Consider the following 230686-nt stretch of genomic DNA (forward strand, 5'->3'; position numbering starts at 1 on the left):
TGTTGATTGCCACTGAGAAGTGACCCGGTAGCACAGGATATTTCCATCGAAAATTGACCCATGTTTGAACTTTGCCCTGCGTGTTTTCAGCGAGGGCTATGGAGTGATCAACATGGCGTTATTGAGCGTGATCCGACGCTGGCATTTTCGAGAGCATTTATCGATCCGGGAGATTGGTCGCAGGACCGGTCTGTCTCGGAATACCGTCCGCAAATACCTGCGTCTGGGGAGTGTGGAACCGAAGTTCAAAGTTCCAGAGCGACCGAGTAAGCTTGACCCTTTTGCTGATCGATTAACGGCTTGGCTGAGGACGGAAGCGAAGAAGAACCGCAAGCAGAAGCGGACGATGAAGCAGTTGCATGCCGACCTGATGAGCCTCGGCTACGATGGGTCGTATGGTCGTGTTGCTGCATTTGCTCGGAAATGGAAGGCCGATCTTCAGCGAGAACTGCAGACCTCGGGACGTGGGACATACGTTCCGCTGGCTTTCGATCCGGGTGAAGCCTTTCAGTTCGACTGGTCGGAAGACTGGGCAATCATCGGCAATGAACGTACCAAACTGCAGGTGGCCCATACGAAGCTGAGCTACAGCCGCGCGTTCATCGTTCGGGCATATCTTCTCCAAACACACGAGATGCTGTTTGATGCCCATAACCACGCATTCCGTGTCTTTGGCGGCGTTCCTCGACGTGGCATTTATGACAACATGCGCACGGCAATCGACAAAATAGGTCGCGGCAAAGAGCGCGACGTCAATGTCCGCTTCATGGCAATGGCCAGCCACTACCTCTATGAGCCAGAATTCTGCAATCCAGCGTCTGGCTGGGAGAAAGGCCAGGTCGAGAAGAATGTCCAGGATTCACGCCATCGGTTCTTCCAACCAACACCACGCTTTCCATCGCTGGAAGCCCTGAACGACTGGCTGGAGCTTCGATGCAAGGAGTTTTGGCAACAGACCCCGCATGGAAAGATGCGTGGGACCATCGCTGAGCTATGGGCCGAGGAAGCGCAGGCTCTCATGCCAACAGCACGTGTCTTCGATGGATTTGTCGAACATACCAAGCGGGTTTCCCCGACCTGCCTCGTGCACTTTGATCGTAATCGCTACAGCGTTCCGGCATCCTTTGCCAATCGGCCTGTCAGCGTCCGGGTTTACCCAGATCGTATCGCTGTTGCAGCAGAAGGTCTGATCATATGCGAGCACCGTCGCATCATCAGCCGTTCGCATGATGGTCCTGGGCAGACGATTTACGACTGGCGGCACTATCTCGCCGTCGTTCAACGCAAACCAGGTGCTCTTCGCAATGGTGCGCCGTTTATCGAGCTTCCGGAAGCTTTCAGAATACTGCAGCAGCACCTGCTCAAAAAGCCGGGCGGAGATCGCGAGATGGTCGACATTCTGGCGCTCGTCCTCCAGCATGACGAGCAGGCTGTGCTCTCGGCCGTCGATATGGCCTTGAAGTCCGGGGTTCCGACCAAGACCCATGTTCTGAACCTGCTACATCGCTTGGTCGATGGTAAATCTTCTACACCACCGACGATAGATACGCCCCAAGCTCTCACACTTGCCAACGAGCCAAAGGCCAATGTCGAACGCTACGATTCCCTGAGAAAGACAACGGAGGTGCGCCATGCGTCATAATCCTGCCAGCGGCGCAATCGTCATCATGCTGCGACAACTGAAGATGCACGGCATGGCTCAGGCAATCGGTGAACTCACCGAACAGGGATCGCCTGCCTTTGAAGCTTCCATTCCAATCCTGTCACAACTTCTCAAAGCCGAGACAGCAGAACGTGAAGTTCGTTCAACCGCTTATCAGCTCAAGACGGCTCGCTTTCCAGCTTATCGTGACCTGAACGGCTTCGATTTCTCCAGCAGCGAGATCAATGAAGCACTCGTGCGACAGCTCCATCGCTGCGACTTTCTCGATGAAGCCAACAACATCGTGCTGGTCGGCGGCCCAGGCACAGGCAAAACCCATATTGCCACCGCTCTCGGCATCCAGGCAATCGAGCATCACCACAAACGCGTCCGGTTCTTCTCGACCGTCGAGCTGGTTAACGCGCTTGAACAGGAGAAAACGCAAGGTCGCTCAGGGCAGATCGCCAATCGACTTGTCCATTCCGATCTGGTGATCCTCGATGAGCTTGGCTACCTGCCGTTCAGTGCATCAGGTGGCGCGTTGCTCTTCCATCTTCTCAGCAAACTCTACGAGCGCACCAGTGTCGTTATAACCACAAACCTCAGCTTCAGTGAATGGGCCAGCGTCTTCGGCGACGCCAAGATGACGACCGCGTTGCTCGACCGGCTCACTCATCATTGCCACATTCTCGAAACCGGAAACGACAGCTTCCGCTTCAAAAACAGCTCCGCCCACGAACCGAAAAATACAAAGGAGAAAAACAGCGACTTGACCAAATCACAAGACCCGAAACATATCTGAAAGGCGGGTCAAATCTCGGTGGAAATACCGGGTCACTTCTCAGTGAAAATCAACACNCAAGACCCGAAACATATCTGAAAGGCGGGTCAAATCTCGGTGGAAATACCGGGTCACTTCTCAGTGAAAATCAACACTGCAGCCTGCGGTGTAGCGTCTGCCCTTCTAGCCACGAATCCTTGCTGCATTCACGAATCCCAACGAGTCCTTGAACCACCACCATCGCGCGAAAAGTGGAGGACGGCAATATACACTTAGGTTAATATTACGAGTTCGTGCAAGTAAGCGATGTGTAAACAAGATGTGCGATTTGTCGAGCAAGGTAGGGCGGCACGGCATTCCCGACTTGAACGTATTGCTGTGTGCGATTTCCCATGAATAAGTAGTCGTCCGGAAAGGTCTGAAGGCGAGCTGCTTCCCGGACAGTCAGACTGCGGCACTGAGTTGGATCGGGATGGATGAAATAGTGGCCGTCTTTCGAAATGTGGCTTGTGACAGTCGTCGATGCTTCGTTGGAGAGCTGAACGCGGAAACGGTCGGCAAATATTCCGCTATCCCAATTGCGGTGATTTGGCCGAAGCACCTCGGGGAATTCAGAGGCTTTCGGGCTGTAATTATGAACCTTTCCGAATACCGCTGCAAAAAGATATCGACCAAGATCTGATGCCATGTGCCCGCGCGTGCCATGCTGGGCAACGGAAAGCAGTTCCGGACACTCAAGCCATCGCAGCAATTCGTCGTTGGACTTGCCGTAGCCGCTTGGAAGAGTGGCGGAAGAGCGAGGCAATGGTGACGCGTTCTGGAATTCGCTCATCAGGCTACGAAGGCGCTGTTCCAGGCCAACGCCAGAGCTTGAGGCCAAGATCTTGGCGGAGTCGAACAAGTAGTCGCTCCATCTCGCGAAGCTGTCGTTGGACTCGCTTATCCCGCTGCGAAGGCGTCCTAGGTTGCCAATGGCGTCCTCGACCGTCCTGCGCCTTTCGCTGACTGGAATGCTTGTGGCTGACGCGCGCGAAGCCAGGTCGGCTCGGATACCAATGATGATCACTCTATGCCGTCGCTGCGGTACGCCGAACTCCTCGGCCTTCACTACAAAGTCGGACGGCTTCCTCGCTTGACGAAGAGTTGCTTGACCGTTCTCCACCCTTACGGCGAAGAGCTCGTAGATATGGCCGTGCCTTGTACCCAACGAGGACAGGTCTTCCATAAGCATTTCGAAAACGTGTCGACTCTCTACGGTGGACGACAGCATGCCCTTCACGTTTTCCATCACGAATGCCGATGGTCTCAGACGTTCCAGGACCCTTATGTACTCCCGAAACAGATAATGACGCTCGTCTTGCTCCGGTACATAGTCGCGTTTGCCGTTCGCTCGCGCTCGTCCAACCAGCGAATATGCCTGACAAGGCGGCCCACCGATCAGAATGGTGTCATCAAACTTTTGAAGTCCTGCGATCGCCTCATCTATCGCTTCGGACGCGGCGGTCGTTCCAAGTTCGAGCTGTCTGGCTTCCCGTGATGCGTGATCCCAGGCGCCGTTGCCAACGAGGGCCCAATCCGGCTCTCCCACCGCGCCCGCATGAAAGTTGACGAACTCGGCCGGGAGTTTCCCATGCTCGGCGCGAAATGCTCTCAAGAAGGCGCGCAGCCGCAAGGTATTATGCGCGGACATTTCCTTTTCTACGGAGATGCCGATACTAAATGGATTATGCTGGTCAACCGACAGAGATGAGAACCCTTCACCTAATCCACCCGGCCCAGCAAAGAGATCAATGATACCGAAAGTGGTAGGCAAGAACGACTCCTGATCGATATGTTTTGTCGGTGTATACTATGTGTAGCTGCAATTGCCAGGATACAAATGACTGATATTGTCGACCCTACGACACGATCGCGAATGATGGCGGGAATCAGGGGAAAGAACACGAAACCCGAGCTTGTGCTTCGCCGTGCGCTCCATGCACAAGGGCTGCGTTTCCGCTTACATAGCACGAAAATCATCGGCGCGCCTGACATCGCCCTTCCAAAATACAAGGCGGTAGTATTCGTACATGGCTGTTTCTGGCACCGCCACTTTCGCTGCCGTTATGCGACAACGCCGTCTACCCGACCGGAGTTTTGGCAAGCCAAGTTTGCCGCCAACGTTGCCCGCGACGACGACGTCAAGCGCGCGTTGCTCGATATAGGCTGGCGGGTAGCGACGGTTTGGGAATGTGCGTTGCGAAAGCAGAACTTAATTGAAGCGGCAGCTAGGCAGTTGACGGAATGGCTTCCGACCGCTTCAAAAGAGATAGAAATCGGGGAGGGTGAGGTCTAGTCGATCCGGGATCGGTCATTTCGCTGAGCCTAGCAACCGGTGCCGGCTTGGAAGCAATCACCCGACACGAACTGTCCGAGACGACTACCACTTTTCCGCAACGAATTCATGCGAGATTTGATGCAAACTTCCTCTGTACGAGCATATGCAGGTGGTCGATCACGCGGCGCGTTCGGTCTCGCCATCCTTTCACTAGAATACCTACGCTGAGAAGAAATCACCGAAGCCCGGACATCAAAAAGGTGAAGGTGACTGCTGCGAGCCGTCGGGATGATGTCCCTCGACCGCAAGCCCTCGAAGTTCGTCGAACGTTCTAGCCTCAGGAAGCAGACGCCTCCCCTGGAAGAACGCAGGAAAAAGCTTTACCTCCTTCGATTTCATGATGATCATGAGCGTGAAGGCGGCGGGGATTTCCACGATCTCAAGTTCGTATATGTCCTGGCTGCTTGAGGCTTCGGTTTCCGCGGCTTCGAGTGCATCGTTGTAGGCAAGCGCGAAGCTGCCACGTCGAAACGAACTGTAGGATCCATTTTCACGACTGCTGATGTCCAGAACACCGAAACCATCGTCATCCCGGACAAGGTACTGCCATCCCATAGTATAGGGGGAGGCGAGGTCGGCTTCTGAGCGCGGTACTGCTCCAAGCACCCTCTTGGGGAATGGACCGATGTGGCGGTACTCGGTGTTCGCACGGCTTCGCCCAGGCATGGCGGCCAGGAAACCCATTGCCCGATTGAATTTCTCGCCGACGGAACTCGGTGCTCGAAGCATCGCGATTGTCATTCTATCTCTCCATGCCTCAAGTCCCGTATATCATTTTTCCGGCGCACGAACATGGTAGGTCTGAACCCAGCGACCCCCGTACTCGAGGTAATCGTTTCGAAGCTCGCTCCCAGGTACCGGGAACGAATGATCAAAACACGGGTCTCCTATCAGGTAGTGATCTTCTCCATTCTCGTCGAGCCAGCAGCCGTGGATCACAACTGCATGTCCTCCCTCCGATGGCCATTTGATCTGAACGCAAACGGGATTTCTCCTGTCCAATTGCTGCATGGCCTGTCGAAGTTCGGCAGATCCAGGATAAGTCGAATTGTCGCAACCCACGATCCGAAGCCCCGTCAGCATCGTATCCTCTCGGTTCCACGACTCTTCGGGCACCCATGGCGGCGGAAGGCCAAGTGCTCGTCCGACGATCTCGTCCTGAGAAACATAGTCCTCGCAGTCGTAGTATTGCGAAATGCTCGAAGCCGTTGCCGCCCAGCACCAGTTGCTCCATTTCTGCGTTTGCATTTGGAAGGTCAGGTGCAATTGGTTTGGATATCTGACGCGCTCTGGAAGTCGATAGAGGCTGCTGATCCAATCGAACACGGAGCTGACGAACCTGAATCCCTCACGCATTTTTCGCGAACCCACCGTGCAGGTGGCCAGCTACCTGCACGCCGCCCAGATCCAGAAAGCCGTCATCGATCACCGTGACCACGCCCCGTACGGGCGCGACTGCCTGAAGAATCCTCTCGCTGCCACGATGGTGAATGTGAAGGGCAGAGAGTATGCCTTTGTTGTGTGCACCCGTGTCGATCGCTATCCGACCGTGACAACGCGCCACCATCAACGACGATGTCGGCGTGTGTCCATGGACAACGGTCTTTCGGGACGATCCGGTGAAGCTCAGGAAGGGTTCCCGGATCCACATGAGCTTGTACGGATCCTGTCGAGCAAATGGCACACCCGGCTCGACGCCGGCGTGGACGAGAATGTGGTGGTCAAGTTCAACGTACCGCTCGGCTGCACGGAGGATCGCCACGTGGTCGACATCAACAACGTCGAGGATTCGGTCGAGTGCGGCATCATCGGAGGAATCGAAACCGTAGGAGGCGAGGGTGGCTGCGCCTCCCATCCTGGCGATCCAGTGCAGGAGAAGAGCCTGCTTCCGGGGGAGATCGGTCTCGTCGAGGATGCGGAGGATGAAGGAATCGTGGTTGCCTAGAATGAGCCGCGAAGCTGGAAGCTGCTTCAGTGTTTCCGCAACCAGATGCATCGCCTGCCGGCTGTGCGGGCCGCGGTCGACTATGTCGCCGAGGAACACGATCCGATAGACGATTCCAAGACACGCCGCCTGCCTAGATATGCCGTCCAGCAGTGCACGAAGTAGGTCTGTACGTCCGTGGACGTCTCCGATTGCGAAGGTGTGAACGCTGGTCATGTTGAAGATGTCCCTGTTTGAGCCAGAGACATCGCATGCCGATAGTTGGCGAAAACTTTACGGGGTGGTGCCGGGGAGTTGCAGGGTTAATGGGAGATGAATCTCCATGGAAGCATTTTCATCTGCGGCTTCTGGAAGTCTTAGCAATGTCCGGCTAGAACGAGGACGACCTACAGACTTCGATGGTCTGGATGACCCAGCATCTGGCCGAAATCGCCCGAGTTGAACCCGGTCGAAAACCTCTGGCACTTTATGCGCGACAACTGGCTCTTGAACCGAGTCTTTAAATCCTACGACGACATTGTCGATCATTGCTGCGATGCTTGGCGAAAGCTAGAAAGCCAGCCATGGCGCATCATGTCCATCGGACGCAGAGAATGGGCCAATGGGTTTTGATCAGCGAGGGGGCGTATTACTGGTGCATCCCGCGAGAGACGAATAAGTAGCCTCGGACGTCGCATCGGTACATTACTCTTTCGCTTGTAGTTGCGCGGTGGACCTCGCCGGCTTCCCCTAGTCGAATACTTGCCATCGCTCGCAGTAGAAGATCTCGGTTCGTCTTTCAATAAATCCCAAGTACTAGAATGTACCTGGGATTGTGTTTTATGCAGTTGGCTAGTTTTGGCTTCAAGAATGGCCAGTTTCAGCCGTATTTGGCCAGGATCAGCTTGGGTTTCTCAATCAGATATCCAGATTATCCGCAAACGCCGCCCGTTCCTGAATGAAACGGAAGCGGGCATCCGCCTTGGTGCCCATCAGATTGTCTACGGCCTCGCGGGTGCCTTCGAAATCCACGTCGTCGATCTCGACGCGCAGCAGGGTGCGCTTTTCGGGATCCATGGTGGTTTCCTTCAGCTGCTGCGCCATCATTTCGCCAAGGCCTTTGAAGCGGCTGATTTCGACCTTCTTTCCCTTGAACATGGTCTCCATCAGCTCGGCGCGGTGGGCATCGTCGCGGGCATAGGCGGATTTCGCCCCCTGCGCGATCTTGTAGAGGGGCGGCACAGCCAGATAGAGGTGGTTGCCGCGAATGAGTTCCGGCATTTCCTGATAGAAGAAGGTGATGAGCAGCGAGGCGATATGAGCGCCGTCGACATCGGCATCGGTCATGACAATGACGCGCTCATACCGCAAATCCTCTTCGCGATATTTGGTGCGGGTACCGCAGCCGAGCGCCTGAATGAGATCGGCGATCTGCTGGTTGGCGGAGAGTTTTTCGCGGCTGGCGCTGCCGACGTTCAAAATCTTGCCGCGCAGCGGCAGGATGGCCTGATTGGCGCGGTTGCGCGCCTGCTTGGCCGAGCCACCCGCCGAGTCACCCTCGACGATGAAAAGTTCCGCATTTTCGGCCGTGTTCTGGGAACAATCCGCCAGCTTGCCGGGCAGGCGCAGCTTGCGCACGGCGGTCTTGCGGTTGACTTCCTTTTCCTTGCGGCGGCGCAGGCGTTCCTCTGCGCGCTCGATCACCCAGTCGAGCAGCTTGTCCGCTTCGCCGGGATTGCCGGCGAGATAATGGTCGAAGGGATCGCGCAACGCATTTTCGACAATGCGCTGGGCTTCGACGGTTGCCAGCTTGTCCTTGGTCTGGCCGACGAATTCCGGTTCGCGGATGAAGACCGAGAGCATGCCGGCTGCCGAAATCATCACGTCATCGGTGGTGATTTCCTTGGCGCGCTTGTTTTGCGTCAGCTCGGCATAGTTCTTCAGGCCCTTGGTGAGGGCAATGCGGAAACCGGCCTCATGCGTGCCGCCTTCGGGTGTCGGAATGGTGTTGCAATAGGAATGGATCTGGGTGTCGCCGCCATACCAGGTCACCGCCCATTCCAGCGCACCATGGCCGCCGGTCTTTTCGGTGCGGCCGGAGAAAATCTCGCGGGTGACGGTGAATTCCTTGCCGAGGGTAGCAGCGAGGTAATCCTTGAGACCGCCCGGAAAATGGAACACGGCTTTTTCAGGGATTTCACCACCGGCCGGCACCATGCCGGGATCGCAGCTCCAGCGGATTTCAACGCCGCCGAAGAGATAGGCCTTGGAGCGGGCCATGCGGAAGATGCGGGCCGGTTCGAATTTTGCGTGATCACCGAAGATCTGCGGATCGGGATGGAAACGCACGCGCGTGCCGCGGCGGTTGTGCACATCGCCCAATTCCTCAAGCCCGCCAATCGGCGCGCCGCGCGAAAAGCGCTGGCGATAAAGCTTGCGGTTACGCGCCACTTCCACTTCGAGAAGATCGGAAAGCGCATTGACCACGGATACGCCGACGCCGTGCAGGCCGCCTGACGTCTCATAGGCCTTGCCGTCGAACTTGCCGCCGGCATGCAGCTTGGTCATGATGACTTCGAGCGTGGATTTTCCGGGAACCTGCGGGTGGTTCTCCACCGGAATGCCGCGGCCATTGTCGGTGACCGTCAGAAAACCTTCGGCATCGAGATGAACCTCGATGAAATTGGCATGGCCGGCGACAGCCTCGTCCATCGAATTGTCGATGACTTCGGCAAACAGGTGATGCAGCGCCTTTTCATCGGTGCCGCCAATATACATGCCGGGACGCATGCGCACCGGCTCCAGCCCTTCGAGCACGCGGATCGACGAGGCGCCGTAGTCGTCACCGGCAGGAGACACGGGTGCCGGCGGTGCGGAAGATGCGACGGCCGCAACGGCTGCGGGTTTCGGCTGCACGTTCACATTTGCGGCTGCGGTCGCCGGGGCCTTCACGGGTTTGCCCGCGTCCTCGTTCGTTGCCGTTTCGCTGTTTTGTGCCGCCGGAAGACCGGAGAAGAGATCGTTGCTGTCGTCCATCATGTCCAAGGTTCAAAAATAGTGTCGTCAGAATTTCGCCAGGCGAATCATTTTGTATATGGGGCGATTATAGCGCCAAACGTGTAAGCCATGTGGCCGAACGCGGCGCGCCATACGCCAAGACCCATGTCAGGGTTTCGCAACAGGAGGATTGCGCCGCCGCCTTTGTGATGGCAAGTCTCGCAGCCACGAATGAACGGTTAACCAAGTCATGTCCACAGCTCATTTCACGTTTTGTACTCTTTTCTGCCTGACTGTTGCGGCGATGCCGGGCGCTGCTTCCGCTGCCGATGGGCCGTTGCGACCCTTCAAGGACGAGCTGTTTTCCAGCCAGACGGTGCTTTCCACCGCCGATGGCGGTGCGTCCGAAGTCATCGATTATCAGGAGATGCGCGACATCAACGGCCGCGATGAGGTGCCGGAGCGGCGGGTTAAGCGGCAATATATGGATATGGCGCCAAAGAAGGCGCAGGCGCTGGAAAGTGTTTCTGTTGAGGGCAGGGCGCTTGAGGTCGGCCGCGTCGGGCCGGCAAGCGGGCAGGCCTTCACTGTCATCTTCATTCACGGACGCGGCGGCGACCGGCGGCTCGGCATGAACGACTATACGTTCGGCGGCAATTTCAACCGGCTGAAGAATCTCGCAGTTGCCAATGGCGGAACCTATTATGTGCCGAGCGTGCGCTCCTTCGATGAAAATGGCGTTGCCGATGTCGCGGCGCTGATTGCCGACGCGGCCAAAAAGTCGGGTGGGAAACCTGTCGTGCTCACCTGCGCCTCGATGGGCAGTTTCATCTGTTATGGCATCAGCCGCGACAAGGTTGCCGTCGCCAATCTCAAGGGCATGGCGATCCTCGGCGGCGCGGTCGATCCCGATTTTCCGAAAAGCGCCTTTGCCAGGGCGAAGAAACCGGTCTGGTTCACCCATGGCAGCGCTGACAAGGTCTATTCGGCGGATCAGCAGGCGACGATTTTCCGTGCATTGCTGAAGGCCGGGGAGCCGGCGCGGTTTACGCGGTTCGAGACCGGCAGCCACGGAACGCCGGTGCGCATGACCGACTGGCGGGCGGTTTTGAACTGGATTTTAAGCCGCTAAGGCCTCTGTTTTGGGTTAGCGGCGGCAAATTTCAGAAATTGGCTGCCGTTTTGAACCTTCGGGCCGCTTTTTTGTACCATTTATTGCCGGGGCCGTTTAAAGGAATATCCCGGGATTTCCGGCAGTGTTTCTGTCGCGATTATGGGCCGTGAGACGGCCGAGGGAAGGGGTGCTGCCAAGGGCGGCAGCCTCGAGACAAAGGGAATGGGATACGCATGACGCCGAATGTTCGACCGCTTGTTGCCGGAAACTGGAAGATGAACGGCACGCGTGCCTCGCTCGATCAGATCAAGGCCATGGCAGAGGGCGTCAAGGGCGCGCTGTCCGAGAAGGTGGATGCGCTGATCTGCCCGCCCTCAACACTGCTTTATGTCGCAACGGCGCTGTGCGATGACAGCCCGCTGATGATCGGCGGACAGGATTGCCACCAGAATGCATCCGGCGCACATACCGGCGATATTTCCGCCGAAATGATTGCTGACTGCTTTGGCACCCATGTCATCGTCGGCCATTCCGAGCGCCGCACCGATCACGCCGAGACGGATCATCTGGTGCGCGCCAAGGCCGTGGCCGCCCATCAGGCCGATCTTATCGCCATCGTCTGCATAGGCGAGACCGCGGATGAGCGCAAAGCCGGCCAGACGCTCGATATTCTCAAGCGCCAGCTGGCCGGCTCCCTGCCGGATGAAGCGACGGCTGAAAATACCGTCATCGCCTATGAGCCTGTCTGGGCGATTGGTACCGGTCTCACCCCCACCACGCAGGACGTGCGCGAGGCCCATGCCTTCATGCGCGACGAGCTGGTCAAACGCTTCGGTGAAGCCGGCAAGACCATGCGCATTCTCTATGGCGGTTCGGTGAAGCCCGCCAATGCGCTGGAACTGATGGGCGTCGAGAACGTCGATGGTGCGCTGATCGGCGGTGCCAGCTTGAAAGCCTCGGACTTCCTTTCCATCTATGCGGCATATGAGCAACTGACGGCCTGAGACAAGCTTTCCTGTCACAGGGGTTGGAAAGGGGCTTGGAATAAACCTTCGCCTCATGTAAAGAGCCGCGAAACCTTCTTTGTAGTGCTCCGCGCGGGGCATGGAATGGATTGTCATGCAGACCGTTTTGATTGTTATTCACCTCATGATCGTGCTGGCGCTTGTCGGCGTGGTCCTGATCCAGCGTTCCGAAGGCGGCGGCCTCGGTATCGGCGGCGGTTCGGGCTTCATGTCCGCGCGCGGAACGGCCAATGCGTTGACCCGCACAACGGGGATCCTCGCCGCGCTGTTCTTCCTGACGTCGCTCGGCCTTGGTCTTATGACCCGTTACGAATCGCGTCCAACCGATATTCTGAACCGTATTCCGGCCACGCAAGGCCAGGGTAACGGCATTCTCGACACGCTCGGCCCGGCAGCGACGCCCGCAACGCCGGCTCCGGCTGGAAATGGCGTTCCGACCAATAGTGGTGCAGCCGCACCCGCACAGACGGCTCCTGCCGCTTCCGGCACGGCCGCTCCGGCACCGGCGCAGCCCGCCGATCCGAACGCAGTTCCGACCGGTCAATAAGCCCGGTTCTGATTTAACGCTCCGGCAGGCCAAAAGCCTGCCGGTTTTCTTTTGTTCGTATTCCGGCCAGTTGAATTACACATTCGTCAACAGCGAATTTGTAACAGCATGAAATTTGGGCTGGCGGAATCAGAGGTAAAAAGGTATCCGGTGAATCCCATGGCGCGATATGTATTCATCACAGGCGGCGTGGTCTCCTCTCTAGGCAAGGGCATCGCCGCGGCAGCACTCGGAGCTTTGTTGCAATCCCGTGGTTATCGGGTGCGGCTTCGTAAACTCGACCCCTATCTGAACGTCGATCCCGGCACCATGAGCCCGACACAGCACGGAGAAGTGTTCGTGACTGACGACGGTGCCGAGACGGACCTCGACCTTGGCCATTACGAGCGCTTCACGGGGCGTTCGGCCACCAAGACCGATAACATCACCACCGGTCGCATCTACAAGAACATCATCGACAAGGAACGGCGCGGCGATTATCTCGGCGCAACCGTTCAGGTCATTCCGCATGTCACCAACGAGATCAAGGATTTCGTGATCGAAGGCAATGACGATTACGACTTCGTCATCTGCGAGATCGGCGGCACGGTGGGTGACATCGAGGCGATGCCATTCATGGAAGCGATCCGCCAGCTCGGCAACGACCTGCCGCGCGGCACGGCGATCTATCTTCACCTGACGCTGATGCCCTATATTCCGGCAGCTGGCGAGCTGAAGACCAAGCCGACCCAGCATTCCGTGAAGGAACTGCAGGCGCTCGGTATTCACCCCGACATCCTTCTGGTGCGCGCCGACCGGGAAATCCCGGAAGCGGAACGTCGCAAGCTTTCACTGTTCTGCAACGTGCGTCCTTCCGCCGTCATCCAGGCGCTGGATGTGGCGAATATCTATGACGTTCCGATTGCCTACCACAAGGAAGGCCTCGATTCGGAAGTGCTGGCCGCTTTCGGCATCGAACCGGCGCCGAAGCCGCGCCTGGAGCAGTGGGAAGAGGTTTGCAACCGCATCCGCACGCCGGAAGGCGAAGTGACGATTGCGATCGTCGGCAAATATACCGGTCTCAAGGATGCGTATAAGTCGCTGATCGAAGCGCTGCATCACGGCGGTTTCGCCAACCGCGTCAAGGTCAAGCTGGAATGGATCGAGTCCGAGGTCTTCGAAAAGGAAGATCCCACACCCTATCTCGAGAAGGTCAACGGCATTCTGGTGCCGGGCGGCTTCGGCGAGCGTGGTTCCGAAGGCAAGATCATGGCGGCGCAGTTTGCGCGTGAGCGCAACGTGCCCTATTTCGGCATCTGCTTCGGCATGCAGATGGCGGTCGTGGAAGCGGCCCGTCATCTCGCCGGCATCGAAAGTGCCTCCTCCACCGAATTCGGCCCAACCCCCGAGCCGGTCGTCGGCCTGATGACCGAATGGGTCAAGGGCAACGAGCTGGAGAAGCGCTCCTCCAAGGGCGATCTCGGCGGCACGATGCGTCTTGGCGCCTACAAGGCGGCGCTGAAGAAAGACACCAAGATCGCCGAAATCTACGGCACCACGGATATTTCCGAGCGCCACCGTCACCGCTACGAGGTGAATGTGGACTACAAGGACCGGCTGGAAGAATGCGGTCTCGTCTTCTCGGGCATGTCTCCGGACGGTGTCCTGCCGGAAACGGTGGAATATCCTGATCACCCGTGGTTCATCGGCGTTCAGTACCACCCGGAACTGAAGAGCCGCCCGCTCGACCCGCATCCGCTGTTTGCGAGCTTCGTGGAAGCCGCAGTGGAGCAGAGCCGGCTGGTTTGACGGTTTGAATGATTATGAAGAGGGCCGCGACAGCGGCCCTTTTTTATTGATGCGCTCTCCGTCGTCATGCTCGGGCCTGTCCCGAGCATCTGCTACGTTGCGATTGGCGATACGTAGGCAGATCTTCGGTACAAGACCGAGGATGACGCCGCGTTTGAGGTGAGGTTTGTTGTAGCGCCGATACCTGCGTCTCGCGGTTATTTAGGGTCAAACAAAAAACGGGCCCGAAGGCCCGTTCCGATCTCAGCAAAAAAACCGACAGGCTTATTTCGGCCCGATCATGTTTTCCGGGCGCACATACTGGTCGAATTCCTCGTTGGTGAGGTATCCGCCGCCGACGGCTTCTTCGCGCAGCGTCGTGCCGTTCTTGTGCGCAGTCTTGGCGATCTTGGCGCAGATGTCGTAGCCGAGCTTGCTGTTGAGCGCTGTCACCAGCATCAGCGAGTTTTCGACGCCCTTTTTGATGTTGTCTTCGCGGGCCTCGATGCCGACGACGCAATTGTCGGTGAAGGAGACGGCCGCGTCGCCCAGAAGCTGGACCGACTGCAGGAAGTTGTAGGCCATCATCGGGTTATAGACGTTGAGTTCGAAGTGGCCCTGCGAGCCGGCAAACGAGAGCGCTGCATTGTTGCCGAAGATGTGGGCGCAAACCTGTGTCAGCGCTTCCGACTGGGTGGGGTTGACCTTGCCCGGCATGATCGACGAGCCGGGTTCATTTTCCGGCAGCGACAATTCGCCGAGGCCGGCGCGCGGGCCGGAGCCGAGGAAGCGGATGTCGTTGGCGATCTTGAAGAGCGCAGCCGCCGCCGCATTAATCGCACCATGCGAGAAGACCATGGAATCGTGCGAGGCGAGCGCCTCGAACTTGTTCGGCGCGGTCACGAACGGCAGGCCGGTGATCTTGGAAATCTCGTCAGCAACCTTTTCGGCGAAACCGATGGGGGCGTTGAGGCCCGTGCCAACAGCCGTGCCGCCCTGGGCGAGCTTGGAGAGCGCGGGCAGGGTGAGTTCGATATTGGCGATGGCCGAGGCGACCTGCGCGGCGTAGCCGGAGAATTCCTGGCCGAGTGTCAGCGGCGTGGCATCCTGCGTATGGGTGCGGCCGATCTTGATGATCTTTTCGAACTGCTTGACCTTGGCTTCCAGCGCCTTGTGCAGGTGCTTGAGGGCCGGCAGCAGGTGATGAACGATCTCTTCCACGCAGGCGATGTGCATCGCCGTCGGGTAGGTGTCGTTCGAGGACTGGCTCATATTGACGTGGTCATTGGGGTGAACCGGCTTCTTGGTGCCCATTTCGCCGCCGAGCATCTCGATCGCGCGGTTGGAAATCACCTCATTGGCATTCATGTTGGACTGGGTGCCGGAGCCGGTCTGCCAGACGACGAGCGGGAAATGCTCGGTCAGCTTGCCGTCGATGACTTCCTGCGCGGCGGCGATGATGGCGTCGCCGACCTTGGGGTCAAGACCGGCCAACGCCATGTTGGCGCGGGCGGCAGCCTGCTTGACGATGCCCAGCGCACGAACGACAGAGGCGGGCTGTTTTTCCCAGCCGATCTTGAAGTTGCCGAGCGAGCGCTGCGCCTGCGCGCCCCAGTAGCGATCGGCCTGAACTTCAATGGGTCCAAATGTATCGGTTTCCGTCCGTGTGGCTGTCATCAATCTTGCCTTTTTACTCGTGTTCCTCCGCCAAAACGGCGCCTTCGCCCGTCTTGCGCGGCCGATATATAGAATCATCGCGTCGGCAATGAAAGCGTTGCAATGCGGCAGAGGCAGATATTTCCCGCCGCGTTAAAGCGATTTCAACGCCAGGGCAGGGCCGGGGTGAAAAACGGACCGGCGTGTCATTTTTACTACGTCTCGAAATGACCGGAAAACCGGGCTTTCGGTGGCATGCGGGCGGTGCTGGGAGCCACGGCAAAGTGAATGAAATAAATAGAAATTTAACCATTCTCGCCAATTCTGGAAATTACGTTTTTACGGCTTTGGCTGTATCATAAGGTTCATTTCGGCACGGTTGTGAACTTTGGGCGTTTCTTTTCAACGGGCCGTTGATCGGCTAGACAGGCATGAAACTGATGCCCGCCGTTTTCCTGGCGGTGCTGGGTGCTACGAGGATCAAATTGCAAGTCACATCTGGAAAAACATCGGCAGCGCTGATGCTGGTTCTCGGTCTTTCCGTCGCTCTTCCCGGCAGCGCCGGTGCGGTAACGCTGATGGACCTTCTGCGCGGCGGCCCGGGCAAGGTTGCGCGCGATCGCGGTGAATTGCCGCCGGCCGGTATCGTCACCTCGCCGTCGGTTTCAGGGCCGAGCGCCGATGCTTCCGATCCCGAGCCCCTGCCGCGGGTTTCCGGCCCACGTTATTATGACTACAAGGCGGATACCGCCCGCGCTGTGAACACGGCCAATTTCAGTGATGATCTCGCCAACCTGAAGTTCAGCGCCACGCCTGAAATCGCCAAGGCGCTGGAAGCCTATTATGGCGCCGGCGGCAAGACGCTGTGGGTTTCCGGCGGTGAATTGACCGAGCGTGCCAACGCCGTCATCGCCTTCTTCGAGACGGTTGGCGAAAGCGGTCTCGATCCGGCCGATTACAGTATTTCCGCACCGGCAAAGGATGTGACCGCCAGCATCAGCGGCAATGGTTCGGGCACGACTGCGACCGGCACGCCGGTGGAAACGGCATCGGCATCCACCTCTGACGCCTATCAGCGGGCGCAGATGCGGTTTGAACTCGCACTGTCTGCCAAGGTTCTGGCCTATGTGCAGGACACGACCCGTGGCCGCGTCGATCCGAACCGGCTCTCCGGTTACCATGATTTCAAGCGCAAGACGGTAAACCTTGCGCCAGTGCTGAAGCTTGCGGGCCTCAGCCCAGATGTTGCCGCCTATCTGCGCAGCCGCGAACCGTCGAGTGCCGAATATCAGGCGCTGAAGGCGGACCTTGCCCGCCTGCGCGGTGAGGGCGATGCGGCTCACACCGTCCGCGTTCCCGCCGATCTGGTGCTGAAGCCCGGCAATAGCAGCGCCGACATGGCCAATGTGGTCAAGGCAATCGAACATCGCGCTTCGCCCGCCTTCAAGGCCGAACATGCGGCGATCATTTCGGGCTACCAGCAGACGCAGGATTATACGCCTGACCTCGTCGATCTGGTGAAGGCTTTCCAGAGCGAAAACGGCCTCAAGCCGGATGGCGTCATCGGTCGCGCGACCGTGCGCGCCATGGTCGGCGAAAGCAACGAGGCGAAGATCGCAAAAGTGCAGGTGGCCATGGAGCAGATCCGCTGGCTGCCGGCCGATCTCGGCCAGCGTTACGTCCTCATCAACCAGCCCGCTTTCATGGCCTATTACCACAATGATGGCGCGGAACAGTTCGGCATGAAGGTGGTCGTCGGCTCCAAGGCAAACCAGACCTATTTCTTCCAGGACGAAATCCAGACCGTCGAGTTCAACCCCTATTGGGGCGTGCCGCAGTCTATCATCGTCAACGAGATGCTGCCGAAGCTGCGCCGCGACCCGTCCTATCTCGACAGGCTGGGTTACGAAGTGCAGGTGGGCGGCCGTGCGGTCTCCTCCACCAGCGTCAACTGGTACGGCTCGACCAACGCCGTCTCCGTGCGCCAGCCGCCGAGCAGCGACAATGCGCTGGGCGATCTGAAAATCCTGTTCCCCAATGCGCATGCCATCTACATGCATGACACGCCGGCCAAAAGCTTCTTCAACCGCGACATGCGGGCGCTGAGCCATGGCTGTATCCGTCTGGTCGATCCACGCCGCATGGCTGCCGCGGTTCTCGGCACCAGCGTCGACAAGGTGGGTGAGCAGATTGCTTCGGGCAAGAACCGCGCCGTGCAGGTGCCGGTGAAAATCCCGGTCTATGTCGCCTATTTCACCGCCTGGCCGGACAAGGACGGCAAGGTGCAGTTCTTCGACGACGTCTATGATCGTGACAGCTATGTGCAGAAGGCTTTTGCCGTGACGACGAAGGCGCGGGCCGCATCGATCTGATAAATCGCATTGAGAGAAAAAGCGCCGGAAACGGCGCTTTTTTTGTTTCGGCCGGTTATGATTCCGGGGTTTGTGGCTTGAAGAGCTCAAACGCCAGTTCGTCATCGCTATCAAACAGGCTGGCGAGCCTCAACGCTTCTTCCAGCGGCGATTTGCGGACGAGCAGCTCATAAAACAACAGATGAATGAAGAGCGGTGTCGCCGCGCCGTCAGGATAACCGGCTGACGCCACATAGGCTTTTGCGCCGCCCTCGATGAAGGCTTTGGCGAAAGCCCCGGAACCCGTGCAGCAGGCCGTGCTGAAAACCACGGTGTCGCGCAGATCGACGGTTCCGAGGAACGCTTCGGCGGGCATGCTGCCGTCCAGCAATTCCATCCGGGTTACATCAGGGTCAAATTCGCCGACCACAAGCCCGTTTTCATCGCCATGGCCGCTGATGATGAGATAGGGGGGCGGATTGTCGGGTTGTTTCAGGCACACCAGAATATCTTCGGGCGTGCCGGGAAGATGCAGCCGGACCGACGCGCCAAGGCTTTCCAGCACTGCTCTCAGAAGCAGGGCTTCGCCGGTATCGCCAATGGCGATGATGCTGACAGCGGTGCGTGGGAATAGGAAATTGTGATCGACCATGGCGGTTTACGCCGCCGCGTCGCGTCCGGTCAGCAACCGGCCCACCAGATCGGGCGTCAGTGCTGCAAAATCATCGATCACGACGTCAGGTTCAAGCTCGGCCATCGGCACATCCGAATAACCGAAAGTGACACCGATCGACGGTACGGCTGCGTTTTTGGCGGCGAGAATATCGTTGATGCTGTCGCCGACCATGATCGCGCGCTGCGGATCGCCGCCGGCCTTTTCGATGGTGCCGAGAATATGGCGGGCATCCGGTTTGCGGAAGGCGAAGGTGTCGCCGCAGGTGATGGCCGCGAAATATCGCGTCAGCCCCAGTTTTTCGAGCAGCGGCAAAGCGAGGATTTCTGTCTTGTTGGTGCAGACGGCAAGCGTGATGCCGGCTTCCGAGAGCGCATCCAGCGTGTTGATGATGCCGGGATAGGGGCGGCTTTCGCCGGGCATTTCGGCACGGTAGTGGGTGATGAAACGCTCATAAAGCGGGTCGATCTCGGCTTCCGGCAGTTCCGTCTCGCGCAATGCGAAGGCCCGCTTGATCATTACCCGCGCGCCCTGGCCGACGAGGTGGGTCAGATCGTCATAGGTGACGGGGGCAAGGCCGGCTGCGACGATGGTGTGGTTGAGGCTCGAGACAAGGTCGGCGGCGGTGTCGACGAGCGTGCCGTCGAGATCAAAGATGGCGAGCGGAGAGAGCGGGCGGGATGTCACGGGAACGGGCCTCTTGGAGAATGCGGATGTCGAGGTGTCGGTGCTTTCATTCATGCCAAGCCTAGGCAAACGGGCGTGTCTTTGCAACCGCGTCACAACGTTCTGTTCGTTGGCTTGAAAAAGGCTTTCGTTTGGCTTTCGACCCGTGTAAACAGCACGGCGACGACAAAGCTACCGGAGTTTCAGGCACATGGATGCCCGCCAGATGAAGATCAAGGCCGCCGAGGCCGCATTGTCCCATGTGCAAGACGGGATGAGGCTTGGTATCGGCACGGGTTCGACGGCCGAGGAATTCGTCCGGCTTCTGGCCGAGAAGGTCGCGGCCGGTCTCAAGGTCGAGGGCGTGCCGACATCCGAGCGCACCGCGCGTCTCTGCGTCGAGCTTGGCGTGCCGCTGAAATCCCTCGATGAATTGCCGGAACTGGACCTGACCATCGACGGCGCTGACGAGGTGGATCACGGGCTGCGTCTCGTCAAGGGCGGCGGTGGTGCTCTTCTGCGCGAAAAGATCGTCGCGGCGGCATCTGCCCGCGTGATCGTCATTGCCGACCAGAGCAAGGTCGTCGAGACGCTGGGTGCCTTTCCGCTTCCCATCGAAATCAACCCGTTCGGCCAGGTGGCGACACGCATCGCCATTGAAAAACTGGCAGCGCGGTCCGGTCTTTCGGGTGCACTGACAATGCGTTCGTCCGGCGACGGCGCCTTCATGACGGATGGCGGACACCTTATCCTCGACGCATCTTTTGGCCGTATTCCTGATGCAGAAGCGCTAGCACGCGAGCTGAACACGATTCCCGGTGTCGTCGAGCACGGACTTTTCATAAATTTGGCATCGCTTGCCATTATCGCGGGTCCTGAAGGCGCCCGCGTGATGCAGGCAGTATAACAGGAGCGAGATTTTCATGATCAAACTAGCGGGACTGGGCAAAGCTGCCGCTGCTTCGATCCTCATTTCCGGCGTTGTGTTCGGTACTGCCGCACGCGCTCAGGAAATTTCGGAAGCGCATGTTGCTGCCGCACGGCAGGCAATCGCCTCTCTTGGCGTTACCGACCGTTTTGACGACATTCTGCCTGGATTGGCCGAGCGTCTGAAGGCCGAACTTATTCAGGCCTCGCCGAATGTCGAGGATGCCATCACCGAGACCGTCGATGCCAAGGCGCTCGAGCTTGCGCCGCGCCGCGCCGATCTGGAACGCGAGGCTGCACTCACCTATGCGCGCGCCTTCAGCGTCGAAGAGCTGAACGCCATTTCCGCCTTCTACAGCAGCGAAGCGGGCAAGAAGCTTCTGAAGGACGGTCCGATCGCCACGCGCGAATTGATGAAGGCCGCCGATATCTGGGCCGCCGGCATCAACCGCGATCTCAACGCGTCCAGCATGTCGGAACTGCAGAAGGTTGCCGGCGCCGATCTGAAGCCGCTTCCGGCCGATCAGAACGCCACGGGCGGCGCTCCGGCTGCTCCCAAGCCCTGATTGAATGAACAGACAGTTCAGAAATATTCAAAGCCCGGTCGCAAGACCGGGCTTTTCATTTGTGCGTCGCAGCACCTATATGTGCCGTGAAGACGCCACCGTTCGCCTCGAGGCTGATGGCGTGGTTTTGATCAGGGGTTTTGACTATGACAGCTTATGACTACGATCTTTTCGTCATCGGTGGCGGCTCGGGCGGCGTGCGCAGCGGCCGCGTGGCGGCCTCGCTCGGCAAGCGCGTGGGGATTGCTGAAGAATATCGTTATGGCGGCACCTGTGTCATTCGCGGCTGCGTGCCGAAGAAGCTGTTCGTCTACGCCTCGCAATTCCCCGAACATTTCGAGGACGCCGAAGGTTTCGGCTGGAGCGTTGGTGAGCGCAGCTTCGACTGGAAGAAGCTGATCGCGGCGAAGGACAAGGAAATCACCCGTCTCGAGGGGCTGTATCGCAAGGGGCTGGAAAACGCCAAGGCCGATATTTTCGACAGCCGTGCCGAACTGGTCGATGCCCATACCGTGAAGCTCACAAAAACCGGTGAGACCTTCACGGCAGAGCGTATCGTGATTGCCGTCGGCGGCACGCCGAACGAGCACAAGGCGTTGCCCGGCCATGAGCTGACGATCTCGTCCAACGAGGCGTTTAATCTGGAAGAACTGCCGAAATCGATCCTGATTGCCGGCGGCGGTTACATCGCTGTTGAATTCGCCAATATCTTCCACGGGCTCGGTGTCGAAACGACGCTGATCTATCGCGGCAAGGAAATCCTTTCGCGGTTCGATCACGACATGCGCAAGGGCCTGCATGAGGCGATGGAGGCCAAGGGCATCCGCATCATTCTCGAAGATATCATCGAGGAAGTCAGCAAGGATGGTGCCGATGGTTTCGTGGCCCGTACCAAGCAGGGCAGCTCGCTGCATGTCGGCCTGGTCATGCTGGCGCTTGGCCGCGATCCGAATACCAAGGGTCTGGGTCTGGAAAATGCCGGTGTGAAGCTGGATGCGCGGGGCGCGATCATCGTTGATGATTATTCGCGCACGAATGTGCCGAACATCTTTGCGCTGGGGGACGTCACCGACCGGGTACAGTTGACGCCGGTGGCGATCCACGAGGCCATGTGCTTCATCGAGACCGAATACAAGAACAACCCGACCAAGCCGGATCACGAGCTGATCGCGACGGCGGTGTTCTCGCAGCCGGAAATCGGCACCGTCGGTCTTTCGGAAGAGGAGGCGGGCAAGAAATATCCGGAGCTGGAAGTCTATCGCGCCCAGTTCCGGCCGATGAAGGCAACGCTGTCCGGCCGTCAGGAAAAGACGATCATGAAGCTGATCGTCAATGCCGCCGACCGCAAGGTTGTCGGCGTGCATATTCTCGGCCACGAGGCGGGCGAGATGGCTCAGCTTCTCGGCATCACGCTGAAAGCCGGCTGCACCAAGGATGATTTCGACCGCACCATGGCGGTTCATCCGACCGCCGCCGAGGAGCTGGTGACGATGTATTCGCCGAGCTACCGCGTGGTGAACGGCGAGCGCGTGTAACGCTGGTACAAGCGTGATATGATCGCTGTCCAAATTCGCCCGCCGCCGTTCGAAAACTGATGTTTTCTGGATGGCGGCGGGCTGGTTAAATCGTTTGAATTGACTTTTGTACATCTGGAGTGCCCAAAAGGGGCAGAATGAGCCTGTTAGCCCTGACATCGGCTATGCAAAGCCGATGCTTGGAGCTATAAGCCGCTCAATTTTTCGAGGCGGTCGCGCGACAGTCGCGCGGGCGAAAAAAGGGTAAGAACATGGCACAGAATTGGACACCCGGCAGTTGGCGGCAGAAACCGATCCAGCAGGTTCCCGAATATCCTGATGCGGCAGCGCTTGCTGCAACGGAAGCCACGCTTGCGACTTATCCGCCGCTGGTTTTTGCCGGTGAAGCCCGTCGTCTGAAGAAACAGCTCGCCAATGTGGCTGAAGGTAACGCCTTCCTGCTGCAGGGCGGCGATTGCGCCGAAAGCTTCCTCGAGCATGGCGCGGACAATATCCGCGACTTCTTCCGCGCTTTCCTGCAGATGGCCGTTGTCCTGACCTATGGCGCGCAGCTGCCTGTCGTGAAGGTCGGGCGTATTGCCGGCCAGTTCGCCAAGCCGCGCTCTTCCAACGTGGAAGTGCTTGATGGCGTGACGCTGCCGTCTTACCGCGGTGACATCATCAATGGCATCGAATTCAACGAAGGTTCGCGCATACCGAGCCCGGAGCGCCAGCTCGACGCCTACCGCCAGTCGGCCGCGACGCTGAACCTGCTGCGCGCTTTCGCGATGGGTGGTTATGCCAATCTTGAAAACGTTCACCAGTGGATGCTCGGTTTCATCAAGGACAGCCCGCAGGCGGACCGTTACCGCAAGCTGGCCGACCGGATTTCCGAAACCATGGACTTCATGAAGGCGATCGGTATCAGCGCGGAGAACAATCCAAGCCTGCGCGAAACCGATTTCTTCACCAGCCATGAGGCTCTGCTGCTCGGTTACGAAGAGGCGCTGACCCGCATCGATTCCACCTCCGGCGACTGGTATGCGACATCCGGCCACATGATCTGGATCGGTGACCGCACGCGCCAGCTCGACCATGCGCATGTGGAATATTTCCGCGGTATCAAGAACCCGATCGGCCTGAAATGCGGTCCGTCGCTGACGCCTGACAATCTGATCGAGCTGATCGATGCGCTGAACCCGGCAAACGAGGCCGGTCGCCTGACGCTGATTTGCCGCTTTGGCCATGACAAGGTTGCCGACAGCCTGCCGAAGCTCATTCGCGCAGTCGAGAAGGAAGGCCGCAAGGTCGTCTGGTCGTGCGATCCGATGCATGGCAACACGATCACGCTCAACCACTACAAGACGCGTCCGTTCGAGCGCATCCTGTCGGAAGTCGAAAGCTTCTTCCAGATCCACCGCGCCGAAGGTACACATCCGGGCGGCATCCATATCGAGATGACCGGCAAGGACGTGACGGAATGCACGGGTGGTGCGCGTGCCGTGACGGCGGATTCGCTGTCCGACCGTTACCACACCCATTGCGACCCGCGCCTCAACGCCGATCAGGCGCTGGAACTGGCGTTCCTGTTGTCCGAGCGCATGAAGAGCGGTCGGGACGAGAAGCGTCTGGCGATTGCTACCGCTTGATAGAAAGCTGATCAAACAAAAGCCGCCGGGACATTCCCGGCGGCTTTTTTTATGATTGTCGGCAAGATTATTGCACCAGCGCCGGCTGCTGGCAGCGCACATCGGTGACGCGCACATCGGCTTCGCCGATCTTGACGCCGAGAACCAGAAGCACGTTGTAAAGCAACTGATCGACCGGAGCGGTAACCACCGCAAGCGTGTTGGCAAGCGCTGCCTGAATACCCGCCAGGCCTCCCAGATCAAGGTTGAGAAAGAGCAGCCTTATATCCAGATTGAGGTTCTTCAACAGCGAACTGACAAGGGTGGTGACGGTGTCCTTGGTGGAAATGCTCTTGATCTTTGCCTGGGTGATATCCGACTGCGTGAAGGTCAGCTTGGTCTTCGTCATGTTGGTGGCATTGATGAGGGCGCTGCCATTGATGGCGAGCAGGGCTGAATCGACGATCGCTGCCTTGGTGACACGCGGGTCCTTGCCGAAATTGGCAAAAGCTGAGGTATCGGCATTGCCGAGCGCGATTTCCGCAACGCCGGGAACAACCTCTACATCGACCGTTCCCTGTCCGCCGCCCGTGCAGCGAATATCGGCAAGCCGCGCTTCGGCATGGGCGACTTCCACATAAAGCGGGATATTGACCTTGAGGCCGGCAATGGCCTGAAGCCCGTCCACCACGACATTGACCGCCAGCCGGGTCTGTGCGGTGCGGACGATGGTGCCCTGACCACCAACGGCGAGCGACGGGGTTTCGATCGGCGGTTCACCAATGGCAAGCGTTGCCTTGACGGAGGCGAGACCGAGAACATTGGCGTTGAGATTGAGCGCCAGCTGATTGCCGCCATTGCCGGCAACGGCTGCGGCATTGAGGAGATCGAAGACGCCGGCGGTGACCTTGAGGTTTTCACCGCTACCGATCAGCTTGTCCGAGGATGGTCCGAGATTGAGGATTTCCTCAAGCTTGAGCTTGATGTTGCTCTTGTTGGCGGTTTTTTCCAGCGTCTTGAGAATGTTGGCGACAGCTGGCTGCAGGCCGGTGGTTTTGGTCAGCGCATTCAGGAACTGACCGTAGGTGATTTCCGTCTTCAACACATCCTTGTAGGTGCCGGCGGTGAGCTTGAGATCGATGGCGAGCGCCTCGACGACATGCAGTGCGTTGACATCGGCGGCAACCAGACCCTGGTAATCCATGAGTTTGAGCGAAACCGTGGTGCCGAGCAGGCCGCCGAGCAGGCTGTTCAAAATGCCTTCATCGAGACTTGCCAGTCGCGATCCCACCGAAAACGCCGCGATCTTCTGGGATGAGGCCGTTCCGACCGCAGAAACCTTGGGCGGCGTGGTGAAGGCGGCGGCGAAGAATATCTGGCCCTTTTCAACGATGTTCACTTTCACCGCGTTGGTGGGCAGGGCGTTGTCGACGAACCGCGCGCCGACAGGGATGGTTGCATCCGGCTCATAATGGCCCTTGATGACCTCGGCGTAACCCTTGCTGCCTGCAAACTCGTTTGCGGGATCGAAGGGTTGAAGACCGTTAGAAGTGAGCAGGCCCTGCGGCGTCTTGACGCCGAGATCCATGCCGTTGAGGGCGAAATATTGCTGGACCGCCTTTTCCGGGTCGGCGGCATTTGCCGCCGCCGATATGGCTGCGAGATCGGCGGTCTGCTGCAACTGCCGCTTCTGCAGGGTCAGATAACCGTAATCGACGCCAAGCGCCAGGACGCCGATGAAAAGCGGCGCTGTCAGCCCGGCCGAGATGGCGATGTTGCCGGCCCGATCCTTCAGGAAAGCGGGGAGCAGGGAAGGGATAGTCCGCATGTCATGCTCCTCCGATCCGGATGGTGGAAAAACGCCGGATGACCGGCTCTGGCATGGTGTAGCTGTAGAGGCTCCAGATCGGCAGATCGCTGGCGTCGTATTCTACCTTGACCGTGAACTGGTTGGCATTGGCGGGATCGGTGGCGACATCGACGGTGAAACGGTTCTTGTCCATGAAGGCGTAACTGAGATCGCTTTTGGTGACGAAATCCCGGGCAAGCTGCTGGCGCTCGGTTGTATTCAGGCCGGCAACCGCCGTTCTCGCCGCATCTGCGGCGATCTGTTGCACCGAATAGGCCGCCATCAAGTAGATGCCGTAGGCGATCATGGTCAGAAGGACGAGAAAGAAGATCGGCGCGACGATGGCGAACTCGACAGCGTTCGAGCCGGACCTATCGCGAAGGAAACGCACTGCATTACGCATAAAGCACCCCCGTTTCTTAAGGCACCAAGGTTCGATGCCTTGTTTTATTATTTTCGGAAATGCTAATTTATAGGTGTTAATTTTTTGTTGATGCCGCCCTTATGGGTTGCAGGCGCGTTAAAAACTTCGCGTCAGTACCAGTTGATTTTCAAATAAGCCGAAGCCCTTTGAAGCTGGCGTGGCCATCCTTGCCGATGATGATGTGGTCGTGGACAGCAATGCCGAGTGGCTTTGCAGTATCGATAATGGTTTTGGTCATCTCGATATCCGCCCGCGAGGGGGTGGGGTCTCCACTCGGGTGATTGTGGATTAAAATCAAGGCTGTAGATGATAGTTCAAGGGCGCGGCGCACCACTTCGCGCGGGTAGACCGGCGTGTGGTCCACGGTTCCCTGACCCTGCACCTCGTCGGCGATCAGGACATTGCGCTTGTCGAGGAACAGGATGCGGAATTGTTCGCGCGTTTCATGGGCCATGGCGGCATGACAATAATCAATGACCGATGACCAGGAGCCGAGAACCTGCTTGTTGCGGATTTCGCTTTTCAGCATGCGCTGGGAAACCGAAGCGACCAGCTTCAGATCGAGAGCCACGGCCTCGCCGACGCCTTTCACCTCCTGCAGCAGCGGCAAGGGTGCGCCAAGCACGCCGCCAAGGGTTCCGAAGCGGGCAATCAGCGCCTTGGCGATGGGTTTGGTATCGCGCCTCGGGATCAGCCGGAACAGCAGAAGTTCCAGCAATTCATAGTCGGCAAGTGCGGCGTCGCCGCCATCACGATAACGCGTCCGCAGCCGGTCCCGGTGACCGTGATAGTGTGCGGTCTCCGCTTCCTGTTCGGCAATGGCGACGGTGGGTTTTTTCGGAGCACTTCGCGGTTCGGCAAAAAAGCCGCGCTCATCCGCCGCGTCGAACAGGTCGCCTTCGCCCGCCTCAAAGCCTGACGTCGGGGAAAGATCGGCGGGAGGCGGGGCAGGGCGTTTTGCCATAGGCGGTCTGGCCTTATGCGAGTGGCGGCAGGCCCGGGCGATCAAAGCCGCCCGGTGACAGCGTGAAGATTTCGCAGCCTGTGGCCGTGACGCCGACGGCATGTTCATATTGCGCTGAGAGAGAACGGTCACGCGTCACCGCGGTCCAGCCATCCGACAGCACCTTTACATGCGGCTTGCCGAGATTGATCATCGGCTCGATGGTGAAGATCATGCCCTCGCGGATTTCCGGCCCTTCCTCCGGCTGGCCGTAATGCAGGATGTTCGGCGTGTCGTGGAACAGGCGTCCGACGCCATGGCCGCAGAAATCACGCACCACCGAGCAGCGCTCTGCTTCCGCATAGGCCTGGATTGCCGCGCCGATTGCACCGGTGCGCGCACCGGGCTTGACCGCAGCGATGCCGCGCATCAGGCATTCATAGGTCACTTCCATCAGTCGCTCGGCGGCGCGCTTGATCTGGCCTACCGGATACATGCGGCTCGAATCGCCATGCCAACCGTCAAGCACATAGGTCACGTCAATATTGACGATATCGCCGTCGCGCAGCGGCTTTTCATCCGGAATGCCGTGGCAGACCACATGGTTGATCGAGGTGCAGACGGATTTGGTATAACCGCGATAATTCAGCGTCGCTGGCAGCGCGCCATGGTCGGCGCCGAACTCGAAGACGAAACGGTCGATGGCGTCCGTCGTCACGCCGGGCTTGACGATCGCCGCCAGTTCGTCGAGGCAGCGCGCCGTCAGCTGGCACGCCTTGCGCATACCGTCGAAGTCCTCAGGGGTATAGAGGCGGATGACGCCGGTATTCTTGAGGGGAGCGGAGGCTGCGTCGATATAGGTGACCATCATAGTGCTTTCTGTCTCTTTACGTCCCTGTTCATAAAACAGCCGGACGCCATTCGTCCATCTTAACCGTTCCGCTGACCGAAATTTGTGCCGGGGAGACCGCGCATTTTACCGCATAGGCCTCGACACCACGTGCCATCGCCCGCTGAAACGCCAGCGCATAGACCGGATCAAGATCGTCGCAGATGCGCATCCGGTCACAATCGTCGCGCTGGATGAGATACAGCATCACCGAACGGTAACCGGCTTCCGCCGCGTCACCCAGCTCCTCCAGATGCTTGGCGCCGCGCTTGGTAGCGGTATCAGGGAATTCGGCCAGACCCTTTTTTCGCATGAAATGCACGTTCTTCACTTCAACATAGGCGTCCGGCCGGCCGGGTTCGGTGAGCAGGAAATCGATGCGGGAATTGCGGCCGTATTTCTGTTCGCGCCGGATCGTTGAATAGCCGCCAAGCTCAGGGATACGGCCGTTCACGATTGCCTCTTCCGCCAGCCGGTTCGGCATGCCGGTATTGATGCCGACCACGGTGCCATCTGCCTCGACCATTTCAAACATGTGCCGGTACTTGCGGGTCGGGCTGTCATGTTCGGAAAGCCAGATACGGGAGCCCGGTGTCGTCAGCCCGCGCATGGAGCCGGTATTGGGGCAGGAACCGGTAATCGCCGTGCCGTCCTCCAGAACGGCATCGAAGAGGAAGCGCTTGTAGCGGGAAATCAGCGTGGCGGGAACGAGCGGGGGTGTGAAGAGCATGTGGCCTGAAAGATGTTTCGGTGATGGAATTGGGTCAGGAAAGGACGTAGGTTCCCGGCGCGTCGCCGAGCACGGCACGCTTGCCGTCTTCCGGCTTTCGCGCCTTCACCTTCTCGCCATTCTGGCTTTCGATCCAGCTCTGCCAGTGCACCCACCAGGAACCCTTATGGGCGGTGGCGGCGACCTGCCAGGCATCGAAGTCTCCGGCCGGTGACGGCCCTGTCCAATATTGGTATTTTTCAAGCTGCGGCGGATTGACGACGCCGGCAATGTGACCGGAAGCGCCCAGCACGAATTCCACCGGTCCGCCGAACAGCGCAGCACCCGTGAAGACCGATTTCGCCGGCGCGATATGGTCGTCGCGGGTGGCGAGGTCATAGATCGGTATCTTGATGTCGCCGAGATTGATCCGCTTGTCGGCAACACGCATCAGCCCGCGGGCGAGATTGTTCTCCAAGTAACAATTACGCAGATAGAAGGAGTGGCTGGCAGCCGTCACCCGGGTCGAATCGGAATTCCAGTAGAGCAGATCGAAGGGCAGGGGCTCGGTGCCGCGCAGGTAATTATCGACCATATAGGGCCAGATGAGATCGGAAGCGCGCAGCATGTTGAAGACGGTGGCCATGATCGAGCCGTCGAGATAACCGACCGCCTGCATATGCCTGTCGAGCGCCGCCAGCTGGCCTTCATCGATGAAGACCTTGAGATCGCCGGCATGGATGAAATCGGTCTGGGCGGCGAGCAGCGTGGCGCTGCGGATACGCTCATCACCTTGCTGCGCATGCAGTGCCAGTGCCGAGGATAAAAGCGTGCCGCCGACGCAATAGCCGATGGCGTTGATTTGCCTCTCGCCGGTTCTTTCCTCGATGGTGTCGAGGGCGAAATCAATACCTTCGCGGATGTAATCGTCCCAGCTCTTGTCGGCGAGGCGGGCATCCGGGTTGATCCAGGAGACCATGAACACGCTGTGGCCTTGATCGAGGCACCATTTAACGAAGGATTTCTGCGGGTTGAGATCGAGAATGTAGAATTTGTTGATCCATGGCGGCACGATCAGCAGCGGCCGTTTGAAGGCCTTCTGTGTTGTCGGCGCATAATGGATGATCTCGCAGAGCGGGCTTTTGGCCACCACCTTGCCCGACGTTACCGCGATATTCTGGCCGATGACGAATTTGCTGTAATCGGTCTGGCGCAGTTTCAGGTGGCCATTGCCTGCTGCTACATCCTCCGCCAGCTGCGCCATGCCCTTGACGAGATTGGCGCCGCTGGAGGCAACCGTTTCACGGAAGACCTGCGGATTGGTGAAGACGAAATTGGCCGGCGAAAGCGCCTCGGTTACCTGCCGCATGTAGAACAGCGCCTTGGTGCGTGTATGTTCGTCCAGCCCCTCGGCTTCCGTCACCATCCGGTCGGCGAAGCCCACGGTGGTTTGATAGGCTTTCAGGAGAAAATCGAAAAACGGATTGGCCTGCCAGTCGGCATCCGCAAAACGCCGGTTGCGGCGCTGCGCGGGGCCGGTCTCAGTGGGTTTTTCCGAGGCCGAATCGGCAGCTTCGGAAAATTGCGCCACCGATTTTGTCCACAGGTCGTAATAGCTGGAGAGAAGATGGGTCTGCGCTTCCAGCGAACGTTGCGGCTCGGCCATCCAATATTCCGCGACATCGGACAGCGTCTTGACGAGGTCGGTCATGGGATCGGCGCTGTTTTCAGGGATTTCGCCGCGTTCACGCGGCGCCAGCCATTCGGACGCGGCCTTGCCGAGATTTTCAAGCGCGCGGGCGATGTTGATCGCGAAGGCTTCAGGGTCGCGGATCAGGTAGGCTTCGGCGGATCCGGCGTCGAAACCGGGCGTTTTGCCGCCCTTTTGCTTCTGCCCGCCGTCAACACCCGCCATGCGCTATCCTCCGCCAAATTTGTGTTTGCACATTCTGCATGAAAACGAATACAAGTTCCACCAGCAAGGGGAGGCAGCAAAGGGCCGAACCGCAGTCGAATTCGATATCGGCAGATATCCTTACAGGCGGAACACGACGATGGGCAAGCAGATGGGCACATGGGGAACATATGCGGAAAACACTGCGAGAATCGCTGTGCTTTCCCTGTCCGGCGTCCTGATCGTTACCGGGCTCGCGGCCTGCAAGGCTCCCGAACCGATCGTGGCGCCTGCCCATATGCGCCGTCCGACGGCAGAAATTGTCGGTCCGCGCCCCGTTAGCGACAATGCGGTGAGCCAGAAGCGGGACACGGGCACCTATCCGACCTTCTCGGCACCCATGACGGCGGCCGGTACCCAGATGGGTGACGATGAGGCCTCCACCATGGAAACCAGCCTCTCGCGCCTTGGCGCGGCACGCCGCAACGGCCAGATTTCGGAAGCCGAATACAAGCGCCGGGTTGCGGAACTGCGGGCGCTCGGCGAAAACCAGAAGCCGGTTGCGACGCCTGCTGCTTCGCAGTGAGATTATCACGCGCGTCATGCGCGATATAACGAACCCACGCCAACATCCTTGAGTGACGAAACACGCCCTGAAACCAAGCTGGCCCATATGCGCCATGAGGCTTGAGATGGAGCGAGCGCATGCCGCTTGTTTCTTCTCCCCGGCGGGGAGAAGAAACAAGCGGCGATGCCGAGCCTGGGATGGTGGCACTTACCGCTCATGGGTCAGGCCGGCCCGGCAATCATAACCCCTTCTTTACCCTGCCTTTGAACCATCCGCTTACCCAAGATGTTAAGCGGATGGATGCTGTTTGGCGCTTATGATGCAGCCATAACAAACAGGCCGCTGAAAAAGCGGCATACAGGGTGAAATATCATGAAATGCATCGCCGCTTTGCTGGTTCTTGCCGGTTTTGCGCTCGCCCCCGCTCAGGCGCGGGCGCCGCACGTCAATATTGGAACGCCCGCGCTTCAGGGTCGATGAAAAATGGCGAATGCCGATCAATCGTTGCCGGCAGCTTCGTTCAGAATGTCGAGATCGGGCACCGTGATATGGCGGTTATTCTCGATGCGGATGATGCCTTCCTTGCGCAGCTTGGTCATTTGCCGGCTCACCGTTTCGATGGTGAGGCCGAGAAAATCGGCGATGTCGGCGCGTGAGAGCGGCAGGTCGAAAGCCGATTTGTCGTCGTTTTCGGGGTCGATGTGGGTGGCGATCATATAAAGGAAGCTGGCAACCTTCTCCTGCGCCGATTTACGGCCAAGCGTCAGCATCCAGTCGCGCGCCTCATCCAGTTCCTTCAGCGACTGGTTATGCAGCTTGCGCTCCATATCAGGCACTTCCGAGACCATGCGGTCGACGATGCGGCGTGGGAAAAGGCAGATTTCGACATCCGTTGCCGCTTCCGCCGTCATCTTGCTTTCCGCCATGAACGGGCGGCCGAGAAAATCCGGTGCGAATTGCAGGCCGACGATCTGCTGGCGGCCATCCGACATCATTTTCGAAAGCTTCACCACGCCATTGAGGATGTTGCCATAGGATGTGACAAGCTCCCCCTGGCCGAGCAGCTCATTGCCGGCCTCCAGCTTTTTGCGGCTGGAATAACGGTTGAGATCGCAGAGCTGCTGCGGGGTCAGCGTGCTGCAAAGACCGCCGTGGCGCGCCTCGCAGGAGCGACAGACAACGGGCTCTTCCGAATTGTGGATGGTCTTCTGCAGCGTGTCCATAAGCCTTTTCCAATGCTGGCTTTTTCGGGACGATTGCGACCGTGGGTATCAAATACGGTCTCTTTAAAGGCTTGCGCCGCGTAGCCGTCGCCCCAGCGTCTACTTTAGGAAGAACTTAAGGCGCAATTTGATTGAAGTCAAAGTTGCAAACTGTCGCAGCCGTTACTGAAAGAGAGGAAATCGACATTTTCTTGATAAAAGGCAAAACCGGTGATGAATACCGAACTTCTTCGCAAATATTCTGGCGCCGTACCCCGTTACACGAGCTATCCGACCGCGCCGCATTTCCACGAGAGAATCGATAATGCGACCTACCGGCAATGGCTGGGCGAGCTCAACCACCGGAACCGGATATCGCTTTACCTGCATATTCCCTATTGCGACCGGTTGTGCTGGTTCTGTGCCTGTCACACCAAGCACACGCTGAAATACGAGCCGATTGCCGTTTATCTGGAAGCACTTAAGCAGGAAATTGCCGCGGTCGGCGCGCTCGTTTCACCTGACGCGGTGGTGAGTGCCGTGCATTTCGGCGGTGGTTCTCCCACCATGCTGAAGCCTGAGGACATGGTGAGTCTGATGGACTGTCTGCAGCGCCATTTCACTTTTGGGCTGGCGCCTGAAATCAGCGTGGAAATGGACCCGAACGATCTGGATGACAGCCGTTACGACGCGCTTGCCGCCGTCGGCATGTCGCGGGCGAGCCTCGGCGTACAGGATTTCGATGACAAAGTGCAAAAAACCATCAACCGTATTCAGTCTTTCGAACAGACAAAATCCGTCGTCGATGCGGTGCGGGCGAGGGGTGTTCACTCCGTCAATTGCGACATTCTCTATGGTCTGCCGTTCCAGACCTGCGAGACGCTGAAGAAGACAGTGGATCAGATCGTCTCGCTCGATCCGGATCGGGTGGCGCTTTTCGGTTATGCCCATGTTCCGTGGATGAAAAAACACCAGTCGCTGATCCCAGAACACGCACTTCCGGATATTGCCGAGCGGTATCGCCAGATGACGATGGCGGGCGAGATGCTGCAACAGGCGGGTTACAACGCGATCGGCATCGACCATTTCGCCAAGCCAGCCGATACCTTGTGCCAGGCGGCCGAAGCGGGTGCGTTGCGGCGGAACTTCCAGGGCTATACCACTGATACTGCCGATGCGCTGATCGGACTTGGCGCTTCTTCGATCGGCCGGCTGCCGCAGGGTTATGTGCAGAACATGGTGGCGACCGGGGAATATCAGCGGATGACGGGCGAGGGCGGCCTTGCCATCGTCAAGGGAATAGAACTGTCGGAAGAGGACCATCTGCGCTCGCATGTCATCGAGCGGCTGATGTGCGATTTCGCGCTCGATTTCGCCGATCTCGATCAGCGTTTCGGCAAGGCCAGCCATGCCGTGCGGATGCAGGCACAGCATTTTGCCGCCGGCAACAGCGATGGCGTGGTGCGTATGGATGCCGATATTTTTGCGCTTACCGAGGTGGGCAGGCCCTTCGTGCGTAATATCGCGGCAATCTTCGACACTTATCTCGGCAATGGACGCGGCCGCCATTCGGTTGCTGTTTAGGCAACAGTTTTGCGGCAAATTTCAAAGTTACGTCACGAAACCATTGGCTTTTTTGTGTGACTTGCCTATGTGGTGCGTCAGACAGGATAATTCATACGAACGACAATAAGGATTATGGGCGTGACAGCTACATTCGACAAGGTTGCCGACATTATCGCCGAAACCAGCGAAATCGACCGCGAAACCATTACGCCGGAAAGCCACACGATCGACGATCTGGGCATCGACAGCCTCGACTTTCTGGATATCGTTTTCGCCATCGACAAGGAATTCGGCATCAAGATTCCGCTCGAGCAGTGGACGCAGGAAGTCAACGAAGGCAAGGTTTCCACCGAAGAATACTTCGTGCTGAAGAACCTCTGCGCCAAGATCGACGAATTGCGCGCAGCCAAGGGCTGAGATGATGATGCCCGCGTCAAGCGGGCATTTCTCTTTCTGGACCCGGCCTTTCATTGGGCGGGTCGCAACCGACCAGAGACGGGCCGGACGGATGTTGCTTGAATATTTTCAGATGATCGACAAGGTCGAGGCCGTGGATATGACGACGCGCACATTGAAGGCGCAGTCCGTCGTTCCCGACAAAAGCCCGGTTTTCGAAGGCCACTTTCCCGGCATGCCGCTGGTTCCGGGTGTGCTTCTGATCGAGACCATGGCGCAGGCCTCCGGCATGCTGGTTCTGGCATTCAGCGATTTTGCATCCATGCCGTTCCTGATGTCGGTCGATGGCGCCAAGATGCGCACCTTCGTTGAGCCGGGCGCTGTTCTCGACATCGAGGCCGTGCTGGAGCATGACGGTTCTGGCTTTGCGGTTACCAAGGCGAAGATTACCAGCGATGGCAAGAAGGTCTGCGACGCGCAGCTGAAACTGCGCACCATGCCCTTCAGCGAAATCCCTCTCGGTCCCATCGTCAAGAAGCGGGCCGAAGAAGTCGGCCTGATGGCGGCCATTGCCGCGGATGCGCAGAAATAAGCGCTTCCGCCCGTTTCGAAAGAGGGCGTTTTTTCCGTCGGCCCGGTTTCGATGCATGAAAATCGTGGGCTGGCGATGGCCGAACGGGCCTTCACCATTGCCAATCCGCACCGCGCGCTTTATTCCGCAACGCATGGAGCGGTCGTTTGCGACCGCTGTTGGATAGCCGTGACCATTCCGATGGGGCCGGCTGCAAAGGATGACAGACGATGAAATCTGACAATGATGTGGTGATAACAGGGGTCGGCATCGTGACCTGTCACGGCGTCGGCAGCCAGGCGCATGTTGCGCTTCTTTCGGGAGCAGCCGCGCCGGCGACGATTGTCGAGACCGAAAAATTCAAACCCTATCCGGTTCATCCCATGCCGGAAATTGACTGGTCCGCGCAGATTGCCAAGCGCGGCGACCAACGCCAGATGGAAAACTGGCAGCGCCTCGGCGTGTTCGCCGCCGGTTTGGCGCTCGATGATGCCGGGCTGAAGGAGAATGCCGAAGCCTGCGCCACCATGGACATGATCGTGGCCGCCGGCGGCGGTGAGCGCGACATCAATGTCGATACGCTGATTGTCGATGAAGCGCTGAAGCGTAACGACCGCGAAAAGCTGCTCAATGAGAAGCTGACCACGGAGCTGCGTCCGACGCTGTTTCTCGCCCAGCTTTCCAATCTGATGGCCGGCAATATCTCCATCGTGCACAAGGTCACCGGGTCTTCCCGCACCTTCATGGGCGAAGAAGCGGCAGGTATCTCCGCCGTCGAAACCGCGTTTCACCGCATTCGTTCCGGCGAATCGAGCCATGCGCTGGTTGGCGGCGCCTTTTCGGCCGAACGTCCCGACATGATCCTGCTGTTCGAGGCGATCGGCGCGCATGCGCAGGGTGGCTGGCAGCCATTGTGGTCGCGTGGCGATCAGGACGGCGGCGGCATGATTTCCGGTTCGCTCGGCGCATTCCTCGTGCTGGAATCGCGCAAGCACGCCAGCGAGCGCGGCGCGCGCATCTATGCCCGCATCGACGCTATCGAGGGCGATCGTGGCAGCCGCGATGACGGCCGCATGGAAAAGCGTATGGAGCGGCTGCTTGCGCCTGCAAAGGACAGCGCCGCGACCGTCGTATTCTCCGGTGCGAGCGGTTATGACGAGGTGACCCGGCGCGAGAAGGATATTCTCGAAAAGGCGCTGCCGCAGGCCGTCATTCGCGGTTTTGGCGGTATCACCGGCCATGGACTTGAAGCGCAGTTTCCGCTCGGACTGGCTCTGGCGGCGCTGACGCTTGAAAGCGGTGCGAAGGTTCCTGCCTTCGACGCGGCTGCGGAAAAGCAGATGGGCGATGCGGCCAGTGAAGCCGTCGTCACCACTGTCGGCCATGTGCGCGGCGAAGGTGTCGCCGTTCTGTCCCGCGACGTTTGAGGAGAATAGACCATGACTTCCAATTTCAAGGATCATCTCGGTCGCCCGATCGTCGCCGTGACCGGCATGGGTATCATCACCTCGCTCGGGCAGGGGCTTGCCGATAATTGGGCGGCGCTGACATCTGGCAAGTCGGGCATTCACAAGATCACCCGTTTCCCGACCGAGGGGCTTTCCACCCGCATCAGCGGCACGGTGGATTTCATCGATATCCCGGTTCCGAACTCCGTCGAGCGCTCCTATGCCTTCGCGCGTGAAACCACCATCGAAGCTCTGGCGCAGGCCGGTATATCGGGTGATTTCGATGGGCCGCTGTTTCTCGCAGCACCGCCGATCGAGCCGGAATGGAGCGCACGTTTCGAGCTTGCCGACCGTTCGCCGCCGGCTGCCCAGCCTGGCGACGCCTATGAGCGGTTCATGACGGCGTTGCGCCAGCGCCCCGATCCGGCCTTCCAGGAAGCAGCCCTTTTCGGCGCGATTTCCGAGCGTCTTTCCGACCGCTTTGGCACACGCGGCCTGCCGGTCACGCTTTCCACCGCCTGTGCATCCGGCGCGACTGCGATCCAGCTCGGCGTCGAGGCGATCCGCCAGGGCCGCACCGAACGGGCGCTGACGGTTGCGACCGACGGTTCGGTCAGCGCCGAGGCACTGATCCGCTTTTCGCTGCTGTCTGCACTTTCAACCCAGAACGATCCGCCGGAAAAGGCCTCCAAGCCGTTCAGCAAGGATCGCGATGGTTTCGTGATTGCCGAAGGTGCGGCAACGCTGGTGCTGGAATCGCTTGAAGCCGCCGTCGCACGCGGCGCAAAGGTGCTCGGCATCATCAAGGGCGCCGGTGAAAAGGCCGACAGCTTCCACCGCACGCGCTCTTCGCCCGATGGCGGTCCGGCGATTGCGACGATCCGCGCGGCACTCGCCGATGCGGGTGTGGCAGAAAGCGATATCGGTTACATCAACGCCCACGGCACCTCGACGCCGGAAAACGACAAGATGGAATATGGCTCCATGCTCGCCGTCTTCGGCGAGGGCCTGAAGGGTATTCCGCTGTCGTCCAACAAGTCGATGATCGGCCATACCCTGACCGCAGCAGGCGCCGTGGAAGCGGTGTTCTCGCTGCAGACCATGCTGACCGGCACATTGCCGCCGACGATCAACTACAACAATCCCGATCCGACCATCACCCTCGACGTGGTGCCGAATGTGAAGCGGGATGCTCAGGTGAGCGCGGTTCTTTCCAACTCCTTCGGATTTGGCGGGCAGAATGCAAGCCTTGTCATGACGCGGGAACCGGCTTAACCGGTTTCGCCATCAACAGGAGCGTTTCCGGCCCGAACAATCCGGAAACGCTCTCGCTTCTTTGATTACGCATTCCGGCCGCAAAACCGTTACAGAGGTTTGCTGGAATAGCCCTTTAGATAAACGCCCCCAGATAAACGCCCTTGGGCGAAGGACTGAAATATGCGCGCTCTTCAACTCGTGGACGACCGGAAGCTCGAAAAAGTGGACCTGCCCGAACCGGATGCACCTGGTCCGGGCGAGGTGACGCTGCGCGTCAAGGCCGTGGCGCTCAACCATATCGATGTGTGGGGCTGGCGCGGCATGGCTTTCGCCAAGCGCAAGATGCCGCTTACCATTGGTGCCGAGGCTTCCGGCGTGGTGGAAGCCATTGGTCCGGGCGTTTCGAATGTGCTGCCGGGCCAGCTCGTCGCGGTTTATGGCGCGCGCACCTGCGGGCTGTGCAAGCCTTGCCGCGAAGGCCGTGACAATCTGTGCGAACATGTTCAGGGCGTGCACGGTTTCCATCTCGACGGGTTCGCGCAGGAAAAGATCAATATTCCCGCCCGCCAGCTCGTGCCGGCTCCGCATGGTATTGACGCCGTTGCCGCCGCACTTGCACCGGTGACTTTCGGCACTGTCGAGCACATGCTGTTCGACAATGCCAAGCTTGAGCCGGGCGAAACGATCCTCGTTCATGCCGGTGGTTCCGGCATCGGCACGGCGGCGATCCAGCTTGCCAAGAAGATGGGCTGCACCGTCATCACGACAGTCGGCTCCGACGACAAGATCGAGCGTGCCAAGGCGCTCGGCGCCGATCACGTCATCAACTACCGGACCGACCGTTTCGAAGGCGTCGTGCGCAAGCTGACGAAAAAGAAGGGTGTTGACGTGGTGTTTGAACATGTCGGCAAGGACACCTTCGTCGCCTCGATGTTCTCGCTGAAGCGCGGCGGCCGTCTCGTCACCTGCGGCTCCACCTCGGGTGTCTCCACCGATATCAACCTGATGATGCTGTTCCAGCAGCAATTGAAGCTGCTCGGCTCCTTCGGCTGCCGCATGGAAAACATGGCCAATGCCATGCAGAAGATGGCCCGCGGCATCGTTCACCCGGTCATCGACACCGAAGTAACTTTCGACGATATCGACCGGGCGCTGGAGCGTATGGAAACGCGTCAGGTGTTCGGCAAGATCGTTCTGCGGATGGATTGACCATCGTGAAATTATTCCTCACGCGGATCGTCCTGAAACTGGACCACTTCCGGCAATGGCTGATTGCGACATTCGCCTTCGGCCTTCTCAATCTGCTGAAGCTTTTTCCGGCCGATGCGGGCATTCGCGCCGCCGACCGGCTGGCGCGCTTCGTGGGGCCGAAAACCGGCCGCCACAAGCTGATGCTCTACAATCTGGCGCGTGCCTTTCCGGAAAAATCCGAGGAAGAACGGCTTGCGATCGCCATGGATAGCTGGGCCAATATGGGGCGGCTGGCGGCGGAATATGTGTTTCTCGATCGGCTGTTTGATTTCGATCCGGAAAAGAACGAGCCGGGGCGCATTCAGGTCGAGGGCATTTCGACATTCCTTGAGCTACGCGACAATCCGCGGCCCTTCATCGTCTTTACCGCCCATAGCGGTAATTTCGAGCTGCTGCCTGTCGCGAGTTCTGCCTTCGGTCTGGACGTGACGGTGCTGTTTCGTCCGCCAAACAATCCGTATGTCGCCGACAAGGTGTTCAATTTCCGCAAGGAGCGCATGGGCAATCTCGTGCCGTCGCATGCCGGCTCGTCCTTCGCGCTGGCGCGGCAGCTGGAAAGGGGCGGCGGTGTCGGCGTTCTCGTTGACCAGAAGTTCAGCAAGGGCCTGACGACGAAGTTCTTCGGGCTTGAGGTTCGCACCAATCCGCTGCTTGCCAAGCTGGTGCGGCAGTTCAACTGCGATGTTTATCCCGCCCGCTGCGTGCGTCTGCCGGATAATCGCTACCGGCTGGAAATCGAGCCGAAGGTCGAGATTCCGCGCGATGAAAAGGGCAATGTCGATATTCAGGCAACCGCGCAGCTGCTGAACGACAAGGTGGAAAGCTGGGTGCGCGAATATCCCGGACAGTGGCTGTGGTATCACGACCGCTGGGACGTGAAACACCAGATCTGAGGCGATTGCGGCGCAGCCGGATTTTCCGCGGTTTATATTAAATTCGGCCGGGAAATTGTGCGTTTCGACATTTTTCCATATTAGTGGAACCTCATTTTTCGTTCATGGATTATCGAAATTGAAAAAACAGCGGTGGCTGTGATATTTTGAACAACAATCCCGATGGCGTTTTTGCGCTTCGTTACGTCATTTTTAAGCGCAAAGAGGCTATGATCAGGGATAAAGGGTCTATCCTTTCGGATTGAGAGCGGGGTGTTTGCCCGTTCAGGGAGAGTTGGGTTGAAAGATTTGATAGAGCTGTTCTGGCTGCGTTATACGGAACTGCAATCTGCCGTTGGCAAAAACGAAGCCAACAAGATCGCAGTGCTGGAACGTGAACTGGAGCAGCTTCTCGAGCGTATTGTCGGCCGTCAGACTGAAAGCTCGGAAGATATTCGCGAGCAGTTCCGCTTCGCCATCGACCTCCTCAACCACGAGGCGGAAGACCTTGGCTGCGTGCAGCGCAATTCCGAGCTTCTGCGAACCCTGGTTGACCGGTATGTCGGCATGCCGCTCAAGGCAAAGGTCATCGGCGACGAGGACGAGGATAGCCTGGAATGGCATCACCGCCACCTGATCCTCGATGAGGATATGCTCAACGACCTCGACGAGCCGGTGGTTATCGTTTCTCCCGGTTATCGCGTGTCCTTCGCCAATGCGCTTGATGCATTCCAGCGCAATGCGCCGGAAGGGCTTTTGGGGTGCCATATCGCCGAGCTGGTCGGCGTTCACCGTTTCCAGAACCATCTGCGCGAAAAGCTCGACAATTGCTTCAAGGGCGATACGTCGAAATACACCTATGCGGAAGACCAGAACGGCCACACGGTCGTCAAGTCGCTGGAAATGTCGCCCTGTTATTCTTCCGCCTACAAGCTTATCGGCGCCATGGTGGTGATCAGGGAAATCGCCGATCGCAGACGTCGCGCCACCGGCTGACGCAAAGAGCCCCACTCCCGTTGATTGCCTGAATGAGCGAAGGCGCTTTGCCTCTCACTTATTTCGGGAAAATGGTTTCCCAGACCGTGGCGATGGACCAGGCGGACGAAGCATCGACAAGCAGCTTCGTCGCCATTGCCAGACACGAAAGAACCAGAAGCGGGCGGATGATCTTCGCGCCGTTTTTCATGGCGAAACGTGAGCCGATCTGCGCGCCGACGAATTGGCCGAGCCCCATGGCGAGCCCCAGTTTCCACAGAACCGCGCCGCCGATGGCGAAGACGATGAAACCGCCGAAATTCGAGCCGAGGTTCAGAAGTTTGGTATGGGCGGTTGCCTTCAGCATGCCGAAGCCGGCAAGCGCCACGAAGGCCAGCATGTAAAACGAACCCGCGCCGGGACCGAAAACTCCGTCATAAAAACCCACCAGCGGCGCGACCGTAAGGCCGAAGACGAAGGGGGTGATGCGGCGATGGCTGTCGATATCGCTGAGCTGTGGCTTGAAGGCGAAATAAAGCGCGATCGCAATCAGCAGGAACGGCATAATGGTGCGCAGCACGCCCGATGGCACGAAGGCGGCGGCGACAGCACCGAGTCCGCCGCCGAGCATGGCCATGATGGCCATCGGCAATTGTTCCCGCAGATTGACGTGGCCGCCTCTGGCGTAAGCGAGAGTGGCGGAGGCCGAGCCGAACTGCGCCTGCAGCTTGTTGGTGCCAAGCGTGTCGAGCGGCGCAATACCCATGATCAGCATGGCCGGAATCGTGATGAGCCCACCGCCACCGGCAATGGAATCGATAAATCCGGCAAAGATGGCGACGCAGAAAAGAACGACGAAAACGTTGAGGGCGATGTCTTGCACTTGGGATGTCCGGGCAGGCGGAAGGGAGAGGGCCTCTTCTTTCACCGAAAGCAACGCCGCGCAATATTTTTCTCGCTGATCCGCTGCCCCTGGGGGGATTGCGGTACTGCCGCTTATCGCTATGTTTCCGTGGCGTCGCCGGAAGAACGGGTGGCGCTTGAGACATATGGATGAGGGCATTATGCATAAAGTGATATTCGATACGGATCCCGGTGTAGATGACGCAATGGCGCTTCTGTTCCTGCATCGCCATCCCGATATCGATCTGATCGGCGTCACCACGGTTTTCGGCAATGCGCCCATCGATATCACCACCCGCAATGCGCTGTTCCTGAAGCGCGAATGGCAGATGACAGCGCCGGTTGCGAAAGGCGCTGGCGTAACCTTCGATCCCGCCCGCAAGGAAGGCCACTGGCCGACCTTCATCCATGGCGAAAATGGCCTCGGCGATATCGACATTCCTGAGACCGTCGATCTGCCGCTCGATCCGCGTCCGGCGCATCGTTTCATCATCGAGACGGTGAAGGCCAATCCGGGTGAGGTGACGCTGATCGCCGTCGGTCGCATGACCAATCTGGCGCTGGCGCTGCGCGAGGAGCCGGATTTTGCGGCGCTGGTGAAGGAAGTCATCGTCATGGGCGGCGCCTTCGACATGAACGGCAATGTGTCGCCAGCGGCCGAGGCCAATATTCATGGCGATCCGGAAGCGGCCGATCTTGTCTTTACCGCGCCCTGGCGCGTGGTCGTCGTCGGTCTTGACGTGACGACGAAAACGGTGATGACAAGCGCCTTCATGGCTGAGATGGCCAAGGCTGGCGGCAAGCCGGTGCAGCTGCTGTCCGACCTGTCGCAATTCTACATCGATTTCTACAAGACCCGCACCGGCGACGGCATGGTGGTGCATGACAGCTGCGCCTGCGTCTACCTCGTCGCACCTGATCTGTTTGAGACCCGTAGCGGCCCGGTGCGCGTCGTCTGCGGTGGGCTTGCCGATGGCCAGACCATCCAGAAGCCGGATGGCCGCGCCTTCCCGCCAGGTGACTGGGACGGGCATCCAAGCCAGCTTGTCTGCACGGATATCAAGCCGGAGCGCGTGCTTTCGGTCATCCGCGCGGCAATTGTAACGGGGGAGCGCGGCTGAACGACAGGAATGGCCGTTCTTGAGCATGGCTTGCCTTGCATTTTCCAAGAATCTGGCGTTATGCAAGTTCCTTGATCCTATTGCGCGATCCACCTTGCCAAAGGGGCCGAAAAGGCTGTGCCCGAAGCACAGGTGGATGATCGCGATGGCGTGTGGGCCGAGAAAAGCCTTGTAGGTTTTCCCGTGCTTTGCGCTACAATGAATAACGCCTGCCGGGTCGGTTCGTGTCGGCGGCGTTTAAAAACAAAAAACGAACCTTCGTTATGGGCCGGCAGAACCGGTCCATTCCCATGAGGAAAGTGATGGAAGAGTTTCACAAGGTCCGGCGTCTGCCGCAATACGTCTTCGAACAGGTCAACCGTTTGAAAGCGAGCGCGCGAGCGGCCGGGGCCGATATCATCGATCTCGGCATGGGCAATCCCGACCTTCCGACCCCCAAGGCGATCGTCGACAAGCTTTGCGAAGTCGTTCAGGACCCCCGCACCCATCGTTATTCCTCGTCAAAGGGCATTCCCGGCCTTCGCCGCGCGCAGGCCGCCTATTATGCCCGCCGTTTCGGCGTGAAGCTGAACCCCGATACCCAGGTCGTCGCGACCCTCGGCTCCAAGGAAGGCTTCGCCAATATGGCGCAGGCCATCACAGCCCCTGGTGACGTGATCCTGTGTCCGAACCCGACCTATCCGATCCATGCCTTCGGCTTCCTGATGGCGGGCGGTGTTATCCGCTCGATGAATGTCGAGCCGGATGAGAGCTTCTTCGGGCCACTGGAGCGCGCCGTGCGCCATTCCATCCCGAAGCCGCTGGCGCTGATCATCAACTACCCGTCGAACCCGACGGCGCATGTGGCTTCGCTGGATTTTTACAAGGACGTCATCGCGTTTGCGAAGAAGCACGAGATCATCGTGCTCTCCGACCTTGCTTATTCGGAAATCTATTTCGACGACAACAATCCGCCGCCTTCGGTTCTCGAGGTTCCCGGTGCAATCGACGTTGCGGTGGAATTCACCTCCATGTCGAAGACCTTCTCCATGCCCGGCTGGCGCATGGGCTTTGCCGTCGGCAATGAGCGGCTGATCGCGGCGCTGACCCGCGTGAAGTCCTACCTTGATTACGGCGCCTTCACGCCGATCCAGGTTGCTGCCACCCATGCTCTTAACGGCGACGGTTCCGACATCGCCGAAGTGCGCAGCGTCTATCGCCGCCGCCGTGACGTCATGGTCGATACGTTCGGCAAGGCGGGCTTCGAGGTTCCGCCGCCGGCGGCGACGATGTTCGCCTGGGCGAAAATCCCAGAAAAGTTCCGCCATCTCGGCAGCCTGGAATTCTCCAAGCTTCTGGTCGAGAAGGCTGATATCGCCGTTGCTCCCGGCATCGGCTTTGGCGAGATGGGCGATGATTACGTCCGCCTCGCGCTCGTGGAAAACGAGCATCGAATTCGTCAGGCAGCGCGCAATCTGAAGCGCTTCCTGTCGAGCGCAGACGAAACGATGCACAATGTCGTTTCGCTTAACGCCCACAGATAAGGGCAACCGAAGGCGGCCGGGCCTCGGCCGCCACCATCATCAGCAAATCAGGAACATACCCATGGCAGATTCATTGAGAATCGGCATAGCGGGGCTCGGCACTGTCGGCGCTTCGCTCGTGCGCATCCTCCAGCAGAGAAGCAACGAACTTGCGATTACCTGCGGACGCGCGATTGAGATTATTGCGGTGAGCGCACGCGACCGTTCGCGCGACCGCGGCATCGATCTCAAGGGTATTACCTGGTTCGATACGCCGGAGCAGCTGGCGAGCGAAGCCGAGATCGACGTCTTCGTCGAACTTGTCGGTGGCGCTTCCGGTCAGGCTGAAAATGCGGTGCGAGCCGCACTTGCACGCGGTCTCCATGTGGTGACAGCCAACAAGGCGCTGCTGGCCAAGCATGGCGTGGAACTCGCGACCATTGCCGAAGACAAGGGCGCGCTTCTCAATTTCGAAGCGGCCGTGGCTGGCGGTATTCCCGTCATCAAGGCGCTGCGTGAGTCTCTCACCGGCAACCATGTGTCGCGCATCTACGGCATCATGAACGGCACCTGCAATTACATCCTCACCAAGATGGAGAAGGAAGGGCTGTCCTTTGAGGCCTGTCTGAAGGAAGCACAGCGGCTCGGTTACGCCGAAGCCGATCCGGCTTTCGATATCGAGGGCAACGACACCGCCCACAAGCTGGCAATCCTGACGACGCTTGCCTTCGGCAACAAGATTTCGGCTGACGACATCTATCTCGAAGGCATCACCAATATCTCCAGCGAGGATATTCAGGCGGCTGCCGAACTCGGTTATCGCATCAAGCTTCTCGGCGTGGCGCAGGTGACTGAATCCGGTATCGAACAGCGCGTGCATCCGACCATGGTGCCGCTCGATTCCGTCATCGCGCAGGTCGATGGCGTCACCAATGCGGTGGCGATCGAATCCGATATTCTCGGTGAGCTGCTGATGGTCGGTCCGGGTGCCGGCGGCAACGCCACGGCGTCCGCCGTACTCGGCGACATCGCCGATATCGCCAAGAGCCGCCCCGGCGCCCAGCAGGTGCCGGTTCTCGGCCGTCCGGCAAAATCGCTGGCTGATTATCGCCGCGCCAAGATGAAGAGCCACGAAGGCGGTTATTTCATCCGCCTGACGGTGAAGGATCAGGCCGGCGTTTTTGCCTCAATCGCCACCCGCATGGCTGACAATAACATCTCGCTGGAATCCATCGTGCAGCGCCAGCGCGTGCATGTGGAAGGCGCGCCGCAGACCATCATCCTCGTCACCCATGCGACGATGGAAGATGCGATCCGCAAGGCGGTGAAGGCGATCAAGAACGAGAAATATCTCGTCAGCGAGCCGCAGGTCATCCGCATCGAGCGGACCTGAAGCGCTTCACGATTTTTCTGACGTTGAGGACCGCGCCTCCACATGGAAGCGCGGTCTTTTTTTGTCATGGGGGAGGCCTTGGTAAGGGTGTAAAAAACGCCCCCGAAACACCGGCTTTCAGCCGTCATAAAATTTTAGAAAACGGCTGCGGAACCGCTGGAATGCGACACGATTCGGCCCTATGGTTAATCCTGTTCACCAAGCGAGGGAGGCGTGGCCGTGACATCGATCATCCTGTTCAAGGACAATAAGCGTGCAGACGTTCCGGTTGCCCATCATCGGGCACGGCCTCACACTGCCAACGACAATATTCGCAGCATGGAATTCGATATGGCCGAACACGAGCGCAACTGGTGTTCGCTTGCCGTGTTCTCGCTGCTGCTGCTGGTCGGTGCGGTATCGATCGTCAGCCCGTTTTTCTCGATATTTGCAGTGTGAAAGCCGGAACAAGCGTTTTTGCTTGAAAAACGCGCCATCGCCATTTAGCCCGTTCTAAGCATTAAAGCGCCGATATATGCGCATGACAGGACGAATGGACAGGATGGCAATAATGGAGCCGGCCGACACCGTGGCACGCGCATTTTTGAGCGTGGAGCGGTCGGCGACAGAGCAGCGCTGGGTATCACGGCTGGATCAGGCCGGACAGAACCGCGCGCTGGCCATGTCCCAGATCCATGCCATTCCCGAGCTGATTGCCCGCGTGCTGGCCGGGCGCGGAGTAGGCGTGGATGATGCGCTTGCTTTTCTCGATCCGACCATCCGTTCGCTGATGCCCGATCCACATGTGCTGACCGATTGCGAGAAAGCGGCCGAGCGGCTGGTGCGCGCCATCGAGACCGGCGAGAAGGTGGCGATCTTCGGCGACTACGATGTCGACGGGGCTGCCTCTTCCGCCTTGATGTACCGGTTCTTCGCGCATTTCGGGCTGACGCCGGAGATCTATATTCCTGACCGTATTTTCGAAGGTTACGGGCCGAACCCGGCAGCGATGCAGCAGCTTGCCGCCAATGGTGCGACCTTGATCGTGACGGTCGATTGCGGCTCAACCAGCCATGAATCGCTGCAGGCCGCCAAGGATGCGGGAACCGATGTTGTCGTCATCGATCACCATCAGGTGGGTTCGGAACTGCCGCCGGCTGTCGCGCTGGTCAATCCCAACCGCGAGGACGATCTGTCGGGGCAGGGGCATCTCTGCGCCGCCGGCGTGGTGTTTCTCGTGCTGGTCGCCACGCTGCGGCTGCTGAAGGACCGACGCAACAGGCAGGCCTTCACGCTCGATCTGCTGTCGCTGCTCGATATCGTCGCACTTGCGACGGTATGCGATGTGGTGCCGCTGAAGGGGCTGAACCGCGCCTATGTGGTGAAGGGGTTGATTGCCGCGCGCCATATGAACAATGCCGGGCTTGCCGCCCTGTTCAAGAAGGCGGGGCTTGGCGGGCCGGTCACACCCTATCATTTCGGTTTCCTGATCGGGCCGCGCATCAATGCCGGCGGCCGTATCGGCGATGCCGCACTCGGCAGCCGTCTGCTGACCATTGAGGATACTTCGCAGGCGGAAGTGATTGCGGAGCGGCTGGATGAGCTGAACCGCGAGCGGCAGGCGATGGAAGCGGTGATGCTGGCGGAAGCCGAGGCGGAGGCGCTGTTCGAATATGGTGACGGTTCCGGCGCCGGCGTCATCGTCACCGCCCGGGAAAACTGGCATCCCGGTATTGTCGGCCTGCTTGCATCGCGGCTGAAGGATCGCTTCCGTCGTCCGGCCTTTGCGATTGCTTTCGATCCCTCCGGCAAGGGTACCGGTTCGGGCCGTTCGATCAATGGTTTCGATATGGGCCGCATGGTGCGCGCCGCCGTGGAGGCGGGATTGCTGGTCAAGGGCGGCGGCCATGCCATGGCGGCCGGGCTGACGGTGGAGCGCGCCAATCTCGGCAAACTCAGGACGTTCTTTGAAGAAGCGGCCGTCAAGACGGTGAGCGAACTGGTGGAAAGCAGCGTGCTGAAGATCGACGGCGCCATCGGTGCGTCCGGCGCGACGTTGCAGCTTGTCGACCAGCTGGAGCAGGCGGGTCCTTATGGATCGGGTCATTCACAGCCGATTTTTGCCGTTCCGGCCCATCGCCTGCGCGACGTGCGCCTCGTCGGCACCGCCCATGTCAAAATCACGCTCGAGGCCATGGACGGCTCGCGGCTGGAGGGCATCGCATTCCGCGCCGCAGAAGCCCCTCTGGGGCAGATGCTGCTCAATGCGCGTGGCAGGTCCATCCATGTTGCAGGCACCGTGGGTGCCGATCTCTGGCAGGGCCAGAGGCGTGTGCAGCTGCGCGTTCTGGACGCGGCTTTCGCACCCTGACGGCGCTGCCGATCTTTTTGAATTTTCGGGGACAGCTGATGAACGAGCCGCAAACGGCAATCATCATCGCATTCACGCGTTACGTGAAGTTTTTTATGCAGAGTGCTGATTTTCAAGGAGAAGCAAGTGGCACGCCCTAGGGGAGTCGAACCCCTCTTTTCAGAATGAAAATCTGACGTCCTAACCGATAGACGAAGGGCGCGTGCGCTTGTGGTGTGGCGCCCTTATAGTCAGGCTCCCGTTGGTCCGCAAGCGGAAAAATCGATTTTTTTCGCTTCGAGACGAGATTTTTTGAGGAAGTCCGCAGGCCTGTGGAAAACTGCGGGTGATCTGGCCAAAGCCTTGAAATATCGCCCCTATCACTTGGCGTGAGCAATGCCAATTTGCCTCGACGGAGGTCGGAGACGCCGTTTTTATCCCTTAGCTGGCATCCCTGCCGGCGGTATCGGAAAGGCTCTGTCAGCGGATAGAGGGGGAAAGGCAAGCCGGTCGATCTGCCCGCTGGCGTTTCCTCCGGCTTGCCTTCCATCGGGGGGGGACAGCATTCTAACGTGCCGATCGGGAATCGGTTCCGACGCAACTATCGCCTGCGACGAATTCGTAGGCGTGAAGAGTATCTGTGTATTTTTGATGGGGGATAACACGAAGGCAAGTGGCACGCCCTAGGGGAGTCGAACCCCTCTTTTCAGAATGAAAATCTGACGTCCTAACCGATAGACGAAGGGCGCGTGCGCTTGTGGTGTGGCGCCCTTATAGTCAGGCTCCCGAAGGTCTGCAAGCGGAAAAATGCATGATTTGACAAAAAAATGACAATGGCCGCCAGAAAGCTTGGAAAGCAAGGATTCTTGTTTCGTAACAAATGGTTAAAGCGTCTGAGTATTGCTGCTTTCGAGGCCTTTCGCTCGGGAGGCAGGCCGCGAGATGACGATTCAGCGCGGTTGTTGGCTGGACTGGAATCGAACCGTGACGAAGTCATAAGGTAGAACACCTTTACCGTCATCCTCGCCCTTGAGGCGAGAATCCACTCTTCGGCCGCCCATGAATCTTCGCCTCAAGGGTGAGGATGACGGGTGTGTGGCGCATTGTCCCTGCAACAAAAAACGGGGCCGAAACGGCCCCGTTGGATAATGCGTTGCTGATTGCAGTCTCAGTGCAGGATCTGGCTGAGGAACAGGCGTGTACGTTCGTGCTGCGGATTGTCGAAGAACTCGGCCGGCGAATTCTGTTCGACGATCTGGCCCTGATCCATGAAGATGACGCGGTTGGCGACCTGGCGGGCGAAACCCATTTCGTGAGTTACGCACAGCATGGTCATGCCGTCTTCGGCAAGGCCGACCATGGTGTCGAGCACTTCTTTCACCATTTCCGGGTCGAGCGCAGAGGTTGGCTCATCGAACAGCATGATCTTCGGCTTCATGCACAGCGAGCGGGCAATCGCCACACGCTGCTGCTGGCCGCCGGAAAGCTGGCCCGGGTATTTGTGGGCCTGCTCGGGGATCTTGACGCGCTTCAGATAGTGCATCGCCACTTCTTCCGCTTCCTTCTTGGGCATCTTGCGAACCCAGATCGGCGCCAGCGTGCAGTTTTCGAGGATGGTGAGGTGCGGGAAGAGGTTGAAGTGCTGGAACACCATGCCAACTTCGCGACGGACTTCATCGATCTTCTTCAGGTCGTTGGTCAGTTCGATGCCATCAACCTGGATCGAGCCCGACTGGTGTTCTTCCAGCCGGTTGATGCAGCGGATCATGGTCGATTTGCCCGATCCCGAAGGGCCGGCGATGACGATGCGCTCGCCCTTCATCACTTTCAGGTTGATGTCGCGCAATACGTGGAAATCGCCATACCACTTGTTCATGCCGGTGATTTCGATTGCCACGTCCGTTGTCGAGACGGCCAGTTTTTTTGCTTGGTTTTCTGCCATTTGAGCGTCCCTTATCGTTTATGCCCGGTGTCGAGGTGCCGTTCCATGAACAGCGAATAACGCGACATGCCGAAGCAGAATATCCAGAATACGAAGCCTGCGAAAATATATCCAGTCATGGCGGTGACGGGTGTCGCCCAGTTCGCATCCGATTGGTTGAGTGTGACAATGCCGAGCAGGTCGAACATGCCGATGATCGAGACCAGTGACGTGTCCTTGAAAAGCCCGATGAAGGTGTTGACGATGCCGGGAATGACCAGCTTCAGCGCCTGCGGCAGCACGATCAGTCTCGTTTTCTGCCAGTAGTTCAGGCCGAGCGAATCCGCCCCTTCATATTGCCCCTTCGGAATGGCCTGCAGGCCGCCGCGGATCACCTCCGCCATATAGGCCGAGGAGAACAGCGAGACACCGACCAGCGCGCGCAGGAACTTGTCGAAGGTCCAGCCATCGGGCAGGAACAGCGGCAGCATGATGCTGGCGAAGAACAGCACGGTGATCAGCGGAATGCCTCTGATGACTTCGATGAAGAGCACGCAGAGCATCTTGATGACCGGCAGGTTCGACCGGCGGCCGAGCGCCAGAAGAATGCCGAAGGGCAGGGATACCGTTATTCCGAAGAATGACAGGATGAGCGTTACCATCAGGCCGCCCCACAGCTGCGTTTCCACCTTCGGCAGGCCGAAGACGCCGCCGATGAGCAGGAAAAACGCAATGAAGGGCAGGATGATGAAAAGCACCAGCGCATTGAGGCGCTTGAACGGCGCTTTCGGGATGAGCATCGGCACCAGCAGGATGGCGAACGTCACCATCACGAGGATGGGACGCCAGCGCTCGTCAAGCGGATAACGGCCAAAGATGAACTGTCCGAGCTTGGCCGATACGAAAGCCCAGCATGCCCCGGACTGACCGTCCGGAAGCGCGCCGCCCTGAGAAGCGGTAAGGCAGGCGATACGATCGCTGCCGGTCCACACGGCATCGATGAACAGCCACTTCACCACCGGTGGCAGAAGGTAGGCCAGAAAGGCGAGGGCGAGAACCGTAAGGACGGTGTCCTTCGGTGTGGCGAAAAGTTTGGTGCGCAGCCAATGACCGAAGCCGACGGCGCTCGAAGGAGCGGGTCTGGCGTCCTCGATGGTCTGTCGCACAAAAGCGTGATTGCTTAATGTCATCGATTATCTCTCCACCAGCGCCATTTTCGCGTTGAACCAGTTCATGACCACGGCCGTGAGCAGGGACAGCGAGAGATAGATGACCAGCCAGATCGCGACGACTTCGACTGCCTGACCCGTCTGGTTGAGGATCGTGCCGCCGACGGAGACGATGTCGGCAAAGCCGACCGCGACCGCAAGCGAGGAGTTCTTCGTCAGGTTGAGATACTGGCTCGTCAGCGGCGGGATGATGATACGCATTGCCTGCGGCACGATGATCAGACGTGTCGTCGTGCTGGAACGCAGCCCCAGTGCTTCCGCAGCTTCCGTCTGGCCCTTCGCCACGGCCTTGATGCCGCCGCGAACGATTTCGGCGATGAAGGAGGCGGTGTAGAAGGAAAGCGCCAGGAACAGCGACATGAATTCAGGTGCAACGACCGCGCCGCCCGACAGGTTGAACCGCCCGGCAATCGGGAAGTCGAATGTCAGCGGTGAACCGAGCGCCAGAAATGTCGCGGCCGGAAGGCCGATGATGAGAAGTGTGGCGGTGATGCCGGTGCGGAATTGCTGGCCGGTTTGTTCCTGTCTCGCCTTTGCCCAGCGATAAACGAAAAAGCTGATGACGATTGCCACCAGAAAGGCGAGTGGTATCAGCCAGGTGCCTTCTCCCCAGAGCGGCTTGGGAAAGAAGAAGCCGCGATTGTTGAGATAGCTTCCAAGCGGCAGCTCCAGTGAATCGCGCGCCTGCGGCAGAACGGAGATGACGCCCTTGTACCAGAAGAAGATAACGAGCAGCGGCGGGATGTTGCGGAAGATTTCCACATAGGCCTGCGCGAGCTTCGAAATCAGCCAGTTGCTGGAAAGCCGGGCGATGCCGACGATGAAACCGATGATCGAGGCGGCGATGATGCCAAAAAATGCAACCTGGATCGTGTTGAGAATGCCAACGAGCAGCGCCCGGCCATAGGTCGCGTCGCTGGTATAAGCGATCAGCGACTGGCCGATATCGAAGCCGGCTCTTCCGTTGAGGAAGCCGAAGCCGGATGAAATGTTGGACCGTTGAAGATTGGTGATCGTATTCGTCACGATGATCCAGACGAAGGCGGTCAGGATGACGACTGTCACAACCTGATAGAAAATTCCGCGTATGCGTGGATCGTTGATAAGTGACGACGCGCTTTGCGCGCGCGATCGTTGCGAACTGACCGCGTTGCCTGCCATAGGCACCTTTCCCTTTTATATGCTCTTTGCGAGCTTATTTATATAATTTTAAAATGGAGGCCGGGCGTTGCCCAGCCTCCTGTCATGATCTAGCCGATGATGGGGTCGATCAACGGACCGGCGGTGCGTATTGCAGGCCGCCCTTGGTCCACAGCGCGTTCTGGCCACGCTCGATCTTCAGCGGCGAGCCGGCACCGACGTTGCGGTCGAAGACTTCGCCGTAGTTACCCACCAGCTTGACGATGTTGTAGGCCCAGTCGTTGGTTACGCCGAGGTCGGTACCGATCTTGGTGCCTTCTTCGGTGCCGAGCAGACGCTTGATATCCGGATTGGCGCTGGACTTCTGCTCATCGACGTTCTTGGATGTGATGCCCAGTTCTTCTGCATTGACCATGGCGTAGTGAACCCAGGTCACGATGTCGAACCACTGGTCGTCACCCTGACGAACGGCCGGTCCGAGCGGCTCCTTGGAGATGACTTCCGGAAGAACGATGTTGTCTTCCGGGTTCTTCAGCTTCAGGCGGATAGCATAGAGACCGGACTGGTCGGTGGTGTAGACGTCGCAACGGCCGGAATCATAGGCAGAGGTTGCGTCGGCTTCCTTTTCGAAAACGACCGGGTTGTATTGCAGATTGTTGGTCTTGAAATAGTCGGCGAGATTGAGCTCGGTGGTCGTGCCGGTCTGAACGCAGACGGCGGCGCCGGAAAGCTCAAGCGCGGACTTCACGTTGAGGCCCTTCTTGGCGATGAAGCCCTGGCCGTCATAATAGTTGACGGTACGGAAGTTGAAGCCGAGAGAGGTGTCGCGGCTGATCGTCCAGGTGGTGTTACGGGTCAGAACGTCGACTTCGCCGGACTGGAGAGCCGGAAAGCGGTCCTTGCTCGAAAGAGCGACAAACTTCGCCTTGGAAGGGTCACCGAAAACCGCTGTGGCAATACCACGGCAATAGTCCACGTCGATGCCGGACCATTCGCCCTTGTCATCGGGATTGGAAAATCCCGGAATGCCGGCGCTTACGCCGCAGGTGACGAAACCTTTTCCCTTCACGTCCTGAAGCGTCGCAGCTGAAGCGACCGAGGCTCCTCCCAAAACTGCTGCGCCGATAGCGGCTGACAGAATTGCCTTTTTCATTTTTCCCAACCTTTGTTTGTTATCGTCAATAGCAAGGGGACCGGCATGTTTGTTTTACCCCAGCTCCCCCCTCAGCGAGATCTTTTCGATCCGCTTTTTCTATCACAATCGCAATTGGCAGCGGGGTCAAGACATGCCGACGATAATTGTGCCTATAAAACGGAATTTTCGGAATTTTGGTCGTGAAGTGTGCAAAGGGTGAAAATATAAGCATATTTTTGCGGAAATTTGCACTTGCACGATTTTTGTATACTTCTTGTATTCTGTTTCACGATGGATCAATCGACCCATCCCGCGTGACCTTACGGGGCTTGACCTTGCCTCTGGCTCTCAGCATTGTCGCACGCGTCAATATTCTTCGAAAGCTGATCTGAAATGACCAAGACAAATGACCTGCTTTCCGCCGCAGGTGTGAATACGCGCCTGACCCATGGCGGCAATGATCCCGCGGACTGTTTCGGTTTCGTCAATCCGCCCATCGTACGCGGCTCGACCGTGCTTTTTCCCGACGCGGAAACGCTTTCGACTGAAAACCAGAAATACACCTACGGCACACACGGCACGCCGACGACGGACGCGCTGTGCAATCTCGTCAACGAGCTGGAAGGTTCGTTCGGAACTATCCTCGTGCCGTCGGGCCTTGCGGCGATCACCGTGCCGTTCCTTGCCTATCTCGGTGCGGGCGATCACGCGCTTGTCGTCGATTCGGTTTATTTCCCCACACGCCGCTTCTGCAACACGATGCTGAAGAAGCTCGGTGTGGAGATCGAATATTACGATCCCGCAATCGGGGCTGGCATCGAGGCGCTGATCCGGCCGAATACGAAACTCGTGCATCTGGAAGCTCCGGGTTCCAATACCTTCGAGATTCAGGATGTCCGGGTGATCACGGAGATCGCTCACAGGCATGACTGCGTGGTCACGATGGACAATACCTGGGCGACACCGCTTTATTTCAAGCCGCTTGATTTCGGTGTCGATATTTCCATTCACGCCGCCACCAAATATCCCTCGGGTCATTCCGATGTACTGATGGGCTTCGTCTCGGCCAATGAAAAGCACTGGAAGGCGCTTTACCAGGCAAACACCAATCTCGGCATCTGCGTCACCTCCGATGACGCCTACCAGATCCTGCGTGGCATGCGCACCATGGGCATCAGGCTGGAGCACCATCAGAAGAGCGCACTCGATATCGCCCAATGGCTGGAAAGCCGTGACGACGTCGTGCGTGTTCTGCATCCGGCCTTGCCGAGCTTTGCCGGGCATGAAATGTGGAAGCGCGATTTCAAGGGCGCGAGCGGCGTCTTCTCCTTCGTCTTGAAGGCGGAAGAGGGCAAATACAAGCAGGCGGCAGCCGCCTTCCTCGATGCCTTGACCTTCTTCGGGCTTGGCTATTCCTGGGGCGGGTACGAATCGCTTGCGGTTTCGGTGTCGCTCATCGACAGGACTATTGCGAAGGGGCCGTCGGAGGGGCCGGTCATCCGCCTGCAGATCGGGCTTGAAGACATAGCCGATCTGAAAAACGACCTAGAAGTCGGATTCGCAGCCGCGGCTGGGGTCTAATCAGTCCCCAACGCTTAGCCCTTTGCGTGATAGCCGTAGAGCCAGTCGAAATCGCTGAGGAACGCCTCTGAGGGCCGTGTGGAAAATACGAAGTCCCTGGCAATTCGGACCGGGCCTTTCGCATGATAGGCAAAACGATTGAGAGAGGCCCGCTTGCGGGCCTTATCTATGCGCGGCAGGCGCAGAGCCTCGAAGGCGGCGAGGGCTTGCGGCAGGGGCAGGGAGGCTCCACCGCCGCTGCCTGCCATTGTTCCCGCAAGTTCAAACGCATCCTCTATCGCCATGGCGGCGCCCTGTGCGGCGAAGGGCATCATGGCGTGGGCCGCATCGCCGATCAGTACCGTATCGCGGCCATTATGCCAGCGTCCGGGGCCGGCCTGATAGAGCGGCCAAAAGGTGGGGTTCTCAGCCTTTTCCAGCAGCCGCAGCAAATCCGGGCTCCAGCCGCGAAACTGTTCGAGCAGCATGGCTTTCTGCCGTCCGCTCGATTCTGCCCGCCATGTCGCGCCGGGATCGGTGCCAAGCGCGATGGCGACGATGTTGAAACCGCCGACTTCCTTCAGCGGATAGGCGACGACATGGCCGCCCGAACCGAGATAGGCCGTGACGGCGCTTTTATTGATGGCGGGTGGGACGTCGTTTTCGCTGACCGTGAAACGCCAGGCAATGTTGCCGGAAAAGGTGGCTGTCGGCGCGGAAGGCACGGCAAAACGGGCCGCCGACCAGACGCCGTCGGCACCAACGATCAGATCGTGATCGCGGAACGTGGTTGCGGCGATAACATCGACCGTTGCGCTTTCGATGCGCTTGCCGAGATGCAGGCGGCAGAGCGGATTATCCTTTACCGCATTCAGAAGCGCGCTTTGCAGCGTCGATCGGTGAAGCACGCCATAGGGTGCGCCCCAGCGTGTGCGGGCCACCGCGCCCATTGGCAGCGACAATAGCGTGGCCAGTGACTTGCCGGAGGCGAGATCGACGCTGACCGGCTCGGTCCAGCGCGCCTCGATCTCGGGCATTACGCCGAGTTCGGCGAGAATGCGGGCGGCGTTGGGGGAGAGTTGCAGGCCGGCGCCGACTTCCGTCAGCTCGCCTGCCTGCTCGATGATGTCACAATCGATACCGTGCCGGGCAAAAGAAAGGGCAGCGGTGAGACCGGCGATGCCGGCACCGACAATGGCTACGGATTTTATGGGCATGATGCGCCCCGATCAGCAAAAGTGGAGGTCAGGCGGCCTTCACATGGAAGACGCAGCCCGGAGGGTTGGTCTGCTCGGCCTTCAGCGACGGATTGTAGCGGAAAAGGGTGGAGCAGTAGGAACAGACCTTCTCGTTGTCGTCGCCCATATCGATGAAGATATGCGGGTGATCGTAAGGCACGGAAGCGCCGGTGCACATGAATTCCTTGACGCCGATCTCGATTACGCTGTGTCCGCCATCGTTCTGGAAGTGGGGAATGGAATGCCCGGCCATGTTCGTCTCCAAATGCAATATCGTTATCGAGCCGCAATCCGTCGTCGCGCAACGGCTCTTCGTTGCGGATATGTAGCCTCAAACGCATTGCATCTCCATAAAAATCGTCAGGAAAACATGTTCAATCTTGTGCTTTCCTGCCATATGGTCCGGCAAAAAGGATGTCCTTGATGAATCTCAACCTGCCGCAATTTTCAGATTTTTCCCATGACGGCCTGCGCCTTGCTTATTTCGATGAGGGCGATCCGGCGGGTGATCCGGTTTTGCTGATCCACGGCTTTGCCTCCAGCGCCAATGTCAACTGGGTGCATCCCGGCTGGTTGAAGACGCTGGGGGAAGGGGGCTACCGGGTGATCGCCATCGACAATCGCGGCCATGGCGCAAGCGACAAGCCGCATGATCCCGACGCCTATTATCCGCCCGTCATGGCGGGGGACGCGGTGGCGCTGCTCAATCATCTCGGCATCGCGGAAGCGCATGTGATGGGTTATTCCATGGGTGCGCGCATTTCTGCCTTCCTTGCCATGGCCCATCCTGAGCGTGTCCGCTCGCTGGTATTCGGTGGGCTCGGCATCGGCATGGTTGAAGGCGTGGGCGACTGGGATCCGATCGCCGAGGCGCTTCTCGCACCTTCGCTTGATGTCGTTACCCATGAGCGCGGCCGCATGTTCCGTGCTTTCGCCGACCAGACGAAAAGCGACCGGCTGGCGCTTGCCGCCTGTATCGAAACGTCGCGGGTTCTTGTTACGCCTGAACAGGCGGTAAAGATCGATGCACCCACATTGATTGCGGTCGGAACGAACGACGATATTGCCGGATCGGGCGCGGAACTCGCCGCGATCATGCCGCATGCGCGGGCAATCGACATTCCCGGCCGCGACCATATGCTGGCCGTTGGAGACCGGGTGTTCAAGGCGGCGGTGCTGGAATTTTACCGCTCGCTTTGATCTGGAGAATTTCCAGGAAATGCGGAGCCCGGTTTTTCGTGCGGAAATGCGGCGACGCTCAGGACGGCAAGAAACGGTTTTTCATGCTGCATGAAGAAAAACTGAAGCTTTGCCGTCTTTAAAGTCGTCATTCGAATCCCATTTCTAATGCACGTCTTTTTCTGTATAAAGAACGACCACTGCAAACGAGGAGACCATTCATGGTCGCACGTACCGAGGCCCGTCAGCCCGAACAGCTGGCGATCGTCGATCCGATCTGGGGCAGCCTGCTGCATGAAGCGCGTAGCGCCGCAGCTCAGGACCCGCTGCTTTCCGCTTTTCTTTATTCGACGATCCTCAATCACCGGTCTCTCGAAGAATGTGTGATCTATCGTATCTGCGAACTCCTCGATCATCCCGACATGCAGGCCGTGCTTCTGCGCCAGACCTTCCAGGACATGCTGGATGACTGGCCGGAATGGGGCAGCGTGCTGCGTGTCGATATCCAGGCCGTTTATGATCGCGACCCGGCCTGCACGCGCTTCATGGAGCCGCTGCTTTATTTCAAGGGCTTCCATGCCATCCAGACCCATCGCCTTGCGCATTGGCTGCTTGCGAAGGGCCGCCGGGATTTCGCGTTTTACCTGCAAAGCCGCTCATCGAGCATTTTCCAGACGGATATCAATCCGGCCGCGCGTATCGGCAAGGGCATCTTCCTCGATCATGCCACCGGACTGGTGGTTGGTGAGACCGCAGTTATCGGCGACAACGTTTCCATCCTGCATGGCGTGACGCTCGGCGGCACCGGCAAGGAGGGGGCGGACCGCCATCCGAAGATCGCCAATGGCGTGATGATCGGGGCGGGCGCGAAAATTCTTGGCAATATCGAGATCGGCAGCTGCTCGCGCATCGCCGCTGGTTCGGTGGTGCTGAAACCGGTTCCGCCGAAGACCACCGTGGCCGGTGTTCCGGCGCGCGTGGTGGGAGAAGCAGGGTGTTCGGAACCCTCGCGTCTGATGGACCAGGTTATCGGGGCCGATATCTGACAGGTCGTGAATATTGCGCTCGTCCGTGTGGAAGACACGGATGATGCGCCGCTTTCACTTTACTTTGGCCTTTGTCCCATGCCAAAAGCGGCCCAACCCGAACCGCACAGGAGAATAGTGGTGAAAGCCGACGAAATCAAAAAACTCGACGCCTATTTCAAGCGCACCTTCAACGAGAAGATGATTGTCAAGGCGCGTCCGCGCAAAGACGATTCCGCCGAAGTGTATCTTGGCGAAGAGTTTCTCGGCGTCGTCTACATCGACGACGAAGACGGCGACCGCTCGTACAACTTCTCCATGGCGATCCTCGACGTGGATCTGTGATCGTCACCCTCAGGTGACATATTCACCAATAATAGTCGCCCGCGGTGATCACACCGCGGGCGATTTGTTTTAGCGCTGCGTGATCTTCATCATCAGCCGGTCCTGCGGCCGCAATGTCACCCGCATCAGCGGTTCCGCCGCAGCAGTGGTTCTGTTTTCGAGATGGACGGTCTGCAGAAGAACGGCAAGGATTGCCACGGCCTCCATCATGGCAAAGGCATTGCCGATGCAGACGCGCGGGCCGGCGCCGAAGGGCATATAGGCATAACGGTGACGCGCCTTGACCTTTTCAGGCTCGAAACGCGACGGGTCGAAGCGTTCGGGTTCATCCCACAATGCGGCGTGCCGGTGTACGGCATAGATCGGCACATAAAGAACCGTTCCGGCTGCAATGTCGTGCTCCCCGAGCCTGAAATCCTGCAGCGCCGTGCGCGTGATGACCGGGGCAGGCGGGTAGAGCCGCATCGCCTCCGAAAACACCTGTCGGGTGTAGGTGAGGTTGGCGATATGTTCGGCCGCGACAGGCTCGCCGCCGGTGATGGCCTCGATCTCCTCGACAAGTTTTCTTTCAATTTCTCTGTTCTGCGACAGAAGGTGGAAAGTCCAGGCTAGGCCGAGCGCCGTCGTTTCATGGCCGGCAGTGATGAAGGTTAGAAGATTGTCGATGATTTCCTCATCGCTCATCATGCGTCCGGTCTCCGGGTCTTTGGCTTCCAGCAGCATGGAGACAAGATCGGTTCGGTCGGTGGGGTTTTGCCGCCGGCCGGCAATCACCGTTGCAAGGCTGGCGCGCAGATAATCGACGGCGGCGCGGGATTTGCGCCGGCCGGGATGGGGCAGCCATTCCGGCGCGCCCAGCATGGCGAGCGCGAAGGTCCAGCCTGTCGGCTTCAGATAATCGGTAATGCTCTGTTCGACACGCGCAATATCGATGCCATATCCGCCGGACATCATGGTTTCGACGATGATGTCGAAGGTGGTGCGCATCATCTCATGGCCGATATCGATGTCGCCAGTCGAAGGGGAGCGCCAGCGCACTTGCGTGCGACGCGCCGTTTCGATCATGGCCGGCAGCAATTCCAGCAGCTTTTCATGCCGGAAGGCGGCCGCGACGGATTGCCTTTGCCATTTCCAGTGGTCGCCATCGGCGGTCAGCAGACCCTGACCGAGTGCGGGACCGAGCACCCGGCGGACATCTTCACCCTTGCCAAGAACGTGGGCATTTTTGACCAGAGCCTCGTGGATCAGCACGGGATCGGCGAGATGCACGCGCATCGCGCCGCCGAGCCGAGTGAAGACCGCCGGTTCGCTGAAAATATCCGGCGGTAGAGCTTTTAACGGATTGCGGACAAGCGAGATTGCAAGACGCGCCATGGCAAATTTTGACAGGGGCTCTGCCCCGGTCTTGTCCATGGGTGGGGTGTGAAGGCCGGTTCCGATCATCGACAGCTCCTTATTCGCGTTTGAACAATGGGATTTTGCTGTTAAGGTGTGTACCTTATTTTTGGTATTTAGGGTGTATGCCTTAGGTTTCAATGGTGGGGCAAGATTTTGATGAAGAGCAAAGAGGCAGAGCGACCGGCGCGAGCGCGCACGCGCGACAGAATTCTGGACGCCGCCCTCGAACTGTTCAACGGGCGCGGGCCTGATCGCGTGACGACTGCCGAAATCGCCCTTGCGGTCGATATTAACGAGGGCAATCTTTATTATCATTTCCGCACCAAGGAATCGCTGGTTCTCGCGCTATTTGCGCGGTTCGAAGCCGATGCGATGATGCTGGTCGCAACCGTTGACGGGGCAGACGAGACGGCGGCGGCCACCTATGCCGGTTTTCTTCGGCAATGGTTCTCGCTGGTGTGGAATTACCGCTTTCTGTTTCGCGATCTGGTCGGCCTGATCGCACTGGCACCATCACTGGTGGAGCCGGTCAGAACCATAAGCGCTGCGATGCGACTGGCGGTTGGCGACATTGTCGGCCGCATGCAGAATGCGGGTCTGGTGACTATTCCCGAGAACGAGCGCGACGCGGTTTTGACCAATCTGTGGATCGTCTCCACCTATTGGGCGGCTTATCTCAATCTTCAGGAAGGCGTCAGCGAATTCGGACCGCAGCAGCTGGATTGGGGGCTGCAGCAGGTCTCCAGCCTCTTCAGGCCTTACCTTTCCGCTGAGGCGGCAGCCGAGCTTGAAGCGCTTGCCGAGAGCGAAGAATAATATCTCCGGCTGGAGACATGTTTGGTCATGCAAAAAAACGCCCGCGACGGGATGTGTCGCGGGCGTTTATCATTCTGGCCTGTTGATTGAGGCGTCAGGCCGCTTTCAACAGATCGCCGTGCGGGTCGAGGACGAACTTGGTTGCCGCGCCCTGGTCGAAGCTTTCATACCCCTGCACGGCATCGTCGAGCGCGATGATCTTGGCATTGACGATGTCGGCGATGGGCAGGCGGTCATGCAGGATCGCCTGCATGAGCTGGCGGTTATATTTCAACACCGGCGTCTGGCCGGTGTGGAAGGATTGCGCCTTTGCCCAACCGAGGCCAAAACGCAGGGACAGGGCGCCCTGCTTTGCTGCATTATCAACCGCGCCGGGATCTTCGGTGACGTAGAGGCCGGGGATGCCGATAGAGCCGGCGGCGCGGGTGATTTCCATCATCTGGTTGAGAACGATGGCCGGCTGTTCGCCGCCGGAATGGCCGCGTGCCTCGAAACCGACGGCGTCGATGGCGCTGTCGACTTCGTTGGTGCCGACGATTTCGGCAATCATGTCGCCCAGCCGGTCACCCTTGGAAAGATCGACTGGCTCGAAACCGACTCTCGCCGCGTGGGCGAGACGATCCTTGTTGAAATCACCGACCATGACGACGGCCGCACCGAGAATGCGGGCGGAGGCGGCAGCGGCAAGACCGACCGGGCCGGCACCCGCGACATAGACCGTGGAGCCGACACCGACGCCCGCCTTGACGGCGCCGTGGAAGCCGGTCGGCAGGATGTCAGACAGCATGGTGAGGTCGCGGATCTTCGACATCGCCTTGTCGCGATCGGGGAATTTCAGGAGGTTGAAGTCGGCATAGGGGATGGTGACATAACGCGCCTGTCCACCGATCCAGCCGCCCATGTCGACGTAACCGTAAGCGCCGCCGGCGCGTGACGGGTTCACCGTCAGGCAGACGCCGGTATCCTGCGACTTGCAGCAACGGCAACGGCCGCAGGCAACGTTGAACGGCACCGAGACGATGTCGCCGATTTCGAGCATCTCGACATCGACGCCCTTTTCGATGACTTCGCCGGTGATTTCGTGGCCAAGGACGAGGCCCGGCATGGCCGTGGTGCGGCCGCGCACCATGTGCTGGTCGGAGCCGCAGATATTGGTGGAAATCACCTTGAGAATAACGCCGTGTTCGATACGGCGGCCATCCGGCGCCTCAAGCTTGGGGTCGTCGATGTCGCGGACCTCGACCTGTCCGGGCTTCAGGTAAACGACGCCTCTGTTCCTGCTCATATCCATCTCCTCCTCGGGTTGAAAGCCAATGCCGGCCCGCTCCTCCGCGGACAGGATATCGTCGAAATACGCGCCTGAACCGGTGTCCGGTTCGAGCGGAATTTTTCGGCGAAGGGATGGAAAGGGGAATGGTTGCGTGTCGATAAAAGACGCAGCCTGCCTCCCGATCACCGCCCGCCGCAGCCACCGGCATTTCGCCGGTGTTCCGACTGTTCCACCTCGAAATTCGAAGCGGAACCGGATGGCAGCAGCAAACCATGCGGGGCGCGGCTTGTCGTTCGGAAATACGACACGCTTTGTGGCCGTAACGACACCGGCTTTCGCCAGCCGTCACTGTCGCGTTATCGGTCGATGGATTTCCTCAAGCGGCCGGCGGCGTCCTGAATATATTGCCACGCAACGCGGCCGGAGCGGCCGCCACGGGTGGTCGCCCATTCCAGCGCTTCGTGATGCAGGGTTTGCCGATCCAGTCCCAGATCGAAGTGTTCGGCATAGCTGTCGATCATCGTCAGATAGTCTTCCTGGCCGCATTTATGGAAGCCGAGCCACAGGCCGAAGCGATCGGACAGAGAGACTTTTTCCTCTACCGCTTCCGACGGGTTGATGGCGGTCGATTGTTCGTTTTCCATCATGTGTCGTGGCAGCAGATGGCGGCGGTTGGAGGTCGCATAGAACAGGACATTATCCGGCCGCCCTTCGATACCACCATCGAGCGCCGCCTTCAGCGATTTGTAGGCCGTGTCGTCGTGATCGAAGGAGAGATCGTCGCAGAACAGGATGACGCGCTGATCCGAGATTTTCAGTATGTCGAGCAAAGCGGGCAGGGTGTGGATATCCTCACGGTGCACTTCCACCAGTTTCAGGGGAACGCCGCTTGCAGTGCGCACATCTTCGTGAACCGCCTTGACCAGTGAGGACTTGCCCATGCCGCGTGCGCCCCACAGCAGCACGTTGTTGGCGGGAAAACCATCGGCGAAACGCAAGGTGTTTTCATGCAGGATGTCACGCACATGATCGACGCCGCGAATGAGTTTGAGCGCGATGCGGTTGGGGCGGGGGACCGGTTGCAGGAAGGAATTGACCGGCGACCAGACAAAACAATCGGCCGCATTCCAGTCGTTTACGGCGGGGGCCGGGCCGGCCAGCCGCTCCACGGCAACGTTCAGCCGGCGCAGTTCGGCAAGAAGCAGGGTGGCTGTTTCTTCTCGAATCATGGTGTTTCTTCCGCTTGTCTGGTGTTCAAAACTCTGTTTTGCGACCGGCCTAGCATGGCGTTTCCGGCCCATAAAGGTTAAGAGGTCCGGAATCGGTACGGCGTGGGCCTTGCATCTGTTGCAATCCCGGCGTTCCCCACTATATTCCGGCGGCTTGAAAGCTGGGGCGGCATACGAGGTCGTGCCGTAATCGTTGAGGAGTTTTATATGTTCATTAGTCAAGCTTTTGCCCAGGACGCAACGGGCGGCGCATCGGCCTTCGGTTCCGGCCTGGAAATGCTTTTCCTGTTTGCGCCCCTTATGGTCGTCTGGTACTTTTTCCTCATCCGCCCGCAGCGCGCGCAGATGAAGAAGCGCCAGGAAACGCTGACCAGCATTCGCCGTGGCGATCAGGTCGTTCTTGGCGGCGGCATCGTTGGCAAGGTGACCAAGGTCATCGACGACAGTGAACTCGAAGTCGAAATCGCCGAAGGCGTGAAAATCCGCGCTGCCCGCGCTTATATTGCCGAAGTGCGTGTGAAGGGTGAAGTGGTCAAGACGGAAGCCGCTTCCTGATCCTGCCGGATAACCGGACGCCCGATTGCGAATTTTGACGGGTTGCGCTGTCCGCGCAACCCCAACCCTGACCGAGATCGAAATGCTTCATTTTTCCCGTTGGAAAACAGTCTTCATCTGGCTGCTTGTGCTGGCAAGCGTCTTCATCGCCTCTCCTAACCTGTTTTCGGAAAAACAGCTGGAGAGCATGCCTGCCTGGTACAAGGACAACAAGGTAACGCTCGGTCTCGACCTTCAGGGCGGCTCGCACATCATGCTCAAGATCGAGCGTTCCGACATTGTCAAGGAACGGCTTGAGACGATTGTCGGCGATGTGCGCACGCAGCTTCGCGACGCCAATATCCGCTATTCGGGGCTTGCCGGCAACGGCCAGCAGATTCAGGTTCGCATCAGCGACCCCGCCCAGCTGGAAGCCGCCAAGACGGCGCTTCGCGATCTGACGCAGCCGGTATCCGCCGGAACGCTGGTCGGCGGTTCCATCACCGAAGTGACGATGAGCGATGGCGGCGACAATCTGCTGCGGCTCAATCTCACCGACGAAGGCGTTGATTACCGCCTGTCGTCGGCCGTGTCGCAGTCGATCGAAGTCGTGCGCCGCCGTGTCGACGAAGTCGGCACCACCGAGCCGCTCATCCAGCGTCAGGGTTCCGACCGCATCATCGTTCAGGTGCCGGGCCTTCAGGATCCGCAGCGCCTGAAATCGCTTCTCAACCAGACGGCAAAGCTGTCCTTCCGCATGGTCGACACTACCATGCCGGTGCAGGAAGCGATGAATGGCCGTCCGCCCGCAACCTCAGAAGTTCTCTATTCACAGGACGATCCACCGGTTCCCTATCTGGTGGAGCGTCGTGCTCTCGTTTCCGGCGACAATCTCGTGGATTCGCAGGCGAGCTTCAACCAGCAGACCAACGAGCCGGTCGTCACCTTCCGCTTTGACAGCCGCGGCGCGCAGCGCTTTGCGCAGGCGACGCAGCAGAATGTCGGCAAGCCTTTCGCCATCGTGCTTGATAATCAGGTGATTTCCGCACCTGTCATCCGCGAGCCGATCATCGGCGGTTCGGGACAGATTTCCGGTAACTTCTCGGTGCAGGGTGCAAACGACCTCGCGGTTCTCTTGCGTGCGGGCGCACTTCCCGCCACGCTGACCGTCGTTGAAGAACGCACCGTCGGCCCGAGTCTTGGTAACGACTCCATCACGGCGGGTCTCACGGCAAGCGCCATCGGCGCCGTCGGCGTCCTCATCTTCATGTTCGTCTTCTACGGCTTCTTCGGCCTGCTGGCGAACATCGCTCTCATCGTCAACGTCGTCATGCTGCTCGCGGTCCTCAGTGTGATCGGATCGACACTGACCTTGCCGGGTATTGCCGGTATCGTCTTGACCATCGGCATGGCCGTGGATTCCAACGTTCTGATCTATGAGCGAATACGCGAAGAAGTGAAGAGCGGCAAACCGCTGATCCAGTCGCTGGATAACGGCTTCACCCGCGCCTTTGCGACCATTATCGACGCCAACCTGACGACGCTCATCGTGGCGAGCGTGCTGTTCTACATGGGCACCGGTCCGGTCAAGGGCTTCGCGGTCACGCTGGCCGTCGGTATCATCACCACCGTCTTCACGGCCTATACGCTGACCGCTTGGATGTTTGGCTACTGGGTTCGTCGCAGCCGTCCGAAACATCTGCCGAAGGGTGTCCGCACCGCCATGTTCGATGGCCGCGACATTCCGTTCATGCGCTACCGCCGCGTGGTGTTCATGATCACCGGCGCCATCATGCTTGCCTGCGTCGGCGGTTTCATGGCCAAGGGTCTGAACCTCGGTATCGACTTCCAGGGCGGTTCGGTGATCGAAGTGCGCGCCAAGCAGGGCGAGGCGGATCTTGCTGATATTCGCGATCGTCTGAACCAGCTCAATCTGGGTGAAATCCAGGCGCAGAACTTCGGTACGCCGCAGGATGTTCTCATTCGTATCCAGGCGCAGGACGGCGGCGAAAATGCCGAGCAGTCCGCCATCACCCTGGTGCGCGGTGAGCTTGAGGACAAATATGATTTCCGCCGCGTGGAAGTCGTCGGTCCGGCCGTGTCGGGTGACCTTACCTATACGTCCACGATTGGCATCCTGCTCGCCATGACGGGGATCATGATCTATATCTGGGTGCGCTTCGAATGGCAGTTCGCACTCGGCGCGGTCATCTCGATGGTGCATGACGTGGTCTTTACCATCGGCCTTTTCGTCTTCCTGGGGATAGAGTTCAACCTCACCAGTATCGCGGCGATCCTGACGATTATCGGTTATTCGCTGAACGATACCGTGGTGATCTACGACCGTATCCGCGAAAACCTCAGGCGATATAAAAAGATGCCGCTGTCGATGGTCATCGACGTGTCGCTGAACCAGACGCTGTCACGCACCATCCTCACCGGTCTGACGGTGCTTCTGGCGCTGCTCGCGCTCTACCTCTTCGGCGGTGAGGTTATCAGGTCCTTCACCTTCGCCATGCTGTTCGGTGTCGGTATCGGCGTGTTCTCTTCACTCTATATCGCCGCTCCGGTGCTGATCGCCTTCAAGCTGCGTCCCGACAGCAAGGATGCGGAAGACGAAAAGGATGAAAAGCCCGGTAACGCCATCGGCGGCAAGCCTGCCGTCTGATGGCCGGCGGGATCGAAATACGCCCGGCCCATTTTCCCGGCCGGGCGCCCATCGATGCCTATGGCAATGGCGGTTTCCGTTTTGCCGACATGTCGCATCGCGGCTCGCTTCTGCTCGTGCCTTCCGGCATTCATGGCTGGGAGCCGGTTGATGCGAAAGAATTGACCGTCGGGCATTTCGAAAAGGTTCTGGCGGAAGCGCAGGACATCGAGGTGCTGTTGATCGGTACGGGTGACGGCATGCGTGTTCTGCCGAAGGAACTGCGCGCCGCCTTTAAGGAGGCGGGCATTTCGGTCGATCCAATGAGCACGGGTGCTGCCGTGCGCACCTATAATATCATGCTTTCGGAATCGCGCGCCGTAGCTGCGGCGCTGATTGCCGTCGAAGGCTGACAGGACGTTTCGCGCGGGGAACCATGGCACCCACAGAAAATCTTGACGTCTGCCTCGCGACGCTGCGCGACACCGATCGCGACCGCTATCTCGCCTGTCTTCTGTCTCCCGCCGATAGACGCAATTCTCTGGCGGCGCTTTACGCTTTTAATGCCGAAATTGCCCGTATCCGCGATTCCGTGCGCGAGGCGTTGCCCGGCGAAGTGCGCATGCAATGGTGGCGCGATCTGCTTGAGGGCAATGCGCATGGCGACAGTCTGTCCCATCCCGTTGCCGCGGCTCTTTTGACGGTTATCGAGCAATATCGCCTGCCGCGTCCGGTGCTGGCCAATATGATCGAGGCGCGCATCTTCGATCTCTATGACGATCTGTTCGAGGATCGTAACGCGCTTGAGGGTTATGCCGGGGAGACCGCTTCCGCCCTGATCCAGCTGGCGAGCCTCGTGCTCTCGGCGGAAGACGCTCCGGCAAGTGCGGAGGCGGCCGGACATGCGGGCGTCGCGCAGGCCATGGCCGGAATTCTGCTGCTGATGCCGCTGCATCGCCGTCGCGGGCAGGTCTATATTCCCGCCGACATGCTCTCGGCCGCCGGGCTTGATCGTGAGACCTTTCTCGAAGGTGACGACAGGCAACGCATCGGCATCGCCATTGAGCTATTTGCCGCCCATGCGCTCGATCATCTGGAAAAGGCAAGACGCGCGAAGATTTCCAGGGCCGTCTTTGCCGCCTATCTGCCTGTTGCCCTGTCTGGACCGGTTATCGTCGCCGCCAGAAAGGCCGGCGTGGGCGTGTTCGACGGTGAGTTGCAGCTGTCGCAGCTTCGCCGGCAATGGCTGCTGGCAAAGGCGTCGTTCCTGAAGCGATTCTGATTTTCGATCCGCGCCGCGTCGTTCGTAAGCCACACTTCACACAAGTCTCGATCTCTATGAACCTGAATCAGGTTCGCGTCGTTTGATTCGCGAGTCGTGATGTTTCGGTGCTGAGGGAGCGTCCCCGATGAATATGGCGATTTGGATTATCGTCTTCGTGCTGCTTTCGGTCTTTGCCGTTTATGCCTGGCGCATGACGCGGGCGACGGATGAAGACAACAGTCATGATGTGGGGCAGGCGATCATGGATTTCGCCCGCGCCTTTCCCAATGAGGCGATCCGAAGCCTGCATATGACGGTGGATGGCGGTGCGGCCTTCGTGCGGCTGCACGACAACAAGGCCGGCTTCATGCGCAATATGGGATCGCACTATGTCTGCGTGATGATCGACCCCGAGCGGATCAGGGTCGAGAGCCTGGAAAGCGGCGACGGTTTTGTCGTCACCTTCTTTGACATGCCGAAATATAGCGGCTCATACCGCTTCAAATCCGCCGGTGAAGCGGCCGAGGTTTCCTTGTGGCTGCTTGGCAGCCTTGTGGAGGCGCAGGACCATCATGATGAGGGACCGCTGCCCTCCGGCACCTGAGCCCTCGTCATTGCCCGTCGAGCGGCGGGGTGGCTTGGGCCTGCTTGCTTTCCCGCCAGATGATGAACAGGCCGGATGCGACGATGATGAGGATGCCGAGCCATTTTGACGGCGTCGGGAAATCCGAAAACAGCGCATAACCGAGAACCGTCGCCGAGATGATCTCGAAATACTGGAACGGCGCCAGAAGCGACAGCGGCGCAAGCCTGAAAGCCCTGACAATCAGCAGATGCATGTAGCCGGATATCGACCCAAGCAGGATGAGCAGGACAAGCGCAAAGCCGGATTGTGGAAGCGACATCGTGAAATCTTTGTCGCCCAGCGCATCGCCGGCCAGAAGCACCGCGCCCATGAATATCGTGCCGGCAATGCCGGACATGGTCTGCATGACCAGCGGACTGTCGGCATCGCCGATGGCGCGGTTCAGGAACAGGTAAAGCGTATAGAGAAAGGCGCAGGCGACCGGCAGCAATGAGGTCCAGCCAAAGATTTCAAAACTCGGCTGAATGACGATCAACGCACCGCCGAAACCGACGACGATCGCCGTCCAGCGCTTCCAGCCGACTTTGTCACCGAGGAAGAGGGCCGACATCATCGTCAACATGAAGGGCTCGACGAAATAGATCGCAAAGACATCGGCGAGCGGCATGTATTTGACGGCGGCAAAGAACATCAGGCTGGCCGAGGCATGCAATACACCGCGCAGGCAGTTCATCCACGGGCGTTTAGCGCTGAACAGGGCTTTCGGCGAGACCAAGAGCAGTAGCGGCAGGGTGCAAGCCACCTGAAAGAAGAAGCGGTAAAAGGTCACCTGCGCCGGCGACATGCCGCCGCTGACCGCCATATATTTGGCAATCGCATCCATGACCGGCAACACGAACATGCAGCCCGCCATGATGGTCATGCCCTTGGCGACGTCGCTGAAACCGGTCTGGCTGGTCATGGGTAAGGCTGCGCTTTCGACCAGAAGGTCCAACGAGGAAAGGGGCGCCGGTAGGCTGCCCCCTTCTTCAAAGGTCAGGCGGCTTTCTGGCGGGGCAGGCTCTTCATATCAATGACAAAACGATAACGCACATCGCTTTTTATCATGCGTTCATAAGCGTCATTGATCTGACTGATATCGATCATTTCAATTTCGGCGGCGATGCCTTTTTCGGCGCAGAAATCCAGCATTTCCTGGGTTTCGGGAATGCCGCCGATCATCGAACCGGCAAAGGTCTTGCGGCCGGGGATGAGGCTGAAGGCGTGGACGGAGAGCGGCTTTTCCGGCGCGCCGACCTGCACCAGGGCGCCATCGCGTTTCAACAGCGCGAGATACGAATCGATGTCGTGATCGGCGGCAACCGCGTCGATGATGAGGTCGAGGCTGGAAGCGGCCTTCTTCATCTGTTCGGCGTCGCGCGAAACGATAACCTCATGCGCGCCGAGTTTCTTTGCGTCTGCCGCCTTGCCGGGCGATGTGGTGATCATCACCACTGTCGCGCCCATGGCATTGGCGATCTTGACGGCCATATGACCAAGACCGCCGAGACCCACGACGCCGACACGCTTGCCGGGGCCGGCATTCCAATGGCGCAGTGGGGAATAGGTGGTTATGCCTGCGCAGAGCAGGGGCGCTGCGGCTGCCGGATCGAGTCCTTCTGGAATATTGAGCACATAGCGGTCATCCACCACCACATGGGCGGAATAACCGCCGAGCGTATGCGCGCCGCCGCCCATGGCCTTGTCGGGCGAATTATAGGTGCCGGTCATGCCGTTTTCGCAATATTGCTCCAACCCTTCGGCGCAGCTCGCGCATTCACGGCAGCTATCGACGATACAGCCGACACCGACACGGTCGCCAGCCTTGAACTTTGTGACGTCCGAACCCAGCCGGGCGACGCGGCCGATGATTTCATGGCCGGGAACGCAGGGATAAAGGGAACCCGGCCATTCGCTGCGGGCCGTGTGGATATCCGAGTGACAGACGCCACAGAATTCAATCTCGATTTCGACATCGCGGGGACCCGGATCGCGGCGCTTGATCGTCGCGAGCTTCATCGGCGAAGAACCGTCATCGCAGGCATAGGCGGACGTTGTGAACATGGTCGTTCCTCCTCTTGTGGTGATCGATGCAGGAAACTCCGGCCGGCGCCAAAGGTTGCGGTGAGATCAGCCGCCGGATCCGGCCTCGGGCACTGCCGGGCCGAAAACCTCCTCGAAGGCCTCGCGCAGCAGAACGTCGACATCGCCGATCATAACCGGCAATCCGAGATCGACAAGGCTGGTGACGCCATAGGCGCTGATGCCGCAGGGAACGATGCCGGAGAAATGCCCGAGGTCGGGGTCAACATTGATCGACAGCCCGTGAAAGCTCACCCATTTGCGCAGACGGATGCCGAGTGCGGCGATCTTGTCCTCGGCCATGCCGCCACCGGGCAGAAGAGGTTTTTCCGGCCGCCTGACCCAGACGCCGACCCGATCCTCGCGCCGCTCGCCGCGGACATTCATCTTGTCGAGCGTGCGGATGATCACATCCTCCAGTGCCGCCACATAGGCGCGGACATCCTGACGGCGTCGTTTCAGGTCGAGCATGACGTAAACGACCCGCTGCCCCGGGCCATGATAGGTATATTCACCGCCGCGGCCCGTGGCGAAGACGGGGAAGCGATCCGGCTCGATGAGATCGGCGGCGTCGGCGCTGGTGCCGGCGGTATAAAGCGGCGGATGCTCCAGAAGCCAGACAAGTTCGTCGGCCTCGCCGCTGGCGATGGCCGCAACTTCGCGCTCCATTTCCTCGACCGCCTGTCCGTAAGGGACGAGACCGTCGGAGATTCGCCAGCGAACGGGCGGCGAACCGGCGACGGGCAGCATATTTGTCTCGATATCCGTGCGTGTGAGCATGAAAAAGTCCTTTCCACAGCCTTCTCGCAAAATGGCGGGACGGCGGCAACCCCAGCATTTCCGGGCTTCCTGCATATAGGGTGGGCCAGGGTGATTTTTAATTTCAAAAAACTGTCACGACGCTCTTGTGCACCGAAAATCCTTTTGCTACATGCACCCCCGTCGGCGCAAGTCGACGCCTACCACGATGCGGTCGTGGCGGAATTGGTAGACGCGCAGCGTTGAGGTCGCTGTGGGGCAACCCGTGGAAGTTCGAGTCTTCTCGACCGCACCAAAGAAACCCGCTTCGGCGGGTTTTTTCTTTTTTAGCCAATTGGTTAGGTCTTCGCTTTGCGAAGCGGGAAGGTCTATCGGTGTAGATCGGGCGTGATCCGGCTGCGTCAATGTACCTTTATACTACAGCCGGAGCGCTATGCGTTGAGGGCGGCAAAATTATAGATCTGCCAGTCGGGATTCAGCGTCGAACAATATTCGAAGCAGTCCCGTTTTCCTGATGGTTTCCATCACCGACCCGATAGGGGTCACCATCCATGACCTGATCCATTCGCCAGCCGCTTCCGCGATATGGACTTTCCCACGTCTGACAACCTGTGAGAACGACAGTCATCGTCAGCAGTCCAAAAGTAAGAGCGGTTCGCAGCATATTAACCTCCTTCGAAATGTTATCGCAAAGCTATGTAGGTGCAGGCAGGGCGCTTTGCGATGTCTCTCCAGGATTTATCGGTCCTTTGAGAACAATATCGGGATTCGATCGTTATAAAATTTCGGTGGATATCGATGCACGCTGCAGTAGCTGGACGGTTCCCCCTACAAAAACGAGGGGTGGAATATTAGAGGTCTGGTGTTAGCTTTTGTCAGAAAAAAATGTCCGGGGGTTTTCGTGCTGGGAGACAAGACGGATTCGGACAATGCGCTCGGTTATTATATGTGGAGCATTTCCGATAACAGGCTGATCATGGATGCGGTGACTGCGGAATGCCACGGGTTCTCCGAACCGGCGGCGTCGCGCGGGGTGACGATCGAGGAAGTCCTTGAAAAAATTGATTTGGAAATGCGCGATCGCGTGGCTCAGGCCATTTTCGACAGCATAACCACCGGTGTGTTCTTCGATCAGCGCTACAAGGTCAATTTGCCGGATGGTTCAGTGCGCTGGATCGTGGCGAAGGGCAGGGCGATTTTTGATGCGGACAATACACCGTTTCTGGGTATTGGCAGCGTTCGGGATATTACGCTCAAGAAACCCTACCAGTTCGAGCCTCGCCAGTAGCTTACAGGTTTCTCACAAAAAGAGGCGGCTTTCGCCGCCTTTTTCCGTTCGCGCTTCACCGGGACATCAGAAGACCGCGAGATATTTCAGCAACGAAATAATGCCGATGATGATGACGATGATCTGCGCGATCTGTTTCGCGCCGCCGCCGACGGGCAGTCGTGCGATGAGCCACAAGACGAGCACGATCACCAGGAAGGTGATCAGAATGCTGACGAGCGTAGATGTAACCATATGTCCCAGCTCCCTTTTTAATCAATCTCAACGGCCGTTCACCGTTGCGTGAGTAAAAGCGCGAGGCTAGCTTTGGTTCCATCGACTGAAATTAGCTATGGGGCAGGACGTGAATCAGTTCAGGGTCAAGAAGCGGCCGACGGGGGCAGTGGTTACGCTTGCCCGTCTTGGGCATCCGGATGTCGTTACGGCGACCGGCGGTGCACTTAAGGTGGTTACGGCGGCTTCAGAACCCGGTTTCAACCCGCTTGATCTTCTCTATTCGTCGCTCGCCGCCTGCCTGGCGCTCAGCGCCCGCATAGCAGCCAGCAGCATGGGGCTGCTTGACCGTTTCGAAAGGGTCACGGTGCATGTTTCCGGGCAAAAGGCGGACGAGGAGCCTTCGCGTATAATCCGTTTCGATATCCGCATCGCGATAGAGGGGGATTTTGATGGGCAGACACGCGCCGCAATCGCCCATGCTGCCGAGGATATCTGCACCGTCAGTAACACACTGAAGGGTGACGCTGAATTCGTGCTGTCGATTGCCGACTAATCATCAGGGCTTGCGGGACTTTTCCCATTTTTTCACCAGCCGGTCGCGCTTCAGCTTCGAAAGGCGTTTAAGCCAGAAAACGCCATCCAGCTGGTCGATTTCGTGCTGGATGCAGATGGCGTGAAATCCCTCGGCGGTCTGCCGATGCTCCGCGCCTGATATATCCTGAAACCTCACCTCGACCTCATCCGGCCGCTCCACCTCATCCGTGAAACCGGGCATGGAAACGCTGCCCTCTCCATGGCGCATGGTCTGGGTGGACCGGGCGATGATTTCAGGATTGATGTAGGTCAGGACGGTACCCGGCGTCAGCTCCAGCACGAAAACGCGTTGTTTTGTGCCGATATGGGCGGCGGTGATGCCGACACCGGGCGCGGCGCGCATGGTGTCGATCAGATCTGTCACCAGATCCTGCAGATGATCATCAAAAGCGGTGACCGGCGTGCAGATTTCGGACAGGCCGGGATGGGGATAGGGCAGGATCGGCCTGATTGCCAAGGGATGCTCCGTTCGTTTCAAATCCGGGAGGAGGACCCGGCCAACGCCTGTCCTTCCGCCGTTGCCTCCAGAAAACTGCGTTGCGTGCGGGCATCGCGTTTCGTTACCCGCACGAAGCGGGGCGACAGGGCAGCGATTTCGCGCAGAACGAGGGCATGCGCAAGCCCCAGCCTGTTGGCGATGCTGCGGCTATCAGTGGCAATATCGAGATGGATTGCCAGAAGGATTGCGGCGCCCGTGGCCGTCAGTTGCTGCGATTGCCCCCGAATCTGTTCCACCGCCGCCATGAAGGCGGCAGCGGATTGCTCTTCATCCATCAGGAGGCGTCCGGTCGCAGGCGGACGGAGACCAGCACCGATTTCGATGTTGGTGTGAAACTGCCATCACCATAACTTGACAGCGGCACCAGCACGTTGAGTTCCGGATAATAACCGCCAATGCTGCCCTGCGGGATATTATAGGGCACCAGCCGGAAATTTTCAGCAACGCGCTCCACGCCGTCGCCATATTCGCCGATGACGTCCACACGCTGGCGGGAGTGGGCACTGAGCGTTTCCATGTCCTTCGGGTTCATGAAGATAACGTGGCGTTCGCCATAAACGCCGCGATAGCGATCATCCATGCCGTAGATGGTGGTGTTGTACTGATCGTGGCTACGGAATGTCTGCAGCACGAAGAGGTCATCGCGCGTCAGCGCCTGCTGATGTTCGGTCTGTTCGGGCAGCGGGCCGCTATAGAAGGTCGCCTTGTTCGTCGGCGTGTTCCATTCCCGTTCAGACGCCGTGTTGCGCAGATGAAAACCGCGCGGCACGCGGACGCGTTCGTTGAAATTGTCGAAACCGGGAATGACCCGCTCGATCATGTCGCGGATGAGGTCGTAATCATCGGCGAGCGCCTTCCAGTCCACATGGACATTGCCGAGGGTTGCCTGGGCAATGCCGGCGACGATGGCGACTTCGGAACGCAGTTCGTCCGAAGCGGGCGGATTGATGCCGCCGGAGCCGTGTACCATGCTCATGGAATCTTCGACGGTGACGATCTGCGGACGGCCCGACGAATTCAGATCGATTTCTGTTCGGCCGAGACAGGGCAGTACGAAGGAGGTTTCGCCCGGCACCAGATGCGAATGGTTGAGCTTGGTAGCGATATTGACCGTCAGCTTCTGCTTTTCGAAAGCCTTGACGATCAGCGGGCTGTCGGGTGTCGCCCGCATGAAATTGCCGCCGAGCGCGATAAAGGTCTGAGCCTCGCCATCCAGCATGGCAGCCACGGCCTCGACGGTGTTGTGGCCGGGCTGGCGCGGCATGGGAACGCCGAGTTCTTTCTCCAGCGCATCGAGAAGCGCAGGCGGCGCTTTTTCGTCAATGCCGACGGTACGGTCTCCCTGCACGTTGGAATGGCCGCGCACCGGGCAAAGGCCAGCGCCGGGACGGCCGATATTGCCGCGCAGCATCATGAAGTTGGTGATTTCCCGCACGATGATGACGGAGTGCCGATGCTGGGTGACACCCATGGCCCATGTGGCGATGACGGAACCGGCATTCATGTAGATGCGCGCCGCTTCCTCGATTTCGGCGCGGGTGAGGCCCGACTGATCGAGAATGGTTTCCCAGCTTGTCGCGTCCACGGCAGCACGGTAGGCCTCTAACTCCACCGTATGTTCGGCGATGAAATCGTAATCGATGATGGCGGGTTCACCCGCAGTCCTTGCGGCATCGTCGGCGGCGAAGACCGCCTTGCTCATGCCGCGGACCGCCGCCATGTCGCCGCCCTGACGCGGCTGATAATAGTTGGTGGCGATCCTGGTGTTGCTGCCGGTGATCATCTCGATCTTGTCCTGCGGATCGGCAAAACGCTCCAGACCTTTTTCGCGAATGGGATTGAGGACAGCAATCCTCGCACCGCGAAGGGCTGCCCGGCGCAGATCACCCAGCATGCGGGGGTGGTTGGTGCCGGGGTTCTGGCCGATGACGAAAATCGCATCCGCCTGCTCGAAATCCTCAAGCAGCACCGTGCCCTTGCCGACACCGATCGAGGCTTTCAGGCCAACGCCGCTTGCCTCGTGGCACATGTTGGAACAGTCGGGGAAATTGTTGGTGCCGAAAAGCCGCACCATCAATTGATAGATGAAAGCGGCCTCGTTGGATGCACGGCCGGATGTATAGAATTCCGCCCTGTTCGGATTGTCTAGGCTGTTGAGAATCCGGCCGATTTCGGCAAAGGCGTCGTCCCACGAGACAGGCAGATATTTGTCGGTTGCCCGGTCATAACGCATGGGATGGGTGAGGCGGCCCTGTTTTTCCAGCTCGTAGTCAGACCAGCCGCGCAGCTCGGAGACTGTGCGGGTAGCGAAAAAATCCGGCGGCACGCGCGCTTCCGTTGCTTCCCATGCAACCGCCTTGACGCCGTTTTCGCAGAATTCGAAGGAAGACCCGTGTTCGGGATCGCCCCATGCGCAACCCGGGCAATCGAAACCATCAGGCTGGTTCGCCTTCAACAGCGCACGGGCGCCGGAAAGCGGCGCACCGGACTCCATAAGCCGTTTGCCCACGCTTTTCAGCGCGCCCCAGCCGCCTGCGGCCGAAGATGCCTTGCCGATGAAATCCGTCTTGCTCATTGCTGTGTTTTTCCTGAAATCTGCGTGATCGGCCATGTGGTGAATGAGGCCGATCATATGTAAAAAAGCTTCTTCAGAATCGCCTTTAGGCGACATATGTCAATCTTTAACTTGCCGGTTTCTGCGGAACAGTCGGGCGTTGCGGGGCGTTGTGCGAAGTGCGGCGCCGGGCCTGTCGGATGCGTCACCATGGGTACGGCGCTTCTGGATTGTTGTCTCGCGAAAGGGTGGTTCATGACATTTTCGTCGCAGTTGCGAGGCTTGTTGTTTTCCGCCTATCCGGTTGTTGACAATGTGCTTTTTAACGCCATTCTGCCTGCGCATTCGTGCACTGCGGCATTTCGAGAATAGGGGGACGCCAGATGACAGACCGTGACGACGATCTTGCCGCTCCCGAAGAGTTGAGGCCGACAGAAGCACCCTCCGACATCTATGCCGAGGACGGGTCCGTCCGTTCGGATTTTCTGGCTATGGTGGGTGCAGCGATCGCCGATCGCGACCTCTTGTTCCTGCGCAAGAATGTGGCGCGGCTGCATGAGTCCGAACTCGGCGACGTGCTGGAATCCATTCTGCCCGAACAGCGCCACGCGCTCGTGCGGCTTCTCGGTTCCGATTTCGACATGACGGCGCTGACCGAGGTGGATGAAGGCATCCGCCTCGATATCGTTGACCAGATGTCGAACGAGCAGATCGCCGCCGGTATCGGCGAGCTGGATTCGGACGACGCCGTTTATATTCTAGAAGATCTCGACGACGAGGATCGCGAGGATATTCTCTCGCAGCTGCCGTTCACAGAACGCGTGCGGCTGATGCGGGCGCTGGACTATCCGGAAAGCTCGGCCGGTCGCCGCATGCAGACGGAATTCGTCGCCGTGCCGCCGTTCTGGACCGTGGGCCAGACCATCGATTATCTGCGCGAGGAGGAGGAACTGCCTGACTCCTTCACGCAGATATTCGTCATCGATCCCACTTTCAAATTGGTCGGTGCGCTCGATCTCGACAAGGTGCTGCGGGCCAAGCGTCAGGTGAAGATCGAAACGATCATGCACGAGACCAACCACTCCATTCCGGCGGAAATGGATCAGGAAGAGGCAGCGCAGGTATTCGAGCAATACGACCTTCTCTCCGCCGCCGTGGTTGACAATAACGGCCGACTGGTCGGCGTTCTCACCATCGATGACGTGGTCGACGTCATCCAGGAAGAAGCCGAAGAGGATTTGCTGCGCCTTGGCGGTGTGGGTGACGAAGAACTGTCGGACAGTATCGCCAGCACTTCGCGCTCACGCGTACCCTGGCTTGCCGTCAATCTTCTCACCGCTTTTTTGTCTGCCTCCGTTATCAGCCTATTCGATGCGACCATCCAGCAAATCATCGCGCTGGCGGTTCTGATGCCGGCGGTTGCCGGCATGGGCGGCAATGCCGGATCGCAGACCATGACCGTGTCCGTGCGCGCGCTGGCGACCAAAAGCCTCGATATTCACAATGCTGCCCGCATCATCCGGCGCGAGGCGGGCGTTGGCATTCTGAACGGCCTGCTGTTCGGCTGCGCCATTGGCATCGTTGCCGGAATCTGGTTTCAGGATATCCATATTGGTGGCATCATCGCCACGGCCATGTGTCTCAACATGCTGGCGGCGGCGCTGGCCGGCATTCTCATTCCGCTGGTTCTGGACAAGTTCGGGGCCGATCCTGCTGTCTCTTCGGCGGTGTTCGTGACTGCGGTGACCGATATTGTCGGCTTTTTCGCCTTTCTGGGCATTGCGACCTGGTGGTATGGTATTTCCGGGTAGGCAGCCGGCGAAAATTGACTTTTACGTGAAGGTCAAATAATATTATCCGGTGATGAATCGGATAGGCCCTTGGACAAGTATTATAGCATAACTGAACTGACACGCGAATTCGGTGTTTCAACCCGCACCTTGCGTTTTTACGAGGATGAGGGCCTCATTCACCCCGAGCGCCGCGGTCGCACACGGCTTTTCAGGGCCGCTGACCGTCGTCTCATTCAGGAAATCCTGCGCGGCCGCCGTATCGGTTTTACGATCGCCGAAATTCGCGAGATCATTCACGTCTACAAGGAGCCGCCGGGCGAATCGGGTCAGCTTGTGCTGCTGATGAAGAAGGTAGACGAAAAGCGCGCCGACCTGCGGCAAAAACGCAAGGACATCGAGGAGACACTGGCGGAACTCGACAATGTCGAAGAGGCCTGTCTGACGCGGCTTGCCGAAATCGGCGTCGGGACTTGAGCGAAATTTGGGGCGATATTCGCGCTGGGTTATCGTTTAAGAATTAATATGTCTCCTCCGTCATCCTCGGGCTTGACCCACTGCTGTCCGGTTTAAATTTCCGCGCAAGCTGCATTACCCTTGAAGTCGTTGGTGAAGGGCGAACATTCACTCAACGTCATCCTCGGCCCTGTGCCGAGGATCTAACCACGTTGAATAAAATCAATACGTTGGCAGATCCTCGGGACAGGCCCGAGGATGACGTCGGCGCAATTGGCATGACTTTCCTTCCTATCGGACGACGCCGAGTACAGATGGGAGCGCTCGAAAACGTGGGCTCGGTTTGGCCCACTCGTACCTACTGCGCCTCAACCGTACACTGCTGCGCCAATTCGCTGACCTTCGTCTGCTGATCGGCGCTGAGCTTGCCTTCCATCATGATGTCAAACAGGCTTTCCGCCTGCAGTTTCTCCAGCGTGCAGCCGCAGAAACGTTGGCACAGTTCCACCCCATTCGCCTGTTCGACGCAGCTTTTTTCGCAGCTGGATTTGTAAAGCTCCACCTGATCAACGGGAGGAGGCGGAGCCACAACCGACAGGACATAAACGAGGCCGATCAGCACCGGTTGGTGAATGAGGTAAAAGGCCAGGCTGTGCCGGCCGGCGCTGGCGACCAGATTGCGTGGTGAGCTGGGGTTGCGAAAACGATCCAGCCAGCCGCGAGGGGTGACGAATTGCGAAACGCCAAGTCCGGCAAGGAATGGCGCGAGCCAGGGCAGCAACGGCACATAGTCGTTGGAGCGGGGGGGCATGGTGGAAAAGCCGATCCAGGCCAGCCATTTCGCGTTGAAGAGGTCGGATTGCAGATATTGCGGCAACGCCAAGGCGATCACCGCAAAAAGCAGCGTCACGAGTGCCGGCGCGCGCAGGAACAGCAGCCCGACGAGACTAGCAACGGCGATATTGTGCAGGATGCCGAAGAAGATGAAGCTGTCGGGAAAGGCGAAATAGGTGGCGGCGGTAATCAGCAGCGCCGAGCCTGCCACCATGGCGAAACGCTTTCCGAAGGACGGCCAGTTCAGGCCTTTGCCATGGGCGAGAAACAGGCTGAAACCGGCCAGAAACAGGAACGAGGTGGCGATGGCGCGGGCATAAAGTTTCCACAGGCCCGTCGTTGCCGTGCCGGTTTCGAGATAGCCGAAATATTCCAGGTTCCACGTGAAGTGGTAGGATGCCATGGCGAGAAGCGCCAGCCCGCGCAGGGTATCAAGACCGCCTATGCGGCCCCTGCGACTGGTTTCGGTGACGGCTACGTTTGTGTCCATGTTTTCCGCTTTTCATGAGACCGGTATTCATTCGGGCTTGGCCCTTGAAGTGCGGCTATTTCAAGGCCGGTTGTCTTCCATGATGGCGCGACGCGCCTCGGAAAAGAACTGTCGGCGCAAGAGCGCCACGATGATGATGACGGTGCTGGCAATGAAGACATAGGGGCTGATGAACCAGCCGAGATAACCGATGGACAGAAAGATCGTCCGCAGGCCGTCATTGAAGTTCTTAGCAGCGATGATGTTCATCTTTATGACATTTTCGGCGGCACGCTCGGCCGCCTCGCGGTCCGCACCGGCATCGTGGACCATGGGAATGGCACCGAACAGGATCGTGCAATAGTTGAACAGGCGGTAGGACCAGCCGAATTTGAAGAAGGAATAACCGAACAGGCAGGTCAGCCCGATGACCTTCAGTTCGAAGGCCGTGCGCCCGGAATAATGCACGAAAGGCATGTCGCGAAACACCGATTCGACCTGTTCGGTGGCGCCCAGCAGAGCGAAACAGCCGCCGATGGCGAAGATGGAGGTGGAGGCGAAGAAGGCCGTGCCGTTCTGCAGACCGGCCATGATCTGCGTATCGATCATCTTCAGGTCGCGTTTGAGCGAATTCATGATCCAGTCCCTACGGCGCCCGGCCATGGCCTGATTGAGGCTGGTTCGCGAAAACAGCGTTCTTCCCGTTGTGACATGTGTATAGGTAGCCCACAACAGGATGAAAACGACGATCGATATGTAGTCCATGATGGTCATCACGGCAGGCCACCTTGCTGTTTGCGAATCTTCGAAAGCATATTGATTTGAAGGCTATGGCAAGGCAATGGCGACGGCCTCGGTGAGCAAATATTCTCACCGCGCGTTGCCGTGTCATCATCTCGTTTTCTGCTAACCTTCCGGTAACCATGTGGCTTTATCAATCGCTCTCGCGGACGACAGGTCTGCCGGTTCCGGGTCAGGTTTTGCGTACCGGTTCCGCCTTATATCCTGACACTATCTCCGGCAGATTGACAGGATGGCCGTTCGCACCTAGCCTTGCTTGAAGGACCGGTGTTTCCGGCATCCGGAGTTGCCACGGCTTTGATATGTCCCGCATCGTGCGGACAGGTTTTGACGTCTCCGGTCCGGTATCAGCGGCAGTCCGGCATGAACAACCGGGGGACGCCTTTTTCTACGAATCGTTCCCTTCATGGCCGCCTGTCTCTGGCTTGCACCATTGCAAAGACGCCGGTCCGTTGCATTTTCCTCATTCAGGTTTCCGATGACAGATAAAAACCGCTCCGTTTTCATTCTTGGCGGCGCGCGCTCCGGCAAGTCGCGTTTTGCGGAAGATCTTGCGGTAAATGCCGGCGGAAGCCTGCATTATCTGGCCACCGGCAGGCCATGGGATGAGGAGATGCGTGACCGCATCGGCCATCATCAGGCGCGGCGTGGCGGCGAGTGGACGACCCATGAAGCGCCGGTCGACATAGTCTCGGTGCTCGCGCGCCTCGACCGGCCGGAGAATGTCGTCCTCATCGACTGCCTGACATTATGGCTCACCAATCTTATGATGGAAAATGCCGATATCGAGGCCGCCTTTGACGTTTTGGCGGCGGCAATCGCATCGGCCAAAACGAAGCTGATTCTCGTGTCCAACGAGGTCGGTCTTGGCATCGTGCCGGAAAACCGCATGGCGCGTGAATTCCGCGATCATGCCGGCCGGCTGCACCAGCGTATCGCGGCCATTGCCGACGACGTCTTTTTCGTCGCTGCCGGGTTGCCCCTGAAGATGAAGGGCTGAAGCGACACCTGCAAAAGCAGGCTCGCCATCACCACGCATTTTTTGCCCTTACGCAAATTTCCCTCATAAAGCCGCGCCCTGTTTTGCCGGGGCTGCGACAGCTTTGCTTTCTTGATCTGGATCAAGGTGGCGTTGCCCTGCCGGTGGCAATGCTCCAACCGACGCAAAGGCATGTTTCCGCTCTCCCAGGCGCACAACCTGCCTTTCGTCGGTCGGCTTGCACGTTGGGGGAAACCAACAATGAACTACACGTTAGAAACCGCGATCGTGGCCCTCGGGGCCTTTCTCGCGTTGCTTGGGGCAGCCTTTGCCCATGACAGTCTTTTCGCCGCCCATATGTGGGTGCTGTTCTTTACACTGCTGGTCAGCACGGTGCTTCTGTTGCGCCGTGTCTCCTTCGCGCCTGTCGATCCGGCCGCGCTCGCCCGCCGCAAGTCGGAATATTTCGATGAGGTGGTGAAATACGGCGTCATCGCCACGGTATTCTGGGGTGTCGTCGGTTTTCTGGTCGGGGTTGTGGTGGCGCTTCAGCTTGCCTTTCCCGATCTCAACATCGCACCCTATTTCAATTTCGGCCGCATGCGGCCGCTGCACACATCGGCGGTGATCTTCGCTTTCGGCGGAAATGCGCTGATCGCCACGTCCTTCTATGTTGTGCAGAGAACCTGTCGGGCGCGCCTCTTTGGCGGCAATCTCGGCTGGTTCGTGTTCTGGGGTTATAACCTCTTCATCATCATGGCAGCCACCGGTTACCTGCTGGGCATCACCCAGGGTCGCGAATATGCCGAACCGGAATGGTATGTCGATATCTGGCTGACCATCGTCTGGGTCGCCTATCTCGTTACCTTCCTCGGCACGATCTTCATGCGCAAGGAGCCGCATATCTATGTGGCGAACTGGTTCTATCTCGGCTTCATCGTCACCATCGCCATGTTGCACATCGTCAATAATCTGGCGGTGCCCGTGTCGTTCCTGGGCGTCAAAAGCTATTCGGCGTTCTCGGGCGTGCAGGATGCGCTGACGCAATGGTGGTACGGCCATAACGCCGTCGGCTTCTTCCTGACCGCCGGCTTCCTCGGCATGATGTATTATTTCATTCCCAAGCAGGTGAACCGCCCGGTCTATTCCTACCGCCTGTCGATCATCCACTTCTGGGCGCTGATCTTCATGTATATCTGGGCCGGCCCGCACCATCTGCACTATACCGCGCTGCCCGACTGGGCACAGACGCTCGGCATGGTGTTCTCGGTGATGCTGTGGATGCCTTCGTGGGGCGGCATGATCAACGGCCTGATGACGCTTTCGGGCGCATGGGACAAGATCCGCACAGATCCCGTCGTGCGCATGATGGTGATGGCGGTTGCCTTCTACGGCATGGCGACCTTCGAAGGTCCGATGATGTCGATCAAGGCCGTCAACTCGCTCAGCCACTATACCGACTGGACCATCGGCCATGTTCATTCCGGCGCGCTTGGCTGGAACGGTATGATCACCTTCGGCGCGATCTATTACCTGACGCCGAAACTCTGGGGCAGGGACCGTCTCTACAGCCTGCAACTGGTCAACTGGCACTTCTGGCTCGCCACGCTCGGTATCGTCGTCTACGCCGCCGTCATGTGGGTGGCCGGCATCCAGCAGGCTCTGATGTGGCGCGAATATGATAGCCAGGGCTTCCTCGTTTATTCCTTCGCGGAATCGGTCGCGGCACTGTTCCCCTATTACGTGATGCGTGCACTGGGCGGTCTGATGTTCCTCAGCGGCGCGCTGATCATGGCCTACAACGTCACGATGACCATCCTCGGTCATCAACGCGAGGAGGGCGCCCGCAAGGACGCGGCTCCTTCGCTGCAGCCTGCTGAATAAGGAGAGGCCGATGTCCATACTTGACAAACACGGCGTCATCGAACGCAACGCCACGCTGCTGCTGGTCGGCTCCCTGCTGGTCGTCTCCATCGGCGGTATCGTGGAAATCGCCCCGCTCTTTTATCTCGAAAACACCATCGAGAAGGTCGAGGGCATGCGACCCTACACTCCGTTGGAACTGGCCGGGCGCAACATCTACATCCGCGAGGGATGTTACGTCTGCCACAGCCAGATGATCCGGCCGTTCCGCGACGAGGTAGAGCGTTACGGGCATTACAGCCTGGCGGCGGAATCCATGTATGACCACCCATTCCAGTGGGGTTCAAAGCGCACGGGGCCAGACCTCGCGCGTGTCGGCGATCGTTATTCGAACGAATGGCACGTGCAGCATCTGGCCGATCCGCGCTCGGTCGTGCCGGAATCGATCATGCCGTCCTATGCGTTCCTGAAGACGACGTCGCTGAAGATCACAGATGTTTCGATGGAGCTGAAGGCCAACCGTGCCGTCGGCGTGCCCTATAGCGACGAGATGATCGAGAAATCCGCAGCTGACCTGGCCGCCCAGGCGGACCCGAATGCGGATTCGTCGGAACTTCTGGCGCGTTACCCCAAGGCCAAGGTGGGTGATTTCGACGGCGATCCGGCCAAGCTTACCGAAATGGATGCTCTGGTCGCCTATCTGCAGATGCTCGGTACGCTGGTCGATTTCTCGACCTATGACGATGCCGCCGGATACCGGTGAGGAGGCAAAACGATGGAAACCTACACGGCCATGCGCCACTTCGCCGACAGCTGGGGCCTGCTTGCCATGACCCTGTTCTTCGCCGGCGTCGTCGTTTTTACCCTTCGCCCCGGCTCGAAAAAGGCCGCGGACGATGCCGCCAGCATTCCGCTTAGGGAGGACTAAGATATGTCCGAAAAACACATTGATGACATCAGCGGCGTCGAAACCACCGGCCATGAATGGGACGGTATCCGCGAGCTGAACAATCCCATGCCGCGCTGGTGGGTCTGGACCTTTTATTTCACGATCCTCTGGGCGATCGGCTATACCATCGCCTATCCGGCTTACCCGCTGATATCAGGCGCAACGAAAGGGTTGCTCGGCTGGAGCAGCCGCGGCGAAATCGCAGCCGAAATTGCCGATGCGAAACAGGCGCAGAGCGTCTATGTCGACAAGATTGCGAACTCGTCGCTCGCCGAAATTCAGGCCGATCCGACCCTGATGCAATTTGCGCTTTCCGGCGGTGCTGCCGCTTTCAAGGTCAATTGCATTCAGTGTCACGGTTCGGGTGCGGAAGGCGGGCAAGGTTATCCCAACCTCAACGATGATGACTGGATGTGGGGCGGCAGTGCCGACGATATCTACACGACGGTGAAGCACGGCATCCGTTTTGCCGATGATCCTGATACGCGCGCTTCGGAAATGCCGGCCTTCGGCGATATCCTCCAGTCGAACGAAATCCGCGAGGTCGCCGCCTATGTCGTCAGCCTTACCGGTACGCCATCCAACCCGGCGCTGGTGGAGCCAGGCAAGCAGCTCTTTGCCGACAATTGCGCCTCGTGCCACGGGGAAGACGCCAAGGGTAATCGCGAATTCGGTGCGCCCAATCTCGCCGACGCGATCTGGCTGAAGTCGCATGGGGAGGAGGGGATCGTCTCGCAGATCCGTTCGCCGAAGCATGGCGTCATGCCCGCCTGGGGTGAGCGTCTCGGTGATACGACCGTCAAGCAGCTGGCGATCTTCGTACATTCGCTTGGTGGGGGCGAATGAGGCAAGTTGAATGCAAAGAAGGGCGCCGGAAGGCGCCCTTTTTTATTGTTCAGATCAGGCGTTTTCCGCCCGTCCATCCGGATATTCGGCTGGTCCCTTCAACTCGATCTTGTTGCCGAAGGGATCGCGGAAATAGAACGAATGTCCCATTCCTCTCGCGCCGCCGTGAAAGGCTTCCTGTTCTATCGTGACGTTAAATTTCGCCAGATGTGCGCGAAGCGCATCATGGTTCAGAGGACCGGTCGCTATGCAGATGTGATCGACATTACGTCCTCCGGCGATGGGCGGAGCAGCCTTTGTGCCACCGGGGTGCGTGACATCCCACAGCACGATCAAGGCATTTCCGCACCAGACTTGTTCCATCCCGAGAGCAGGGTAAGAGTAACCATCCCTACACCCCAGCACGTTCCGGTAAAAATCGAGCGCCCGCGTCATGTCGTCGACGATGAAAACGATATGATCGATACCGACCAACGAAAAAGGCGGCGTTGTCAAAGTCATGGCGGGCTCCTGCCGATCAGTTTTTCGACCAGACGGCCAGTTCGTATCCATCCGGATCGGTGAAATGGAAACGCCGGCCGCCGGGAAAGGCGAAGATCGCGAGGCTGATCTGTCCGCCGGCGGCTTCGACGCGCCGCTGCACATCTTCGATATCGGCGGCGTAGAGAATAACGAGCGGTCCGCCCTTGGCTGAAACCGGCGCGGTGGTGGTAAAGCCGCCCGTCAGGCGGCCGTCGGAAAACTCGCAATATTGTGGGCCGTAATCCTTGAAGGACCAGCCGAATGCGCCGCCGTAAAATTCCTTGCTGCGCTCGATATCGGCGACGTTGAATTCGACATAATCGATGCGTCGGTCATTGGTATTCTCTGTCATCATTTACTCCATCAATCCGCTTCAAGCAGCGATTTCAGCGTTTCGAGATCGGCCGTGATCGCCTTGGCGTCCTCTTCGAAATCCTCGTCGGTCATGCCGTCAAGCCGAAGCAGCGTGAAGCTCACTTCCGCGCCGCTGCCATTCGGCGTTACCCGAAGCGCGTTATAGACCTTCAGCCCGTCAGGTAATGTGACGACATGGTCTATGACGCCGAATTCGTTGGTGGGGGCGAAATTGACGCGCACTTCACCGAGCGGGCCGCCATCGGCGATCCAGTCGTTGCCATCCGGCTTCAGCCCGCCGCCAAGACCTGCCGCCCATCGCGGCATGTTCCGCGGGTCTGAGGCGAAACCATAGACCTGGGCCCATGGCTTTTCGACTGACAGGTGAATGATTCTCGACTGCATGACAGGCATCTCGTCCTCCCTCTGCGGCGCATGCCTCCGGCTGCGCCACTTTGTCGTCACTTGATGTAAGTCAAGGATGTTTCCCCGGGGAGATGGGAGAAAGCAAGGAGATAAAAATGGACTCCTATCATGAACATCTATCGCGCCGGACAGGATCGCCCGCAACAGCCCGTCGAAAGGCTGGAGGCGGAAGCCGTCAATTCCGCAAAAACGCGCAAACCGCTTTACGAAGCGCGCAAGAAGATTTTTCCGAAGCGCGCAGAGGGCAGGTTCCGGCGGTTCAAATGGCTGGTGATGCTGGTCACGCTCGGCATATATTATCTGACGCCTTTCCTGCGCTGGGACCGCGGTCCCTATGCACCCGATCAGGCGGTATTGATCGATATCGCCAACCGCCGCTTTTATTTCTTCTTCATCGAAATCTGGCCGCAGGAGTTCTTTTTTGTTGCCGGCCTGCTGGTCATGGCGGGACTGGGGCTGTTTCTTGTCACATCAGCCGTTGGGCGCGCATGGTGCGGTTATACCTGTCCGCAGACCGTCTGGGTCGACCTGTTTCTGGTGGTCGAACGGGCGATAGAGGGTGACAGGAACGCCCGCATGAAACTGGATGCGGCGCCCTTCACATTTGGCAAATTGCGCAAGCGGGTGCTGAAACATGCGATCTGGCTGGTGATCGGCGTTCTGACCGGCGGCGCCTGGATTTTCTATTTTGCCGATGCGCCGACGCTGGCGATGCAGTTCATGACCGGGCAGGCGCCGATGATCGCCTACTCGACCGTCGCCACGCTGACCGCCACCACCTATGTCTTCGGCGGGCTGATGCGGGAACAGGTATGCACCTATATGTGTCCCTGGCCGCGCATCCAGGCGGCGATGCTGGATGAGAATTCGCTTGTCGTCACCTATAATGACTGGCGCGGCGAACCGCGCTCGCGGCACGCCAAGAAGGCTGCGGCAGCTGGGGAGAGCATCGGCGATTGTGTCGATTGCAACGCCTGCGTCGCGGTCTGTCCCATGGGCATCGACATCAGGGACGGGCAGCAGCTGGAATGCATCACCTGCGCGCTCTGCATCGATGCCTGCGATGGGGTGATGGACAAGATCGGCAAGCCGCGCGGGCTGATCGCCTATGCGACGCTGTCTGAATATCAGTCCAACATGGCGCTGGCGACCGGCAATGGCGAATACGCCATCCGTCCCACCAATGTGCGTGAGGAGGACGGCAGCTTCAGCAAGCGTATCCGCCACTTCAACTGGCGCATCATCTTCCGGCCGCGCACGCTGCTTTATACGGCCATCTGGGCAGCTGTCGGCATCGGCATGCTGTTTGCGCTGGTGACGCGCGAGCGGCTGGCGCTGAATGTCCTGCACGACCGCAATCCGCAATATGTGCTGGAATCGAACGGTTCGATCCGTAACGGCTATACCGTCCGCATTCTCAACATGGTGCCGCAGCCACGCATAATGAGCCTGACGATAGAAGGCCTTCCGAATGCGGCGATGAAGATAAATGGCATGCCGGATACGGCCGCGCGCGCCTTCGAGGTGACGGTGGAGCCGGATGAGGCGACGACGCTGAAGGTCTTCGTCACCCTGCCGGGCAAGGATGTCGCGCGAGAGGCGGAAAATTTCGAATTCATCGTCAGCGATACGGGCGGCCACGAAACGGCCCGTTACGATGCGGTCTTCAATGCTCCGGGAGTGAAAAAATGACAGTGAACAATCGGCAGACATCCGGCTTCGTTTTCACCGGCTGGCACATGCTCGGCGTCATGGTGCTGTTCTTCGGCACCATCATCACCGTCAACATGATCATGGCCTGGAATGCGGTCAACAGCTGGAGCGGGCTCGTCGTGCCCAATACCTATGTCGCCAGCCAGCAGTTCAATGCCAAGGCGGAAGCCGCCAAGGCACGGGCTGCAACCGGCATCAAGGGCAGGCTGGTGGTGGATGAAAAGACCGTGCGTTACGAGGTTTTCCATCCGGATAAAGGCCCCGTCGATACGGATACGGTGACGGCCCATTTTCGCCGGCCTGTCGGTGAAAGCCAGAATTTCGACATGGAACTGACCCCGGCCGCCACCGGCGTCTTTACCGGCGCGCATGACATGCTGCCGGGGCAATGGATCGTCGAGGTTACGGCTGTCAAGGACGGCCGGATCATCGTGCATGAGGGAACGCGGATCGCCGTTATCAGGGGACGTAAATGAGCTGCTGTGCACCAGGAACGGAAGGCTCGCTTCAACTCGGCGAGCCGGTCAATCCACCATCGTCAGAGGAATTGCTGCTGGCGAGCCGCGATCTGGGGCAGGGGCTGCGGCAAACCGATCTCAGCGTGCCGGGTGTCTATTGCGGCGCCTGCATCACCACCATCGAGACAGCGCTTGCCCGTCTGCGCCAAGTGGAGCGGGCGCGGGTGAACCTGTCGTCCAAACGTGTGGCGGTTGTCTGGAAAGAAGAGGTCGATGGCGTCAGGACCGATCCCGCCGACATCGCCCGTGCAATCCTGTCGACGGGATACCACACACATCTTTTCGCCAGCGGGCAGGATGCTTCGGACGCGTTGCGCTCGCAGCTGATAAGGGCAGTGGCGCTGTGCGGCTTTGCCTCCGCCAATATCATGCTTTTGTCGGTCTCGGTCTGGTCGGGGGCGGATGCGGCCACGCGCGACATGTTCCACTGGATTTCGGCGATGATCGCCGCGCCGGCGCTGATTTATGGCGGGCGCTTCTTCTATCAATCGGCCTGGAACGCGCTGAAACACGGCCGCACCAATATGGATGTTCCGATCGCGCTTGCCATCACGCTCTCCTATGCCGTTTCCCTGTGGGAGACGATCCATCACGGCGAACATGCCTGGTTCGACGCGACCGTATCGCTGCTGTTCTTCCTGCTGATCGGCCGCACGCTGGACCATATCATGCGCGACAAGGCGCGCTCAGCCATTGCCGGACTGGCCCGGCTGTCACCGCGCGACGCGACCGTCATCGGTGAGGATGGAACGCGGGAATACCGCCAGCTTGCCGATGTCCAACCCGGAATGTCGATAGCGATTGCGGTCGGGGACCGTGTGGCGGTGGACGCCGTGGTCGTCTCCGGCAGCAGCGATCTCGATATGTCCATCGTTAATGGTGAAAGCGCACCGCGCCGCGTTGCGGCAGGCGACAGCCTGCAGGCCGGCACGCTCAACCTCACCGGTTCGCTGACCGCCCGGGTAACCGCCTCGGCCAGGGATTCCTTCCTGTCGGAAGTGATCGGATTGATGGAGGCGGCGGAAGGCGGGCGGGCGCGTTACCGCCGTATCGCCGACCGGGCCGCAAGCTATTATTCACCCGTGGTGCATCTTCTTGCGCTGGTGACGTTTCTCGGCTGGGGCATCTTCGGCGGCGACTGGAAACAGGCGATGCTGATCGCAATCGCGGTTCTCATCATCACCTGCCCCTGTGCGCTTGGCCTTGCCGTTCCCGTTGTGCAGGTGGTGGCCGCTGGAAGGCTTTTCCGGCACGGCATCATGGTCAAGGAAGGCTCGGCCATGGAGCGACTGGCCGAAATCGACACCGTGCTGTTCGACAAGACCGGCACCCTGACCGTTGGAAAACCCCGACTTGTCGAAACCGGCGACGTGAAGCCCGCCACGATGGCGATTGCGGCGGGCCTCGCCGCCCATTCTCGCCATCCTCTCTCGAAAGCCCTGCATGCCGCCTATAATGGTGCCTTGCCGGCCTATGAGACGGTACGGGAAATTCCGGGCTCGGGTGTCGAGGCGGAGACGGAAGCTGGCACTTACCGGCTTGGCAATCGCCGTTTCGCCTGCCCGGATGAGGCACGGACCGACAATGGCGATGCGCGCTCGGAGGTGGTGCTGTCCCTCGATGGCCATCACCTGGCGAGCTTCGGATTCGAGGATAATCCGCGCGCAGGTGCGGTGGCGGCATTGCGCAACCTGTCTGCGCGGGGCCTTGTGCGGGAAATCGTTTCGGGTGATCGGGCCGCCGCCGTCAGCGCCATGGCGCAGCGGCTGGGGATCGGCAACTGGCGTGCGGACCTTTCGCCGAAGGACAAGGCGGCGCGCTGCACGGAGCTTGCCGGCGAGGGTCGCAGGGTGCTGATGGTGGGAGACGGCATCAACGACGCGCCGGCGCTTGCCGCAGCGCATGTGTCCATGGCGCCCGCCACCGCCGCCGATATCGGCCGGCAGGCCGCCGATTTCGTGTTCATGCAGGAGGATCTCGATGCCGTGCCTTTTGCGATCGAGACATCGCAGCGGGCCGGAAGGCTCATCCGGCAGAATTTCGTTCTCGCCATCGGCTATAATATCATCGCCGTGCCGATTGCGATCGCCGGTTATGCAACGCCGATGATCGCGGCCATTGCCATGTCGACATCGTCATTGATCGTCGTTGCCAATGCATTGCGTCTTGCCGGTGCGGCTGAAACCGTCCGTCCCCGGAACGAGGTAAAAACAGGATTTGCGGGCGAGGGGGCGCAACTGGCATGAACATGCTGATCTATCTCATTCCCGTCGCGCTGTTTCTGGGTGCGCTCGGGCTTTTCGCCTTCCTCTGGTCGGTTCGATCAGGGCAGTATGACGATATGGACGGGGCCGCCTGGCGGGTAATCGACGATGGTGATGACCGGCCACGACCCTCTTGAAGGGGTAGCAAAAGGTCAGTTTTGAACTGGCCTTGACCTGTCGCAAATATGCAAAGCTGATTTGCGTCATCAAAATTTAATCGTTTCAGTCGCGCCTAGCCTTGCCGTTTGGTGATTACAGTGCCACAACACGACCACCTAAAAGCAAGATGGAGGCACATCCGTGGAACAGGCAGAAATCGGTTTGATCGGTCTCGGCGTCATGGGCTCGAACCTGGCGTTGAACATCGCGGAAAAGGGCAACAAGATTGCCGTATTCAACCGAACCCCGGAAGTTACACGAAAATTCTACGCTGATGCGGGCGACCTGCAGAGCCAGATCATTCCCTGCGAAACCATCGAGGAATTCGTCGCCGCCATTCGTCCCCCACGTCCGATCATCATCATGATCAAGGCCGGCGATCCCGTCGACCAGCAGATGGAAATCCTGAAACCGCATCTCGCCAACGGCGACATCATGATCGACGCCGGCAATGCCAATTTCCGCGATACGATCCGCCGTTTCGACAATCTGAAGGATAGCGGCCTGACCTTTATCGGCATGGGCGTTTCCGGCGGTGAAGAAGGCGCGCGTCACGGACCGTCGATCATGGTCGGCGGCACCGAAGACAGCTGGAAGCGTGTCGAGAAGGTGCTGACCTCCATTTCCGCCAAGTATAATGACGATCCGTGCGTGGCATGGCTCGGCAATGACGGCGCCGGCCACTTCGTCAAGACCATCCACAACGGTATCGAATATGCCGACATGCAGATGATCGCCGAAATCTACGGCATCCTGCGTGACGGCCTTGGCATGAGCGCCGTCGAAATCGCCGATGTCTTCGCCGAGTGGAACAAGGGCCGCCTGAATTCCTACCTGATCGAAATCACCGAGAAGGTTCTGCGCGCCGCCGATCCGATCACCGGCAAGCCGATGGTCGATCTGATCCTCGACAAGGCCGGTCAGAAGGGCACCGGCAAGTGGTCGGTCATCGAGGCGCAGAACATGGGCGTCGCCGCAACCGCCATCGAGGCGGCCGTGGCTGCCCGTATCCTGTCGTCGCAGAAGGACGAGCGCGAGGCTGCCGAGAAGATCTTCGGCCTGCCTACCCTTGCAGCGGCACCCGCCGACAAAAAAGCCTTCATCGCCGATCTGGAAAGCGCGCTTCTGGCCGCCAAGGTGGGTGCTTACGCGCAGGGCTTCGCCATCATGTCGGCGGCTTCGAAGGAGTTCAACTGGAACCTGCCGATGCCGACGATTGCCCGCATCTGGCGCGCCGGTTGCATCATCCGCTCGGAATTCCTCGATGAGATCACTTCGGCCTTCACCAAGGACCCGCATGTGGCCAACCTCATCGTGACGCCGGCCTTCTCCGCTATCGTCAAGGATACCGATGCACCGCTGCGCCGTGTGGTTTCCTACGCCGTCCTTTCTGGCCTGCCGGTTTCGGCACTGGCTTCGGCACTCGGCTACTTCGATGCCTATCGCCGCGGCCGCGGCAGCGCAAACCTCATTCAGGCGCAGCGCGACTTCTTCGGCGCGCATGGTTTCGAACGCACCGACGGTGTGGACAAGCCGCATGGCCCATGGGGCAGCGGCGCCGACATTTTCTGATCGGCTGCAACGATAAACAGCAAAAGGCCCGCGCAAGCGGGCCTTTTTCATTTCGATTACTGGTTCAACTCAGCGGGCGGCGGCGAGGCCGACGATCAGGCCGCTGACGGCATTGATAAGCAGGAACTGGTTGTCGACGCGTACCCAGCGCTGATCACGGCGCGGTTCTGCGAGGCGGTAACGGCGGTAGTCACGGCGGTCCACCATGTTGCGACGCTCACGGGCCGAGAGGCGCTGGCCGCGATCCCAGCGTTGCTTCTTGACGATGACCTTCTTGGTGGTGACCTGACGCTCGACGGTAACGCCGCGATGGCGATCGTCGTGGCGGCTTTGGGCCTGAGCCATCGGAGCTGCAAGAACGGTGGCTGCCAGAAGAATGGTGACGAACTTTTTCATGGAAGTTTCCTCTCGGGTTTCGATGAGAAGAACTTACGAATAAACGAATGAACGGAAACTGAATTTAAAATTACATTTATGTAATGGTTCTTAACGGTTAGAGGCGAAAGTTAATCTTTTGTTTTGAGGTTTTTTCTGCTTGCTGAGGCAAACGGGCCGCCCGGCATAACCGGGCGGCCACGTCCTTATCAGACGCGTTCGGCGGATTTTGCCCAGAGGTTGATATCCGCATCCCTGGCGTAACGATCGATTTCCACAAGCTCTTCAGCCGTGAAATCCGCCTTGTCGAGTGCCTTCACGCAATCCTCGACCTGTTCGACACGGCTTGCGCCGATGAGCGCCGAGGTGATGCGGCCGCCGCGCAGAACCCAGGCAATCGCCATCTGCGCCAGCGTCTGGCCGCGGCGCTCGGCAATGCTGTTGAGGGAGCGGATGTTCTCGACATTGCGCTCGTTGAGGAAAGCCGGGTTGAGCGACTTGCTCTGCGATGCACGGCTGCCATCAGGCACGCCGCCGAGATATTTGGTCGTCAGCATGCCCTGCGCCAGCGGCGAGAAGACGATGGAGCCGATGCCCAGTTCTTCCAGCGTATCAACGAGACCGTCTTCCTCGATCCAGCGGTTGATCATCGAATAGCTGGGCTGGTGGATGATGCAGGGCGTGCCGAGGTTTTTCAGGATCGCGGCGGCCTCACGGGTGCGCTTCGAGTTGTAGGACGAGATGCCGACATAAAGCGCCTTGCCGGAGCGCACGATCTGGTCCAGCGCGCCGCAGGTTTCCTCAAGCGGCGTATTGGGGTCGAAACGGTGGGAGTAGAAGATATCGACGTAATCCAGACCCATGCGCTTCAGGCTCTGGTCGCAGGAGGCGATTACGTATTTGCGGCTGCCCCATTCGCCATAGGGGCCGGGCCACATGTTATAACCGGCCTTGGAGGAGATGATCATCTCGTCGCGATAGCCGGCAAAATCGGTCCTCAGGATTTCGCCGAAGGCGGTTTCGGCGCTGCCGGGCGGCGGGCCGTAATTATTGGCGAGATCGAAATGGGTAATGCCGAGATCGAAGGCACGGCGGCAAATGGCCTGTTTCGTCTGGTGCGGCGTGTCGTTGCCGAAATTGTGCCAGAGCCCCAGCGAAATCGCCGGCAGTTTCAGGCCGGTCTTTCCGCAATGATTATATTTCATGGACGCGTATCGGTTTTCGGCCGGTTGCCAAACCATGGGTCTTCCTCCACTTGCTGATGACTGGCTGCCGGAGAACCCGGCAACCCTTTGAACCGATGAGGGCAGGCGCGAGACCACCTGCCATTCCTGGAGCACGTCCTGCTTAAACGGAATCGCTCGACGTGCTCTACCTTTTCTGTTTTTACGCATTTTCCGGACGTAAAACCGCCGCGCACTTTTACTGGAAATGCTCAAAGAGGGATGGTTATGCCTTTCTCCGCATGGTTTCAATGCGAGGATTGGCAGGTATGAAGATCGAAGACGCGGAAATGCGGCTGCCCGCTTCCCGCCTTCGGGGTGAAGATGATACGGCGCGTTTCGCCGGCGGCGAGATCGAAGAGATTATCCGAATAACGCCCGGGCTGATCGGCTTCCAGCATGACGAAGAGTGCGAGGCCTGTTGCCGTGACATCGATCTCGAACTGGCCGTTTTTCAGCGTGCTGACCGAGAAAGTCAGTCCGGCGGGCTGAAGCTCCAGCGACTTGTAGGTATCGCGCACATGGTGGCCTTCGCCGGTCATGCCATTGGAGGCGATGAAGCTCCAGGCAAGGATTGCACCTTCAGGCAGGCTGTCCATGTCGATTTCGGTCAAAATTGCAGCCCTGTCCGTCGCGCAGGTGCCGTTTGCGGATTTCAGTGGCACGCGGTTGCCGTCCATGGTCAGCGCAACGATGTTCATGTCGATCTCGATGTCTTCCGCCGTGTCGTTGACCATGGAGAAGCTCACCTGTCGTCCATCCTCGGAGGGAATGGCCGAGACCGTGACCGGCTGGAAGAAACGGCGGGCGGCATAATGCAGCGCCTTCCAGCCGCCGCCATAATCGAGGCTCGACCATGAGGCGACCGGCCAGGTGTCGTTGAGCTGCCAGTAGAGCGTGCCCATGCAATGGGGCTTGAGCGACCGCCAGTAATCGACGGCCGTGCGGATGGCCAGCGCCTGCTGGACCTGGCTCAGATAGACGAAATTTTCGAAATCCTTCGGGAAGCGGAAGTAGCGGAACATGGTGCCGGCGATGCGCTCGTTGCCACCGACATTCTTCTGGTGCAGCTCGATCACCGGGGAGGCGATGTTCATGTCCTTGTCTTCCGCATAGCTGCGGATGACGGGCATCGACGTATAGGATTGGAAACCGAATTCGGAGCAGAAGCGCGGCTTGACCGCGCGATAATTGTCGAACGACTTGTTCTCGTGCCAGACTGACCAGTAATGCATGTCGCCGGAACCATCCGCATGCCATGCGTCGCCATAATCGAGATAACCCGAGGCTGGGCTTGAAGGCCACCAAAGTGCTTCGGGGGCGGCTTTTTTCAGCGCCCTTTCGATGGTGCGGTTCAGGCGGTCATATGCGACGAGATAACGGTCGCGATTGTTGCGGGATTCGTCGAACCAGGTCAGCGCGCCCACCAGTTCGTTGTCGCCGCACCAGAGCGCTATCGACGGGTGCGAGGAGAGGCGTTTCACCTGATAGTCGACCTCGTGTTCGACATTGTCGAGGAAGTCCTCGCTGCAGGGATAGAGATTGCAGGCGAACATGAAATCCTGCCAGACCAGCAGGCCGAGACGGTCGCAGAGATCGTAGAACCAGTCTTCCTCATAAAATCCGCCGCCCCAGACGCGGATCATGTTCATATTGGCCTCGACCGCAGAGCAGAGAAGGTCTTCGGTCTTTTCCCGGCTGGTCAGCGAATAGAGTGCATCTGCTGGAATCCAGTTGGCGCCGCGGCTGAAGATTTCCCGGCCATTGATGCGGAAGGCGAAGCGGCTGCCCGCTTCATCCTTATCCGTCAGAAGCTCGATGGTCCTGAAGCCGATCTGGCGGGTAACGGTCTCGTCAGGCAGTTCCACGGTCAGCCTATACAGCGCTTGTTCACCACTGCCGGCCGGCCACCAGAGTTGTGGATTTTCCACGAAGAAGACGTGGCGGACCACCGTTTCGCCCGCACTGACGCCGCAATCGAGCCGCAGCCTTTCATCGTTGAGGGAGAGGTAGACCGGCAGGCTTGCCGGGCCTTCGGCAAACAGCGTGATGGCCACATGCAGCTCAACCCCGCCTTCGATATGGTGCTGCGAGGTGACGACATGCTCGATGCGGGCCGTATCGAGGCGCTTCAGCAGGATTTTGCCGTAAAGGCCGAGCGGCGCTATGGCGATGTTCCAGTCCCAGCCGAAATGGCATTGCGGCTTGCGCAGCATGTTGCCATTGGCGATCGGCGAATTGCCGGGGTGATAGGGAATATAAAAGGGCTGCCGCGCCTGCCGCTCTGCACCGGCCGCGATGTTGGAATGGAAATGGATGCGGATGGTGTTCTCACCGGGCCGCACGGCGCGCGAAATATCGGGGCGGTAACGGCGGAAGCAATTGTCGGCGCTCAGGACCGGGACATCGTTGACGAAGACGATGGCGACGGTGTCGAGGTAATCGATATCGAGATACCAGCTGGCATCCGCCTCATCGAGGATGAATGTGCGCTCAATGATCCAGTCCTGCTGCGCCACCCATTGCACCGCGTTTTCATTGGCACCGTGGTAGGGATCGGGAATGATCCCGGCATTTTTGAGCGCTGTATGAATATCTCCCGGAACGGAAAGCTCGGTCGCATGGTCTCCTTCCGCCGAACTCAGGCGCCAGAGCCCGGCCAGATCGATGGTGGTTTCGGGCGTGGAGGAAGAGATCATGATCGGACCCTGCATAATATGAATTCAACGAAGACGGCCCGGCATTATGAAGCAGGCTTGTGTCGGAATCTGGGGGAACTGATGCCGGCAAAACGGCTTTTGCCGGTTCGCTCCACGTCACGATCTTCTCCCTTCGGCAACGTTACCGTAAAACAAACGTGCCGTCATGCCCTTGATTGCTGACTTGTGGGGGTAAAAGTGTCCGTCATCAGCATTACGCGGTCAAGAAGTGGTATTGTTTTAATATTCTGATATTTTTAATATATATATCAATTAATTGTGTTTATTTTTTAATTTGAAGAATTAATTTTGGTATGTTTCGAATGCCTGGGTTTCGTGGCTGCAGGAGCGGTCTTCTGGGCGGATTTATTTTCTGCACCTGCATCGTTATAGCTGAATTGAGGCATGACAGGATGAGGCCGAACCACGAGAGGGGACGTTTGCCTTTGCAACAGCGCAAAAGCTATCTATGATTATCGTTCGGTAAAGCGTGGCGAAATGACATGAACGATACTGGTAAATCCGGCGGGGGCGAAGCACCCGCGACGACGGGCGAGCGTCCGACCTTGAAGACCATCGCCTATATGACGGGTCTTGGCATCACCACCGTTTCGCGTGCGTTGAAGGATGCGCCTGATATCGGCGCCGAGACCAAGGAGCGCGTGCGGCTGATCGCCCGGCAGATCGGCTACCAGCCGAACCGCGCTGGCGTGCGGCTTCGCACCGGCAAGACCAATGTCATAGCACTGGTGCTGAGTGTCGACGAAGAACTGATGGGTTTCACCAGCCAGATGGTGTTCGGCATCACCGAGGTTCTATCCACCACGCAATATCACCTCGTCGTTACGCCGCATATCCACGCCAAGGATTCCATGGTGCCGATCCGCTACATTCTCGAGACCGGCTCGGCGGATGGGGTCATCATTTCGAAGATCGAGCCGAACGATCCGCGCGTGCGTTTCATGACGGAGCGTAATATGCCCTTCGTCACCCATGGGCGTTCGGATATGGGCATCGAACATGCCTTTCACGATTTCGACAATGAGGCCTATGCCTATGAGGCAGTTGAGCGGCTGGCGCAGTGCGGGCGCAAGAGGATCGCCGTCATCGTGCCGCCATCGCGGTTTTCATTCCACGACCATGCCCGCAAGGGATTCAACCGGGGGATCAGGGACTTCGGGCTTACCGAATTTCCCATCGATGCCGTCACCATAGAAACGCCGCTGGAAAAAATCCGCGATTTCGGCCAGAGGCTGATGCAATCGGATGACCGCCCCGACGGCATCGTGTCGATCAGCGGCAGCAGCACCATCGCGCTGGTGGCGGGCTTTGAAGCGGCGGGTGTGAAGATCGGCGAGGATATCGATATCGTCTCGAAACAGTCGGCCGAGTTCCTGAACTGGATCAAGCCGCAGATCCATACCGTCAACGAGGATATCAAGCTGGCGGGGAGGGAGCTTGCAAAAGCCCTTCTGGCGCGCATCAACGGCGCTCCGCCGGAAACCCTGCAGAGCGTCAGCGAGCCGGTCTGGTCTTCCATGGCGCCGAAGCCGTAAAGAGTAGCGTCGGAATCGATGCTTTGCACCCGACTGTGTTGCGGGTTGCCACTTACTCGCCGTCATGCCGGCCTCGAGCCGGCATCCAGCCAGCCCAAGTCCTTGGGCTGAAAGGAGTCTCCCCGTCGCGCGGATGAGCGTCGGCTGGATTCCGGCTCAAGGCCGGAATGACGGAAAAGAAGCGTTATCGCTCACGGCTGGGCCAGGCAATCCTTCAGCGAGCCGGCAATGCCGCGCATCAGCTTGAAATAGAGGTCTGGACCGGGCTCCAGCGTGGCCGCTTCCGGATCGAGCGTCGCGGATTTCGCTGCCGTCCCTTCGGTGATGACCGAGATGAGTTTCGGCTCGAATTGCGGCTCGGCGAAGACACAGGTTGCGCCCAGCTGGCGAACCTTTTCCTGCATCTGCTTGACGCGATCTGCGCCGGGCAGGGTCTCGGGGCTGACGGTGATCGACCCCGCCGTCTTCACGCCATAACGATGTTCGAAATATTGATAGGCATCGTGGAAGACGATGAATGGCTTGTCCTTCACCGGCTTGACCGTTTCAGCCAATTCCGTGTCGAGCGCATCGAGATCGTCGATCAGTTTTTTGGTGTTGGACTGATAGGTCGCGGCATTGCCGGCATCGGCCGCGATCAGCGCGGTTTCGATTGTCTGGGCCATTGCCTTGGCATTGGTGGGATCGAGCCAGAGATGGGTGTCGTATGCGCCGTGATCATGGTCCTCGTGACCCTCCGCATGGTCGTGTCCATGATCGTGCGCGCCTTCCTCTTCGGCGTGGCCGTTATGCCCGTCATGGCCTTCGTCGCCATGGTCATGTGATTCAAAGGGGCCGCCTTCGCGGAAGGGCAGCTTTTCCAGGCCCTTGGCGTCTTCCAGTTCCACCACGGTTGCCTTTGTGGCCAGTGCCTCGAGCGGCTTTTCCAGGAAGGCTTCCAGCCCCGGCCCGACCCAGAACACCACATCCGCCGTTTCAAGCTTGCGCGCATTGGATGGACGAAGATTATAGGTATGGGGCGAAGCTGCACCCTCGACGATGAGCTGCGGTTCGCCCACACCCCGCATGATGGCCGCGACGAGAGAGTGGATGGGCTTGATCGAGACCACGACATCGGGCGCGGCTGTGGCGCCGGAAGCGGCGGCCGCTATTGCCACCGACGCCATGAGCGGGATCAGGATCGATTTCATGAAATGCACTCCACTTGAAGAAGTATAGTTATGTTATTACATTTATTGCGTAACTCTATAACGTATGCAATAGCGGTAGGCAACATCGCCGAACGGACAATCCCATGCTTCATTCCGCCCGTCAGGGTAACGATATACTGGTTTCCCTTGCCAATGCCGGCGTGCAGCGCAATGGCCGCTGGCTGGTGCGCGGCGTGGAGTTTTCTGTCAGCAAGGGCGAGATCGTCACGCTGATCGGTCCGAACGGCTCGGGCAAATCCACCAGCGCAAAAATGGCGATCGGTGTGGTGAAACCAACCGAGGGTGACGTGTCGCGCGTTGCCGGCCTGCGCGTCGGTTATGTGCCGCAGAAGCTTTCGGTGGACTGGACCATGCCGCTTTCGGTGCGCCGTCTGATGACGCTGACCGGGCCGCTGCCCGCGCGCGAAATCGATGCGGCATTGAATGCGACTGGCATTGCGCACCTTGCCAATGCGGAAGTGCAGCATCTGTCCGGCGGCGAGTTCCAGCGCGCGCTTCTGGCCCGCGCCATCGCCCGCAAGCCCGATCTGCTGGTGCTTGACGAACCCGTGCAGGGCGTCGATTTCTCGGGCGAGATCGCGCTCTACGCTCTGATAAAAAATATTAGAAATTCAAGTAATTGCGGAATTCTGTTAATCTCGCATGACCTGCATGTGGTGATGGCGGAAACCGATACCGTGATCTGCCTGAACGGTCATGTCTGCTGCCGGGGAACGCCGCAGGCGGTGAGCCAGAGCCCGGAATATATGCGGCTGTTCGGCGGGTCTGCCGCCAAGGCACTTGCCGTCTATAGCCACCATCACGACCACACCCATCTGCCCGATGGTCGGGTGCAGCACGCGGATGGTTCGGTGACGGATCATTGCCATCCTGATGATGGCCACCACCACGCTCATGATCATGACCACCATCATGATGACCATGGCGAATGCGGTTGCGGCCATGAACATGAGCATGAGCATGGGGACCATGCGCCCTCGAAACACGCGCAGGGAGAACGGCATGTTTGACGACTTCTTCGTTCGCGCCATGGTCGCCGGAATTGGCGTTGCTCTTACCGCCGGGCCTCTCGGCTGTTTCGTCGTCTGGCGACGTATGGCCTATTTCGGGGATACGATGGCCCATTCGGCGCTGCTTGGTGTGGCGCTCTCGCTGCTGTTGCAGCTCAACCTCATCGTCAGCGTTTTTCTGGTGGCATCCGCCGTTTCGATCCTGCTGATTTTTCTCCAGCGGCGGCAGGCGCTGTCGTCCGATGCATTGCTTGGCATCCTGTCCCATTCGGCGCTGGCCATTGGTCTCGTCATCGTCGCCTTCATGAGCTGGGTGCGTATCGATCTCGTGTCGTTCCTGTTCGGTGATATTCTCGCTGTCACCCGCAGCGATATCGCGCTGATCTGGGGCGGCGGGCTGGTGGTCATCGTTTCCATGGTCTTCCTGTGGCGGTCGCTGCTGGCCTCCACCGTCAATACCGAACTGGCCGAAGCCGAAGGGCTGAACCCGGAGCGGGCGAAGCTCATCTTCACGCTGCTGATGGCGCTGGTGATAGCGATTGCGATGAAGGTGGTCGGCATCATGCTCATCACCTCGCTGCTGATCATACCGGCCGCCACCGCCAGACGTTTTTCCGCCACGCCAGAGGTAATGGCAGTGGTCGCTTCGCTGATCGGTGCCATTGCCGTTATCGGTGGCCTGTTCGGCTCGCTGACCTATGATACGCCGTCCGGCCCCTCCATCGTGGTTGCCGCCGTGATCCTGTTCGTTATAAGCCTGTTGCCGGCGCCGGGTTTTTCCCGCTCCGCGGATGAAGGAGGCAAGTCATGAATGCTCAACCCCAGCAGAACCTTACCAAGAACCAGTCGCTGGTCATGAATGCCCTGTCAAACGCGCATCAGCCGCTCAGCGCCTATATGATCCTCGACAAGCTGCGGGACGACGGTTTCCGCGCGCCGCTGCAGGTTTACCGGGCGCTGGAGAAGCTGGTGGAGTTTGGTCTCGTGCACCGGCTGGAAAGCCTCAACGCCTTCGTTGCCTGCACGCATACACAGGCCGAATGCTGCTCAAATCATCATGGAACGGTGGCGTTTGCCATCTGCGAATCCTGCGGGCAGGTGACGGAATTCCACGATCACGAGATCGACCACCGCCTTGAGCGCTGGGTGAAGGACAGCAAGTTCAAGGCGGAAAAGACCACCATCGAGATTCGCGGTCTTTGCGCTAACTGCGCGTCATAGGCATCGTTTGCGGGGCGGGCATCGCTGCCCGCGTTGCTCATCCTTCGACAATCGCCAGATCTTTCGAAAAACGCTTCCAGTTCTCGATGTATTTTTCCGCAGAACGACGCAGGCCGGCGACGGCTTCGTCATCCAGCGTGCGGATGGCCCGCGCCGGCGATCCGACGATCAGTGAATTATCCGGAAATTCCTTGCCTTCCGTCACCAGCGCATTGGCGCCGACGAGGCAGTTGCGGCCGATCTTTGCTCCGTTCAGGATCGTCGCGCCCATGCCGATGAGTGAATTGTCGCCGATGCTGCAGCCATGCACTATGGCGTGGTGGCCGATGGTGCACATTTCGCCGATGGTCGCGGCAAAGCCGGGATCGCTGTGCACCATCGTCCCTTCCTGAATATTGGTGCCACGCCCGATACTGATCGGCTCATTATCGCCGCGCAACGTCGCTCCGAACCAGATGCCGACATCTTCGCCGAGCGTCACCGAGCCGATGACATTGGCATCGGGGGCGACCCAGTAACGATCCGCTGCTGGGGTCTGCGGCACCCGGTCGGCGAGGCGGTAAAGCGGCATTCGGTTTCTCCCTCTGGATTATGCGCCGGCAGCGATCAGGCGACCGTGACCGACAGTGTGCCGACACCATCGACGCCACACTCGATTCTGTCACCGCGCACGATCGGGCCGACGCCGGCCGGCGTGCCGGTCATGATCACGTCGCCAGCGGCAAGCGTGAAGAGCTTCGAAAGCTCGGCGATCACTTCCGGCACCTTCCAGATCATCTGTGCGAGATCGCCCGTCTGTTTGCGCTCGCCGTTGACATCAAGCCAGATCGCGCCAGTGGCGGGATGGCCTATCTGGTCCGCGGGAACAATGGGCGAAACCGGTGCGGAATATTCGAACGCCTTGGCGCCTTCCCAGGAGCGGCCCATCTTCTTCAGCCCGTCCTGCAGGTCGCGGCGGGTCATGTCGATACCGACGGCATAACCCCAGACATGGTTCAGCGCCTCGGTTGCCGGAATATCCGTGCCGCCGCTTTTCAGCACCACGACGCATTCAACTTCGTAATGCACGTTCGAGGACAGTGAAGGATAGGGGAAATCATTGCCGGCGGGCAGCAGATTGTCCGGGTTTTTCTGGAAATAGAAGGGCGGCTCGCGCGAGGGATCGTGGCCCATCTCGATGGCGTGATCGGCATAGTTACGACCGACGCAATAGACCCGCCGCACGGGGAACATGTCACCCGTGCCTTCAACGGGCAGGAGGACGGGTTTCGGGGCGGGGATGACGGTGGCGGCCATGGGAATTTCCTGTCGTCTCTTTAAGGTGCAATTCTTGTCCCGCGATTCCGGGCTGATTTCCAGTTGAAAATGTTGTCGAGGGCAAAACTGGCTTTTTACAGTCCTTTGCTGTAGAAGCCGGCGCAAAGAGGTTAATCCATGTACAGACAAGCGCTTGCAAACGGCGAAAAAATCTTCGCCGTGGCCCCGATGATCGATTGGACTGACACGAGGTGCAGGTTTCTGCACCGGCAGTTGTCGAAGCGCGCCTTGCTGTTTACCGAAATGATCGTTGCCGACGCCATCATCCATGGCCAGCGTGACAGGCTGCTCGGTTACCATCCACAGGAACATTCCGTTGCGCTGCAGCTTGGCGGATCTGACCCGGCCAAGCTTGCCGAAGCGGTGCGGATTGCCGAAGATTACCGGTATGACGAGATCAACCTCAATGTCGGTTGCCCATCGGACCGGGTGCAATCCGGCACCTTCGGCGCCTGCCTGATGCGCGAGCCTGATGTCGTGGCGCAGTGCGTTTCGGCGATGAAGGCGGTTGCGACTGTGCCGGTGACTGTCAAATGCCGCATCGGGGTGGATGATCAGGAACCGGAAACCGTCTTGCCGGATTTTCTGGGGCGTGTTGTCGCGGCCGGTGCGGATGCCGTGTGGATCCATGCGCGGAAAGCCTGGCTGCAAGGCCTTTCACCGAAGGAGAACCGCGAGGTGCCGCCGCTCGATTATGAGCTCGTCTATCGCATGAAGCGGGAAAATCCTGACGTCTTCGTCGGCATCAACGGCGGCATCGCCGATCTTGATCAGGCTTGTGACCATCTGCAGCATATGGATGGCGTCATGCTCGGCCGCGCCGCTTATCATAACACATCCATTCTCGCCGATGTCGATCACCGCATCTACGGTGGCGAGGCCCGGCAACCTGACTGGATGGGGTTGCGCGACACGATAATGGCCTATGCCGCCGGTTATATTGCCGAGGGTGGACGTCTCAACCACGTCACCCGTCATATGGTCGGTTTGTTTCAGGGCATGCCGGGGGCGCGCCGTTTCCGGCAAATTCTCTCCAGCGATGCCACCCGTCCGGGGGCAGGGCCTGAGGTGATCGCGGCGGCTTTCGCCGCGGTCGATTTCAACCCGACGAAGGAACTGGCGGGCTGAGGGCCGGAAGCGGCCTTCCTGCGATTTTTATGCCGCCGGCGACAAGGATGTTGCGAAGAGTTTCGCAGTCTCCATCGGGAAATCGCTTAGAGCATTCCCAATAAAAGTGCGTAGCGGTTTCACGTCCGGAAAATGCGGAAAAACGAAAGGCTGGAGCAGGTCCGGCAACTCCGTTTAGACCGACACGACGACTTGCCGGGTGACGCTGCGACATCCGGTGTTCAGCGTCACCGCATCACTCAGACAGCCTTTTGCAATTCCTGCGCACCGTTGGGTGCATTGACCTTGCCGCCGGTGATGAAGAAGGCGAAAACGTCGCGCGGCGTCTTTTCCGCTTTCCGGTCGGGTGCGATCAGCGGTAGATCGTCCGGCACACCGCCTGCCGCATAGGTCTTGACCCGTTCTGCCCAATGGCCGATCTCCGCCTTCGGGTAACAGGTTGCGATGTCGTCTTCGCCCTTTTGCAGGCGGCAATAGACGAAGTCGGCCGTAACGTCAGGCAGCATCGGATAATCGTGGTGATCGGCGCAGACGACTGCGACCTTGTGCCTGGCAAGAAGATCGATGAATTCCGGCACCTGAAATGTCGGGTTGCGCACTTCGACCACATGGCGAAGACGGATACCATCCTGTTTCTCCGGCAGGAGCGCCAGAAAGGCGCCGAAATCATCCGCGTCGAATTTTTTGGTCGGTGCGAATTGCCATAGGATCGGCCCGAGATGGGACCCGAGTTCCGTCAACCCTTGCGTCAAAAACTTCGTCATGGATTCGCCGGCCTCGGCCAGAACCCTGCGGTTGGTGACGAAACGGCTGGCCTTCAGGGAAAAGATGAAATCATCAGGCACTTCTGACGCCCATTTGGCGAAAGTCTCTGGCTTCTGGCTACTGTAATAGGTGCCATTCACCTCGATTGCCGTCAATTGCCGGCTGGCATGTTCGAGCTGGCGTCTCTTAGGCAGTTTTTCCGGATAAAACGTGCCCTCCCATGGCTCGAATGTCCAGCCGCCGATACCGGTGCGGATCGTGCCTGATGTCGACATATGCTGTTCCTCCCAAATCCATGCGATATAAACGTCGTAGTTGCGTCATCTGGAATCCCCGGATCAGGCCCGAAGATGCATTTTTCGCGACTATGGATCCTCGCCTCAGGGGCGAGGATGACCGGGGCAAGCGCAGAGCCATCCGGTAATATCCGGAAACTACTCCGCAGCCTCGCGTTTGCCGGGCGGCCGGCGTTCCAGAAGTTCCTTCAGGAAATGACCGGTGTAGGAGCGCTCGACCTTGACGATGTCTTCCGGTGTGCCGGTTGCCACCACTTCGCCGCCGCCCGTGCCGCCTTCCGGGCCGATGTCGATGATCCAGTCGGCCGTCTTGATGACTTCGAGGTTGTGTTCGATCACCACGACGGAATTGCCCTGGTCCACCAGCGCCTGCAGCATTTCCAGCAACTTGTTGACGTCATGGAAGTGAAGGCCGGTCGTTGGTTCGTCGAGAATGTAAAGCGTGCGGCCCGTCGAGCGTTTCGACAGTTCCTTGGCGAGCTTGACGCGTTGCGCCTCGCCGCCGGATAGCGTGTTGGCCTGCTGGCCGACCTTGATGTAACCGAGGCCGACATCGAACAAAGCCTGCAGCTTGTCGCGCACCGCCGGCACGGCGGCGAAGAATTCCACGCCTTCCTCCACCGTCATATCCAGCACGTCGGCGATGGACTTGCCCTTGAAGGTGACATCGAGCGTCTCGCGATTATAGCGCTTGCCGTGGCAGACGTCGCAGGTGACGTAGACGTCGGGCAGGAAGTGCATTTCGATCTTGATGACGCCATCGCCCTGGCAGGCTTCGCAGCGGCCACCCTTGACGTTGAAGGAGAAACGGCCGGGCGCATAACCGCGCGCCTTTGCTTCCGGCAGGCCGGCGAACCAGTCGCGGATCGGTGTGAAGGCGCCGGTATAGGTGGCAGGGTTGGAGCGCGGCGTGCGGCCAATCGGCGACTGGTCGATATCGATTACCTTGTCGATGAATTCGAAACCGTCGATGCGATCATGTTCAGCCGGGATTTCGCGCGCACCCATCACCCGACGTGCTGCTGATTTATAAAGCGTCTCGATCAGGAAGGTGGACTTGCCACCGCCTGAAACGCCGGTAACCGCGGTGAAAACGCCAAGCGGGACCGCCGCCGTGACATTCTGGAGATTATTGCCGCGTGCGCCATAGACCTTGATCTCGCGGCCCTTTTTGGGCTTCCGGCGCTCTGCCGGCACGGCGACGCCGAGTTCGCCGGAGAGATACTTGCCGGTCAGCGATTTCGGATTGGCCATCACGTCCTGCGGCGTACCTTCGGCGATCACCTGACCGCCGTGAATGCCGGCGGCCGGGCCGATATCGACCACATAATCCGCCGTCAGAATGGCGTCTTCGTCATGTTCGACAACGATGACAGTATTGCCGATATCGCGCAGGTGTTTCAGCGTCTCGAGCAGGCGGGCATTGTCACGCTGATGCAGGCCAATCGATGGCTCGTCCAGAACGTAGAGAACGCCCGTCAGGCCTGAGCCGATCTGCGACGCGAGGCGAATGCGCTGGCTTTCGCCGCCGGACAGCGTACCGGAGTTACGCGACAGGCTGAGATAATCCAGTCCGACATCATTCAGGAAGCGCAGGCGTTCGCGGATTTCCTTGAGAATGCGGACCGCAATCTCGTTCTGCTTGGCGTTGAGATTTTCCGGCAGCACCTCGAACCAGTCGCGTGCCTTGCGGATCGACATCTGGGTGACTTCGCCGATATGCAGCTTGTTGATCTTGACGGCGAGCGCCTCAGGTTTCAGGCGATAACCGGCGCAGGCCGGGCAGGGAGCTGCCGACATGTAACGCTCGATTTCCTCACGCGCCCAGGCGCTGTCGGTCTCTTTCCAGCGGCGCTCCAGATTGGGAACGATGCCTTCGAAATTTTTCACCGTCTTGTAGGAGCGGGCGCCGTCCTGATAGTTGAATTCGATCTTGTCGTCGGTGCCCTGAAGGATGGCGTGCTGCGCTTCCCTGGAAAGCTCCGACCATTTGCTGGACAGTTTAAAACCGAAGGCCTTGCCGAGCGCTTCCAGCGTCTGGTTGTAATAGGGAGAAGACGACTTGGCCCATGGGGCGATGGCGCCGTCGCGCAGCGTGCGGGCAGGTTCCGGAACGATCAGGTTCTCATCCACCTTCTGCTGCGAGCCAAGGCCATCGCAGCTGGGGCAGGCGCCGAAGGGATTGTTGAAGGAGAACAGCCGCGGCTCGATTTCCGGAATGGTGAAGCCGGAGACGGGGCAGGCGAATTTTTCCGAAAACAGCACACGCTCATGGGTTTCGTTGAGCGACTTGTTGGCGGAGCCGCCGGCGGCCGTTTCTTCCGGCGGCAGAGGCTTGTCGGCGAATTCGGCGATAGCCAGCCCGTCGGCGAGCTTGAGGCAGGTCTCGAGACTGTCGGCAAGGCGTGCTGCCATATCGGGGCGCACCACCGCGCGGTCGACCACCACGTCGATGTCGTGTTTGTATTTTTTATCGAGCGCGGGCACATCGGCGATTTCGTAGAACTGGCCATCCACCTTGACGCGCTGGAAGCCCTTCTTCATCAGCTCGGCAAGTTCCTTCTTATATTCGCCTTTGCGGCCACGCACGATCGGCGCAAGAATATAAAGACGCGTGCCTTCCTCGAAAGCGAGGATGCGGTCCACCATCTGGCTGATGGTCTGGCTCTCGATCGGCAGACCCGTGGCCGGCGAATAGGGCACGCCGACACGCGCAAACAGCAGGCGCATATAGTCGTAGATTTCCGTGACGGTGCCCACCGTGGAACGCGGGTTCTTCGAGGTGGTCTTCTGCTCGATGGAAATGGCCGGCGACAGACCCTCGATACGGTCGACATCCGGTTTCTGCATCATTTCCAGAAACTGGCGCGCGTAAGCCGAAAGGCTTTCGACATAACGGCGCTGGCCCTCGGCGTAGATCGTGTCGAAGGCAAGCGACGACTTGCCCGAGCCGGAAAGCCCGGTCATGACAATCAGCTTGTTGCGCGGTAGATCGAGGTCGATACCCTTGAGATTATGCTCACGGGCACCACGGATGGAAATCGTCTTCAGTTCACTCATGACAAGGCTCGTGGCAAGGCTCGGACAAAAATAACAGGCTTGATGGCGGCGCGTCCTTATGTAGTGACGCAGCCGGAGGTGTCGAGGTCTATTCCCTATCGGTCGGAGCTTTTCAGCCCACTTGACTCGAATTTCGCGATTAAATAGAACAAAAAAGGAACAAATAGCAAGTGCGAATATCCGCTGTTCGAAGCTCTGGATTATTCGTTGTGGATAGTTCCACGCTTGCGGTGCCCTTTGCGGGCCGCGATGGTTATTGTGTGCGGGATTTTTTTGAAATGCAATTGCCGGTCATGATGGCCGGCGGACAGGATGACGAGATGGCTGGTAGCGTAAACAAGGTAATTCTGATCGGGAATGTCGGCGCAGATCCCGAAATCCGCCGGACGCAGGATGGCCGCCCCATCGCCAACCTGCGTATCGCCACCTCGGAAACCTGGCGCGACCGCAATAGCGGCGAGCGCAAGGAAAAGACCGAATGGCACACGGTCGTGGTTTTCAACGAGGGCCTGTGCAAGGTCGTCGAGCAATATGTCAAGAAGGGCGCCAAGCTCTATATTGAAGGTCAGCTGCAGACGCGCAAGTGGCAGGACCAGACCGGTAACGACCGCTACTCCACCGAAATCGTGTTGCAGGGCTTCAACTCCACGCTGACCATGCTTGATGGTCGCGGTGAGGGCGGCGGCGGCGGCCGTAGCGGCGGCGGTGATTTTGGCGGTGGCGGAGATTACGGCAGCAGCGGTGGCGGTTCCAGCTCCGGTTATGGCGGCGGATACGACCAGCAGTCTTCGTCGCGCGGCGGCTCTTCGCGTGGCGGCGGCCAGCCTTCCGGCGGCTTCTCCAACGATATGGACGACGATATTCCGTTCTGAGCGGACGGCGAATGAGGTGACGCGTGACAGGAGGCAGGCATGAGTGATGATACGGCACCGAAACAGCCGACCACAAAACAACCGGCCACCTGGCGCATCATTCTCGCTTTTTTCCTCGATTTCTGGACGGCGTTTTTCGCCGCCGGGTTTCTCGTCGCAGCGGTCGCAGGCGGGCGCACACCACATGGTTTTGCCCTGAACGGCCTGCCCGCCTTTATCGCCTTTGCGCTGATCATCGCCTATTTCATCGTGCTCGGCCGGTTTTTCGGTGGCACACTGTGGCAGCGGCTTTTGAAGGCGAAACGTTAGCCAAACGGCTTTGCCGGCTTCTGCGGGAGCCGGTTATTTCGATGTCGCGGCGGTTACGCCGCGACTTTGTCGGCCAGCATCGCCACCATGACGTCGGATTGCGAGACAATCCCCACCATCTTGCCATTGGCGTCGATCACCGGCAGGTAATGCAGCCCTTCTTCCGCAAAACGGATGATGGCTTCTTCGATCGAGGTTTCCGGTCGCACGGTTCTGACAGGCGATGTCATGATGTCCTTGACGGTATCGTTGGGAGCACTTGCGCCGGAAAGAATGAGGCGCAGCCGCTGCAGAAAACCGATGGAGGGGCGGCCGTTTCTCCAGCTCGCCTTTTCCAGAAAATCCGTCTGGGTGACGATGCCGAGGATTTCGGCTTTATCGTTGGTGACGGGCAGCGCCTTGAAATGGTGGCTGTGCATCAGCGCATGGGCATGGCGCAGGCTATCGTCGGGGGCAACGCCAACCACATCGCGCGACATGACGCTGGCGCAATCGAGATGCAGCGCGCGGCGGCGATAGGAGCGTAGCTCGGTCTTGCGCAGGATGGTCTCCAGTTCCTCCCGGTCGATATCGAGGACTTCGTCATATTCCTTCAGCACCTCATCGAGGTCAGTGGAGGAGAAACCGATTTTCTGGATGGGGGTCGGATCCGTCGTGCCGTGGGCGGCCTTTCCGAGCTTCAGGCCATGCGGATAGGCGCGGCCGGTGGCATTGTTATAGGCAAGTGCCAGCGCAAGAAGGATCAGTGAATTTCCGGCGACTGGCCACAGAAGGAAACCATATCCGAGACTGTGCACGGCGGGGCCGCCGAGGACGGCCGTCAGCGCCACCGCGCCGCTTGGCGGGTGCAGGCAGCGCAGCGCCATCATGGCGGCGATGGCAAGGCTGATGGCGAGCGCGCTGGCGAGGAATGGGTCGGGAACCAGCAAGGCGACAGTGACGCCCACGAAAGCCGATACCAGATTGCCGCACAGGATGGACCAGGGCTGCGCCAGCGGGCTGGAGGGCACGGCGAATAAAAGCACGGCCGAAGCGCCCATCGGCGCGATCATGGCGGGCAGGGTAGGGTCGAAGCGCAGAGCGAGACTGCCCAGAAGTCCTGTCAGGAGAATGCCCACGAAGGCGCCGGTCGCGGAACGCAGCCTTTCCCTGTTGCTGACGGGTGCGGCATCCGGGATGAGGCGACGCAGCGTGGAACGCATGAAGAAAACTTTCGAATCCGAAAAAGATGCGCGTCTTTTAACCGAAACGGTGGCCGGATTTAAAGGATGGATTTTTTACAGTTTCAGCTGGATCAGGAATTTGTTGCGAGATATTGCGGCCGGCTGCTTCTCAGAAGCCGAAGGCTGATTTTATGCCATCGACCACGAATTGCACCGAAAGGGCGGCAAGCAGCACGCCAAGCAGCCGGGTGAGGATCGCGCGGCCGGTATTGCCGAGAAAGCGGTCCATCCGCTCCGAAACGATCAAAGCCGCGTAGACAAGGGCCATGGCGAAAGCGAGGATCAGGATGAGCACGACCATCTCGATGGTGGTCTTCATCGTGCCGGCGAGGAGCACCGTGGCGGAAATGGCGCCCGGCCCGGCAATCAGCGGCAAAGCCAGCGGAAAGACCGCCAGATTGTGCAGATGGTCCTTGGTGATGGCGATCTCCGATGTCTTTTCCTTGCGCTCCTGACGCTTTTCGAAAATCATCTCGAAGGAAATCCAGAATAGCAGAAGGCCGCCGGCGATGCGGAAGGCGCCGAGCGAAATGCCGAGCAAATTGAGGATGGTGAGGCCGAACAGGGCGAAGACGGCGAGAATGCCGAAAGCGATCAGAGAGCCGCGCAGGGCAACCTGACTGCGCTGGCTACGCGTCATCCCAGCGGTCAGTGCCAGGAACACGGGCGCAAGACCGGGCGGATCGAGCGTGACCAAAAGTGTGGTGAGCGCGTTGATGAGCGTTTCGCTGCTGGCCATTCTTTCCCCGCTTATTGCCTTTTTTTGCGCGAGCCTACGCAAGTCGCGGCTGCTTTGAAAGGGAGCGGCGGTGCTTTTGCCGGGCTAAATCGCGAAAAGCGGTGTTCGTCTTGCAAATGACGCAAAAGACTGTTCAAAACTCGCCGGGAAATTGGCTTAACGTGGCTGTTTCCGCTATAAAAATCCATCCGATTCTTAACAGAGAATGTGATCCGTTTTGACTGACCAGAGCCCCCCCGGCGGCGGAAAACTTCCGCCAGGCATTGAACCGATTTCCATCATGGAGGAAATGCAGCGGTCCTATCTCGATTACGCCATGAGCGTCATCGTGTCCCGCGCGCTTCCCGATGTCCGTGATGGTCTGAAGCCGGTTCACCGCCGTATTCTTTACGGCATGTCCGAACTCGGCATCGACTGGAACAAGAAATACGTCAAATGCGCCCGCGTCACCGGTGACGTGATGGGTAAATTCCACCCGCACGGCAATTCGGCGATCTATGATGCGCTGGCGCGTATGGCGCAGGACTGGTCGCTCCGCCTGCCGCTGATTGACGGCCAGGGCAATTTCGGCTCCATCGATGGCGATCCGCCGGCGGCTGAACGTTATACCGAATGCCGTCTGGAAAAGGCCGCGCATTCGCTGCTCGACGATCTCGACAAGGAAACCGTCGATTTCCGCGATAACTATGATGGCACGTTGCAGGAACCGGTCGTTATTCCGGCGAAGTTCCCGAACCTGCTGGTCAACGGGGCAGGCGGCATTGCGGTGGGTATGGCCACCAATATTCCGCCGCACAATCTGTCCGAGGTCATTGACGGCTGTATCGCGCTTATCGAGAACCCGGCGATCGAGCTGCCCGAACTGATGCAGATCATTCCCGGCCCGGATTTCCCGACCGGCGCGCTGATCATGGGTCGCTCCGGCATACGCTCGGCTTACGAGACGGGTCGCGGATCGGTCATCATGCGCGGCCGCGCCACCATCGAGCCGATGCGTGGCGACCGCGAGCAGATCATCATCACCGAAGTTCCCTATCAGGTGAACAAGGCCTCGATGATCGAGAAGATGGCCGAACTGGTCAAGGAAAAGCGCATCGAGGGCATTTCCGACCTGCGTGACGAATCCGACCGCCAGGGTTATCGCGTCGTCGTCGAGCTGAAGCGCGACGCCAATGCCGACGTCATCCTGAACCAGATTTATCGCTATACACCGCTGCAGACCTCATTTGGCTGCAACATGGTGGCGCTGAACGGCGGCAAGCCGGAACAGATGACGCTGCTCGACATGCTGCGCGCCTTCGTCGCGTTCCGCGAGGATGTCGTCAGCCGCCGCACCAAGTACCTGCTGCGCAAGGCGCGCGACCGCGCGCATGTGTTGGTGGGTCTGGCGATTGCCGTTGCCAATATCGACGAAGTCATCCGCGTCATCCGTCACGCTCCCGATCCGGCTTCGGCCCGCGAGGAGTTGATGACGCGGCGCTGGCCGGCGCGGGATGTGGAAAGCCTGATCCTGCTCATCGACGATCCACGCCACCGCATCAATGAAGACGGCACCTATAATCTGTCCGAAGAGCAGGCGCGTGCCATTCTCGAATTGCGCCTTGCCCGTCTGACGGCGCTGGGTCGCGATGAAATCGGCGACGAGCTGAACAAGATCGGCGCGGAAATCAGCGAATATCTCGACATTCTGTCGTCGCGTCTGCGCATCATGCAGATCGTTACGGACGAACTCATCGCCATCCGTGATGAGTTCGGCACGCCGCGCCGGTCCGAGATCGTCGAGGGCGGTCCCGATATGGACGATGAAGACCTCATCGCCCGGGAAGACATGGTCGTTACCGTTTCGCATCTCGGCTATATCAAGCGCGTACCGCTCACCACCTACCGGGCGCAGCGTCGTGGCGGCAAGGGTCGTTCCGGCATGGCGACGCGCGACGAGGATTTCGTCAATCGTCTCTTTGTTGCCAACACCCATACGCCGGTGCTGTTCTTCTCCTCGCGTGGCATCGTCTACAAGGAAAAGGTCTGGCGCCTGCCCATCGGCACGCCGCAGTCCAAGGGCAAGGCCCTTATCAACATGCTGCCGCTGGAACCCGGCGAACGCATCACCACCATCATGCCGTTGCCCGAGGATGAAACCACCTGGGAAACGCTTGACGTGATGTTCTCGACGGCGCGCGGCACGGTTCGCCGTAACAAGCTCGGCGACTTCGTTCAGGTCAACCGCAACGGCAAGATCGCCATGAAGCTCGACGAAGAGGGTGACGAAATCCTCTCGGTCGAAACCTGTACGGATCGGGACGACGTGCTTCTGACCACGGCTCTCGGCCAGTGTATCCGCTTCCCCGTGGACGATGTGCGCGTCTTTGCCGGCCGCAACTCGGTCGGTGTGCGTGGCATCAATATGGCAGATGGCGACCGCATCATTTCCATGACCATTGTCGGCCATGTGGAAGCTGAACCGTGGGAGCGTGCAGCCTATCTGAAGCGCTCGGCGGCCGAACGGCGCGCAGCAGGCGTCGATGAAGACGACATCGCGCTCGTCGGTGAGGAAGTGACGGAAGAGGGCGAACTCAGCGAGGAGCGCTATCAGGAGCTGAAGGCGCGCGAAGAATTCGTGCTGACGGTGTCCGTGAAGGGCTACGGCAAGCGCTCGTCCTCTTATGACTTCCGCACATCGGGCCGTGGCGGCAAGGGTATCCGCGCCACCGATACCTCGAAGACGGCGGAGATCGGCGAACTCGTCGCGGCTTTCCCCGTGGACGAAGGCGACCAGATCATGCTGGTTTCCGATGGCGGCCAGCTTATCCGTGTGCCTGTCAACGGCATCCGCATCGCCAGCCGCGCCACCAAGGGCGTGACGATCTTCTCCACCGCAAAGGATGAGAAGGTGGTTTCCGTGGAGCGCATCAACGAGCCGGAAGGCGACGACGAGGCGGAAAACGGCAATGGCGATGAGGCGGAAGACAATCTGCCGGATACGCCTGAGACACCGGAGAGCGAGGCGTAAGCCGCCTCGTTTCTCTCTCGTCAATCAACAGAAAACCCCGCGGCGCTCAGGCACCGCGGGGTTTTTCTTTCGGTCTTATCTGGCTGGTTCGGTTCGTTATCGAATTCGGATATGGATCGGCGCACGTCCGGAACGGCGGGCCACGTGAAGGTGGATGCTTGCTTCCGGCTGGTTGGCGCGCCAGGCGCGGGCGCCATGCGACAGGAGCAGGCTGACCAGATCGCGCGTCTTTGCCTTGGAGCGGTTGAGACCGAGATCGGCGATCCGCATCGCTGCCTCATGAATGGGATGCAGAACCGACAGACTGCTTTGCCCGTTGCCAGACGCAATGTCCGAATAATTCTCGTTAACTGCCATCTTGGAAAGCCTCGCTACACATTACACAATTCGAGGAGACAGGCGATGTTTCGACAATGAACGCCGCCTGCGGAAACATCGGTTACTGGAGTGACGCCCAGCAGCTGACGCCTTTCTTTTTCAATGCATTGCATGCATTTACCGCGGCGTTCTGGCCATCAAAGCCGCCGAAACGGGCGCGGTAGATCTGGGAGCCGTCCTTGCTGAAGGCGACCGTGAAGGGTTTTGCGGAACGCAGGGCCGCACCACCTTTTTCCTGCGCGTTCTGCAGCAGGCCGCGGGCGGAATTTTCGTCCGGCGATGCGCCGATCTGGATCACCCAGCCACCCTGAGGTGCGGCAGCCGTAGCCGACGCCGAAGGGGCGACGGAAGCGGTGACGATATTATCCACCTTGGTCGAGTTGGTGATCATGCTGCGATCAGGAGCGATCGGCGCGCGAACAACCGGATCCTTGCCCTTCTGCCAGGTGGCGGCTTCCATGGCCTTGACGGCAGCATTGGAAGAGGAGCCTGCAAAGGCGGTGACCGGTGCTTCTTCATAACGGGCTTGCGGCACGGGGCCGGCATTGGGCAGGCCGGCATTGGTAGCCGCGACCGCAACGGAAGGAACAGCTGCCGCCACGGCGACGGGCTCTTCGACGGGCGCGGACCGTGTCTGGGCGATCAGGTTGCTGTTGCCGCCACGCGATGCCTGCGGCAGATAGGTCGCGACAAGCTTACGCATGGTCGCGTCACGGGCGGCGCTGGAGCGACCGCCGAGAACAACGGCAACGATGGAACGGCCATCGATTTGCGCCGAAGTGGCAAGATTGCTGCCGGCTGCACGGGTGTAACCGGTCTTGATGCCATCCACGCCCTTAACGGTTCCGACAAGACGATTATGGTTGCCGATAACCTGCTTGCCAAAATTGAAGGTGCGGGTGGAGAAGTAACCGTAATATTGCGGATAATGCTGGCGAAGGGCGATGCCGAGACGGGCCTGATCGCGCGCCGTCGTCATCTGCGCCGTGTTGGGCAGGCCGTTGGCGTTGCGGTAGGTCGTGCGGGTCATGCCGAGCGCACGGGCCTTGGCGGTCATCATTCTGGCGAAACGGTCTTCCGAGCCGCCGAGATATTCACCGAGCGCTGTCGCCATGTCGTTGGCAGAGCGAGTGACAAGAGCGAGAATGGCCTGCTCGACCGTGATGGCGCCGCCGGCGCGCACGCCGAGTTTGGATGGCGGCTCCTTGGCGGCATTGGCCGAGACGGGCACCTTGGAATCAAGCGAGATGCGTCCGGAATTAAGCGCCTCGAACGTCAGATAAAGCGTCATCATCTTTGTCAGAGAGGCGGGATAACGCAAACCGTCCGGATCCTCGCCGTAGAGAACCTTGCCGGTCTTGGCGTCGATGACGATGCCCGCATATTTCGGTTCCGCCTGCGCGGTGCCCACGGATGTTGCGGTTATGAACGCCGCAGCAAGGGTCATCGCCAGAAACCTTACAAAAGACGTCGCACCCGCTTTGCGCGAATGTACCCCAGATACATTTTTCAACACTGCTGAACTCTTCAATCGCATATTTCTGTTCCGCTCGGACACGCCCCGCCCGATAGCTCCGGGGAGAAACTTTATCGGGATGGCGTTACCAAGTGGTTTATGAAAGGTATCCACCCTCCATAAAATGCGACTTTTCGCACGCAATCTGTGCCATGTCGTTTCACGGATTTCCGTCTTTTGCGAGGCGCTGCTCGACATAATGTTTCACGTCGGTGTCGAGTTTTTGCCATTGCGGCAGCAGGCCGGAGGAGAAACGGTAAAAAAGACTGAGATCCTGCCCGACGTGGATATCCCTCTGGCAGTCGCTGCCCGTGGCTTTCTGCGGTGTTTGCGGCAGAAGGCAACGCACAACGTAGTCGCCTTCACTTTCGCGCCGTCCGGTCAGGATAACTTCCTTGCCGTAACCGGAATCGGCGCGCAGGCGATGCAGCAACAATCCGTGCTTCAGCGGTACAGGGTCTCCTTCCGTCAACCGCGCATAGATCGGCCCGAAACGGCCGGACATGTCCTGTGACATGGTGCTTTGCGACAGCTGAATATAAACCAGCCCCGTCGCCTGGGCCGGATCGTCGAATATGGCGCGATTCCCTTCCTCATATCCGTTGAGGCCGGGCCAGGTCAGATAAAGATCGATTCGCTCCTGCTCGCCGCCCTCACGACCGGAAGGTAGGCGCAGCGTGTTTTTCGCGAGATTGAGCCGGTCGTTGCCGATTGTTACCTGCACCTCGTCGGTCGCCGTCGTGTGGCCCGCCTTCAGGATACGTTCGCCATACCATTTGACACCGATATTAAGTGCGATGACTAAAATGAGAAGAATTCCGGCGATGATGGCGGCGCGACGTATCAGCGACGAGGAAAGCAGGGGTGTTCCGTTCTGCATGGGCTTCCAGATTCGTTCTTGTCGCGGGGGCGATTTCCGGGCCGAAAATTGGCTGACAAAGCTTTAACCTGCGGCGATCGCCATTGAAATGCTGTTTTGCCGCTGCTACCTGATAGGGCGCAAGCAAAGGACGGCATATGGCAGCGCGCGACAGATATTCCCGGAAACTCGAATGTTCCAAATGTGGCCATCAGGGTTTTGCCGAAGTGTCGGAATCAGATGAAAAGAGCCGCGCCGATGTCGATTTTCGCGTCGATGAAATGCCGCAGGGGTTTCGCACCGAACGCGCCTCGGGTGATCCGACCGATTTCATGATTCGCTGCGGCCAGTGCGGCAACATATTTCGTTTCCTGCAAAAAACCGCCTATGCGCCCGGAGGCGAACCGCGCGTGAAGGCCTGAACGGGAGGTGCCGGATGACCATGCCGCAACAACCGAACGGGACACCGCCAAGGCGCAAGCCAATCTGGCCGTGGATCGTGCTCTTGGTGCTGACGCTCTGCGCCATCTACTCCTATAATCGCGCCAACGAAATCCTTGCCGAATTGTCTGACACGTTGCCGCCAGCGGTGCTGAACCTGTTCGAGGATATTCTTCGGGGTGGCGGACGACACGGTGATGGCGGCCCCAGTATTGGGGTCTGAGTAGACAAACCGACAATAGGGTTTGCCAGCAGGCTGAGCCTCTCGCACACAGACGTTTTTTAGAGACGCATTAAAGAAAAAAAGCCCCGCAAACGGGCGGGGCAGGTTGATCGCTCGGGGAAAGTTGGGCAATGCCCGGGAGCGATGTGACTATATAAGCGACAATATTGCTGACGCGATAGGCCACTTCCGTCCCAAACAGTACGCCGGCGCATAAAATTTGCTCAAGTGAGGAGGATTTGAGGCGATGAACTCGCTAAATCTGTCAGGCAACTTGACAGAAAGTTGTCCTATTCTTTCCCTTGCCTCGAATTGCACATATTTGCTCCTAACATAAAGAGACATGAGCAGACGCATGGATAAATCCGGAATCTTCTTCGTGGCGCTTTTGCTGGTGCTTGTCGCAATCGTTCTCAGCCTGACGCTGTTTGAATCGTCCCAACAGGTTCCCACGGTTCCTGCGGGCGAAGGGTCTCTGCTGCCGCCGGCGACAACACCTGGACAGTGACCGGATATATGCAGGCGGGCGGACGGCAATGGCTTGTGCCTGCCGGGATTGACGGCCATTTTCAAACCGCTATAAAGCCTCACCACCGAAGGATGGGTGTCCGAGTGGTTTAAGGAACCGGTCTTGAAAACCGGCGTGCGTGAGAGCGTACCGTGGGTTCGAATCCCACCCCATCTGCCATTCAGCTCAAAAATGACCGTTTAAAAAAGGCGGAACGATTACCGATCCGGACCACGTCGTTTGGTCAGGGCTGCGTTGATATTACCCACAACGAAGAAACCCGCCTTTCGGCGGGCTCCAGATTTCACATTTGATCAGATTTCGGGGCAACCCCGTTCGTTGGCGAAGGTGATGCGATCCTGCCCTCGGCGGGTGAAACCCTGAACGACGACGCGGCCAGGGGTGACGCGCACGACTTCAGGATCTCGCAGGCCAGCCTCACGGGCGGCGGCGCGAGCTTCGCGTTCGCTGCAGCCGCGCATACGGGGCGGACCACGGCGGTCAACGTCTCGGTCGCGATCTCGATCGCGGATGACCGGGCGCACGCCGTCCGGACCGATCCTTAATTCCATGTCCTGCGCTCCTGCCGGGATCGGCGCGGCGATGGATACCAAGGCGATGCCAAGCGCCAGACCTGTAGCTTTTATTGACTTGATCATGGTTTCCTCCCTCAGCCGAAAAACCGGCGGAAGCTTGTTTGTTTGCGGGGAAGAAACGCGGCCACACTGCCTTTGTTCCGTTATTTCGGATGTGGGAGGAGGCGCGGACGAGTGTCAACAGTCGATTTCAAGCGCCCAAAAAGAGATAAATCATTAACCACGTTCATTACAATTTTATCGAATTTGCAGAAGTCGTTCGCATTTTCGCCACGTTATGCACAAGATTAAGCGACTGTTAGGTGCTTCGATGGCAGGGGCAATTCATCGAGGCAAGTGAGGGTGCGGTTCTCCGAGCCAATAGCAGCGTGGGGCAGACGATTTGAATTCTACGGTCAAGAAACTCGGCATCAGCACCAGATCGGGTGCGAAGTGGCTTGCAATTTCCGTGCTTTGCGCTGCGACAGCGTCGTGTTCCACCACGACCGAGACCAAGCCTAAGCCCAAGCGCAGCAAGGAATATTTCTCTGAATCGGAATATGGCGTCAAAGCCAGCCCGCGCGTTGCCGATGGCAAGAGCATTCCCAAGGGCGGCGGGCGCGAGCTGATCGGTAATGCCTATACCGTCAAGGGCCGTCGTTATTTTCCGAAAGAAGAGCCGGGTTATAACAAGACCGGTCTTGCCTCCTGGTACGGTTCCGCCTTCCACGGTCGCCTGACGGCGAATGGTGAGGTGTACGACAAAGAACATCTTTCTGCCGCACATCCGACATTTCCCCTGCCGAGCTATGCGCGCATCACCAACACGGAAAATGGCGCGTCGGTTCTGGTGCGCGTCAACGATCGCGGACCTTTCCACGAAGGCCGCCTGATCGACGTTTCCAGCAAGACGGCCGATCTTCTCGACATGAAGGCGACGGGTACGGCGAATGTGCGGGTGCAATATGCCGGCCGTGCCCCGCTTGACGGTCACGACATGCCCTATCTGATGGCGTCCTATATTCCGAAGGGCTCGCGCTCGCCGGGTGTTGCGCCGGAAGGGCAGATCGCAACGGGCGTGATGGTGGCTTCGGCCTCTCCGAACTTCGTGCCGGCTCCTGCCTCCAATCCGAATTATAGCGGTTCGACGCAGACGGCGCTGGTCGGTTCCAGGAAGAATGCGGCCCTGCAGGCCATGCCGCTGGTCAATGGTCCCGCGCCAGCGTTCGAACAATTTGCGATCCTGCCGGAAATCGGTCCGTTCCTGGCTGAACGTCCGGAAGGAAACTTCATGCGTGAGCCGGCGGCGCCCGGCGGCAATTATCTGCGCGTGCCGACACCATCGTCCAAATATGCGGCGGCTTATTCGCAAGAATCTGCTACGGTTTCCCGGACCGCACGTGCCTTCGACAGCGTGCTGGTCGATCGTGGCGCGCTCAACGAGCAATCGATACTCGCCCATGTGAAGCGTCAGCAGGCGAAGTCGCGCTGACGGATTGAAGGGTAGGGCTGCATCCGTTTCGTTTCGGGCGGCCGGTTTCGGCAGGCAGGACTGGGCGGTTTCATGCGCAAGGCCATTTATCGCTCCTATTGTTCGGTGGTCGTCGCGGCCGGGCTTGCATTTTTAAGCGCAGGTGCGGCGCAATCGCAGACTGCGCCCTTCATCGCCAAGGCTGAACAGGCCTATATGATCGATGCCGAAACCGGCACCGTGCTTCTTTCGCAAAATGAGGATCAGTCGTTTCCGCCGGCGTCGCTTGCAAAGCTGATGACGGTGGAAGTGGTGCTGGATGCGCTTTCCAAGGCGCAGGTGACGCCGGAGACCGCTTATCCCGTCTCTGAATATGCCTGGCGCACGGGCGGCGCGCCGTCACGAACCTCGACCATGTTCGCGGCGCTGAAATCTTCCGTCGGTATCAACGATCTCCTGACCGGCATCATCGTGCAGAACGCCAATGACGGCTGCATCATCGTCGCCGAAGGCATGGCGGGTTCGGACCCCGCATTTGCCAAGCGCATGACGGTGCGAGCCGGCGAACTCGGCATGGGCCGCAGCAGATTTACCAATTCCACCGGGCTTCCTGATCCGGGCAACCAGACGACCGCCAGGGATATGGTACGTCTTGCCCAGCATCTCCATGATACTTATCCGGATCGCTATGGGCTTTTCACCAAGCCGGATTTCGAATGGAACCGGATATTCCAGCGCAACAAAAACACACTGCTTGGGAACGGCATAGATGGGCTCGGGCTTGGCTTTGCGGAAGGCAGCGGCTTTGCGGCCGTGGTTTCGGCAGAGCGGGAGGGACGGCGGGTCTATCTGGCGCTATCGGGCATAACAGACGACAAGACGCGGCAGGAAGAAGCCCGCCGAGTGGTCGATTGGGGCCTCACAGCTTTCGAAAAGCGCCATCTTTTCAGCAAGGATGAAGTGGTGGGTTCGGTCAGCGTCTATGGCGGCGATGCCTCCTATGTCGATCTCTCGCCAAAGGAAGATGTCAGTGTGCTGGTGCCGGTCAACAATCCGGAGCGAATTTCCGGACGGATTGTCTATCGCTGGCCGTTGAATGCACCTCTGGACGTTGGCGCCAATGCGGGAACGCTCAAGGTCTTTTCGGGCGAGCGGCTGCTGCGCGAAGTGCCGCTTTATACCAAGGGTTCGGTCGGCAAGGGCTCGCTGACCCAGAATGCGGCGGGTGCGTTGAAGGAACTGCTGCTGTTCTGGCTCTGAAAATCCGCGCCTTGCGCCACCTTGCTCCTATGCTTTTGTTCAGGCACCTCATTTTCTGAAAAGCGCTTCACACTTTTTGGTTCGATGCTGTAAACAGGCATTTCAATATTTCCGGGAATTCCTCGCAGGACGTGACATTGGCCGAAAAGACTGGACTGTTCATCAGCTTCGAAGGCGGCGAGGGTGCCGGCAAGTCGACGCAGATTCGCACACTTGCCGAGGCGCTTCGCGGTCGCGGCTTCGAGGTGGTCGTGACGCGCGAGCCGGGCGGCTCGCCGGGTGCGGAGGCCGTTCGGCATGTTCTGTTGTCAGGCGCGGCGGAATCCTTCGGTGTGCGCATGGAAGCAATCCTGTTTGCGGCGGCGCGCAACGACCATGTCGAGGAGGTCATTCGCCCGGCGCTTGCGCGTGGCGAGATCGTGCTCTGCGACCGGTTTCTTGATTCCTCCCGTGTCTATCAGGGCACGACCGGCAATCTGGAACCGGATTTCATCGAAACGCTGCAACGCATTGCGATCGATGGCGTTGTGCCGGAACTGACGCTGATCTTCGATATCGCCGCCGAAAAGGGGCTGGCGCGCGCCAGAAAACGGGCGGATGAGGGGGCTGCGCCCGACCGGTTCGAAAAGGAAGAAATCGAAACGCACGAGAAGCGACGGGAAGCCTATCTCGATATAGCGCTTGCCGAGCCGCGTCGCTGCCGTATCGTCAATGCCGACCAGCCGGAGGAGAAGGTGGCGGAGGACGTGATGTCCTTTGTCGAGCCCTTGCTCGAGCAACTGGGAACGGCAGTGGGCGCGGCGCATGAGTGAGGTTCAGGGCGTTCTCGACGGCGCGATTGCGCCGCAGCAGAACACGAAGCTTTTCGGGCATGAGGAAGTCGAAGCGTTCCTCGCGCAATCCTATCGCTCCGGCAAGGGCCATCATGCCATTCTCATCGAAGGGCCGGAAGGGATAGGCAAGGCGACGCTCGCCTTCCGTTTCGCCAATCATGTCCTCACCCATCCCGATCCGTCTTCGGCCCCGGATGTCCTTGCCGATCCCGATCCGCAGTCGCTCGTCAGCCGGCAGATCACGGCCGGGGCCTCGCACAACCTGTTGCATCTGACGCGTCCGGTGGATGAAAAAACCGGCCGCGTGAAATCCGCGATCACCGTGGATGAGGTGCGGCGGGCAGGGCATTTCTTCTCGCAAACCTCGGGCACGGGCAACTGGCGCATCGTCATCATCGATCCGGCCGACGATCTCAACCGCAATGCCGCGAATGCGATCCTGAAAATATTGGAGGAGCCGCCAAAACGAGCGATGTTCCTTGTTCTCTCCCATGCACCCGGAAAATTACTACCGACCATCCGCTCGCGCTGCATGCCGCTGCGGCTCCTGCCGCTTTCAGATGCGGATATGGTGCAATCGCTCGATCATCTCGGCATCGGCTCCGCCGGCGAAAAGCGCGATGCCCTGATTGCCGCCTCGAAGGGCAGCGTGGCGCAGGCGCTCAAGCTCACGAATTACGGCGGCTCCGACATTGTCGAGGCATTTGCCGAGGTGATGTCTGCGGAAGGGCCGGGAGCACGCAAGAAGATGCACAAGCTTGCTGAGGTTCTGGCGCAGAAGGATGGCGATATCGTCCTCGGATTCTTCATGGAGCATGTGACGGAAGAGCTGATGGAGCGGGCCCGGGCGGCGGCGATGGCGGGCGATATAGCGGCGGCGGAAAGACATGCGCGGCTTTCCTCGATGCTTGCGGAGCGGATCAGCGTGGCGCAGGCCTATAATCTCGACAAGAAGCAGATGGTGCTTTCCATTCTGGAAGATATTCGCGGCGTCTGAAGGCGCGGGGATCGTACAAATCGTACTCTTCGCTTTCGCTGCTGCGAACAATGGTTTAAGAGCGGTCTATCCAAAAAAACAGCCTGTAAAGTCGATAGACCGTCATGACAGACAAGACACCATTCTACATCACCACCGCGATCTCCTATCCCAACGGCAAGCCGCATATCGGCCATGCCTATGAGCTGATTGCGACGGACGCCATGGCACGTTTCCAGCGTCTGGATGGAATGGATGTGTTCTTCCTGACCGGCACCGACGAACACGGCCAGAAGATGCAGCAGACGGCGCGGGCGGAAGGCATTTCGCCGGAAGAGCTGGCGCAGCGCAATTCCGACCAGTTCCGGGCAATGGGCAAGCTGCTCAACGCCTCGAATGACGATTTCATCCGCACCACGGAAGAGCGCCACCACGAGACCTCGCGCAATATCTGGAACCTGATGGCCGATAGCGGCGACATCTACAAGGACAGCTATGCCGGCTGGTATTCCGTGCGCGACGAGGCCTATTACGGCGAGGACGAAACGGAAGTGCGCGCCGACGGCGTGCGTTATGGGCCGCAGGGCACACCGGTGGAATGGGTGGAGGAGGAAAGCTACTTCTTCAAGCTCTCCGAATACCAGGACAAGCTGCTGAAGCTCTACGAGGAAAACCCCGAATTCATCGGCCCGGCGGAGCGGCGCAACGAGATCATCTCCTTCGTCAAATCCGGTCTGAAGGACCTGTCGATTTCCCGCACCACCTTCGATTGGGGCATCAAGGTTCCGAACGATCCGAAGCATGTCATGTATGTCTGGGTCGACGCCCTGACCAACTACATCACCGCCACGGGTTACATCGAAGACAGGAACGGCCCGCGCGCCAAATATTGGCCCGCCGACGTGCATATCATCGGCAAGGACATCATCCGCTTCCATGCGGTCTACTGGCCTGCCTTCCTGATGAGCGCGAAGCTGCCGTTGCCCAAGCGGGTCTATGCGCATGGCTTCCTGCTCAACAAGGGCGAGAAGATGTCGAAGTCGCTCGGCAATGTCGTCGATCCCGCCAATCTGGTTGCTCACTTCGGCCTTGATCAGGTGCGGTATTTCTTCCTGCGCGAAGTTTCCTTCGGCCAGGACGGCAGCTACAGCGAAGAGGGCATCGCCACCCGCATCAATGCCGATCTCGCCAACGGCATCGGCAATCTCGCCAGCCGTTCGCTGTCTATGATTGTCAAGAATTGCGACGGCCAGATCCCGGCACCCGGCGAATTCACCGAAGAAGACAAGGCGATGCTGGCTTCGGCTGACGGGCTGCTGGCGCTCTGCCGCGAGGAAATGGGCAAGCAGTTGCTTCACCGTGCACTTGCGGCCATCATCGCCGTCGTTTCGGAGACCGACCGTTATTTCGCATCGCAGGAGCCATGGGCGCTGAAGAAGACTGATCCTGAGCGCATGGGCACCGTGCTTTACGTCACGGCGGAAGTGGTGCGCCAGATCGGCATTCTCCTGCAACCCTTCATGCCGGAATCCTGCGACAAGTTGCTCGATCTCGTGGCAGCTGCCGCTGACAAACGCGATTTCGCAGCGCTCGGCGAGGCCGGTCGTCTGGTTCCAGGCACGCCGCTCGAAGCACCGAAGCCGGTCTTCCCGCGTTACGTTGCGCCGGAAGCGTGAAGGCGAGACCGATGCTGATCGATACCCATTGCCATCTGGATTTTCCTGACTTCGATGCTGAGCGCGACGATATCATCGCCCGCGCCCATGCCTCCGGCGTGAGCCAGATGGTGACGATCTCGACCCGGGTGCGCCGTTTGCCCGAGCTTTTGAAGATCGCGGAAAAATATCCGTCGGTCTTTTGCTCGGTCGGCACACATCCCAACAGTGCAGCCGAGGAACTGGATATATCGGCTGACGATCTGGTGCGGCTGGCGGAAAGCCACGACAAGATCGTGGCGATCGGTGAGGCGGGACTGGATTATTTCTACGATACGCAGAAGCCGGAAGACCAGAAGACCGGCCTCATTCGCCATATCGAAGCGGCAAGACGGACGAAGCTGCCGCTCGTCATTCACAGCCGCAGCGCCGATGACGACATGGCCGCTATTTTGCGCGCGGAAAGCGAAAAGGGGGCATTCCCCTTCATCCTGCATTGCTTCTCCGCGGGTCCTGAACTGGCGAAAACCGGCGTTGAGCTTGGCGGTTATGTTTCCTTTTCGGGCATTCTCACCTTCCCGAAATCGCAGGATATCCGTGATATAGCCGCCACCGTGCCGCTTGACCGGCTGCTTGTCGAAACCGATGCGCCCTATCTTGCGCCGAAGCGCTGGCGGGGAAAACGCAACGAGCCTTCCTACGTGGTCAATACGGCTGAAGTTCTGGCCGAGGTGCATGGTGTTTCTTTCGAGCGAATGGCCGAAATTACCACCGAGAACGCCTTTCGCTGCTTTTCGAAGATGACAAGGGTGTAGCGTGGCAATCTACCGTCGTCGCTTCACGGTTCTCGGCTGCGCGTCTTCGCCCGGTGTGCCGCGCATCAACGGCGACTGGGGTGCCTGCGATCCCGAAAATCCGAAGAACCGGCGCACGCGCACGGCCTTCATGGTGGAGCAGATCGGCCCGGATAGTGGCAAGACCACCGTCGTGATCGATACTGGCCCGGATTTTCGCGAACAGATGATTGCCGCAAAGGTGGAGGCCGTCGATGCGGTGCTTTACACCCACGCCCATGCCGATCATCTGCATGGTATCGATGATCTGCGCATCTATTTCGCCATCCAGCAAAACCGCATTCCGATCTATGCCGATCCCGTTACCATGGCGCGCATATGGGACGGTTTCGCCTATTGCCTGGAGACACCGCCGGGCAGCAGTTATCCGCCAATCGTCGAACCGCGGATCATCGCCGACATCGACGTGCCTGTGATTATCGACGGGGCAGGTGGGCCGATACCTTTCAACGTGCATATGCAGCAGCATGGTGATGTACATTCGCTTGGCTTTCGCATTGGCGACGTTGGCTATTGCACTGATGTCAGCGATTTTCCGACTGAGAGCGTGCCCAAGCTTGCCGGCCTCGATATTCTCGTCATCGACGCGTTGCAGCACCGCTACCACCCCAGCCATCTTTCGCTGGAACAGGCGCTTGGCTGGATCGAAAGATTCGCACCCAAACGGGCGATCTTGACCCATATGCATATTCCGCTCGATTATGAGACGGTAATGCGTGAAACGCCTGATCACGTCGAACCGGCTTACGACCAGATGCGTTTCGAAGTCGAGTTCGAGGCGCCCTGAGCATGTCTCTCAAAATCGGTCTCCGGTTTTGGGGCAGGGACGTGCTTTGAAACACTAGTACAGGCGCGTCGCGCTTTGACGTCGCCTGAGAAGGAACAGCATGTCGACCCGGCCTTTCCGTGCACCCAGTATGGCGAGCTTCTTCGACAATCTGCGCGCCAGCCGGTTGCGGGCGATGTTCCGACGCGGCGAACTGGGGCTGGTGGCTCTTGCGGCTCTCATTGGCATTGCGGCGGGGCTTCTGGTGGCGCTGATCGGCGCGTTGAGCACGGCGCTGCATGTTCTGGTCTTCGGCACCGAGCGGCTGAGCAGCAGCGACCTCTCAGGCCCCGTCGTGCTTGCTGGACCGATCGTCGGCGGCATCGTGCTTGGCCTGATCATCTTCATTCTTTCAAAGACCCGCAAGAAACCGATGGTCGACCCGATCGAGGCCAATGCCCTGCATGGGGGCCGCCTGTCGCTGACGGACAGCATCATCGTCTGCGTGCAGAACATCGTCTCGAACGGTTTCGGCGCGTCCGTCGGGCTTGAGGCGGGTTATACGCAGATTGCCAGCGGCGTGGCCTCCAAGCTCGGCATCAAGCTGAAACTGCGGCGAGGGGACATGCGCATCCTCGTCGGTTGTGGTGCTGCGGGTGCGATTGCGGCGGCCTTCAATGCGCCGCTGACCGGGGCGTTTTACGCCATCGAACTCATTATCGGCACCTATACCGTCGTCACGCTTGCGCCGCTCATCGTCTCCGCGCTGGTGGCCACCACCGTTATCGGGATTATCGGCGGCCATGGCCTGTCGATCGATATTGTCGATGCCAGCCGCGTGACGCCTGCGGATTACGTGCCCGCCATCTTTCTGGGTGTCGTGTGCGCGGCGATCGGCATCGTGCTGATGCAGACCGTTTCCTTCATCGAGGAGACGGCCCGCAAAAGCGCCATTCCCGGCTGGCTGCGTCCGGCCATTGGTGGCGTGGCGGTCGGCGCTCTTGCGCTGATTTCACCGCAGGTGCTGTCGAGCGGCCATGGCGCGCTGCATCTCAATATCGATGCTGAACTGACGATTTACGGGTTGGCCGGGCTCTTCCTGCTGAAAGCGGCGGCCAGCGCCATTTCCATCGGTTCCAATTTTCGTGGCGGCCTGTTTTTCGCCTCGCTGTTCATGGGTTCGCTTCTGGGTAAGGTTTTCGCGCTCTGCGCCCCCTATATCGGCTATGGCTCGACAGCGCCCATCGTTTATGCCGTGATTGGTATGAGCGCCTTTGCCGCCGCCATCATCGGTGGCCCTTTGACGATGACGTTCCTGGCGCTGGAACTGACTGGCGACTTCCAGATCACCGCTCTGGTGCTTGCCGCCGTCATCACCACCTCGCTGGTGGTGCGCACGACCTTCGGTTATTCCTTCGCCACCTGGCGTTTTCACCTGCGCGGAGAGAGTATTCGCAGCGCCCATGATATTGGCTGGATCCGCGACCTGACGGTTGGCAAGATGATGCGTGCCGATATCCGAAAGGCCAATGTCAGCATGGGGCTCCCGGCCTTCAAGGAGAAATTCCCGCTCGGTTCGACGCAGCGGGTGATCATGACTCATGATGACGGGCGTTATGCCGGCATCGTCCTCGTGCCGGAAATCTACGCCGACCCGATGGATCGTGATCCGAGCAAGATCAGCCTTGAGACCTATCTGCAATATAAGAACGACGTGCTGCTGCCGACCATGAATGCACGTCAGGCGGCAGCGGCCTTCGATGCCACGGAAAGCGAAGCGCTGGTCGTTGTTAATGACAAGATAGAGAACCGCCCGGTTGGTCTGCTCACCGAAAGCCATACGCTCAGGCGCTACAGCGAAGAGCTGGAACTGAGACGCCGGGAGGCGTCAGGAGAGTTGTAGAGTTAGATTAGAAAATTCTCTTTATACATTGATATAATTATATTTAACTCAGTTTTTTATACCGGTCGTATTTATTTGCAAGCAAAGGAATGAGCGCGGCTCGTTGATGTGCCTGCACGCGAAATCCTTGAATTCTTAGCAAATTAGTTCCATAATCTATCTTATGCGATTATCGTATGTAGCCGCAAAGTTAAAGTGTCCTCTTCCTGCAAAGTTGGAATGTCACACTCCCCGGGTCTGATTGGCCTCTGGGAGATTGCAGATGGGACTGATTACGATGAGCGAGCGGGATTTGCAGCGGATCGCGGTTTTGTCGAAAGTCATGGCCGGTCGAATGACGATGGTGTCAGCGGCACATGTGCTTGACCTGAGTGAGCGTCAGGTCCGCCGACTGCTGGACCGAATCCGGACTGGTGGTGCTGCGTCGATCCGGCACAAGGCCATCGGCCGACCGTCGAACAACCGGATCAGTGACGGCGTTCGCGATTACGCGGTAGCGTTGGTTCGTGAGCACTATGCGGACTTCGGACCGACCCTGGCGACCGAGAAGCTGGCCGAGCGTGATGGTTTGCGGGTTTCGCGTGAGACCGTCCGCGGCTGGATGGTGGATGCTGGCTTGTGGTTGTCGCGCAAGCAGCGCCGGACGTTTCATCAACCGAGATTACGTCGCGAGGCCTATGGCGAGCTGGTGCAGATCGATGGATCGCATCACTGGTGGTTCGAGAATCGCGGACCAAAATGCGCCCTTCTCGTCTATATCGATGACGCTACCGGCAATCCTGACATCGAAATTTGGAATTGCCAACAATGTTACAGATGGTGCTCGGTAGGATCACGCCTCCTCATAACGAAGTGCAAAATGCCGGACGTCCATAACCAAGCCGCTCTAGTCTGACGTGTTAAAGGCGTGCGTCTGAGTAGACCGGGCGTTCTTAGGTGAACTGAGAGGTGCCCGCTGCTTTATCAAAGCGGCGAGCCTCGAGTTCTTTTTCATCTACGAACATAAACATTGCGCCATCACCCCAGGTAGGCATGAGCCGCCAGAGATAGGTCTCGGCATTGATTGTCAGCACATGCCGCCAACGTTCGCCGGCGGAAAGGACGCCCTCGGCGTGAGCCAGTTCGCTGTCTGCTTTACCCATGGAGATCAATTCTACGTTGCCATGCATTCTTTGTTGAATCGGTTGCTCCCATCCCCCAAGCTGATCTCCGCCGCCCTCCTTCATCTCGAAGCGCTCATCCGCAAGGTCGATATAGGCGTGCCGGCTGAGACGCGGACTGATCGACCAGCCAGAGACGGGAATAAGCGGCTCGGACTTGACGTCGGCCTCCCAAGGCTCGGACATCCGGGAGCCGTAATCGCTCACCCCCTTCTGCCAGGCCTCGCGCACGACCTGAGGTGTCGGGCGTCGTTCCAATCCACCCGCGTCACTCCACAAAAGAGCAATGCCCCCGCTGGGCGATTGCGTAGGATACCAGTCGGCGAAGGGATCATTGAACGCCCACAACATACCGCGATCCGGGAGGGAAGGATCGAAGCCGGGTTCGCGCGCGATGACCGAAAGGTTCACCTGCGCGAGAAAGGCCATGGGCGTCTCGTGCGCCAGATGCTCGATGACGAATTCCACGCAAGGTTCCGTCTCGTCGGCGCCCGCGCCGTTTGTGAGGCTCGTCCGGAGCCTCTTCGCAGTGCCATCTGGGTCGGCCAGTGCCGGACGGGTCGGCCAGATGATCCCCGGTGGGAGATCCGGCTCACCTCCCACTTTGCTTACGCCGACGGAGAGTGCGGCGTCGGTCACTGGATCATCGTGACGGAACCAGATTGTTGGCAGCGCCGTGTTGACGAGCGCGCGCGACAACGCCGTGTCGAGGTTCAAAGTGTTGCAGGCGCGCTGGATGGAGAGCGAATCAGCGAATGCGGTCATGTTCCATTCTCTTTCGACATTCCACCAGAATCAGAGAGTAGGGAGTTTTGTGGCATCTGCAATGACCGCTTTGGGCGCAAAGCAGTCGTTTCGGTTGAGAAAGCTAAAGCCGAAGCGGGTGTTCCATCACCCGCCCCCTCCCTGACCTTGCAACCCGGCCCAGCCGGTCCGGTCGGGGGCTGATTGTCGGAGCAAGTGTCCATTTCTAACCGGCTGGCAGAGCGACAGGTGACATTTTAACATTGCAAAATCCGCGACAATTTAACCTTGCTGCCACATCGTATGTGGCGGCTATTTAGTAATTCGACAGTCCGGCAAGATAGAAATGCGACCCTCTCCTCGCATAACGCTGGTCAATGTCAACGTTGGAAGTCGCCACGCCCCGTTCGACCACAATTTCAGAAAAATCGCACCGTGCCACGGCTGTCTGCAGCGCAAACGCAATCCCGGTCGACGACCGCGTTCATGACCGATCCGTGTTTGCAAGATAGGCCTTGAATAGACATCACACCCGGTTTTTACCGGGAATGTCGCAGGGCCAATCTGCGCATTTGCGCAGTATCGAACGCGCAGATTTCATGGTTTCTGTCGCGCAGCAGACATCCGGGCCGTGGCGCTTAGTCGGTTGTCAGCCCCGATCCCGGCATAGCCCCTAGAATTCGACAGCAGAACAGCCTTGGAACAGAAAATCAATTCTCACTTGTCTCGCAGATCGCTGCTTACCCTGGCCATCAGTTCATTCCTGGCTGCAGGTTGCGAGCAGGTTCCCAAGACGAAACTCGAAGTTGTCGCGGCTACCCTGCCCGAAAATAAAAATGAAACGACGACAGCCCCAAAAACGGCGAAGGACAACAGGCCAAAGCCTGCGGGTACCGGTTTCGCTTACGACGAAATTTATGCTGCGCTGGCGGATGGTGGCTTTGACGTTCCAGCAGTCAATTACCGCGCCATTGACCCACAATACCTCCGACAGGAGGTCGAATACATCACCGCAGAGCCTGCCTATTCCATTGTCGTAGATACAAATGAGCGGTTCCTCTACTGGGTTCTTCCCCGTGGCCGAGCCATACGCTACGGCGTGGGGCTCGGAACTCAGGGACGATCATGGAAAGGACGCGCTGTCGTTCAATGGAAACAGAAATGGCCGAGGTGGAAGGCGCCGGACGATATGATCGCACGCAATCCTGAACTCAAGCCCTACGGTGTTGAAGCAGGTGGAATGGCCCCCGGCCCCAGGAACCCTCTCGGTGCGCGCGCCATGTACATTTTCCAGAACGGCAAGGATACGCTCTATCGTATTCACGGATCACCAAGCTGGAGAACCATAGGCAAAAACTCTTCCTCGGGTTGCGTAAGAATGCTGATGCAGGATGCGATCGATCTTTATGATCGAGTGAAAGGGAAAACACCCCTTTTGGTCATCTGATAACGTCAATCTGAGCGGGAAATGATCAAGAATAACCGCTGCGGGTCAAATTTACGCCATAAACGACACCATATCTCGCGGTCGTTCGGTTTAGCGGATCTGGGGCCTTTCGGTCGTGGAAACGCAACATCGCAGCGCTCCAGACCTCGTGATTGAGGCGTGGGGCAACACATATCGAGCAGCGGGAGAGACCGATTTCTCCCAACATCGGCGCCGACGGAGCAACCACCCCGGAAACTCTCAGGCAAATGGACCGCTGCAAGATCATACAAACTCTGAAAAGCGGGCTTATTGCTCGCGCCGATGGTGTAAGTTCGCCGAAACACGGTGAGCGAATCTCTCAGGCCAATGACAGAGGGGGTGCCAAAAAGCCCAAGAAAACGGGCAAGGAGCACCTATGGCTGGAAGTCACCCTTCCCTATCGACAGTCAATTGCGTTGACGCAGTTTCAAGACCATTTTCATTGACAATGGCGGCAATTCCATTTGCCGCACACGACCTTGTCAGGCGTTGCGGATTCCCGCGCGTCGGCGCTCATGCCAGCCGGCGTCAGCGGCGGCATCTCACCCCAGTCACCTTCAAAATTTAAACGGTTCTACGCGGCTTCACCGGGCAATGGCGCTCGACAGGTGTGACGCAAGCACCTCGCGATCCGCCATCTCGCGATGAGACCCGTATGCGGTTCTTGTACGAACACACCTAATTCAGGAAATTTAAAATGGTCGATTGGGAAGATTTGCGATTTTTCTCCGCCTTTGCTCACCACGGTTCGATCACGGCAACCGCCAAGGCGCTACGCGTCGATCATACGACCGTCAGTCGGCGCATCACATCGCTGGAAACCTCACTTTCGGTAAAGCTTGTGGATCGCAGGCCACGATCATATGTGCTGACCGATATGGGCCGCGACGTCGCGAACTTCGCCGAGGAAATGAGCAGATCGGCATTTGCTCTGAGCCGCTGCGCCGGTTCCGGTCAGAACGGTATCGAAGGTGATATCGTGGTATCCGCGCCGCCATCGCTGCTCTACAGTTTCATTGCGCCGCAAATCTCCGCGCTGCAATCTCAGCATCCTGACGTAAGGCTCCGTCTTGTCGGCACCATGGAGGCGATGTCCCTCTCCAAGGGAGAAGCGGATATTGCCATCAGCCTGAAGCGGCCGAGCGAAGCCACGCTGGTTGCGCGCCGCCTTGGACAATTGTCCTATTTCCTCTATGCCGACCCTGCCTACCCGACAAGAAACGGCCCTCCTCTCTATATCAGTTACGATGTTACCATGCGGGAGTCGGATCACTATCGCTGGCTTGATGACAGGCTTTCCGCCGACGAGGTGTTCATGTGCAGCAACGACCTGCGCATACAGGCTGCTGCTGCCGCCGGCGGCTGTGGGGTGGCGCTGCTGCCCGCCTACCTCGCCGCGGAACACGGTCTTGTGAGGTTCGATCCACTCGATCCGGGTGTCAGGATCGACGTTTGGCTGGTGATCCACGAAGACGTGCGCGACACGCCACGGATACGTGTTGCCATGGACTTTATCAGTGAAAGTCTCAAGCCCTTGTGGCGTTCCTGATTATGTGCAGATCAAGCCTGCGCCATTGCCGAATTTTCCGGGATTTGGCGCGGTGTAAAATGCCGCGTGACAGGTCTGTCCTGCGCGCGTGCGGTGACCGGTTGGACCTGCCCGTATTCCCACCCTATTCCCGATACGTGAGCGTGGAGTATTTTCATGTCTTTGATTGCTCGTTACCGGAGAGGTACCGTCGGATACCTTGTTCTCCCTGCCAAAAAACGCGGCGCAAGATCTTCCGCTCGAAATCGCAAGCGGGTGGGCCTGCTAATCGTGGCATTTACGATCGGTTATGCCGCGATCGCAGTCCGCCTTCTGCAATATGGCTATTTTTCCGAGAGCGAAGCGACGGCGAGTATTCCACGATCACCCCATATAATCGCCTCCCGCCCCGACATTCTTGACCGCAATGGCCAGCTTATCGCAACGGATATCAATCTCATCTCGCTATATGCGGAGCCTCGCCGCGTTGTTGATGCAAATGAGGCCATTGAAAAGCTCGCCTCTGTTGTTCCCGACCTGGATTGGGCTGATCTGCACAGAAAACTAACGTCTGACTCCGGTTTCCAGTGGATCAGGAGACAGCTTACGCCCCGCCAGGAAGCTGAGATCATGCGCCTTGGCATTCCGGGCATCGGCTTCAGACCCGAAAAGCGGCGTTTTTATCCTGGCGGGCCAGTGGCATCTCACATTGTTGGGCATGTCAACATCGACAATCAGGGGCTGGCGGGCATTGAGCGCTATCTCGACAGGCAAGGCCTGGCAGACCTGCGCGGAGTTGGGCTTACCGATCCCACCCAGCTTGAACCCGTCCGGCTGTCCATCGATTTGCGTGTTCAGAGCATCGTGCATAACGTCGTTAGCGATGCCTTGAGGAACTATCGGGCGGAAGCGGCAGGTGCCGTCGTAATCGATGTCGACACAGGCGAGGTTCTCGCGATGGCGTCGGTCCCCGATTATGACCCGAATGAACCTTCGCGGCGCCTTGCCGATGGCTCGATCGACAGGGACTACGAAAAGGGATGGTTCAACCGCATGAGCAATTCAGCAGTTGAAATGGGCTCCACCTTCAAGGCGTTCACCCTTGCCATGGGGATTGATGCAGGCGTCGTCAATCTGAACTCGATGGTTGATGCCTCCCGCCCCCTGAAGATGGGTGGTTTCATCATCAGGGATTTTCACGGCCGAGGACGGCCGCTGACAATCCGGGAAGTCTTTCGCTATTCATCAAACATCGGCACGGCAAAAGTCGCGGATCTCGTTGGTCTCGAAAGTCACCAGCAGTTTCTCTTCAGATTGGGCCTGTTGTCAAAGATGCAGACGGAGTTACCGGAAATTGCTTCGCCCGCAGCGCCAAGGAACTGGAAAAAGATCAATTCCGCAACGATCTCCTTCGGTCACGGTCTGGCCACGACACCGTTACAGACGGCCGCGGCTGCGGCGGCTCTCGTAAACGGCGGCATGTTCCGGCACCCGACCTTCATCGCCGACAACGACAGGCGTCACCAAATCACCGGCAGGCGTGTCCTGCAGGCCTCGACCAGCGCAAAGGTCCGCGAGCTGTTCTGGTACAACGGAACCCAAGGTTCGGGCCGAAACGCCCAGGTGGCCGGTTTTGATGTGGGCGGGAAGACGGGGACAGCGGAAAAGGTTATCGATGGCAAATACGCGAAGAACCTGAACTTCAATACATTCCTCGCAGCATTCCCCATGCACCGCCCCCGTTATCTGGTTCTGTCGATCATTGACGCCCCACTTTCCGGCGAGCGCGGTGGGCGCCTTGCGGCCTTCAATGCCGCGCCGATGGTGCGCGATATCATTGAGCGCGCCGCACCTCTTCTCGGGGTTCGGCCGTCCTTCGGAAACCCGCAGGCATCTCCGTTGATGAACTACTGAATTGGCGATGAACCCATGTCATTCACAGATACTGAATTTTCGGGTTATTCGATGATCTTTCCCTCGACCAGCGACATTATCCATATCCTCTATTTCGTTGCGATTGTCGCAGAGGCGATGACAGCCGCACTCGCCGCCGGCCGTCGCGAAATGGATTGGATCGGCGTATTTTTACTTGGATGCATTACCGCCCTCGGCGGTGGGACCGTGCGCGATGTTTTTCTGAACCATTATCCGCTGTCGTGGGTCGAAAACCCCAGCTATCTCCTCGTGACGGGATTATCTGCGCTGGCGACGATCCCAATCGCCCGATACATGTATCAACTGCGCAAGATGTTCCTTTTTCTTGACGCAATAGGACTGGTCGTCTTCACCGTCATCGGCTGCCAGATTGCGTCAGGCCTTAACCTGCCGCTGGTTGTCGTGGTGGCGGCGGGAGTGCTGACTGGATGTCTGGGCGGCGTACTTCGGGATATACTGTGCAACGAAGTACCGCTGTTATTTCGTTCGGAACTCTATGCAATCGTCTCGGTCCTTACGAGCCTGATCTACTTGAGTGCGCCCCTTTTGGGGGCGTCTCACGCGATATCCTCGCTCGTCGCAATGGCCCTCGGGTTGATGCTCCGGCTCCTTGCAATACGCTTTAACTGGTGTGTACCGACATTCGTTTACACGAAGGACCCTCACTGAGGAGAGCTGCCGAAGCCGGAAGCTGAGGGGTCGTGGCATTAAAGGCTCCGAAAGGCGTGGTAACGACTGATCCAACAAGTAGATCGATGCAGCAGGTTCTTTCTTGAAATGGCCCAGCTCCCGGCTCTTCCAAGCCGGGCGTGTGGTCCCTACCCGCGCCCCGGTCGCCTGGGATGGCATATCGCGTCAATGTTTCGGGCTGAGACGGTCACGCTTTCTGCGCAGCTCTGAAAACCGCCAGCTGATCGGCGAAGGCCCGCTTATAGGCGGGACGTGCTTCGCCTCTGGCCACATAAGCTGAAAGGTTCGGATATTCGTCGAGAATGCCTGAACTTATTATCCTTTGCAGGACCGACACCATCAGCAGATCGCCGGCGCTGAATGCGCCATCGAGCCAGTCGGCTCCACCGAGGCGGCGGGACAATTCACCGAGCCGCTTGCGAATGCGTTCATCCACCATTCGAAGGCGTTCATCATGCCAGCTTTTGTCCCTTTCGAGAAAGCCGGTGACAAAGTGCTCGACGATCGGTGGCTCCATGGTGCTGAGGGCCGCAAACATCCAGCTTATCGCCCGCGCCCGCGCATCCGCCTCTTTGGGCAGCAGGCCGGCATGGTGCTCGGCTATATGGAAGATGATGGCACCGGATTCGAACAGGACGAGATCGCCCTCTTCATAGGTCGGAATCTGCCCGAATGGCTGAAGCGTGAGATGCTCCGGTTCCTTCATCGCCCTGAAGGAGAGAAGGCGCACACCATATGGCTGGCCCACCTCTTCCAACGCCCAACGAACGCGCATGTCGCGGGCGAGGCCCTTGCCGCCGTCGGGTGAGCGTTCAAAGGCGGTAATCGTGATCGTCATCGGTACTCTCCACAACATCGGGGTTTGGAGACGGCGTCGCGCAGTTTTTCGTGTCGGTTCTCAGAGCCGGCCGGAGCGGCATGGTAGCGTTTCGTCAGAATAGGCAAATCGACTATCGAAAACAATCCTGACTCACGCACGCGCCTTTGGGGCAGCAGTGTCTGCACCGAATATCTGCCATGGAACATCATTGCGCTTCAAGGAAACTTCGCAAACTTCCCCTGCTCTGTGACGTCACCAGGGCGCGATGAAAAGGCTGGCCATTTTGCGCAGACACTCTAAGCTCCGGCGCCGGACACGGATTGCCGAAACCATCAGGATTTCAGTTCAAATCATTAGGGAGAGACTATCAGATGAGCCTGCGTATCAACGACATAGCACCTGATTTCACCGCCGAGACGACCCATGGGCCGGTGAGCTTTCACGACTGGATCGGCGACGGATGGGCGGTGCTGTTTTCGCATCCGAAGAATTTCACGCCGGTCTGCACCACGGAACTCGGTGCAATGGGCGGCCTGCAGCCGGAATTTGAAAAACGCGGCGTCAAGATCATCGGCATTTCTGTCGATCCGGTCGAAAGCCATGAAAAATGGAAAAACGACATCCGCACCGCGACCGGTTTCAATGTCGATTATCCGCTGATCGGCGACAAGGACCTGAAGGTGGCAAAGCTCTATGACATGCTGCCGGCCGGCGCTGGCGACAGCTCCGAGGGCCGCACGCCTGCAGACAATGCCACCGTGCGCTCCGTTTTCGTCATCGGTCCAGACAAGAAGATCAAGCTGATCCTCACCTACCCGATGACCACCGGCCGCAATTTTGAGGAAATCCTTCGCGCCATCGATTCCATCCAGCTCACGTCCAAGCACCAGGTGGCGACACCGGCCAACTGGAAGCAGGGCGAGGATGTCATCATCACCGCCGCCGTTTCCAACGAGGATGCGATCGCCCGTTTCGGTTCTTACGACACGGTTCTTCCGTATCTGCGCAAGACCAAGCAGCCCGGCTGATTTGAAGCCTGTGATGGGGCGGTGAAACATCATCGTCCCATTCTCCCTTAGGTACGACAGCAGGCTCTAGCCGGCGTCCTGCCTGACGACGCGCAGCATTGGCCGGGCATCGAGTTCGGCGGGCGTAAAACGCGCAAGAAGGTCGAAAGATGTTATGGCTTCGCCGGCAGCGAAGCGTCGCCCGTTGACGACGAGATGCCCGAGGCCGAATAGGGTGAGAAGCGCTTCCGTCGCATCTCCGGCCGGGGTTTCGAAAAGCAGATTCGTCTGGCCGAAATGTTCCAGACCCGTTGTCCAGGCCCTGATCTTTTCCCCCTCCTCCGTCACGAAGGCTCCGAAGGCCAGCATCGCCGCCATTTGCTGCGGTTGGTCGAGATGGCTGTTTGCATAATTCAGATAGTCATCGAGATTGGCGCGGCCGACGATCATGTCGAGATAATGCAATGCAACGGCCTGCATGGGAGCGACCTGATGAATGCCGAGCAGGGCTGAGGCAATCTCGTTATGGGCGATTTCAGGATTGTCCTCATCCGCCATGATGAGGAATCTGAACTCGCACTGATGTGTTGCGCGGCTGAAATCGTCATATGCCGCTTTGGCATCGACGCAAAAGGTCTTTGACCAGTCGACCCTGGCCTCTGCGACTGCCGGATATTGGGCCGGCGCAACCGGCGCCGCTACGACCGGCTCGGGACTGCCGACAAAAACCCTGGTCGAACCGCGCAGGCCGTCAAAAACGCCCTTTTCGCTCAGCCGCTCACATTCATATCCCTCCTCGCCCCACGCTTGTGTGAGGGTCAAATCAGAGATCGTGGGTTCGCTGTCGAAATAGAGTGTCGCCTTGAAAAATAGAGTGTCGCCATTTGCCATTGCAAATTCCCGTCCATGGCATTTCCTGCGCTCTATGGCTTTATGATCCCGCCATGATAGTCAAGCCGGTACGTCTCGACATGGCCCCGGTAAATGCGCTCAATGCCGGTGAAGGACCGGAATTCACCTTCATTCGTATCGACATAGACCAGATTTTCCACCGGGTGGGTGAAGCCGCCAAGGAACCGGCCCTCACGATAGAGCGTGGAAAGCGACCGCTGAATGACACTGCCAGCCGTGGCGCCGTCGATCATGTCGGGCCGGAGGATGCGGCCGTAATAACTCATCGCCCACACCGCCGTTCCCTGATGCCAGACGACCTCCTGCCCGATGAAATCGGTTCCCCCGAAATAGCTGTCGATATAATGCCAGTCGCCGCTCTGATAGCCGAGATCGTGTGATCCCTTGCGCGTGGGCGTCGCGGATTTGTTGCCGCCGCTGACATAAGTGGCAGACTTGGCCCGCACGATGAACTCTTCCAGCATGGAAAACCTTTCGGGGTAAGAACATAAAGGGAACATAGGCGATTTTCAGCGTGGTCGCAAGTGCGGCCCCTACTCGGCATCGAACCCGCATTTCAGCAATGACGGGCTTGGTAATCGCGGCGTTTGCGCTTAGAAGCGTGGCAGGAATTATCCGAAAAGAGTGCCCATGACGCAAAAGCCGCAAATCTATGTCGATGCCGATGCCTGCCCCGTGAAGCCGGAGATTCTCAAGGTGGCGGAACGACATGGGCTGGAAGTGACCTTTGTTGCCAATTCCGGTCTGCGCCCATCGCGTGATCCCATGGTGAAAAACGTCATTGTTTCCGCTGGTTTCGACGCGGCGGACGACTGGATCGCCGATCATGCGGGTGAGAACGATATTGTCATCACCGCCGATGTGCCGCTGGCCGGCCGCTGCGTCGCCAAGGGGGCGCTTGTGACCGGGCCGACGGGTCGCGTTTTTGACCAGTCGAATATCGGGATGGCGACGGCGATGCGCGATCTTGGCGCGCATCTGCGCGAAACCGGTGAAAGCAAGGGATATAACGCAGCTTTTTCACCGCGCGACCGCTCCGCTTTTCTGGAGACGCTTGACCGTTTCTGCCGCCGTGTCAAAAAATGACGGCGCCAACAGAAAGGTGCCGCCCATGACCACGGCCAAACCGAAAAGCCCCACGACTACAGGAAGCAATGCCTTTCGCCGACATCAGCCTTTCGTGTTCGCTTTTTTCGCAGGTGCTCTTGGTCTCGGTCTGGCATTAGCCTTTGCGCCGTCGCTTGCCGTAGAAATGGCGGCCGTTCTGTTTTTCTTGACCTATCTGACGCTGGTTGCCTTTCGTCTGCCGGGATTGACGGCGCAGCATCTGAAGGCCCATGCCGATAGCGACGATCTTCCGGCAATCGCCATCATCGCCGTCACACTGCTTGCGGTGGCGGTTGCCGTTGTCTCTTTGTTTCAGGCGCTCAATCACACGGGCGAGACCGTCTGGACCCTGCTCATTGCTTTCGCCTCGGTGATTTTCGGCTGGTTGACGATCCACACCATGACGGCCCTGCACTATGCGCATTTGTACTGGCGGCCGGCCACGGTGGATGGCAAGCGCCAGCATCGCGGCGGTATGGATTTTCCGGCGACGAAAGAACCCTGCGGTTACGACTTCCTCTATTTCGCCGTGGTGATCGGCATGACAGCGCAGACATCGGATGTCGGGGTGACAACGACCGCCATGCGCAAGGTCACGCTGCTGCACTCCATCGTTTCTTTCTTTTTCAATACGGTTCTGGTTGCGGCGGCTGTGAATGCCGCGGTCTCGCTTGCGGGCTGAACCGGAAAACTCTTCTCAAAGGAATGGCCTCATGAATATCATTTCGCAAAATACGGCTTTTGACGGCATGCAGGGCGTATTTTCGCACACATCTGAAACCCTGAAATCCGAGATGACCTTTGCGGTCTATGTGCCGCCGAAAGCGATCCACGACCCCTGCCCGGTTGTCTGGTATCTCTCCGGCCTCACCTGCACCCATGCCAATGTCATGGAAAAGGGCGAATATCGCCGCATGGCTTCCGAACTGGGCTTGATCATCGTCTGCCCGGACACCAGCCCGCGCGGCAATGACGTGCCGGATGAGCTGACCAACTGGCAGATGGGCAAGGGTGCCGGCTTTTACCTCGACGCCACCGAGGCGCCGTGGTCCGAGCACTACCATATGTACAGCTACGTGACGGAAGAGCTGCCGGCCGTCATCGGCCAGCATTTCCGCGCGGATATGAGCCGGCAGGGCATCTTCGGCCATTCGATGGGCGGCCATGGTGCAATGACCATTGCGCTCAGGAACCCCGAGCGTTTCAAAAGCTGCTCCGCCTTTGCACCGATTGTGGCACCCTCTTCCGCCGACTGGTCAGAACCGGCGCTCGAAAAATATCTCGGTGCCGACCGTGCCAAATGGCGCCAATATGACGCCTGCTCACTGGTTGAGGACGGCGCCCGTTTTCCCGAGTTCCTGATCGATCAGGGCAAGGCGGACAGTTTCCTTGAAAAAGGTCTGCGCCCCTGGTTATTCGAAGAGGCGATCAAGGGCACGGATATCGGCCTGACATTGCGCATGCATGATCGCTACGACCATTCCTATTATTTCATCTCCACCTTCATGGATGACCATCTGAAGTGGCACGCCGAGCGGCTGAAATAAGGATAAAGACAAGGCTGGCGGCGCCCTGAGAGCGCCGCCCTTTCAGGCCTGGCCTGATATTACGGGATGCGGGCAATGACCTTGATCTCGAAATCGAATCCGGCGAGCCAGTTGACACCAACGGCAGTCCAGTTCGGGTACGGAGATTTGCTGAAAATCTCCTCTTTGACCTTCATGATGGTTCCAAACTGGTTTTCCGGGTCCGTATGGAACGTCGTTATGTCGACTATGTCGTCAAAGGTGCAGCGCGCCGCCTCAAGCGTGGCTTTCAGGTTCTCAAAGGCCAGCCGGACCTGCCGTTCAAAATCCGGTTCAGGCGTTCCGTCGGCACGGCTGCCAACCTGGCCGGAAACGAACAGAAGGTCACCGGAGCGAATAGCTGCGGAATAGCCGTGTTCCTCGTAAAGCGCGTGCCTGTTGGCAGGGAAAATCGCTTCGCGTTCGGTCATTTTGCATCTCTCTCTTGGGTTGAGTGACAATGGACGGCGAAGCACTGCTTTCAACACTTCGAACGTCATTTCACATACGTTACGTATGCGAGATAGTGACGTACGCAGCGTATGTCAATTAAGATACGTAACGTATGTGAATCTATGGACGTCACGACGCACTTTTTTGAGGCAGAGGTTTCCACAGCGAAAGAGAAGAATAGCTTTCGCGCGCTTGCCTCGCGTCCCGTTTATGGAAAAAGCGCCGTCGCCAGTGTCGTTGGGCCGGAGCGGTTCAGCCGGAATTCACGGATCACCCTTTCGGCGACGCCATAAGCCAGCTCCTGCTCGATGGACTGATTGTCGAAGCTGACAACGGTGGCGGTGAATTTGGCCTCGGCGATCACCTCGCCCGTTGCCACGGCCGCGGCACGGACGATCACCTTTGCTGAGGCCCGCTCTCCAAACAGGAACGGCGCGCGCGTGACGGATGCAAGACGGATCGTCAGCACAACGCGTGGTCTGGTCTCGCCACGCGCCGTCGTCCGGATTGCGCTCTGTACCTGAGCATGGATGGACTGCATCAGCGCCGGCGCGACATCGGGGCGTGCGGCGACGAATGCGCCGCGCACATCGTAAAGCAACCGGTCGGCATTGGTCGCTTCCGGTTCCAGCCTGAAAGACATGAGCGTGAAACACGCCAGCAAGACAATGCCAAGGCGTTTCAGCGTGGTGTTCATGATCAGCGGCTCCCCTAACGTGAGGTAACCGCATATTCGATCATCAGGGTTAGAAAAGCGTTAAGAAGCGCTCTTCAACGACTCCAGAACATGGAGCGCCGCGCGCATGTCGATGAGCCTGACGGCGCGGCGTTCCAGCGCCTCCTCGTCCTCACCCCATTGTTCGGCGGTCCAGTCTTCGTCGAGATGGGCAAGCGCCCAGGTTTCTTCCAGCGTCAGCTGTCTTTCCGCCAGTGCGAGCGCCAGAATAGCGGAGCCGGTCAGCGAGGTCATGGTATGCAGGGCGGCAAGCCCAATCGGCGTATCGTATTTCCTCAGCGTCACCGCGAAGGCAGCTATGGCCTCGCGCGGCTGGTCGCGATGCATGACACCTTCAACGAGAATGAAACGGGCACCGAGCACATTGGCGGCCCAGTCCAGCACCGGGTCCCAATGGTCAGTCTGACGCTGAACCAGCGCTTCCGGATCGCCGGCGCGATAGCACAGGAGATCGGAGGAGGAAAACCGGAGAATGTCTTCGAAAACTGCCTGGGTGTCGTTTGCGATGCCGTCGATGGCCGTGTTCACGTGCCGCGAAACAGGCATGACCACCGGGTTCACCACTTCTTTCTGCGCATCCCATTCGTCGCGAAGCAGGTCCGCGAGCGCCTTCGTCGGAACGATCAGGGGCTTCTTGGCGGGTGTGCGCAGCGGCTTGCCATCAAGATGGATGGTAAATCCGCCCTCCTCCACATCAGCAACAGTCACATCCTTGTAGAACCGCTTCGGCAAAGGCTTCTGCATCTGGATTTGCGCACGCAGGATCGGGTCGGGGTGGCTCAGGCCCTCCGTAAGGTCGTTCAGGAGATCACGCATGGCACGTCCTCATCAGTCAGCTAGAAGGGTTGTCAAATATCGGCCGGAACATAGGCCGGGATTTCACGCGGGTGGCCGACGACGGCATCTGCGCCCGCGTTCCAGAGATCGTCGACCGAGGCATAACCCCAGGCGACGCCGATGGCTTTTGCGCCCGCCGCCTTGGCCATCTGCATGTCATAGATTGCGTCGCCGATGACAACAGTGTCGGCCGGAACCATGCCGGTTTCATGGCAGCATTCCATTACCATGGCCGGATGCGGCTTGGAGGGGCAATCGTCCGCCGTGCGCGAAACGATGAAGTGATCCGCGAAACCGTGGGTTTCGAGAATATGGGTCAGCCCGCGCCTGCCCTTGCCGGTGACCGCGCCGATCAACACGTCGTCGCGTTTCGAAAGCGCGTCGATCAGCGGCGCGATGCCGTCGAAAAGCGGTTCGATCATGCCCGGGCGCTCCCGGATCGGATGATAGATTTCGCGATAACGCGCCGTCATCGCCTGCGCCTCGTCATCCACATGCGTCTTGCCGAGCATGCGGGCGATGGCGATATCGAGCGTCAGGCCGATGATCGCCTTGGTCTGCGAGATATCAGGGCGCGGCTTTCCGAAATCGGCAAACGTGTCGGCCATCACGGCATGGATAAGGCCGGCGCTGTCCACCAGCGTGCCGTCGCAATCGAAAAGAACCAGTTTCATCTGATGTCAGTCTTCCCTATCGCCATCGGCCACATCGAGGCCAAGCAGGTTCCAAGTCTGCACCATATGCGGCGGCAAAGGCGCGCTGACCCGAAGGCGGCCGCCGTTAGGGTGCGGTATGTCGATATGGCGCGCATGCAGATGCAGGCGCTTCTGGATACCGCCCGGGAAATCCCAGTTCGGATCGTCGATGTAATATTTGGGATCGCCGATGATCGGGTGTCCCATATGCAGCGCATGAACGCGAAGCTGGTGGGTGCGGCCGGTATAGGGTTCCATTTCCAGCCAGGCGAGGTTCTGCGCGGCGGTATCGATGACACGGTAATAGGAAATGGCGTGATCGGCCCCCTCCTCGCCGTGTTTGGCGATGCGCATGCGGTCGCCATCCATCGTCTGTTCCTTGACGAGCCAGGTGGAGATTTTGTCCTGGTGTTTGCGCGGCACGCCCTTGACCAGCGCCCAATAGGTCTTCTTGGTATCGCGCTCGCGGAAGGCGGCCGTCAGCTTCTGCGCGGCGCCTCTTGTGCGGGCAACCACCAGCACGCCTGACGTATCGCGGTCCAGACGGTGCACCAGACGTGGCTTTTCGCCCTTCGGGCTCGTCCAGGCTTCCAGAAGCCCGTCAATATGACGGTTGACGCCGGAGCCACCCTGCACGGCAATGCCGGCCGGCTTGTTGAAAACGAAAACCTTGTCGTCCTCATGCAAGAGCATACGCGCCAGAAGTTCGGCGTCTTCCGAATGTTTGAGGTCCTTCGATCCAATCGGGCCGGTTTTGACCTTGAGGTCGGAATCAACGGGCGGCACGCGCACCATCTGTCCCGGCTGCACCCGCGCATCCGTCTTCACCCGGCCGCCATCCACGCGCACCTGGCCGGAGCGCAGCAGCTTCTGCAATTGCCCGAAACCAAGGCCCGGATAGTGAATCTTGAACCAGCGATCGAGGCGCATACCGGCCTCGTCGGCCTCGACCTTGATATGCTCGATACCTGCCATGAAATTTCCAGTCTTTCTGTCTTGATCGCGCGCTCTGTTCGCCGGCGCGCCGTTTGGATCAAGCCTTTAGAACAAACTGCGGCCCAAGGCCAGCCCGGCAAAAACCGCAGCGATGGAAACCGCAAGGCTTGCAAGCACGTAAACGGCCGAAAGGCCGAACGCACCGCGCTCGAAAAGTGCTACCGCATCAAGCGAGAAGGACGAAAATGTCGTGAAGCCGCCAAGCACACCGGTGACGAGAAACAGGCGCATTTCCATCGAGGCATTCAATCGCCGCGCCACCAGCTCGACCAGAAGACCAATCAGGAACGATCCGGCCACATTGACCGCCAGCGTTCCCCAGGGAAAATTCAACCCCGCCAGCCGAACGCTCAAGACGCCGACCAGATAACGGAAAACGGAACCAATTGCGCCGCCGGCGGCGACAAGAGCGATATTAACCATGGGGATTGTGTCTCCGGAGGAAATGGCCGGACCGGGCAGTCCAACGGATTTTTAGACCATCATAATCGCAGGCGAAAGCCCTCTACCCGCCGCATGCGTCCACTAAAATACGATTAAATTGCAGCTCCGCGATTTAGCCTTCCAACAAGACGCAGATGCTAATCTCCAATTTTTAAGGGTCGGCGAAAATAGCCGGAGGTTGGATGACACAGGTTCTTTCCGTTTCTGCGAATACGGCAGCCTATGCGCTGGAGGCAGTGAAGCCGTCGCAACGCGTGCCGCGCAAGAGCGAGGTCGAAGAAGCCATTCACGAACTGGCACGCAAGGCCGAACATGGCGACGACTTCCAGCTCAGAGCCCTGATGACGGCAATAAAGCCGCCGGCGCTCACCCTCTATTTCCTGACCGCCGCCAGCCAGCGTCACGAACCGCAGGCGACGCTCGAACAGGCCGTAGAGGCTTATGAGGAAAACAACGCGAAAACCAAATCAGAAAATAGTAATTTAAATCAGCTTGATACTTGAATATTTTAATTTTATTTCTGAATACAGGTGCGCCATTGGCAGGCCTTCGGCGTTCAGGCTGGTGTCAGGATGATTTTCTAAGTATTTTCAACCGAATGCCGGAAAAATCACGGAGGCGATGGCCATCACGCCTTTTCCGCCACGGCGCTGAAAACAAGATATAACAATAAAAAAGCTTGCGGCTACCGGACCTGTCACGCGTTCCGGTAGCCGCTCTTTATTGATCAGTTATGCTGGTGGTCGCCGCCGTTGCCCTTGGCCGCGCTGGCGGCAGAGAGTACGATCTCGACCTTACCTGCCTTTTCAAAGATCAACGTCACCGGCACTTTGTCGCCTTCGGCAAAGGGCTTCTTCACGTCGAAGAACATCATGTGCAGGCCGCCGGGCTTCAGTTCAACCGTCTGGCCGGCGGGGATGACGATGCCGTCATCCAGCTTGCGCATCTTCATGACGTCGTTGACCATGGCCATCTCATGGATTTCGGCTCGGCCGGAAGCGGAGGATTCCACGCCGATCAGCTTGTCGTCACTGGTACCGGAATTCTTGATCGTCACATAACCGCCACCCACAGGCTGGCCCGGCAGCATGGCCTTGGTGGCACCGCCGGAAACCTCAAGGCTGCCGGCCTTCACAACATCCATATCCATGGCGCCATGATCATGGCCTCCGGCAGCATGGGCCGCCTTTGCGGCAACGCGAATGGTTGGGGCGGGGCTTTTCAGCGAATGCGGGTCGACACCGGCGGCCGCAACCTCATCCCAGGAAACCTTTCCCTTGTCGCCGCAAAGCTGCGTCACCTTGAAGGGCAGATCCTGTCCGGCTTCGATGCCGGAGATTTTACCCTGAACGGCGAAGGTGTCATAAAACTCATCCGGCAGGTTGCCACCCTTCCAGCGGATTTCGACCGGACCGCCTTTGATTTCCTTGCCGTGGTTCTTGTAGGCCTTCTGGTAATCACCCTTGATGACTTCCAGCTCCCAGCCGGCCTTGGGCTGCGGCTTGGCGGAAATGAAGCCTTCCGGCAGCTTTATCTGCACTTCTGTCGTTGCAAGCCCGCCGTCGCAACCATGCGGTACCTGCAGCGCCGCGACGACGGTGCTTTCCTGCTCGGCCGAGCCGTCAACGAAAGTGGCGTGGGCGAAAGCCTGCGCGGTCGAAACCGAGGCAACGAACAACGTGCAGGTGATGATTTTGGTGGTCTTCATGTCTCTTGTCCCTTCGACTGCATCCCATCAGGGCTTTGGCAGTCGCTCCGTGCCGCCCTCAGGCGGTGATGATCCGGTAAAACGAAAAATCAGGCGGACAGGGATGGAGGCCCCCGCGCTGCGGGTTTCTGGATCGTCAGGACAGAGCGGAAGCTCCATTTAGCGGTCAGGCGATTGTCGAGCCAGGAGAATTCGGTCCTCAGCCAGCCTTCCGTATCGGGTATCGGCAGAAGAATGGACGAGGCCAGCAGGCAGGCCTCGCAAAACAGCATGGCATCGCCGGAATGGGCCGGATCGTCCTTGCCGTGGGAGACGTTGACGCCATCGCCGTGGCCAAGGCAGATTTCCGCAAAGGTGCCGTCCGGCAGACGGTAGCTCTCGTCCAGAGAGACCGTCGGCGCTGCGGCCAGCACGGGCTTGTGGGCAAAACCGAGCGACAACATCAGGGCCGCGCAGAAAATGCGAAGCATTCTCTCCATCCCTGTCAGTCGTCGGTTTCGATTTGCATCCATGACATCATGCGATATCCCGCTTTCCGACCGATTTCAAAGGGGAATTTTGCCGCATGCTTGACTTCTCGCAAGGGAACAATCGTCGCTAGGCGGCATTTCCCTGCTGGAACGATCGTTTCAAAGGAGGCAGACATGCCAGCCAAATCAAAAGCCCAACAGAAAGCGGCGGGTGCAGCGCTGGCCGCCAAACGCGGCGAAGTCAAAAAATCCAGTTTACAAGGTGCTTCAAAAAGCATGGAGAAGTCCATGACAGAAAAAGAACTTGATGATCTCGCATCAACGAAACGCAAGGGCCTGCCGGAGAAAAAATCCGACTGATGTTGTCCCGGTTTCCAAGTTGTCACCCACCACAGCGCTGCCGATGGCGCAGATGGAGCAAGAATCTGTTCAGATGCGTCATTTGGTCCTTGCCAACAGCGGGGCTTCGAAGATAATGAGCGTCGCATCATCGTTGGGAGAAGCCGCTTCACTGCGGTGCCGAAGGAGCAACCGCCCCGGAAACTCTCAGGCAAAAGGACCAGCGGTGACGACGGAACTCTGGAGAGAAGCCACCTTGATCTAAAGGACGGCTCGCCGAAGGGATAACAATCTCAGGCGACAAGGACAGAGGGGGCTCTTGAACCGGCGCGTCTTGCGCCATGACCTGAGCCCGCGCGATATCTCGCGCAACCCTGGAGGCGTCCTTGGACGATACCGCCGAGCTTAAAACCACGCCGCTTCATTCCCTGCATGTTTCGCTCGGCGCCCGCATGGTGCCGTTTGCCGGTTACGACATGCCGGTGCAATATCCGGCTGGTGTGTTGAAGGAGCATCTTCAGACCCGCGCCTCCGCCGGTCTGTTTGACGTGTCCCATATGGGCCAGGTGATTGTGAAGGCCAAGTCTGGCGACAACGCCGATGCCGCACGCGCGCTTGAGACGCTGGTGCCAGTCGATATTCTCGGCCTGAAGGAAGGCCGCCAGCGCTACGGCTTCTTTACTGACGACAACGGCCATATCCTCGATGACCTGATGATCACCAATCGCGGCGACCATCTTTTTGTCGTCGTCAATGCGGCCTGCAAGGATGCCGATATCGCCCATATGAAGGCGCATCTTTCCGGCACATGCGAAATCACCCTTCTCGACGACCGCGCGCTGATCGCGCTGCAGGGACCGCGCGCCGAAGAAGTGCTGGCGGAACTGTGGGCCGGCGTGTCCGAAATGAAGTTCATGGACGTGCAGGAAGTGCCACTGCACGACGTGCCCTGCATCGTTTCCCGTTCCGGTTATTCCGGTGAAGACGGTTTTGAAATCTCCGTGCCGGCCGAAAAGGCGGACGAGATCGCCAAGGCCCTGCTCGAACATCCCGATTGCGAAGCCATCGGGCTTGGCGCGCGCGACAGCCTGCGGCTCGAAGCCGGCCTTTGTCTTTATGGCAACGACATCGACACCACGACCTCCCCCATCGAAGCCTCGCTTGAATGGGCAATCCAGAAGGCGCGCCGCGCCGGCGGTGATCGAGAAGGCGGTTTTCCTGGATCCGAGCGTATTCTCGGCGAACTCAAGGACGGTACATCGCGCCGCCGCGTCGGTTTGAAGCCGGAAGGCAAGGCGCCGGTGCGCGGCCATTCCAAGCTTTTCGCGGATGCCGAGGGCAAGACGGAAATCGGCGAAGTGACTTCCGGCGGCTTCGGCCCTTCGGTCGAGGGTCCCGTCGCCATGGGTTACGTGCCTGTTTCCTACGCCGCTCCCGGCACGGCTGTCTTCGCGGAAGTGCGCGGCAAATATCTGCCCGTCACCGTCGCCGCCCTGCCCTTCATCACGCCCACCTATAAACGATAATCTTCATCCCATCTCCGGAGAGAATACGATGCTGAAATTTACCGCAGAACACGAATGGCTGAAGTTCGAAGGCGATATCGCCACCGTTGGCATCACCAGCCACGCCGCTGAACAGCTCGGCGATCTGGTTTTCGTCGAATTGCCGGAAGTGGGCGCCACCTTCGCAAAGGATGGCGATGCAGCGACCGTTGAATCCGTCAAGGCGGCTTCCGATGTTTATTGTCCGCTGGATGGCGAAGTGGTCGAAATCAACCAGGCCATCGTTGATGATCCCTCGCTGGTCAATTCCGACCCGCAGGGTGCCGGCTGGTTCTTCAAGCTGAAGCTTTCCAATGCGGCGGATGCCGATACGCTGCTCGATGAAGCAGCCTACAAGGAGCTGATCGCGTAATGACGACGCCCACCGAATTCCATTTCACCGACTATCAGCCCTATGATTTCGCCAACCGGCGTCACATCGGGCCGTCGCCGTCGGAAATGGCGGAGATGCTGAAGGTCGTCGGCTATAAGAGCCTCGACGCGCTGATCGACGCCACCGTTCCCTCCTCCATCCGCCAGAAGGTACCGCTCACCTGGGGTGCGGCGCTGACCGAACGCGAGGCGCTCGACCGTCTTCGTGAAACGGCCAACAAGAACCAGGTGCTGACCTCGCTGATCGGCCAGGGCTATTACGGCACCATCACGCCGCCGGTCATCCAGCGCAACATTCTGGAAAACCCGGCCTGGTACACGGCCTATACGCCCTACCAGCCGGAAATCAGCCAGGGCCGTCTTGAGGCGCTGCTGAACTACCAGACCATGGTCTGCGATCTGACCGGTCTCGATGTCGCCAACGCATCGCTGCTTGATGAAGCGACAGCGGCGGCGGAAGCCATGGCCATGTGCCAGCGCGTCGCCAAGTCCAAGGCAACCGCCTTCTTCGTGGATGCCAATTGCCACCCGCAGACCATTGCGCTGATCGAGACCCGCGCGGCCCCGCTCGGCTGGAAAGTGATCGTCGGCAATCCCTTCACCGATCTCGATCCGGTCGATGTGTTCGGCGCGATCTTCCAGTATCCGGGCACGCACGGCCATGTCAGCGATTTCACCGGCCTGATTTCCCGCCTGCACCAGACAGGCGCCATCGCTGCTGTCGCTGCCGATCTTCTGGCGCTGACGCTTCTGAAATCTCCCGGTGAAATGGGCGCTGACATCGCCATCGGCACCTCGCAGCGTTTCGGCGTTCCGGTCGGTTACGGCGGCCCGCATGCGGCTTACATGGCCGTCAAGGATGCACATAAGCGCTCCATGCCCGGCCGTCTGGTCGGCGTTTCGGTCGATGCGCGCGGCAACCGTGCCTATCGCCTGTCGCTGCAGACCCGCGAGCAGCATATCCGCCGCGAAAAGGCGACGTCGAACATCTGCACCGCGCAGGTACTGCTCGCCGTCATGGCTTCGATGTATGGCGTCTTCCACGGTCCGCAGGGTATCAAGGCGATTGCCCAGCAGACCCACCAGAAGGCCGTGCTGATGGCCAAGGGCCTGGAAAAGCTCGGCTACACCATCGAGCCGGAAACCTTCTTCGACACCATCACCGTCGAAGTCGGCCATATGCAGGGCGTCATCCTGCGTTCGGCCGTGGCGGAAGGCGTGAACCTGCGCAAGGTCGGCGCGACCAAGATCGGCATGAGCCTTGACGAGCGCACGCGCCCGGCAACGCTGGAAGCCGTCTGGCGTGCTTTCGGCGGCAATTTCTCGATCTCGGATTTCGAGCCGGAATATCGCCTGCCGAAGGAACTGCTGCGCACCAGCCAGTACATGACGCATCCGATCTTCCACATGAACCGTGCCGAAAGCGAGATGACCCGTTACATCCGCCGCCTTTCGGACCGCGATCTGGCGCTCGACCGCTCCATGATCCCGCTCGGTTCCTGCACCATGAAACTGAACGCGACAGCGGAAATGCTGCCGATCACCTGGCCGGAATTTTCCGACATCCATCCCTTCGTGCCGGCCAATCAGGCGCTCGGTTACAAGGAAATGATCGACGATCTCTCCGAAAAGCTGTGCTCGGTCACCGGTTATGATGCCTTCTCCATGCAGCCGAATTCCGGTGCGCAGGGGGAATATGCAGGGCTTCTCACCATCCGTAACTATCACCTCGCCAATGGCGGCACCCATCGTGACGTCTGCCTCATTCCGACTTCCGCACATGGCACCAATCCTGCCTCGGCGCAGATGGTCGGCATGAAAGTCGTGCCGGTGAAGGTGCGGGACAACGGCGACATCGATATCGATGATTTCCGTGCAAAAGCAGAGCAGTATGCGGAAAACCTCTCGTGCTGCATGATCACTTATCCGTCCACCCACGGCGTGTTCGAGGAGACGGTTCGAGAGATCTGCGAGATCACGCACAGCCAAGGCGGTCAGGTCTATCTCGACGGCGCCAACATGAACGCCATGGTCGGTCTCGCCCGTCCCGGCGATATCGGCTCCGACGTTTCACACCTCAACCTGCACAAGACCTTCTGCATTCCGCATGGCGGCGGCGGCCCGGGCATGGGTCCGATCGGCGTCAAGGCGCATCTTGCTCCTTACCTTCCGGGTCATCCTTCGACAGACGGCCGTGAGGGTGCGGTGTCTGCTGCTCCCTTCGGCTCGCCGTCGATCCTGCCGATCTCCTGGAGCTATTGCCTGATGATGGGCGGCGAAGGGCTGACGCAGGCGACCAAGGTGGCGATCCTCAATGCCAACTACATCGCGGAACGGCTGAAGGGCGCTTACGACGTGCTCTACAAGTCCGAGACCGGTCGCGTGGCGCATGAATGCATCATCGACACTCGCCCGCTCGCGGATAGCTGCGGCGTGACGGTGGACGATGTGGCAAAGCGTCTCGTCGATTGCGGTTTCCACGCGCCGACCATGAGCTGGCCGGTTGCCGGCACGCTGATGATCGAGCCGACGGAATCCGAGACCAAGGCGGAAATCGACCGTTTCTGCGATGCCATGCTGGCGATCCGCGAGGAAGCCCGCGACATCGAGGAAGGCCGTGCGGACAAGACCAACAATCCGCTGAAGAACGCACCGCACACGGTAGAAGACCTCGTCGGTGAATGGGATCGTCCCTATAGCCGCGAAAAGGGCTGCTTCCCGCCCGGCGCGTTCCGCATCGACAAATACTGGTCGCCGGTCAACCGCATCGACAATGTCTATGGTGACCGCAACCTCATCTGCACCTGCCCGCCAATGGAAGATTATGCCGAAGCGGCAGAGTAAACTTTGTTTCGCTCAAGACAAAAGCCCGGATCGCTCCGGGCTTTTTTTATGGCAGAAGTGGCGGTGTGACCTGTCCCGGCTTTCTCGCGGCCGGGGTCTTGTGTTTTTTCGTATCTGCTTGTCTAAATTGGGGACGAGGCGGAGAATGTGCGGATGCAAGGCGATGAGATTGCTGTCCTGATCGGGCGCGTTGCGCTCGGAGACCGCTCCGCCTTCGCCACGCTTTACCAGGCAACCAGCCCGAAACTTTTTGCAATCTGCATCCGTATCTTAAAGGACCGGACGGATGCGGAAGAGGCGTTGCAGGAAATCTATATCAGAATCTGGCAAAGAGCGCATTCCTTCGCAAGTCGCTCGGGGCATGCGCTGACGTGGCTTTCCACCGTCGCTCGAAACCACTGTATTGATGTCATCCGGGCGCGGAGACCCGTGAGCGATGATATCGATACCGTGCTGGACCTTGAAGACCAGGTGACTCTGGACCCGGAAACGCAAACCGTGATGCGCGATGAAGGCCGGCGGATCGACAGGTGTATGGAGGAGCTGCGGCCGGACCAAGCCAACGCCGTGCGGCGAGCCTATGTGGAGGGCATGAGTTATGCGGAACTTGCGGAAGACATGAATGCACCGCTCAACACGGTGCGGACGTGGCTTCGCCGCAGCCTGCTGAAACTGAGAGAGTGCATGGAACGATGATATCTGGCGAACATAGTCATGGCGACACGCCGCAGGATGAAGTCCTTGCGGCTGAATATGTGCTTGGCCTTCTTTCGCTGGAAAAGCGCCGGCTGGTCGAGAAGCGCATGACGGATGATGCCGACTTTCAGCGCCTCGTGGAGCGCTGGCAGATCGATACCGCATCGTTCAACGATGCCTATGGCGAGATCCCACCCGACGCCGCAATATTCAGCCGTATCGAAAATCGCCTCTTCGCCAACAGCCCCGATCGTTCCACTGCTTCGCTCTGGCAGTCACTCGTCTTCTGGCGCAGCGTATCGCTTGTCTCGTCACTTGCGGCTGTCGTTGCCATTGCCCTTATGTCAGGTCTGCTTCTACCGGGTGGCAAGCGAACGGCGCCGCTCGTTGCCAACCTCACCGCCCCCGGCAACGTGATCGATCTCGTGGCGTCCTACGACGCGTCAAGCGGACGCCTGAAAATCACACCGGTTGCAGCGGACGGCGGTGAACGCCGGTCGCTTGAACTGTGGGTGGTACCACCGACGGGCAATCCGAAGTCGCTCGGCATCATCGACGCGAAGGTTGATGCGGAAATGATCATTTCACCCGAGATACAGCGCACACTCGGTGAAGGTTCCGTATTTGCCGTCAGCCTTGAACCGTTCGGCGGTTCGCCCACCGGCCTTCCCACCGGCCCGATCGTCGCATCAGGCACTGCGCGTCGCTTATAGCTGAAGCACAGATATTCATCATTAAAGTCAATTGGTTATCATTTTTCCTGGCTCGCCTGAAACTTCGAGGCGCCGGCTTCCGTCTCTTGTATCGCTACGGATGACCGATAGCGGCCACCGGAAGAACTGCCTTTCGGGGTTTGGAAGTCACCAAGGAGGAATAACGATGTACAACGTTTCTGTTCGCGCCCTGACGCTGGCCGCAGCTCTTTCCATCGGCATGGTTTCCGCTTATGCCGCGAACCCCAAAGTTGGCGGCGCCGCAATGTTCGAGGACAAGAACATCGTTGAAAACGCGATGAACTCGAAAGACCACACAACGCTTGTCGCAGCGGTGAAGGCTGCCGGCCTTGTCGAAACACTTCAAGGAAAAGGTCCGTTCACGGTGTTCGCGCCGACCAACGAGGCTTTCGCGGCCCTTCCGAAGGGTGCGGTCGACGATCTTCTGAAGCCCGAGAACAAGGAGAAGCTGGTCAAGGTGCTGACCTGCCACGTGGTCGCCGCCAATGCACTGTCACCCGCCATCGAAAAGATGATCAAGGATGACAAGGGCGAGCATGACGTGAAGACCGTCGGCGGCTGCGTGCTTAAGGCCAAGGAAAGCATGGGCAAAATCACGTTGACGGACGAGAACGGCACGGTTGCTCATGTAACCATCGCTGACGTCAAGCAATCCAATGGCGTCATTCATGTCATCGACAAGGTGTTGCTGCCGAAGATGTAACTGTCGCGGCATGACACAAAATGGCCGGATGAGCCATTCGGCATGAACCCGTATCAAAGGCCCGGAAACATCCGGGCCTTTGATATTCGGGCGACGACACCTCCACATCCTGAAATGGCTGGACATGATTGATCGTCGGCGGTTCCATGCTAAACGGGATCATGCAATCCTGCGGCGATGGAGTGTGAATGCGTCTGATCTGCCTGAACGGCTGGGGCGGAAAGCTTCATGACAAGCTTGTTCCCTATCTCTCCTCTTCCGATCCCGATATTTTGTGTCTGCAGGAAGTGGTGCATACGCCGGCTGCCACGCAGGACTGGCTAGCCTATCGCGATCACGGCATCGACCTGCCGCAGAGGGCGAATTTCCTGCGGGATGTCGCAGATGTCCTGCCCGATCATCTGGCGGTCTTCTGCCCGGCAGCGCAGGGCGATCTCTGGCACGGCGAAACACGATACCCGTCGCAATGGGGGCTGGCGACCTACGTGCGTAAATCCATTGCCATTGTCGCGCAGGTGCAGGGTTTCGTACATGGCACCTTTTCAGCCGATGGATATGGCGACCACCCGAGATCGCGGACCGCACACGCCGTTCGTATTTTCGATTTCACAACCGGCCAGCCCGTCGTCATCGCCCACATGCACGGCCTGCGAGACCCCGAAGGCAAACACGATAGCGCCGCACGGCTGGCGCAGGCGAAGCGTCTCGTACAGCTCGTCAGAAACATCGCGGAGGCTGGTGACCGGATCATCGTCTGTGGTGATTTCAATGTCTTGCCTGACAGCGAGACTTTTGCCGTTCTGAGAGAGCTGGACCTTACAGAGTTGGTCACGACGCGCGGCTTTACCGACACGCGGACTTCGCATTACACCAAGCAAAACCGCTACGCGGATTACATGCTGGTCAATCCGGCTGTGAAGATCGATCACTTCGACGTTGTGAGACAGCCCGAAGTTTCGGATCACTGTCCGCTGCTGCTCGAATTCAGTTGAGAAACCGGACACTCATGTGCGCCGTCAAAATCAGCTGAATCCAGTCAACGAACCAGCTGGATATCGCTCGTCACTACCGTCTTTCCGGTCCTGCCGTCTTTGTCGGTGGTACGCAGCCGCAGGCCATTATTGCCGACCTTTTCGATTATCATGGCGGCGACACGGTCACCGTTGATATCGCGGTTCCAGCGAACGGTCAGATTGATCGCATTTCCCCGGCGATTGCCCGCCAGTGCCGAAGGGCGGCCGGACGGGCCTGTGTAGGTGCCGCTGTAACGCACGCCGCTGGCGGCGAGATCGGCGGCAATCGCCCGCTTTACCACCAGAAGCCCACGGCAGGTGCCAGACATGCGCAAAGCTGTCTGCCGTGCATCGGAATTCAGCGTACAATTAACGTTGACGGCCGGCGCGCCGATACGGGTGATCACCGTGCCCTTGCCAGTCCACGTACCCTCGAGTGATGACAGAAACGCGCTTTCATCGGCGACTGCCGGCAGCGCGGTGAAAAGGCTCGCTGCAAAAGCAATGATGGTGGTGCGTATTCTTTCCGTTTTTTCCATTGGACGGTTTCGCCGGTTCGGTTTCCTTCGAACGCTAACGCGCCATCGCCTCCGGATGTTCCAGTCCGACGATTTGCCGTTCCGGCCTCATCAACAACCTTAAAACAAAAAAAGGAGGCCGTTGCGGGCCTCCTGTCTCAATGTGTTCGCATGGGAACCGCGCCGTCAGCCGACGAAAGCGCGCTCGATCACGAATTCAGCAGGCTTGTTGTTGGCGCCTTCGTTCAGACCGGCCTTTTCAAGCAGTTCCTTGGTGTCCTTCAGCATGGCCGAGGAACCGCAGATCATGCCGCGATCAATTTCCGGATCAAGCGCCGGAACGCCGAGATCGGCAAACAGCTTGCCGTTTTCGATCAGCGTGGTGATGCGGCCCTTGAAGGGGTAATCCTCGCGGGTCACCGTCGCATAATGCTTGAGCTTGTCGCCGACGATCTCGTTCAGGAATTCGTGATTGCGGATTTCCTCAACCAGATCGAAGCCGTATTTCAGCTCGGCCACATCGCGGCAGGTATGGGTGAGGATGACCTCTTCAAACTTTTCATAGGTCTCGGGGTCGCGGATCAGGCTTGCGAAAGGCGCAATGCCGGTGCCGGTCGAGAACATATAGAGCCGTCTGCCGGGTGTCAGCGCATCCAGAACCAGCGTGCCTGTCGGCTTCTTGCGCATCAGAACGGTATCGCCAGGCTTGATCGCCTGAAGATGGGAGGTCAGCGGGCCGTCGGGAACCTTGATCGAGAAGAATTCCAGTTCCTCATCCCAGGCGGGGCTGGCGATGGAATAGGCGCGGTAGATCGGCTTTTCTCCGACCATCAGGCCGATCATGGCGAATTCGCCGGAACGGAAACGGAAGCCGGCCGGACGCGTCATGCGGAAACGGAACAGGTGATCCGTATAGTGCTCCACCGATAAAACCGTCTCGGCGTAAACACCATCAGGTATCTTGATCGCGAAATCTTCCGTCTTGGCTGGCGCGTTCATTTCAGGTTCCGTCCATTCTTATTCGATAAGCGACATTCTCCAACCGGGCAATTATACCATTTTTGCCGAGGTTTGAAGGCATGAGAATATCACAACTGCTATGTGCTCAGGAAATATGTATCAAAAAATCATATTTCCGCGCAACGTGTCACAGAGACGCACGCCGACGCCAGCTATAGGCCTCGCCGCCCGCTGCCGGCCGGGCCGTCGGCTGGTAATAAACCGGAATTTCCGGCAGGCGATTTTCGGACAGGCGGCGGATCGCCGTGCCGTTCGTCACCGCAAAACTGGTAAAGCCGGTGCGCAGCATCGGCGGCACCTGGTCGATCAACACGTCGCCGACCGCCCTCACCTCGCCTCTGAAACCCAGGCGGTTGCGCAGCAGCGAAGCGTGGCTGAAACCACGGCCATCATTGAAGGCCGGGAAACTCACGGCCACGAGGTCGATACGGTCAAGGTAAGGCTCAAGACGGGCGACGTCGTCGGCCGGCGCAATCAGCACGCCAAGGCCTGTATCGTTGCTTTCCGCCGCACGGATGAGGAAATCGGCGAGCGGCAGCACTGGCTTTTGCACGGCTGTCGCTTTCACCTCTTCCGTTTCGATCACCCAGGGATCGTTTTCCACGAAGCCGTCGCGGTTCCAGATTTTTGTCATGACACTCTCCTCAGGCGGCTTCGGCGGCGGAACCGTAGAGCGCATCCTTGAAAGGCTGCGGTCCGACGCGGCGATAGGCATCGAGGAAGATTTCCTCTTTCGACAGACGAAGCCCCAGATAGGTATCGACGATGGTTTCAATGGCGTCGGTTACCCTGTCCGGCTCAAACCCGCGGCCGATGATCTCACCGATCGAGGTGTTTTCATCACCCGATCCGCCGAGCGTGATCTGGTAAAGCTCGGCACCCTTTTTCTCCACCCCCAGCAGGCCGATATGGCCGACATGGTGATGGCCGCAGGCGTTGATGCAGCCGGAAATCTTGATCTTCAGCTCGCCGATTTCCGCCTGACGCTCCGGAGCGCCGAAACGGGTAGAAATTTCCTGCGCCACCGGAATGGAGCGCGCATTGGCCAGCGCGCAATAGTCCAGCCCGGGACAGGCAATTATATCGGTGATGAGGCCGGCATTGGCGGTCGCAAGGCCAGCACCCGCCAGCGCACGATAGACCGGCTCGAGATCGGCCAGCGCCACATGCGGCAGGATGATGTTCTGCTCGTGGCTGATGCGGATTTCGTCGAAAGCGTATTCTTCGGCAATATCAGCGACGAGTTCCATCTGCTCGTCCGTCGCATCGCCTGGAATACCACCGATCGGCTTCAGTGAAATGGTCACCATACCGTAGTCGGGGTGCTTGTGCGGCTGGACATTCTGGTCAACGAAACGGGCAAAACCCTCATCCGCCTTCTTCCAGCGCGCCAGGCTTTCCCAGCCTTCGGGGCGGTTCTTCAGTTCCGGTGGCGCGAAATAAGCGGAGATCGCCGCAATATCGGCATCCGGCAGCTTCAATTCGGTGTTTTTCAGCTCGGCGAACTCGACCTCGACCTGGCGGGACAGCTCTTCCGCGCCGGTTTCATGCACGAGGATCTTGATGCGCGCCTTGTATTTATTGTCACGGCGGCCGTGCAGGTTATAAACGCGCATGATCGCCGTGGTGTAGGACAACAGGTCCTCTTCCGGCAGGAAGTCGCGGATTTTCTTGGCGATCATCGGCGTGCGGCCCTGCCCGCCACCGACATAAACGGCAAAACCAATCTCGCCCTTGTCGTTCTTTTTCAGATGCAGACCGATATCATGGACCTGAATGGCGGCGCGATCGCGCTCGGCACCCGTTACCGCGATCTTGAACTTGCGCGGCAGGAACGAGAATTCCGGATGCACGGAAGACCATTGGCGCAAAATTTCCGCATAGGGGCGCGGATCAGCGACCTCATCAGCGGCCGCGCCAGCGAAATGATCGGCGGTCACATTGCGAATGCAGTTGCCCGACGTCTGGAGGGCGTGCATTTCCACGCTTGCCAGTTCGGACAGGATATCCGGTGTATCGGAGAGCTTTGGCCAATTATACTGGATGTTCTGGCGGGTGGTGAAGTGGCCGTAACCCCGGTCATATTTGCGGGCGATATGGGCCAACATCCGCATCTGTTGCGAATTCAGCGTACCGTAGGGAATGGCGACGCGCAGCATATAGGCATGCAGCTGGAGATAAACGCCGTTCATCAGGCGCAGCGGCTTGAATGCGTCCTCGGCCAGCTCGCCGGACAGCCGGCGCTCGACCTGATCGCGAAACTGCGCCACGCGGCCTTCAACAAATGCGTGATCGAACTCGTCGTAACGGTACATATTCTTCCTCAGACTGCGATAAATGCTGCATCGGCCGGCTTGAAGCCGGTGGCATAGTGCACGGTGGGGCCAGCAGCGCGAATGCGCTCGCGAAGCCGGGTCGGCCAGAGCTTGCCATCCTCCTCCACCACGTCAACGATGGCCACATCGACCACCTTATTGGCGGAAAAATCACGCTTGCCGATTTCCTCGAACGAAGCGACGGCCTCCGCATGGCGGGCAACGATGGCGCCCTGCAGGTTCTCCGTCCAGTCACCATTGGCGTCGAGCCAGACGGCGATACCATCGCCCAGACGATTGGCGGTCAAAACCTTGTCAACCATTTACGTACTCCCGTTTGAAATCCGCCGGCTGCGCTGACAATGCAAGCGCCTCGGACCTGTCGAAATTGGCGCCCGCCACCGCATCACCGATGATGACCATGACCGGGCCGGTCAGTTCATCGCGATGCTCCAGATCGGGCAGATCGTTCAATGTGCCATGCAGCAGGCGACGATCCGCGCGGCTGGCGTTTTCAATAACGGCAACGGTGGTTTCCACACCCAGCCCCGCTTCGATCAGCCGCGTCGCCACCGAGGCGGCAACGCTGCGGCCCATATAAACGGCGATTGTTGCGCCGGAAACGGCAAGACGGGCCCAATCGGGCAGGACATCGCCGGTCAGATCGTGGCCGGTGGTGAAAATCAGCGACGAAGCCACACCGCGCAGCGTCAGCGGCAATTCGAAATCCGCAGCGGCGGCGAAGGCGGAGGTGATGCCCGGCACGATCTCGTAACCGATGCCGGCATTGCGCAGCGCCGCCATTTCCTCGCCTGCCCGGCCATAAACCAGAGGATCGCCAGATTTGAGGCGCACGACACGCTTGCCATCCCGGCCAAGACGCACCAGCAGACGGTTGATCTCTTCCTGCGACTTGCTGTGGCAGCCCTTGCGCTTGCCGACAGACAGGCGTTCGGCATCTCGGCGGCCCATATCGACGATCGCCTGCGGTACCAGGGCATCATAGACGATCACATCGGCTTCCATCAGCACGCGCTGTGCACGCAGCGTCAGCAGATCTTCCGCACCGGGACCGGCGCCAACAAGCCAGACACGACCTTCGCTGCGTTCCGGCGATTGCAGCAGGCGATCTGCGGCATGACGGGCGGAAGAGGTATCACCGAGAGCGACAGCATCCGCAACCGCACCCGAAAAGAACCGACGCCAGAAATTGCGCCGCAAGGCGCCCCTGGGCACATTCTCCTCGGCCGCATCACGATACTGCACCGCAAGCCGTGCGAGTCTCCCGAGTGACGGCGACAGCATCTGGTCGATGCGGGCGCGGATCATCTGGGCAAGAACCGGGCCTGCCCCTTCCGTGCCGATCGCGATGGCGACGGGTGCGCGGGCGACAAGCGCCGGGGTGAAGAAATCACAAAACTCCGGCTGATCCACCGCATTTGCGGGAATTTTCTTCGCACGCGCGGCGGATACGATTTCGCGGTCCAGCGCCTCGTCTCCGGTGGCGGCGAAAACCAGCGTTGCACCCTCGATCAGCTCAGCGGCGAAAGAGAACGCCCGATGATCGATGCCATTTTCGGTGATATAGCGGGCAAAATCCGCCTCCGGCTGATCGGCGTAAGCAACGATATAGGCATTGGTGTTGGCGAGAAGCCTCACCTTGGCGAAAGCCTCGTCTCCATTTCCAAAGACGGCGACCTGCCGCCCCTCAACCCGGAAGAAAGCGGGGAAGGTCGAAAGGCGGTCGCCAGCTGCGGAAAAATCATGTTCGTTGTGCATTGGACATATATCCCGCATTGCGGCGCAAGATTGAAGAAACAGAAATTCAAGCCTTTCCAGCGCTTGGATTTTTATTTCTCGAACACCCCTGTTTTTGAGGAAAACAAACCGGCACCCCTGTTTTGCCCCTGTCAGGGCGCCCTCAAACCCATGAGAATCCCTTGACAAACCGGGTCCTCGCGCCGAACAAGGGAGGACCATTTTCTGTCGTTTTCTCCATGCGAAATACCGCTTTCTTTAAAGCGGCACGAAGGATCAGACCCTTGACCAGCCACAGCCTCGCTTCCCGCCTTCTCGACGTCATCGAGCACGATATCCTGCCCTTGACGGCCCGCGGTGTGAGCTTGGGCAACAAGGTTTTCGGTGCGGCGATCCTGCGCAAATCCGATCTTTCGCTGGTCGTCGCCGAGACGAATAATGAGCTCGAAAACCCTCTCTGGCACGGCGAAGTGCACACGCTGAAGCGGTTTTACGAACTGGGTGAAAAGCCGAATACCAAGGACCTGATTTTCCTTTCCACCCATGAACCCTGCACCATGTGCATGTCCGCCATCACCTGGGCCGGGTTTGACAATTTCTACTCGTTCTTCAGCCATGAGGATTCACGCGATGCTTTTGCAATTCCGCATGATCTGAAAATCCTGAAAGAGGTATTCGGGCTGGAGCCGGGCGGTTATCGCCGTAACAACGCCTTCTGGAACTCTTTCTTCATCGCCGATCTGGTTGAGGGCGAGGACGATCCGTTGAAAACCACGCTGAAGGCGCAGACGGCCCGCATCAAGGCAGCTTACGATGATCTCTCCACCAGCTATCAGTCATCGAAGAGCGACAACGATATTCCGCTGAACTAGGGCATTTTCGTTGAGGGGTGCAGTGCGGATTTCCGCGCGAAAAATGCGTAAAAACAAAGGTTTGAGATATATGGAAGCCTCGAAGGATATTTCCCGCCTGATCGAGATCATGGAGGCGCTCCGCCAGCCGGAAACCGGCTGCCCGTGGGACGTCGTTCAGACCTTCGAGACGATCAAGCCTTACACCATCGAAGAGGCCTATGAAGTTGCCGATGCCATCGAGCGCAAGGATACGGACGATCTGTGCGACGAGCTGGGTGACCTTCTCCTGCAGGTGGTTTTCCATGCCCGCATAGCGGAAGAAATGGGCGAATTCGCTTTCGGTGACGTGGTGCATGCCGTCACCTCTAAGATGATCCGTCGTCACCCGCATGTTTTCGCCGTCTCCAGTGCCGACACGCCGGAAACGGTCAAGCTGCAATGGGACCAGATCAAGGCTGAAGAAAAACGTGAGCGTGCGGAGCGCCGTGCGCGCCGGGGTATTACCGAAGATTTCAAGTCCGGCTTTCTGGGGGGCGTGCAGCGCAGCCAGCCGGCGCTGACCGAGGCTTTGAAGCTGCAGGAACAGGCGGCGCGCGTTGGTTTCGACTGGTCGGACCCGGCACCCATTCTCGACAAGATCGAAGAGGAAATCGCCGAGCTGCGCGAGGCTCTGGCGGAAGGCAGGCCGGAGAAGGTTTCTGACGAACTTGGCGACCTGATCTTCGCGCTGGTCAATATTGGCCGCCACGTCAAGGCCGATCCGGAGAATGCGCTGCGCGGCACCAACACGAAATTCCGCAGGCGTTTCAATCACATCGAGACATCGCTCAACGATAATGGCGAGACGCTTCAAGCGGCGAGCCTTGAAAGAATGGAAGACCTGTGGCAGGCAGCCAAGCGCATCGAACGCTCGCTTGATACGGTTTCTTCGTGATCGCTTGGATATGCAGTGAACCCGGGAAGGCACAGCACTTCCCTTATGACTGGCGAATGCATCTGGCAGCAGCGCAGCATCCGCAACCGCCACCCCGGATTTAGTCCGGGGTCCAGTGCGATCAAGTCCTTGATCGCAAAAGACTCATTCCTCACGGCCGCAGACACGCCGTGGCTGGATTCCGGCTCAAGGCCGGAATGACGGGGAGAGGTTTTCGGGCCTTATCATCGTTCTCGGAGCGTCTACTGCTCCCAGTCTTCCCGCTCGCGGATGGTCGCCTTTCCAAGCTTCCGTTCCAGTTCAGTGGCCTGCGCTTCCGACAGGCGGACATCCAGCGCAACCGATCCGTCCTCATGGTCTTCACGGTTATCGACGATGGAGTTGCTATAGACCCAGGAGATCAACGGCAATTGCTCGACGGACAAGACAACGGTCGTTTCCGTCAGCACGCCGGACAGGCGCTTTGAAATCTCTTCCATCAGGGCATCGACGCCCTCGCCCGTGATCGCCGAAACGGCGCGGATATCGGAGCGGCCTTCGGCGCGCTGCATGATGGCGTCATGCGCATCCGGCTCCAGACGGTCGACCTTGTTCCAGACCTCGATGATGCGCTTTTCGGCTTCCTTCTCGTCGATGCCGAGATCGCTGAGAATACGCAACACATCCGCAGACTGGGCGGCATTGTCCGGATCGGACATATCACGCACATGCAGAACGAGATCGGCTTCAAGCACCTCTTCCAGCGTCGCACGGAAAGCGGCGACGAGATGCGTCGGCAGGTCGGAAATGAAGCCGACGGTATCAGACAATATAACCGTGCGGCCATGCGGCAGTTTCATGCGCCGCAAGGTTGGGTCGAGCGTGGCGAACAGCATGTCCTCCGCCAGAACACCCGCCCCGGTGATGCGGTTGAACAGCGTGGATTTGCCGGCATTGGTGTAACCGACCAGTGCGACGATCGGATGCGGCACCTTGCGGCGCTTGGCGCGGTGAAGCTGGCGGGTACGCACCACCTGCTCCAATTCCTTCTCGAGCTTGACGATGCGATCCTGCAGCAGGCGTCTGTCGGCCTCGATCTGGGTTTCACCCGGACCACCCATGAAACCTGCACCACCGCGCTGGCGTTCAAGGTGGGTCCAGCTTCGGACGAGGCGGCCCTTCTGGTAATTCAGATGTGCAAGATCGACCTGCAGCGTGCCTTCCTTGGTGGAAGCGCGACGGCCGAAGATTTCGAGGATCAGGCCTGTCCGGTCGATGACCTTGGCATTCCATTGCTTTTCGAGATTGCGCTGCTGCACTGGCGTCAGCGGATGATCAACGATCACCAGGCCGGAATTGGTTTCATCCAGAAGATGACCGATTTCCTCGATCTTGCCGGTTCCGAACAGGGTGGCGGGGCGCGGCTGATTGACGGAAACGATGAGACCCTGCGTCACCTCGAGCTCTATGGCGAGCGCCAGACCCTTTGCTTCCTCAAGCTTGGCTTCGACGGAGCGGCCGGGAGCGGCCGGTGCCGCCGCCGCATCGCGATTTTCGCGCTGTTGCTTGAGGACCGGCACGAGAACCACGGCACGCATGTCGTCGCGGCGCTTTTCCTGCTCCGGAATGATCGATTCGTTCGAGGTGTCGCGCGTCGAAATGGGCTCAGCCTTATCCAGAAAGAACATTTCGGCCGACCGCATCCGCGCGGACGGCCATGAAGATTAACCTGACCAGACCGGAAATGTTCCGATCCGGGTCAGTCTATATCGAAGATACCGTCAGAGGGAGCCTGATCAGGCCGCGCCTTCTTCGCTTTCGAACATCTGCATCGGCTGGCCGGGCATGATGGTGGAAATCGCATGCTTGTAGACCAGCTGCGAATGACCGTCACGGCGCAGAAGCACGCAGAAATTGTCGAAGGAGGTGACAACGCCCGTCAGCTTGACGCCGTTGATCAGAAAAATCGTGAGCGAAATCTTTTGCTTACGAACGGTATTGAGGAAAAGATCCTGAAGGTTTTGAGAACGTTCCGCCATGGCGCCGCTTCTTTCTTTATTGCCGGCAGGGACACCGGAAAATAATCAATCAATAATAAACCGGCCGAGTCTAGTCCCCCGCTTGGCCAGCCTGCAACTCTGGTATCAAATCATGTCCCGTTCCGCAACGGCGAAAACGGCCTGACGGGTATGAGTATTGACCCGATTTTTCGATTCGAAACAGTCAGAAATATTGTATCGAAACCCGGAAAAGCTGCTCCACGTCGCGCACTGCGTCCGCTGACGCAAACAGCACGACGCGGTCCTTCGCCTTGATCTTGGTGCTGCCATCCGGACGGATCACCACGCCGTCGCGATAGATCGCGCCGATGCGTACGCCGTCGGGCATGTCGATATCACGGAAGGACTGGCCCACCAGCGGCGAGGTTTCAAGCGCTTCCGCCTCAATCACCTCCGCCGAACCGCGCTGCACGGCATAGACCGAGCGGATGCGGCCTTTGCGCACATGCTGGAGAACGCGGGAGATGGTGACGGCGCGAGGGTTGATATAGGCATCAAGACCGAGCGAACCCGCGACATCGTGAAAGGACGAACTGTTCAGCAGCGCAAGATTGGACTTGCAGCCCAGCTGCTTTGCCATCACGGCGGCCAGAATATTCGTCTGGTCGTTATTGGTCAGCGTCACGATCAGGTCTGCATCCTGAATATCGGCCTGCATCAGAATTTTCTGATCAAGCGCCGAACCAAGCATGACGATGGTGTTGCTGAGCTGCTCCGATGCGGCAATAGCCCTGTCGCGATCCGCCTCGACGATCTTCACCCGCGTTTTCGGCTGCATCTCCTCGATCTTGCGGGCAACGAAGTGACCGATATTGCCGGCGCCGGCAATCACGATGCGCTGCGCTTCCTGCTCCTCATGGCCAAAGAGGCTCAAGGTGCGGCGGGCGTGCTGGCGCTGACAGATGACATAGGCAAGGTCGCCGACCCTCAGCTGTTCGGAAGAATGCGCCACCTTGAGGATGCCATTGCGGAAAACACCGACAACTGTGGCGATGAGGTCCGGAAATAGGTTGGAGAGCTGGTGCAGCGGCGTATTGATGACCGGGCAGTCTTCCATACATTCGATCGCCAGCATGTATATCGTGTCATCGGCGAACCGCACGACGTCGGTAGCGCCCGGAAAGGCGATGCGGCGCAACACCATCTTGCCGACTTCCACTTCCGGGGAAATCGTCACGTCGATGGACATGTTCTCGCGGCTGAAGAGATCGGCATATTCCGGCTTCAGATAACTCTGGTCACGGATGCGAGCAATCTTGGTCGGCACGCTGAACAAGGCATGCGCCACCTCGCAGGCGACGATGTTGATCTCGTCATGCAGTGTGACGGCGATGATCATGTCCGCCTGGTCGGCGCCCGCTTTCGCCAGCATATCCGGATGCGCGCCATGCCCGACGTAGCCGCGCACATCGAGCGTCTCGGTGATGGCGGAGATGAGCGGCGCGGCGGTATCGATCACCGATACCTCGTTATCCTCGCGCGACAATTGTTCGGCGATGCCGTAACCCACCTGCCCTGCGCCGCAAATGATGACTTTCATGCTGTCTCTCTGACGGAATAATCGGTTACGGCGATGCGCCTTGGTTCCTTATACGCCGAGAGATTTCAGTTTGCGATGCAGCGCTGATCTTTCCATGCCAACAAATTCTGCCGTGCGCGAAATATTGCCGCCGAAACGGTTGATCTGGGCCACCAGATAATCCCGTTCGAACATTTCACGGGCCTCGCGCAGCGGCAGGGTCATGATGTGCTGGTCGCCCTGCGCCGAAATCTTCGGCAGCATGTCGCCGATATCCGACGGTAGCATGTCGGCGGAGATCGGGGCTTCGCCGCCTTCGGGACGTGCGAGAATCATCAGTCGCTCGATATTGTTGCGCAGCTGGCGGATATTGCCCGGCCAGTCGTGCGTTTGCAGGACGGCCATGGCGTCGTCGCCGATCTTGCGCGGGCGGATGCCCGCCTGCTCGGAAATCTGCCGCATGAACATATCGACCAGGAAAGGGATATCCTCGCGCCGTTCGGACAGAGCCGGCACCTTCACCGGTACGACGGCAAGACGATGGTAAAGATCCTCGCGAAACTGGCCTTCGGCGATCAGGCTTTCGAGGTGATGGGCGGTCGAGGAAATGATGCGCACATCCACCTTCACCCGCTTGCCGCCACCGACGCGCTCGAACTGCTGGTCGACCAGTACGCGCAGGATCTTGTTCTGGGTTTCGCGCGGCATTTCACCGACTTCGTCGAGATAAAGAACGCCGCGATGAGCTTCTTCCAGCGCGCCGACCTTGCGCGGCTGACCCGGCAGCCCTTCGGTGCCGAAGAGCGCGATTTCCATGCGGTCCGGCGTAATCGTCGCGGCATTCAGCGCCACGAAAGGTCCGGTGGCGCGCGAGGATTTCTTGTGCACCATGCGCGCCACCAATTCCTTGCCGGAACCGGAGGGGCCGAGGATCATGATGCGGCTGTTGGTGGGCGCTACCCTGTCGATGGTCTGACGAAGCTGCGAAACCGCAAGCGAGGCGCCGACGAGTTCAACCGCGTCACCCGTGCGCTTCTTGAGTTCCTGAACCTCACGCTTCAGCTTGGAGTTTTCCAGCGCCCGTTCGGCGATCAGGATCAGGCGGTCTGCCTTGAACGGCTTTTCGATGAAATCGAAGGCACCGCGCTTGATGGCGTTGACGGCGGTTTCGATATTGCCGTGACCGGAAATCATGACGACAGGAATTTCGGGGTGGCGGCTCTTGATTTCGTCCAGCAGCGCCAGACCGTCAAGCTTCGAACCCTGCATCCAGATATCGAGAAAGATCAGGCGCGGCACGCGCTCCGAAATCGCGGCCAGCGCACTGTCGCTGTCGAACGCCATGCGGGTTTCGTGGCCTTCATCGGAGAAAATCCCCGCCACGATTTCGCGAATATCCGCCTCGTCATCCACGACCAGAATATCAGACGCCATATGCTGCTTCCTTGTTATTTTCGCCGCCGACCGCCTCGATATAGGGCAGCAGCACTCTGATCATGGCGCCGTGGCCGTGATCGAACTCCGGCGGGGCATCGTGGAGTTCCAGATACCCGCCATGCTCTTCGATGATCTTCTTGACGATGGCGAGGCCGAGACCGGTGCCCTTGTCCCGCATCGTCATATAGGGTTCGAGAATGCGATGGCGGTTCTCGACGGGAAGGCCGCGGCCATTGTCGATGATATCAGCCACGAAACGGGAATTGGCCTCGTCGAAAGAGGCGCGCACGAGGATTTTACCCGGCCGCTTTTCGCCTTCCACCGCTTCGATTGCTTCCGTCGCATTCTTGATGAGATTGCCGAACGCCTGCCCCAGCATGCGGGCATCGAACATGCCCTCCAGCGGGATATCACCCAGCTCGGTGGAGAACTTCGTGTCGGCGGCACTGATTTCCCGCAGAAACGCCGCGTCCTTCAGGATCGAGCGCAGGTCCGACTTTTCCTTCGTCGGCTTCGGCATGCGCGCAAAGGCCGAGAATTCATCCACCATCCGACCGATATCACCGACCTGCCGGACAATGGTGTCCGTACACTGGTCAAAGATGGCGCGGTCGTTCTCGTCGATCTGCTTGCCGAAACGGCGCTTGATGCGCTCGGCGGAAAGCTGGATCGGTGTCAGCGGGTTCTTGATTTCATGGGCAATGCGGCGCGCCACATCCGACCATGCGGTGGAGCGCTGGGCGATGACGAGATCTGTAATGTCGTCGAGGGTGATGACGTAGCTGTCGCGGCTGTCGCGGGCATCCTCGCGGGTGACCTGCACATTGAGCGTCCGTTCCTTGCCACGTCGCATGATGTTGATCTGCTTGCGGAAGTTGCCGCGCGACCAGGTATTCGCTTCGGTCACGACCTGTTCGATTTCAGGCGCAATCTCGGAAAGCTGCGCGCCGATAAGCTGCTCGGAGGTCTGCGCCAGGAATTCCTCGCCCGATGGGTTGACGATGGTGATCTTGCGGTTCTCGTCAACGCCGATAACGGCTGCGGTGACGCCTGATAGCACAGCCTCGATGAAGCGGCGGCGATCATCGATATCGTCCTTCGCCTCGATGATCTGATCCTGCTGGCTGCGCAGTTCCGAGACCATCTTGTTGAAGGTGCGCGACAGGCGCCCGACGTCACCATCCACAGCCCGAACGGGCACCAGCACATGCATGTTACCGGTGGCGACGCTATCGGCGGCACTGATGAGAAGGCGGATCGGCCGGACGATACGGTCGGCCACCGCAATTGCGGTCCAGATGGCCGCCAGAAGCACGATCAGCGCAAAACCGAGATAGAGAATAGCAAAGGCGATCTGCAACGGTGCGCGGCCTGCCTCCATCGCCTTGTATTCGGCGCGGTTCTCCTCCATCAGCCGCATCGCGCCCATCACCTTGGGATCGACCGCGCGCACGGTATAGAGGAAGGTGCCCTGGATGCCTTCAAGCTTGATGATGGCGCCGACGAGATTAGTGATACCGGGCGGGATCAGGGTCGGTTGACCGGCGGCAGCTTTTTCGAGCGCATCATGCGGAATGGCGGGAAGCGGCTTTTCCGTCTTGATGTCGGCTTGAGCCACGGCGTCGCCGTCCTCCTGCACCAGAAACGCGCCAAGCAAGCCGCGGCCCTTGGCCTGACGGGTCATCAGATCAATGAACCCGGTGCGGTCGAGATAAAATAGCGCGCGGTTGCGATCGAGGTCGGTGGCCATCGACAGGGTCTGTCCCTGAAGGTAGCCGGCATTTTCCATCATATAGGCTTGAGCGATATTGCTGGAGGAATCGACGATCGACTGGGTTCTAAGCGAAAACCAGCGGTCGAGACCGACATTCAGCGTCAGACTGGCGAAGATGGCGACAAGTACGGCCGGCGTGATTGCCACGATGGAGAACAGCACGACGATGCGGACGTGCAGACGTGCCGCCGCCCTGCCCTTTTTACGCGCTTTCAGCAGGCGGTTGATTTCGCGGCCGATCAAAAAAATCAGGCCGATCACGAAGATCGAATTGATGACGACGGAGGCAATGACGACATTCGATGTCGGCGCAATCGGCGTGACGCCGAGAAGTACGAAGAGGGTGATGATGGCGCAAACGAGGGCGACGCCGGCGAGCACCAGCCCCGGCAGAGCGAAAGACATCCTGCGATCGGCAACCACCATGCCCGCTGCCTCATCGGCAACGGCGTGTTCAGCGGCGGGTTTCCGCATGCACTACTCCCAATCGCTGGCCAGCCAGCACCACATTCCTGAAGTCAGGCGAGAAACGCTTCAAGTCGGCGAATCTCTTTCCTTCCTAGTGTTTTCCAAGCAACACAATGTGGCGAAAATGCAACGACAAATGCCGCCTTGTCAACATTCTCAGGTTGGGCGGGAGCTACGATAGACCGAGACGCCAAGCTCGCGGATCTTTTTGCGCAGCGTATTGCGGTTGAGGCCGAGGAGATCGGCGGCCTTGATCTGGTTGCCGCGCGTCGCCGTCAGGGCAGCGAGAATCAGCGGATATTCGAGTTCCCGCAGCACGCGGTCGTAAAGGCCGGGCGGCGGCAGACCATCGCCGAAGCTGGCAAAATAATCCCGCATATTCTCCTCGACCGCCTGCGAAATGCTCAGCGTGCCGGTGCGGACCGCCATCTTGTCGAGCGGGCTGTCAGGAACATCCGACTGCAATTCCTGCTCGATGATCTCGCGGGTGATGACTTCCTGCGGATAAAGCGCCATCAGGCGGCGGATGAGGTTTTCCAGCTCGCGCACGTTGCCCGGCCAGGCATAGGCCTTCATGACCTCCAGCGCCTCGCTCTCGAAACGCTTGCCTTCCAGGCCTTCCTTTTCGCCCGTCTGGATGAAATGGCGCACCAGATCGGGAATATCCTCGGCGCGGTCACGCAGCGGCGGCAGGCGCAGCGGCACGACATTCAGGCGATAATAGAGGTCTTCGCGGAAAAGGCCCTGATTGATCGACTGTTTCAAATCCTTGTTGGTGGCGGCGACGATGCGGACGTCGGTGCGGATCGGCGTGCGACCACCCACCGTCGTATATTCGCCCTGCTGCAACACGCGCAGCAGGCGCGTCTGGGCATCCATCGGCATATCGCCGATTTCATCGAGGAAAAGTGTGCCGCCTTCGGCCTGTTCGAACCGGCCGGTCGAGCGGTTCTGCGCGCCGGTAAAGGCGCCCTTCTCATGGCCGAAAAGTTCGGATTCAATCAGGTCGCGCGGGATCGCCGCCATATTGATGGCGACGAAGGGGCCGTTGCGGCGCTTGCCGTAATCATGCAAGGCACGCGCTACCAGTTCCTTACCGGTACCGGATTCGCCCGTGATCATCAGCGTCAGATCGGTTTGCATCAGGCGGGCGAGAACCCGGTAGATTTCCTGCATCGCTGCTGAGCGGCCAACGAGCGGCATGCCGTCCTGCATGTCGTCATCCAGCTTGGCCGGCTTGCGCTTCGGCTCAGAAAGCGCGCGGCCGATGATGGCGATCAGCTCCGTCAGATCGAAGGGCTTCGGCAGATAATCGTAAGCGCCCTTTTCCGAGGCCTTGATGGCGGTCATGAAGGTGTTCTGGGCGCTCATGACAAGAACCGGCAGGTCCGGCCTGGCCTTCTTAATGCGTGGCAGCAGATCGAAGGCGTTTTCATCCGGCATCACGACATCGGTCACGACAAGATCGCCCTCACCCGCCGAAACCCAGCGCCAGAGCGTTGCGGCATTGGAGGTGATGCGCACATCGTAACCGGCGCGGCTGAGCGCCTGGTTCAGAACCGTGCGGATCGCGGCATCATCATCGGCGACGAGGATCGTAGCTGTCATGGGTCATTTCCTGTCGTGTTCGGCAAAGAGCTGTCGTCGAGCGCCATTTCCGGCGAGACGGGCAACAATACGCGGAAAGTCGTGCGGTGGTTCTGGCTGTCGCATTCGACGATGCCGCCATGGGCGCCGATCAGCTTGGCAACAAGTGCCAGGCCGAGGCCCGAACCATTCGTCTTGGTGGTAATGAAAGGATCGAAGAGATGCGGCAAAAGATCGGCCGGGACGCCCGGACCATTGTCATGCACGCAGAATTCGAGCGGCAGCGAGATGCGTTCCCGGCTGCCGGCAACCGAAAGGCGCATGCCGGGACGGTAAGCGGTGGTCAGCAATATCTCGCCATCCGGCTGGTTGCCAACAGCTTCCGCCGCATTCTTCACCAGATTGAGAAAAACCTGCACCAGCTGGTCGCGATTGGCATAAACAGGCGGCAGCGAGGGGTCGTAGTTCTCGGAAATCTTGATATTGCGGGCAAAACCGGCCTTGGCGATGGCCTTCACATGATCGAGCACGGAATGGATGTTGACCGGTACACGGTCCACCGGCCGCTCGTCGGAAAATACCTCCATGCGGTCGACCAGCGAGACGATGCGGTCGGTCTCGTCGCAGATCAGCCGCGTCAGCGCCCGGTCCTCGTCGGCAACCGACGTTTCCAGCAGCTGGGCGGCGCCACGAATACCGGACAGCGGATTCTTGATCTCATGCGCCAGCATCGAGGCAAGGCCGGTGACCGAACGGGCCGCCGCGCGATGGGTCAATTGCCGGTCGATCTTGTCGGCCATCGACCGTTCCTGAAAGACGACGACGACCGATCCCGGTTCGCTCACAACAGGCGCAACGTAAAGGTCGACCAACTTGTCCTGTCCGAGACGCGGAGAACTCAGATCAACGCGATATTCGTTGACCGGGGCCCTGCGCTCCCGCACCTGATCTATCAGCGCCAGCAGCGGGCTGCCGAAGGGAATGAAGGTGGAGACGCGGTAGCGGGCAAGATGGGAGGCGCTCGCCCCGAAAAAGGCTTCGGCTTCCCAATTGGCGAATGCAATGAAACCCTCGGCATCCACCAGAATGACGGGGTTCTGCACCGCGTTCAGAACCGCCATGGCGAGCGGGTTTGCATCTGCCGGGCTGTGTTTGTCAGCGCTCATGCGGCCTTCCTTGCGGCTTCTTCGCCCGCATTTTCGCAAAGGGCGGAACGCAGCAGATCCGCCACTTCCCCCGTGTCACGCGATGTCATGATTTTAGCCTTGTCGGGCGTGGTGAACTCAGGCGCGAAACGGTCGAGATACCAGCCCAGATGTTTGCGGGCATGCCTGAGACCGGCTTCCCTTCCGTAAAATTCCAGCATCATCTCGTAATGCTCAACGGCAATACCAGCGACTTCCGCACGCTCAGGCGCGGCGTGTCCGGCCAGCACTGCGGGCAACCAGGGCTGACCCTGCGCACCGCGACCGACCATGACGGCATCAGCACCCGAACGGCGCAGGATTTCGCGTGCATCTTCGGCGGTCTCGACATCGCCATTGGCGATCAGCGGCACGGAAATCACCTCGCGCACTGCGCGGATGGCGTCCCAGTCTGCGCGTCCTTCGTAAAACTGCATGCGGGTGCGGCCATGAATGGTAATGAGCTGAACACCTGCCGCTTCTGCGCGGCGGGCAATCTCGGGCGCGTTGATGGAGTTGTCGTCCCAGCCGAGCCGCATCTTCAGCGTGACAGGCACATCGACCGCGCCGACTGTCGCCTCAATCAGTGACAGGGCGTGATCGGGATCGCGCATCAACGCCGAACCGGAATAACCGCCCGTCACCTTCTTGGCCGGGCAACCCATGTTTATATCGATGATGCCGGCGCCGTTATCAGCGGCGATCTTCGCCGCTTCCGCCATGAAATGCGCCTCGCGTCCGGCAAGCTGCACCATATGCGGAACCATGCCGGCATTTTTCAGCCGCGCCCAGGATTCACCCCTGTTAGCGACGAGCTCGCGGCTGGCGACCATTTCCGTCACAACCAGACCAGCACCATAACGCCAGGCAAGCTGCCGGAACGGCAGATCCGTCACGCCCGACATGGGCGCCAGCACCGCACGATTACGGATCGTTACGGAGCCGATGCTGAACGGTTCTGACAATTCCGGAAGGGGCAACTGATGATCTTTCATGCAGAAGGGTTATTTGCATTATTTTTAGACAGTGTTTGCGCAGTTGCCAAGCACTTTTAGAAGGTTGCACCTTTTATTTGCGAGGCGGCTGCCTGCCTGTTTTGCGGTCGGTAGCAAATTGTGCAGATCCGGGCGTGCAATGACGTGCGATCCTGCGGCGTGCGAGATGAATGCGCGTCTTATCGGGCTGGCCATCCGGGTTTTGAAACGCTAGAGCATGACTGTCAACCGCTAAGGGTTGCGCGCAAAGCATAAGACCAATGCAGGAAAGTACTATGAAACTCGGCATCGTCATCGTCGCCGCAGGACGCGGCGAAAGGGCAGGCTCCCCCGAGGAAGGGCCGAAGCAATATCGCCCGATTGGCGGAAAGGCCGTGATCGAGCATACATTGTCGACTTTTCTTGGTTGGGACAGCACCTGCCCCATCGTGATCGTCAGCCATGCGGACGATGCAGCACTGCTCTCACCGATCCTGCAGCGGCTTGAAGCCGGCGAGCGGATCATCACGGTGACCGGCGGCGCGACACGCCAGCAATCGGTGCTGGCGGGGCTGGAAGCGCTCCCTTCGGAAGACCTGACGCATGTGATGATCCACGACGCCGTGCGGCCTTTCGTCGCCGTGGATATGCTGGAGCGTATCGTGGCGCTGCACGCGGAAGGTGCTCGGGGCGTTCTGCCTGCCCTGCCCGTTACCGACACGTTGAAACGCGGCGCGGATGATCGCGTTGTGGAGACGGTTTCCCGCCAGGGGCTTTATGCGGCGCAGACGCCACAAAGTTTCGGCTTTGGCGATATTCTCGCCGCACACCGCGCCGCTGCCATTTCCGGAAAGACCGATTTTACCGACGATGCGTCGATTGCCGAATGGGCGGGACTGCCGGTGACGCTGACCGAAGGTTCGGTCGACAATGTCAAACTCACTCTCAAGCGGGATATCGCCATGGCCGATGAAAAACTCTCTCACGCCTTGCCCGACGTGCGCACCGGCAATGGCTACGATGTGCACCAGCTGGAGACCGGGGATGGCGTGACGCTTTGTGGAGTCTTCATCGAACACGACCAGAAACTCAAAGGTCATTCGGATGCCGATGTGGCGCTGCATGCGCTCACGGATGCGCTGCTCGCCACCTGCGGAGCCGGTGATATCGGCGATCACTTCCCGCCGTCCGATCCACAATGGAAGGGCGCCGCATCGCGCATCTTCCTCGAACATGCGGCCAAGGTGGTGCGCGATAATGGCGGCACGATCATGAATGCCGATGTCTCGCTGATCGCCGAAGCGCCGCGCATCGGCCCGCACCGCCAGGCCATGCGCGAAGCGCTCTCGGACATGCTCGGCATTGCGCTGGAGCGCTGCTCGGTGAAGGCGACGACGAATGAGACGATCGGCTTCGTCGGCCGCCGGGAAGGCATTGCGGCCATCGCCACCGCTACCGTCGTTTACAGGGGCAGACCGTTATGAGCCTTTTTCCCGCGGACATAGGAGATCTGGCGCAGCGCATCATCGCCGATTTCACAGCCCGTGGTTTTATGGTCTCGACCGCCGAAAGCTGCACGGGCGGTCTGATCGCCGGTTCGCTGACCGAAATTTCCGGCTCTTCCGCCGTCGTTGATCGCGGTTTCGTAACCTATACAAACCAAGCCAAGATGGAGATGCTGGGGGTTGGCGCCGAGACGCTGACGACATTCGGCGCGGTATCCCGACAGACGGCGCTGCAAATGGCGCATGGCGCCCTGTTCCGCTCGCGCGCGGATTTTGCTGTGGCCGTGACTGGAATTGCCGGTCCGGGTGGTGGTTCCGCTGATAAACCAGTCGGGCTGGTGCATCTGGCCGCCAAGGCACGCAGCGGCGAAATCCTGCTTCACGAAATGCGTTACGGCGAGATTGGCCGCACCGAAATCCGGCTTGCTACCGTCAGAACCGCACTTGAAATGCTTGTAACCCTCAATCAGGCCGGGTCGGCGTAAATCTTGTCTGCGCGGGTCTCGAAGGCTTCGGCGAACATGCGGAAAGCCCGGTCGAACATCGACCCCATGACGGCGCCAAGCAACCGGCTCTTGAATTCGTAATCGATGAAGAAATGAATGGCCGAGCCGCCATCTTCCGATTCTTCGAAACGCCAGCGATTGTCGAGATATTTGAACGGTCCATCGATATATTTCACGTCGATGGCGCGCTCGGCCGGGTTCAGCAGCACCTGCGTGGTGAAGGTCTCACGAATGGCCTTGTAGCCCACCGTCATATCCGCCACCAGCAGCACCTTGCCATCCCGCTCCTTGCGCGAGCGAACGATGAGCCCTTCGCAAAGAGGCAGAAACTGCGGATATTTCTCCACATCGGCGACAAGGTCGTACATGCGGTCGGGTGAGTGTTTGACGTGACGATGCGTTTCGAACTGGGGCATAAGCGGCAGTTAATCGCCGATAACAAGAAGATCAAGAAGGCGGCGAAACTGTTTTCGGCTTTTCAGCTGGAATACAGGCACGTCGGGGCCGTAAAGGGCGAAATTCTGCTCGAAAATCGGAGTATGGCGGCGCTCGAAATTCCAGATATAACGCAGGAAATCGACGTCTATCCTTTCCGGACATCCCTCCGCCATTTCCGGCCGTGCCTTGCCATACCCCTTGATCGCCCGGCTGACGGCGCCCCACAGGCAGAGCCAGCGCGGCATGCGCACCCAGAGCACGATGTGAGACCGCGGCATACGCATATCGAAAGATGACGGATTGCTGCCATCCATCAACCAGCGCTCCTCCGTGACCATGGCGGCGATCCTCTGCCGCTGTTCTTCTCGCGGGCGCAATTGCCAGCCGGGCAGCCAGAAAATTTCGCGGTCCATGGAGATATAACGAAGCCCGAATTTGCGTGCGAGCTTCTGCGAAAGCGTCGACTTGCCGCCGCCAGAACAACCGACGACCATGATGCGCTGCGCCCCGGCGATGATTACAGCGGCGTCTTCCACTGTCTCAAGATAGTTCGGCATCCTATACCCTCATCATAACCGGAGAGATTGCCTGACGCGCGGACACCCGCATTAAAGCGATATTGTCGTCGCGCATGGCAGTTACGGAAAATTGACTATTGCAACCCCCTCACAGGGATTGCTATTTATTTGCCACTAATATTACACCCACTGGATGCAAACGCGCCGGGCGCTCCCATTTTTCCCACGCGTATTCATCTTTGGGTTCAGACCCGATACATAACCGCTTTGAGCCACTGAGTGAGCCGATGGACGATTTTTCCAACATCATCAACCTTCTCGAATCCGCCAAGCAACTCGCATCGATGAACGGCATGCCCGTGCTTGCCTACCTTATCGACGTTGCAAAATGCGAGGCGAGAGAGAACAAGCCTGTTCTGCGCAAGCGCAAACGCGGCGAATCGACCGCCAAGGAAGACTGTTAATTGCCGTTTCGTATGGCCGACCGATAAAGCCGGCTGGCCCAATCTTCAAGACGATGTCATAATCAGACAATGAAACGGGCCGCTTTTTCGAGGCGGCCATTTCTTTGCACAATGGAAACGACAGCGTCATGACAGTCGCATCGGCAGATATCAGAACCTACCGGCAGGAAAGACCTAGGGAACGGCACGGTTTCGTGCAAATCGTTCTCCCGGTCTCCGGCTGCCTGCGGATCGATGTGGGCGGACGGCAGGATGAACTGTCGACCGGGCGCGGCGTCTTCATCCACCGTAATGCGCCGCATACGCAGGAAGCAACGGCGATCAACCATTCGCTGGTGGTCGATATCGATGAAAGTGCTGTTTCCGAGCAGACACTGGAGAGATTTGCCCGCGTGCCGTTTCTCGATATTGCGCCTGATACACGGCAATTGATCGCCTATATGCACGGCCTCATCAAAACCGACGGCCGGCGCGACGATATCGCCGGTCTCTGGGCACCGCTGCTGGTGGACAGCCTCGCGACTGAAAAAAGCGATATCCGCCAGCGCCTGCGCGAACTCAGTGCGGTCATCAGGGCGGAGCCGTTCTTTTCGTGGACGATCGACATGCTGGCTGCCTGCGTGACGATCAGTGACAGCCGCCTGCATGCGCTGTTTCTCGAAGAATTCGGTCTCCCGCCTCACCGCTGGCTTGCAGGATTGCGTATGGACAAGGTCTGTACACTCCTCAGCGAATCCAGCCTGCCGATTGCGGAAATCGCGCTCAGGGCCGGTTTTTCCGACCAGACGGCGCTGACGCGCGCCATGCGCAATGCCGTAGGGGAAACGCCCGCCGCCTATCGCCGGAACTACGGCATTCACTAGATGTGAGCTTTCAGGAGGTTGTCCGTTCATCGAGGTGCGTGGGGCGTTACCCCCTCTGCCCTGCCGGGCATCTCCCCCACAAGGGAGAGATCGATCTGTGGCAAGGTCTCGCCCATCTCAACGTTTAAGAATGAAGCGGTGGGAGTACGTCTTGCCGATCTCCCCCCTTGAGGGGGAGATGCCCGGCAGGGCAGAGGGGGTAACGCCCCACGCACCCTCGATCCGCTATACACGGACAACCCTCTGCAAACCAACAATCAGAGCGACGGACAAGTCCTCAGGAGTTTTTGTCAAGACAGCCGTAAAGGGCTGTGGCACATCGCGGACAAAGTGAATGCGGATGTGACATGACATGAACAACAGGACAGGTCTCGGTGTTTTTTACGGCGTGCTGGCGGGTGCGCTCTGGGGCGGCATCTTTCTCGCCCCGAAACTCGTGCCGGATTTTTCGGCCCTGCAATTATCGACGGCGCGTTATCTCACCTACGGGCTGATTTCCCTCATCATCATCGGGCCGCGCCTGAAACGGGTATCGGCGCATTTCGGCGCGCGGGAATGGATCGCGCTTGGCTGGCTGAGCATGATCGGCAATATCGCCTATTATGTCTTCATATCAACGGCGGTGAAGCTGAGCGGTGTTGCCTTCACTTCGATCATCATCGGCTTTCTGCCCGTCGCCGTCACCATTATCGGCAGTCGCGACCATGGCGCGGTGTCGCTGAAGCGGCTGTGGCCGTCGCTTGCCTTCGGCGCAATAGGCATTATCGGCATTTCCTGGCAGTCACTGACGGAAAACGACGCGGGGCTGGATGTCTCCCGTGTCATCGGGCTTGCCTGCGCTCTCGGAGCACTCGCCTCCTGGACGGCCTTTGCTGTCGGCAATGCCCGTTGGCTGTCGCGTCTTCACGATGTCAGCGCTGATGATTGGAACATGATGACGGGTGTCGTGACTGGCGGGCTTGCGCTGCTGCTGGCCATTCCGGCCTTCAGCTTTGGTGGAGAAAGCCATAGCTCCGGAGACTGGCTGCATTTCGCTGCCATCGCCGCCGGGCTCGGTTTCACCGCCTCCATTCTCGGCAACGCCTTCTGGAACCGCATGAGCCGCCTTCTGCCGCTCACCATGGTCGGACAGATGATCCTGTTCGAAACGCTGTTTGCTCTGCTTTACGGCTTTCTCTGGGAAGGGCGTGGGCCGACCATTGTCGAGATCGTGGCGATCTGTTCGGTGGTGCTGAGCGTGATCTTGTGCATGCGGGCGCATAGGCCGGAGAAGGTTGTGGTGTGATTGGATTAAAGGCCGGGAACAGGCGGCGGAGCCATTTCACAAGCCTTGCCTCCCACTCATGTCATCCTCGGGCCTGTCCCGAGGATCCAATCACGTATCGCACAATCGATAGGTCGCAGATGCTCGGGACAAGCCCGAGCATGACGGTGGAGAGAGCGTATATCGCCCGATCCAGCAACCTACGTTGCCGAACCTTTATCCCTTATTCCGCGGCCGCCAGCAGCTTCTTCTCGCGGGCAGCGCGCAGGCGTTCGAAATCGTCGCCGGCATGGTGGGAAGAACGGGTCAGCGGGCTGGAGGAGACCATCAGGAAGCCCTTGGTGTAAGCCACCGTCTCATAGGACTTGAATTCCTCCGGCGTGACGAAAGCTTCGACCTTGTGGTGCTTGCGGGTCGGCTGAAGATACTGGCCGATGGTCAGGAAGTCCACATCGGCGCTGCGCAGGTCGTCCATCAGCTGCAGCACTTCGTTGCGCTCTTCGCCGAGGCCAACCATGATGCCTGACTTGGTGAACATGGTGGGGTCCAGTTCCTTCACCCGCTGCAAGAGGCGCACCGAATGGAAATAACGCGCGCCGGGGCGAACGGTGAGATAATTGCCCGGAACGGTTTCCATATTGTGGTTGAAGACATCTGGCTTGGCGGCCACGACACGCTCCAGCGCGCCGGGCTTCTTCAGGAAGTCGGGGGTGAGGATTTCGATGGTCGTGGTGGGAGATGCAGCACGGATCGCCCAGATGACCTTTTCGAAATGTTCAGCACCACCGTCGGCGAGATCGTCACGGTCCACCGAGGTGATAACGACGTGCGAGAGGCCCATCTGTTTGACGGCCTTGGCAACGTTCTCAGGCTCATCCATGTCAAGCGCATTCGGCTTGCCGGTCGCGACATTGCAGAAAGCGCAGGCACGGGTGCAGATTTCACCCATGATCATGAAGGTCGCGTGTTTCTTGTCCCAGCATTCGCCGATATTCGGACAGCCGGCTTCCTCGCACACCGTTACCAGCTTGTGGCTGCGCACCAGTTCGCGCGTCTCGTGATAACCCTTGGAGGTCGGCGCCTTGACGCGGATCCATTCCGGCTTGCGCATGACCTCGGTATCGGGCCGATGCGCCTTTTCCGGATGGCGGATGCGCTTTTCGTCGGACGACGTTCTGTCGAGAATAGTGACCATTTAAAACCTGCTTCCATCGCCTGTGGCGATCTAAACACCTGTTGGCCGGATGCTTTAGAACAATTCCAGAAAAAGCGTAAGCCCTTTCCGGTCACGAAGCATTTTCAGCGCCGTACCAGCTTTGCCAGGAACAGCAGAAGGCTGGCGCCGATGAAGGACGTGACGAAATAACCGAGCCTGCTGTCCTGCACGAAGACATCAAGGGTGCGAAGTACGGCGACGGCGACAACCGAGCCGACAATGCCCAGAATGATGTTCATGAAAATGCCGAAGCGCATGTCCATGAGCTTGCCCGCAAGCCAGCCGGCGAGACCGCCGATGATGATTGCTGCAATCCAGCCTACACTTTCCATTCCCACGCTCCCTGAAGAACAGTTCCTTTGAGGAACCGGCGTTGAGACATATGGGACACCCGGCAAGGTTAGACAATGCCGGGCATCACGCAGCACTTATGCGTTCAGCACACGCCCATAGGCGTCGAGCACGCTTTCCTTCATCGATTCCGAAATGGTCGGATGCGGGAAGATCGTGTGCATCAAATCTTCTTCTGTTGTCTCGAGGTTCATGGCGACAACGAAGCCCTGAATGAGTTCGGTGACTTCCGCGCCGACCATATGCGCGCCGAGCAGCTCACCGGTTTGTCTGTCGAAGATGGTCTTGACCATGCCCTGATCTTCACCCAGAGCGACCGCCTTGCCGTTCGCCGCGAAAGAGAAGCGGCCGACGCGGATGTCACGGCCCTGTTCCTTCGCCTTGGCTTCCGTGAGGCCGACCGACGCGACCTGCGGATTGCAATAGGTGCAGCCCGGGATCTTGAGCTTGTCCATCGGGTGAACATTCGGCAGGCCGGCGATCTTTTCGACGCAGATGACGGCCTCATGCTCGGCCTTGTGGGCGAGCAGCGGCGGGCCGGCGACATCACCGATGGCATAGATACCAGGCACATTGGTCTTGCCGTAACCGTCGATGACGATGAAGCCGCGATCGGTCTTCACGCCAACGGCCTCAAGGCCGATGCCTTCGACATTCGCCACGACGCCAACGGCGGAAATCATCCGGTCAGCGGTGATCTTCTCGGAAGAACCGTCCTTCTTCTCAAGCGTCGCAGTGACGGAGTTTGCAGCCTTCTCAACCTTGGAAACCTTGGTCTCCAGATGAATCTTGATGCCCTGCTTTTCCAGCTGCTTCTTGGCGAAGGCAGAGATTTCCGCATCTTCGACCGGCATGACCTGGCTCATGATCTCGACGACGGTAACGTCAACGCCCATTGTGCGGTAGAAGCTGGCGAACTCGATGCCGATGGCGCCCGAGCCCATGACGAGCAGCGACTTCGGCAGTTCTTCCGGCTTCATCGCCTCGAAATAGGTCCAGATCAGCTTGCCATCCGGCTCAATGCCGGGCAGCGCGCGCGGGCGGGCGCCTGTCGCGACGATGATGTGCTTGGCGGTGTAAGTGCCCTCGCCCAGCGTGTTCTTCGGAACCGGACCCTGCGGCTGAACCACCGGCTTGGTGGACTTGCCAACGACGATTTCACCCGGCTTGGTGATCTTGGCTTCACCCCAGATGATGTCGACCTTGTTCTTCTTGAACAGGAAACCGACGCCGTTGTTCATGCGAGCGGCAATGCCGCGCGAGCGGGCGACGATTGCCTTTACGTCCGGCTTGATCGAACCTTCCAGCGTCAGGCCATAATCCTTGGCATGGGTGGCGGTGTGCATGACATCGGCGGTGCGCAGCAGAGCCTTGGTCGGAATGCAGCCCCAGTTGGAGCAGATGCCGGCAAGGTGCTCGCGCTCGACAACGGCGACCTTCATGCCGAGCTGGGCGGCGCGGATCGCGGCAATATAACCGCCCGGTCCCGAACCGATGATGATGACGTCATAAGATTGAGCCATTGGAAATCCTGCCTTGTCTTAATTCGGATGACGGCATGCCGTTCCGAAACGGAATTATTGTCAAAGTCCGAGCATCATACGGACAACGGGCTCCAGCCCGCGGCCGATGGCCCGCGTGTTTTCAGCATCGAGATGAACGCCGTCCACTGGCGTCGTGCGGGCAACCGACCCGGCATCGAAAAAGCCGCAATCGAGTTCATCGGCAAGGTCCCTGTAGACGGAAGCCAGCATCGCCGATTCATCGATCGCATCACGAAAGATCGCGCCCATGAACGGATTGGCCGTTTCGCACAATTGCGGCGGCGCGACGATCAGAACATCAGGCGCTTCCCAGTCAGGCACCTGCCAGACGTGGTTACGCGTGAGTTTCACCAGCCGCTCGACACCCTTCATGGCGACAATGGCCGAACCATGGATCGCCGGTTTCATGTCGTTGGTGCCGAGCATGATAATGACCAGATCCAGGGGCGCGTGGCTGTGCAGCAGCGTCGGCAACAATCTGGCGCCATTGCGGTCACAATCGGCGGTGTGGTCGTCATAGGCGGTGGTGCGACCGCCCAGCCCTTCGTGGATCACGTGCACGTCAGGCCCGAGCGCCTTTTGCAAGACGCTCGGCCATAGATCGTCATGGCTGTGCCGGCCACCCGTTTCCGCATTTGATCCCCAGGTCAGGGAATCGCCAAAGCAGAGGACCGACTTCACCATGTCACTCTCCGATCAAACCAGCATGCCCATCGGGTTTTCGATGTAGCGCTTGAAGGCGCCGATCAATTCGGCTCCGAGCGCGCCATCGACGCAGCGGTGGTCGGTGGAAAGCGTGACCGTCATGACAGTGGCGATCTTGATCTCACCGTTCTTCACGACAGCGCGTTCCTCGCCCGCGCCAACCGCCAGGATGGTGGCATGCGGCGGGTTGATGACGGCGGAGAAGCTTTTCACGCCCATCATGCCCATGTTGGACACGGCGGTCGTGCCGCCCTGATACTCCTCGGGCTTCAGCTTGCGCTCCTTGGCGCGCTTGCCGTAGTCCTTCATCTCGTTGGAGATGGTGGAGAGCGACTTCTCTTCCGCCTTGCGGATGATCGGCGTGATCAGGCCACCCGGAATGGAAACGGCGACGCCGACATCCGAATGCTTGTGCTTGACCATGGCGCTTTCCGTCCAGGAGACGTTGGCATCAGGCACGTCACGCAACGAAAGCGCCAGCGCCTTGATGACCATGTCGTTGACCGAAAGCTTGTAGACCGGCTTGCCGTCCTTTTCGGGAGCAGCCGCATTGAGCTGTGCGCGCAGCGCCAGAAGCGTATCCAGTTCGCAATCCACGGAAACGTAGAAATGCGGAACCGTCTGCTTGGATTCGACCAGACGCTTGGCGATGACCTTGCGCATGCCGTCATGCGGCACCAGCTCGTAGGAGCCCTGTTCGAACAGCTTGAGAACCGCTTCGTCCGACTGACCCTTGGCGAGGGCCGGAGCCGGTGCGCCAGCAGCTGCTGCTGCCGGAGCGGCTTTCGCACCACCGGAAGCGGCAGCCTTTTCCACGTCGGTCTTGACGATGCGACCATGCGGGCCGGAACCGGAGACGGCCGAAAGATCGAGACCGGCTTCCTTCGCAAGACGACGCGCAAGCGGCGAAGCAAAGATGCGCTCACCGGACTTTGCAACCGGCGCCGGTGTAGAGGACGCGGCAGCCTGATCGGCGGCCGGCTTTTCAGCCTTGGCAGGAGCAGCGTCTTCCTTCTGCGCTTCGGCCTTAACGGCTTCCTGCTTCGGTGCTTCCGCCTTGGCCGGAGCGGCATCGCCGCCCTTTGCCGCCTCGGCCACATCCTCGCCATCGGCGGCGAGGATGGCGATCAGGGCGTTGACCTTGACGGCTTCGGTGCCGGCCGGAACAACCAGCTTGGCAACCGTGCCTTCGTCCACGGCTTCCACTTCCATGGTCGCCTTGTCGGTCTCGATCTCGGCGATCACGTCACCGGGTGCGACCTTGTCGCCTTCCTTGACCAGCCATTTGGCCAGATTGCCCTCTTCCATGGTGGGAGAAAGGGCAGGCATGGTGATGTTGATAGGCATGACTAGGCCTCCCCCCAAACGAGATTGAAATCTTCCAGGTCTTCAGGATGTTCCATGAGCCAATCCACCTGTGACGGTGTAATTTCGATGTATCCGGCAACGTCGACGAGCCATTCGCCGACTGCACCGATAACGCCGATATCCTCACGCGGAACACCGGCGACAACATCGCCATCACCGTCGTTGACGACGGCCCAGAAGATTACCCGCTCGAACAAAGGCGCGTCTTTGGTCCCTAAAACACGGTACCAATTTTCGGTTGCCGGGAGGATTTGTTTTATGACACTCAAAATCATCTCCCCTTATTTGTAGCAGACGGTTTTGACGGCCTGAACGACTTCATCGACGTTGGGCAGAGCCAGCTTTTCGAGGTTTGCCGCGTAAGGCATCGGAACGTCCTTGCCGGCAATCGTCAGGATCGGCGCATCGAGATAATCGAAAGCGGCGCGCATGACCTGGTTGGCGATGAAGTCACCGACCGACGACTGCGGGAAACCTTCCTCGACCGTGACCAGGCGACCGGTCTTCTTGACCGATTCGATGACGGTGGGCAGATCCATCGGACGGATGGTGCGCAGATCGATCAGTTCGACATCGATGCCAAGCTTTTCGAGTTCCGCAACCGCCTTGATCGCATAGGTCATGCCGATACCGAAGGAAACGATGGTCGCATCCTTGCCCTTGCGATGAATGCGCGCCTTGCCGATCGGCAGCACGAAATCATCGAGCTTCGGCACTTCGAAGCTCTGACCGTAGAGAATTTCGTTCTCAAGGAAGATGACCGGGTTCGGATCGCGGATAGCTGCTTTCAGCAGGCCCTTGGCATCGGCTGCCGTGTAAGGCATGACGACCTTGAGGCCCGGAATATGGCTGTACCATGCGGCGTAACACTGCGAATGCTGCGCGCCAACGCGGGCAGCAGCACCGGACGGACCGCGGAACACCATCGGCGCGCCCATCTGGCCGCCCGACATGTAAAGCGTCTTTGCCGCCGAGTTGACGATCTGGTCGATCGCCTGCATGGCGAAGTTGAAGGTCATGAATTCGACGATGGGCCGCAGGCCCGTCATCGCAGCGCCGACGCCGATACCGGCAAAACCATGCTCGGTGATCGGGGTGTCGATGACGCGGCGCTCGCCGAATTCCTGCAGCAGGCCTTGAGTGATCTTGTAGGCGCCCTGATATTCGGCGACTTCTTCACCCATGACGAAGACTTTTTCGTCGGCGCGCATTTCTTCGGCCATGGCGTCGCGCAGCGCTTCACGCACCGTCGTCATCACCATTTCCGTACCTGCCGGAATGTCCGGATCGGCTGCAACTTCGATCTTCGGTGCTGCCGGAACCTTGGCGGCTTCCTTGGCAGCGCTCGGCTCTTCGGCAGCTTCGCGGGTCTTGCCGCCGGCGGCATCAGAACCGGAATTTGCGGCTTCAGCCTTCGGCTCTTCCTTCTTGGCGGAAGAAGAGATGTCGTCGGCGCTTTCGCCTTCCTGAATGAGCACGGCAATAGCCGTGTTGACCTTGACGCCTTCGGTGCCGGCATCGATCAGCAGCTTGCCGATCACGCCTTCATCCACAGCTTCCACTTCCATGGTCGCCTTGTCGGTCTCGATTTCGGCAATCACGTCGCCGGATGTGACCTTGTCGCCTTCCTTTTTAAGCCATTTGGAAAGCGTGCCTTCCTCCATGGTCGGGGAAAGGGCGGGCATAAGAATTTCTACTGGCATGGGGTTCCCTTTCCCGATCAGAGCAGAATGTCGGTGTAAAGCTCGGATGCATCCGGCTCTGGGTCGTTCTGGGCAAAGTCGGCGCTGTCGGCGACGATATCACGGACATCCTTGTCGATGGCCTTGAGTTCGTCTTCGCTTGCCCAGCCCTGCTCCAAAAGCCGTGCCTTGACCTGCTCAATCGGGTCATGTTCGGAGCGCATCTTCTGCACTTCGTCTTTCGAACGGTATTTCGCCGGGTCGGACATGGAGTGACCACGGTAACGGTAGGTCAACATTTCCAGGATGATCGGACCCTTGCCGGAGCGGCAATATTCCAGTGCCTGGTCGGCGGCGGCCTTGACGGCGCGCACATCCATGCCATCCACCTGGATGCCGGGAATGCCGAAAGACTGGCCGCGCAGCGAATAATTCGACTGAGCGGTGGCGCGGGCGGTCGAGGTGCCCATCGCATAACGGTTGTTTTCAACGATATAGATGATCGGCAGTTTCCAGAGAGCAGCCATGTTGAAGCTCTCATAGACCTGGCCCTGGTTGGCAGCGCCATCACCGAAATAGGTCACGGAAACATTGTCGTTGCCACGATAACGGTTGGCGAAGGCAAGACCGGTTCCAAGCGAAACCTGTGCGCCGACGATGCCGTGGCCGCCATAGAAATGCTTCTCCTTGGAGAACATGTGCATGGAGCCGCCCTTGCCCTTCGACAGGCCGCCCTTGCGGCCGGTCAGTTCGGCCATGACGCCACGGGCGCTCATGCCGAGAGCCAGCATGTGGCCATGGTCACGATAGGCGGTGATGACCTGATCACCTTCCTTCTGCGACATCTGCATGCCGACGACGACGGCCTCCTGGCCAATGTAGAGGTGACAGAAACCACCGATAAAGCCCATGCCATAGAGCTGGCCGGCCTTTTCTTCGAAACGGCGGATGAGCAGCATTTCACGATAAGCGTGAAGTTCGTCTTCCTTCGAGAAGTCCGGGCTGTTCTTGCCGGTGAATTCGGTTGCAGCCTTTGCCGTGGTCTTGCGGCCGGATACGGTCGCTGGTTTTCGCGGCGCCATTCATCCCTCCCTGAGTTGCCGTTTGAATGGATAGATTGGCGCGTACCATATGCAAGAAAATGCCATGCAGCAATGCTTTAAACGCATGGCACATATTCACGCTAAGATGCTGTGAATAAATCACAAATGTTAAATTAACCTGATTTCGGTTAATTAGAAATATGTGTTCATGATGACGATTTCGTCCGTGCGGGACATATTCAGCTGGTAACGGGAAATTTCATCGATCATGTCTCGTTCCAGCGAGCCGTCACTCAGCAATTCCACCTGCCGCTCCAGCGCTACACGCGCCTGCGTCAGCTTTGCAAGCTCTGCGGTTCTGGCAATACGCTGCCGCTCCAGCCGCTCCGTCGCCTGAAGGCCGAAGTCGCCATGGATGGAATGATAGCCGAAATAGGAAAGAAAAGCGATCGTGATGGCCGGAACGATCAAACGGCCGAATCGTCTCTTTTTATGATGTCTGGTCCACATGCCGCAGAGAAGCCTTAAAACGCATAACCTTGAGTCTCGAGACTAAAGCGGATTGTTTAACTATCCGTTGACCTTAAATTGCGATCGGCAAATGGGCATAAAAAAAAGCCCGCCGGAGGGCGGGCTCAAACTGCTGACGAAATCCGTCAATCTCTCCTCGTCATGCTCGGGCCTGTCCCGAGCATCTGCAACGTCTCAACTTGGTGGGACATTGGCAGATCCTCGGCACAAGGCCGAGGATGACGTCGGATGTGTTGCCAGACCTGCTGTCAACTTTGGTCAACCGTTCAGCGAGACTCTACCGCCCCCGCGAAAACACGTTAACCGCGCAGGATCGAACGGCCGGCGTAGGCAGCCTGCGGGCCAAGCATTTCCTCGATGCGGATCAGCTGGTTGTACTTTGCGAGCCGGTCGGAACGGGCAAGCGAGCCGGTCTTGATCTGACCGCAGTTCGTCGCGACAGCGAGATCGGCGATCGTGGAATCTTCCGTCTCACCCGAACGGTGCGACATGACGGCGGTGTAACCGGCCTTGTGCGCGGTCTCGACCGCATCCAGCGTCTCGGAAAGCGAGCCGATCTGGTTGACCTTGACGAGGATGGAGTTTGCAACGCCCATCTTGATGCCATCGCGAAGGCGGGCGGAGTTGGTGACGAAGAGATCGTCGCCAACCAACTGGCACTTGTTGCCAACGAGATCGGTCAGAGCCTTCCAGCCGTCCCAGTCGTCTTCAGCCATGCCGTCTTCGACGGAGATGATCGGATACTTGGCAACGAGTTCGGCGAGATATTCCGCCATTGCGCCGGGCTCCAGCGTACGGCCTTCACCTTCGAGCACGTATTTTCCGTTCTTGAAGAATTCGGTCGAGGCACAGTCGAGGCCGATATACATGTCTTCACCCGGACGATAACCGGCCTTTTCGATCGACTTCATGATGAAATCGAGCGCAGCCGGCGCGCTTTCGAGACCCGGTGCAAAACCGCCCTCATCGCCGACATTGGTGTTGTGGCCCTGTGCGGACAGTTCTTTTTTCAGCGTATGGAACACTTCCGAGCCCATGCGCACGGCTTCGCGGATGTTTTCCGCGCCAACCGGCAGGATCATGAATTCCTGGAAATCGATCGGGTTGTCGGCATGTGCGCCGCCATTGATGATGTTCATCATCGGAACCGGCAGCAGATGCGCGTTCGGGCCACCGACATAACGGTAAAGCGGCAGACCGGAGGCTTCGGCAGCAGCCTTGGCGACAGCGAGAGACACACCGAGGATGGCGTTGGCGCCGATGCGCGACTTGTTCGGCGTACCGTCAAGCGCGATCATCGTCTGGTCGATCTGGATCTGGTTTTCAGCGTCGAAACCGCCGATAGCGTCGAAGATTTCCGTATTGACGGCTTCAACCGCCTTTTCCACGCCCTTGCCGAGATAACGCTTGCCGCCATCGCGCAGCTCAACCGCCTCATGTGCGCCTGTCGAGGCGCCGGAGGGAACGGCCGCACGGCCCATGGAGCCGTCTTCGAGGTAAACATCGACTTCAACGGTCGGGTTGCCGCGGCTGTCGAGAATTTCGCGCGCGATGATATCGGTAATGGCAGTCATGGTCTCTCCCTTGGGAATGGAACAGATATTTTCCGTCGCCTGTCTTAGACGATGGCGAAGAAATTACAATGACGGCGGGCGGCAGAAACAGAGCGCCCGCCATTAAAATCGATTGGCACGAGTAGCACCCGTTTCTTACGCTTTCGTGATGGCGTCGAAGGCCAGAAGCTTTTCCAGCAGTTTCGGCATGTCCTTCAGATGCACCATGTTGGGGCCGTCGGAAGGCGCATTGTCCGGGTCCTCGTGGGTCTCGATGAAAAGGCCAGCGACACCAACCGCCACCGCCGCTCTCGAAAGCGTCTCGACGAATTCGCGCTGGCCGCCGGTGGAGCCGCCCTGCCCGCCCGGCTGCTGTACGGAATGGGTGGCGTCAAAGACAACAGGCGCGCCGAGCGAGGCCATGATCGGCAGCGAGCGCATGTCGGAGACCAGCGTGTTGTAACCGAAGGACGCACCGCGCTCGCATAAAAGCACATTCGGGTTGCCGCTTTCATTCAGCTTGGCCAGCACGTTCCTCATGTCCCAGGGCGCCAGAAACTGGCCCTTCTTGACGTTGATGACGCGGCCGGTCTTGGCAGCGGCGACGAGAAGATCGGTCTGGCGGCTGAGAAAGGCCGGAATCTGCAGCACATCCACCACTTCGGACACGATGGCGCATTGTTCCTCGGTGTGAATGTCGGTCAGGACCGGGAAGCCGAATTCCCTCTTGAGATCGGCAAAAACCTGCATCGCACTGTCAAGGCCTATGCCGCGCTTGCCGGAAAGCGAGGTGCGGTTCGCCTTGTCGAATGAGGATTTGTACACGAGGCCAATTCCAAGCTTGTCGCAAAGCTCCTTCAGCACACCCGCAATCATGAAGGCATGTTCACGGCTTTCCATCTGGCAGGGGCCGGCAATCAGCGAAAAACGCTCGGTATTGGAAAAGGAAACCTTGCTGGCGCCATCGCCGGCGGTGACTTTGAGATTGTTCGTAACGCTCATTATTTTTCCTCGAAGGCGAAGGCAACACCCTGACCGGGCGCTGCGGGCACCACCAGCCGGCCGCCCGCTTCTGCGCTGGACACGCCATTAGCAGCAAGTGCCGCCTGTGTCACGGCAAGATCGCGAACGGAAAAGACGATGCCTGCGCCGCGTAATCCGCCACCGCCCTCCTCGGGAACATTAAAGGCCAGTCCGTCAAAGACCGGTTTCCGCGTCAATCTTATGCGGGCATTGCCGGTTGCGAAAACCACATCACCATCCGGAGACATCTTTCCATCGCAGCCAAACACAGTTTCGATCAGCTGCACGGCATTCGCGTCACCACCGGAAAACAGCACGATCTCGCTGAGGCCGGAAACGCCGTTGGCATGGCGTTCCAGCGCCGCGCGGTCGCCTGGCAAGGCCTGCAACCGCTGACAGCTGAACAGAAAGAAATCCGCCGAGGAACCACTGGCTGCAAAAGCCAGCCGAAAAGCCGCCTCGCTCTGCGAACCATCCGGCATTTTGACTGGCCGCGAAAATTCAAAGACATTTCCGGCCGAGAGGCCTGAGGCTACGAATCGGTCGTGATCCCCAAGAGCGTCCTGCGTTGCAGCGACCAGTGCGGAAAATCCCTCCCCTCCGGCATGTTTCCGGAAGGCCTGATCCCGCCCGGTAAACACATCTTTCCGGCCAATCGAGGCATTATATTTAGCCGGATCAGCAATAACGAGAGGCTCCAGATACGTGCCGTCGGCGAAAAAAACGCAGGCATTCTGTGTGCCAAACGGGTGAAGAGCCGCTGGCGCTACTGTAAATCCCAAGTTTCCAAGGCGAATAACGGCAATATCTAGGACATCCACAGGCAGTACGAGATGGTCGATGCGGTACGGTTTCGTCATTTCCCTGCTTCCTGCTGTCGCATGCGGCATGGCCATGCCGGAACAGTTAGGACGGCAGAAAAGCACAATTTCGTGCTTTCAGGCAAATCATCAAAACAACAGATAGCAGCTTCACGAAATTTTAGGGGATTGCGGAACACATATGGAACATATAGTGTTCGTTCTGTATTTGTTTCGCGACTTCAACGACGATTCTCAAGGGTGTTTTCCTCATGCTCACGCGCAAACAGCAGGAATTGCTTCTCTTCATTCATGAACGAATGAAAGAGTCCGGCGTGCCGCCCTCCTTCGATGAAATGAAGGACGCACTCGATCTTGCTTCCAAATCCGGCATCCACCGGCTGATTACCGCCCTCGAAGAGCGCGGCTTTATTCGCCGGCTACCTAACAGGGCGCGGGCGCTGGAAGTCATCAAGCTGCCGGAGGCCTATGCGCCGGGCGCGAGGCCGCAGCGCGGCTTTTCTCCAAGCGTCATCGAAGGCAGCCTCGGAAAGCCGAAGGCGCCAGAACCCGCACCGGCGCCCAAGGCGCCCGCCAACGATCTCGGCGGCGCGGTCACCGTTCCGGTCATGGGTCGCATCGCCGCCGGCGTGCCGATTTCCGCCATTCAGAACAATACGCATGATGTTGCCGTGCCGGTCGACATGCTGGGTTCGGGTGAACATTACGCGCTCGAAGTTAAGGGCGACTCGATGATCGAGGCCGGGATTTTCGACGGCGATACCGTCATCATCCGCAACAGCAATACCGCCAATCCGGGCGATATCGTCGTGGCATTGGTGGATGACGAGGAAGCGACGCTGAAGCGTTTCCGCCGCAAGGGCGCTTCCATCGCGCTGGAAGCGGCCAACCCCGCTTATGAAACCCGTATCTTCGGGCCTGATCGGGTAAAAATTCAGGGCAAGCTGGTCGGACTTATACGCCGTTACCATTGATCTGATTTAACCGTCATCCTCTCAAGACGGGCGTCGTCATGAGACGGCTCCTGTCGAAGATGACGGCAATTCCGGAATTCGGCTGACCATGCGAGTGTCGCGCAATCTTATGCTTCCAGCAGACAGTCGCATTCTGTCTGGTAAAGATCAGTTCCAGTTTCATATGGATATCGTTGTTACGGCCTTGCCCCCGGCCTGTTGCCACCACTGCGTCATATGCCGTGGACATCTGGTAGCGTGAGTTCGTTTACGCTGGGGGATGCGGCTGGCCTGGCGCTGCCACCAAATGGTGATACTCGGTGCAAAGCCCCCGTCATTCATCAACGCGACTTATGGGTGCCATGGATTATTTTCGGTATTCCATCATGCCCCGACAGGTATAGAAATGCGCGTCATATCCGGGAGATAAGCCATGTACGATCTATATATCGCCAACAAGAACTACTCCTCATGGTCGCTGCGGCCGTGGGTGTTGATGCGCACGCTCGGTATCGCCTTTGATGAGAAACTTGTTCCGTTTGGCGAAGGTGTCGCCTTTTCCAGCTTCTCGCCGACCGGTAAGGTGCCCTGCCTTGTCGATGATGGCGTGACGATATGGGAAACGCTGTCGATCGCCGAATATCTCGCAGAACGGCACCAGGGCGTCTGGGCGAGCGACAAGCAGGCGCGGGCATGGTCGCGTTCGGCGGCGAGCGAAATGCATGCCGGCTTTTCCTCACTGCGCAATCTTTATCCCATGTCGGTCGGTATTCGGGTCAAGCCGAAGGGTGGCGATGCCAGGCTTGCGGCAGACATAAAGCGCATCGATGCGTTATGGAGCGAAGGTCTGGCAAAATTCGGCGGTCCCTATCTTGCCGGTCAGAAATTCACGGCGGTCGATGCTTTTTTCTGCCCCGTGGCGTTCCGTTTCCAGACCTATGGCGCCGATCTTTCATCTGCGGCAAAAGTCTATTGCGATCGGCTGCTCACCCTGCCTGCCATGCGTGAGTGGTATGAGGCCGGATTGAAGGAGATCTGGCGCGATGCGGCGCATGAACAGGAAATCAGCGGCATTGGCGCATTGACTGACGATCTGCGCGTGAAGGTCTGAATATCACTGCTGACGGCGTTTATTGCGATGCCGTCAGCAACTGCCTGACCGGTTCCGGCACCTCGTATTCGAAGCGGTCGCTTTTCCAGTCGTAGTAGCGGTGCTCGCTCCATGGCCTGTTCGCCCCGGCAATCGCTGCGCGTAGTCGTCCGACGACCGCAGACTGATCGCTGCCGGCAAAGTTTATTTCTACCGAACCTGTACGCCGCAAAGTATCGCGGTTCAGCAACAGCGCTCCTGAGCGGCATTTTGAAAACGAGGTCCTGCGGGAAACGACGACAATATCGGCGATATCGCAGGCTTTTCCGGCAAACCGGCCATCTTCCAGAACGACGATCCACTCCCCGCTCCTGGCGCGCGCCACGCACCATATGCCTTTGCTGCAGGTGAAGACGCCGGGTTGCGCATCTTTCAGCGCTGCCGTCATCTGCCGCATCACCGCCCTCATCTCCTCCGGCGTAAGTGTTGATTTTGCGGTCAAGCCTACACTGGTTACTGCGGCATCCGCTTTAAGAATGACCGGTGGCGCAGGCTGTTCCGGCAACAGGAGTGCTCTTTGCCACTGGCCGTATACGAAGCCCTGTGGTCGCGTTTTTGTCGTATAGGCCTTGCCGTCTTCCAGCAGCGCCACCAACTCCCCATCCTCGTGAATGAGCAGATCCGGGACATCGCGATAGGCCACGGCCGCCGACAGGCCGAAGGCGGAGACAAGAGGCGGAATACCAAGCAATGCAAGCCGGCTGCGCAGCAAGGTCAGCAGCAGGAAGCCTGCTGAGCCGAGGCCAATGAACCACTCATGTGGCCGCCCCGTCGCCGCGCTGCCGCCCCAGGACGCCACTTCATTGGCGACTTCGATGACGAGCGCCATGCCATAGCCCATGATCTTCAGGAATGGCGCATCCAACCCGAGCGGCATCAGCAGCATGGCGAGCAGGCCAAAGGGCATGACGATCAGCGACATCAGCGGCATGGCGGCCAGATTGGCAAAAAGTCCATAGGTGGTGACACGGTGAAAATGCTCTGCCGAATAGATCGCCGTCGAAAGTCCGCCAATCAACGATGTGGTGATGACGCCGCCAATGACGGTGCCTGCCATTTGCGCCGCCGTCATCCATACCGGTCTGCGTCCGATCAACAGTCGCTCGTGATCGCTGCGCCGGCGGCCCCACCAGGCATAGGTGGATACGAGCGCGATGGTCGCGGCAAACGACATCTGGAAACTCGGCCCCATGATTTCCGAAGGCGAAAAACCGAGGATGATGAGAGCCGAAATAGCCACATTGCGGAGGCTGAGCGACGGCTGATCAAAAAGGACCGCGATCAGCATCACCGACATCATCAGCCAGGCACGCTCGGCGGAGACGGCGAAACCGGAAATCAGGTAATAGGCGAGCGTCATCAAGAGCGCCGCGAAAGCCGAAATCTTCTTGACGGGCCAGCGCTGAGCAAAGGCGGGAAAAAGGCTGAAGGTCAGCCTGAACCCCACAAAGAAAATGCCTGCGGCGAGCGCCATGTTCAGCCCGGATATGGCGACGATATGGGCAAGGCCGGAAAGCCTCAATGCTTCCATCGTGGGTGCCGAGATCGCCTGTCTCTCATCGGTGACAATGGACGCGGCGAAGGCTCCGGCGTCACCGCCAATGGTGTTGCGGATGCGCTCTGCAATGGCGCTGCGCAGGCCATAAAGCCGCATATCCGCCCATTCCAGCCAACGCGTTTCGCCTTTCATGTCTCCCTTTGGTGATATCAGCGCCTGCGGCGGCTTGTAGAAAAATCCGGTCGCACCTATGCCTTTGAAATAGGAAGCGAAGGCAAAGTCGTTCAGACCCGGCAAGGCTGGACCGGAAGGTGGCGACAGCCGGGCCTTGCCTTGAATGGTCGCGCCAAGTGCGACCGGCTCACCTCCGCCACGGGAAAGCAGCGAAATTCTCGTCGGCGGGCGCGACAATGCCGGCGCTTCGGTCGCAGCCAGCTGAATAACATATCGCCAGGAGCCGCGCGCATCCACCTCCCGGCGAACCACCGTGCCGGTGATGGTGGTTGTAACCGGGGTATCCAGCACCACTGTTCCCGCTCGCCGGGTTTCAATATCTGCCAGAAGCATGCCCAGCAGAAGAAAAGCGCCAGCGCCGCAGGCCGCCGCCGACAGGCCGTTATTATACCGGGTAAGCAGCGCCAGACCGGCGGCAAGCAGGAATATGATTGCGAGAGCGGGCAAGGACGGCGTGACATCAAGGGAAAACCACAGGATCGCGCCGCAGCCGATGAGGACGGGAACAAAAAGGAAATCATGGCCGAATGCGCGCTCCTCGGCGACGCAGTCGGCAACCTTTCCGGCGATGACTGCCTTGAGATTCCGCCTGACAGCAAGGGTGGGCAAATCACAAGCCACAACATCGCCGGCGCGGTGAACGGGAAACAGGATTTCATGCGCGCCGGGCAAGCCACCCTGCAACGTTTCGGCATATCCGAAATGCTTTTTTTCCCCTTGACCAAGCAATCCGCGCCGCGCCCCTGCCGCACCGGAAACAGGTTTGCAGGGCAGCGGGAAGGATTGCAATCCTTTCCTTTAATGTTGCGTTGACCGAGATTGAATTGCCATGGCCGATAAAGCCGCAAGCAACGTAATTGCGTTTGCCGCAATGCACAATTTGACCTTCGAATAGCTTGGCATCGGCGCAAGGATCATATAGCTAATCGGTAGACGCTTAACCGCGAGGCGTGTCTCAACGCCTCCACCCGCATGTTCTCGGAGGATCAGTATGACGGAAAAAAGCGCTACAGTGACACTTGGCGAAAAGCAGGTGGAACTCCCGGTCAGGGAAGGCACGATTGGACCAAGCGTCGTCGATATCGCCACGCTCTACAAGCACACGGGCTCCTTCACGTACGACCCGGGTTTCACGTCGACGGCCTCCTGCGAATCCAAGATCACCTATATCGATGGTGACGAAGGTGTTCTCCTTCACCGCGGCTTCCCGATCGAGCAGCTTGCCGAACAGGGCGACTTCCTGGAAACCTGCTATCTGCTGCTTTACGGCGAACTGCCGACGGCTGCGCAGAAGAAGGACTTCGACACCCGCGTTACGCGCCACACCATGGTGCATGAGCAGATGAGCCGCTTCTTCACCGGCTACCGTCGCGATGCGCATCCGATGGCCGTCATGTGCGGCACGGTCGGCGCGCTCTCGGCCTTCTATCACGACTCGACCGACATTACCGATCCGCACCAGCGCATGGTCGCTTCGCTGCGCATGATCGCGAAGATGCCGACGATCGCCGCCATGGCGTACAAGTACCATATCGGTCAGCCCTTCGTTTACCCGAAGAACGACCTGGATTACGCTTCCAACTTCCTGCACATGTGCTTTGCCGTGCCCTGCGAGGATTACAAGGTCGATCCGGTTCTGGCCCGCGCCATGGACCGCATCTTCATCCTGCATGCCGACCACGAGCAGAACGCTTCCACCTCCACGGTGCGTCTTGCCGGTTCTTCGGGTGCGAACCCGTTCGCCTGTATTGCGGCTGGCATCGCCTGCCTCTGGGGCCCTGCTCACGGCGGCGCCAACGAAGCGGCGCTCAACATGCTGAACGAGATCGGCTCCGTTGACCGTATTCCGGAATACATCGCCCGCGCCAAGGACAAGAACGACCCGTTCCGCCTGATGGGCTTTGGCCACCGCGTGTACAAGAACTACGACCCCCGCGCCAAGATCATGCAGAAGACGATGTATGAAGTGCTGGAAGCCACCGGCAATTCCGACGATCCGATCATGCAGGTTGCGCTGGAACTGGAAAAGATCGCCCTTTCCGACCCCTACTTCGTCGAAAAGAAGCTTTACCCGAATGTCGACTTCTATTCCGGCATCACGCTGAAGGCGCTCGGCTTCCCCACCACCATGTTCACCGTTCTCTTCGCGCTCGCCCGCACCGTCGGCTGGATCGCACAGTGGAACGAAATGATCGAAGATCCGCAGCAGCGCATCGGCCGTCCGCGCCAGCTCTACACGGGCGCCGGCAAGCGTGACTACGTTCCGGTTTCCAAGCGCTAAACCGGGAATCAAAACATCAAAGGCCGGCGGGTGAAAATCCGCCGGCCTTTTTCTATTGGATAAGAGAAACACGTTCGGCCAACGGCTACGAAGGCCAGCTCTATCAGCCTTGCTGTCTGCGGGCGTTAAACACATCGAGAAGGATGCCAGCGCCGGTTTCGCCCGGAGGCACATCGGTGTGCAAGCGCTGCTGCACCAGAGCGTAACCCTCAAGCATCGCCCGTCGCTCGGTGGTGTCGGATGCAAGCCGTTCGGCCCAGCGCAGCATGGACCCTGGCCGCACCACCTCGTTGAGATATTCCGGCACAACCGGGTAGTCGGCAATCAGGTTCGGAAGCGCGCCCGTCCAGGTTTTTACCCGCTTGCTGAGCATGGTGAAAATCCAGTCGGTCTTATAAACAGAAACGGTCGGCACGCCGGCAAGCGCCAGTTCGAGAATAACAGTACCGGACGCAGCGATCGCCGCATCGGCCCGCGCAAAGGCGTTCCATTTGAAGGCGGAATCAATGCCGATTTTGGGCCTTATATCTTCCGGCCATGTTGCCGCCAGCTCGCGTATACGGTCTTCCTGACGCGGCACGGTGGGCAACACGAAACGGGTTGGGCCGTTGCGTTCCACAAAGGCCTTTGCGGCCTCTCTAAATGGCTCCATCAACCGCGTGGTTTCCGTGGAGCGCGACCCGGGCAGCAGAAGAATGGTTTTGGCTTCACCTTTTGCCGGAAGGGAGCGTTCCGCCCGCTTTTGCCGCACCGCCTTCACATCGGGATCGACGCTGAGACGATGGCCGACAAAGGTGGTTGGCGGGCCGCCGAGACGCCGCATCGCCTCCGGCTCGAAGGGCAGCAGGGCAAGAACGTGATCGACATAGGACAACATCGCGGTGGCGCGATATTCCTTCCACGCCCAGACGCTGGGGCAGACGTAGTTGATAACAGGCAGATTCGGCAATTGTTTGCGGACTTTTTTCGCAACACGATGCGTGAAATCCGGGCTGTCGATGATCAGCAGAATATCCGGCTTTGCGGCGATGATCGCCTGCGCAGTCTGGTTGATGCGCGCGATGAGTTTCGGCAATTTTTTGAGGACTTGCGTGAAGCCCATGATGGAGAGTTCGGAATAATCGAACAGCGAGGTCAGTCCCTGCGCTTCCAGCGCCTCGCCGCCGACGCCCATCAGCTCAACGGACCCCGGATATCGAGCTTTGACGGAGCGGATCAAATCCGCGCCCAGAAGATCGCCGGACACTTCCCCGGCAATAACCGCCACTTTTAATGTCGCCGTCATCCGATCATCTCTCCCCGATCATATCACTACCGAGTGATGTATCGATGCCGCAGACAAATATGCCCGCCTGATCGGCGGCTTTCAACATCTCGTCGCGGTCAAGCACCAGCGCCCGTCCCGCTTCGACGGCGATGCCCGCCAGGCCGGCTTTCTGCGCATTCTCCACGGTTTCGATACCGATGGTCGGCAGGTCGGCGCGGATATCCTGTTGCGGTTTGCAAAGCTTCACCAATACACCCCTGCGGCGGGGCGATATGCGGCCCTCGGCACGCAGGGCCGCAACACGTGCAAGCATGGCATCGGTACCCTCAACGCCTTCCAGCGCAACGATGCGACCGCCAACCGACACCGCTCCCTGCCCGACATCAAGCGTGCCAAGCGCAAGTGCCGCCTCAGCCGCCTTGCGAATATCGCGCAGGTCTTCGTCTGTGGGTTTCTGGGTGCCCAAAGTGCCTGTCGTAGCAAGCAGGCCGGGTGTAATCTCGTGGGCGCCGATGACCTTTGCACCGAGCGTGCCGATGACCTTGATCACCATCTGCAACACGGCGTCATCACCGCCCGACAGCAACGTGCGGACGATGGAGGGCAGTTTCAGCACGATGCCGACTGTCGGGCGGATTTCCCGCCATTCCGGCCGTCGAGCCACGGCGCCGGAAAGCACGACGCGGTCCACCCGGTTTTCACGCAGCAAACGGCCGAGCCCTGCCACGTCGCCCACGCTGATGACAGCATTGTCGAAGCCGCTCCAGTCGAAGCTGGAATCATCACGCAGGCGCACAATGAAGGGATTTTCACCCATCTCGCGGGCCGCGGCCGCCACATAAAGCGGCAGCTGGCCGCTACCGGCCACGATGGCAAGACGCCCGCCGCCTGTCACGGCTCACTTGCCCCGATTGGGCGAAGAGATCGCGCGGTCGGTGCCCGCGCCGATGAAATCGATGACTTCGAGGGCCTGCGGGCAATCCAGATATTCATTACGATCGATTGCCGCCGCGTTGCCGCGGATTGTGCCTTCAGCCTCGAATATCTGCTTGTAGACACGCCGGACCTTGTGAATATCCGCCCGTTCAATGCCGGCACGCGTCATGCCGACCACATTGAGGCCGCCAAGAATTCCGGGATTGCCGTTCAGCATGCCATAGGGAATGACATCGTAATTGACGGCCGACAGCCCGCCGATAAAGGCCTGACGGCCGATGCGGGTAAACTGGTGCACGGCGCAGCCGCCGCCCAGGATAGCACGGTCTTCAATGGTGACATGGCCCGCCAGCATCACATTGTTCGACAGGATGATGTGATTGCCGAGGCGGCAATCATGCGCCACATGCGAATTGGCAAGGAACAGATTATCGTCACCGACAATGGTCTTGCCGCCACCATCCGAACTGCCGGCGTTCATCGTAACGCCTTCGCGCATGACACAGCGTTCGCCGATCTCGAGCGTCGTTTCCGATCCGTCGTGGCGAACCGCCTGCGGGGTGCCTCCAATGACGGCCATGGGGTGGATCACCGATCCACGGCCGATGATGGTCAGGCCTGAAACGACGGCATGATTGTGCAATATGACGTCGTCGTGCAGCGTGACCTTTGCGCCAACATAGCTGAGCGCGCCGATGACGACATTTTCACCGATAACCGCACCGTCTTCGACAACGGCGGTCGGGTGAATTTTGGCCGAGGCGGCTATCCGGCTCATTGCTGGTCCTCGGGGATCATCATCGCGCCGACATCAGCCTCCGCCACCAGGGCGCCGTCAACCTTCGCCTCGCAATGGAATTTGAACACATTGCCGCGCTGACGCTGCTTGACGACGTGGATTTCCAGACGATCGCCGGGGATCACGGGTTTGCGGAAACGCGCATTGTCGATTGTCATGAAGTAGACCAGATGGCCGCCCTCGCCCTGACTGCGGGCGCATATCGCGCCTGCCGTCTGCGCCATGGCTTCGACGATCAGAACGCCCGGCATGATCGGCCGATCCGGGAAATGGCCGGTGAAATGCGGTTCGTTGACCGTGACGTTCTTGATGCCGGTCGCCGAGTTGTTACCATCGATATCGATGATCTTGTCGATCAACAAGAATGGGTAACGATGCGGCAGAAGCTTCATGACTTCCAGAATGTCAGCCGCGCCGAGCGTCGTCTTCGTTTCTTCAGTCATTGTTTTTTTCTCCTGTTTTTTTATCACGCGCTTCAGCGCGCGCCAGAATTTCGGCCATGTCGCGCAGGAAATATTTCATCGGACGTGCGGGCGTTCCGCCGTAACGGGCGCCGGCCGGAACATCGGCGACAACACCACTCATCGCCGCGATCTGCACACCATCACCAATGGTGATATGGCCATTGACGCCCGCCGCGCCGCCGATCATCACGCCATCGCCAATGCGGGTGCTGCCCGCAATGCCGACCTTGCTGACGATGCCACAATGGCGGCCGATGCGCACGTTGTGACCAATCTGGACCTGGTTATCGATCTTTGTGCCTTCGCCGATGACGGTGTCATCCATGGTGCCGCGATCGATCGTGGTATTGGCGCCGATCTCGACATTGTCCTGAATGATGACCCGGCCGATCTGCACGATTTTAAGCATGCCGCGGGGACCGGGAGCGTAACCGAACCCATCCTGACCGATGCGTGCGCCATTATGGATAATCACATTGTTGCCGATGAGGGCGACCAGAATGCTCGCACCACCGGAAATGGTGCAATCGCGCCCCACCTGCACATGCGGCCCGATGATGACACCGGGGCCAATCCGTGTACCGGCACCAATATGAGCGCCGGCGCCGATCACGGCGAGCGGCTCAACGATTACGCCCGCCTCCAGCTTCGCCGACGGATCGACATGGGCGGCCGGAGAAATCTCGGTCTCCATCGGCGCAATCGTCGCGGGACGCATGGCGGAGGGATGCAGCAAGGCACCCACCTGCGCAAAAAGCGTATGCGGATTTTTCGAGATCAGTGCAGGAATGTGAGACGGCACCATATTCGCCAGCGCAGCGTCGCAAATGACGGCGCCAGCCTCGCAGCTTACCAACTCATCGCGGTTCTTGCGGGAGAGAATATAGCAGAGCTGATCGGGTTTTGCCCGGTAGACCGGCGCGACGGACCTGATAATCCGCTCACCTGCCGCCTCATCAGACAGTTCCGCCCCAAAACGGTCTGCGATGTCTTTCAATCGCAATCCATCGTGGGGCGGAAAAAAGGCGTTGTATTCCATTAGCCGGAAACTCCAGAACGTTCAAAGTTGCAGTTCTGGACTGCCGATATCAGAAAGTGTTGGACATGCCAAACCGGAAACGCTGTTCCTCGTCGTAGTCTTCCTTGGCGATCGGCACAGCATAGTCAACACGGATCGGACCGAAGGGCGATGCCCACATCACGCCGATACCAGCGGATGCGCGGATGGAGTTGTCATCCTTTACACCTGCACTGTTGGCGACCTTGTTGCCATAAAGCGTACCGGCATCGACGAAACCAGCCAGACGCAGGCCGAAATCTTCCGGAACGCCAGGCATCGGGGCGGTAACTTCAGCAGAAGCTGCGAAGTAGGTCGTGCCGCCGATGGAGTCGTTACCGATGCGCGGGCCAATACCGTCGTTCTTGAAGCCGCGAACCTGACGGCCGCCGAATTTGAACTGATCGAATACCAGCAGATTGTCGCCAGTCGGAACAACATGACCCGCCTGACCGGTGATCGAGCCGATGACATCGTACTCGTCCGACAGCGTGTAATAGAAGCGCGCCTTGGCGTAGATCTTGTAATATTCGGAATCGCCGCCGAGGCCCGCAAATTCGTTCGTCAGGGCAGCCTGCCAGCCTTCGCGCGGCATGTTGCGGTCGTCGAGCGTATTGTAGTTCAGCGTGTTGGAGATGATGGACTGAGTCCAGTCGCCACCACGGATCAGAGCCTTATAGGGTTCAGCAAGATTGCTGCCGGTTTCCCAATCGCCCTCACCATCATAGTTGAGCTGCTTGTAGGTATATTTGAACGTCGTCGAGAGGTCTTCGGTGATCGGCGCGGTCACACGCAGCGCGAAGCCCTGTTCGTCGTAATCATAATAGTCTTCGCTGCGGCTCTGGCTCTTGAACAGGTCGAAACCTGCGGCCAGACGGTAGCCAAGGAAATACGGCTCGGTGAAGGACAGCGTGTAGCTGCGCGCATCGTCTTCGCCCGCACCGGCGGCGAGACGGATGTACTGGCCGCGACCGAGGAAGTTCTTTTCTTCGATGGATGCCTCAAGCAGAACGCCGTCGTTCTGCGAATAACCTGCACCGATACCGAACGAACCCGTCGACTGATCCTCGACATCAACCACGATGACGACGCGGTCAGGCGCGCTGCCGCCGGCGGTCGAGATGTTGACCTTCGAGAAATAACCCAGCGCTTCGAGACGGCGCTTTGCCGCCGTGATGATCGTCTGGTTGAATGCATCACCTTCGGAAATATCGAATTCGCGACGGATGACATAGTCACGCGTGCGGGTGTTGCCGCGGATTTCGATACGCTCGACATAGGCGCGCTCGCCCTGATCGACGATATAGGTCACACCGATGGTGTTGCCGGACATGTCGCGGTCACCGCGCGGCGTTACGCGAGCAAAGGGATAACCTTCACCGGCAACGCGCTTGGAAATCGCTTCCATGCTCTGCTGAACTTCCTTGGCGCTGTAGCTGGCGCCCTGGCGGGTTTCAACGAGACCCTGCAGTTCAGAACCATCGACACCCGGAACGGTCGATTCGACAGCGACGTTACCGAAGTCGTATTTCTTGCCTTCATCCACCGTGATGGAGATGGTGTATTCGTTCTTGGACTCGTCCAGCACAGCATCGGACGACACGACCCGGAAGTCGGCATAACCGCGGTTGTAATAAAACTGGCGCAGCGCCTCTTCGTCGGCGCGCAGCTTGTCCTCATTATAGACGTCCTTACGTGTCAGGAACGACAGCATGTTGGACTTCTTGGTATTGATGACGGCGGCCAGACGACCGTCGCTATAGGAATTGTTGCCGACGAAATCGATGCGGCCGATCTTGGTGCGCTCACCTTCGTTGATGACGAAAGCGATGTTCACGCGGCCCTGACCGACGGAAACGGTCTGGGTGGTGATTTCGACATCGCTGCGGCCGATCGCGCCATAAGCTTCCTTGATGCGGGCAATATCCGCAGTCACGATCGCCTGATTGAATGGGCCGAGCGACTGGGTCTGCACGATGCCGGCGAGCTTGTCGTCCTTGATCTTGCGGTTGCCGTTGAAGACCACCTGGTTGACCAGCTGGTTCTCATTGACGGTTACGACCAGCGTGCTGCCGGAAACGCGCATGGAGACATTCGAGAAGTAACCGGTGGCGTAAAGACGCTTCACCGATTCATCGATATCCGAATTGGAAAAGTTTTTACCCGGCGCAATGGTGATGTTGGAACGCACGGAGTCCGCACCGGACCTCTCGGCCCCGCGAACATCGATCTTGCTGATAACGGCTGCATGTGCAGCACCAGCAGAGGCAAGCACGCCAAGGCCCGCAACCGAAGAAACACCAGCAGACAGCGCAACCGCCGACACCGCGTTCAAAAATCTTGAACCAGCCTTCATTTCAAATCTTACCTTTTTACGTTGTCCCTCAGCGGGCGGAACCCGACTCCGGCCATGTGCGTCGTTTTACCTGCTTTTCCCCTACAAGCAAGTCAGAACGTTAAATTCTGTTTACTTCGTGATCCAGAGTGGCTCATTCGCCACTTCGGCATAAAAACAAGGTAAACAAGCTCCTAACAAAACCGTTAAAACACAATCCTCAGCCGATCAAGCTGCTGATATCATTCCATGTTGCAAAAACCATAAGACCCAGAATCATCGCCATTCCGATACGGAACGCAACTTCCTGCGCGCCGGCGCCAAGTGGCCTGCCGCGGATGGCCTCGATGGCATAAAACACCAGGTGCCCACCGTCCAGAACCGGGACAGGCATCAAGTTCAGAAGTCCGATCGACACTGAAAGCACGGCAGCGAGCTGGATGACGGCGGCGATGCCGAGTGTTGCCATCTGGCCGGATGCCTGTGCAACGCGCACCGGACCACCGAGCTGATCGGCATTCATGCGGCCGGTCACGAGATTGCCGATATAGTTGAAGGTGCCGGTGATGACATGGCCCGTCTCCCGCACGCCCTCAAGCAGGGCCTCAGACGGCGAATATTCAATATGGCGGAAATTGCCGCTGGTCTGATTGGTCACGATGCCGATGATGCCCATTTCCAGCTTGTTGCCGAACTGGTCCGTGGTCTCGGTGCGGGTCGGAACCATCGGCAGCTTCAACTCCTCGCCTGCCCTCTCGACAGTCACGGTGATCGGCGTGCCCGGCCGGATGCCGACGTAACGGCGGACATCTTCGAAGGTCATGACTTTTTCGCTGTCGATCGCCACCAGACGGTCACCGGGGCGCACGCCTGCCGCTGCGGCGGCACTGTTTTCACGCACCTCGGCGACAACAGGATCGGCGATCATCCGGCCATATACACCGAACAGAACCGCAAAGATGAGGATCGCCAGGATGAAGTTGGCGATAGGGCCCGCCGCAACCGTCGCCGCCCGTTTCCACAATTTTGCACCGGCAAGTGTCTGCGCCCTCTCCTCGAGCGACATATGCGACATGCCGGAACTATTCGGCTTGCTCGCCGCATCTTCGTCGCCGAAGAACTTGACGTAGCCACCGAGAGGGATCGCGGAAATCTTCCATCGCGTGCCATGCCGGTCGGTAAAGCCGATCAGTTCCGGGCCGAAACCGATGGAGAATGCGGTGGAGCGGATGCCGCTCCAGCGACCGACGAGATAGTGGCCCATTTCATGGACGAAAACGAGCAGTGAAAGCACCAGGATGAAGGGCACGATGTAGCCGGTCAGAAAACCGGTCGCCGCCATTACTGTGTTCATGACAATCTGCCCTTTATGTCGTGACCTTTCGCGCCGCTTAAAAGCCCGGCAGGAGACCGCCGCCCGATCCGGGCACGTCGCCGGTTGCCGCCGCATGCACGAAAGCAATGAGGAATACCGTAAAGCAGGCGAAAACAAGACCGTCAACACGGTCCATGAAGCCGCCATGGCCCGGGATGAGATGGCTGGAATCCTTGACCTGGAAACGCCGTTTCACGAAGGATTCGAAAAGATCACCTATCTGGCTGAAGACCGAGAGGATGAAGGCGAGCCCGAGTACCAGCAGACTGATCCTGCCGTGATAGGCGAGCGATACCACACCGCCGCCGATCAGCGCGGCCACGGCCCCACCAATCGCGCCGGACCAGGTCTTGCCGGGAGAAATCGCCGGTGCGAGCTTTGGTCCGCCAATGGCGCGCCCGACGAAATAAGCAAGAATATCCGTCGACCAGACAACGGCAAAAATGAACAGGATGGAGACGAATCCGGTCAACTCGTCACCACGAATGGCAGCCAGCGAAATGCCGCTGAGACCGGCATAGATGATGCCGCCCACCAGCCACCAGTTCCTGCCGCGCAGAACGGGGAAAAGCGCTGCCGTCAGCGTAAAACCTGACAGCAGCGGCAGATCGAGTGACGGTTCGCCAAAAATCGTGTTGCCGGCGATGACGGCAACCGCGAACCAGCCCCAGGCATTGCCTGTGGAATTGGTTTCGGACAGCCGGGTAACCGTCGACCATTCATAATAGATGAGGATCGCCAGAAGACCGGCCACGATGCGGAACAGAATGCCGCCATACCAAGTGGCGGCCAGAATGACCGCCGCCATGACGATTGCGGAGACTATCCGCAGTCTGAGTTCACGGCTCATCAGGCGCCTGCCACGGCAACCTGCTCGGCGATGGCGCCGAAGCGGCGATTACGCGTTGCATATTGCTCGATTGCGGAAAAGAACAGCTGCCGGTCGAAATCGGGCCAATATTCGGGAACGAACAGGAACTCGGAATAGGCCGCCTGCCAGAGCAGGAAATTCGACAGGCGCTCTTCGCCGCTGGTGCGGATGATGAGATCCGGATCCGGCATTCCGCACGTATCAAGTCTCGCCGAAATCATCTCTGGCGTAATCGATGCGGCATCCAGCCGGCCTTCCGCGACATCGCGGGCAATCGCCATAGTGGCGCGGGTAATCTCGTCACGGCTGCCGTAATTGAAAGCGATCACCAGCGTCAGCTTGGTATTATCAGCCGTCATCTGCTCCGCCTCTTCGAGAAGGGAGCGGATGTCGTTTTTCAGGCCCTGTCGGTCGCCAATGATGCGCACACGAACGTTTTCACGATGCAGTTCCGCAAGGTCGCGCCGGATGAAGGCCTTCAGAAGCCCCATCAGATCGCTCACCTCGGACTCGGGCCTGCGCCAGTTTTCCGAGGAGAAAGCGAAAAGCGTGAGATAGCTGATGCCGCAGTCGCCGGCCGCACGCACGGTTTCGCGCACGGCCTCAACCCCGCGGCGATGCCCCATCACGCGCGGAAGACCGCGCTGTTTTGCCCAACGCCCATTTCCATCCATGATGATGGCGACGTGCTCGGGTATTGAGGAACGTGTCGTCGTCGGCATATCGATCCAGTAACAGGCAGTGCGGAATTAAAACGAATAAAATACAGGTCTATCGCAAGCGATATCAGACCTGCATGATTTCTCTTTCCTTCTCGCCAAGCAAGCGTTCAATCTCGGAAATCGTGTCGTCGGTCATTTTCTGGACCTTTTCGGACTGTCCACGGCTTTCGTCCTGACCGATGTCGCCATCTTTTTCGGCTTTTTTCAGGCCGTCCATGCCGTCGCGGCGCACATGGCGAATCGCCACCTTTGCTTTTTCGGCATAGTCGTGGGCCACCTTGACGAGCGACTTGCGGCGCTCTTCGTTGAGTTCAGGCAGCGGAATTCTGAGGTTCTGGCCGTCGACGATCGGGTTGAGACCGAGATTGGATTCGCGAATGGCGCGGTCGACGGCGTTGACCATCGACTTGTCCCAGATGTTGACGCCAAGCATGCGCGGCTCGGGAACGGTGATGTTTGCCACCTGGTTGAGCGGCACGCGCGAGCCGTAGGCCTCAATGGTCACGGGGTCGAGAATGTTGGCCGAAGCACGACCGGTGCGCAGCGATGCTATATCGCTCTTGAACGCATTGATGGCGCCATCCATGCGGCGCTTGATATCGTTGAGGTCAATACCACTCATCTAGATACTCCATCTCTGTCGGCCATAGCGGCCGGAATTCGCCCCCGGGGGGCGGCATGTTTTTTTGATTACTTGTCGTGCACGATGGTCTTGCGGCCGCCGCCGGTCAATATCTGTGCGAAACCGCCCTTCTCATGGATCGAGAAGACAATGATCGGGATGTGGTTTTCGCGGGCAAGCGCGACAGCCGCGATATCCATCACCGCCAGGCCCTTGCCGAGCACTTCGCTATGAGTCAGCTCATCGAAACGAGTGGCCGTCGGGTCCTTCTTCGGATCGGCGGAATAGATACCGTCCACCTGGGTGCCCTTGAAGATGGCCTCCGCGCCCATTTCCGCAGCGCGCAGGGCTGCGGCGGAATCGGTGGTGAAGAACGGATTGCCGGTGCCGCCGGCAAAAATCACCACGCGACCCTGGGCAAGATGGTGAAGAGCTGCACGCTGCGAGAAGCTCTCACAGATTTCAGGCATGGCGATTGCGGAGAGAACAACGGTGTCGATGCTGAGCTTGCGAAGCGAGGTTGCAAGCGCCAGCGCGTTGATGACGGTTGCCAGCATGCCCATATGGTCGCCGGTGACGCGATCGCCACCCTTGGATGCGACGGCCACGCCGCGGAAAATATTGCCGCCGCCAACGACGACGCCGACTTCAACACCCATCGCCCTTGCTTCGGCAATATCGGAGGCGATCCGGTCGGCCACCGCCACATCGATACCGAAACCCTGATCACCCATAAGGGCTTCGCCGGAAGCCTTGAGAAGAACACGTTTGTAGATCGGCTTGGAAGACATCATGACTCCTCGGAAATGTAACCGAAACGCGGATACACGAAGGGCACCGCGTTGTCACGCGATGCCCTCCCGTTTTCCCAAGATTGGGTAAATATAATCAGCCCTTGGCGACTGCGGCGACTTCTGCTGCGAAATCGCTTTCTTCCTTCTCGACGCCTTCGCCGAGCAGCAGGCGAACCATGCCGGTCACTTCGATGGAAGCGCCAGCTTCCTTTTCAGCTTCCTTGACGGCAGCGCCGACGGTGATGTCCGGGTTGATGACGAAAGCCTGCGACAGAAGGGCGACTTCTTCGAAGAACTTGCGCATGCGGCCATCAACCATCTTTTCGATGATGGCTTCCGGCTTGCCGGATTCGCGGGCCTGCTCGATGAAGACGTTGCGTTCGCGCTCAGCAACGGCGGCGTCGACTTCTTCAGCGCGGATGGCGAGCGGGTTGGTTGCAGCGATGTGCATGGCAACCTGGCGGCCGATGGAGTTCAGGACAGCCTTGTCGCCTTCCGACTTCAGGGCAACGAGAACGCCGAGCTTGCCGATGCCGTCGCCGGCAGCGTTGTGGACGTAGGTCGCGACAACGCCGTGCGGAACTTCAAGCGCTGCAGAGCGGCGCAGCGTCATGTTTTCGCCGATGGTGGCAATCGCGTCCTTGATGCTGTCGGCAACGTTCTTGCCGGTTGCAGGATAGTTGGCGGCGGAAACAGCCTCAACGGTGCCGTCGGTGGAGAGGGCAACCTGGGCGATACCGCGGATGAGGTCCTGGAACGCGTCGTTACGGGCAACGAAGTCGGTCTCGGAGTTGAGTTCGACAACAACAGCCTTGTGACCTATGGTGGCGACGCCGATCAGACCTTCGGCAGCCGTACGGCCGGACTTCTTGTCGGCCTTTGCGATGCCCTTGGCGCGCAGCCAGTCGATCGCCGCTTCCATGTCGCCATTGGTTTCGGCAAGAGCCTTCTTGCAGTCCATCATGCCTGCGCCGGATTTCTCGCGCAGTTCCTTCACCATTGCGGCTGTGATTTCGGTCATTGTTTGCCTCTTATCGGTTCGATCGGTCAGCCGGCTGAATTTGCCGTGCCGAAGTTCTGGGTGATGAGTGTACCCGGCCGCACACCCTTTGAAACCGGAGAGGATTTCAGGAAAGGGGTATGCGCATTCCCAAGTGCTGCGGCGTCTCCATACATCGAAATGATGGGTGCCGCCGAAGTGTGACAGCGTTATGAAGACTGCCTTCCGTTTCAACCACATCGGACGCCAGCGGGTTCTTAAAAAAACGCGGCGGAGCGCTTGAAACGAACAAGGCCGTCAACCCATTGAAGGTCTTTGACGGCCTTGTCATATCCTGGTCGAGGAGACGGCGATCAAGAAATCGCCGCCAGACAGGGCCTAAATCAGGCGCCAGCCTCGTCTTCGAGAGCGGGCTCGATCGGAGCTTCTTCGGCAGCGCCGATGTCGCGGCCGGAAGCGCCCTGCTGACGTGCGATACCGTCGATGGCAGCGCGGGCGATCAGGTCGCAATAAAGCGAGATGGCGCGCGATGCGTCGTCGTTACCCGGGATCGGGTAGTCGATATGGTCAGGGTCGCAGTTGCTGTCGATGATCGCAACGACCGGAATGCCAAGACGCTTGGCTTCTTCGATCGCGATCTTTTCCTTGTTGGTGTCGATGATGAACATCAGGTCCGGAACGCCGCCCATATCGCGAATACCGCCGAGAGCCTTTTCAAGCTTTTCGCGCTCGCGCTCAAGGTTCAGGCGTTCCTTCTTGGAATAGCCGGAGCCTTCCGAGTTCAGGATTTCGTCAACCTTGCGCAGACGCTGGATCGAGTTCGAAATGGTCTTCCAGTTGGTCATCATGCCGCCGAGCCAGCGGGAGTTGACGTAGTACTGGGCCGAACGCTTCGCGCTGTCGGCGATGATTTCGGACGCCTGACGCTTGGTGCCGACGAATAGAACGCGGCCGCCACGGGCAACGGTGTCCGACACGACCTGCAGGGCGCGCGACAGCATCGGAACGGTCTGAGCCAGGTCGATGATGTGGATGTTGTTACGGTCGCCGAAGATGTACGGCTTCATCTTCGGGTTCCAGCGGTGCGTCTGGTGGCCGAAGTGAACACCAGCTTCCAGAAGCTGGCGCATAGAAAAATCGGGCAATGCCATGCCTTGTTACTCCTTTTCCGGTTTAACCCCCGCGAAGCGAACAGCACCGATTTTCATCGATACCACCGGGCGGAACGGACCGGATTTCTCCCGGAACATCCCAAGCTTCGCGTGTGGAATGGTGAGCCGCATACAGTCGCCCGCATGAAAATGCAAGCATTTATGCGAAAAAATCGCTCAAATAGCCGCGTTTCAGCGGACTGGCTTGTTTTCGCAGGTTTCGGGCTTGAGAATATCAAGCTTCGCAAGCTTTCCAGTCAGAACGAAATCGCCGTAATCCATCGTCAGATCGCGGGTGATTCCGTTTTCGTAGAGCTTGAACGACATGCGGTAGATCGGCAGGGCGTCGGTACCGGTCTTGTCGTTATAATAGGCGATCGTCACCGGCCAGAATGCCGCCTTGGCGAAATCGCCCGCCTTGCCGGCGTCCGCGTCGCCATCCTTCGGAGTTTGCGACTTGCCGACCAGCGTCGAGGTGATCAGGCTCTCATCACCATCATCGGAACCATCGAAGATCCGGGATTCGAAGATGCGCTTCCCCTGCTTTGCATGCTCGATGACCTGAAACATATGCTGCGTCGGGAACTCGCTGGCGACGAGACTGACCTGGCGGGCATCCGGACGGGTCAGATCGACCTTCATGCCGTCGGTGCCGTCAATTGCCGCGCCCTGCACTTCCTTGTCCAGCTTGTCGTCGGTGTAGGACTTGGTCTCGAAGGTGAATTTCTTGGCCGTGAGATCCTCGAAGGTCGTGGTCTGCTGGTCGGTCATGCGAACCGCATCGCCGGTATTGATCTGCGTCACGAAGCGGAAATCCGTCTTGTAACCCTGACAGGCCGAGCCGGTGAATTCATAGACCATGCGGCCCGTCATGCCCTCGATGCCGGAGCGGTCGGACGCATCCTTGAGTTCGAGATCATAGACTGCGCGATGGGCGACGAGGTCCGGAACCGCCACCGGCAAGGCATTGGCGGCGTTTGACAGGCCGGTCATAAGCCCTGTTGCGGCAACGAAACCAAGCGTCCTGACAAACATGCAATATCTCCTGTTGGAAGAGCCGCTCATATTGTACAAGCAACCGCCCGGCTTTTGGATCAACATCTTCTGAATGCCGGATTCTTGAAGGATTTACAACAAAACCGGAGACGAAAATGTCGGATGTCATCGAAGGCCGCCTCAAGGAACTTGGCTTTACGCTTCCCGTAGCCGCAGCACCAGCCGCAAACTACGTTCCCTTCACCATCAGCGGCAATCTGCTTTATGTATCGGGTCAACTGCCGATGGAATCTGGCAAGATTGCGGTGACCGGCCTTGTTGGCCGCGATGTCGACGTGGCCGGCGCCCAGCGCGCTGCCGAATTATGCGCCGTCAACATTCTCGCACAGGTCAAGGCCGCATTGAATGGCGATCTCTCGAAAATCCGCCGCGTCATCAAGCTGAACGGCTTTGTTGCCTCTGTCCCCGAATTCGTGGAACAGCACCTCGTTATCAATGGCGCCTCCAACCTTCTCGCCAATGTTCTCGGTGATGCCGGCAAACATGCCCGCGCCGCCGTTGGCATGGCCTGCCTGCCTTTCAATGCCGCCGTCGAGATCGACGCCATCGTGGAAATCGACGCATGACACTGAAACTCTCCTGGCTGACGGCGCAGCCCGTCGCCCATCGCGGTTATCATGATCTCAACAAGGCGGTTTGGGAAAACACGCTTTCTGCTTTTTCCCGCGCCATCGAGGCCGGGTTCGCCATCGAATGCGACGTGCAGCTGGCGGCCGACAGCGTGCCGGTGGTTTTCCACGACCATGACATGGCCCGGCTGACAGGCATCAATGGCGACGTGCGCGAGCGCACGTCAGGTGAACTGGCCATGCTTGCCGTTGGCCAAACCAAGGACCGCGTCCCTACCCTCAGACAGCTTCTGGCGCTTACTGCCGGCAAGGTGCCGCTGGTGATCGAGCTGAAGGGCCGTGAGGGTGAAGGTGTCGATGACGGTTTCGCCGAGGCGGTTCTGGAAGACCTGGAGGGCTACAAGGGCCATGTGGCGCTGATGAGCTTCGACCACCACCTGCTGAAGGACCTGAAGGCTGCGGGCTCGCCCTGGCCGCTGGGTCTCACCGCCGAAGGCGACAAGCCGGAAGACTTCTTCAAACACGACGAAGCGATGCAGTTGGGTCTTGATTTCATCTCCTATCATTGGGGGCATCTGCCCAACAGCTTTATCGAAGCGCAAAGAAAACTTGGCCTTCCGGTGATTACATGGACGGTCAGGGATGAAAATGCGCGCGAGACTACCTATAAATATGCGGACCAGATGACATTCGAGGGTTTCGACCCGAGAGAGAACCCATCCGCCACGGCATGACAGAAGACTATTCCATTCGCGTTGCGCAATCCCTCGGGGATATTGACCCGGAAAGCTGGAAACAGCTTTCCGGAACATCGCGCAATACGTCAGGAAAACCGTACAATCCTTTTATTTCCCATGCTTTTTTATCATCGATGGAAGATTCCGGATCGGCGACAGCCAAGACCGGCTGGCTTGGAAATCATCTGCTACTCGAAAACTCATCCGGTGATCTGGTCGGGGCAATACCGGCCTATCTGAAGAACCACAGCAAGGGCGAATATGTGTTCGACCATGGCTGGGCGGATGCTTTCGAGCGGGCCGGCGGTCATTATTATCCTAAACTGCAATGTTCGGTTCCCTTCACTCCGGCGACAGGGCCGCGGCTGCTCACTTCCGAAACGGTGGACGAAACGCGCTTCAAGCCGCTCCTGGCCTCCGGCGTCGCCCAAGTGACGGAAAAGATCGGCGTTTCTTCCGCACATGTCACTTTTCTGCCAGAGGACGATCTTGCCGCACTTCTGCCGCGCGATTTCCTGCACAGGACCGACCAGCAATTCCACTTCCTCAATGACGGTTACCGCGATCACGATGATTTTCTCGACGCCCTTTCTTCGCGCAAGCGCAAAGGGCTGAAAAAGGAGCGCCGCGCAGCGCTGGAAAACGGTATCGAGATCGACTGGCTGACCGGGCGCGATCTGACCGAGGATATCTGGGATCAGTTCTTCGCCTTCTATATGGATACCGGTGGCCGCAAGTGGGGCCGGCCCTATCTGACGCGGGAGTTTTATTCGCTGATCGGCGAACGCATGGCCGATGACGTGCTGCTGGTGATGGCGAAACGCGATGGGCGTTACATTGCCGGTGCGATCAATTTCATCGGTTCGGATGCGCTTTATGGCCGTCATTGGGGCTGCATCGAGGACCATCCCTTTCTGCATTTCGAGGTCTGTTATCATCAGGCAATCGATTTCGCGCTGGCTAAGGGATTAAAACGAGTGGAAGCCGGTGCGCAGGGCGAGCACAAGCTGGCGCGCGGTTACGTGCCGGTCACCACCCATTCGGCGCATTTCATCGTCCATCCGGGCCTGCGCCGCGCCATTGCCGATTATCTTCAGCGCGAGCGCGACGAAGTCGAGCATATCGGCGATTATCTTGATGAACACACGCCCTTCCGCAAGGGCGAGAGACAGGAACCGGACGTTTAGTCCGCCATGAGGAGAGATCACGATGACGGCCAGCGCCTATGACGACAACAATATCTTCGCAAAAATCCTGCGTGGTGAAATTCCAAGCCACAAGCTTTACGAAGACGAGCATACGCTTGCTTTCATGGATGTGATGCCGCAGGCCCCCGGCCATCTGCTGGTCGTTCCCAAGACCGGTTCCCGCAATCTGCTCGATGCCGACCCGGAAGTGCTGGCAAGAACCATCCCCGTGGTGCAGAAACTCGCCGTGGCTGCCAAGGAGGCCTTCGATGCGGATGGCGTCTTCATCGCCCAGTTCAACGAACCAGCGGCTGGCCAGACCGTGTTCCACCTGCATTTCCACGTCATTCCACGCAAGGAAGGCGAACCGCTGAAGCCGCATTCCGGCGTAATGGCCGATGGCGAAGTGCTGAAGGCGCATGCAGAGAAGATAAAGGCAGCGCTTGCTTCGTGATAGCTGCCTAGCATGTGTCGTCATCCTCGGCCTTGTGCCGAGGATCCAACCACGTATCTGAAATCAATCGGTTGCAGATGCTCGGGACAGGCCCGAGCATGACGGAGGAGAGGTTTTCGGACTGATCATTCCGGAGAACGGTAAGCATTCCGTTCCGGCCATGGCCAGCCTTCAAGCACCGCCGTATCCGGCCGGAAAATCTCCACTTTCAGCGGATAACAGGCTGCCGTATCGCTGGAATGGGTAGCGCTGCAATCGCCGCCCGGGCAGGCGGAAAGAGCGCCAATGAGATCGATTTCCGCAAAGAATTCCAGATAGTCACCCGGCCGCACCGGGCTCGCCTTCATGAAATATTGATGCGTGTCGCGGGTAAAACCCGTACACATGAAGACATTCAGCACATCGTGCACATGCGGCTCCGCCTCGCCGAATGACAGGTTTTTGGCCGAGGCAAGCGCATTGGTCAGGTTCGAATGGCAGCAATGGTGGTAATCGCCGCCGCTGAGAAGCTTGTTGGTATAGGGATCACAACGGGTGCCGATCACGTCATGCACGCCGCCGCCATCCTCATCAAAGCCATACCATGAAAGCGTATCATGGGTGATGGTCGCCATGGGCCGCAGGGATGGCAGGTTGCTCCACAGCCGGTTACCGACGCAAACATGGGTGGCATGCAAAGCGCGGGTCTTGCCGCTGAAAAAACGCTCGGTCAGATCATGGGCGTTCCAGAGGTTCAAATCCCCCACTTGCGGACCTTCGATGCTGACGATGCGGAAAAAATGCCCCTTCGGCACATTGAAAGTCCGACCATCCCGCGGCGGCACGATGACCTCGTCGATCTTCTCCATGCTCTCCCTTGCCCTTTCCAGACGCGCGAGGTCCGGTGTCTCAAGAGTACCGTTCGGATAAACGACGACAGGGCGGATAGCGCGGCGCATGGCGGCATCAACGGGTTCGGCAGCAGGCACAGGGGTCATGAAATCCTCGAAGCGATGAAATGTCGATGTGAAATTGCGGCATGGACGACCGGCTGACAAGACGGGTTTTTCTTGCGCTCAGGGCAAGTCTTACTTACCCTTGCGGACCATGAAACTGCCGCCACTCGCCACACTCCGCGCTTTTGAAGCCGCCGCCAGAAAACAGAACTTTTCTCTCGCCGCACAGGAACTCGGCATGACGGCGACTGCCGTTAGCCAGCATGTGCGCAATCTGGAGGCTTGGCTCGGTGTGCCTCTGTTCGATCGGCATGCGAGAGGCGTGAGGCTGAGCTCGGCGGGAAAGGAATTCGGCATTACGGTTTCGGCCAGCTTGCGGCAGATCTCTTCCGGCGCGGAGCGGATCAGGCGAGGCAGCGGCGACCGCATGACTGTCCGCCTTGCCAGCCTGCCTTCGGTGGTGGCGCATTTTCTGACGCCCCGCCTTCCCCGCTTCCGGGCGCTCCATCCCGACATCCAGGTATCGATCAGCTATTCCGGGCGACATGATGCCACGCTACCCGATCTCAGCATCATCCACGGCCCGACACCTGCGCAGAGCGCCATGGCGCTTTTCAGCGCCGAGACGCGACCGACATGCGCACCGGCCTATGTCGCGAAATACGGTCCCTTCGATGAGGTATCGAGCCTGCTACAGGCGGAATTGCTGCATGACGACAGCGAGATCGCATGGCGGGGCTGGCTCGCGACGGCTGGCCTCTCCCTGCCAAAAACCGCCGGCCCGATCTTTGCGGATTTCAATCTGCTCGTAACCGCCCTCAAGGCCGGGCAAGGCATCGGCCTTTGCCCGACAGCACTTCTTGGCGATGAGATCGCCGAGGGTCAATTGACCGTACTTTCCAATCGGGCGGCCGATAGGGACAAATATTACTGGCTGATCGAATCGGGGGAGATGACCGGACCGGCCCGCATCCTGTCGGACTGGCTGGTTGCGGAAGCCCGCGGGCGCAAAACTCTTGGCGACTATTCCGCCGCGACGATCTGAGCCGGAGAGGTTGTCACCTCTCCGGCCCGTTCCCTTGCCGAAAGCCAGTTGAGCAGTCGGGCCGAAGCGGCGCAGACGATGACAAAAGCGACGAGGCCGCCGAAAACATCGGAAAGATGATGTCCACCCTGCACGAGAACGGCCAGCGGCATCAGGAGGTTCACCGGCAGGATAACCGCCATCACCGCCCAGTGACGCGGCACAAACCAGACGGACATTGCCGCCATGACGATGTGAAACGACGGAAAGCCGATCAGCCCCAAAGCGTTTTTGGGCGAAAGATAGACAACGCCCTGCGTTGTAAGACGGCTCAACTCCTGCCCATAGGTATTATCGACAGCCATCGGAATGACCTGAGAAATCCATTGCGGCAGTTGCACATAGGCCGAAGGTCCGAATGTGGGGAAGAATATCCAGAAGACGATGCTCGCAAAGGCGCCAAGCACTCCGGTCACCAGGAAGTGGTGCAATCTCCGCTCCTTGCCCGTAAAGCCGAGCGCGATCACGATCACCAGAAGCTGCGGCAGCGACGTCGCATAAACGAAGAACAGGATCGTTCCGATCCAGGGGTGTGCCGCCGCCCACAGGACGATGCCCGTCCAGCTATAACCGAAAACCGCATCGACACGGAAAAGCACGTGATCGATCGTCGGGAAAGCGACGGGCAGGAACATGTAGTTGAAAACAGAGGCGACGAGCGTGAAAAGGATGAACAACCCGCTCGAAATCAGAGCGGTGGCGATGCGAAGATCACGTCCGCTTTTGCGATAGAACTGACCGAGGACGAAAACGCCCGCACCCGCCAGCGCGCATAGGAAATATCCGACGTAATCGACACCGATGCCTTTGATAGCGATCAATGCCGCATCGATGATGAATAATATGGCGATAAAGCCAAGTACAAAGCGTTCTGCCGCAAATAGCCGCATGGAAAAAGCCCCGGTTCCAGTCAGCGGCAAACTAGGGCATCGCACTTAATATTCGGATAAGGAGAGTATTAAAAACCGAGCACAAACAACCCGCCGGCCAGAAGCACGATCGGAACCGCCACGCCGACGATGACACGCTGGCCGGCCAGCAGAAATGCGATGAAACCGAGGGCCGCCGCGCCGATGCGCAGCCAAAGGGGTGTGGCTTCCAGCGTTCCGGTTGGAAAGACGATCAGCTTGGCGGTAACGGCCATGACCAGTGAGGTGGCGACCGCCCTCACCCAATAAAGCGCCTCGGAATCCTCTTTCAGGCGGTTGCCGGCGAGGACGCCGAGCCAACGCCAGAGATCTGTCGCCAGCCAGCCGGCGATGGCGATGAACAGATAGGGCGCCCACCAGTTTTCGGTCATCATGGCTCACTCTCCGGCGACACGGGTTTGATCTTGCGGCGGAAAACGAAGCGGTCAATCACATAGGCAAGCGTTCCGCCACTGATGCCGGCATAGAGAATATCGAATTCGGGAGCGATAACCGCAAAGGCCGGCCCGGCTATCACGCCGATGACGAAAGCGACCTTGACGACGGAGTGGCGGGCCGACGCCCATATCGACGCCACGAAATAGACGGGTGTGAGGAAAAACAGCACACCGGCAACCAGCGGCGGAAAGGCGGCGACGACGCCATAACATAGGCCGACGATGATGGCGTTGATGACGGTAAGCGTGATGCCGAAACCGGCGAACCAGGCGGCACGCGCCTCGCGCGGTACTTTCGACAGGTTCTGCGTGGCGAAGACCCAGGCCGTAATCGCGACGAAATGCGAGAGAAACAGCAATATCCATGTCGGCGTCTTCGCACCGCGCATCTCCGGAACGATGGAGGCGACCATGGGCATCATCCGGACCGACGACAGCGTGACCGCCAGAAAACAGGCGGCAAGATTGGCGCCGCCAACCATGGAGCCGATCAGGATCATCTTGGCAGGCAGAGCCCAGATCATCAGCGTCATGAACACCGCTTCGCCGCGCGGCACCCCGGATTCCAGCGCAAAGGCACTGAAACCGACAAAGGATGTCATGAGAATGAGCGAGGGCAGCGAGAAGATGCCCCGCATTCCCCTGAAGAACCAGCCACTGAGGGGGATGGCATCGCTATCGGCAGTTTGCATTCAATATCCACTACACATGAAAATGCCGGGCTTTCGCCCGGCATCGATTTATCGGTCGCTTGACCGCATCATTTCTTCTTCGGCACCTTTGGCACCGTATTGGCCTTGCGGCGTGGCTTGTTCTCCTCGTCGGGCTTATCCGCCTCGGCGACCAGAACATCCGCTTCCTCATTGGCCGTTGCCGCCTTCGAAGCGGGTTTCGCCTTGGCCTTCGACGCCTTGCCCGGCGACTTGGCGGCCTTCAGTTCCGCTTCCGGCTTCGGCTTCACGGGTGCGGTTTCCGGCAGAACCTCAAGCATGAGGCCGTCGGAACCGTCGTCCTTCTTGCCGACGGTGACGCTGACGACACCGCCCTTCTTGAGCTTGCCGAAGAGGATTTCGTTGGCAAGCGGCTTCTTGATGTGTTCCTGGATCACGCGCGACAGCGGGCGAGCACCCATCTTTTCGTCGTAACCCTTTTCCGCCAACCAGGAGATCGCATCCTCATGCAGATCGAAGGTGACGTTCCGTTCGGAGAGCTGGGTTTCCAGCTGCATGACGAACTTCTGCACGACCTTGTGGATAACGGCGGTCGGCAGCGGAGAGAACGGAATGATCGCATCCAGACGGTTGCGGAATTCCGGCGTGAACAGGCGATTGATCGCCTCTTCATCCTCACCCGTGCGGCGTGAAGAACCAAAACCGATGGCCGATTTGGCCATTTCGGACGCGCCCGCATTGGTCGTCATGATGAGAATGACGTTGCGGAAGTCGATCTTCTTGCCGTTATGGTCGGTCAGCGAGCCATGGTCCATTACCTGCAACAGAATGTTGTAGATATCCGGATGCGCCTTTTCGATTTCGTCCAGCAGCACCACGGAATGCGGATGCTGGTCGACGCCATCGGTCAGGAGACCGCCCTGATCGAAGCCGACATAACCGGGAGGTGCGCCGAGCAGACGCGACACGGTATGGCGCTCCATATATTCCGACATGTCGAAGCGCAGCATCTCGACACCGAGCGAGGCGGCGAGTTGCTTGGCCACTTCCGTCTTGCCGACACCGGTAGGGCCGGAGAAGACATAGGAGCCGATCGGCTTGTTCGGTTCGCGCAGGCCGGCGCGGGCCAGCTTAATGGCCGTTGCCAGCGCCTCGATGGCGATGTCCTGACCATAAACGACCGAGCGCAGTTCCTTTTCGAGATTGGCGAGCACCATCTCGTCGTCCTTGGACACCGTCTTCGGAGGAATGCGGGCCATCGTTGCGATGGTGGCCTCGATCTCCTTTTCGGTGATCAGCTTGCGGCGCTTGGAAGCGGGCAGCAGCATCTGCGCGGCACCGGTTTCGTCGATCACATCGATCGCCTTGTCCGGCAGCTTGCGGTCGGAAATGTAGCGGGCCGACAATTCAACGGCAGCCTTGATCGCCTCATTCGAATATCTGAGGTGATGATAATCTTCGAAATAGGGCTTCAGGCCCTTCATGATTGCGATGGTGTCATCGATCGACGGCTCGTTGACGTCGATCTTCTGGAAACGACGCACCAGTGCGCGGTCCTTTTCGAAGAACTGGCGATATTCCTTGTAGGTGGTCGAACCGATGCAACGGATCGCGCCCGAAGACAGAGCCGGCTTCAACAGGTTCGATGCATCCATCGCGCCGCCGGACGTGGCGCCAGCGCCGATGACGGTGTGGATTTCGTCGATGAACAGCACCGCGCCCGGAAACTCTTCGAGTTCCTTGACGACCTGCTTCAGCCGCTCTTCGAAATCACCGCGATAACGGGTGCCGGCAAGCAGCGTGCCCATGTCGAGCGAGAAGATGGTGTCGTTGGCCAGCGCTTCCGGCACCTTGCCTTCGACGATGCGCTTGGCGAGGCCTTCGGCGATCGCCGTCTTGCCCACGCCGGGATCCCCCACATAAAGCGGATTGTTCTTGGAACGGCGGCAGAGGATCTGGATGGTGCGGTTGACCTCTTCGTGGCGGCCGATCAGCGGGTCGATCTTGCCGTTGCGCGCCTTGTCGTTGAGGTTGACGCAATAGGCCTTCAGCGCGTCCTGCTGCTTTTTGGCGGACGGTCCTTCTTCCTCGGGATTGCTGCGGCTTGCCTTGTTTTCGCTTTCGGGCTCATCAGCCCCGCGCGGCGCACGCGTCTGCGACGTGCCCGGACGCTTGCCGATGCCGTGGGAGATATAATTGACCGCGTCGTAACGGGTCATTTCCTGCTCCTGCAGGAAATAGGCGGCATGGCTTTCACGCTCGGCGAAAATGGCCACGAGCACGTTAGCGCCGGTCACTTCCTCGCGGCCGGACGATTGCACATGAATAACGGCCCGCTGGATGACCCGCTGGAAGCCGGATGTGGGTTTGGAATCCTCGTCGTAACCGGTCACGAGGTTCGTCAGTTCATTGTCGACGTAGTCACTGACGGTCTTGCGCAGCGCATCGAGATCGACATTACAGGCACCCATCACGGCGGCGGCATCCGCGTCGTCGATCAGCGCCAGAAGGAGATGTTCAAGCGTCGCATATTCGTGGTGACGCTCATTTGCAAAGGTCAGTGCCTGGTGCAGCGCCTTCTCGAGACTTGGGGAAAAAGTTGGCACGTTGCGATCCTCATTTCTTTTCCATGACGCACTGCAGCGGATGCTGGTGCTGTCGGGCGAAATCCATGACCTGGCTTACTTTCGTCTCTGCGACCTCATATGTAAACACCCCGCATTCTCCCACGCCGTGCTGGTGCACGTGCAGCATGATACGGGTTGCCGCTTCGCGATCCTTCTGGAAAAAACGCTCCAGAATATGGATGACAAACTCCATGGGAGTGTAGTCGTCATTCAGTAAAAGAACACGGTACAAATTCGGTCTTTTTGTCTTTGGCTTGACGCGGGTGATAACAGAGGTTCCGCGGTTGGTGCCGCCGTCTTCCCCGTCGCCCTCGCCCTGCATGTAGATCGGCCTAGCGATCATCTTTCATCATTCTCCACACTATTCTCGAACCGACAGCTCATCGCCAGCAGGGAGAACTTCGCCTCTTCATATCTAGGTCGTCGTGACGCGATTTTAAGCCCCTTACGCAACGGCGCAATCACTATTGCGTTTGCAAAGAGGCAAACCTCAGGAAAAGTGGGGATGCGGAGGCTTCCTGAGGGCGGGCACAGGCAAACCGCTGATGGTGGCGGGTTTTCAGCCTGACGGACGGGGTTACAGTGACCAACAGTGGGAGCGAATCTCTGTCGCACCGCCCTGCCGTTGCTCCCTGTTACCCAGCATTGTCATCCAGCATTTCGCGCACGGCAATCGCCAGCTGTTTCAGCGAGAAGGGCTTCGGCAGGAATCCGAATTTGGCATCTGCCGGCAAGTTTTTCGCAAAGGCGTCTTCTGCGTAACCGGACACAAAGATGAACTTCAGGTCGGGATAGGACTTGCGCAGTTCGCGAAGCAGCGAGGGGCCGTCCATTTCAGGCATCACCACATCGGAAACGACGATATCGACCTTGCCCTCCAGCTCCTCCATAACCTCCAGCGCCTCGGTGCCGGAGCCGGCCTCATGCACGGTGTACCCACGGGTTTCCAGCATGCGCTTGCCGCCGCGCCGCACCGCCTCCTCGTCCTCTACCAGAAGTACGACAGCGGAGTTGCCGGTGAGGTCAAGCGGTTCTTCCTTTACCGGCTCAGGTGCCGCCATCGGGGTGAGCGCCGTTTCACCGGGCTGCTGGCCCGCAACGACTTCCACCACATGGCGCGGCAGGTAAATACGGAACGCGGTGCCCTTGCCCACTTCCGATTCGGGATAGATGTAACCGCCGGACTGCTTGACGATACCATAGACCATCGACAGGCCGAGACCGGTGCCCTTGCCGACTTCCTTGGTCGTGAAGAAGGGTTCGAAAATCTTGTCCATGATTTCAGGCGGAATGCCGGTGCCGTTATCGCCGACCTCGACCATGACCATGTCTTCCGCCGGGACTTCCGGACGGCCGAGAGCAGCCGCCTCCTTCGCATCCACATTGCGGGTGCGGATGGTGATCTTGCCACCATCAGGCATGGCGTCACGCGCATTGACGCAGAGATTGATCAGCACCTGCTCGAATTGCGACAGGTCGGTCTTTACCGGCCAGAGATCGCGGCCATAATCCACCTCGAGCTTGACATTGGTACCGGAAATCAGCCGGTCGACCAGCATGCGCAGGTCACCGATCACATCGGTCAGATTGAGGATCGCCGGGCGCATGGTCTGCTTGCGCGAGAAGGCCAGCAGCTGGCGCACCAGAACCGCGGCGCGGTTGGCGTTGCGCTTGATCTCCATGAGGTCGGCAAAGCTCGGGTCGGCGGGCCGCGCCTGCAACAGCAGATGGTCGGACGACAGCAGGATGGCGGTCAGCACATTGTTGAAATCGTGGGCGATGCCGCCCGCCAGTGTGCCGACGGCGTTCATCTTCTGCGTCTGCGCCATCTGGGTTTCGAGCGCCTTCTGCTCCGTCACCTCTATGGCATAAACGATCGCCACTTCTTCCGGCGCCTCGTCGTCCTGATCGATGACGGCGTTGACGTAGAAACGGAAATGCCTGGTCTCGTCGCTCGGGTGGCGCGAATCGAACGGCGCGATATCGCCCTGACGGTCCTTCGCCTCGGCAAGCGCCTGTTCCAGCCGCGGCTTCTCATTGTCGTGCAAGACGGTTTCAAGCGCCACGCCCCGGTCGATATCGTCGCGTCCGACAACGCCGGAGAACAGCTTGAGGAAGGGCGCATTGATGCGCAGAATGCGTCCTTCGCCATCCAGCGAAGCGATCGCCATCGGCGTATTGTTGAAAAAGCGGGTAAAACGCATGGCGGAGGAAGATTCCGTATCCTCCTGCCCCTTGGGGCGCATCAGAACGATTGTCCGGCTCTCGCCCGGCGCACCGTCCTTGGAACTGACCTGATGCACGAGGCGCGCCGGCATGCTCTGGCCGTTCACCCGGCGCATGTCGAGATCGAGGATTTCGGTGCGCTTGGCGCTGCCCTGCGGATGGACGGATTCGATCAGAGCCATGCCTTCGCCGGCAACGATGTCGGACACGGTCATCGAACCGGGTGAAAATTGCGCGAGATCGATGCCCAGCCATTCTGACAGGGTGGCATTCAGATAAACGATCTCGCCCTTGCGTCCGGCGGAAAAGAAACCGGCCGGCGCGTGGTCCAGATAGTCGATGGCATTCTGCAATTCGCGGAAAAACCGTTCCTGATCTTCGCGCTCCGGCGTGATGTCAGCAATCTGGAAAACGTGCAGCCCCTCGCCGCCCGCATCCTTCAGCACCCGACCTTTAAGCCTGTACCAGTGCGGCCCGGCGCCCGCATCATCGCCCAGCGGTTTCTGCAGCCGGAACTCCTCGTAACCGTCGCGGCCCTCCCGCAGCACGTTGATGAGCCGGTAAAGGGATTCGGTGGATTCCCGGCTACGCGACAGCAGCGTCTCAAGGCTCTGTATATCGCTCGCCCTGGTGGTGCCGCTCATGCGGCAATAGGTGGCGTTGGCATAGACCATATGCCCCTTGGCATCGGTGATCAGCGTGCCTTCGGGATGGGCCGACAGGAAACGGCGGGCAAGCCCGTCCGACTGCGATTGCGGCATGACCTCGATGAAACCGATGATCGACGAAACCAGAAAAAAGATACCCATCATCGCCAGCACGCCGAGAATGCCGAGTACGATTTCGTTTTCCAAAGAGTTCTTGAAATAAACGAAGGCGGCGGCGGCGGCGATCAGCACCAGCGCCAGAAGCAGGATGCGCAAAACCGTGCCGGAGCGGGCACGCCTGTCCACCAGCGGAAGGTCGTTGTCGCTTGTCTCGCGCACCCGTGTCATCTTGGCCTCGCAGTCGTGCAGGTCGTCATTCGGTCAGCCACGGTCCTCGACGGAATCGGGCGTTAAAATTTCTTGTAGCAACTCGCTTGAGTATCAAAAAGCTCCGCCGGGCCACAAAGGCTTAAAAACGCACAGGGAAAACGGCCTGAGAGGCGCAATACACCGGCCTTTCAGTCGATGAGGGAACTCAAAGCCACACCAACCGGTTTGTATTACAGGGGGACGGTGGCGGATAAACCTTGTATCACGCCCAAAAAAATCGTCTTTTCCTGTTTGACGTTCACACTATAAGAACCACGGCAATATTAATTGCTCGAAAAAATCTGAAGGGATGATCTCCATGATGGAAGATTTTATCGGCACCTATGGAAACAATCTCATCGTCGCCGTCGTCGGTGTGGGTGTGGCGCTTCTCGTTCTGGCGATCGCTTTATGGCTTCTGCGCAGGCGCAGCGGTTCGGCCCCGTTTATCCGAGGCGGACGCAACCGGCAGCCGCGCCTGCAGGTTCTCGACGCGACGGCCGTTGATGCGCGCCGTCGCCTGGTGCTGGTTCGCCGCGACAATGTCGAGCATCTGGTGATGATCGGCGGGCCGACCGATATCGTCATCGAAAGCGGTATTGGCGCAATCCCGATCGTCAGGGACGTGCAGGAGCCGGAATTGAAGGCGCTGCCGCGTCAGGAGAGCGAACCCAAGAGAGCCGAGCCGGCCATCCCCCAGGAACGCCGTGCCGCCCTGCCGCAACAGCAGCCCGTCGCAGCGCCAGCCCCGGCTCCCGTGGTGTCACAGGAACCGGCGAGACAACCGCAGCCGCAGCAGCGGCCGGAACCCATCGCACCCGCCCCTCGCCCGCAACAACCGGCCGCAGCAACTGCGCCACTGCCGTCGCGTCCACCGACACCACCCCAATCCGTATCGCCCCAACCCGTATCACCGCCGCCCGTCGCAATCCGTGAGCCCGCTCCACCGGCAAGGCAAGCCGCACCTGAGAGAGAGACCAGCCGTCCCGCACTGCCGCCCTCAGCAGCGGTTGCCCCAGCTCCGGCAGCTGCCATTTTGCCGGCCGCGGCAGCATCGCTCGACATGGCCGGCGAACGCAGCGAACCGCGTCGCGCAGAGCCTTTCGTGCCCGCTCCGGTACAGACACCCATACCGGTCGCACCGCCAGTGCCTGCACAGACGAGTCAGGCAAAGGTGGAAGAAGAACGGCCCACGGTTATCGCTCCACCGGTTTTTGCCGCGCGCGAGCCGGTGCTCGACCAATCCAGCGCCGCTGATTTTCTCGATGCGGCGCGCGAGCGGGTTCTTCCCGGCCTCAAGTCCGAACCGAATGCACCGCCGGCCCCCTTTCCGCCGAAACCGGAAAGTCCAGCTTTTGCGTCCAACGACGCTGAGGCGAAATTTTCCGATGAGCTGGCCAGCGATTTCGAGAGCTTTCTCGAAGCGGAGATAGCCAAGAGCCGGGATGCGGACAATGAACCGTCCATTGCCGCCGCCCCGGAAAAGCAGCAGAAAAACGAACCCGTTTCGCCACCAGTTACCGGGGCGTCGCCAGATGGTGACGTGCAGAAAGAAATGGCGCGTATTTTCGGCGAGCTTTCCGTTACCCGCGACCGCTGAGGCGGCGCGCATAAACCGTCAATGCAAAAGGGCACGGAACAATTCCGTGCCCTTTTGTATGTGCTGATGCTTAAGATGGCCGGTTCGCCGCGGCGCCCGGCACAACAGCCTTGTTATTCGTCGCGATAAACTTTTTCGCGACGCTCGTGACGTTCCTGCGCCTCGATGGAGAGCGTCGCTATCGGGCGGGCGTCCAGACGCTTGAGGCCGATAGGTTCACCCGTTTCCTCGCAGAAACCGTAGGTGCCGTCTTCGATCCGCTGAAGAGCCGCATCGATTTTGGAAATCAGCTTGCGCTGACGGTCGCGGGCGCGAAGTTCGATCGCCCGGTCTGTTTCGGATGAAGCCCGGTCAGCGAGATCGGGGTGATTGGCGCTTTCTTCGGCGAGATGTCCGAGGGTCTCGCGCGCTTCTCTCAGGATGTCATTTTTCCAGGCGACCAGCTTCGCGCGGAAGTAGGCCCGCTGGCTGGCATTCATGAACTCGTCGTCTTCCGAGAGTACATATTTGCTAAGATCGATCTTCTCACTCAACGCGATTCTCCTCGAAGAACATCTCAATGCGGCGGTGTATACTCCAATGATATAGGCCGGTTCAAGTCTACAGATCAGTTTTCAGGCATTTTTAAAACTGACACAAAAATCATCTAAATGACTAATTTTTATCCTTTATTGGCGTCGAGGCGATCTGTTCTTCGATCACTTCAATGCGACTTGCCAACAGGAAAGAGGACTTGCGGTCCCGCGATCCTATCCTGTAGCATCCGGCTGTACCCCAGAGTTTCGAACGCCGGTCCCCGCCCTTGACAGATTCTCATCCGAAGCGAGTTTATCTTTTGCGCCACGCCAAAGCCGCCTGGGCGGCGCCTGGGGAACGCGATTTCGACCGGGGATTGAACGAGGCAGGTTTTGCCGAGGCGGAGATCATTGCCGATCTTGCCTCCGACCGGCGCTATCGCCCCGACGTGCTCTTGTCTTCCACCGCCGCACGCTGCCGGCAGACCACACAGGCCTGGCAGCGCGCCTTCAACGAAAGCATCGAAATCGCCTATGTCGATGAGATGTATAATGCGCGCAGCGAAACCTATCTCTCCCTCATCGCAGCGCAGACGGATGCTGGTTCGGTGATGCTGGTGGGTCACAACCCCACCATGGAGGCGACACTGGAAGCGATGATCGGCGAGGATCTTTTGCATGCCGCCCTGCCCTCCGGTTTCCCGACCGCAGGGCTTGCCGTGCTCGATCACGACGGCAGTGCCGCAAATGGCGAGGATCGCTGGCGGCTGGTCGATTTTCTCTCACCGGGCAAGTAGCCGCCACAACGCGTGACGGAGCCACTGCCGATGGCGGCTCTCGTGAAAATCCACCGGGGCGCTTCTTTTTTGGGCAGCCGCGACTTCCTATATTGCAGCCGTGATCATGAACCGCAGCCAGGAAACTACCATTGCCGCCTTCTCTGACGTCCCTGACAGACAGTGCGCTTATCGCGCTCGATAATCTGGCCGACCGTGCGAGCAACCTCACCCATCCGACATTGCGGCTTGGCGTTACCGGGCTTTCCCGGGCGGGCAAGACGGTTTTCATTTCCTCCCTCGTCCACAATCTCCTGAATGGCGGCCGCCTTCCCTTATTCGAGGCCATGCGGTCGGGCCGCGTCTCGAATGTGCGCCTCGAGCCGCAGCCGGACGACGCCATTCCCCGCTTCCAGTACGAAGATCACATTCAGGCTCTGGTGCGCGACAGGCTGTGGCCGGATTCGACGCGGGCGATCTCGGAACTCAGGATCACGCTGGATTACCAGAGCGCCAGTGGTTGGGGCCGGTGGTTCTCGGCCGGCAAGCTATCCATCGATATCGTCGATTATCCCGGCGAATGGCTGCTCGACCTGCCGCTTCTGTCGCAGGACTACAAACAGTTCAGCGATGCGACCGTCGCGCTCGCGGGGACAGGCATCCGTTCGGAGCTGGCGCAGGAATGGCTGGCGATTGCCTCCTCGCTCGATATCAATGCGCCTGCCGATGAGATGACGGCGAGACGGCTGGCGGAGAGTTTCGCGGCCTATCTGAAGGCCTGCAAATCAGACGAAAGATCGCTCTCCACACTGCCGCCTGGCCGTTTTCTGATGCCCGGCGATCTGGAAGGTTCTCCGGCGCTGACATTTGCGCCCTTGCCGGGGCTGACCGATGAAAAAGCGCCGAAAGGCTCGCTGCGCGCCATGATGGAGCGGCGCTATGACGCCTACAAGTCGATTGTGGTCAAACCCTTCTTCCGCGAGCATTTCGCCCGCCTCGACCGCCAGATCGTGCTGATCGATACGCTGCAGGCCGTCAACCGCGGACCGGAAGCCGTTCAGGATCTGGAACGGGCGCTTGGCGATGTGCTTGCCTGTTTCCGCCCCGGCACCAACAGCCTCCTGTCGTCGCTCATCGGCCGGCGCATCGACAAGGTGCTGATCGCCGCCACCAAGGCCGACCACCTGCATCACGAAAGCCATGACCGGCTGGAGCGGCTGACCCGTCGCCTGGTGGACCGCGCCATCACCACCATCGGCATGAACGGTGCCGGCATCGAGGTCATGGCTCTCGCTTCCGTGCGCGCCACCAGAGAGGCAAGCGTGCGTCAGGACGGCCACGAACTGCCCGTCATCGTCGGCACGCCGATGGCTGGAGAAACCATCAATGGCGAGACCTTCGACGGCAATCGCAAAACGGCGATCTTTCCCGGCGACCTGCCCGAAGACCCTGAACCGTTGTTTCGCAGCATAGACGAGGATGGCGACAAGGCGACGCTGCCGGATGTCAACGTCGTGCGCTTCCGCCCGC

219 protein-coding genes, 4 tRNA genes, 2 pseudogenes and 2 riboswitches (1 of these 227 cut by a window edge) are annotated in these 230686 nt (G+C 58.9%); of the genes and pseudogenes, 109 read left to right on the top strand and 116 right to left on the bottom strand.

Translation table 11 applies throughout. From position 1 onward, the window contains the following. Positions 1-112: 112 nt before the first annotated feature. Complete coding sequence (istA, locus tag AKG12_RS07310) at positions 113-1642, top strand: IS21 family transposase (protein WP_136883657.1); 1530 nt, start codon at positions 113-115, stop codon at positions 1640-1642. Beyond that, complete coding sequence (gene istB, locus AKG12_RS07315) at positions 1632-2444, top strand: IS21-like element helper ATPase IstB (protein WP_052818378.1); 813 nt, start codon at positions 1632-1634, stop codon at positions 2442-2444. Before istA ends, istB begins: the two co-directional genes overlap by 11 nt. Before the next feature lie 262 nt (positions 2445-2706). Here the strand turns inward: istB and AKG12_RS07320 are convergent, their stop codons facing one another. Beyond that, the gene (locus AKG12_RS07320; RefSeq protein WP_052818379.1) at positions 2707-4236 is read right to left on the bottom strand and encodes a DNA cytosine methyltransferase; all 1530 of its coding nucleotides are present in this window, start codon (positions 4234-4236) and stop codon (positions 2707-2709) included. A gap of 66 nt (positions 4237-4302) precedes the next feature. Here AKG12_RS07320 and AKG12_RS07325 point away from each other — a divergent pair, with 66 nt between their 5' ends. Further along, positions 4303-4758: a very short patch repair endonuclease gene (locus AKG12_RS07325; RefSeq protein ID WP_020012619.1), complete on the top strand. Its 456-nt coding sequence runs from the start codon at positions 4303-4305 to the stop codon at positions 4756-4758. Positions 4759-4992: 234 nt separating this feature from the next. Here the strand turns inward: AKG12_RS07325 and AKG12_RS07330 are convergent, their stop codons facing one another. Genes AKG12_RS07330 through AKG12_RS07340 form a run of 3 tightly spaced genes read right to left on the bottom strand, consistent with a single transcriptional unit; the run spans position 4993 to position 6961 of the window. Continuing rightward, positions 4993-5541, bottom strand: coding sequence for a hypothetical protein (locus tag AKG12_RS07330; RefSeq protein ID WP_052818380.1), 549 nt, complete (start codon positions 5539-5541; stop codon positions 4993-4995). A 30-nt stretch (positions 5542-5571) separates the two neighbouring features. Next, a complete protein-coding gene (locus tag AKG12_RS07335) occupies positions 5572-6156 on the bottom strand; it encodes a papain-like cysteine protease family protein (RefSeq protein WP_052818381.1) in 585 nt (194 codons plus the stop codon). Next, positions 6149-6961, bottom strand: coding sequence for a metallophosphoesterase (locus tag AKG12_RS07340; RefSeq protein WP_052818382.1), 813 nt, complete (start codon positions 6959-6961; stop codon positions 6149-6151). The genes AKG12_RS07335 and AKG12_RS07340 overlap by 8 nt, the downstream gene beginning before the upstream one ends. Positions 6962-7168: 207 nt before the next feature. Here AKG12_RS07340 and AKG12_RS30185 point away from each other — a divergent pair. Continuing rightward, positions 7169-7357: pseudogene (locus tag AKG12_RS30185) on the top strand (transposase); the annotation flags it as partial. 285 nt (positions 7358-7642) lie between these two features. On the opposite strand, the gene parE reads toward AKG12_RS30185, so the two are convergent. After that, entirely contained in the window at positions 7643-9763 is a 2121-nt protein-coding gene (gene parE / locus AKG12_RS07345) for a DNA topoisomerase IV subunit B (RefSeq protein WP_052818383.1), read from the bottom strand. Positions 9764-9971: 208 nt separating this feature from the next. On the opposite strand from parE, the gene AKG12_RS07350 reads away from it, so the two are divergent. From AKG12_RS07350 to pyrG, 4 genes are all read left to right on the top strand, one after another. After that, entirely contained in the window at positions 9972-10853 is an 882-nt protein-coding gene (locus AKG12_RS07350; RefSeq protein ID WP_052818384.1) for an alpha/beta fold hydrolase, read from the top strand. A 215-nt stretch (positions 10854-11068) separates the two neighbouring features. Continuing rightward, positions 11069-11839 (top strand): triose-phosphate isomerase, encoded by a 771-nt coding sequence (gene tpiA / locus AKG12_RS07355; RefSeq protein ID WP_052818385.1) that lies wholly within the window; start codon positions 11069-11071, stop codon positions 11837-11839. A gap of 115 nt (positions 11840-11954) precedes the next feature. After that, positions 11955-12407 (top strand): preprotein translocase subunit SecG, encoded by a 453-nt coding sequence (gene secG, locus AKG12_RS07360; protein ID WP_046800107.1) that lies wholly within the window; start codon positions 11955-11957, stop codon positions 12405-12407. 159 nt (positions 12408-12566) lie between these two features. Continuing rightward, positions 12567-14195, top strand: coding sequence for a CTP synthase (gene pyrG, locus AKG12_RS07365; protein WP_046800060.1), 1629 nt, complete (start codon positions 12567-12569; stop codon positions 14193-14195). A gap of 264 nt (positions 14196-14459) precedes the next feature. Here the strand turns inward: pyrG and fumC are convergent, their stop codons facing one another. Then, on the bottom strand, positions 14460-15851 hold the full coding sequence (gene fumC / locus AKG12_RS07370; RefSeq protein ID WP_052818386.1) for a class II fumarate hydratase: 1392 nt from the start codon (positions 15849-15851) through the stop codon (positions 14460-14462). A gap of 500 nt (positions 15852-16351) precedes the next feature. Here fumC and AKG12_RS07375 point away from each other — a divergent pair, with 500 nt between their 5' ends. Beyond that, complete coding sequence (locus AKG12_RS07375) at positions 16352-18202, top strand: L,D-transpeptidase family protein (RefSeq protein ID WP_052818387.1); 1851 nt, start codon at positions 16352-16354, stop codon at positions 18200-18202. Between the two features lie 55 nt (positions 18203-18257). On the opposite strand, the gene AKG12_RS07380 is transcribed toward AKG12_RS07375, so the two are convergent. Both AKG12_RS07380 and AKG12_RS07385 read right to left on the bottom strand, forming a co-directional pair. Continuing rightward, positions 18258-18833 (bottom strand): CHAT domain-containing protein, encoded by a 576-nt coding sequence (locus tag AKG12_RS07380; protein ID WP_052818388.1) that lies wholly within the window; start codon positions 18831-18833, stop codon positions 18258-18260. A 6-nt stretch (positions 18834-18839) separates the two neighbouring features. Continuing rightward, a complete protein-coding gene (locus AKG12_RS07385; protein WP_052818590.1) occupies positions 18840-19541 on the bottom strand; it encodes an HAD family hydrolase in 702 nt (233 codons plus the stop codon). 190 nt (positions 19542-19731) lie between these two features. Between AKG12_RS07385 and rpiA the strand changes: the two genes are divergently transcribed. The 4 genes from rpiA (at position 19732) to AKG12_RS07405 (ending at position 24176) form a co-directional block, all read left to right on the top strand. After that, positions 19732-20427: a ribose-5-phosphate isomerase RpiA gene (gene rpiA / locus AKG12_RS07390; protein ID WP_046800064.1), complete on the top strand. Its 696-nt coding sequence runs from the start codon at positions 19732-19734 to the stop codon at positions 20425-20427. 16 nt (positions 20428-20443) lie between these two features. Further along, on the top strand, positions 20444-21013 hold the full coding sequence (locus AKG12_RS07395; RefSeq protein WP_052818389.1) for a DUF2059 domain-containing protein: 570 nt from the start codon (positions 20444-20446) through the stop codon (positions 21011-21013). 146 nt (positions 21014-21159) lie between these two features. Beyond that, the gene (gor, locus tag AKG12_RS07400) at positions 21160-22548 is read left to right on the top strand and encodes a glutathione-disulfide reductase (protein WP_046800066.1); all 1389 of its coding nucleotides are present in this window, start codon (positions 21160-21162) and stop codon (positions 22546-22548) included. 251 nt (positions 22549-22799) lie between these two features. Continuing rightward, on the top strand, positions 22800-24176 hold the full coding sequence (locus AKG12_RS07405; RefSeq protein ID WP_046800067.1) for a class II 3-deoxy-7-phosphoheptulonate synthase: 1377 nt from the start codon (positions 22800-22802) through the stop codon (positions 24174-24176). Between the two features lie 67 nt (positions 24177-24243). Here the strand turns inward: AKG12_RS07405 and AKG12_RS07410 are convergent, their stop codons facing one another. The 6 genes from AKG12_RS07410 to AKG12_RS07435 form a co-directional block, all read right to left on the bottom strand. Then, positions 24244-25983: a TadG family pilus assembly protein gene (locus AKG12_RS07410; protein WP_052818390.1), complete on the bottom strand. Its 1740-nt coding sequence runs from the start codon at positions 25981-25983 to the stop codon at positions 24244-24246. Position 25984: 1 nt separating this feature from the next. After that, positions 25985-26407, bottom strand: coding sequence for a TadE/TadG family type IV pilus assembly protein (locus tag AKG12_RS07415; RefSeq protein WP_046800069.1), 423 nt, complete (start codon positions 26405-26407; stop codon positions 25985-25987). A 148-nt stretch (positions 26408-26555) separates the two neighbouring features. Then, positions 26556-27392, bottom strand: a complete 837-nt coding sequence (radC, locus tag AKG12_RS07420; protein WP_052818391.1) for a RadC family protein — start codon at positions 27390-27392, stop codon at positions 26556-26558. A gap of 13 nt (positions 27393-27405) precedes the next feature. Further along, positions 27406-28239, bottom strand: coding sequence for a type I methionyl aminopeptidase (gene map / locus AKG12_RS07425; protein WP_046800109.1), 834 nt, complete (start codon positions 28237-28239; stop codon positions 27406-27408). Between the two features lie 31 nt (positions 28240-28270). Further along, positions 28271-28990, bottom strand: coding sequence for a DNA/RNA nuclease SfsA (gene sfsA / locus AKG12_RS07430; protein WP_046800071.1), 720 nt, complete (start codon positions 28988-28990; stop codon positions 28271-28273). A gap of 34 nt (positions 28991-29024) precedes the next feature. Continuing rightward, entirely contained in the window at positions 29025-30884 is a 1860-nt protein-coding gene (locus AKG12_RS07435) for a PHA/PHB synthase family protein (RefSeq protein ID WP_052818392.1), read from the bottom strand. A gap of 139 nt (positions 30885-31023) precedes the next feature. Here AKG12_RS07435 and AKG12_RS07440 point away from each other — a divergent pair, with 139 nt between their 5' ends. Further along, on the top strand, positions 31024-31449 hold the full coding sequence (locus AKG12_RS07440) for a hypothetical protein (protein ID WP_046800110.1): 426 nt from the start codon (positions 31024-31026) through the stop codon (positions 31447-31449). Between the two features lie 479 nt (positions 31450-31928). Here AKG12_RS07440 and fnrN read toward each other — a convergent pair whose 3' ends face one another. Continuing rightward, positions 31929-32654, bottom strand: a complete 726-nt coding sequence (gene fnrN / locus AKG12_RS07450; RefSeq protein WP_046800073.1) for a transcriptional regulator FnrN — start codon at positions 32652-32654, stop codon at positions 31929-31931. A 213-nt stretch (positions 32655-32867) separates the two neighbouring features. Here fnrN and hemN point away from each other — a divergent pair, with 213 nt between their 5' ends. The 8 genes from hemN to AKG12_RS07490 all read left to right on the top strand — a co-directional run bounded on the left by hemN (position 32868) and on the right by AKG12_RS07490 (position 40990). Continuing rightward, positions 32868-34217 carry an oxygen-independent coproporphyrinogen III oxidase gene (gene hemN, locus AKG12_RS07455; protein ID WP_052818394.1) on the top strand — a complete coding sequence of 450 codons (1350 nt, stop codon included), beginning with the start codon at positions 32868-32870 and terminating at the stop codon, positions 34215-34217. A 114-nt stretch (positions 34218-34331) separates the two neighbouring features. Continuing rightward, positions 34332-34616 carry an acyl carrier protein gene (locus AKG12_RS07460; protein ID WP_003495848.1) on the top strand — a complete coding sequence of 95 codons (285 nt, stop codon included), beginning with the start codon at positions 34332-34334 and terminating at the stop codon, positions 34614-34616. A 91-nt stretch (positions 34617-34707) separates the two neighbouring features. Continuing rightward, positions 34708-35187, top strand: coding sequence for a 3-hydroxyacyl-ACP dehydratase FabZ family protein (locus AKG12_RS07465; RefSeq protein WP_020810293.1), 480 nt, complete (start codon positions 34708-34710; stop codon positions 35185-35187). A gap of 209 nt (positions 35188-35396) precedes the next feature. Beyond that, positions 35397-36593: a beta-ketoacyl-ACP synthase gene (locus AKG12_RS07470; RefSeq protein ID WP_052818395.1), complete on the top strand. Its 1197-nt coding sequence runs from the start codon at positions 35397-35399 to the stop codon at positions 36591-36593. Between the two features lie 12 nt (positions 36594-36605). Then, positions 36606-37889 carry a beta-ketoacyl-ACP synthase gene (locus tag AKG12_RS07475; RefSeq protein WP_052818396.1) on the top strand — a complete coding sequence of 428 codons (1284 nt, stop codon included), beginning with the start codon at positions 36606-36608 and terminating at the stop codon, positions 37887-37889. A gap of 162 nt (positions 37890-38051) precedes the next feature. Then, positions 38052-39080, top strand: a complete 1029-nt coding sequence (locus AKG12_RS07480) for a zinc-binding dehydrogenase (RefSeq protein WP_035242478.1) — start codon at positions 38052-38054, stop codon at positions 39078-39080. A gap of 5 nt (positions 39081-39085) precedes the next feature. Continuing rightward, positions 39086-40015, top strand: a complete 930-nt coding sequence (locus tag AKG12_RS07485) for a lipid A biosynthesis lauroyl acyltransferase (protein WP_052818591.1) — start codon at positions 39086-39088, stop codon at positions 40013-40015. A 279-nt stretch (positions 40016-40294) separates the two neighbouring features. Next, complete coding sequence (locus AKG12_RS07490; RefSeq protein WP_046800079.1) at positions 40295-40990, top strand: nitrogen regulation protein NR(II); 696 nt, start codon at positions 40295-40297, stop codon at positions 40988-40990. A 58-nt stretch (positions 40991-41048) separates the two neighbouring features. Here AKG12_RS07490 and AKG12_RS07495 read toward each other — a convergent pair whose 3' ends face one another. Further along, the gene (locus tag AKG12_RS07495) at positions 41049-41852 is read right to left on the bottom strand and encodes a TSUP family transporter (RefSeq protein WP_052818592.1); all 804 of its coding nucleotides are present in this window, start codon (positions 41850-41852) and stop codon (positions 41049-41051) included. A 181-nt stretch (positions 41853-42033) separates the two neighbouring features. Here AKG12_RS07495 and AKG12_RS07500 point away from each other — a divergent pair, with 181 nt between their 5' ends. From AKG12_RS07500 to recJ, 5 genes are all read left to right on the top strand, one after another. Next, positions 42034-42993, top strand: a complete 960-nt coding sequence (locus tag AKG12_RS07500; protein ID WP_052818593.1) for a nucleoside hydrolase — start codon at positions 42034-42036, stop codon at positions 42991-42993. 302 nt (positions 42994-43295) lie between these two features. Then, the gene (locus tag AKG12_RS07505; RefSeq protein ID WP_046800081.1) at positions 43296-44516 is read left to right on the top strand and encodes an LL-diaminopimelate aminotransferase; all 1221 of its coding nucleotides are present in this window, start codon (positions 43296-43298) and stop codon (positions 44514-44516) included. Positions 44517-44577: 61 nt separating this feature from the next. Further along, on the top strand, positions 44578-45888 hold the full coding sequence (locus AKG12_RS07510; protein ID WP_046800082.1) for a homoserine dehydrogenase: 1311 nt from the start codon (positions 44578-44580) through the stop codon (positions 45886-45888). Positions 45889-46101: 213 nt separating this feature from the next. Next, entirely contained in the window at positions 46102-46326 is a 225-nt protein-coding gene (locus AKG12_RS30685) for a hypothetical protein (RefSeq protein WP_046800083.1), read from the top strand. Positions 46327-46429: 103 nt separating this feature from the next. After that, positions 46430-48238: a single-stranded-DNA-specific exonuclease RecJ gene (recJ, locus tag AKG12_RS07520; RefSeq protein ID WP_082178757.1), complete on the top strand. Its 1809-nt coding sequence runs from the start codon at positions 46430-46432 to the stop codon at positions 48236-48238. A gap of 127 nt (positions 48239-48365) precedes the next feature. Here recJ and AKG12_RS07525 read toward each other — a convergent pair. From AKG12_RS07525 to AKG12_RS07550, 6 genes are all read right to left on the bottom strand, one after another. Continuing rightward, a tRNA-Glu gene (locus tag AKG12_RS07525) sits at positions 48366-48440 on the bottom strand. Between the two features lie 451 nt (positions 48441-48891). Next, positions 48892-48966 (bottom strand) — tRNA-Glu (locus tag AKG12_RS07530). 419 nt (positions 48967-49385) lie between these two features. Then, the gene (locus AKG12_RS07535; RefSeq protein WP_046800084.1) at positions 49386-50159 is read right to left on the bottom strand and encodes an amino acid ABC transporter ATP-binding protein; all 774 of its coding nucleotides are present in this window, start codon (positions 50157-50159) and stop codon (positions 49386-49388) included. 11 nt (positions 50160-50170) lie between these two features. Then, positions 50171-51328, bottom strand: a complete 1158-nt coding sequence (locus tag AKG12_RS07540) for an amino acid ABC transporter permease (protein WP_046800085.1) — start codon at positions 51326-51328, stop codon at positions 50171-50173. A 3-nt stretch (positions 51329-51331) separates the two neighbouring features. Then, entirely contained in the window at positions 51332-52528 is a 1197-nt protein-coding gene (locus AKG12_RS07545; protein WP_052818397.1) for an amino acid ABC transporter permease, read from the bottom strand. Positions 52529-52637: 109 nt separating this feature from the next. Continuing rightward, complete coding sequence (locus AKG12_RS07550; protein ID WP_046800087.1) at positions 52638-53660, bottom strand: amino acid ABC transporter substrate-binding protein; 1023 nt, start codon at positions 53658-53660, stop codon at positions 52638-52640. A gap of 375 nt (positions 53661-54035) precedes the next feature. Between AKG12_RS07550 and AKG12_RS07555 the strand changes: the two genes are divergently transcribed. Then, positions 54036-55223 (top strand): cystathionine beta-lyase, encoded by a 1188-nt coding sequence (locus tag AKG12_RS07555; protein WP_046800088.1) that lies wholly within the window; start codon positions 54036-54038, stop codon positions 55221-55223. Positions 55224-55237: 14 nt separating this feature from the next. On the opposite strand, the gene AKG12_RS07560 is transcribed toward AKG12_RS07555, so the two are convergent. Both AKG12_RS07560 and AKG12_RS07565 read right to left on the bottom strand, forming a co-directional pair. Then, positions 55238-56419, bottom strand: coding sequence for an FAD-dependent monooxygenase (locus tag AKG12_RS07560; protein ID WP_046800089.1), 1182 nt, complete (start codon positions 56417-56419; stop codon positions 55238-55240). 28 nt (positions 56420-56447) lie between these two features. After that, on the bottom strand, positions 56448-56693 hold the full coding sequence (locus tag AKG12_RS07565; protein ID WP_046800090.1) for a zinc-finger domain-containing protein: 246 nt from the start codon (positions 56691-56693) through the stop codon (positions 56448-56450). Between the two features lie 170 nt (positions 56694-56863). Here AKG12_RS07565 and AKG12_RS07570 point away from each other — a divergent pair, with 170 nt between their 5' ends. From AKG12_RS07570 to AKG12_RS07580, 3 genes are all read left to right on the top strand, one after another. Further along, a complete protein-coding gene (locus AKG12_RS07570) occupies positions 56864-57640 on the top strand; it encodes an alpha/beta fold hydrolase (RefSeq protein ID WP_052818594.1) in 777 nt (258 codons plus the stop codon). 200 nt (positions 57641-57840) lie between these two features. Continuing rightward, complete coding sequence (gene cysE, locus AKG12_RS07575; protein WP_046800091.1) at positions 57841-58665, top strand: serine O-acetyltransferase; 825 nt, start codon at positions 57841-57843, stop codon at positions 58663-58665. 120 nt (positions 58666-58785) lie between these two features. Further along, positions 58786-58989, top strand: coding sequence for a DUF3126 family protein (locus AKG12_RS07580; protein WP_003502851.1), 204 nt, complete (start codon positions 58786-58788; stop codon positions 58987-58989). A gap of 69 nt (positions 58990-59058) precedes the next feature. Here AKG12_RS07580 and AKG12_RS07585 read toward each other — a convergent pair whose 3' ends face one another. Continuing rightward, positions 59059-60432 (bottom strand): cytochrome P450, encoded by a 1374-nt coding sequence (locus tag AKG12_RS07585; protein ID WP_052818398.1) that lies wholly within the window; start codon positions 60430-60432, stop codon positions 59059-59061. A 111-nt stretch (positions 60433-60543) separates the two neighbouring features. Between AKG12_RS07585 and AKG12_RS07590 the strand changes: the two genes are divergently transcribed. Further along, positions 60544-61203 carry a TetR/AcrR family transcriptional regulator gene (locus tag AKG12_RS07590; protein WP_052818399.1) on the top strand — a complete coding sequence of 220 codons (660 nt, stop codon included), beginning with the start codon at positions 60544-60546 and terminating at the stop codon, positions 61201-61203. A 94-nt stretch (positions 61204-61297) separates the two neighbouring features. Here AKG12_RS07590 and fdhA read toward each other — a convergent pair whose 3' ends face one another. Beyond that, a complete protein-coding gene (gene fdhA / locus AKG12_RS07595) occupies positions 61298-62488 on the bottom strand; it encodes a formaldehyde dehydrogenase, glutathione-independent (RefSeq protein ID WP_046800115.1) in 1191 nt (396 codons plus the stop codon). Between the two features lie 341 nt (positions 62489-62829). Continuing rightward, positions 62830-63702 carry an ATP-binding protein gene (locus tag AKG12_RS07600; RefSeq protein ID WP_052818400.1) on the bottom strand — a complete coding sequence of 291 codons (873 nt, stop codon included), beginning with the start codon at positions 63700-63702 and terminating at the stop codon, positions 62830-62832. Between the two features lie 207 nt (positions 63703-63909). Here AKG12_RS07600 and yajC point away from each other — a divergent pair, with 207 nt between their 5' ends. The 5 genes from yajC (at position 63910) to AKG12_RS07625 (ending at position 68751) form a co-directional block, all read left to right on the top strand. Continuing rightward, a complete protein-coding gene (gene yajC / locus AKG12_RS07605; RefSeq protein WP_046800095.1) occupies positions 63910-64257 on the top strand; it encodes a preprotein translocase subunit YajC in 348 nt (115 codons plus the stop codon). An 82-nt stretch (positions 64258-64339) separates the two neighbouring features. Further along, positions 64340-66904 carry a protein translocase subunit SecDF gene (gene secDF, locus AKG12_RS07610; RefSeq protein WP_052818401.1) on the top strand — a complete coding sequence of 855 codons (2565 nt, stop codon included), beginning with the start codon at positions 64340-64342 and terminating at the stop codon, positions 66902-66904. After that, positions 66904-67296: an Mth938-like domain-containing protein gene (locus AKG12_RS07615; RefSeq protein WP_046800097.1), complete on the top strand. Its 393-nt coding sequence runs from the start codon at positions 66904-66906 to the stop codon at positions 67294-67296. The genes secDF and AKG12_RS07615 overlap by 1 nt, the downstream gene beginning before the upstream one ends. A 23-nt stretch (positions 67297-67319) precedes the next feature. Next, positions 67320-68165, top strand: a complete 846-nt coding sequence (locus AKG12_RS07620) for a phytoene/squalene synthase family protein (protein ID WP_052818402.1) — start codon at positions 67320-67322, stop codon at positions 68163-68165. Positions 68166-68292: 127 nt separating this feature from the next. After that, on the top strand, positions 68293-68751 hold the full coding sequence (locus AKG12_RS07625) for a hypothetical protein (RefSeq protein WP_046800099.1): 459 nt from the start codon (positions 68293-68295) through the stop codon (positions 68749-68751). A 7-nt stretch (positions 68752-68758) separates the two neighbouring features. Here AKG12_RS07625 and AKG12_RS07630 read toward each other — a convergent pair whose 3' ends face one another. The 3 genes from AKG12_RS07630 to lipB form a co-directional block, all read right to left on the bottom strand. Continuing rightward, entirely contained in the window at positions 68759-69694 is a 936-nt protein-coding gene (locus tag AKG12_RS07630; protein WP_052818595.1) for a DMT family transporter, read from the bottom strand. Positions 69695-69768: 74 nt separating this feature from the next. Further along, positions 69769-70836: an NAD(P)-dependent alcohol dehydrogenase gene (locus AKG12_RS07635; protein WP_052818403.1), complete on the bottom strand. Its 1068-nt coding sequence runs from the start codon at positions 70834-70836 to the stop codon at positions 69769-69771. 66 nt (positions 70837-70902) lie between these two features. Next, positions 70903-71634: a lipoyl(octanoyl) transferase LipB gene (lipB, locus tag AKG12_RS07640; protein WP_046800101.1), complete on the bottom strand. Its 732-nt coding sequence runs from the start codon at positions 71632-71634 to the stop codon at positions 70903-70905. 189 nt (positions 71635-71823) lie between these two features. Here lipB and AKG12_RS07645 point away from each other — a divergent pair. Together AKG12_RS07645 and AKG12_RS07650 are read left to right on the top strand one after the other, a co-directional pair. Then, positions 71824-71908 (top strand) — tRNA-Leu (locus AKG12_RS07645). 567 nt (positions 71909-72475) lie between these two features. After that, the gene (locus tag AKG12_RS07650) at positions 72476-72901 is read left to right on the top strand and encodes a PAS domain-containing protein (protein ID WP_082178758.1); all 426 of its coding nucleotides are present in this window, start codon (positions 72476-72478) and stop codon (positions 72899-72901) included. 66 nt (positions 72902-72967) lie between these two features. Here the strand turns inward: AKG12_RS07650 and AKG12_RS07655 are convergent, their stop codons facing one another. Further along, positions 72968-73135 carry a Thivi_2564 family membrane protein gene (locus tag AKG12_RS07655; protein WP_003495928.1) on the bottom strand — a complete coding sequence of 56 codons (168 nt, stop codon included), beginning with the start codon at positions 73133-73135 and terminating at the stop codon, positions 72968-72970. 109 nt (positions 73136-73244) lie between these two features. On the opposite strand from AKG12_RS07655, the gene AKG12_RS07660 reads away from it, so the two are divergent. Then, positions 73245-73670, top strand: coding sequence for an OsmC family protein (locus AKG12_RS07660; protein WP_052818596.1), 426 nt, complete (start codon positions 73245-73247; stop codon positions 73668-73670). Positions 73671-73673: 3 nt separating this feature from the next. Here the strand turns inward: AKG12_RS07660 and AKG12_RS07665 are convergent, their stop codons facing one another. From AKG12_RS07665 to AKG12_RS07675, 3 genes are read right to left on the bottom strand one after another with little or no spacing between them, the layout of a single operon-like run. Next, positions 73674-74168 carry a peptide deformylase gene (locus AKG12_RS07665; RefSeq protein ID WP_052818405.1) on the bottom strand — a complete coding sequence of 165 codons (495 nt, stop codon included), beginning with the start codon at positions 74166-74168 and terminating at the stop codon, positions 73674-73676. 17 nt (positions 74169-74185) lie between these two features. Beyond that, positions 74186-74485, bottom strand: coding sequence for a hypothetical protein (locus tag AKG12_RS07670; RefSeq protein WP_046800105.1), 300 nt, complete (start codon positions 74483-74485; stop codon positions 74186-74188). Continuing rightward, positions 74485-76785, bottom strand: coding sequence for an FdhF/YdeP family oxidoreductase (locus tag AKG12_RS07675; RefSeq protein ID WP_052818597.1), 2301 nt, complete (start codon positions 76783-76785; stop codon positions 74485-74487). The genes AKG12_RS07670 and AKG12_RS07675 overlap by 1 nt, the downstream gene beginning before the upstream one ends. A 362-nt stretch (positions 76786-77147) precedes the next feature. Between AKG12_RS07675 and mgtE the strand changes: the two genes are divergently transcribed. Both mgtE and AKG12_RS07690 read left to right on the top strand, forming a co-directional pair. Next, the gene (gene mgtE, locus AKG12_RS07685) at positions 77148-78575 is read left to right on the top strand and encodes a magnesium transporter (RefSeq protein ID WP_046800118.1); all 1428 of its coding nucleotides are present in this window, start codon (positions 77148-77150) and stop codon (positions 78573-78575) included. A gap of 69 nt (positions 78576-78644) precedes the next feature. Then, the gene (locus AKG12_RS07690) at positions 78645-79031 is read left to right on the top strand and encodes a MerR family transcriptional regulator (RefSeq protein ID WP_046800119.1); all 387 of its coding nucleotides are present in this window, start codon (positions 78645-78647) and stop codon (positions 79029-79031) included. A gap of 337 nt (positions 79032-79368) precedes the next feature. Here the strand turns inward: AKG12_RS07690 and AKG12_RS07695 are convergent, their stop codons facing one another. Together AKG12_RS07695 and AKG12_RS07700 are read right to left on the bottom strand one after the other, a co-directional pair. Further along, positions 79369-80334, bottom strand: coding sequence for a heparan-alpha-glucosaminide N-acetyltransferase (locus AKG12_RS07695; protein ID WP_052818407.1), 966 nt, complete (start codon positions 80332-80334; stop codon positions 79369-79371). Positions 80335-80394: 60 nt separating this feature from the next. After that, positions 80395-81087, bottom strand: coding sequence for a DUF599 domain-containing protein (locus AKG12_RS07700; RefSeq protein ID WP_052818408.1), 693 nt, complete (start codon positions 81085-81087; stop codon positions 80395-80397). Between the two features lie 505 nt (positions 81088-81592). Here AKG12_RS07700 and cobU point away from each other — a divergent pair. From cobU to ccoP, 5 genes are all read left to right on the top strand, one after another. After that, positions 81593-82114 (top strand): bifunctional adenosylcobinamide kinase/adenosylcobinamide-phosphate guanylyltransferase, encoded by a 522-nt coding sequence (gene cobU / locus AKG12_RS07705; protein WP_052818409.1) that lies wholly within the window; start codon positions 81593-81595, stop codon positions 82112-82114. Positions 82115-82354: 240 nt separating this feature from the next. Continuing rightward, on the top strand, positions 82355-83977 hold the full coding sequence (gene ccoN, locus AKG12_RS07710) for a cytochrome-c oxidase, cbb3-type subunit I (RefSeq protein WP_052818410.1): 1623 nt from the start codon (positions 82355-82357) through the stop codon (positions 83975-83977). 10 nt (positions 83978-83987) lie between these two features. After that, a complete protein-coding gene (gene ccoO / locus AKG12_RS07715) occupies positions 83988-84719 on the top strand; it encodes a cytochrome-c oxidase, cbb3-type subunit II (protein WP_052818411.1) in 732 nt (243 codons plus the stop codon). A 12-nt stretch (positions 84720-84731) separates the two neighbouring features. Then, a complete protein-coding gene (locus AKG12_RS07720) occupies positions 84732-84884 on the top strand; it encodes a CcoQ/FixQ family Cbb3-type cytochrome c oxidase assembly chaperone (RefSeq protein WP_006316283.1) in 153 nt (50 codons plus the stop codon). 3 nt (positions 84885-84887) lie between these two features. Beyond that, positions 84888-85751: a cytochrome-c oxidase, cbb3-type subunit III gene (ccoP, locus tag AKG12_RS07725; protein ID WP_052818412.1), complete on the top strand. Its 864-nt coding sequence runs from the start codon at positions 84888-84890 to the stop codon at positions 85749-85751. A 54-nt stretch (positions 85752-85805) separates the two neighbouring features. Here ccoP and AKG12_RS07730 read toward each other — a convergent pair whose 3' ends face one another. Genes AKG12_RS07730 through AKG12_RS07740 form a run of 3 tightly spaced genes read right to left on the bottom strand, consistent with a single transcriptional unit; the run spans position 85806 to position 87041 of the window. Beyond that, complete coding sequence (locus AKG12_RS07730; protein WP_052818413.1) at positions 85806-86252, bottom strand: VOC family protein; 447 nt, start codon at positions 86250-86252, stop codon at positions 85806-85808. 16 nt (positions 86253-86268) lie between these two features. After that, a complete protein-coding gene (locus AKG12_RS07735; RefSeq protein WP_046800357.1) occupies positions 86269-86625 on the bottom strand; it encodes a VOC family protein in 357 nt (118 codons plus the stop codon). An 11-nt stretch (positions 86626-86636) separates the two neighbouring features. Then, positions 86637-87041 (bottom strand): SRPBCC family protein, encoded by a 405-nt coding sequence (locus tag AKG12_RS07740; protein ID WP_052818414.1) that lies wholly within the window; start codon positions 87039-87041, stop codon positions 86637-86639. Between the two features lie 120 nt (positions 87042-87161). On the opposite strand from AKG12_RS07740, the gene ccoG reads away from it, so the two are divergent. The 5 genes from ccoG to gnd all read left to right on the top strand — a co-directional run bounded on the left by ccoG (position 87162) and on the right by gnd (position 93279). Beyond that, positions 87162-88745: a cytochrome c oxidase accessory protein CcoG gene (gene ccoG, locus AKG12_RS07745; RefSeq protein ID WP_052818415.1), complete on the top strand. Its 1584-nt coding sequence runs from the start codon at positions 87162-87164 to the stop codon at positions 88743-88745. Beyond that, a complete protein-coding gene (locus AKG12_RS07750; protein ID WP_052818416.1) occupies positions 88742-89242 on the top strand; it encodes a FixH family protein in 501 nt (166 codons plus the stop codon). Before ccoG ends, AKG12_RS07750 begins: the two co-directional genes overlap by 4 nt. Beyond that, positions 89239-91530 (top strand): cation-translocating P-type ATPase, encoded by a 2292-nt coding sequence (locus AKG12_RS07755; RefSeq protein WP_082178760.1) that lies wholly within the window; start codon positions 89239-89241, stop codon positions 91528-91530. The genes AKG12_RS07750 and AKG12_RS07755 overlap by 4 nt, the downstream gene beginning before the upstream one ends. Beyond that, positions 91527-91685, top strand: coding sequence for a cbb3-type cytochrome oxidase assembly protein CcoS (gene ccoS, locus AKG12_RS07760; protein WP_035223387.1), 159 nt, complete (start codon positions 91527-91529; stop codon positions 91683-91685). Before AKG12_RS07755 ends, ccoS begins: the two co-directional genes overlap by 4 nt. A gap of 163 nt (positions 91686-91848) precedes the next feature. After that, entirely contained in the window at positions 91849-93279 is a 1431-nt protein-coding gene (gene gnd / locus AKG12_RS07765) for an NADP-dependent phosphogluconate dehydrogenase (protein WP_046800130.1), read from the top strand. A gap of 69 nt (positions 93280-93348) precedes the next feature. Here the strand turns inward: gnd and AKG12_RS07770 are convergent, their stop codons facing one another. From AKG12_RS07770 to AKG12_RS07780, 3 genes are all read right to left on the bottom strand, one after another. Then, positions 93349-93675, bottom strand: coding sequence for an RcnB family protein (locus tag AKG12_RS07770; RefSeq protein ID WP_046800131.1), 327 nt, complete (start codon positions 93673-93675; stop codon positions 93349-93351). A 188-nt stretch (positions 93676-93863) separates the two neighbouring features. Next, on the bottom strand, positions 93864-94895 hold the full coding sequence (gene mgrA / locus AKG12_RS07775; protein WP_052818417.1) for an L-glyceraldehyde 3-phosphate reductase: 1032 nt from the start codon (positions 94893-94895) through the stop codon (positions 93864-93866). Positions 94896-95125: 230 nt separating this feature from the next. Beyond that, positions 95126-97591: a beta-mannosidase gene (locus tag AKG12_RS07780; protein WP_052818418.1), complete on the bottom strand. Its 2466-nt coding sequence runs from the start codon at positions 97589-97591 to the stop codon at positions 95126-95128. 488 nt (positions 97592-98079) lie between these two features. On the opposite strand from AKG12_RS07780, the gene AKG12_RS07785 reads away from it, so the two are divergent. Continuing rightward, a complete protein-coding gene (locus tag AKG12_RS07785) occupies positions 98080-99132 on the top strand; it encodes a LacI family transcriptional regulator (protein WP_052818419.1) in 1053 nt (350 codons plus the stop codon). Positions 99133-99323: 191 nt separating this feature from the next. Here AKG12_RS07785 and znuA read toward each other — a convergent pair whose 3' ends face one another. Next, the gene (gene znuA, locus AKG12_RS07790) at positions 99324-100322 is read right to left on the bottom strand and encodes a zinc ABC transporter substrate-binding protein ZnuA (RefSeq protein ID WP_052818420.1); all 999 of its coding nucleotides are present in this window, start codon (positions 100320-100322) and stop codon (positions 99324-99326) included. Between the two features lie 104 nt (positions 100323-100426). Between znuA and znuC the strand changes: the two genes are divergently transcribed. From znuC to zur, 3 genes are read left to right on the top strand one after another with little or no spacing between them, the layout of a single operon-like run. Then, the gene (znuC, locus tag AKG12_RS07795) at positions 100427-101353 is read left to right on the top strand and encodes a zinc ABC transporter ATP-binding protein ZnuC (RefSeq protein WP_052818421.1); all 927 of its coding nucleotides are present in this window, start codon (positions 100427-100429) and stop codon (positions 101351-101353) included. Next, the gene (gene znuB, locus AKG12_RS07800) at positions 101346-102164 is read left to right on the top strand and encodes a zinc ABC transporter permease subunit ZnuB (RefSeq protein ID WP_046800137.1); all 819 of its coding nucleotides are present in this window, start codon (positions 101346-101348) and stop codon (positions 102162-102164) included. Before znuC ends, znuB begins: the two co-directional genes overlap by 8 nt. Continuing rightward, positions 102161-102574 carry a zinc uptake transcriptional repressor Zur gene (gene zur, locus AKG12_RS07805; protein WP_046800138.1) on the top strand — a complete coding sequence of 138 codons (414 nt, stop codon included), beginning with the start codon at positions 102161-102163 and terminating at the stop codon, positions 102572-102574. Before znuB ends, zur begins: the two co-directional genes overlap by 4 nt. A gap of 37 nt (positions 102575-102611) precedes the next feature. On the opposite strand, the gene AKG12_RS07810 is transcribed toward zur, so the two are convergent. Both AKG12_RS07810 and AKG12_RS07815 read right to left on the bottom strand, forming a co-directional pair. Then, positions 102612-103145 carry a gamma carbonic anhydrase family protein gene (locus tag AKG12_RS07810; RefSeq protein WP_052818422.1) on the bottom strand — a complete coding sequence of 178 codons (534 nt, stop codon included), beginning with the start codon at positions 103143-103145 and terminating at the stop codon, positions 102612-102614. A gap of 35 nt (positions 103146-103180) precedes the next feature. Beyond that, entirely contained in the window at positions 103181-103870 is a 690-nt protein-coding gene (locus tag AKG12_RS07815; protein WP_052818423.1) for a fumarylacetoacetate hydrolase family protein, read from the bottom strand. A 138-nt stretch (positions 103871-104008) separates the two neighbouring features. Between AKG12_RS07815 and dusA the strand changes: the two genes are divergently transcribed. Continuing rightward, on the top strand, positions 104009-105019 hold the full coding sequence (gene dusA / locus AKG12_RS07820; RefSeq protein WP_052818424.1) for a tRNA dihydrouridine(20/20a) synthase DusA: 1011 nt from the start codon (positions 104009-104011) through the stop codon (positions 105017-105019). Between the two features lie 239 nt (positions 105020-105258). On the opposite strand, the gene AKG12_RS07825 is transcribed toward dusA, so the two are convergent. Together AKG12_RS07825 and uvrA are read right to left on the bottom strand one after the other, a co-directional pair. Further along, positions 105259-106059, bottom strand: coding sequence for a DUF72 domain-containing protein (locus tag AKG12_RS07825; RefSeq protein ID WP_052818425.1), 801 nt, complete (start codon positions 106057-106059; stop codon positions 105259-105261). A gap of 159 nt (positions 106060-106218) precedes the next feature. Beyond that, positions 106219-109140 carry an excinuclease ABC subunit UvrA gene (uvrA, locus tag AKG12_RS07830; RefSeq protein ID WP_052818426.1) on the bottom strand — a complete coding sequence of 974 codons (2922 nt, stop codon included), beginning with the start codon at positions 109138-109140 and terminating at the stop codon, positions 106219-106221. Positions 109141-109418: 278 nt separating this feature from the next. On the opposite strand from uvrA, the gene AKG12_RS07835 reads away from it, so the two are divergent. Both AKG12_RS07835 and AKG12_RS07840 read left to right on the top strand, forming a co-directional pair. Beyond that, positions 109419-110012 (top strand): single-stranded DNA-binding protein, encoded by a 594-nt coding sequence (locus tag AKG12_RS07835; protein ID WP_052760243.1) that lies wholly within the window; start codon positions 109419-109421, stop codon positions 110010-110012. Positions 110013-110051: 39 nt separating this feature from the next. Then, the gene (locus tag AKG12_RS07840; RefSeq protein WP_052818427.1) at positions 110052-110321 is read left to right on the top strand and encodes a hypothetical protein; all 270 of its coding nucleotides are present in this window, start codon (positions 110052-110054) and stop codon (positions 110319-110321) included. 53 nt (positions 110322-110374) lie between these two features. On the opposite strand, the gene AKG12_RS07845 is transcribed toward AKG12_RS07840, so the two are convergent. Further along, positions 110375-111523: a CBS domain-containing protein gene (locus AKG12_RS07845; protein WP_052818428.1), complete on the bottom strand. Its 1149-nt coding sequence runs from the start codon at positions 111521-111523 to the stop codon at positions 110375-110377. On the opposite strand from AKG12_RS07845, the gene AKG12_RS30190 reads away from it, so the two are divergent. Further along, positions 111513-111671, top strand: a complete 159-nt coding sequence (locus AKG12_RS30190; protein ID WP_156316036.1) for a hypothetical protein — start codon at positions 111513-111515, stop codon at positions 111669-111671. The two genes, AKG12_RS07845 and AKG12_RS30190, sit on opposite strands and share 11 nt — an antisense overlap. Here AKG12_RS30190 and AKG12_RS07850 read toward each other — a convergent pair. Beyond that, on the bottom strand, positions 111654-112283 hold the full coding sequence (locus AKG12_RS07850) for a MarC family protein (protein WP_052818429.1): 630 nt from the start codon (positions 112281-112283) through the stop codon (positions 111654-111656). The genes AKG12_RS30190 and AKG12_RS07850 overlap by 18 nt on opposite strands. Before the next feature lie 217 nt (positions 112284-112500). Between AKG12_RS07850 and gyrA the strand changes: the two genes are divergently transcribed. Continuing rightward, positions 112501-115293 (top strand): DNA gyrase subunit A, encoded by a 2793-nt coding sequence (gene gyrA, locus AKG12_RS07855; protein ID WP_052818430.1) that lies wholly within the window; start codon positions 112501-112503, stop codon positions 115291-115293. A gap of 96 nt (positions 115294-115389) precedes the next feature. Here the strand turns inward: gyrA and AKG12_RS07860 are convergent, their stop codons facing one another. The 3 genes from AKG12_RS07860 to AKG12_RS07870 form a co-directional block, all read right to left on the bottom strand. Then, on the bottom strand, positions 115390-115650 hold the full coding sequence (locus tag AKG12_RS07860) for a hypothetical protein (protein ID WP_046800148.1): 261 nt from the start codon (positions 115648-115650) through the stop codon (positions 115390-115392). An 82-nt stretch (positions 115651-115732) separates the two neighbouring features. Next, on the bottom strand, positions 115733-117208 hold the full coding sequence (locus AKG12_RS07865) for a D-alanyl-D-alanine carboxypeptidase family protein (protein WP_052818431.1): 1476 nt from the start codon (positions 117206-117208) through the stop codon (positions 115733-115735). Between the two features lie 139 nt (positions 117209-117347). Continuing rightward, entirely contained in the window at positions 117348-118067 is a 720-nt protein-coding gene (locus AKG12_RS07870; protein WP_052818432.1) for a hypothetical protein, read from the bottom strand. A gap of 137 nt (positions 118068-118204) precedes the next feature. On the opposite strand from AKG12_RS07870, the gene AKG12_RS07875 reads away from it, so the two are divergent. From AKG12_RS07875 to AKG12_RS07890, 4 genes are all read left to right on the top strand, one after another. After that, a complete protein-coding gene (locus AKG12_RS07875; RefSeq protein WP_052818433.1) occupies positions 118205-118468 on the top strand; it encodes a hypothetical protein in 264 nt (87 codons plus the stop codon). A gap of 14 nt (positions 118469-118482) precedes the next feature. Then, positions 118483-118710, top strand: coding sequence for a hypothetical protein (locus AKG12_RS07880; protein ID WP_052818434.1), 228 nt, complete (start codon positions 118483-118485; stop codon positions 118708-118710). Positions 118711-119065: 355 nt separating this feature from the next. Next, positions 119066-119218: a hypothetical protein gene (locus AKG12_RS07885; RefSeq protein ID WP_052818435.1), complete on the top strand. Its 153-nt coding sequence runs from the start codon at positions 119066-119068 to the stop codon at positions 119216-119218. Between the two features lie 90 nt (positions 119219-119308). Then, positions 119309-119398, top strand: a tRNA-Ser gene (locus tag AKG12_RS07890). A 134-nt stretch (positions 119399-119532) separates the two neighbouring features. Here the strand turns inward: AKG12_RS07890 and AKG12_RS07895 are convergent. Then, the gene (locus AKG12_RS07895) at positions 119533-119877 is read right to left on the bottom strand and encodes a hypothetical protein (RefSeq protein WP_052818436.1); all 345 of its coding nucleotides are present in this window, start codon (positions 119875-119877) and stop codon (positions 119533-119535) included. A 319-nt stretch (positions 119878-120196) separates the two neighbouring features. On the opposite strand from AKG12_RS07895, the gene AKG12_RS07900 reads away from it, so the two are divergent. From AKG12_RS07900 to AKG12_RS07940, 9 genes and pseudogenes are all read left to right on the top strand, one after another. Continuing rightward, complete coding sequence (locus AKG12_RS07900) at positions 120197-121285, top strand: septal ring lytic transglycosylase RlpA family protein (RefSeq protein ID WP_052818437.1); 1089 nt, start codon at positions 120197-120199, stop codon at positions 121283-121285. A gap of 72 nt (positions 121286-121357) precedes the next feature. Continuing rightward, entirely contained in the window at positions 121358-122524 is a 1167-nt protein-coding gene (locus tag AKG12_RS07905) for a D-alanyl-D-alanine carboxypeptidase family protein (protein ID WP_052818438.1), read from the top strand. Positions 122525-122661: 137 nt separating this feature from the next. Beyond that, on the top strand, positions 122662-123336 hold the full coding sequence (gene tmk, locus AKG12_RS07910) for a dTMP kinase (protein ID WP_052818439.1): 675 nt from the start codon (positions 122662-122664) through the stop codon (positions 123334-123336). Continuing rightward, entirely contained in the window at positions 123329-124354 is a 1026-nt protein-coding gene (locus tag AKG12_RS07915) for a DNA polymerase III subunit delta' (protein ID WP_052818440.1), read from the top strand. Before tmk ends, AKG12_RS07915 begins: the two co-directional genes overlap by 8 nt. 104 nt (positions 124355-124458) lie before the next feature. Then, entirely contained in the window at positions 124459-126009 is a 1551-nt protein-coding gene (metG, locus tag AKG12_RS07920; protein ID WP_052818441.1) for a methionine--tRNA ligase, read from the top strand. A gap of 11 nt (positions 126010-126020) precedes the next feature. Next, positions 126021-126803, top strand: coding sequence for a TatD family hydrolase (locus AKG12_RS07925; RefSeq protein ID WP_046800159.1), 783 nt, complete (start codon positions 126021-126023; stop codon positions 126801-126803). 1 nt (position 126804) lies between these two features. Continuing rightward, positions 126805-127629, top strand: coding sequence for an MBL fold metallo-hydrolase (locus AKG12_RS07930; RefSeq protein ID WP_052818442.1), 825 nt, complete (start codon positions 126805-126807; stop codon positions 127627-127629). A gap of 100 nt (positions 127630-127729) precedes the next feature. Next, entirely contained in the window at positions 127730-129511 is a 1782-nt protein-coding gene (locus tag AKG12_RS07935) for a chloride channel protein (RefSeq protein ID WP_080842149.1), read from the top strand. 262 nt (positions 129512-129773) lie between these two features. Next, positions 129774-130286: pseudogene (locus AKG12_RS07940) on the top strand (helix-turn-helix domain-containing protein); the annotation flags it as partial. Between the two features lie 157 nt (positions 130287-130443). On the opposite strand, the gene AKG12_RS07945 reads toward AKG12_RS07940, so the two are convergent. Then, on the bottom strand, positions 130444-131436 hold the full coding sequence (locus AKG12_RS07945; RefSeq protein ID WP_052818443.1) for a DUF1963 domain-containing protein: 993 nt from the start codon (positions 131434-131436) through the stop codon (positions 130444-130446). A 676-nt stretch (positions 131437-132112) separates the two neighbouring features. Between AKG12_RS07945 and AKG12_RS07950 the strand changes: the two genes are divergently transcribed. From AKG12_RS07950 to AKG12_RS07970, 4 genes are all read left to right on the top strand, one after another. Further along, positions 132113-132862, top strand: coding sequence for a L,D-transpeptidase (locus tag AKG12_RS07950; RefSeq protein WP_232370416.1), 750 nt, complete (start codon positions 132113-132115; stop codon positions 132860-132862). A 172-nt stretch (positions 132863-133034) separates the two neighbouring features. After that, positions 133035-133128: riboswitch (glycine riboswitch) on the top strand. A gap of 452 nt (positions 133129-133580) precedes the next feature. Beyond that, positions 133581-134432, top strand: coding sequence for a LysR family transcriptional regulator (locus AKG12_RS07960; protein ID WP_052818445.1), 852 nt, complete (start codon positions 133581-133583; stop codon positions 134430-134432). 156 nt (positions 134433-134588) lie between these two features. Further along, positions 134589-136325, top strand: a complete 1737-nt coding sequence (locus tag AKG12_RS07965; protein ID WP_502688806.1) for a peptidoglycan D,D-transpeptidase FtsI family protein — start codon at positions 134589-134591, stop codon at positions 136323-136325. Between the two features lie 51 nt (positions 136326-136376). After that, positions 136377-137015, top strand: coding sequence for a trimeric intracellular cation channel family protein (locus tag AKG12_RS07970; protein WP_046800365.1), 639 nt, complete (start codon positions 136377-136379; stop codon positions 137013-137015). Positions 137016-137223: 208 nt separating this feature from the next. On the opposite strand, the gene AKG12_RS07975 is transcribed toward AKG12_RS07970, so the two are convergent. Beyond that, positions 137224-137874 (bottom strand): glutathione S-transferase family protein, encoded by a 651-nt coding sequence (locus tag AKG12_RS07975; protein ID WP_052818447.1) that lies wholly within the window; start codon positions 137872-137874, stop codon positions 137224-137226. 353 nt (positions 137875-138227) lie between these two features. On the opposite strand from AKG12_RS07975, the gene AKG12_RS07980 reads away from it, so the two are divergent. Continuing rightward, a complete protein-coding gene (locus AKG12_RS07980; protein WP_052818448.1) occupies positions 138228-138884 on the top strand; it encodes a peroxiredoxin in 657 nt (218 codons plus the stop codon). 66 nt (positions 138885-138950) lie between these two features. On the opposite strand, the gene AKG12_RS07985 is transcribed toward AKG12_RS07980, so the two are convergent. Together AKG12_RS07985 and AKG12_RS07990 are read right to left on the bottom strand one after the other, a co-directional pair. Continuing rightward, the gene (locus AKG12_RS07985) at positions 138951-139754 is read right to left on the bottom strand and encodes a hypothetical protein (protein ID WP_052818449.1); all 804 of its coding nucleotides are present in this window, start codon (positions 139752-139754) and stop codon (positions 138951-138953) included. 32 nt (positions 139755-139786) lie between these two features. Beyond that, positions 139787-140239, bottom strand: coding sequence for a DUF5680 domain-containing protein (locus AKG12_RS07990; protein WP_052818450.1), 453 nt, complete (start codon positions 140237-140239; stop codon positions 139787-139789). A gap of 166 nt (positions 140240-140405) precedes the next feature. Between AKG12_RS07990 and AKG12_RS07995 the strand changes: the two genes are divergently transcribed. Genes AKG12_RS07995 through fghA form a run of 3 tightly spaced genes read left to right on the top strand, consistent with a single transcriptional unit; the run spans position 140406 to position 142429 of the window. Next, positions 140406-140861, top strand: coding sequence for a YaiI/YqxD family protein (locus AKG12_RS07995; protein WP_052818451.1), 456 nt, complete (start codon positions 140406-140408; stop codon positions 140859-140861). Between the two features lie 25 nt (positions 140862-140886). After that, positions 140887-141564 (top strand): DUF1345 domain-containing protein, encoded by a 678-nt coding sequence (locus AKG12_RS08000; RefSeq protein ID WP_046800177.1) that lies wholly within the window; start codon positions 140887-140889, stop codon positions 141562-141564. 31 nt (positions 141565-141595) lie between these two features. Continuing rightward, positions 141596-142429: an S-formylglutathione hydrolase gene (gene fghA / locus AKG12_RS08005; RefSeq protein ID WP_052818452.1), complete on the top strand. Its 834-nt coding sequence runs from the start codon at positions 141596-141598 to the stop codon at positions 142427-142429. A 59-nt stretch (positions 142430-142488) separates the two neighbouring features. Here the strand turns inward: fghA and AKG12_RS08010 are convergent, their stop codons facing one another. The 6 genes from AKG12_RS08010 to crcB all read right to left on the bottom strand — a co-directional run bounded on the left by AKG12_RS08010 (position 142489) and on the right by crcB (position 146587). Next, the gene (locus AKG12_RS08010; RefSeq protein ID WP_052818453.1) at positions 142489-142878 is read right to left on the bottom strand and encodes a RidA family protein; all 390 of its coding nucleotides are present in this window, start codon (positions 142876-142878) and stop codon (positions 142489-142491) included. 230 nt (positions 142879-143108) lie between these two features. After that, entirely contained in the window at positions 143109-143597 is a 489-nt protein-coding gene (locus AKG12_RS08015; protein ID WP_046800180.1) for a hypothetical protein, read from the bottom strand. A 60-nt stretch (positions 143598-143657) separates the two neighbouring features. Beyond that, complete coding sequence (locus AKG12_RS08020; RefSeq protein WP_046800181.1) at positions 143658-144452, bottom strand: ATP12 family chaperone protein; 795 nt, start codon at positions 144450-144452, stop codon at positions 143658-143660. A gap of 32 nt (positions 144453-144484) precedes the next feature. Next, positions 144485-145147 (bottom strand): HAD family hydrolase, encoded by a 663-nt coding sequence (locus tag AKG12_RS08025; RefSeq protein WP_046800182.1) that lies wholly within the window; start codon positions 145145-145147, stop codon positions 144485-144487. 6 nt (positions 145148-145153) lie between these two features. Continuing rightward, positions 145154-146143 carry an RluA family pseudouridine synthase gene (locus tag AKG12_RS08030; RefSeq protein WP_046800183.1) on the bottom strand — a complete coding sequence of 330 codons (990 nt, stop codon included), beginning with the start codon at positions 146141-146143 and terminating at the stop codon, positions 145154-145156. A 66-nt stretch (positions 146144-146209) separates the two neighbouring features. Beyond that, positions 146210-146587: a fluoride efflux transporter CrcB gene (crcB, locus tag AKG12_RS08035; RefSeq protein WP_052818454.1), complete on the bottom strand. Its 378-nt coding sequence runs from the start codon at positions 146585-146587 to the stop codon at positions 146210-146212. A 203-nt stretch (positions 146588-146790) separates the two neighbouring features. Here crcB and AKG12_RS08040 point away from each other — a divergent pair, with 203 nt between their 5' ends. Further along, complete coding sequence (locus tag AKG12_RS08040) at positions 146791-147111, top strand: hypothetical protein (RefSeq protein ID WP_052818455.1); 321 nt, start codon at positions 146791-146793, stop codon at positions 147109-147111. Between the two features lie 224 nt (positions 147112-147335). Here AKG12_RS08040 and AKG12_RS08045 read toward each other — a convergent pair whose 3' ends face one another. Both AKG12_RS08045 and AKG12_RS08050 read right to left on the bottom strand, forming a co-directional pair. After that, positions 147336-148316 carry a copper chaperone PCu(A)C domain-containing protein gene (locus AKG12_RS08045; RefSeq protein ID WP_052818456.1) on the bottom strand — a complete coding sequence of 327 codons (981 nt, stop codon included), beginning with the start codon at positions 148314-148316 and terminating at the stop codon, positions 147336-147338. An 89-nt stretch (positions 148317-148405) separates the two neighbouring features. Then, entirely contained in the window at positions 148406-148786 is a 381-nt protein-coding gene (locus tag AKG12_RS08050) for a hypothetical protein (protein ID WP_082178762.1), read from the bottom strand. 174 nt (positions 148787-148960) lie between these two features. On the opposite strand from AKG12_RS08050, the gene AKG12_RS08055 reads away from it, so the two are divergent. From AKG12_RS08055 to AKG12_RS08090, 8 genes are all read left to right on the top strand, one after another. After that, positions 148961-149146 (top strand): DUF3008 family protein, encoded by a 186-nt coding sequence (locus tag AKG12_RS08055; RefSeq protein ID WP_052818458.1) that lies wholly within the window; start codon positions 148961-148963, stop codon positions 149144-149146. Between the two features lie 124 nt (positions 149147-149270). Beyond that, a riboswitch (glycine riboswitch) is annotated at positions 149271-149358 on the top strand. Positions 149359-149511: 153 nt separating this feature from the next. Next, positions 149512-150651: a glycine cleavage system aminomethyltransferase GcvT gene (gene gcvT / locus AKG12_RS08060; RefSeq protein WP_052818459.1), complete on the top strand. Its 1140-nt coding sequence runs from the start codon at positions 149512-149514 to the stop codon at positions 150649-150651. A gap of 28 nt (positions 150652-150679) precedes the next feature. Continuing rightward, on the top strand, positions 150680-151042 hold the full coding sequence (gcvH, locus tag AKG12_RS08065; RefSeq protein ID WP_046800190.1) for a glycine cleavage system protein GcvH: 363 nt from the start codon (positions 150680-150682) through the stop codon (positions 151040-151042). After that, complete coding sequence (gcvP, locus tag AKG12_RS08070; RefSeq protein WP_052818460.1) at positions 151042-153906, top strand: aminomethyl-transferring glycine dehydrogenase; 2865 nt, start codon at positions 151042-151044, stop codon at positions 153904-153906. The genes gcvH and gcvP overlap by 1 nt, the downstream gene beginning before the upstream one ends. 153 nt (positions 153907-154059) lie before the next feature. Then, on the top strand, positions 154060-154602 hold the full coding sequence (locus tag AKG12_RS08075; protein WP_052818461.1) for a sigma-70 family RNA polymerase sigma factor: 543 nt from the start codon (positions 154060-154062) through the stop codon (positions 154600-154602). Continuing rightward, positions 154599-155315, top strand: coding sequence for an anti-sigma factor (locus AKG12_RS08080; RefSeq protein ID WP_052818462.1), 717 nt, complete (start codon positions 154599-154601; stop codon positions 155313-155315). Before AKG12_RS08075 ends, AKG12_RS08080 begins: the two co-directional genes overlap by 4 nt. A gap of 166 nt (positions 155316-155481) precedes the next feature. Beyond that, positions 155482-156039 carry a fasciclin domain-containing protein gene (locus tag AKG12_RS08085; RefSeq protein WP_046800194.1) on the top strand — a complete coding sequence of 186 codons (558 nt, stop codon included), beginning with the start codon at positions 155482-155484 and terminating at the stop codon, positions 156037-156039. A 188-nt stretch (positions 156040-156227) separates the two neighbouring features. Then, a complete protein-coding gene (locus AKG12_RS08090; protein WP_052818463.1) occupies positions 156228-157031 on the top strand; it encodes an endonuclease/exonuclease/phosphatase family protein in 804 nt (267 codons plus the stop codon). Between the two features lie 44 nt (positions 157032-157075). On the opposite strand, the gene AKG12_RS08095 is transcribed toward AKG12_RS08090, so the two are convergent. The 6 genes from AKG12_RS08095 to cysG form a co-directional block, all read right to left on the bottom strand. Beyond that, entirely contained in the window at positions 157076-157591 is a 516-nt protein-coding gene (locus AKG12_RS08095) for a hypothetical protein (protein ID WP_052818464.1), read from the bottom strand. Between the two features lie 165 nt (positions 157592-157756). Continuing rightward, positions 157757-158569, bottom strand: coding sequence for a ferredoxin--NADP reductase (locus tag AKG12_RS08100; RefSeq protein ID WP_035217416.1), 813 nt, complete (start codon positions 158567-158569; stop codon positions 157757-157759). Positions 158570-158717: 148 nt separating this feature from the next. Continuing rightward, on the bottom strand, positions 158718-159224 hold the full coding sequence (locus AKG12_RS08105; RefSeq protein WP_046800197.1) for a DUF934 domain-containing protein: 507 nt from the start codon (positions 159222-159224) through the stop codon (positions 158718-158720). 10 nt (positions 159225-159234) lie between these two features. After that, on the bottom strand, positions 159235-160905 hold the full coding sequence (locus AKG12_RS08110; protein ID WP_046800198.1) for a nitrite/sulfite reductase: 1671 nt from the start codon (positions 160903-160905) through the stop codon (positions 159235-159237). 8 nt (positions 160906-160913) lie between these two features. Further along, positions 160914-161228: a DUF2849 domain-containing protein gene (locus AKG12_RS08115; protein ID WP_052818465.1), complete on the bottom strand. Its 315-nt coding sequence runs from the start codon at positions 161226-161228 to the stop codon at positions 160914-160916. Then, the gene (gene cysG / locus AKG12_RS08120) at positions 161221-162684 is read right to left on the bottom strand and encodes a siroheme synthase CysG (protein WP_052818466.1); all 1464 of its coding nucleotides are present in this window, start codon (positions 162682-162684) and stop codon (positions 161221-161223) included. Before cysG ends, AKG12_RS08115 begins: the two co-directional genes overlap by 8 nt. A gap of 218 nt (positions 162685-162902) precedes the next feature. On the opposite strand from cysG, the gene AKG12_RS08125 reads away from it, so the two are divergent. Then, positions 162903-163535: a deaminase gene (locus AKG12_RS08125; RefSeq protein ID WP_409514849.1), complete on the top strand. Its 633-nt coding sequence runs from the start codon at positions 162903-162905 to the stop codon at positions 163533-163535. A gap of 70 nt (positions 163536-163605) precedes the next feature. Then, positions 163606-164451, top strand: coding sequence for a nucleoside triphosphate pyrophosphohydrolase (mazG, locus tag AKG12_RS08130; protein ID WP_046800202.1), 846 nt, complete (start codon positions 163606-163608; stop codon positions 164449-164451). Between the two features lie 242 nt (positions 164452-164693). On the opposite strand, the gene hflX is transcribed toward mazG, so the two are convergent. The 8 genes from hflX to dusB form a co-directional block, all read right to left on the bottom strand. Next, on the bottom strand, positions 164694-166118 hold the full coding sequence (gene hflX, locus AKG12_RS08135; protein WP_197283308.1) for a GTPase HflX: 1425 nt from the start codon (positions 166116-166118) through the stop codon (positions 164694-164696). A 108-nt stretch (positions 166119-166226) separates the two neighbouring features. Next, positions 166227-166469: an RNA chaperone Hfq gene (hfq, locus tag AKG12_RS08140; RefSeq protein WP_003496145.1), complete on the bottom strand. Its 243-nt coding sequence runs from the start codon at positions 166467-166469 to the stop codon at positions 166227-166229. A 184-nt stretch (positions 166470-166653) separates the two neighbouring features. After that, on the bottom strand, positions 166654-168030 hold the full coding sequence (gene trkA, locus AKG12_RS08145; protein WP_046800203.1) for a Trk system potassium transporter TrkA: 1377 nt from the start codon (positions 168028-168030) through the stop codon (positions 166654-166656). Between the two features lie 48 nt (positions 168031-168078). Next, entirely contained in the window at positions 168079-169443 is a 1365-nt protein-coding gene (gene ntrX / locus AKG12_RS08150; RefSeq protein WP_052818467.1) for a nitrogen assimilation response regulator NtrX, read from the bottom strand. Continuing rightward, entirely contained in the window at positions 169433-171694 is a 2262-nt protein-coding gene (locus AKG12_RS08155; RefSeq protein WP_052818468.1) for a sensor histidine kinase NtrY-like, read from the bottom strand. The genes ntrX and AKG12_RS08155 overlap by 11 nt, the downstream gene beginning before the upstream one ends. 150 nt (positions 171695-171844) lie before the next feature. Beyond that, the gene (ntrC, locus tag AKG12_RS08160) at positions 171845-173296 is read right to left on the bottom strand and encodes a nitrogen regulation protein NR(I) (RefSeq protein ID WP_046800205.1); all 1452 of its coding nucleotides are present in this window, start codon (positions 173294-173296) and stop codon (positions 171845-171847) included. Next, on the bottom strand, positions 173293-174441 hold the full coding sequence (locus AKG12_RS08165; protein ID WP_046800206.1) for a two-component system sensor histidine kinase NtrB: 1149 nt from the start codon (positions 174439-174441) through the stop codon (positions 173293-173295). The genes ntrC and AKG12_RS08165 overlap by 4 nt, the downstream gene beginning before the upstream one ends. Beyond that, a complete protein-coding gene (gene dusB, locus AKG12_RS08170; RefSeq protein WP_052818469.1) occupies positions 174438-175454 on the bottom strand; it encodes a tRNA dihydrouridine synthase DusB in 1017 nt (338 codons plus the stop codon). Before dusB ends, AKG12_RS08165 begins: the two co-directional genes overlap by 4 nt. Before the next feature lie 275 nt (positions 175455-175729). On the opposite strand from dusB, the gene AKG12_RS08175 reads away from it, so the two are divergent. Then, positions 175730-176917 (top strand): bifunctional 2-C-methyl-D-erythritol 4-phosphate cytidylyltransferase/2-C-methyl-D-erythritol 2,4-cyclodiphosphate synthase, encoded by a 1188-nt coding sequence (locus tag AKG12_RS08175; protein WP_052818470.1) that lies wholly within the window; start codon positions 175730-175732, stop codon positions 176915-176917. Then, on the top strand, positions 176914-177423 hold the full coding sequence (locus AKG12_RS08180) for a CinA family protein (RefSeq protein ID WP_052818471.1): 510 nt from the start codon (positions 176914-176916) through the stop codon (positions 177421-177423). Before AKG12_RS08175 ends, AKG12_RS08180 begins: the two co-directional genes overlap by 4 nt. Here the strand turns inward: AKG12_RS08180 and AKG12_RS08185 are convergent. Next, positions 177405-177860, bottom strand: a complete 456-nt coding sequence (locus AKG12_RS08185) for a type II toxin-antitoxin system RatA family toxin (protein ID WP_046800210.1) — start codon at positions 177858-177860, stop codon at positions 177405-177407. The two genes, AKG12_RS08180 and AKG12_RS08185, sit on opposite strands and share 19 nt — an antisense overlap. A gap of 9 nt (positions 177861-177869) precedes the next feature. Further along, positions 177870-178439 (bottom strand): P-loop NTPase family protein, encoded by a 570-nt coding sequence (locus AKG12_RS08190; RefSeq protein ID WP_052818472.1) that lies wholly within the window; start codon positions 178437-178439, stop codon positions 177870-177872. A gap of 248 nt (positions 178440-178687) precedes the next feature. Here AKG12_RS08190 and AKG12_RS30690 point away from each other — a divergent pair, with 248 nt between their 5' ends. The 3 genes from AKG12_RS30690 (at position 178688) to AKG12_RS08200 (ending at position 181012) form a co-directional block, all read left to right on the top strand. Continuing rightward, positions 178688-178864, top strand: coding sequence for a hypothetical protein (locus tag AKG12_RS30690; RefSeq protein ID WP_003496171.1), 177 nt, complete (start codon positions 178688-178690; stop codon positions 178862-178864). A 128-nt stretch (positions 178865-178992) separates the two neighbouring features. Then, entirely contained in the window at positions 178993-179727 is a 735-nt protein-coding gene (locus tag AKG12_RS08195) for a helix-turn-helix transcriptional regulator (protein WP_052818473.1), read from the top strand. A gap of 352 nt (positions 179728-180079) precedes the next feature. Then, the gene (locus AKG12_RS08200; protein WP_052818474.1) at positions 180080-181012 is read left to right on the top strand and encodes a DMT family transporter; all 933 of its coding nucleotides are present in this window, start codon (positions 180080-180082) and stop codon (positions 181010-181012) included. 202 nt (positions 181013-181214) lie between these two features. Here the strand turns inward: AKG12_RS08200 and lipA are convergent, their stop codons facing one another. The 12 genes from lipA to AKG12_RS08260 all read right to left on the bottom strand — a co-directional run bounded on the left by lipA (position 181215) and on the right by AKG12_RS08260 (position 192867). Continuing rightward, entirely contained in the window at positions 181215-182186 is a 972-nt protein-coding gene (gene lipA / locus AKG12_RS08205; protein ID WP_046800214.1) for a lipoyl synthase, read from the bottom strand. A 104-nt stretch (positions 182187-182290) separates the two neighbouring features. Further along, positions 182291-182539, bottom strand: a complete 249-nt coding sequence (locus AKG12_RS08210; RefSeq protein ID WP_046800215.1) for a GlsB/YeaQ/YmgE family stress response membrane protein — start codon at positions 182537-182539, stop codon at positions 182291-182293. A gap of 96 nt (positions 182540-182635) precedes the next feature. Then, positions 182636-184081: a dihydrolipoyl dehydrogenase gene (gene lpdA / locus AKG12_RS08215; protein ID WP_052818475.1), complete on the bottom strand. Its 1446-nt coding sequence runs from the start codon at positions 184079-184081 to the stop codon at positions 182636-182638. A gap of 60 nt (positions 184082-184141) precedes the next feature. Then, a complete protein-coding gene (locus tag AKG12_RS08220; RefSeq protein ID WP_052818476.1) occupies positions 184142-184786 on the bottom strand; it encodes an SGNH/GDSL hydrolase family protein in 645 nt (214 codons plus the stop codon). 12 nt (positions 184787-184798) lie between these two features. Then, positions 184799-186154: a pyruvate dehydrogenase complex dihydrolipoamide acetyltransferase gene (locus AKG12_RS08225; RefSeq protein ID WP_052818477.1), complete on the bottom strand. Its 1356-nt coding sequence runs from the start codon at positions 186152-186154 to the stop codon at positions 184799-184801. A gap of 2 nt (positions 186155-186156) precedes the next feature. Continuing rightward, positions 186157-186444, bottom strand: coding sequence for a hypothetical protein (locus AKG12_RS08230; RefSeq protein WP_161991186.1), 288 nt, complete (start codon positions 186442-186444; stop codon positions 186157-186159). Between the two features lie 12 nt (positions 186445-186456). After that, the gene (locus tag AKG12_RS08235) at positions 186457-187878 is read right to left on the bottom strand and encodes a pyruvate dehydrogenase complex E1 component subunit beta (protein ID WP_052818478.1); all 1422 of its coding nucleotides are present in this window, start codon (positions 187876-187878) and stop codon (positions 186457-186459) included. 17 nt (positions 187879-187895) lie between these two features. Then, a complete protein-coding gene (gene pdhA / locus AKG12_RS08240; RefSeq protein ID WP_046800221.1) occupies positions 187896-188939 on the bottom strand; it encodes a pyruvate dehydrogenase (acetyl-transferring) E1 component subunit alpha in 1044 nt (347 codons plus the stop codon). A gap of 153 nt (positions 188940-189092) precedes the next feature. Further along, positions 189093-189410, bottom strand: coding sequence for an FtsB family cell division protein (locus AKG12_RS08245; RefSeq protein WP_003512872.1), 318 nt, complete (start codon positions 189408-189410; stop codon positions 189093-189095). Positions 189411-189730: 320 nt separating this feature from the next. Then, a complete protein-coding gene (eno, locus tag AKG12_RS08250; protein WP_046800222.1) occupies positions 189731-191005 on the bottom strand; it encodes a phosphopyruvate hydratase in 1275 nt (424 codons plus the stop codon). 135 nt (positions 191006-191140) lie between these two features. Further along, positions 191141-191986, bottom strand: a complete 846-nt coding sequence (kdsA, locus tag AKG12_RS08255; protein ID WP_052818479.1) for a 3-deoxy-8-phosphooctulonate synthase — start codon at positions 191984-191986, stop codon at positions 191141-191143. Then, on the bottom strand, positions 191986-192867 hold the full coding sequence (locus AKG12_RS08260) for a VOC family protein (RefSeq protein WP_052818480.1): 882 nt from the start codon (positions 192865-192867) through the stop codon (positions 191986-191988). The genes kdsA and AKG12_RS08260 overlap by 1 nt, the downstream gene beginning before the upstream one ends. Before the next feature lie 212 nt (positions 192868-193079). Here AKG12_RS08260 and lexA point away from each other — a divergent pair, with 212 nt between their 5' ends. Both lexA and AKG12_RS08270 read left to right on the top strand, forming a co-directional pair. Further along, positions 193080-193802 (top strand): transcriptional repressor LexA, encoded by a 723-nt coding sequence (lexA, locus tag AKG12_RS08265; RefSeq protein WP_052818481.1) that lies wholly within the window; start codon positions 193080-193082, stop codon positions 193800-193802. Positions 193803-194214: 412 nt separating this feature from the next. Next, a complete protein-coding gene (locus AKG12_RS08270; RefSeq protein WP_052818482.1) occupies positions 194215-194892 on the top strand; it encodes a glutathione S-transferase family protein in 678 nt (225 codons plus the stop codon). A 19-nt stretch (positions 194893-194911) separates the two neighbouring features. Here AKG12_RS08270 and AKG12_RS08275 read toward each other — a convergent pair whose 3' ends face one another. Next, a complete protein-coding gene (locus tag AKG12_RS08275) occupies positions 194912-197347 on the bottom strand; it encodes a ComEC/Rec2 family competence protein (RefSeq protein WP_052818601.1) in 2436 nt (811 codons plus the stop codon). Between the two features lie 307 nt (positions 197348-197654). On the opposite strand from AKG12_RS08275, the gene gltA reads away from it, so the two are divergent. Then, entirely contained in the window at positions 197655-198944 is a 1290-nt protein-coding gene (gene gltA / locus AKG12_RS08280) for a citrate synthase (protein ID WP_006312523.1), read from the top strand. Positions 198945-199047: 103 nt separating this feature from the next. On the opposite strand, the gene lpxB is transcribed toward gltA, so the two are convergent. The 14 genes from lpxB to AKG12_RS08350 all read right to left on the bottom strand — a co-directional run bounded on the left by lpxB (position 199048) and on the right by AKG12_RS08350 (position 213372). Next, complete coding sequence (gene lpxB, locus AKG12_RS08285) at positions 199048-200229, bottom strand: lipid-A-disaccharide synthase (protein ID WP_052818483.1); 1182 nt, start codon at positions 200227-200229, stop codon at positions 199048-199050. Positions 200230-200233: 4 nt separating this feature from the next. Then, positions 200234-201106 carry an LpxI family protein gene (locus AKG12_RS08290; RefSeq protein WP_052818484.1) on the bottom strand — a complete coding sequence of 291 codons (873 nt, stop codon included), beginning with the start codon at positions 201104-201106 and terminating at the stop codon, positions 200234-200236. A gap of 3 nt (positions 201107-201109) precedes the next feature. Continuing rightward, positions 201110-201925 carry an acyl-ACP--UDP-N-acetylglucosamine O-acyltransferase gene (lpxA, locus tag AKG12_RS08295; RefSeq protein ID WP_052818485.1) on the bottom strand — a complete coding sequence of 272 codons (816 nt, stop codon included), beginning with the start codon at positions 201923-201925 and terminating at the stop codon, positions 201110-201112. Next, the gene (gene fabZ, locus AKG12_RS08300) at positions 201922-202389 is read right to left on the bottom strand and encodes a 3-hydroxyacyl-ACP dehydratase FabZ (RefSeq protein WP_004441570.1); all 468 of its coding nucleotides are present in this window, start codon (positions 202387-202389) and stop codon (positions 201922-201924) included. The genes lpxA and fabZ overlap by 4 nt, the downstream gene beginning before the upstream one ends. Then, positions 202382-203449: a UDP-3-O-(3-hydroxymyristoyl)glucosamine N-acyltransferase gene (gene lpxD / locus AKG12_RS08305; protein ID WP_046800229.1), complete on the bottom strand. Its 1068-nt coding sequence runs from the start codon at positions 203447-203449 to the stop codon at positions 202382-202384. Before lpxD ends, fabZ begins: the two co-directional genes overlap by 8 nt. A 49-nt stretch (positions 203450-203498) precedes the next feature. Continuing rightward, complete coding sequence (gene bamA, locus AKG12_RS08310; RefSeq protein WP_052818486.1) at positions 203499-205823, bottom strand: outer membrane protein assembly factor BamA; 2325 nt, start codon at positions 205821-205823, stop codon at positions 203499-203501. Between the two features lie 199 nt (positions 205824-206022). Continuing rightward, entirely contained in the window at positions 206023-207144 is a 1122-nt protein-coding gene (gene rseP, locus AKG12_RS08315) for an RIP metalloprotease RseP (RefSeq protein WP_197283311.1), read from the bottom strand. A 49-nt stretch (positions 207145-207193) separates the two neighbouring features. Next, positions 207194-208027, bottom strand: coding sequence for a phosphatidate cytidylyltransferase (locus AKG12_RS08320; RefSeq protein ID WP_052818488.1), 834 nt, complete (start codon positions 208025-208027; stop codon positions 207194-207196). Beyond that, positions 208027-208770 carry an isoprenyl transferase gene (locus AKG12_RS08325; RefSeq protein WP_046800233.1) on the bottom strand — a complete coding sequence of 248 codons (744 nt, stop codon included), beginning with the start codon at positions 208768-208770 and terminating at the stop codon, positions 208027-208029. The genes AKG12_RS08320 and AKG12_RS08325 overlap by 1 nt, the downstream gene beginning before the upstream one ends. A gap of 64 nt (positions 208771-208834) precedes the next feature. After that, positions 208835-209392: a ribosome recycling factor gene (gene frr / locus AKG12_RS08330; protein ID WP_046800234.1), complete on the bottom strand. Its 558-nt coding sequence runs from the start codon at positions 209390-209392 to the stop codon at positions 208835-208837. A gap of 68 nt (positions 209393-209460) precedes the next feature. Beyond that, a complete protein-coding gene (gene pyrH, locus AKG12_RS08335) occupies positions 209461-210183 on the bottom strand; it encodes a UMP kinase (protein ID WP_003502561.1) in 723 nt (240 codons plus the stop codon). A gap of 97 nt (positions 210184-210280) precedes the next feature. After that, on the bottom strand, positions 210281-211207 hold the full coding sequence (tsf, locus tag AKG12_RS08340; RefSeq protein WP_052818489.1) for a translation elongation factor Ts: 927 nt from the start codon (positions 211205-211207) through the stop codon (positions 210281-210283). Between the two features lie 362 nt (positions 211208-211569). Further along, positions 211570-212337: a 30S ribosomal protein S2 gene (gene rpsB, locus AKG12_RS08345; protein WP_046800236.1), complete on the bottom strand. Its 768-nt coding sequence runs from the start codon at positions 212335-212337 to the stop codon at positions 211570-211572. 192 nt (positions 212338-212529) lie between these two features. Then, entirely contained in the window at positions 212530-213372 is an 843-nt protein-coding gene (locus tag AKG12_RS08350) for a cell envelope integrity EipB family protein (protein ID WP_046800237.1), read from the bottom strand. Positions 213373-213488: 116 nt separating this feature from the next. Here AKG12_RS08350 and AKG12_RS08355 point away from each other — a divergent pair, with 116 nt between their 5' ends. The 4 genes from AKG12_RS08355 to AKG12_RS08370 are packed head-to-tail and all read left to right on the top strand — an operon-like array spanning position 213489 to position 216340. Further along, entirely contained in the window at positions 213489-213959 is a 471-nt protein-coding gene (locus tag AKG12_RS08355; protein ID WP_046800238.1) for a RidA family protein, read from the top strand. Continuing rightward, on the top strand, positions 213956-214696 hold the full coding sequence (locus AKG12_RS08360) for a glycerophosphodiester phosphodiesterase (RefSeq protein ID WP_052818490.1): 741 nt from the start codon (positions 213956-213958) through the stop codon (positions 214694-214696). Before AKG12_RS08355 ends, AKG12_RS08360 begins: the two co-directional genes overlap by 4 nt. After that, positions 214693-215886, top strand: coding sequence for a GNAT family N-acetyltransferase (locus AKG12_RS08365; protein ID WP_052818491.1), 1194 nt, complete (start codon positions 214693-214695; stop codon positions 215884-215886). Before AKG12_RS08360 ends, AKG12_RS08365 begins: the two co-directional genes overlap by 4 nt. Before the next feature lie 22 nt (positions 215887-215908). Continuing rightward, complete coding sequence (locus AKG12_RS08370) at positions 215909-216340, top strand: HIT family protein (RefSeq protein WP_003496252.1); 432 nt, start codon at positions 215909-215911, stop codon at positions 216338-216340. A 125-nt stretch (positions 216341-216465) separates the two neighbouring features. Here AKG12_RS08370 and AKG12_RS08375 read toward each other — a convergent pair whose 3' ends face one another. Next, positions 216466-217317 (bottom strand): urea carboxylase-associated family protein, encoded by an 852-nt coding sequence (locus AKG12_RS08375; protein WP_052818492.1) that lies wholly within the window; start codon positions 217315-217317, stop codon positions 216466-216468. Positions 217318-217426: 109 nt separating this feature from the next. Here AKG12_RS08375 and AKG12_RS08380 point away from each other — a divergent pair, with 109 nt between their 5' ends. Further along, positions 217427-218320 carry a LysR family transcriptional regulator gene (locus AKG12_RS08380; RefSeq protein ID WP_052818493.1) on the top strand — a complete coding sequence of 298 codons (894 nt, stop codon included), beginning with the start codon at positions 217427-217429 and terminating at the stop codon, positions 218318-218320. Here the strand turns inward: AKG12_RS08380 and AKG12_RS08385 are convergent. The 6 genes from AKG12_RS08385 to cckA form a co-directional block, all read right to left on the bottom strand. Next, positions 218299-219249 carry a phosphatase PAP2 family protein gene (locus AKG12_RS08385; RefSeq protein ID WP_052818494.1) on the bottom strand — a complete coding sequence of 317 codons (951 nt, stop codon included), beginning with the start codon at positions 219247-219249 and terminating at the stop codon, positions 218299-218301. The two genes, AKG12_RS08380 and AKG12_RS08385, sit on opposite strands and share 22 nt — an antisense overlap. A gap of 68 nt (positions 219250-219317) precedes the next feature. Beyond that, on the bottom strand, positions 219318-219662 hold the full coding sequence (locus AKG12_RS08390; RefSeq protein WP_046800244.1) for an AzlD domain-containing protein: 345 nt from the start codon (positions 219660-219662) through the stop codon (positions 219318-219320). After that, positions 219659-220417: an AzlC family ABC transporter permease gene (locus tag AKG12_RS08395; RefSeq protein ID WP_052818495.1), complete on the bottom strand. Its 759-nt coding sequence runs from the start codon at positions 220415-220417 to the stop codon at positions 219659-219661. The genes AKG12_RS08390 and AKG12_RS08395 overlap by 4 nt, the downstream gene beginning before the upstream one ends. A 68-nt stretch (positions 220418-220485) precedes the next feature. After that, positions 220486-223002: an ATP-dependent Clp protease ATP-binding subunit ClpA gene (gene clpA, locus AKG12_RS08400; protein ID WP_046800246.1), complete on the bottom strand. Its 2517-nt coding sequence runs from the start codon at positions 223000-223002 to the stop codon at positions 220486-220488. Between the two features lie 10 nt (positions 223003-223012). Then, positions 223013-223366, bottom strand: coding sequence for an ATP-dependent Clp protease adapter ClpS (gene clpS, locus AKG12_RS08405; protein ID WP_046800247.1), 354 nt, complete (start codon positions 223364-223366; stop codon positions 223013-223015). 292 nt (positions 223367-223658) lie between these two features. Next, entirely contained in the window at positions 223659-226244 is a 2586-nt protein-coding gene (cckA, locus tag AKG12_RS08410) for a cell cycle histidine kinase CckA (protein WP_052818496.1), read from the bottom strand. A 331-nt stretch (positions 226245-226575) separates the two neighbouring features. On the opposite strand from cckA, the gene AKG12_RS08415 reads away from it, so the two are divergent. After that, complete coding sequence (locus AKG12_RS08415; protein ID WP_052818497.1) at positions 226576-227865, top strand: flagellar biosynthetic protein FliO; 1290 nt, start codon at positions 226576-226578, stop codon at positions 227863-227865. Between the two features lie 113 nt (positions 227866-227978). Here the strand turns inward: AKG12_RS08415 and dksA are convergent, their stop codons facing one another. Then, positions 227979-228398, bottom strand: coding sequence for an RNA polymerase-binding protein DksA (gene dksA / locus AKG12_RS08420; protein ID WP_046800250.1), 420 nt, complete (start codon positions 228396-228398; stop codon positions 227979-227981). 302 nt (positions 228399-228700) lie between these two features. Here dksA and AKG12_RS08425 point away from each other — a divergent pair, with 302 nt between their 5' ends. Beyond that, positions 228701-229177 carry a SixA phosphatase family protein gene (locus AKG12_RS08425; protein ID WP_052818498.1) on the top strand — a complete coding sequence of 159 codons (477 nt, stop codon included), beginning with the start codon at positions 228701-228703 and terminating at the stop codon, positions 229175-229177. Positions 229178-229308: 131 nt separating this feature from the next. Then, a protein-coding gene (locus AKG12_RS08430; RefSeq protein WP_052818499.1) for a YcjX family GTP-binding protein crosses the window boundary here: on the top strand, positions 229309-230686 show its 5' portion. The gene runs 101 nt beyond the window's last position; the window shows 1378 of its 1479 coding nt (coding positions 1-1378); it begins with the start codon at positions 229309-229311; its stop codon lies off the right edge, out of view.

The sequence above is a fragment of the Agrobacterium sp. SUL3 genome (assembly GCF_001263295.1).
Lineage (GTDB): Bacteria > Pseudomonadota > Alphaproteobacteria > Rhizobiales > Rhizobiaceae > Agrobacterium > Agrobacterium tomkonis.

Excerpts from the sequence above, each read along its gene's own strand:
- istA (WP_136883657.1), top strand. The coding sequence starts at position 113 with ATGGCGTTATTGAGCGTGATCCGACGCTGGCATTTTCGAGAGCATTTA.
- istB (WP_052818378.1), top strand. The coding sequence starts at position 1,632 with ATGCGTCATAATCCTGCCAGCGGCGCAATCGTCATCATGCTGCGACAA.
- AKG12_RS07325 (WP_020012619.1), top strand. The coding sequence starts at position 4,303 with ATGACTGATATTGTCGACCCTACGACACGATCGCGAATGATGGCGGGA.
- AKG12_RS07330 (WP_052818380.1), bottom strand. The coding sequence starts at position 5,541 with ATGACAATCGCGATGCTTCGAGCACCGAGTTCCGTCGGCGAGAAATTC.
- AKG12_RS07335 (WP_052818381.1), bottom strand. The coding sequence starts at position 6,156 with ATGCGTGAGGGATTCAGGTTCGTCAGCTCCGTGTTCGATTGGATCAGC.
- AKG12_RS07340 (WP_052818382.1), bottom strand. The coding sequence starts at position 6,961 with ATGACCAGCGTTCACACCTTCGCAATCGGAGACGTCCACGGACGTACA.
- parE (WP_052818383.1), bottom strand. The coding sequence starts at position 9,763 with ATGATGGACGACAGCAACGATCTCTTCTCCGGTCTTCCGGCGGCACAA.
- AKG12_RS07350 (WP_052818384.1), top strand. The coding sequence starts at position 9,972 with ATGTCCACAGCTCATTTCACGTTTTGTACTCTTTTCTGCCTGACTGTT.
- tpiA (WP_052818385.1), top strand. The coding sequence starts at position 11,069 with ATGACGCCGAATGTTCGACCGCTTGTTGCCGGAAACTGGAAGATGAAC.
- secG (WP_046800107.1), top strand. The coding sequence starts at position 11,955 with ATGCAGACCGTTTTGATTGTTATTCACCTCATGATCGTGCTGGCGCTT.
- pyrG (WP_046800060.1), top strand. The coding sequence starts at position 12,567 with ATGGCGCGATATGTATTCATCACAGGCGGCGTGGTCTCCTCTCTAGGC.
- fumC (WP_052818386.1), bottom strand. The coding sequence starts at position 15,851 with ATGACAGCCACACGGACGGAAACCGATACATTTGGACCCATTGAAGTT.
- AKG12_RS07375 (WP_052818387.1), top strand. The coding sequence starts at position 16,352 with ATGCTGGTTCTCGGTCTTTCCGTCGCTCTTCCCGGCAGCGCCGGTGCG.
- AKG12_RS07380 (WP_052818388.1), bottom strand. The coding sequence starts at position 18,833 with ATGGTCGATCACAATTTCCTATTCCCACGCACCGCTGTCAGCATCATC.
- rpiA (WP_046800064.1), top strand. The coding sequence starts at position 19,732 with ATGGATGCCCGCCAGATGAAGATCAAGGCCGCCGAGGCCGCATTGTCC.
- AKG12_RS07395 (WP_052818389.1), top strand. The coding sequence starts at position 20,444 with ATGATCAAACTAGCGGGACTGGGCAAAGCTGCCGCTGCTTCGATCCTC.
- gor (WP_046800066.1), top strand. The coding sequence starts at position 21,160 with ATGACAGCTTATGACTACGATCTTTTCGTCATCGGTGGCGGCTCGGGC.
- AKG12_RS07405 (WP_046800067.1), top strand. The coding sequence starts at position 22,800 with ATGGCACAGAATTGGACACCCGGCAGTTGGCGGCAGAAACCGATCCAG.
- AKG12_RS07410 (WP_052818390.1), bottom strand. The coding sequence starts at position 25,983 with ATGCGGACTATCCCTTCCCTGCTCCCCGCTTTCCTGAAGGATCGGGCC.
- AKG12_RS07415 (WP_046800069.1), bottom strand. The coding sequence starts at position 26,407 with ATGCGTAATGCAGTGCGTTTCCTTCGCGATAGGTCCGGCTCGAACGCT.
- radC (WP_052818391.1), bottom strand. The coding sequence starts at position 27,392 with ATGGCAAAACGCCCTGCCCCGCCTCCCGCCGATCTTTCCCCGACGTCA.
- map (WP_046800109.1), bottom strand. The coding sequence starts at position 28,239 with ATGGTCACCTATATCGACGCAGCCTCCGCTCCCCTCAAGAATACCGGC.
- sfsA (WP_046800071.1), bottom strand. The coding sequence starts at position 28,990 with ATGCTCTTCACACCCCCGCTCGTTCCCGCCACGCTGATTTCCCGCTAC.
- AKG12_RS07435 (WP_052818392.1), bottom strand. The coding sequence starts at position 30,884 with ATGGCGGGTGTTGACGGCGGGCAGAAGCAAAAGGGCGGCAAAACGCCC.
- AKG12_RS07440 (WP_046800110.1), top strand. The coding sequence starts at position 31,024 with ATGGGCAAGCAGATGGGCACATGGGGAACATATGCGGAAAACACTGCG.
- fnrN (WP_046800073.1), bottom strand. The coding sequence starts at position 32,654 with ATGGACACGCTGCAGAAGACCATCCACAATTCGGAAGAGCCCGTTGTC.
- hemN (WP_052818394.1), top strand. The coding sequence starts at position 32,868 with ATGAATACCGAACTTCTTCGCAAATATTCTGGCGCCGTACCCCGTTAC.
- AKG12_RS07460 (WP_003495848.1), top strand. The coding sequence starts at position 34,332 with ATGGGCGTGACAGCTACATTCGACAAGGTTGCCGACATTATCGCCGAA.
- AKG12_RS07465 (WP_020810293.1), top strand. The coding sequence starts at position 34,708 with ATGTTGCTTGAATATTTTCAGATGATCGACAAGGTCGAGGCCGTGGAT.
- AKG12_RS07470 (WP_052818395.1), top strand. The coding sequence starts at position 35,397 with ATGAAATCTGACAATGATGTGGTGATAACAGGGGTCGGCATCGTGACC.
- AKG12_RS07475 (WP_052818396.1), top strand. The coding sequence starts at position 36,606 with ATGACTTCCAATTTCAAGGATCATCTCGGTCGCCCGATCGTCGCCGTG.
- AKG12_RS07480 (WP_035242478.1), top strand. The coding sequence starts at position 38,052 with ATGCGCGCTCTTCAACTCGTGGACGACCGGAAGCTCGAAAAAGTGGAC.
- AKG12_RS07500 (WP_052818593.1), top strand. The coding sequence starts at position 42,034 with ATGCATAAAGTGATATTCGATACGGATCCCGGTGTAGATGACGCAATG.
- AKG12_RS07505 (WP_046800081.1), top strand. The coding sequence starts at position 43,296 with ATGGAAGAGTTTCACAAGGTCCGGCGTCTGCCGCAATACGTCTTCGAA.
- AKG12_RS07510 (WP_046800082.1), top strand. The coding sequence starts at position 44,578 with ATGGCAGATTCATTGAGAATCGGCATAGCGGGGCTCGGCACTGTCGGC.
- recJ (WP_082178757.1), top strand. The coding sequence starts at position 46,430 with ATGGCAATAATGGAGCCGGCCGACACCGTGGCACGCGCATTTTTGAGC.
- AKG12_RS07535 (WP_046800084.1), bottom strand. The coding sequence starts at position 50,159 with ATGGCAGAAAACCAAGCAAAAAAACTGGCCGTCTCGACAACGGACGTG.
- AKG12_RS07540 (WP_046800085.1), bottom strand. The coding sequence starts at position 51,328 with ATGACATTAAGCAATCACGCTTTTGTGCGACAGACCATCGAGGACGCC.
- AKG12_RS07545 (WP_052818397.1), bottom strand. The coding sequence starts at position 52,528 with ATGGCAGGCAACGCGGTCAGTTCGCAACGATCGCGCGCGCAAAGCGCG.
- AKG12_RS07550 (WP_046800087.1), bottom strand. The coding sequence starts at position 53,660 with ATGAAAAAGGCAATTCTGTCAGCCGCTATCGGCGCAGCAGTTTTGGGA.
- AKG12_RS07555 (WP_046800088.1), top strand. The coding sequence starts at position 54,036 with ATGACCAAGACAAATGACCTGCTTTCCGCCGCAGGTGTGAATACGCGC.
- AKG12_RS07560 (WP_046800089.1), bottom strand. The coding sequence starts at position 56,419 with ATGCCCATAAAATCCGTAGCCATTGTCGGTGCCGGCATCGCCGGTCTC.
- AKG12_RS07565 (WP_046800090.1), bottom strand. The coding sequence starts at position 56,693 with ATGGCCGGGCATTCCATTCCCCACTTCCAGAACGATGGCGGACACAGC.
- AKG12_RS07570 (WP_052818594.1), top strand. The coding sequence starts at position 56,864 with ATGAATCTCAACCTGCCGCAATTTTCAGATTTTTCCCATGACGGCCTG.
- cysE (WP_046800091.1), top strand. The coding sequence starts at position 57,841 with ATGGTCGCACGTACCGAGGCCCGTCAGCCCGAACAGCTGGCGATCGTC.
- AKG12_RS07585 (WP_052818398.1), bottom strand. The coding sequence starts at position 60,432 with ATGATCGGAACCGGCCTTCACACCCCACCCATGGACAAGACCGGGGCA.
- AKG12_RS07590 (WP_052818399.1), top strand. The coding sequence starts at position 60,544 with ATGAAGAGCAAAGAGGCAGAGCGACCGGCGCGAGCGCGCACGCGCGAC.
- fdhA (WP_046800115.1), bottom strand. The coding sequence starts at position 62,488 with ATGAGCAGGAACAGAGGCGTCGTTTACCTGAAGCCCGGACAGGTCGAG.
- AKG12_RS07600 (WP_052818400.1), bottom strand. The coding sequence starts at position 63,702 with ATGATTCGAGAAGAAACAGCCACCCTGCTTCTTGCCGAACTGCGCCGG.
- yajC (WP_046800095.1), top strand. The coding sequence starts at position 63,910 with ATGTTCATTAGTCAAGCTTTTGCCCAGGACGCAACGGGCGGCGCATCG.
- secDF (WP_052818401.1), top strand. The coding sequence starts at position 64,340 with ATGCTTCATTTTTCCCGTTGGAAAACAGTCTTCATCTGGCTGCTTGTG.
- AKG12_RS07615 (WP_046800097.1), top strand. The coding sequence starts at position 66,904 with ATGGCCGGCGGGATCGAAATACGCCCGGCCCATTTTCCCGGCCGGGCG.
- AKG12_RS07620 (WP_052818402.1), top strand. The coding sequence starts at position 67,320 with ATGGCACCCACAGAAAATCTTGACGTCTGCCTCGCGACGCTGCGCGAC.
- AKG12_RS07625 (WP_046800099.1), top strand. The coding sequence starts at position 68,293 with ATGAATATGGCGATTTGGATTATCGTCTTCGTGCTGCTTTCGGTCTTT.
- AKG12_RS07630 (WP_052818595.1), bottom strand. The coding sequence starts at position 69,694 with ATGACCAGCCAGACCGGTTTCAGCGACGTCGCCAAGGGCATGACCATC.
- AKG12_RS07635 (WP_052818403.1), bottom strand. The coding sequence starts at position 70,836 with ATGTTCACAACGTCCGCCTATGCCTGCGATGACGGTTCTTCGCCGATG.
- lipB (WP_046800101.1), bottom strand. The coding sequence starts at position 71,634 with ATGCTCACACGCACGGATATCGAGACAAATATGCTGCCCGTCGCCGGT.
- AKG12_RS07655 (WP_003495928.1), bottom strand. The coding sequence starts at position 73,135 with ATGGTTACATCTACGCTCGTCAGCATTCTGATCACCTTCCTGGTGATC.
- AKG12_RS07670 (WP_046800105.1), bottom strand. The coding sequence starts at position 74,485 with ATGGATGAAGAGCAATCCGCTGCCGCCTTCATGGCGGCGGTGGAACAG.
- AKG12_RS07675 (WP_052818597.1), bottom strand. The coding sequence starts at position 76,785 with ATGAGCAAGACGGATTTCATCGGCAAGGCATCTTCGGCCGCAGGCGGC.
- mgtE (WP_046800118.1), top strand. The coding sequence starts at position 77,148 with ATGACAGACCGTGACGACGATCTTGCCGCTCCCGAAGAGTTGAGGCCG.
- AKG12_RS07695 (WP_052818407.1), bottom strand. The coding sequence starts at position 80,334 with ATGGACACAAACGTAGCCGTCACCGAAACCAGTCGCAGGGGCCGCATA.
- AKG12_RS07700 (WP_052818408.1), bottom strand. The coding sequence starts at position 81,087 with ATGACCATCATGGACTACATATCGATCGTCGTTTTCATCCTGTTGTGG.
- cobU (WP_052818409.1), top strand. The coding sequence starts at position 81,593 with ATGACAGATAAAAACCGCTCCGTTTTCATTCTTGGCGGCGCGCGCTCC.
- ccoN (WP_052818410.1), top strand. The coding sequence starts at position 82,355 with ATGAACTACACGTTAGAAACCGCGATCGTGGCCCTCGGGGCCTTTCTC.
- ccoO (WP_052818411.1), top strand. The coding sequence starts at position 83,988 with ATGTCCATACTTGACAAACACGGCGTCATCGAACGCAACGCCACGCTG.
- AKG12_RS07720 (WP_006316283.1), top strand. The coding sequence starts at position 84,732 with ATGGAAACCTACACGGCCATGCGCCACTTCGCCGACAGCTGGGGCCTG.
- ccoP (WP_052818412.1), top strand. The coding sequence starts at position 84,888 with ATGTCCGAAAAACACATTGATGACATCAGCGGCGTCGAAACCACCGGC.
- AKG12_RS07730 (WP_052818413.1), bottom strand. The coding sequence starts at position 86,252 with ATGACTTTGACAACGCCGCCTTTTTCGTTGGTCGGTATCGATCATATC.
- AKG12_RS07735 (WP_046800357.1), bottom strand. The coding sequence starts at position 86,625 with ATGACAGAGAATACCAATGACCGACGCATCGATTATGTCGAATTCAAC.
- AKG12_RS07740 (WP_052818414.1), bottom strand. The coding sequence starts at position 87,041 with ATGCCTGTCATGCAGTCGAGAATCATTCACCTGTCAGTCGAAAAGCCA.
- ccoG (WP_052818415.1), top strand. The coding sequence starts at position 87,162 with ATGAACATCTATCGCGCCGGACAGGATCGCCCGCAACAGCCCGTCGAA.
- AKG12_RS07750 (WP_052818416.1), top strand. The coding sequence starts at position 88,742 with ATGACAGTGAACAATCGGCAGACATCCGGCTTCGTTTTCACCGGCTGG.
- AKG12_RS07755 (WP_082178760.1), top strand. The coding sequence starts at position 89,239 with ATGAGCTGCTGTGCACCAGGAACGGAAGGCTCGCTTCAACTCGGCGAG.
- ccoS (WP_035223387.1), top strand. The coding sequence starts at position 91,527 with ATGAACATGCTGATCTATCTCATTCCCGTCGCGCTGTTTCTGGGTGCG.
- AKG12_RS07770 (WP_046800131.1), bottom strand. The coding sequence starts at position 93,675 with ATGAAAAAGTTCGTCACCATTCTTCTGGCAGCCACCGTTCTTGCAGCT.
- mgrA (WP_052818417.1), bottom strand. The coding sequence starts at position 94,895 with ATGGTTTGGCAACCGGCCGAAAACCGATACGCGTCCATGAAATATAAT.
- AKG12_RS07780 (WP_052818418.1), bottom strand. The coding sequence starts at position 97,591 with ATGCAGGGTCCGATCATGATCTCTTCCTCCACGCCCGAAACCACCATC.
- AKG12_RS07785 (WP_052818419.1), top strand. The coding sequence starts at position 98,080 with ATGAACGATACTGGTAAATCCGGCGGGGGCGAAGCACCCGCGACGACG.
- znuA (WP_052818420.1), bottom strand. The coding sequence starts at position 100,322 with ATGAAATCGATCCTGATCCCGCTCATGGCGTCGGTGGCAATAGCGGCC.
- znuC (WP_052818421.1), top strand. The coding sequence starts at position 100,427 with ATGCTTCATTCCGCCCGTCAGGGTAACGATATACTGGTTTCCCTTGCC.
- znuB (WP_046800137.1), top strand. The coding sequence starts at position 101,346 with ATGTTTGACGACTTCTTCGTTCGCGCCATGGTCGCCGGAATTGGCGTT.
- zur (WP_046800138.1), top strand. The coding sequence starts at position 102,161 with ATGAATGCTCAACCCCAGCAGAACCTTACCAAGAACCAGTCGCTGGTC.
- AKG12_RS07810 (WP_052818422.1), bottom strand. The coding sequence starts at position 103,145 with ATGCCGCTTTACCGCCTCGCCGACCGGGTGCCGCAGACCCCAGCAGCG.
- AKG12_RS07815 (WP_052818423.1), bottom strand. The coding sequence starts at position 103,870 with ATGGCCGCCACCGTCATCCCCGCCCCGAAACCCGTCCTCCTGCCCGTT.
- dusA (WP_052818424.1), top strand. The coding sequence starts at position 104,009 with ATGTACAGACAAGCGCTTGCAAACGGCGAAAAAATCTTCGCCGTGGCC.
- AKG12_RS07825 (WP_052818425.1), bottom strand. The coding sequence starts at position 106,059 with ATGTCGACATCAGGCACGATCCGCACCGGTATCGGCGGCTGGACATTC.
- uvrA (WP_052818426.1), bottom strand. The coding sequence starts at position 109,140 with ATGAGTGAACTGAAGACGATTTCCATCCGTGGTGCCCGTGAGCATAAT.
- AKG12_RS07835 (WP_052760243.1), top strand. The coding sequence starts at position 109,419 with ATGCAATTGCCGGTCATGATGGCCGGCGGACAGGATGACGAGATGGCT.
- AKG12_RS07840 (WP_052818427.1), top strand. The coding sequence starts at position 110,052 with ATGAGTGATGATACGGCACCGAAACAGCCGACCACAAAACAACCGGCC.
- AKG12_RS07845 (WP_052818428.1), bottom strand. The coding sequence starts at position 111,523 with ATGCGTTCCACGCTGCGTCGCCTCATCCCGGATGCCGCACCCGTCAGC.
- AKG12_RS07850 (WP_052818429.1), bottom strand. The coding sequence starts at position 112,283 with ATGGCCAGCAGCGAAACGCTCATCAACGCGCTCACCACACTTTTGGTC.
- AKG12_RS07860 (WP_046800148.1), bottom strand. The coding sequence starts at position 115,650 with ATGGCAGTTAACGAGAATTATTCGGACATTGCGTCTGGCAACGGGCAA.
- AKG12_RS07865 (WP_052818431.1), bottom strand. The coding sequence starts at position 117,208 with ATGCGATTGAAGAGTTCAGCAGTGTTGAAAAATGTATCTGGGGTACAT.
- AKG12_RS07870 (WP_052818432.1), bottom strand. The coding sequence starts at position 118,067 with ATGCAGAACGGAACACCCCTGCTTTCCTCGTCGCTGATACGTCGCGCC.
- AKG12_RS07875 (WP_052818433.1), top strand. The coding sequence starts at position 118,205 with ATGGCAGCGCGCGACAGATATTCCCGGAAACTCGAATGTTCCAAATGT.
- AKG12_RS07880 (WP_052818434.1), top strand. The coding sequence starts at position 118,483 with ATGACCATGCCGCAACAACCGAACGGGACACCGCCAAGGCGCAAGCCA.
- AKG12_RS07885 (WP_052818435.1), top strand. The coding sequence starts at position 119,066 with ATGGATAAATCCGGAATCTTCTTCGTGGCGCTTTTGCTGGTGCTTGTC.
- AKG12_RS07895 (WP_052818436.1), bottom strand. The coding sequence starts at position 119,877 with ATGATCAAGTCAATAAAAGCTACAGGTCTGGCGCTTGGCATCGCCTTG.
- AKG12_RS07905 (WP_052818438.1), top strand. The coding sequence starts at position 121,358 with ATGCGCAAGGCCATTTATCGCTCCTATTGTTCGGTGGTCGTCGCGGCC.
- AKG12_RS07915 (WP_052818440.1), top strand. The coding sequence starts at position 123,329 with ATGAGTGAGGTTCAGGGCGTTCTCGACGGCGCGATTGCGCCGCAGCAG.
- metG (WP_052818441.1), top strand. The coding sequence starts at position 124,459 with ATGACAGACAAGACACCATTCTACATCACCACCGCGATCTCCTATCCC.
- AKG12_RS07925 (WP_046800159.1), top strand. The coding sequence starts at position 126,021 with ATGCTGATCGATACCCATTGCCATCTGGATTTTCCTGACTTCGATGCT.
- AKG12_RS07935 (WP_080842149.1), top strand. The coding sequence starts at position 127,730 with ATGTCGACCCGGCCTTTCCGTGCACCCAGTATGGCGAGCTTCTTCGAC.
- AKG12_RS07945 (WP_052818443.1), bottom strand. The coding sequence starts at position 131,436 with ATGACCGCATTCGCTGATTCGCTCTCCATCCAGCGCGCCTGCAACACT.
- AKG12_RS07960 (WP_052818445.1), top strand. The coding sequence starts at position 133,581 with ATGGTCGATTGGGAAGATTTGCGATTTTTCTCCGCCTTTGCTCACCAC.
- AKG12_RS07965 (WP_502688806.1), top strand. The coding sequence starts at position 134,589 with ATGTCTTTGATTGCTCGTTACCGGAGAGGTACCGTCGGATACCTTGTT.
- AKG12_RS07970 (WP_046800365.1), top strand. The coding sequence starts at position 136,377 with ATGATCTTTCCCTCGACCAGCGACATTATCCATATCCTCTATTTCGTT.
- AKG12_RS07975 (WP_052818447.1), bottom strand. The coding sequence starts at position 137,874 with ATGACGATCACGATTACCGCCTTTGAACGCTCACCCGACGGCGGCAAG.
- AKG12_RS07980 (WP_052818448.1), top strand. The coding sequence starts at position 138,228 with ATGAGCCTGCGTATCAACGACATAGCACCTGATTTCACCGCCGAGACG.
- AKG12_RS07985 (WP_052818449.1), bottom strand. The coding sequence starts at position 139,754 with ATGGCAAATGGCGACACTCTATTTTTCAAGGCGACACTCTATTTCGAC.
- AKG12_RS07990 (WP_052818450.1), bottom strand. The coding sequence starts at position 140,239 with ATGCTGGAAGAGTTCATCGTGCGGGCCAAGTCTGCCACTTATGTCAGC.
- AKG12_RS07995 (WP_052818451.1), top strand. The coding sequence starts at position 140,406 with ATGACGCAAAAGCCGCAAATCTATGTCGATGCCGATGCCTGCCCCGTG.
- AKG12_RS08000 (WP_046800177.1), top strand. The coding sequence starts at position 140,887 with ATGACCACGGCCAAACCGAAAAGCCCCACGACTACAGGAAGCAATGCC.
- fghA (WP_052818452.1), top strand. The coding sequence starts at position 141,596 with ATGAATATCATTTCGCAAAATACGGCTTTTGACGGCATGCAGGGCGTA.
- AKG12_RS08010 (WP_052818453.1), bottom strand. The coding sequence starts at position 142,878 with ATGACCGAACGCGAAGCGATTTTCCCTGCCAACAGGCACGCGCTTTAC.
- AKG12_RS08015 (WP_046800180.1), bottom strand. The coding sequence starts at position 143,597 with ATGAACACCACGCTGAAACGCCTTGGCATTGTCTTGCTGGCGTGTTTC.
- AKG12_RS08020 (WP_046800181.1), bottom strand. The coding sequence starts at position 144,452 with ATGCGTGATCTCCTGAACGACCTTACGGAGGGCCTGAGCCACCCCGAC.
- AKG12_RS08025 (WP_046800182.1), bottom strand. The coding sequence starts at position 145,147 with ATGAAACTGGTTCTTTTCGATTGCGACGGCACGCTGGTGGACAGCGCC.
- AKG12_RS08030 (WP_046800183.1), bottom strand. The coding sequence starts at position 146,143 with ATGGCAGGTATCGAGCATATCAAGGTCGAGGCCGACGAGGCCGGTATG.
- crcB (WP_052818454.1), bottom strand. The coding sequence starts at position 146,587 with ATGGTTAATATCGCTCTTGTCGCCGCCGGCGGCGCAATTGGTTCCGTT.
- AKG12_RS08040 (WP_052818455.1), top strand. The coding sequence starts at position 146,791 with ATGACACAGGTTCTTTCCGTTTCTGCGAATACGGCAGCCTATGCGCTG.
- AKG12_RS08045 (WP_052818456.1), bottom strand. The coding sequence starts at position 148,316 with ATGAAGACCACCAAAATCATCACCTGCACGTTGTTCGTTGCCTCGGTT.
- AKG12_RS08050 (WP_082178762.1), bottom strand. The coding sequence starts at position 148,786 with ATGCTTCGCATTTTCTGCGCGGCCCTGATGTTGTCGCTCGGTTTTGCC.
- AKG12_RS08055 (WP_052818458.1), top strand. The coding sequence starts at position 148,961 with ATGCCAGCCAAATCAAAAGCCCAACAGAAAGCGGCGGGTGCAGCGCTG.
- gcvH (WP_046800190.1), top strand. The coding sequence starts at position 150,680 with ATGCTGAAATTTACCGCAGAACACGAATGGCTGAAGTTCGAAGGCGAT.
- gcvP (WP_052818460.1), top strand. The coding sequence starts at position 151,042 with ATGACGACGCCCACCGAATTCCATTTCACCGACTATCAGCCCTATGAT.
- AKG12_RS08075 (WP_052818461.1), top strand. The coding sequence starts at position 154,060 with ATGCAAGGCGATGAGATTGCTGTCCTGATCGGGCGCGTTGCGCTCGGA.
- AKG12_RS08080 (WP_052818462.1), top strand. The coding sequence starts at position 154,599 with ATGATATCTGGCGAACATAGTCATGGCGACACGCCGCAGGATGAAGTC.
- AKG12_RS08085 (WP_046800194.1), top strand. The coding sequence starts at position 155,482 with ATGTACAACGTTTCTGTTCGCGCCCTGACGCTGGCCGCAGCTCTTTCC.
- AKG12_RS08090 (WP_052818463.1), top strand. The coding sequence starts at position 156,228 with ATGCGTCTGATCTGCCTGAACGGCTGGGGCGGAAAGCTTCATGACAAG.
- AKG12_RS08095 (WP_052818464.1), bottom strand. The coding sequence starts at position 157,591 with ATGGAAAAAACGGAAAGAATACGCACCACCATCATTGCTTTTGCAGCG.
- AKG12_RS08100 (WP_035217416.1), bottom strand. The coding sequence starts at position 158,569 with ATGAACGCGCCAGCCAAGACGGAAGATTTCGCGATCAAGATACCTGAT.
- AKG12_RS08105 (WP_046800197.1), bottom strand. The coding sequence starts at position 159,224 with ATGACAAAAATCTGGAACCGCGACGGCTTCGTGGAAAACGATCCCTGG.
- AKG12_RS08110 (WP_046800198.1), bottom strand. The coding sequence starts at position 160,905 with ATGTACCGTTACGACGAGTTCGATCACGCATTTGTTGAAGGCCGCGTG.
- AKG12_RS08115 (WP_052818465.1), bottom strand. The coding sequence starts at position 161,228 with ATGGTTGACAAGGTTTTGACCGCCAATCGTCTGGGCGATGGTATCGCC.
- cysG (WP_052818466.1), bottom strand. The coding sequence starts at position 162,684 with ATGCACAACGAACATGATTTTTCCGCAGCTGGCGACCGCCTTTCGACC.
- AKG12_RS08125 (WP_409514849.1), top strand. The coding sequence starts at position 162,903 with ATGCGAAATACCGCTTTCTTTAAAGCGGCACGAAGGATCAGACCCTTG.
- mazG (WP_046800202.1), top strand. The coding sequence starts at position 163,606 with ATGGAAGCCTCGAAGGATATTTCCCGCCTGATCGAGATCATGGAGGCG.
- hflX (WP_197283308.1), bottom strand. The coding sequence starts at position 166,118 with ATGTTCTTTCTGGATAAGGCTGAGCCCATTTCGACGCGCGACACCTCG.
- hfq (WP_003496145.1), bottom strand. The coding sequence starts at position 166,469 with ATGGCGGAACGTTCTCAAAACCTTCAGGATCTTTTCCTCAATACCGTT.
- trkA (WP_046800203.1), bottom strand. The coding sequence starts at position 168,030 with ATGAAAGTCATCATTTGCGGCGCAGGGCAGGTGGGTTACGGCATCGCC.
- ntrX (WP_052818467.1), bottom strand. The coding sequence starts at position 169,443 with ATGGCGTCTGATATTCTGGTCGTGGATGACGAGGCGGATATTCGCGAA.
- AKG12_RS08155 (WP_052818468.1), bottom strand. The coding sequence starts at position 171,694 with ATGCGGAAACCCGCCGCTGAACACGCCGTTGCCGATGAGGCAGCGGGC.
- ntrC (WP_046800205.1), bottom strand. The coding sequence starts at position 173,296 with ATGACAGCTACGATCCTCGTCGCCGATGATGATGCCGCGATCCGCACG.
- AKG12_RS08165 (WP_046800206.1), bottom strand. The coding sequence starts at position 174,441 with ATGAGCGCTGACAAACACAGCCCGGCAGATGCAAACCCGCTCGCCATG.
- dusB (WP_052818469.1), bottom strand. The coding sequence starts at position 175,454 with ATGAAAGATCATCAGTTGCCCCTTCCGGAATTGTCAGAACCGTTCAGC.
- AKG12_RS08175 (WP_052818470.1), top strand. The coding sequence starts at position 175,730 with ATGAAACTCGGCATCGTCATCGTCGCCGCAGGACGCGGCGAAAGGGCA.
- AKG12_RS08180 (WP_052818471.1), top strand. The coding sequence starts at position 176,914 with ATGAGCCTTTTTCCCGCGGACATAGGAGATCTGGCGCAGCGCATCATC.
- AKG12_RS08185 (WP_046800210.1), bottom strand. The coding sequence starts at position 177,860 with ATGCCCCAGTTCGAAACGCATCGTCACGTCAAACACTCACCCGACCGC.
- AKG12_RS08190 (WP_052818472.1), bottom strand. The coding sequence starts at position 178,439 with ATGCCGAACTATCTTGAGACAGTGGAAGACGCCGCTGTAATCATCGCC.
- AKG12_RS30690 (WP_003496171.1), top strand. The coding sequence starts at position 178,688 with ATGGACGATTTTTCCAACATCATCAACCTTCTCGAATCCGCCAAGCAA.
- AKG12_RS08195 (WP_052818473.1), top strand. The coding sequence starts at position 178,993 with ATGACAGTCGCATCGGCAGATATCAGAACCTACCGGCAGGAAAGACCT.
- AKG12_RS08200 (WP_052818474.1), top strand. The coding sequence starts at position 180,080 with ATGAACAACAGGACAGGTCTCGGTGTTTTTTACGGCGTGCTGGCGGGT.
- lipA (WP_046800214.1), bottom strand. The coding sequence starts at position 182,186 with ATGGTCACTATTCTCGACAGAACGTCGTCCGACGAAAAGCGCATCCGC.
- AKG12_RS08210 (WP_046800215.1), bottom strand. The coding sequence starts at position 182,539 with ATGGAAAGTGTAGGCTGGATTGCAGCAATCATCATCGGCGGTCTCGCC.
- lpdA (WP_052818475.1), bottom strand. The coding sequence starts at position 184,081 with ATGGCTCAATCTTATGACGTCATCATCATCGGTTCGGGACCGGGCGGT.
- AKG12_RS08220 (WP_052818476.1), bottom strand. The coding sequence starts at position 184,786 with ATGGTGAAGTCGGTCCTCTGCTTTGGCGATTCCCTGACCTGGGGATCA.
- AKG12_RS08225 (WP_052818477.1), bottom strand. The coding sequence starts at position 186,154 with ATGCCTATCAACATCACCATGCCTGCCCTTTCTCCCACCATGGAAGAG.
- AKG12_RS08235 (WP_052818478.1), bottom strand. The coding sequence starts at position 187,878 with ATGCCAGTAGAAATTCTTATGCCCGCCCTTTCCCCGACCATGGAGGAA.
- pdhA (WP_046800221.1), bottom strand. The coding sequence starts at position 188,939 with ATGGCGCCGCGAAAACCAGCGACCGTATCCGGCCGCAAGACCACGGCA.
- AKG12_RS08245 (WP_003512872.1), bottom strand. The coding sequence starts at position 189,410 with ATGTGGACCAGACATCATAAAAAGAGACGATTCGGCCGTTTGATCGTT.
- eno (WP_046800222.1), bottom strand. The coding sequence starts at position 191,005 with ATGACTGCCATTACCGATATCATCGCGCGCGAAATTCTCGACAGCCGC.
- kdsA (WP_052818479.1), bottom strand. The coding sequence starts at position 191,986 with ATGAGCGTTACGAACAATCTCAAAGTCACCGCCGGCGATGGCGCCAGC.
- AKG12_RS08260 (WP_052818480.1), bottom strand. The coding sequence starts at position 192,867 with ATGACGAAACCGTACCGCATCGACCATCTCGTACTGCCTGTGGATGTC.
- lexA (WP_052818481.1), top strand. The coding sequence starts at position 193,080 with ATGCTCACGCGCAAACAGCAGGAATTGCTTCTCTTCATTCATGAACGA.
- AKG12_RS08270 (WP_052818482.1), top strand. The coding sequence starts at position 194,215 with ATGTACGATCTATATATCGCCAACAAGAACTACTCCTCATGGTCGCTG.
- gltA (WP_006312523.1), top strand. The coding sequence starts at position 197,655 with ATGACGGAAAAAAGCGCTACAGTGACACTTGGCGAAAAGCAGGTGGAA.
- lpxB (WP_052818483.1), bottom strand. The coding sequence starts at position 200,229 with ATGACGGCGACATTAAAAGTGGCGGTTATTGCCGGGGAAGTGTCCGGC.
- lpxA (WP_052818485.1), bottom strand. The coding sequence starts at position 201,925 with ATGAGCCGGATAGCCGCCTCGGCCAAAATTCACCCGACCGCCGTTGTC.
- fabZ (WP_004441570.1), bottom strand. The coding sequence starts at position 202,389 with ATGACTGAAGAAACGAAGACGACGCTCGGCGCGGCTGACATTCTGGAA.
- lpxD (WP_046800229.1), bottom strand. The coding sequence starts at position 203,449 with ATGGAATACAACGCCTTTTTTCCGCCCCACGATGGATTGCGATTGAAA.
- bamA (WP_052818486.1), bottom strand. The coding sequence starts at position 205,823 with ATGAAGGCTGGTTCAAGATTTTTGAACGCGGTGTCGGCGGTTGCGCTG.
- rseP (WP_197283311.1), bottom strand. The coding sequence starts at position 207,144 with ATGGCGGCGACCGGTTTTCTGACCGGCTACATCGTGCCCTTCATCCTG.
- AKG12_RS08320 (WP_052818488.1), bottom strand. The coding sequence starts at position 208,027 with ATGAGCCGTGAACTCAGACTGCGGATAGTCTCCGCAATCGTCATGGCG.
- AKG12_RS08325 (WP_046800233.1), bottom strand. The coding sequence starts at position 208,770 with ATGCCGACGACGACACGTTCCTCAATACCCGAGCACGTCGCCATCATC.
- frr (WP_046800234.1), bottom strand. The coding sequence starts at position 209,392 with ATGAGTGGTATTGACCTCAACGATATCAAGCGCCGCATGGATGGCGCC.
- pyrH (WP_003502561.1), bottom strand. The coding sequence starts at position 210,183 with ATGTCTTCCAAGCCGATCTACAAACGTGTTCTTCTCAAGGCTTCCGGC.
- tsf (WP_052818489.1), bottom strand. The coding sequence starts at position 211,207 with ATGACCGAAATCACAGCCGCAATGGTGAAGGAACTGCGCGAGAAATCC.
- rpsB (WP_046800236.1), bottom strand. The coding sequence starts at position 212,337 with ATGGCATTGCCCGATTTTTCTATGCGCCAGCTTCTGGAAGCTGGTGTT.
- AKG12_RS08350 (WP_046800237.1), bottom strand. The coding sequence starts at position 213,372 with ATGTTTGTCAGGACGCTTGGTTTCGTTGCCGCAACAGGGCTTATGACC.
- AKG12_RS08355 (WP_046800238.1), top strand. The coding sequence starts at position 213,489 with ATGTCGGATGTCATCGAAGGCCGCCTCAAGGAACTTGGCTTTACGCTT.
- AKG12_RS08360 (WP_052818490.1), top strand. The coding sequence starts at position 213,956 with ATGACACTGAAACTCTCCTGGCTGACGGCGCAGCCCGTCGCCCATCGC.
- AKG12_RS08365 (WP_052818491.1), top strand. The coding sequence starts at position 214,693 with ATGACAGAAGACTATTCCATTCGCGTTGCGCAATCCCTCGGGGATATT.
- AKG12_RS08370 (WP_003496252.1), top strand. The coding sequence starts at position 215,909 with ATGACGGCCAGCGCCTATGACGACAACAATATCTTCGCAAAAATCCTG.
- AKG12_RS08375 (WP_052818492.1), bottom strand. The coding sequence starts at position 217,317 with ATGACCCCTGTGCCTGCTGCCGAACCCGTTGATGCCGCCATGCGCCGC.
- AKG12_RS08380 (WP_052818493.1), top strand. The coding sequence starts at position 217,427 with ATGAAACTGCCGCCACTCGCCACACTCCGCGCTTTTGAAGCCGCCGCC.
- AKG12_RS08385 (WP_052818494.1), bottom strand. The coding sequence starts at position 219,249 with ATGCGGCTATTTGCGGCAGAACGCTTTGTACTTGGCTTTATCGCCATA.
- AKG12_RS08390 (WP_046800244.1), bottom strand. The coding sequence starts at position 219,662 with ATGATGACCGAAAACTGGTGGGCGCCCTATCTGTTCATCGCCATCGCC.
- AKG12_RS08395 (WP_052818495.1), bottom strand. The coding sequence starts at position 220,417 with ATGCAAACTGCCGATAGCGATGCCATCCCCCTCAGTGGCTGGTTCTTC.
- clpS (WP_046800247.1), bottom strand. The coding sequence starts at position 223,366 with ATGATCGCTAGGCCGATCTACATGCAGGGCGAGGGCGACGGGGAAGAC.
- cckA (WP_052818496.1), bottom strand. The coding sequence starts at position 226,244 with ATGACACGGGTGCGCGAGACAAGCGACAACGACCTTCCGCTGGTGGAC.
- AKG12_RS08415 (WP_052818497.1), top strand. The coding sequence starts at position 226,576 with ATGATCTCCATGATGGAAGATTTTATCGGCACCTATGGAAACAATCTC.